Origin of the sequence: Dokdonella ginsengisoli (assembly GCF_042652785.1) — a bacterium.
GTDB lineage: Bacteria > Pseudomonadota > Gammaproteobacteria > Xanthomonadales > Rhodanobacteraceae > Dokdonella_A > Dokdonella_A ginsengisoli.
Window position 1 is genome coordinate 288100 of the sequence record NZ_JBHSHD010000008.1, and the last position, 174499, is coordinate 462598.

The 174499-nt window shown below is 70.9% G+C and carries 145 protein-coding genes, 1 tRNA gene, 1 other RNA gene, 1 pseudogene and 2 riboswitches (1 of these 150 cut by a window edge); of the genes and pseudogenes, 72 read left to right on the forward strand and 76 right to left on the reverse strand.

What is annotated here, in order from left to right:
* A protein-coding gene (locus tag ACFO6Q_RS11615; RefSeq protein ID WP_380021164.1) for a VOC family protein crosses the window boundary here: on the reverse strand, positions 1-223 show its 5' portion. The gene continues 215 nt to the left of window position 1, outside the view; only the first 223 of its 438 coding nucleotides appear in the window; the start codon lies at positions 221-223; its stop codon lies off the left edge, out of view.
* Positions 224-574: 351 nt separating this feature from the next.
* Between ACFO6Q_RS11615 and ACFO6Q_RS11620 the strand changes: the two genes are divergently transcribed.
* The gene (locus ACFO6Q_RS11620) at positions 575-2782 is read left to right on the forward strand and encodes a TonB-dependent siderophore receptor (RefSeq protein ID WP_380021166.1); all 2208 of its coding nucleotides are present in this window, start codon (positions 575-577) and stop codon (positions 2780-2782) included.
* 24 nt (positions 2783-2806) lie between these two features.
* On the opposite strand, the gene ACFO6Q_RS11625 is transcribed toward ACFO6Q_RS11620, so the two are convergent.
* The 4 genes from ACFO6Q_RS11625 to ACFO6Q_RS11640 are packed head-to-tail and all read right to left on the reverse strand — an operon-like array spanning position 2807 to position 6143.
* Complete coding sequence (locus ACFO6Q_RS11625) at positions 2807-3397, reverse strand: LON peptidase substrate-binding domain-containing protein (protein ID WP_380021168.1); 591 nt, start codon at positions 3395-3397, stop codon at positions 2807-2809.
* 9 nt (positions 3398-3406) lie between these two features.
* Positions 3407-4927: a UDP-N-acetylmuramate:L-alanyl-gamma-D-glutamyl-meso-diaminopimelate ligase gene (mpl, locus tag ACFO6Q_RS11630; RefSeq protein ID WP_380021170.1), complete on the reverse strand. Its 1521-nt coding sequence runs from the start codon at positions 4925-4927 to the stop codon at positions 3407-3409.
* Between the two features lie 21 nt (positions 4928-4948).
* Positions 4949-5497 carry a hypothetical protein gene (locus ACFO6Q_RS11635; RefSeq protein WP_380021172.1) on the reverse strand — a complete coding sequence of 183 codons (549 nt, stop codon included), beginning with the start codon at positions 5495-5497 and terminating at the stop codon, positions 4949-4951.
* Positions 5498-5552: 55 nt separating this feature from the next.
* Complete coding sequence (locus ACFO6Q_RS11640; protein WP_380021174.1) at positions 5553-6143, reverse strand: adenylate kinase; 591 nt, start codon at positions 6141-6143, stop codon at positions 5553-5555.
* Positions 6144-6402: 259 nt separating this feature from the next.
* Between ACFO6Q_RS11640 and ACFO6Q_RS11645 the strand changes: the two genes are divergently transcribed.
* On the forward strand, positions 6403-7665 hold the full coding sequence (locus tag ACFO6Q_RS11645) for a 6-phosphofructokinase (protein WP_380021176.1): 1263 nt from the start codon (positions 6403-6405) through the stop codon (positions 7663-7665).
* 4 nt (positions 7666-7669) lie between these two features.
* Here the strand turns inward: ACFO6Q_RS11645 and ACFO6Q_RS11650 are convergent, their stop codons facing one another.
* Positions 7670-8815, reverse strand: a complete 1146-nt coding sequence (locus tag ACFO6Q_RS11650) for an acyltransferase family protein (protein ID WP_380021178.1) — start codon at positions 8813-8815, stop codon at positions 7670-7672.
* A 176-nt stretch (positions 8816-8991) separates the two neighbouring features.
* Between ACFO6Q_RS11650 and ACFO6Q_RS11655 the strand changes: the two genes are divergently transcribed.
* The gene (locus ACFO6Q_RS11655; RefSeq protein WP_380021180.1) at positions 8992-11022 is read left to right on the forward strand and encodes a sodium-translocating pyrophosphatase; all 2031 of its coding nucleotides are present in this window, start codon (positions 8992-8994) and stop codon (positions 11020-11022) included.
* Between the two features lie 324 nt (positions 11023-11346).
* Here the strand turns inward: ACFO6Q_RS11655 and ACFO6Q_RS11660 are convergent, their stop codons facing one another.
* From ACFO6Q_RS11660 to ACFO6Q_RS11670, 3 genes are all read right to left on the reverse strand, one after another.
* Positions 11347-13977: a heavy metal translocating P-type ATPase gene (locus ACFO6Q_RS11660; RefSeq protein ID WP_380021182.1), complete on the reverse strand. Its 2631-nt coding sequence runs from the start codon at positions 13975-13977 to the stop codon at positions 11347-11349.
* A complete protein-coding gene (locus ACFO6Q_RS11665; protein ID WP_380021184.1) occupies positions 13974-14375 on the reverse strand; it encodes a heavy metal-responsive transcriptional regulator in 402 nt (133 codons plus the stop codon). Before ACFO6Q_RS11665 ends, ACFO6Q_RS11660 begins: the two co-directional genes overlap by 4 nt.
* A gap of 220 nt (positions 14376-14595) precedes the next feature.
* Complete coding sequence (locus ACFO6Q_RS11670) at positions 14596-16815, reverse strand: LysM peptidoglycan-binding domain-containing protein (RefSeq protein ID WP_380021186.1); 2220 nt, start codon at positions 16813-16815, stop codon at positions 14596-14598.
* 211 nt (positions 16816-17026) lie between these two features.
* On the opposite strand from ACFO6Q_RS11670, the gene ACFO6Q_RS11675 reads away from it, so the two are divergent.
* Positions 17027-17512 (forward strand): MgtC/SapB family protein, encoded by a 486-nt coding sequence (locus ACFO6Q_RS11675; protein ID WP_380021188.1) that lies wholly within the window; start codon positions 17027-17029, stop codon positions 17510-17512.
* 54 nt (positions 17513-17566) lie between these two features.
* Here the strand turns inward: ACFO6Q_RS11675 and ACFO6Q_RS11680 are convergent, their stop codons facing one another.
* The 5 genes from ACFO6Q_RS11680 to ACFO6Q_RS11700 all read right to left on the reverse strand — a co-directional run bounded on the left by ACFO6Q_RS11680 (position 17567) and on the right by ACFO6Q_RS11700 (position 22246).
* Positions 17567-18061 carry a YybH family protein gene (locus tag ACFO6Q_RS11680; RefSeq protein ID WP_380021190.1) on the reverse strand — a complete coding sequence of 165 codons (495 nt, stop codon included), beginning with the start codon at positions 18059-18061 and terminating at the stop codon, positions 17567-17569.
* A gap of 22 nt (positions 18062-18083) precedes the next feature.
* Positions 18084-18788 carry a c-type cytochrome gene (locus ACFO6Q_RS11685; RefSeq protein ID WP_380021192.1) on the reverse strand — a complete coding sequence of 235 codons (705 nt, stop codon included), beginning with the start codon at positions 18786-18788 and terminating at the stop codon, positions 18084-18086.
* A 10-nt stretch (positions 18789-18798) separates the two neighbouring features.
* Positions 18799-19857 carry a copper resistance protein B gene (locus ACFO6Q_RS11690; RefSeq protein WP_380021194.1) on the reverse strand — a complete coding sequence of 353 codons (1059 nt, stop codon included), beginning with the start codon at positions 19855-19857 and terminating at the stop codon, positions 18799-18801.
* Entirely contained in the window at positions 19854-21650 is a 1797-nt protein-coding gene (locus ACFO6Q_RS11695) for a copper resistance system multicopper oxidase (protein ID WP_380021196.1), read from the reverse strand. Before ACFO6Q_RS11695 ends, ACFO6Q_RS11690 begins: the two co-directional genes overlap by 4 nt.
* 170 nt (positions 21651-21820) lie before the next feature.
* Entirely contained in the window at positions 21821-22246 is a 426-nt protein-coding gene (locus ACFO6Q_RS11700) for a CopL family metal-binding regulatory protein (RefSeq protein ID WP_380021198.1), read from the reverse strand.
* Between the two features lie 128 nt (positions 22247-22374).
* Here ACFO6Q_RS11700 and ACFO6Q_RS11705 point away from each other — a divergent pair, with 128 nt between their 5' ends.
* The 3 genes from ACFO6Q_RS11705 to ppa all read left to right on the forward strand — a co-directional run bounded on the left by ACFO6Q_RS11705 (position 22375) and on the right by ppa (position 26505).
* Entirely contained in the window at positions 22375-24537 is a 2163-nt protein-coding gene (locus ACFO6Q_RS11705) for a prolyl oligopeptidase family serine peptidase (RefSeq protein WP_380021200.1), read from the forward strand.
* Positions 24534-25826, forward strand: coding sequence for a thioredoxin family protein (locus ACFO6Q_RS11710; RefSeq protein WP_380021202.1), 1293 nt, complete (start codon positions 24534-24536; stop codon positions 25824-25826). The genes ACFO6Q_RS11705 and ACFO6Q_RS11710 overlap by 4 nt, the downstream gene beginning before the upstream one ends.
* A gap of 142 nt (positions 25827-25968) precedes the next feature.
* A complete protein-coding gene (ppa, locus tag ACFO6Q_RS11715; RefSeq protein WP_380021204.1) occupies positions 25969-26505 on the forward strand; it encodes an inorganic diphosphatase in 537 nt (178 codons plus the stop codon).
* Between the two features lie 286 nt (positions 26506-26791).
* Here the strand turns inward: ppa and ACFO6Q_RS11720 are convergent, their stop codons facing one another.
* From ACFO6Q_RS11720 to ACFO6Q_RS11755, 8 genes are all read right to left on the reverse strand, one after another.
* Positions 26792-28441 (reverse strand): ArnT family glycosyltransferase, encoded by a 1650-nt coding sequence (locus ACFO6Q_RS11720; RefSeq protein ID WP_380021206.1) that lies wholly within the window; start codon positions 28439-28441, stop codon positions 26792-26794.
* 138 nt (positions 28442-28579) lie between these two features.
* Positions 28580-29590 carry a DUF2333 family protein gene (locus tag ACFO6Q_RS11725; RefSeq protein WP_380021208.1) on the reverse strand — a complete coding sequence of 337 codons (1011 nt, stop codon included), beginning with the start codon at positions 29588-29590 and terminating at the stop codon, positions 28580-28582.
* 90 nt (positions 29591-29680) lie between these two features.
* Complete coding sequence (locus tag ACFO6Q_RS11730) at positions 29681-30283, reverse strand: ferritin-like domain-containing protein (protein ID WP_380021210.1); 603 nt, start codon at positions 30281-30283, stop codon at positions 29681-29683.
* A 137-nt stretch (positions 30284-30420) separates the two neighbouring features.
* Entirely contained in the window at positions 30421-31416 is a 996-nt protein-coding gene (locus ACFO6Q_RS11735; RefSeq protein WP_380021212.1) for an aspartyl/asparaginyl beta-hydroxylase domain-containing protein, read from the reverse strand.
* Between the two features lie 94 nt (positions 31417-31510).
* Positions 31511-33388, reverse strand: coding sequence for a phosphomethylpyrimidine synthase ThiC (gene thiC, locus ACFO6Q_RS11740; protein ID WP_380021214.1), 1878 nt, complete (start codon positions 33386-33388; stop codon positions 31511-31513).
* A 91-nt stretch (positions 33389-33479) separates the two neighbouring features.
* Positions 33480-33574: riboswitch (TPP riboswitch) on the reverse strand.
* Positions 33575-33649: 75 nt separating this feature from the next.
* Positions 33650-36382, reverse strand: a complete 2733-nt coding sequence (locus tag ACFO6Q_RS11745) for a choice-of-anchor Q domain-containing protein (RefSeq protein ID WP_380021216.1) — start codon at positions 36380-36382, stop codon at positions 33650-33652.
* Complete coding sequence (locus ACFO6Q_RS11750; protein WP_380021218.1) at positions 36379-40494, reverse strand: choice-of-anchor Q domain-containing protein; 4116 nt, start codon at positions 40492-40494, stop codon at positions 36379-36381. The genes ACFO6Q_RS11745 and ACFO6Q_RS11750 overlap by 4 nt, the downstream gene beginning before the upstream one ends.
* A gap of 204 nt (positions 40495-40698) precedes the next feature.
* Positions 40699-44844 (reverse strand): ATP-binding protein, encoded by a 4146-nt coding sequence (locus ACFO6Q_RS11755; protein WP_380021220.1) that lies wholly within the window; start codon positions 44842-44844, stop codon positions 40699-40701.
* 97 nt (positions 44845-44941) lie between these two features.
* Here ACFO6Q_RS11755 and ACFO6Q_RS11760 point away from each other — a divergent pair, with 97 nt between their 5' ends.
* The 14 genes from ACFO6Q_RS11760 (at position 44942) to mprF (ending at position 61192) form a co-directional block, all read left to right on the forward strand.
* Complete coding sequence (locus ACFO6Q_RS11760) at positions 44942-46114, forward strand: FAD-dependent oxidoreductase (RefSeq protein WP_380021222.1); 1173 nt, start codon at positions 44942-44944, stop codon at positions 46112-46114.
* 101 nt (positions 46115-46215) lie between these two features.
* Positions 46216-46752, forward strand: a complete 537-nt coding sequence (locus tag ACFO6Q_RS11765) for a DUF3016 domain-containing protein (protein WP_380021224.1) — start codon at positions 46216-46218, stop codon at positions 46750-46752.
* A 156-nt stretch (positions 46753-46908) separates the two neighbouring features.
* The gene (gene pepQ, locus ACFO6Q_RS11770) at positions 46909-48243 is read left to right on the forward strand and encodes a Xaa-Pro dipeptidase (protein WP_380021226.1); all 1335 of its coding nucleotides are present in this window, start codon (positions 46909-46911) and stop codon (positions 48241-48243) included.
* Positions 48244-48260: 17 nt separating this feature from the next.
* Entirely contained in the window at positions 48261-48941 is a 681-nt protein-coding gene (locus ACFO6Q_RS11775) for a sulfotransferase family 2 domain-containing protein (protein WP_380021228.1), read from the forward strand.
* Positions 48889-49449: an aspartyl/asparaginyl beta-hydroxylase domain-containing protein gene (locus tag ACFO6Q_RS11780; RefSeq protein WP_380021230.1), complete on the forward strand. Its 561-nt coding sequence runs from the start codon at positions 48889-48891 to the stop codon at positions 49447-49449. The genes ACFO6Q_RS11775 and ACFO6Q_RS11780 overlap by 53 nt, the downstream gene beginning before the upstream one ends.
* Positions 49450-49509: 60 nt before the next feature.
* Positions 49510-51771, forward strand: coding sequence for a winged helix-turn-helix domain-containing protein (locus ACFO6Q_RS11785; RefSeq protein WP_380021232.1), 2262 nt, complete (start codon positions 49510-49512; stop codon positions 51769-51771).
* Between the two features lie 126 nt (positions 51772-51897).
* Entirely contained in the window at positions 51898-52737 is an 840-nt protein-coding gene (locus tag ACFO6Q_RS11790) for a hypothetical protein (protein WP_380021234.1), read from the forward strand.
* Entirely contained in the window at positions 52734-54224 is a 1491-nt protein-coding gene (locus tag ACFO6Q_RS11795) for an NHL repeat-containing protein (protein WP_380021236.1), read from the forward strand. Before ACFO6Q_RS11790 ends, ACFO6Q_RS11795 begins: the two co-directional genes overlap by 4 nt.
* Positions 54225-54356: 132 nt before the next feature.
* Positions 54357-54575 carry a cytochrome oxidase putative small subunit CydP gene (gene cydP / locus ACFO6Q_RS11800; RefSeq protein ID WP_380021238.1) on the forward strand — a complete coding sequence of 73 codons (219 nt, stop codon included), beginning with the start codon at positions 54357-54359 and terminating at the stop codon, positions 54573-54575.
* A complete protein-coding gene (locus tag ACFO6Q_RS11805) occupies positions 54565-56121 on the forward strand; it encodes a cytochrome ubiquinol oxidase subunit I (RefSeq protein ID WP_380021240.1) in 1557 nt (518 codons plus the stop codon). Before cydP ends, ACFO6Q_RS11805 begins: the two co-directional genes overlap by 11 nt.
* A gap of 14 nt (positions 56122-56135) precedes the next feature.
* Positions 56136-57266 (forward strand): cytochrome d ubiquinol oxidase subunit II, encoded by a 1131-nt coding sequence (gene cydB, locus ACFO6Q_RS11810; RefSeq protein ID WP_380021242.1) that lies wholly within the window; start codon positions 56136-56138, stop codon positions 57264-57266.
* A 123-nt stretch (positions 57267-57389) separates the two neighbouring features.
* Positions 57390-57506, forward strand: coding sequence for a cytochrome bd-I oxidase subunit CydX (gene cydX / locus ACFO6Q_RS11815; RefSeq protein WP_380021244.1), 117 nt, complete (start codon positions 57390-57392; stop codon positions 57504-57506).
* Positions 57507-57592: 86 nt separating this feature from the next.
* Positions 57593-58438 (forward strand): alpha/beta fold hydrolase, encoded by an 846-nt coding sequence (locus ACFO6Q_RS11820; protein WP_380021246.1) that lies wholly within the window; start codon positions 57593-57595, stop codon positions 58436-58438.
* 108 nt (positions 58439-58546) lie between these two features.
* Positions 58547-61192, forward strand: a complete 2646-nt coding sequence (mprF, locus tag ACFO6Q_RS11825; RefSeq protein WP_380021248.1) for a bifunctional lysylphosphatidylglycerol flippase/synthetase MprF — start codon at positions 58547-58549, stop codon at positions 61190-61192.
* A gap of 162 nt (positions 61193-61354) precedes the next feature.
* On the opposite strand, the gene ACFO6Q_RS11830 is transcribed toward mprF, so the two are convergent.
* The 6 genes from ACFO6Q_RS11830 to ACFO6Q_RS11855 all read right to left on the reverse strand — a co-directional run bounded on the left by ACFO6Q_RS11830 (position 61355) and on the right by ACFO6Q_RS11855 (position 68536).
* Complete coding sequence (locus ACFO6Q_RS11830) at positions 61355-62368, reverse strand: DUF2167 domain-containing protein (protein WP_380021250.1); 1014 nt, start codon at positions 62366-62368, stop codon at positions 61355-61357.
* Positions 62369-62506: 138 nt separating this feature from the next.
* On the reverse strand, positions 62507-62962 hold the full coding sequence (locus tag ACFO6Q_RS11835; protein ID WP_380021252.1) for an LSm family protein: 456 nt from the start codon (positions 62960-62962) through the stop codon (positions 62507-62509).
* 147 nt (positions 62963-63109) lie between these two features.
* Entirely contained in the window at positions 63110-64852 is a 1743-nt protein-coding gene (locus tag ACFO6Q_RS11840; protein ID WP_380021254.1) for an Ig-like domain-containing protein, read from the reverse strand.
* Positions 64853-65158: 306 nt separating this feature from the next.
* Positions 65159-66658 carry an AcvB/VirJ family lysyl-phosphatidylglycerol hydrolase gene (locus tag ACFO6Q_RS11845; RefSeq protein WP_380021256.1) on the reverse strand — a complete coding sequence of 500 codons (1500 nt, stop codon included), beginning with the start codon at positions 66656-66658 and terminating at the stop codon, positions 65159-65161.
* A complete protein-coding gene (gene pepP, locus ACFO6Q_RS11850; RefSeq protein WP_380021258.1) occupies positions 66655-67968 on the reverse strand; it encodes a Xaa-Pro aminopeptidase in 1314 nt (437 codons plus the stop codon). The genes ACFO6Q_RS11845 and pepP overlap by 4 nt, the downstream gene beginning before the upstream one ends.
* A gap of 19 nt (positions 67969-67987) precedes the next feature.
* Positions 67988-68536, reverse strand: a complete 549-nt coding sequence (locus ACFO6Q_RS11855) for a UPF0149 family protein (RefSeq protein ID WP_380021260.1) — start codon at positions 68534-68536, stop codon at positions 67988-67990.
* A gap of 100 nt (positions 68537-68636) precedes the next feature.
* Here ACFO6Q_RS11855 and ACFO6Q_RS11860 point away from each other — a divergent pair, with 100 nt between their 5' ends.
* The 8 genes from ACFO6Q_RS11860 to ACFO6Q_RS11895 all read left to right on the forward strand — a co-directional run bounded on the left by ACFO6Q_RS11860 (position 68637) and on the right by ACFO6Q_RS11895 (position 77829).
* Entirely contained in the window at positions 68637-73208 is a 4572-nt protein-coding gene (locus ACFO6Q_RS11860) for an EAL domain-containing protein (protein WP_380021262.1), read from the forward strand.
* A gap of 88 nt (positions 73209-73296) precedes the next feature.
* Positions 73297-73515, forward strand: a complete 219-nt coding sequence (locus ACFO6Q_RS11865; RefSeq protein ID WP_380021264.1) for a TIGR02449 family protein — start codon at positions 73297-73299, stop codon at positions 73513-73515.
* A gap of 22 nt (positions 73516-73537) precedes the next feature.
* Positions 73538-73840, forward strand: coding sequence for a cell division protein ZapA (locus ACFO6Q_RS11870; protein ID WP_380021266.1), 303 nt, complete (start codon positions 73538-73540; stop codon positions 73838-73840).
* Positions 73841-73847: 7 nt separating this feature from the next.
* Positions 73848-74036: non-coding RNA, 6S RNA (ssrS, locus tag ACFO6Q_RS11875), on the forward strand.
* Between the two features lie 281 nt (positions 74037-74317).
* Positions 74318-74944, forward strand: coding sequence for a 5-formyltetrahydrofolate cyclo-ligase (locus ACFO6Q_RS11880; protein WP_380021268.1), 627 nt, complete (start codon positions 74318-74320; stop codon positions 74942-74944).
* A gap of 56 nt (positions 74945-75000) precedes the next feature.
* Positions 75001-75453: an EVE domain-containing protein gene (locus ACFO6Q_RS11885; protein WP_380021270.1), complete on the forward strand. Its 453-nt coding sequence runs from the start codon at positions 75001-75003 to the stop codon at positions 75451-75453.
* 84 nt (positions 75454-75537) lie between these two features.
* Positions 75538-76182 (forward strand): ribose-5-phosphate isomerase RpiA, encoded by a 645-nt coding sequence (gene rpiA / locus ACFO6Q_RS11890; protein ID WP_380021272.1) that lies wholly within the window; start codon positions 75538-75540, stop codon positions 76180-76182.
* Between the two features lie 96 nt (positions 76183-76278).
* Complete coding sequence (locus ACFO6Q_RS11895) at positions 76279-77829, forward strand: choice-of-anchor Q domain-containing protein (RefSeq protein WP_380021273.1); 1551 nt, start codon at positions 76279-76281, stop codon at positions 77827-77829.
* A gap of 111 nt (positions 77830-77940) precedes the next feature.
* On the opposite strand, the gene ACFO6Q_RS11900 is transcribed toward ACFO6Q_RS11895, so the two are convergent.
* The 3 genes from ACFO6Q_RS11900 to rplM all read right to left on the reverse strand — a co-directional run bounded on the left by ACFO6Q_RS11900 (position 77941) and on the right by rplM (position 78907).
* Positions 77941-78015 (reverse strand) — tRNA-Gln (locus ACFO6Q_RS11900).
* A gap of 12 nt (positions 78016-78027) precedes the next feature.
* Entirely contained in the window at positions 78028-78420 is a 393-nt protein-coding gene (gene rpsI, locus ACFO6Q_RS11905) for a 30S ribosomal protein S9 (RefSeq protein ID WP_380021275.1), read from the reverse strand.
* Between the two features lie 52 nt (positions 78421-78472).
* Complete coding sequence (gene rplM, locus ACFO6Q_RS11910; protein WP_380021277.1) at positions 78473-78907, reverse strand: 50S ribosomal protein L13; 435 nt, start codon at positions 78905-78907, stop codon at positions 78473-78475.
* 125 nt (positions 78908-79032) lie between these two features.
* Here rplM and ACFO6Q_RS11915 point away from each other — a divergent pair, with 125 nt between their 5' ends.
* Together ACFO6Q_RS11915 and coq7 are read left to right on the forward strand one after the other, a co-directional pair.
* Positions 79033-80277 carry a (Fe-S)-binding protein gene (locus tag ACFO6Q_RS11915; protein ID WP_380021279.1) on the forward strand — a complete coding sequence of 415 codons (1245 nt, stop codon included), beginning with the start codon at positions 79033-79035 and terminating at the stop codon, positions 80275-80277.
* Positions 80274-80918: a 2-polyprenyl-3-methyl-6-methoxy-1,4-benzoquinone monooxygenase gene (gene coq7 / locus ACFO6Q_RS11920; protein ID WP_380021281.1), complete on the forward strand. Its 645-nt coding sequence runs from the start codon at positions 80274-80276 to the stop codon at positions 80916-80918. The genes ACFO6Q_RS11915 and coq7 overlap by 4 nt, the downstream gene beginning before the upstream one ends.
* Positions 80919-81006: 88 nt before the next feature.
* On the opposite strand, the gene speD is transcribed toward coq7, so the two are convergent.
* Positions 81007-81792: an adenosylmethionine decarboxylase gene (gene speD / locus ACFO6Q_RS11925; RefSeq protein WP_380021283.1), complete on the reverse strand. Its 786-nt coding sequence runs from the start codon at positions 81790-81792 to the stop codon at positions 81007-81009.
* Positions 81793-82171: 379 nt separating this feature from the next.
* On the opposite strand from speD, the gene crp reads away from it, so the two are divergent.
* On the forward strand, positions 82172-82810 hold the full coding sequence (crp, locus tag ACFO6Q_RS11930; protein WP_380021285.1) for a cAMP-activated global transcriptional regulator CRP: 639 nt from the start codon (positions 82172-82174) through the stop codon (positions 82808-82810).
* 156 nt (positions 82811-82966) lie between these two features.
* Here crp and ACFO6Q_RS11935 read toward each other — a convergent pair whose 3' ends face one another.
* From ACFO6Q_RS11935 to pdsR, 21 genes are all read right to left on the reverse strand, one after another.
* Positions 82967-83941 (reverse strand): GNAT family N-acetyltransferase, encoded by a 975-nt coding sequence (locus tag ACFO6Q_RS11935; protein ID WP_380021287.1) that lies wholly within the window; start codon positions 83939-83941, stop codon positions 82967-82969.
* Positions 83942-84003: 62 nt separating this feature from the next.
* A complete protein-coding gene (locus ACFO6Q_RS11940) occupies positions 84004-84684 on the reverse strand; it encodes an HAD family hydrolase (RefSeq protein WP_380021289.1) in 681 nt (226 codons plus the stop codon).
* A 37-nt stretch (positions 84685-84721) separates the two neighbouring features.
* Positions 84722-85519: an indole-3-glycerol phosphate synthase TrpC gene (gene trpC, locus ACFO6Q_RS11945; RefSeq protein WP_380021291.1), complete on the reverse strand. Its 798-nt coding sequence runs from the start codon at positions 85517-85519 to the stop codon at positions 84722-84724.
* A complete protein-coding gene (gene trpD, locus ACFO6Q_RS11950) occupies positions 85516-86589 on the reverse strand; it encodes an anthranilate phosphoribosyltransferase (RefSeq protein WP_380021293.1) in 1074 nt (357 codons plus the stop codon). The genes trpC and trpD overlap by 4 nt, the downstream gene beginning before the upstream one ends.
* A 25-nt stretch (positions 86590-86614) precedes the next feature.
* Positions 86615-87508 (reverse strand): TolB family protein, encoded by an 894-nt coding sequence (locus ACFO6Q_RS11955; protein ID WP_380021295.1) that lies wholly within the window; start codon positions 87506-87508, stop codon positions 86615-86617.
* A gap of 26 nt (positions 87509-87534) precedes the next feature.
* On the reverse strand, positions 87535-88131 hold the full coding sequence (locus ACFO6Q_RS11960; RefSeq protein ID WP_380021297.1) for an anthranilate synthase component II: 597 nt from the start codon (positions 88129-88131) through the stop codon (positions 87535-87537).
* Positions 88132-88288: 157 nt separating this feature from the next.
* Positions 88289-89998, reverse strand: a complete 1710-nt coding sequence (ybaL, locus tag ACFO6Q_RS11965; RefSeq protein WP_380021299.1) for a YbaL family putative K(+) efflux transporter — start codon at positions 89996-89998, stop codon at positions 88289-88291.
* A 110-nt stretch (positions 89999-90108) separates the two neighbouring features.
* On the reverse strand, positions 90109-90420 hold the full coding sequence (locus ACFO6Q_RS11970; protein ID WP_380021301.1) for a hypothetical protein: 312 nt from the start codon (positions 90418-90420) through the stop codon (positions 90109-90111).
* 579 nt (positions 90421-90999) lie between these two features.
* Complete coding sequence (locus tag ACFO6Q_RS11975; protein WP_380021303.1) at positions 91000-92274, reverse strand: c-type cytochrome; 1275 nt, start codon at positions 92272-92274, stop codon at positions 91000-91002.
* Entirely contained in the window at positions 92271-92966 is a 696-nt protein-coding gene (locus ACFO6Q_RS11980) for a c-type cytochrome (protein WP_380021305.1), read from the reverse strand. The genes ACFO6Q_RS11975 and ACFO6Q_RS11980 overlap by 4 nt, the downstream gene beginning before the upstream one ends.
* A gap of 28 nt (positions 92967-92994) precedes the next feature.
* A complete protein-coding gene (locus ACFO6Q_RS11985; RefSeq protein WP_380021307.1) occupies positions 92995-93207 on the reverse strand; it encodes a twin transmembrane helix small protein in 213 nt (70 codons plus the stop codon).
* A 109-nt stretch (positions 93208-93316) separates the two neighbouring features.
* The gene (locus ACFO6Q_RS11990) at positions 93317-94741 is read right to left on the reverse strand and encodes an aminotransferase-like domain-containing protein (RefSeq protein ID WP_380021309.1); all 1425 of its coding nucleotides are present in this window, start codon (positions 94739-94741) and stop codon (positions 93317-93319) included.
* A 58-nt stretch (positions 94742-94799) separates the two neighbouring features.
* Positions 94800-95123, reverse strand: a complete 324-nt coding sequence (locus ACFO6Q_RS11995) for a DUF190 domain-containing protein (RefSeq protein WP_380021311.1) — start codon at positions 95121-95123, stop codon at positions 94800-94802.
* Positions 95124-95137: 14 nt separating this feature from the next.
* The gene (gene crcB / locus ACFO6Q_RS12000) at positions 95138-95530 is read right to left on the reverse strand and encodes a fluoride efflux transporter CrcB (RefSeq protein WP_380021313.1); all 393 of its coding nucleotides are present in this window, start codon (positions 95528-95530) and stop codon (positions 95138-95140) included.
* Between the two features lie 82 nt (positions 95531-95612).
* Positions 95613-95690: riboswitch (Fluoride riboswitch) on the reverse strand.
* A gap of 242 nt (positions 95691-95932) precedes the next feature.
* On the reverse strand, positions 95933-97408 hold the full coding sequence (gene trpE / locus ACFO6Q_RS12005; protein WP_380021315.1) for an anthranilate synthase component I: 1476 nt from the start codon (positions 97406-97408) through the stop codon (positions 95933-95935).
* A gap of 354 nt (positions 97409-97762) precedes the next feature.
* Positions 97763-98548 (reverse strand): MetQ/NlpA family ABC transporter substrate-binding protein, encoded by a 786-nt coding sequence (locus ACFO6Q_RS12010; protein WP_380021317.1) that lies wholly within the window; start codon positions 98546-98548, stop codon positions 97763-97765.
* Positions 98549-98648: 100 nt separating this feature from the next.
* Positions 98649-99317, reverse strand: a complete 669-nt coding sequence (locus ACFO6Q_RS12015; protein WP_380021319.1) for a methionine ABC transporter permease — start codon at positions 99315-99317, stop codon at positions 98649-98651.
* Entirely contained in the window at positions 99314-100315 is a 1002-nt protein-coding gene (locus ACFO6Q_RS12020) for a methionine ABC transporter ATP-binding protein (RefSeq protein WP_380021321.1), read from the reverse strand. The genes ACFO6Q_RS12015 and ACFO6Q_RS12020 overlap by 4 nt, the downstream gene beginning before the upstream one ends.
* A 65-nt stretch (positions 100316-100380) precedes the next feature.
* The gene (locus ACFO6Q_RS12025; protein WP_380021323.1) at positions 100381-101418 is read right to left on the reverse strand and encodes an exo-alpha-sialidase; all 1038 of its coding nucleotides are present in this window, start codon (positions 101416-101418) and stop codon (positions 100381-100383) included.
* Positions 101411-103492, reverse strand: coding sequence for an ATP-binding protein (locus tag ACFO6Q_RS12030; protein WP_380021325.1), 2082 nt, complete (start codon positions 103490-103492; stop codon positions 101411-101413). Before ACFO6Q_RS12030 ends, ACFO6Q_RS12025 begins: the two co-directional genes overlap by 8 nt.
* 133 nt (positions 103493-103625) lie before the next feature.
* Positions 103626-104315 carry a proteobacterial dedicated sortase system response regulator gene (gene pdsR, locus ACFO6Q_RS12035; RefSeq protein WP_380021327.1) on the reverse strand — a complete coding sequence of 230 codons (690 nt, stop codon included), beginning with the start codon at positions 104313-104315 and terminating at the stop codon, positions 103626-103628.
* 176 nt (positions 104316-104491) lie between these two features.
* Here pdsR and ACFO6Q_RS12040 point away from each other — a divergent pair, with 176 nt between their 5' ends.
* The 3 genes from ACFO6Q_RS12040 to ACFO6Q_RS12050 all read left to right on the forward strand — a co-directional run bounded on the left by ACFO6Q_RS12040 (position 104492) and on the right by ACFO6Q_RS12050 (position 107505).
* Positions 104492-106516, forward strand: coding sequence for a marine proteobacterial sortase target protein (locus tag ACFO6Q_RS12040; protein ID WP_380021329.1), 2025 nt, complete (start codon positions 104492-104494; stop codon positions 106514-106516).
* A gap of 2 nt (positions 106517-106518) precedes the next feature.
* Entirely contained in the window at positions 106519-107151 is a 633-nt protein-coding gene (locus ACFO6Q_RS12045; RefSeq protein WP_380021407.1) for a class GN sortase, read from the forward strand.
* A gap of 153 nt (positions 107152-107304) precedes the next feature.
* A complete protein-coding gene (locus tag ACFO6Q_RS12050; protein ID WP_380021331.1) occupies positions 107305-107505 on the forward strand; it encodes a hypothetical protein in 201 nt (66 codons plus the stop codon).
* A gap of 98 nt (positions 107506-107603) precedes the next feature.
* Here ACFO6Q_RS12050 and rpe read toward each other — a convergent pair whose 3' ends face one another.
* Positions 107604-108275: a ribulose-phosphate 3-epimerase gene (gene rpe, locus ACFO6Q_RS12055; protein ID WP_380021333.1), complete on the reverse strand. Its 672-nt coding sequence runs from the start codon at positions 108273-108275 to the stop codon at positions 107604-107606.
* Between the two features lie 86 nt (positions 108276-108361).
* Positions 108362-109144: a co-chaperone DjlA gene (gene djlA, locus ACFO6Q_RS12060; protein ID WP_380021335.1), complete on the reverse strand. Its 783-nt coding sequence runs from the start codon at positions 109142-109144 to the stop codon at positions 108362-108364.
* A 186-nt stretch (positions 109145-109330) separates the two neighbouring features.
* Here djlA and ACFO6Q_RS12065 point away from each other — a divergent pair, with 186 nt between their 5' ends.
* The 3 genes from ACFO6Q_RS12065 (at position 109331) to ACFO6Q_RS12075 (ending at position 111189) form a co-directional block, all read left to right on the forward strand.
* Positions 109331-110227, forward strand: a complete 897-nt coding sequence (locus tag ACFO6Q_RS12065; protein ID WP_380021337.1) for a phosphoribosylaminoimidazolesuccinocarboxamide synthase — start codon at positions 109331-109333, stop codon at positions 110225-110227.
* 13 nt (positions 110228-110240) lie between these two features.
* Complete coding sequence (locus ACFO6Q_RS12070) at positions 110241-110570, forward strand: DMT family transporter (protein ID WP_380021339.1); 330 nt, start codon at positions 110241-110243, stop codon at positions 110568-110570.
* Positions 110571-110724: 154 nt separating this feature from the next.
* Positions 110725-111189, forward strand: a complete 465-nt coding sequence (locus ACFO6Q_RS12075; protein ID WP_380021341.1) for an Mpo1 family 2-hydroxy fatty acid dioxygenase — start codon at positions 110725-110727, stop codon at positions 111187-111189.
* A 25-nt stretch (positions 111190-111214) separates the two neighbouring features.
* Here the strand turns inward: ACFO6Q_RS12075 and ACFO6Q_RS12080 are convergent, their stop codons facing one another.
* The 5 genes from ACFO6Q_RS12080 to ACFO6Q_RS12100 form a co-directional block, all read right to left on the reverse strand.
* A complete protein-coding gene (locus tag ACFO6Q_RS12080) occupies positions 111215-112111 on the reverse strand; it encodes a hypothetical protein (RefSeq protein ID WP_380021343.1) in 897 nt (298 codons plus the stop codon).
* Between the two features lie 136 nt (positions 112112-112247).
* Positions 112248-114419, reverse strand: a complete 2172-nt coding sequence (locus ACFO6Q_RS12085; protein WP_380021345.1) for an Ig-like domain-containing protein — start codon at positions 114417-114419, stop codon at positions 112248-112250.
* 116 nt (positions 114420-114535) lie between these two features.
* Positions 114536-115288: a DUF2884 family protein gene (locus tag ACFO6Q_RS12090; RefSeq protein WP_380021347.1), complete on the reverse strand. Its 753-nt coding sequence runs from the start codon at positions 115286-115288 to the stop codon at positions 114536-114538.
* A gap of 74 nt (positions 115289-115362) precedes the next feature.
* Positions 115363-116208, reverse strand: coding sequence for an SDR family oxidoreductase (locus ACFO6Q_RS12095; RefSeq protein ID WP_380021349.1), 846 nt, complete (start codon positions 116206-116208; stop codon positions 115363-115365).
* A 3-nt stretch (positions 116209-116211) separates the two neighbouring features.
* The gene (locus ACFO6Q_RS12100; protein WP_380021351.1) at positions 116212-116760 is read right to left on the reverse strand and encodes a hypothetical protein; all 549 of its coding nucleotides are present in this window, start codon (positions 116758-116760) and stop codon (positions 116212-116214) included.
* A 203-nt stretch (positions 116761-116963) separates the two neighbouring features.
* On the opposite strand from ACFO6Q_RS12100, the gene ACFO6Q_RS12105 reads away from it, so the two are divergent.
* Genes ACFO6Q_RS12105 through ACFO6Q_RS12115 form a run of 3 tightly spaced genes read left to right on the forward strand, consistent with a single transcriptional unit; the run spans position 116964 to position 118605 of the window.
* Positions 116964-117773, forward strand: a complete 810-nt coding sequence (locus ACFO6Q_RS12105) for a hypothetical protein (protein WP_380021353.1) — start codon at positions 116964-116966, stop codon at positions 117771-117773.
* A gap of 8 nt (positions 117774-117781) precedes the next feature.
* On the forward strand, positions 117782-118288 hold the full coding sequence (locus tag ACFO6Q_RS12110) for an RNA polymerase sigma factor (RefSeq protein WP_380021354.1): 507 nt from the start codon (positions 117782-117784) through the stop codon (positions 118286-118288).
* Positions 118285-118605 carry a hypothetical protein gene (locus ACFO6Q_RS12115; protein ID WP_380021356.1) on the forward strand — a complete coding sequence of 107 codons (321 nt, stop codon included), beginning with the start codon at positions 118285-118287 and terminating at the stop codon, positions 118603-118605. Before ACFO6Q_RS12110 ends, ACFO6Q_RS12115 begins: the two co-directional genes overlap by 4 nt.
* Here the strand turns inward: ACFO6Q_RS12115 and ACFO6Q_RS12120 are convergent.
* On the reverse strand, positions 118602-119624 hold the full coding sequence (locus ACFO6Q_RS12120; RefSeq protein WP_380021358.1) for a glycosyltransferase family 2 protein: 1023 nt from the start codon (positions 119622-119624) through the stop codon (positions 118602-118604). The two genes, ACFO6Q_RS12115 and ACFO6Q_RS12120, sit on opposite strands and share 4 nt — an antisense overlap.
* Before the next feature lie 175 nt (positions 119625-119799).
* Between ACFO6Q_RS12120 and ACFO6Q_RS12125 the strand changes: the two genes are divergently transcribed.
* The 6 genes from ACFO6Q_RS12125 to ACFO6Q_RS12150 all read left to right on the forward strand — a co-directional run bounded on the left by ACFO6Q_RS12125 (position 119800) and on the right by ACFO6Q_RS12150 (position 127379).
* Positions 119800-120114, forward strand: coding sequence for a hypothetical protein (locus ACFO6Q_RS12125; protein WP_380021360.1), 315 nt, complete (start codon positions 119800-119802; stop codon positions 120112-120114).
* A 50-nt stretch (positions 120115-120164) separates the two neighbouring features.
* The gene (locus ACFO6Q_RS12130) at positions 120165-122672 is read left to right on the forward strand and encodes a choice-of-anchor B family protein (protein WP_380021362.1); all 2508 of its coding nucleotides are present in this window, start codon (positions 120165-120167) and stop codon (positions 122670-122672) included.
* Between the two features lie 49 nt (positions 122673-122721).
* Entirely contained in the window at positions 122722-125058 is a 2337-nt protein-coding gene (locus ACFO6Q_RS12135; protein ID WP_380021364.1) for a winged helix-turn-helix domain-containing protein, read from the forward strand.
* A gap of 106 nt (positions 125059-125164) precedes the next feature.
* A complete protein-coding gene (locus ACFO6Q_RS12140) occupies positions 125165-126361 on the forward strand; it encodes a Kelch repeat-containing protein (protein ID WP_380021365.1) in 1197 nt (398 codons plus the stop codon).
* A gap of 91 nt (positions 126362-126452) precedes the next feature.
* Positions 126453-126794, forward strand: a complete 342-nt coding sequence (locus ACFO6Q_RS12145; protein ID WP_380021366.1) for a glutaredoxin family protein — start codon at positions 126453-126455, stop codon at positions 126792-126794.
* Positions 126795-126875: 81 nt separating this feature from the next.
* Positions 126876-127379, forward strand: coding sequence for a DUF4920 domain-containing protein (locus ACFO6Q_RS12150; RefSeq protein WP_380021367.1), 504 nt, complete (start codon positions 126876-126878; stop codon positions 127377-127379).
* 126 nt (positions 127380-127505) lie between these two features.
* On the opposite strand, the gene ACFO6Q_RS12155 is transcribed toward ACFO6Q_RS12150, so the two are convergent.
* Positions 127506-128531, reverse strand: a complete 1026-nt coding sequence (locus ACFO6Q_RS12155) for a tetratricopeptide repeat protein (RefSeq protein WP_380021368.1) — start codon at positions 128529-128531, stop codon at positions 127506-127508.
* A gap of 80 nt (positions 128532-128611) precedes the next feature.
* Positions 128612-130456, reverse strand: coding sequence for a dihydrolipoyl dehydrogenase (gene lpdA, locus ACFO6Q_RS12160; protein ID WP_380021369.1), 1845 nt, complete (start codon positions 130454-130456; stop codon positions 128612-128614).
* 222 nt (positions 130457-130678) lie between these two features.
* On the opposite strand from lpdA, the gene ACFO6Q_RS12165 reads away from it, so the two are divergent.
* On the forward strand, positions 130679-132088 hold the full coding sequence (locus ACFO6Q_RS12165) for an NHL repeat-containing protein (RefSeq protein WP_380021370.1): 1410 nt from the start codon (positions 130679-130681) through the stop codon (positions 132086-132088).
* Between the two features lie 96 nt (positions 132089-132184).
* On the opposite strand, the gene ACFO6Q_RS12170 is transcribed toward ACFO6Q_RS12165, so the two are convergent.
* Both ACFO6Q_RS12170 and ACFO6Q_RS12175 read right to left on the reverse strand, forming a co-directional pair.
* Positions 132185-132880: an aspartate/glutamate racemase family protein gene (locus tag ACFO6Q_RS12170; protein WP_465251708.1), complete on the reverse strand. Its 696-nt coding sequence runs from the start codon at positions 132878-132880 to the stop codon at positions 132185-132187.
* Complete coding sequence (locus ACFO6Q_RS12175; RefSeq protein ID WP_380021371.1) at positions 132880-134388, reverse strand: dihydrolipoyllysine-residue acetyltransferase; 1509 nt, start codon at positions 134386-134388, stop codon at positions 132880-132882. Before ACFO6Q_RS12175 ends, ACFO6Q_RS12170 begins: the two co-directional genes overlap by 1 nt.
* A 13-nt stretch (positions 134389-134401) precedes the next feature.
* On the opposite strand from ACFO6Q_RS12175, the gene ACFO6Q_RS12180 reads away from it, so the two are divergent.
* The 7 genes from ACFO6Q_RS12180 (at position 134402) to ACFO6Q_RS12210 (ending at position 141089) form a co-directional block, all read left to right on the forward strand.
* Positions 134402-134683: a hypothetical protein gene (locus tag ACFO6Q_RS12180; protein WP_380021372.1), complete on the forward strand. Its 282-nt coding sequence runs from the start codon at positions 134402-134404 to the stop codon at positions 134681-134683.
* 208 nt (positions 134684-134891) lie between these two features.
* Complete coding sequence (locus tag ACFO6Q_RS12185) at positions 134892-135794, forward strand: hypothetical protein (RefSeq protein ID WP_380021373.1); 903 nt, start codon at positions 134892-134894, stop codon at positions 135792-135794.
* Positions 135791-136354 (forward strand): GTP-binding protein, encoded by a 564-nt coding sequence (locus tag ACFO6Q_RS12190; protein ID WP_380021374.1) that lies wholly within the window; start codon positions 135791-135793, stop codon positions 136352-136354. The genes ACFO6Q_RS12185 and ACFO6Q_RS12190 overlap by 4 nt, the downstream gene beginning before the upstream one ends.
* Positions 136351-136746, forward strand: coding sequence for a roadblock/LC7 domain-containing protein (locus ACFO6Q_RS12195; RefSeq protein WP_380021375.1), 396 nt, complete (start codon positions 136351-136353; stop codon positions 136744-136746). Before ACFO6Q_RS12190 ends, ACFO6Q_RS12195 begins: the two co-directional genes overlap by 4 nt.
* Positions 136747-136813: 67 nt before the next feature.
* Positions 136814-137173 (forward strand): hypothetical protein, encoded by a 360-nt coding sequence (locus ACFO6Q_RS12200; RefSeq protein WP_380021376.1) that lies wholly within the window; start codon positions 136814-136816, stop codon positions 137171-137173.
* A gap of 131 nt (positions 137174-137304) precedes the next feature.
* Positions 137305-138621, forward strand: coding sequence for a Xaa-Pro dipeptidase (locus ACFO6Q_RS12205; RefSeq protein WP_380021377.1), 1317 nt, complete (start codon positions 137305-137307; stop codon positions 138619-138621).
* Between the two features lie 317 nt (positions 138622-138938).
* Positions 138939-141089 carry a phosphocholine-specific phospholipase C gene (locus ACFO6Q_RS12210; protein ID WP_380021378.1) on the forward strand — a complete coding sequence of 717 codons (2151 nt, stop codon included), beginning with the start codon at positions 138939-138941 and terminating at the stop codon, positions 141087-141089.
* 7 nt (positions 141090-141096) lie between these two features.
* Here ACFO6Q_RS12210 and ACFO6Q_RS12215 read toward each other — a convergent pair whose 3' ends face one another.
* Positions 141097-141948 carry a mechanosensitive ion channel family protein gene (locus ACFO6Q_RS12215; RefSeq protein ID WP_380021379.1) on the reverse strand — a complete coding sequence of 284 codons (852 nt, stop codon included), beginning with the start codon at positions 141946-141948 and terminating at the stop codon, positions 141097-141099.
* Between the two features lie 84 nt (positions 141949-142032).
* Here ACFO6Q_RS12215 and ACFO6Q_RS12220 point away from each other — a divergent pair, with 84 nt between their 5' ends.
* The gene (locus ACFO6Q_RS12220) at positions 142033-142665 is read left to right on the forward strand and encodes a glutathione S-transferase family protein (protein ID WP_380021380.1); all 633 of its coding nucleotides are present in this window, start codon (positions 142033-142035) and stop codon (positions 142663-142665) included.
* A 19-nt stretch (positions 142666-142684) separates the two neighbouring features.
* Here the strand turns inward: ACFO6Q_RS12220 and ACFO6Q_RS12225 are convergent, their stop codons facing one another.
* Positions 142685-143590 (reverse strand): diguanylate cyclase, encoded by a 906-nt coding sequence (locus ACFO6Q_RS12225; RefSeq protein ID WP_380021381.1) that lies wholly within the window; start codon positions 143588-143590, stop codon positions 142685-142687.
* Positions 143591-143748: 158 nt separating this feature from the next.
* Between ACFO6Q_RS12225 and ACFO6Q_RS12230 the strand changes: the two genes are divergently transcribed.
* Both ACFO6Q_RS12230 and ACFO6Q_RS12235 read left to right on the forward strand, forming a co-directional pair.
* Positions 143749-146154 (forward strand): protein kinase domain-containing protein, encoded by a 2406-nt coding sequence (locus tag ACFO6Q_RS12230; RefSeq protein ID WP_380021382.1) that lies wholly within the window; start codon positions 143749-143751, stop codon positions 146152-146154.
* Between the two features lie 106 nt (positions 146155-146260).
* Positions 146261-148978 (forward strand): hypothetical protein, encoded by a 2718-nt coding sequence (locus ACFO6Q_RS12235; protein WP_380021383.1) that lies wholly within the window; start codon positions 146261-146263, stop codon positions 148976-148978.
* A gap of 43 nt (positions 148979-149021) precedes the next feature.
* On the opposite strand, the gene ACFO6Q_RS12240 is transcribed toward ACFO6Q_RS12235, so the two are convergent.
* The gene (locus ACFO6Q_RS12240; protein ID WP_380021384.1) at positions 149022-149783 is read right to left on the reverse strand and encodes a DUF2884 family protein; all 762 of its coding nucleotides are present in this window, start codon (positions 149781-149783) and stop codon (positions 149022-149024) included.
* 112 nt (positions 149784-149895) lie between these two features.
* Positions 149896-150597, reverse strand: coding sequence for an aquaporin Z (gene aqpZ / locus ACFO6Q_RS12245; protein ID WP_380021385.1), 702 nt, complete (start codon positions 150595-150597; stop codon positions 149896-149898).
* Positions 150598-150806: 209 nt separating this feature from the next.
* Between aqpZ and ACFO6Q_RS12250 the strand changes: the two genes are divergently transcribed.
* A complete protein-coding gene (locus ACFO6Q_RS12250; RefSeq protein WP_380021386.1) occupies positions 150807-151079 on the forward strand; it encodes a DUF4242 domain-containing protein in 273 nt (90 codons plus the stop codon).
* A 3-nt stretch (positions 151080-151082) separates the two neighbouring features.
* Here the strand turns inward: ACFO6Q_RS12250 and ACFO6Q_RS12255 are convergent, their stop codons facing one another.
* Positions 151083-151772 (reverse strand): VIT1/CCC1 transporter family protein, encoded by a 690-nt coding sequence (locus tag ACFO6Q_RS12255; RefSeq protein WP_380021387.1) that lies wholly within the window; start codon positions 151770-151772, stop codon positions 151083-151085.
* A 166-nt stretch (positions 151773-151938) separates the two neighbouring features.
* Here ACFO6Q_RS12255 and ACFO6Q_RS12260 point away from each other — a divergent pair, with 166 nt between their 5' ends.
* The 9 genes from ACFO6Q_RS12260 to ACFO6Q_RS12300 all read left to right on the forward strand — a co-directional run bounded on the left by ACFO6Q_RS12260 (position 151939) and on the right by ACFO6Q_RS12300 (position 162578).
* Positions 151939-153471 (forward strand): glucan biosynthesis protein G, encoded by a 1533-nt coding sequence (locus tag ACFO6Q_RS12260; protein WP_380021388.1) that lies wholly within the window; start codon positions 151939-151941, stop codon positions 153469-153471.
* Positions 153444-155963, forward strand: a complete 2520-nt coding sequence (mdoH, locus tag ACFO6Q_RS12265) for a glucans biosynthesis glucosyltransferase MdoH (protein ID WP_380021389.1) — start codon at positions 153444-153446, stop codon at positions 155961-155963. The genes ACFO6Q_RS12260 and mdoH overlap by 28 nt, the downstream gene beginning before the upstream one ends.
* Before the next feature lie 219 nt (positions 155964-156182).
* Positions 156183-157757 carry an OpgD/OpgG family glucan biosynthesis protein gene (locus tag ACFO6Q_RS12270; protein ID WP_380021390.1) on the forward strand — a complete coding sequence of 525 codons (1575 nt, stop codon included), beginning with the start codon at positions 156183-156185 and terminating at the stop codon, positions 157755-157757.
* A gap of 422 nt (positions 157758-158179) precedes the next feature.
* A complete protein-coding gene (locus ACFO6Q_RS12275) occupies positions 158180-158806 on the forward strand; it encodes a YjfI family protein (RefSeq protein ID WP_380021391.1) in 627 nt (208 codons plus the stop codon).
* A gap of 83 nt (positions 158807-158889) precedes the next feature.
* Positions 158890-159660 (forward strand): PspA/IM30 family protein, encoded by a 771-nt coding sequence (locus ACFO6Q_RS12280; RefSeq protein ID WP_380021392.1) that lies wholly within the window; start codon positions 158890-158892, stop codon positions 159658-159660.
* Positions 159661-159687: 27 nt separating this feature from the next.
* A complete protein-coding gene (locus ACFO6Q_RS12285) occupies positions 159688-160344 on the forward strand; it encodes a DUF2491 family protein (RefSeq protein WP_380021393.1) in 657 nt (218 codons plus the stop codon).
* A gap of 13 nt (positions 160345-160357) precedes the next feature.
* Complete coding sequence (locus tag ACFO6Q_RS12290) at positions 160358-160771, forward strand: DUF350 domain-containing protein (RefSeq protein WP_380021394.1); 414 nt, start codon at positions 160358-160360, stop codon at positions 160769-160771.
* Positions 160772-160802: 31 nt separating this feature from the next.
* On the forward strand, positions 160803-161402 hold the full coding sequence (locus ACFO6Q_RS12295; RefSeq protein ID WP_380021395.1) for a DUF1190 domain-containing protein: 600 nt from the start codon (positions 160803-160805) through the stop codon (positions 161400-161402).
* Between the two features lie 15 nt (positions 161403-161417).
* A complete protein-coding gene (locus ACFO6Q_RS12300) occupies positions 161418-162578 on the forward strand; it encodes a glutathionylspermidine synthase family protein (protein ID WP_380021396.1) in 1161 nt (386 codons plus the stop codon).
* On the opposite strand, the gene ACFO6Q_RS12305 is transcribed toward ACFO6Q_RS12300, so the two are convergent.
* The gene (locus tag ACFO6Q_RS12305) at positions 162461-163603 is read right to left on the reverse strand and encodes a hypothetical protein (RefSeq protein ID WP_380021397.1); all 1143 of its coding nucleotides are present in this window, start codon (positions 163601-163603) and stop codon (positions 162461-162463) included. The two genes, ACFO6Q_RS12300 and ACFO6Q_RS12305, sit on opposite strands and share 118 nt — an antisense overlap.
* Before the next feature lie 182 nt (positions 163604-163785).
* On the opposite strand from ACFO6Q_RS12305, the gene ACFO6Q_RS12310 reads away from it, so the two are divergent.
* Positions 163786-164385, forward strand: coding sequence for a YdeI/OmpD-associated family protein (locus ACFO6Q_RS12310; protein WP_380021398.1), 600 nt, complete (start codon positions 163786-163788; stop codon positions 164383-164385).
* 64 nt (positions 164386-164449) lie between these two features.
* The gene (locus tag ACFO6Q_RS12315) at positions 164450-165139 is read left to right on the forward strand and encodes a hypothetical protein (RefSeq protein ID WP_380021399.1); all 690 of its coding nucleotides are present in this window, start codon (positions 164450-164452) and stop codon (positions 165137-165139) included.
* Here the strand turns inward: ACFO6Q_RS12315 and ACFO6Q_RS12320 are convergent.
* The 5 genes from ACFO6Q_RS12320 to ACFO6Q_RS12340 form a co-directional block, all read right to left on the reverse strand.
* Positions 165136-165306: a hypothetical protein gene (locus tag ACFO6Q_RS12320; protein ID WP_380021400.1), complete on the reverse strand. Its 171-nt coding sequence runs from the start codon at positions 165304-165306 to the stop codon at positions 165136-165138. The genes ACFO6Q_RS12315 and ACFO6Q_RS12320 overlap by 4 nt on opposite strands.
* Positions 165303-166457 (reverse strand): PepSY-associated TM helix domain-containing protein, encoded by a 1155-nt coding sequence (locus tag ACFO6Q_RS12325; protein ID WP_380021409.1) that lies wholly within the window; start codon positions 166455-166457, stop codon positions 165303-165305. The genes ACFO6Q_RS12320 and ACFO6Q_RS12325 overlap by 4 nt, the downstream gene beginning before the upstream one ends.
* Before the next feature lie 5 nt (positions 166458-166462).
* On the reverse strand, positions 166463-168553 hold the full coding sequence (locus tag ACFO6Q_RS12330) for a TonB-dependent receptor (protein ID WP_380021401.1): 2091 nt from the start codon (positions 168551-168553) through the stop codon (positions 166463-166465).
* Positions 168554-168794: 241 nt separating this feature from the next.
* A complete protein-coding gene (locus ACFO6Q_RS12335) occupies positions 168795-169994 on the reverse strand; it encodes a multidrug effflux MFS transporter (protein WP_380021402.1) in 1200 nt (399 codons plus the stop codon).
* A 148-nt stretch (positions 169995-170142) separates the two neighbouring features.
* Positions 170143-172296, reverse strand: a complete 2154-nt coding sequence (locus ACFO6Q_RS12340; protein WP_380021403.1) for a PQQ-dependent sugar dehydrogenase — start codon at positions 172294-172296, stop codon at positions 170143-170145.
* 166 nt (positions 172297-172462) lie between these two features.
* Here ACFO6Q_RS12340 and ACFO6Q_RS12345 point away from each other — a divergent pair, with 166 nt between their 5' ends.
* Both ACFO6Q_RS12345 and ACFO6Q_RS12350 read left to right on the forward strand, forming a co-directional pair.
* The gene (locus tag ACFO6Q_RS12345) at positions 172463-174073 is read left to right on the forward strand and encodes an ExeA family protein (protein ID WP_380021404.1); all 1611 of its coding nucleotides are present in this window, start codon (positions 172463-172465) and stop codon (positions 174071-174073) included.
* 24 nt (positions 174074-174097) lie between these two features.
* Positions 174098-174499, forward strand: a pseudogene (locus ACFO6Q_RS12350) (hypothetical protein); the annotation flags it as partial.

Genomic DNA, 174499 nt, shown 5'->3' on the forward strand with positions numbered 1-174499 from the left:
GCGCGCTGCCGTAGTCCTCGGGCGGCGTGCCGTCGGCGGCCGGCCAGTTGTAGGTCAGCTCGACCTCGGCGTCGGGTGAAGCGTCGGCGCTGAGGAAGATCAGCGTGAAGCGTCCGGCCTCGCTCTCCTTGCGGCGCCGCTCGCGCAGGCCGAGGCCGTCGCAGAAGAAGCGCAGGGTGGCGTCGACGTCGCGGACGCGGATCATCGTGTGCAGGTACTTCATCGTCTCGCTCTCCGATCGGTGCTGCGGCCGCGCCGGCAGGCGGCGCCTGCCGGCCGGCCCCGGGCAAGACCGCCATTTTCCCCGACGGCGGTGCCGCGGCGATACCCGGCCGACATGGCGCGGAGCCGGCCGGGATTGTTTTGCGAATAGGAATTACTCTCATTTGCGTTTATGATGGAGAACTCCTTTTCGCGAACCCGACGCGCCAGGTATCCGCATGCGCCGCCCGCTCCATCCGTCGCGACGCGGCGCAGGAATTCGCGCGAACCGGGCCCTCGCGGCTCGCCGCCACGCCGTGTCCGGCGTCCGGCTCCCCGCTTCCTCCACTTCATGACCTTCCCGTCGCACGCCATGAATCCACGTTCCCGCCGGACCCGCTCCGCTCCGATCTCGCGCCTGCGCGCGCAGCCGCGCCATCTGCTCGCGCTCGCGCTCGCCGCCGCCCTGCCTGCCGCGCGCGCCGCCGATGCGGACGAAACGCCGCTGCAGAAGGAACCCGTGCAGCTGGAGGGAGTGGTCGCCACCGCGCACGACGCTCCCTACACGGTGGACAGCAGCACGGCGGCGACGAAACTGTCGCTGTCGCTGCGCGAGACGCCGCAGTCGGTGACCATCGTCACGCGCGAGCGTCTGGACGACCAGAACCTGAACTCGCTGCGCGAGGTGCTCGACAACGTCACCGGCATCTACTCCGACGCCTACGACAGCGAGCGCGTGCTGTTCTTCTCGCGCGGCTTTCCGGTCGACGGCCTGATGGTCGACGGCGTTCCGGCACTGCCGAACTTCAACACCGGCGCGATCGACGAGACCATCGACACGACGCCCTACGAGCGCATCGAGATCGTGCGCGGCGCGACCGGCCTGATGAACGGCGCGGGCAGCCCCGGCGCGTCGGTCAACCTGGTGCGCAAGCACGCCGACGCGACGACGCCGCGCGTCGGCGTCGACCTCAGCGTGGGCTCGTGGAGCAACCGGCGCGGCGAAGTCGACGTCTCGGTTCCGCTGAACGCTTCGGGCAGCGTGCGCGGACGCGCGATCGCCGTCTACGAGGACCGCGAGTCGTACCAGGCGCTCTACCACAAGAAGACCACGGTGCTGTACGGCATCCTCGACGCGGACCTGTCGCCGACGACGACGCTGTCGTTCGGCTTCGACTACCAGGACAACCAGCCGCGCGGAAACACCTGGGGCTCGTTCCCGCTGTTCCTCGCCGACGGCACGCCGGCCGACTGGCCGCGCTCGGTCACCACCGCGACCGACTGGACGTTCTGGGACCGCCGCACGCAGACCGTGTTCGGCGAGCTGCATCACGCCTTCGACAACGACTGGCAGCTGCGCGCGGTGGCGAACTGGCGCCGCTACGAGGAGGATCTGGCGCTGTTCTACATGTACGGATTCCCCGACCCGGTCACCGGCGAAGGGCTGGAACCGTACGCCAACCGCAGCAAGGGCGACATCGTCGAGCGCGCGCTCGACGTCTACGCCAGCGGTCCGTTCGACCTGTTCGGCCGGCGCCACGAGCTGGTGCTCGGCTACAACGGCTCGCGCTCGACCAACACCGGCAAGGAATACGCGGTAATCGGCCCGCTCGCCGATCCGGGCAACTTCTTCGACTGGGACGGCTCCTATCCCAATCCCGGCTTCCAGACGCAGGGCGAGCGCCTCACCGACATCCGCACGCGCCAGAACGGCGCCTACGCGGCGGCGCGCCTGTCGCTGGCCGACCCGCTGAAGCTGATCGCCGGCGCGCGCTATGCGACGTGGAAGACCGATTCGTTCTATCTCTACGACGATCCGCACGAATCGCGCTACGACTACCGCCAGACCATTCCCTATGCCGGCCTGATCTACGACCTCGGCCACGGCTTCTCCGCGTTCGCCAGCTACACCGGCATCTTCAAGCCGCAGAACAACCGCGATGCCGGCGGCCACTGGCTCGACCCGGTCGAGGGCCGCAGTGTCGAACTGGGCATCAAGGGCGAGCATTTCGACGGCGGCCTGAACACCGCGCTGACCCTGTTCGAGACGCGCCAGGACAACGTCGCCGCGCCGGTGTTCGATCCGGAAACCGGCGAGCCGGTGCGGCTGCCCGACGGCGCGCAGGTTTCGCGCGCGATCGACGGCGCGCGCACGCGCGGCTTCGAGATCGAAGCCGTCGGCCGGCTCGGCGAGGAATGGAACGTCTCGCTCGGCTGGTCGCGCCAGCTCACGCGCGACGCCGACGACCAGCCGGTGCGCACCTTCATTCCGGCCACGCTGGTGCGCCTGTTCGCGACCTGGAAGCCGGCGCGGTTCGAACGGCTCACGCTCGGCGCCGGCGTCAACTGGCAGTCGCGCAGCCGCACCTTCGTCAGCTCGCCCGACGGCGGCACCACGCTGCAGCAGGGCAGCCTCGCGCTGGCGACCGTGATGGCGCGCTACCAGATCTCCCCGCAGGTGTCGGTGCAGCTCAACGCCAGCAACGTGTTCGACCGCAAGTACTACGTGCTCGACGAATACGACAACACCTACTACGGCGCTCCGGCGAGCTGCACGCTGAGCCTGCGCGTCGCGTTCTGACTGAAGGCGCAGCGAACCCGTGCGTCAGCCGCGCTGGAAGCGCGGAATGTGCTGCGCGAGCCGCGCCAGGCGCTGCACGGGATCGGGCAGCTGCAGCAGTTCCTGGCGCTCGGGCAGGGTCAGCGGCAGCGCCTCGGCGAGGCGGAAGCCGACCCAGCTCGCGTCGTCGTAGCTGGCGCGGTCCGAACGCGCGAACGGACCGCCCGAGCTCTCGTGCAGGCGTTCGAGGATCGTCGCCAGCAGGCCGTGCTCGGGCGGCACCGGCAGCAGCGGCTCGTCGTCGAGGAAGCGCACCTCGCCGTGCACCAGGCCGTTGTCGCGCACGCGCGTGCTGGTCACCTGGAAGCGGCCGTAGCCCTCCGCGCCGATGCCGAGCAGGCCGTCCGGCAGCGTGTAGAAATCGGTAATGCGCGCATACGTGCCGACCGCGGCCGGTACGGCCGGCTCGCCGGCCTCGCGTCCGTCGAGGATCAGGCAGACGCCGAACCCGGAATTGCCGCGCGTGCAGTCGCGCACGAGGTCGATGTAGCGCGGCTCGAAGATGCGCAGGTTCAGCAACCCGCCCGGGAACAGCACCGCGGAAAGCGGAAACAGCGGGATGTCGACGGGACTCACGCCAAGAGTCTATGCATTTGCCGTCCGCAATGCAGCGAAGAATTTGCGCGGCGCGCCTTCAAATCCGCCGTTGGACATGAACACCACGTGGTCGCCGGGACGTGCCTGCGCGAGCAGGTCGGCGAGCAGGTTCTCAACGCTGGCGGCGGCGCGGCCGCGGCCGGCCAGCGCATCGACGACTCTGGCGGCGTCCCACGGCAGCTCGGGGCGTTGCAGGAACACTACCGCGTCGGCGTCGCGCAGCGACGGTGCGAGCTCGTCCGCGTGCGCGCCCATGCGCATCGAGTTGGAGCGCGGCTCCATGCCGACGAGGATGCGCGCGGCGCCGACCTTGGCGCGCAGGCCGGCCAGCGTGGTGGCGATCGCAGTCGGGTGGTGCGCGAAATCGTCGTAGACGCGTACGCCGGCGTGTTCGCCGATCCGCTCCATGCGCCGTGCGACGTTGCGGAAGTCCGCCAGCGCCGGCAGCGCCTGCGCGGCGTCGACACCGGCCGCCTGTGCGGCGGCCAGCGCGGCGAGCGCGTTCATGACGTTGTGGCGGCCGGTCAGCTCCCAGCGCGCCTCGCCCAGTTCGCGTCCGCGATGCGAAACGACGAAGGCGCTGCCGTCCGCCGCGACGAGGCGCGCGCGCCAGTCGCCGGCATCGAGGCCGAAGGTTTCCACCGGCGTCCAGCAGCCCATCGCCAGCACCTCGGCCAGGCGCGCGTCCTCGGCGTTGACGATCAGCCGGCCGTTGCCGGGCACCGTGCGCACCAGATGGTGGAACTGGCGCTGGATCGCGGCGACGTCGGGAAAGATGTCGGCGTGGTCGTATTCGAGATTGTTGAGGATCGCGATCGACGGCCGGTAGTGCACGAACTTGGAGCGCTTGTCGAAGAACGCGGTGTCGTATTCGTCGGCTTCGATGACGAAATCCGCCGCAGGCGGATTTCGTCGGGAATCGGGAATGGGGAATCGGGAATCGGAAGAGAGGGCTTCGGCTTCGGCTTCGGCTTCGGCTTCGGCTTCGGCTTCGGCTTCGGCTTCGGCTTCGGCTTCCCCATTCCCCATTCCCAATTCCCTATTCCCGCTTCTTGCCGACACCCCGAAATTCGCCGGCACGCCGCCGACCAGGAAGCCCGGCGCGCGGCCCGCCGATTCGAGGATCCAGGCCAGCAGCGAGGTCGTCGTGGTCTTGCCGTGGGTGCCGGCGACGGCCAGCACGCGGCGGCGCGCGAGCAGGGTTTCGCCGAGCCATTGCGGGCCGGACACGTACGGCAGGCGCTTGTCGAGCACGTGCTCGATCGCCGCGTTGCCGCGCGACAGCGCGTTGCCGACGACGACGAGGTCCGGCGCGCGCGCCGGATCGCCGCCGCCGAGATGCTCGGCGCTGTAGCCCTGCTTGAGCACGATGCCCAGGTGCTCCAGCTGGGTGCTCATCGGCGGATACACGTTCGCATCCGAGCCTTCGACCTCGTGGCCGAGTTCGCGCGCGAGCGCGGCGATGCCGCCCATGAAGGTGCCGCAGATGCCGAGGATGTGCAGTTTCATCGCTTGGGAATTCCGTTCGTGTCAGGCGGCGGCGCCGAAGAGCACGCTCTCCAGCGCCCAGTATCCGATCACCCAGCTCAGCGCGAGCAGCAGGCCGATGCCGAAGCGGCTGTCGAGCGCGTGGCGAAGGATGTGCGCATTGACGAGCAGCTGCCAGATCAGCGTCGCCAGCGCGAGCCATCGCAGCAGGACCTGCAGGGGCTCGGCCGCGGGAAGGGATCGACCGGCCGCCGGCGCGGCGATCGGCTCCATCAGCAGCGCGATCGGCAGCTGCACCAGCGATACCAGCAGGCCGCAGGCGACCAGCGCGGTCGCGGTCTGCACGTAGCGCGCGCCGCGGCCGAGCATGGCCAGCGCGATCCAGGCGAGCACCAGCACCAGACCCGACGACAGCAGCGCGCGCCCGAGCCCGGTGCCGTCACCGTCGGCGTCGAGCAGGGAGCCGAGCAGCGCGTCGAGCGCGACCGCGACGGCGACCAGCCAGACCAGCAGGGTCGGCGAATGCGGCAGGTCCTGCGGCCCGCCGCGCAGCCGGCACAGCTCGGCGACGAAGCGGACGAATCGCATCATCGGAGGAAGTCCCGTCCGCGCGCGCGGCGCGGACGATGCGCGCGAACGCGGCGCCTCAAGCGCGCCGACGCGAATCGCCGTTCGCGGTCGGCAGGACGGCGAGGATGCGCTGCGTGATGTCGGCCAGTTCGCCGACGCCGTCGACCACTTCGAGGCGGCCTTCCGCGGCGAAATGCGCGGCCACCGGTTCGGTCTGCTCGGCGTACACGCGCAGGCGCTCGCGCACGGTTTCGGGCGTGTCGTCGATGCGCCCCTGCGCGGCGGCGCGGCCGGCGATGCGCTCGACGATGAGTTCGCTCGGCACTTCGAGCTTGATCGCCACGTCCAGAGGCTGGCCGATGCGCGCAAGCAGCGCCTCGAGCGCCTTGCACTGGGCAAGATTGCGCGGGTAGCCGTCGAGGATGAAGCCGGCGTGGGCGTCGCCCTGCGCCAGGCGTTCCTCCAGCATCGCCAGCACGATGTCGTCGGACACCAGCTGGCCGGCGTCCATCACGGCCTTGGCCTGCAGGCCAAGCGGCGTGCCCGCCTTGACCGCGGCGCGCAGCAGGTCGCCGGTGGAAACGTGCGGCACTGCCAGTTCGGCCTTCAGGATCTCCGCCTGCGTGCCCTTGCCCGATCCGGGCGCGCCGAGTAGAACGAGTCGCATTTTGCTCCCATGCCGCCGCCGCGGCGCCGTCGATCGCGTGGAATGTGTCGGCAATGCGCAGCGCGCTGCGCCCTGTGGAATTGCCGTGTCGCGCCGGAGCCGCCGAACGCGCGCGTCGAACCGATCTAGAATGCGGCCAACGCTAGCGGCTGGCCGAAACCCTGTCAAACCGCGTCGAGGCGCCGGTCCGCGCGCTGCAAGAGCGCGGACGGCCGTGGCGCGGGCGGGCGATCGGGGCCGAACGCAAAGGAGCAAGGACATGGCTGAAGGCAAGCTGCTGTACGCCCAATCGGGCGGCGTCACCGCGGTGATCAACGCCACCGCCGCCGCCGTGATCGAAACCGCGCGTGCCGCGAAGGTGCCGGTGCTGGCCGCGCGCAACGGCATCATCGGCGCGCTGCGCGAGGAATTGATCGACACCACGCGCGAATCGCGCGCGCGCATTGCGGCATTACGCCACACGCCCGGCGGCGCGTTCGGCTCGTGCCGCTACAAGCTGAAGTCGATCGCGCAGAACCGCGCGCAGTACGAGCGCCTGATCGAGGTGTTCAAGGCGCACGACATCCGCTGGTTCCTCTACAACGGCGGCAACGACTCCGCCGACACGGCGCTGAAGATCTCGCAGATCGGCCGCGAACTGGGCCACCCGATCCAGGTGATCGGCGTGCCGAAGACGGTCGACAACGACCTGGCCGTGACCGACACCTGCCCCGGCTTCGGCTCGGTGGCGAAGTACGTCGCGGTTTCCGTGGCCGAAGCCAGCCTCGACGTCGAGTCGATGTGCGCCTCCTCGACCAAGGTCTTCATCATCGAAGTGATGGGCCGCCACGCCGGCTGGATCGCCGCCGCGGGCGGCCTGGCCGCGCGCGAGGCCGGCGATCCACCGCATCTGATCCTGTTCCCGGAGGTCGCCTTCGACGAGGCGAAGTTCCTCGCGCGCGTGCGCTCGACCGTGGAGAAGGTCGGCTACTGCACGGTGGTCGCCTCGGAAGGACTGCGCAACGCGGCCGGCGAATTCCTCGCCGAGGCCGGCACGCGCGATGCGTTCGGCCATACGCAGCTCGGCGGCGTCGCGCCGGTGCTGGCGCAGCTGGTCAAGGCGCGGCTCGGCTACAAGTACCACTGGGCGCTGCCGGACTACCTGCAGCGCTCGGCGCGCCACCTCGCCTCGAAGACCGACGCCGATCAGGCCTATGCGGTCGGCAAGGCGGCGGTCGAGTACGCGCTGGCCGGGCACAACGCGGTGATGCCGGTGATCGTGCGCACTTCGGACGCGCCGTACCGCTGGAAGATCGAGCCGGCGCCGCTGGCGAAGATCGCCAACCGCGAGAAGAAGCTGCCGAAGGGCTTCATCAGCCGCGACGGCTACGGCATCACCGCCGCCGCGCGGCGCTACCTCGAGCCGCTGATCCGCGGCGAGGATCCGCCCCGCTACGGCCGGCACGGCCTGCCCGAGTACGTGCGGCTGGAACGCAACCTGGTACGCAGGAAGCTGCCCGCGTACGTGATCGAGGATCGCTGATCCGTCAGCGCCGGTCCCACCGCGCCGCCGGCGCGGTGACCAGGAACGGATGCTCGGTCAGCCGGTACGAAAGCCACGACAGCAGCAGCGCGACCGGGATCAGCAGCAGCGCGAGCGTGGCGAAGTTCGCGATCGGCCGCCAGTGCGTCAATCCGCTGCGCTGCGCGACCTGGAACACCACCGCGTGCCAGAGGTAGAGGCTGTAGCTGATCGTGCCGAGGAAGGCCAGGACGCGGCCGGAGAAGAGCGCCTCCGCCAGCCGCGCCCGTTCCGCCGAGGCGTACACGATCAGCGCCAGCGCCGCGCCGATCAGCGTGGCGTGGACGAAGATCCACGGCGCATCGGCCGTCGCGAAGATGTCGCCGCGGCCGTAGATCACCGCGATCACCGCGCCGACGCCGGCCAGCCCGGCCGCGAGCAGCACGTGCAGCGTGCGCGGCGACGGTCGCACGCCGCGCAGGTGGAACCAGGCGCCGAGCATGCCGAACAGGAATTCGTCCAGCCGCGCCGGCAGCTGGATGATCGACGGATAGGAGAACAGCCCGCTCATGCGCCGCTCGAGCAGCCAGTCGTAGCAGGCCAGGCGGAAGCCGACGACGGCGACCAGCACGCCGAGCGCGACCAGCCACCAGCGCGCGCGCGCGAAGGCGAAGCCGAGCAGCGGCAGCACGAGATAGAAGTTCCATTCGACCGGCAGGCTCCACCACACGCCGTTGAGCAGCGGCCCGACCACCTCGAAGAACACGAACTCCATGCTCAGGTAGGCCAGCAGCTGGCGCCAGTCGACCGGCCACGCGCCGCTGACCAGCCAGCCGGCGAGGACCAGGATCGCCAGCTGCACGTAGAACGCCGGCAGCACGCGCAGCGCGCGGCGCTTGAGGAAGCGCGGCAGGTCGGGCATCGGCCGCAGGCCTTGCGCCCAGGCCAGGAACGGCAGGCCGAGCAGGAACCCCGACAGCACGAAGAACAGGTCCACGCCGAGGAAGCCGCAGGCCAGCAATGGCGTCAGGTCGAGCCCGAACGGCGCCACCCGCGGCGCTTCGGCCATCAGCCACAGGTGCAGCAGCATGACCCATCCGGCGGCGACGCCGCGCAGGCCGGTCAACGCGGGGAAATAGTCGCGCACGCCGCTGGCGGAATCGGCCGGCATCGGTTCCAGGACTTCCCGTGGTGGCTTCGCGCCGGATCGCCCGATGGTAGCAAATCGGTCCGCGCGCCTGTTGCGGCGCGCCAATGCGTTCGGCGCGAAGGCGTGGCTATACTCGGCCGGTTGCTCGCGATTTCCCGTTGTTCGTCATTCGTCCTGGTACGTCAAGGGAGGGTTCGATGCTGTTTCAGCAACATGGGCTTCTGATCGCGCTGGTCTGCGCGGTACTCGCGATCCTGTACGGGATCTGGTCGATCCGCTGGATTCTGGCCAAGCCGGCCGGCAATCCGCGCATGCAGGAAATCGCCGCGGCGATCCAGGAAGGCGCGCGCGCCTACCTCAACCGCCAGTACCGCACGATCGCGATCGTCGGCATCGTCCTGTTCGTCGTCATCGGCTTCGCGCTCGACTGGCCTACCGCGGTCGGCTTCGCGCTCGGCGCCGTCCTCTCCGGCCTCACCGGCTACATCGGAATGAACATCTCGGTGCGCGCCAACGTGCGCACCGCCGAGGCCGCACGCAGCGGCATCCCGGCGGCGCTGGCCGTCGCGTTCCGCGGCGGTGCGATCACCGGCATGCTGGTGGTCGGCCTCGCCCTGCTCGGCGTCGCCGGCTACTACATCGCGCTGCTGCGCACCGGCAGCACGCCCGACCAGGCACTGCACGCGCTGATCGGCCTGGCCTTCGGCTCGTCGCTGATCTCGATCTTCGCGCGCCTGGGTGGCGGCATCTTCACCAAGGGCGCCGACGTCGGCGCCGACCTCGTCGGCAAGGTCGAGGCCGGCATTCCGGAAGACGATCCGCGCAATCCGGCGGTGATCGCCGACAACGTCGGCGACAACGTCGGCGACTGCGCCGGCATGGCCGCCGACCTGTTCGAGACCTACGCGGTGACGCTGATCGCGACCATGCTGCTCGGCGGCGTGATGGCGAGCGAGGCCGGCGCGAACGGCGTGCTGTATCCGCTGGTCATCGGCGGCGTGTCGATCATCGCCTCGATCATCGGCACGTTCTTCGTCAAGGCCAGCAGCGGCGGCAAGATCATGAACGCGCTGTACAAGGGCGTGATCGTGTCCGGCGTGCTCGCCCTGCTCGCCTTCATCCCGGTGACGCAGGAACTGATGGCCGGCAGCACCTACGGCGTGTGGAACGTGTTCGGCTGCGCGGTGATCGGCCTGGTGCTGACCGGCGCGATGGTCGTCATCACCGAGTACTACACGGCCACCGAGTACGGCCCGGTGCGGCACGTCGCCAAGGCTTCCACCACCGGCCACGCGACCAACATCATCGCCGGCATCGGCATCTCGATGAAGTCCACCGCCTGGCCGGTGATCGCGGTCTGCGCGGCGATCTGGGGCGCCCACGAACTCGCCGGCCTGTACGGCATCGCCATCGCCGCGACCGCGATGCTGTCGATGACCGGCATGATCGTCGCGCTCGACGCCTACGGCCCGATCACCGACAACGCCGGCGGCATCGCCGAGATGAGCGAGCTGCCGCCGGAAGTGCGCGCGGTCACCGATCCGCTCGACGCGGTCGGCAACACCACCAAGGCCGTCACCAAGGGCTACGCGATCGGCTCGGCCGGCCTCGCCGCGCTGGTGCTGTTCGCCGACTACACGCACAAGCTCGGCGCGCAGCATCCGGACAAGATCTTCACCTTCGACATCTCCGACCACATGGTCATCATCGGCCTGCTGATCGGCGGCCTGATTCCGTACCTGTTCGGCGCGATGGCGATGGAGGCGGTCGGCCGCGCCGCCGGCAGCGTGGTCGAGGAAGTGCGCCGCCAGTTCCGCGAGATCAAGGGCATCATGGAAGGCACGACCAAGCCGGACTACTCGCGCGCGGTCGACCTGCTGACCAAGTCGGCGATCAGGGAGATGATGATCCCCTCGCTGCTGCCGGTCGCGGTGCCGATCCTGGTCGGTTTCCTGCTCGGCCCGAAGGCGCTCGGCGGCCTGCTGATCGGCACCATCGTGACCGGCCTGTTCGTGGCGATCTCGATGACCACCGGCGGCGGCGCCTGGGACAACGCCAAGAAGTACATCGAGGACGGCCACCACGGCGGCAAGGGTTCGGACGCGCACAAGGCGGCCGTGACCGGCGACACCGTCGGCGATCCGTACAAGGACACCGCCGGCCCGGCGGTCAATCCGCTGATCAAGATCATCAACATCGTCGCGCTGCTGCTGGTGCCGCTGCTGTAGGCATCCGGGCGCGCCGCGAAAGCGGCGGCAGCACAGGTACCGAAACAAGGACGGCGGCCGCGAGGCCGCCGTCTTCATTGGCAGATCATCCAGGCAGCAGCCCCTGCGGCGCGGAGGGTCTGCAGGCAAGCCTCTGCGCTCGCGTGCGATCGGTGCGCTCCTTCAATGGATGCCCGCATTCGCGGGCATGACGGCTGCGTGGATCGCCTGGGGTTTCTACCGCATTCCCGCTAACGCGGGAGGCGCTTCACGATAGCCGCAGGCTGGTCATCCATCGACGCCTTTGAATCCCGCATGCGCGGGCACGACGTACGCGCTGCCCGATCAGCCTTCCTTGCCGGCCACGCTCACCGGACTTCGCGCCAGCCGCAACGCGTTGCCGACCACCGACACCGAACTCAGGCTCATCGCCAGCGCGGCGATCATCGGGCTCAGCAGCAGGCCGAACACCGGATACAGCACGCCGGCGGCGAGCGGCACGCCGATCGCGTTGTAGAACAGGGCGAAGCCGAGGTTCTGCTTCATGTTGGCCACGGTCGAGGCGGAGATCGCACGCGCCTCGAGGATGCGGCGCAGGTCGCCCTTGACCAGGGTCACCTGCGCGCTCGACATCGCCACGTCGGTGCCGGTGCCCATCGCGATGCCGACGTCGGCCGCGGCGAGCGCCGGCGCGTCGTTGATGCCGTCGCCGGCCATCGCCACGCGGCGGCCCTGCGCCTGCAGCTGGCGTACGAGTTCGGCCTTGTCCTGCGGCCGCACTTCGCCGCGCACCTCGTCGATGCCCAGCGCACGGCCGACCGCGGCGGCCGTGGCCTGGGCGTCGCCGGACGCCATCACCACGTGCAGGCCGGCCGCGCGCAGCGCGGCGAGCGCGGCCGGCGTGGTCGCCTTGACCGGATCGGCCACCGCCAGCGCGGCGGCGAGGCGGCCGTCGACCGCCAGCCACATCACCGTGGCACCTTCGGCGCGCAGTGCCTGCGCGCGCTCGCGCAGCGGGGCGATCCCGGCGCCGACCTGCTGCATCAGCGCCTCGTTGCCGAACGCGACGGCACGCCCGTCGACGCGACCGCGCACGCCCTGCCCGGTGACCGATTCGAACGCCTGCGCCGGCTCGGGATCCATGCCGCGGCGGTGCGCCTGCGCGACGATCGCCTCGGCCAGCGGATGCTCGCTGCCACGTTCCAGCGCCGCGGCCAGGCGCAGGGCCTCGTCGCCGTCGAAGCCGGAAGCGGCGATCAGCTCGCGGAACGCCGGCTTGCCTTCCGTCAGCGTGCCGGTCTTGTCGACGATCAGCGTGTCGATCGTGCGCAGCCGCTCGATCGCCTGCGCGTCGCGGAACAGCACGCCCACGCGCGCCGCGCGGCCGGTGGCGACCATGATCGACATCGGCGTGGCGAGGCCGAGCGCACACGGGCAGGCGATGATCAGCACCGACACCGCGTTCAGCACGGCATACGTCCACGACGGCTGCGGCCCGAACAGGCCCCAGCCGAAGAAGGTGAGCACGGCGACGGCGAGCACGGCCAGCACGAATCCGTACGAGACGCGATCGGCCATGCGCTGCATCGGCGCGCGCGAACGCTGCGCCTGCGCCACCAGCTGCACGATCTGCGCGAGCATCGTGCCGGAGCCGACCTTCTCGGCGCGTATCACCAGGCTGCCGGTGCCGTTGAGGGTGGCGCCGATGACCGCGTCGCCGGGCGACTTCTCCACCGGCATCGGTTCGCCGGTGAGCATCGATTCGTCCAGGTTCGAGCGCCCTTCGACGACGACGCCGTCGACCGGCACCTTCTCGCCCGGACGCACGCGCAGGCGATCGCCGACGTGCACGTGCTCGAGCGGAACGTCCTCCTCGCCGCCGTCCTCGCGCAGGCGGCGCGCGGTCTTCGGCGCGAGGCCGAGCAGGGCCTTGATCGCGGCCGAGGTCTTCGAGCGCGCGCGCAGTTCGAGCAGCTGGCCGAGCAAGGTCAGCGAGACGATCACCGCGGCGGCCTCGAAGTAGACGCCGACGCGGCCGTGCTCGCGGAACGAATCGGGGAACCACTGCGGCGCCAGGGTGGCGACCGCGCTGTAGCCGAACGCGGCGGCGACGCCGATGCCGATCAGCGTCCACATGTTCGGGCTGCGGTTGCGGATCGACTGCACGCAGCGCTCGAAGAACGGCCGGCCGGCCCACAGCACCACCGGCGCGGCGAGCGCGAATTCGATCCACGTGCGCGCGGCGGTGGAAAGGAATGCGAAGGCGTGGCCGAACATCGCCAGCACCAGCACGATGAGGCTCAGCGGCAGGGTCCACCAGAAACGGCGCGAGAAATCGCGCAGCTCCGGGTTGTCCTCCTCCTCCTCCAGGCTCGGCATTTCCGGTTCCAGCGCCATGCCGCAGATCGGGCAGGTGCCGGGATGATCCTGGCGGATCTGCGGATGCATCGGACAGATGTACGTGGCCCCCGCCGGCGCCGGCGCGGCCGGCGGCTGCGGCGTCAGATACTTCTGCGGATCGGCGACGAACTTCTCGCGGCAGCGCGCCGAACAGAAGTGGTAGTCGTGGCCGGCGTGCGTGGCATGGTGCGCGCTCGTCGCCGGATCGACCGTCATGCCGCAGACCGGATCGAGCACGCCCGTCGCGGCCGCGGTCGCGGCGGCGCCGTGCGGGGTCGAACAGCAGCTCTGCGCTGCAGCCGGCTTCGGCTCGAGGTAGGCCTGCGGGTCGGCGACGAACTTCTCGCGGCAGCGTGCCGAACAGAAGTGGTAGTAGCGGCCTGCGTGCTCGGCGCGATGCTCGCTCGTCGCCGGATCGACCTGCATGCCGCAGACCGGGTCGAGCACGATGGCCTTGGTGGCTTCCGCGGCGTCGCGCTTCGTCGAGCAGCAGCCGTGCGCACTCGGCGATGACGGCGCATGCGCACCATGCTCGTGATCGTGGCCGTGGTCGTGATGCTTGCCGTGCGCGCTCATGCCGGTTCCTCCTCGGCCAGCGCGCTCAGGATCGGGCACTGGTCGAGCGCGCCGTGGCCGGGACACGCCTCGATCAGGGCCTTCAGGCCGTCGCGAATCCGCGCCAGCTCGTCCAGCCTGCGTTCGACGTCGGCGAGCTTGTGCTGCGCCGCCGCCTTCATCGCCGCCATGTCCTCGCCGCCGTGGCTGGACAGCGCCAGCAGCTCGCGGATTTCCGGCAGGGTGAAGCCGAGCGCCTTGCCGCGGCGCACGAAGCGCAGGCGCTGCAGGTCGCCGAGGTCGTAGCTGCGATAGCCCGAGGCCAGACGCGGCGGCTTCGGCAGCAGCCCTTCGCGTTCGTAGTAGCGCACGGTGTCGATGCCGACTCCCGAGCGTTGTGCGAGTTGTCCGATTTTCATGCGCCTGGAGTCCTTCAGCGAATCGAAGGGCGCCAGTATCAACCCCGGACCTCAGTCCAGAGTCAAGGGCGCCGATCCGCGAAGGAGCCTCGCCCCGCCGGGACCTGAACGCCGAATCGCGGGCAACGGCGAAGCGCAAGGCTCCGTCCCACGGCGCGCAAACGAAAACGGCGGCCCGATCGCCGCCGTTTCCGCCACGCCGCAAGGCGCGAAGGTCGAGTCATCGAATCTGCAGCGTGCCCGGCAGCGGTGCCTTGGCGTCGTCGAGCAGCTGCAGCTGTCCTGCCGCGTCGCGGACGAACTTCGAATCGGTGAAGATGTTCTTCAGATGCTGCACGAATCCGCCGTCCGCGCCGTTCGTGCTGCCCATGCGCTGTATCAGGGCGACGGCGAAATCCTGCGGCTTCATGTTGGCGAAGGAGCCGTTCGCCGGATCGTTGCTCAGCTTGCGCACCTCCGCGTCGTTGGCGAGGTCCTTGGACGTCGCGTAGTCGGCGCCGTCCTTGAGCGCGCGCATGTCGTTTTCGGTGTAGGTCAGCTCCGCGGTCCTGGGCTGGATTCCCGCCTGGGGCGCCGGCGAAGCCAGCTTCATGAAATGCGAGGAGACCAGCCAGTCGCTCTTGCCGTCGACGTCGACCTTGTAGGAATAGCGGCGCTCGTCGATCAGCTCGTTCTGGTTCGAGTCGTACTTGCGCGTCATGACCAGCGACACGTTGTCGTCGAACTGCAACGCCGTCTCGCGCGTCGTCGGCTTGCCCGGCTGAGTGGTGAGGACGTCGCTGCCGGTGCTCCCCGTTCCCTTGACGGAAAAGTCGAACGACGCCAGCTTTCCGTCGAGCTTCACCTGCGTGGCGACGTCGAGTTTCTGCACCGTCTTCACGTCCGCCACGCCGGCGCCGTTGTCGGTCGGGAATCGTCCGGTCAGCAGCGCCTCGCGATAGCTCGCCCGCCCTTGCGGATCGGAGAGGTCGAACTCGGCGCTCGTCAGCTTGGCGTCGGAGAACTTGTCGCCGCGGCCGAGCATCGCGCCGGCCACGCCGAAATCCACGCCGAGCCCGCCGGACGCCGACAGCGCGGCGGTCGGGCCTGCGGTGAGGCGGATCCGGTTCGCGTCGGTCTTCTCGGCCAGCACGGTGAATCCGTCCTCGGCCGAGCTCTTCGCCTGGGCCTTCACCACGCCGATGCCGGTCTTCACGTCGGTGTTGACGAAGGTCGACGTGCTGAGCGTGAACTGCGAGCCTTTCGGCATCGAATCCGGATCGAGCGGATTCACCTTCAGCGGCGAGGTGTCCTTGCCCTTGGCCTGCGCGTCGGGAACCCTGGTTTCCGCCGAAATCTTGAAGCCGGGGGAAATGCTGCCTTCGAGGTTCCAGCGCAGCGGAGTCTTGGCGGCCGCCTTGTCCTCCTTGCCTCCGATCGACACGTTGCCCTTCAAGGTCGCGCTCGCTTCCGCGCCGAGGAACGAGGTCGTCGTTCCGTCCTTGCTGCTGGTGCCGCCTTCCAGCTTGCCGTTGACGGCGAGCCCGACGCCGGCACTGAGCACCTTGCCGGGCGTCTTGACGCCGACGTCGATGCCGACGCCCTTCTCGATCTTGAAGCTGTCGGTGCCGAGCGTCGCGTTCCCGCTCTGCGAATGCTTCGTCGTCGCCGTCGTGCCCTGCGCATTGGTCGTGGCGGTGGCGCGTTCGCGCTCGACCGAGCCGCCGACCGAATTCGTCGAGAGCGTGAGGTTGCCCTTGTTCTCGGTGCTTTCGCTCGCGCCCGCGAGGGTTCCTTCAGGCCCCTTGGTTTCCGTGCCGTTCTTCCGGCTGCCGCCGAAACCGAGCCCGTCCTCGCCGAACCTGACGCTGCCCGACGTCGAGCTCGAACTGCCCGCGCTCGACCCATCCGGTTGCGTGGACGTCGTCTTCCTGTCCGCGGTGACGTCGACGCCCACGCCCTTGTTGTCGAACCCGGCGCCGAACGTCGTGGTCGACTCGCCGCCGACCTTCGAGCCGTCGGCCGCCTGGAAATCCGTCGGCGCCTTGAACTGGGCAGCCCCCTTGACCCCGTTCTTGTCGGCGGTCCCGCTCAGCGTGGCCTCCGCGCTGCGCCCTTCCACCGGATCGGCGGCGGGGATCTTCTGCGTCACCGAGGCGGCGCCGTCCTTGAACGTCATGCTGACGGCGGGGCGGCCGGGCGCGGCAGCGTCGACCGGAGCGGACACACCGTCGCGCCCCGGCTGCGGCGATCCCGGAATCGCCAGGCGCTGGCCCGGGTAGAGCCCTTCGGGGTTGAGCGCCTGCGGATTGGCCTTGCGCAACTCGTCTTCGTCGACGCCGAGCCGCTTCGCGACGCTGCCCAGCGTATCGCCGTGTTCGGCGACGAAATCCTGGCCGCTTTCCGGCAGCGGCGGCCGTGCCGCGGTGAGTGAAGTGTTGCCGATTGCTTGCGAGCCCATGGCAAAAATCCTTGCTGGACCCCTTCCCGCCCTGATGCTATCGCGCGGGAAATCGGCGGCACATTGGGAGTTACCCTATGGCCGCCGACGGCAGGCTCGCCGCGTGTGCCTGCTCTCTCCGCACGAAGGCCGCTGCCGCGGCGGCGAGGTCTCGCCCCGGGAGCCGTCCGTCCGGACTACCATCGGCGCTTTCCTGCCGACGGGGACGCCGATGAATCTGATCCTGGAGGAACTGGCCGCCGGACTGCCGGACATGCGCCACATCGGCCAGGCGGTCATCCGCATCGTCGCTGCCATCGCGCTCGGCGCGCTGATCGGCTGGGAGCGCGAGAAGGCGGGCAAACCGGCCGGGCTGCGCACGCACATCCTGGTCTGTCTCGGCACGACCGTGTTCGTGGTCGCCTGCATCGGTGCGAACTTCTCCGTCGAGGGCCTTTCGCGCGTGATCCAGGGCATCGTTACCGGCCTGGGCTTCATCGGCGCCGGCTCGATCCTCAAGCTCAGCGCCGAACGCGACGTGCGCGGCCTGACCACCGCGGCCGGCATCTGGATGACCGCGGCGATCGGCGTCGCGATCGGCCTGGGCTGCCTGGGCATCGCCCTGCTGGCGACCACCGCGACCTTCATCCTGCTGCGGCTCGGCGTGCTCGGCGACGGCGATTCCGGCCCCGCCCCGCGCGACCGCGCCGACGGCTGACGCGCCCTCCGGCCGGCGAGGTTGCTCCTGCCCGCCGAGTGCATGAAGCCCTCCTCAGCGCTTGGACCGCGAGGACCAGTGCACGTGCACGATGCGCCAGCCATCCGCGCCGCGCTGGAGCAGCATCGTCTCGGTGCTCAGCACCGTGGTCGACTTGCCGTCCTTGCGGCCGTGCATCTGGCTTTCGGTGCCGACCCAGGCGAAGTCGCCCGCGGCCTTCGCCGTGCGCCGCAGGACCTGCACGTGGACCTGCTTGAGAAATTCCGCATCGTGCCCGGCGTGCCCGCCGAGGTACTCGGCGCGCGAACGCTCGGCGCCGCCGCTCTCGAGGATCAGCACGTCCTCGGCGAGCAGCGAGCCGGCGGTCTCGAGATCGCCGGCCTGCAGCGCTGCGGAAAACCGCTCGACGACCGCAACCGCGGGCTGCGCCTGCGCGCTGACCGCACTCGCGACGAGCCCGGCGGACTTCGCCTCCTCGTGCGCGGTCGCCGCGAGCGGCATGGCGAGGGCGGCGGCGAGCGCAGCGGCGAACACTCGGCGTAGTTTCATCGATCTTCCTCCTCGGCGGATGTCAGTGCGCATGGCCGACGCCGGCCGGCGTCGGTTCGGACGGATGCACGTGCGTCTTGCCGTCGGCGTGCACGTGCGTGGCGCCTTGCGCGGCCGGCGCGGCGACCGGTGCTTCGTCGTGGGCGTGCGGCGCATCGCCGTGGTGGTCGCCGCCGCCGTCCGCGTGCGAGTGCTCCTCGCTTTCGCCGCCGCCGTGCGAATGGCCTTCGCTGGCGGCGACCAGCGCGTCGTAGGCGGCGCGATCGAGCTGGGGAAGCTGTCGCAGGAAGGCGGCCATGTTCCAGATGTGCTCGTCGGCCATGCTGCGGCCCCAGGCCGGCATGCCGCTGGCCTTGATGCCGTGCTTGACCACCCAGAACGCCTCGGTGACCGGCACGCTCGCGCGCGTCAGGTCCGGCGGCGCCGGATACAGGCCGCGACTCAGCTCGGTCGGCGCGGAGCCGGGCTTCAGATGGCAGCCGGCGCACATCGCCTCGTAGTTGCCGGCGCCGCGGCGGATGCGTGCCGGATCGTCCAGGCCCGGCGGCACCTCGAGGCGGGCCGCGCGCACGGCGATCGAGCGCTCGCGCGCCAGTTCGAGCAGGGCGTACACCGGCCGCGTGTGCGGGGCATCCGCGCCGACGTCGTAGACGCCGGAATACACCACGCCCGCGCCGCCGGCAGCGACGAGGCCGAGTGCGAGCACTGTCTTCGCTATCGCTTTCATGGCGTCCTCCTCAGAACCAGGCGCGCAGGCCGACGACCAGGCGCGTCTCGTCGGTCTTCTCCGAGTGCGCGCGGCGGTAGTCGGCGGTGCCGCCGAATGCGCGCTCGTGGACGACGCCGACGTACGGCGCGAACCGGCGCGTGATCTCGTAGCGCAGGCGCAGGCCGACCTCGGCGGTGCTCAGGCCCGAACCGACGTGGCGCAGCGGGTCGTCCCTGCCGAACAGCTCGATCTCGACCAGCGGCTGCAGGACCAGGCGGTTGGTCAGCAGCAGTTCGTACTCGGCCTCCAGGCGCGCCGCGGTCTGGCCGCGCTCGCCGACGTAGGCGGTCGCCGAGATCTCGAACTTCTGCGGCGCCAGTCCCTGCACGCCGATCGCGGCGAAGGTCTGCGAATCGCCCGGCTTGAAGTCCTGGCGCACGCCGGCGACGAAATCCCACCACGGCGAGATCGCGCGGCCGTAGAGCAGCTCGAGATCGGCCGATTCGGTCTTGCCGCGCACGCGCTCGCCCTCGCTGCGCAGCCACAGGCGGTCGAGATCGCCGCCGATCCAGCCGGTCGCCTCCCAGGCCTGGCCGCTGCCCGGATCGGCATCGAACGCTTCCAGGCGGTTGAACAGGAAATAGGAGTTGACCGGCGAACCGTGCAGTTCGTGGCCGTGCATGCCGGGCGGAAACGCGGCGGCTCGGTCGGCGTCGGTGAGCGGCGGAATCGGTTCACGCGGTTCGCTGGCGGCGGCCGGCTTGGCGTGGCCCATCGCGGCATGGTCCATGCCGGCGTGGTTGCCGTGATCCATGCTGCCGTGATCGACCGACGCCGCCGGTTCGGCTTCCCTGTGCTGGGCGTGTTCGCCGTGTTGTGCGTGGGCGTTTGTCTGCCCGGAACCGGCGGTCGCTTTCGCAGCGTGGTCCATCGCCGCGTGATCGTGCGCCGGCTCGGACTTCTTCGGCGCGTGCGCTTGGTGCTGCGAAGGGTCCATCTCCTGCGCGAGCACGCCGCCGCCCGAGCAGGCGAGCGCGAGCGCAAGAGCGCGAGACAGGCACGGCGGATGAATGCGCATGGCGGTCATTCCTCCACCCGCACTTCGCGGAACATGCCCGCTTCCATGTGATAGAGCAGATGGCAGTGGTAGGCCCAGCGGCCGAGCGCGTCGGCGCGCACGCGGTAGCTGCGCTTGCTGCCGGGCGGCATGTCGATGGTGTGCTTGCGCACGAGGAACTGGCCGTGCTCGTCCTCGAGGTCGCTCCACAGGCCGTGCAGGTGGATCGGGTGCGTCATCATCGTGTCGTTGACCAGGGTGATGCGCAGGCGCTCGCCGTAGTTGAGCCGCAGCGGTTCGGCGTCGGCGAACTTGATGCCGTTGAACGACCAGGCGAATTTTTCCATGTGGCCGGTCAGGTGCAGTTCGATCGTGCGGCCGGGCTCGCGTCCGTCCGGGTCCTCGAACAGCGAGCGCAGCGCGGAATAGGTCAGCACCTGGCGTCCGTTGTCGCGCAGGCCGATGCCCGGGTCGTCGAGCTTGGGCACCGGCGCCATGGTCTGCATGTCGACCAGCGGATTGCCGTTCTCGCTCGCCGGATGCGTCTGCATCGCACCGCCGCCGTGCGCGCCGTGATCCATGCCGGCCATCGCGCCGCCGCCGTGGTCCATGCCCTGCATCGCGCCCATGTCGTGGCCGGCGTGGCCCATGCCGCCGTGGCCCATGTCGGCCATGCTCAGGATCGGGCACGCATCGAGCGCCGGCACCGGCGCGCGCAGGCCTTCGCGCACGGCCAGCGTGCCGCTGACGTAGCCGGTGCGGCCCATGTCCTGCGCGAAGATCGTGAACGCGTCCTGCCCGGACGGCTCGACGATGACGTCGAAGGTCTCCGCCACCGCGATGCGGAACTCGTCGACGGTGACCGGATGCACGTTCTGGCCGTCGGCCGCGACCACGGTCATCTTCAGGCCCGGGATGCGCACGTCGAAGTAGGTCATCGCCGAGCCGTTGATGAAGCGCAGCCGCACCTTCTCGCCGGAGCGGAACAGGCCGGTCCAGTTGCCGAGCGAGGTCGTGCCGTTCATCAGGTAGGTGTAGGTGTTGGCGTTGACGTCGGACAGGTCGGTCGGCGTCATGCGCATGTCGCCCCAGGCGCGCCGGTCGGCCAGGGTCGCGCCGAAGCCGTCGCGGCCGACGTCGCGCAGGAAGTCGCCGACCGTGCGCTTGGAGCGGTTGTCGTAGTCGGACATCTTCTTCAGGCGGCGGAACAGCGCGCCCGGATCGAGATCGGTCCAGTCGGTCAGCAGCACGACGTAGTCGCGTTCGTAGCGGAACGGCTCCGGTTCGGCGGCGTCGACGATCAGCGCGCCGTACAGGCCGGCCTGTTCCTGGAAGCCGGAATGGCTGTGGTACCAGTAGGTGCCGCTCTGGCGCACGTCGAAGCGGTACTGGAACGTCTCGCCGCGCGCGATGCCGTTGAAGCTCAGGCCCGGCACGCCGTCCATGTTCGCCGGCAGCAGGATGCCGTGCCAGTGGATCGAGGTGTGGTGGCCGTACACCGAACCGGCCGGCAGCGCGTTGGCGACGCGCAGGTTCACCGTGGTGCCCTCGCGCCAGCGCAGGATCGGCGCCGGCACCGAGCCGTTGACCGTCGCGGCGTAGCGCGTACGTCCGGTGAAATTGACCGCCGTCTCGCCCACGCGCAGGTCGAACTCGGTGCCGGCGAGCACGTTCTGTTCACCGGCACCCTTCAGCGCCCAGCTGGTGCGCGGCCGCAGGCCGAGCGCGGCGAACGCGCCGCCGGCGGCCAGGCCCTGCACGAAACGGCGCCGCGTCAGGAAACGCGACGCATCGGCGTCGCCGCCGAAGAAATCGAAAGACATGAGAAAACTCCGAAAGCCCGTGAACGCCCCGCTCGAGCGGGGATGCGTCGTACTGTCGTCGCTGCGCGGAGTGCTCGGAAGTCCGTCACCTCTCCCGCTCGCAGGAGAGCAACAGCGCCAGGTGGCAAGCTGCGGACGCGACGAAACGGCGCCTCGGGCGCCGTGGACGCTCAGGCGATCGGAGGCCGGATCGCAAGGGCCAGCACCGGGGCCGCGTGTCCGGTGGACGGCGGCGGCGCGGGATCGCCGTGCGGGAACACCGGCGGCAGCTGCACGACGGCGAACAGCGCGCCCGAACCGCTCTGCGCACACGCGCAGCCGCAGGCGGAGGAGTCGCAGCAGTCCGGCGTCGCGTGGTCGCCGCAGGGCGGCGACGCCGGCATCTTGCCGTGGCCGGCGTGGAGATCCGTCGCTTCCGCACCGGCATCATGCGCGCAATGCTTCGCCAGGGCCGGCTTCGACGCGGCGGCGTGATGCGCGCCAGCCGCGCCGTCCATCGCGCCGGCCATGCGTGCGGACGCGGCCACGGTGCCGATCCCGTTCAGGACCAGCACCAGGCTCAGCAGCAGTCGCAGCAGGGCGGCGGAGGCGGACATGCGGCCAAAGATACCGCATCGACGAGCGCGCCGCGCGCATCGCGCGCACCGCCGGCAGACCCTGCGCCCCGGCCCGCGCGGACGGTGCCTGCGTTTAGGATAGGCGTCCCTTCCGATCCGGAGCCGTCATGCAGCCATCCGCCGCCCGGCACGCCTTCGCGTTGACCGCCCTCCTCCTGGCCGCCTGCGCGCCGGTCGGGAACAAATCCCCGGCGCCGGCCGCCACCAAAGAGAATTCCGCAACGATGAGCGATGACGCCTACCTCTGGCTCGAGGACATCCACGGCGAAAAACCGCTGGCCTGGGTGCGCGCCGAGAACGAGCGCACGGCCAAGGCCTATGCCGGCACGCCGCAGTTCGAGACGATGCGCTCGCGCATCCTCGAAGTGCTCGATTCCGACGCGAAGATCCCGTTCGTCGCCAAGATCGGCGAGCGTTACTACAACTACTGGAAGGACAAGGACCACCCGCGCGGACTGTGGCGCCGCACGACCCTGGCCGAATACCGCAAGGAGCAGCCGGCCTGGGAAACCGTCATCGACGTCGACGCGCTCGGCAAGGCCGAGGGCAAGTCCTGGGTCTGGCACGGCGCGCAGTGCCTGAAGCCGGAGTACCGCCGCTGCCTCGTCTCGCTGTCGCCGGGCGGCGGCGACGCCGACGTGGTGCGCGAATTCGACCTGCACGAGCGCAGGTTCGTCGAAGGCGGCTTCGAGCTGCCGGAAGCCAAGACCCAGGTCGCCTGGATCGACGCCGACCGCCTTTATGTCGCCACCGACTTCGGCCCCGGCTCGATGACCAAGTCGAGCTATCCGCGCATCGTCAAGGAATGGCGCCGCGGCACGCCGCTGGCCGAGGCCAAGCTCGTCTACGAGGGCACCGAGGACGACCTGGCGATCTCCGCCTACCGCGACCTCACGCCCGGCCACGAACGCGACTTCGTCGTGCGCACCATCGACTTCTTCACCAGCGAAACCTTCCTGCGCGGCGCGGACGGCAAGCTGACGAAAATCGACGTGCCGCTGGACGCCAACGTCGACGCGCACCGCGAATGGCTGCTGGTCCAGCCGCGCACGGCGTGGACGACGGGCGGCAAGACCTATCCGTCCGGCTCGCTGCTGGCGGCGAAGTTCGACGACTTCATGGCGGGCAGGCGCGACCTCGCCGTGCTGTTCGCGCCGAGCGACACGACCTCGCTGTCCAACTATTCCTGGACCCGCCACCACCTGATCCTCGACGTGCTCGACGACGTCGTCAGCAAGCTCGAAGTGCTGACGCCGCCGGCCGGCGCGGGCGAGTGGAAGCGCGCGCCGCTCGGCGGCGCGCCGGCGCTGTCGACGATCGAGGCCGGCGGCGTCGACGCGGACGAGGGCGATGCGTACTTCCTCACCGTCAGCGGCTTCCTCGATCCGACCACGCTGTACTACGGCACCCTGGGCGACGGCGAGGCGAAGCCGGTCAAGCAGGCGCCGTCGTTCTTCGACGCCTCGAAGAACGAAGTGAAGCAGTTCTTCGCGACCTCCAGGGACGGCACGCGCGTGCCGTATTTCGTGATCGCGCCGAAGGGCCTGAAGCCCGACGGCAGCCATCCGACCCTGCTCTACGGCTACGGCGGCTTCGAGGTTTCGCTGCAGCCGACCTACAGCGGCAGCGTCGGGCGCTCGTGGCTGGAGCGCGGCGGCGTCTACGCGATCGCCAACATCCGCGGCGGCGGCGAATACGGTCCGCGCTGGCACCAGGCCGCATTGAAATCCAATCGCCTGCGCGCCTACGAGGACTTCGCCGCGGTGGCGCAGGACCTGGTCACGCGCGGCATCACCTCGCGCGCGCACCTGGGCGCGGAAGGCGGCAGCAACGGCGGCCTGCTGGTCGGCAACATGCTGACGCTGTATCCGCAGTTGTTCGGCGCGATCGTGTGCGAGGTGCCGCTGCTGGACATGCAGCGCTACACCAAGCTGTCGGCCGGCGCCTCGTGGATCGCCGAGTACGGCGATCCGGACAAGCCGGAGGAATGGGCCTACATCCAGAAGTTTTCGCCCTATCGAAATGTCGAAAAGGCAATGGACTACCCGCCCGTGCTGTTCTACACAGCCACCAGCGACGACCGCGTCGGCCCGGTGCAGGCGCGCAAGATGGCGGCGAAGATGACGCAGCAGCTCGGCTACCGGAACGTGTGGTTCTACGAGAACACCGAAGGCGGCCACGGCGCTGCCGCCGACAACCGCCAGTCGGCCTTCATGCACGCGCTCGCCTACTCCTTCCTCTGGAACCACCTCACGCAGGCCTCGCCATGAAATCCGCACTCCCGCTGTTCGCACTCCTGCTGTCCGGCGCGCTGCACGCCAGCGGCCCCGCCACCGTCGACGAGGCGCTGGCGCAGGCGAAGAAGGCGCACCAGCCGGTGCTGATCGATTTCAGCGCGCCGTGGTGCTACTCGTGCTACTTCATGGCCACGCACGTGCTCAACGGCAAGGAGTGGGATGCGCTGCACCGCAGGGCGGTGATCGCCGAGATCGACGCCGACTCGCCCGACGGCAACGCGTGGATGAAGAAGCTCGCGGTCAAGGCGCTGCCGGCCTACGTCGTACTGAACGAGGACGGTGCCGAACTCGGCCGCATCCTGGCCGAGCAGCCGCGCGAGAAGTTCTATCCGAACCTCGACAGCATCCTCGCCGGCGCGAGCACGCTCGACGACCTCAAGCGCAAGGCCGCGACGGGCTCGACCGAGGCGATCGCCGGCGTGCTCGGCTCCTACCAGGCGCGCGGCGAAGGCCAGGCCGGGCTCGACTGGTACGCCGGCCTGCCGCCGAAGGTGCGCGACGCTGCGGCGAAGGACCCGTCGATCACGCTGTGGCGCGACCGCCTGGAACTCGCCCGCGCCGACAAGGCCGACGACGACGCGGCCGTGGTCGAGGCGGCGCAGCGCGTGCTGGCCGGCGAGATCGGCTGCGACCGCCCGTACGTGGTCGACCAGCTGCTCGAGGCCGGCGAGAAACTGCCGAAGGAACGGCGCCACGCCGTGCTCGCGCCGCAGAAGAAGCCGCTCGATGCGCTGCTGTCGCAGCAGGTGTTCGTCGCCAAGCCGTCCTGCGCCGACCAGCGCAGCAGCGTGATCGCCGCCGCCGATCTCGACAAGGCGCTCGGCGACACGGCGGCGGAGACCGCCGTGCTGAACCGCGCCGTCGACGACACGCGCGCGCGCCTCGGCGACGACCTGAAGAAGGACCGCAACGCCGCCGACAACCTGCGCGTGTACCTGGCGCGCGCCGGCCGCAACGCCGAACTCGACGCGCTGTATCCGAAACTGATCGCGGCGTATCCGGACGACTACGTCTATCCGTACCGCTACGGCAAGAGCCTGCTCGACCATGACCAGCCGGCGCAGGCGCTGCCGCTGCTGGAACAGGCGGCGGAAAAGGCCTACGGCGTGAACCGCCTCGCCGTCGCGACCCTGCGCGTGAAGGCGCTGAAGGCGCTGCACCGGCAGGCCGACGCCGAGCAGGTCGTGGCCGACGTGCTCGAGCAGAACGGCCGCTGGTTCCCCGAGCAGGTCGACAAGCTGAAGGAAGCGCTGAAGTCCTGAGCGCGGTTGCGCCGGCGCGGGACGCGGCGCAAGGGCAAAGCACGCGGTTGCGGCATTGCGCCGAATTGCTGCGTCGCAGCAGCGTGCATTATCCTTCGCGCCTTTCCGGGCGTCGTCCGGACCCCGCAATCAGGAGCAAGCTGTGGCCTTGGAACGCGTTCCCGCCGGCGCCGACGTGCCGAACGAAATCAACGTCATCATCGAGATCCCGAAGGACGCCGAACCGGTCAAGTACGAGGTCGACAAGGCCAGCGGCGCGATCTTCGTCGACCGCGTGCTGTCCACGCCGATGCGCTATCCGTGCAACTACGGCTACGTGCCGCAGACCCTTGGCGGCGACGGCGACCCGCTCGACGCGCTGGTGATCCTGCCGCTGCCGCTGGTGCCCGGCGCGGTGATCCGCTGCCACCCGGTCGGCATGCTGAAAATGACCGACGAGGCCGGCGGCGACGAGAAGCTGGTGGTGGTGCCGGTGGCGAAAGTGTTCGCCGGTTACGCGCACATCACCGACATCAGCCAGGTCTCCGGCCACTGGCTCGAGCGCATCGGCCACTTCTTCGAGCACTACAAGGACCTGGAGAAGGGCAAGTGGGTCAAGATCGACGGCTGGGTCGGCGCCGAAGAAGCCAAGCGCGAGATCCTGGCCGGCGTCGAGCGCTACGTCGCGGCGGCGGACTGACGTCGGGCTTTCGCAAGCGCGCCGTCGCCTCTCTTCCGCTTGCAGGAACCCCGCAAAGCCGCAACTGATGTCATCCCCGCGAAAGCGGGGATCCACTTGCGCTTTTCCTGCGTACGATCAAGAGCAGGATGGATTCCCGCTTTCGCGGGAATGACGAAGCCTCTTGCGGCGACGGCGCCTCTTGCGGGAACGGGGTCTCTTGCGGGAGAGACGATGAGTTGCCCGTGCGGGCGAGGAACGAGTGGTCCGCTCGGGCCTGACGCGCAACCGTTCGACGGCGAAGACGTCAATCGTCGGAGAAATCCTCGGCCGGATCGCGCGTGTGCGCGACCGCCGGGTCGATGCCCGAGGCGAGCGCTTCGCGCACGTTCCAGATCGACATCTCGCCGCCGCGGAACGGCTGCGAGAACACCGGCGTGGCGCGGAAGCGGAAGCGGCGGTAGAAGCTCACCACCAGCCCGTCGGGATTGCGCTGCGCCCAGGCGTCGAGCTCCTTCGCCTCCATCAGGACCGGCAGCGGCTGGGTCAGCCGCCCGGCGAACTCGTACACGCCGTGGTGCCAGCCCAGGTGCACCACCGCCTGGCCGCGCTGCTGCGCCTGCGCGATGCGCTCGCCGATCGCGCTCATGTCGTAGCGCTGGCCAGGCCCTTCGACGACGGCCAGCTTGATCAGCAGCGCCACCGTGATCATCGCCAGTGCCGGCAGCGCCGGCGTGCGCGCGCGGCGCGCGAAGACCAGCAGCAGCACGCCGAGCCCGGCCAGCACGAAGCCCCAGGCCGGCGTCGCGTCGCCGACGTAGGCCAGCCGCTCGCGCGTCGCCGCGAAGTACGGCGCGGCGGCGAACACGAATCCGAAGGCGACCAGCAGCAGCGCGAACAGGCCGCTGCGCACGCGCAGCGCACCGCGATCGAGCGCAAAGGCCAGGCCGAGCGCCACGCCCGGAATCGCCGGCAGCAGGTAGTGCGGCTGCTTGCCGCCGATGAACGAGAACGCGAGGAAGGTCGGCACGACCCAGACCAGCGCCAGGCGCAGCGCAGGCTCGGGCAGCAGCGCGCGCAGCTCGCGCCAGCGGCCGCGGATGACCAGCGGCCACGGCAGCAGCATCGCCGGGAAGACCACGCCGTACCACCACCACGGGCGGCTGTGCGTGCTGGCGCCGACTACGCCCTCGATGCGGTCGAAGGTCTGGTTGAGGAAGATCGCGCGCGCGTACTCCGGGCCGCCGTGCAGCGCGGCCGGGATCGCCCACGCCAGCGCGATCGCCGCGCCGAGCAGGAAGGCCAGCGCGAACGCGCCGAAGTAGCGCGCGCGGCGCCCGGCCAGGCGATCGCTCCACCACGGCGCGCCGAGCGCGACGATCGCCACGAACAGCAGCATCACCGGGCCCTTGACCAGGATGCCCAGTCCGGTCGCGACGCCGGCCAGCACGATGCCGCGGCGCGTGCGCCCGACGGCGAGGTCGAGCAGGCCGTGCACGGCGAGCAGCACGCAGGTCGTCAGCGGCACGTCGAACATGATCGCGTTGGCGAACGCGGCGAAGTAGATCGCGCCGAGCAGGATCCACATCGCGTTGCGCGCCGCCGTCTGCGAGCCGCCCATGCGCAGGGTCAGGCGCTGCAGCAGCAGCAGGCTGGCGATCGAGCACAACAGGGTCATCGCGCGGCCGGTCCAGGCGTGCACGCCGGTGACCAGCCAGCCGGCGTTGATCATCCAGAACAGGAACGGCGGCTTGTGCGCGTAGGTGTCGCCGTTGAGGTGCGGCACCAGGAACTCGCCGGTCTGGCGCATCTCCCAGGCGACCGCGAGGTAGCGCGTCTCGTCGATCGGCACCGGCACCAGCAGCCAGACCACCGGCAGCAGCAGCAATGTGCCCAGGAACAGCGGATGATCGAGCAGCCGGCGCCAGGCGGGCGCCGCGGATTGAAGAAGGCTCACGGAGACGGATCACAGCACGGGAAGCGCGCAGTATACGAGGGAGCGTTCCGGCCTGAGAGCCAGGCCGGCAAGCGGGCCGGCCGACGCCCCCGCTTTTCAGCCCTCAGCCCTCACCTCTCAGCCCTCACCCCCCAATTCCTATCCGCGGCGCAGCAGCTCGCGCAGGTCGAGGATCGCCGCGTTCGCGCGCGAGATGTAGTTGGCCATCACCAGCGAGTGGTTGGCGAAGAAGCCGAACGGACGGCCGTTGAGCACGATCGGGCTGCCGAGCGGCTTCTGCGATTCCTCCAGCTCGCGGATGACCTGGTCCAGGCTGATCAGCGCGTTCTTGTCGTGCAGCACCGGAGCGAAGTCGATGCGCGCCGCCTCCAGCTGCTCGCGCAGCGCCCAGGTGTAGCCGCGCGCCTCGTAGAAGTTGTCGTCGATCTTCGTCCACGGCGTCTGCACCAGGCGCGGGCTCTCGGCCGGCTTGGACTGCTGCGCGTTGCGGTCGCCGGCCAGGTCGGTGTCGATGCGCACCTGCCCGGCCGCCGCCGACAGCCGCTGCGACAGCGAGCCGAGCCGTGCGGAAACCGTCTGCAGGTAGTCGGCGAGGTTGTCGGCGCGGGCGTAGAACTGCGCGTTGGAGGCGTCGTCGTCGGCCAGCCGCGTCAGATAGCCGTCGACGTGCGCGATCGCCTTGCGGTACTGGCTTTCGGAACTGGGCAGCAGCCAGCGGTCGTTGGGCGAGCTGAACAGCGGTTCGGCTTCCTGCAGGTCCTTGTCCTCGACCGACTGCGTCTGCGAACGGCTCCAGTCGTTGCGCAGCGTGCGCGCGAGGTCGCGCGTCGCGGTCAGCGCGCCGAATTCCCAGTTCGGCACGTTGTCCATCAGCACGCCGGGCGGGAACCTGTCGTTGCTGAGATAGCCGCCGCGCTTGTCGAGCAGGGTCTGCGCAATCGTCAGCAGGGCCGACGTGGTGACCGAGCCGGTCACGACCGCCTGCTTCTTCGCCGCGGCGCGCTCCTGCGCCGCCTTGGCCACGTCGAAATGCGGCGGCTCGTAGTCCCACCACCACATCAGCGCGAGCACGACCACCACGTACGCGGCGAGCGCCACGCCGATGCCGCGGACGATCCAGCCGCGGGCGCGATTACCGGTTGCGTCCATGTCGTCCCTCGCTCGGTTGGCCTGAAGAGGAGCCGCGCGGCGGTCGGCGCGGCCGCGCGGCATTGCGCCCCATTCTAGGCCAAGGCGGGGCTATTTCTTCTTTCCGTTGCCGCTCTTGGCCGGCTTGGCCGGTTCGCCCTTGGCGCCGAAGTTCTCCATCAGCGTCTTCATGTCCTCGGCGTGCTCCTCCTCGACGGCGAGGATCTGCTCGAGCAGGCGCTTGGTGGTCGTGTCGCGGTCGCCGACGTAGTGGATGATCTCGCGGTAGCTGTCGATCGCGATGCGCTCGGCGACGAGGTTCTCCTCGATCATCGCGGCCAGGTCTTCGGGCACGACGAACTCGGAATGGCTGCGGCCGGAGAGCCCGTCGGGCGAGAAGTTCGGCGTGCCGTCGAGCTGGGTGATGCGCTCGGCGATCTGGTCGGCGTGGGTCTGCTCCTCGGCCGCGTGCTCGAGGAACTCGGCGGCGACGCTCTTGGCGTTGATGCCCGAGGCCAGGTAGTAGTGCGCCTTGTAGCGCAGCACGCAGACGATCTCGGTGGCGAGCGCCTCGTTGAGGAGCTTGAGCACCGTCTGGCGGTCGAGCGTGTAGCTGTCGGTGACGGCGCCGCGTTCCATGTGCGCGCGGGCGCGCTTGCGGATCGTCTGGATGTCGGAAAGGAACGGCCTGTCGTTGCCGAGATTCGCGGTCATGCCTGCCTCCTGTGGGTGGGATGCCGGGTCCGTTGCGGACGCACGCAAGGGTCCGGCGCATGGTACGCCGCGCGCATGTCTTCGAGCTGACTGAGCGGAATTGGCGGCACCGGGCCGCCGCAAAATGGCGGCGCGGATCAGGCGCGCGCCGCGCGCGGGGCGCCGCGCGAGGTTTCCTCGCTGGCCGGCGCCGCGTCGGGGCGGCGCACGGCGCGGCCGAGCAGGCCGCGCAGGGCTGCGCCGAGATCGACGCCGTTGCGCAGCGGAACCTCGCTCGCGGCCGGCCCGATGCGGGCGAAGAATCCCGCCAGCAGGTCGCGATACTCGCGCAGCCCGGCCTCGTCGGCGCCGTGACGGAACCACAGCGCCTGCCAGTGGCGCACGAACAGGCCGGCCAGCTGCGCGGCTTCCTGCAGGCGCGGATGCGGCTCGGCTTCACCGAGCAGGAAGGTCACGTGGTCGCGCAGTTCCCAGTAGCTCATCGGCGACTGGCTGTTGACCGACTCGAACGCGAGCACCGGCTCGGGCGCGCCCGCCTGCGGCGCGACCCGGCGCGGTGACCAGTTCCCCTTCGGCATCGTGTGCGGCCGGCCGGCGTTGACCAGATCCCAGAACGGCGGGCCGCCGATGCTGTCGACGACCAGGTGCACGCGCGCGCGGTCGGCGTCGTTGAGCACGTGGTGCATGCGCCAGGTGTCGAAGATCCAGCACTCGCCCTCGGCCATGTTGATCTGCGTGCCGCCGCAGGAGAACCGCACGGTCGGCTGGGTCACGATCGGCACGTGCACGCGCACGCGCTCGTTCCAGTAGTAGTCCAGGTCGACGTGCTCCTCGACCTCGGCGCGGCCGGACAGGCGCATCAGGCGGATGCGCCCGAGCACCGCGCCGAGGCTGCCCAGCACCTGGCGCAGGTACGGGCTGCGCTGCAGCGCCGGGGTCGGACGCATCGGCCCTTCGAGCGAGTCGCCGCGCGCGGGATCGCCGTCGACGGCCGCCAGCGGCAGGGCCGAGTTGCCGGCCATGCCGGTCGGATGCGGACGCCACAGGCTCTCGTCGAAGGCCGCGATCTCGGCGGCCAGCGCCTGCGCGTCGAAACTCAGCGGCAGCTGGATGAACGGTACGGGAAGCTTCATGCGCGGCTCTCGTCAGGCGCGGGCTCGTCAGGCGCGGTCGCGTCCGCCGGACGCATGCCCGGCGGACGGCGGCGATCGCCGCATGATAGCCGCATCACGCGCGCCGATAGACCTCGGCGCCCTGCTCGCGGAACTGCGCCGCCTTCTCCGCCATGCCGCCGGCCAGCGCGTCCGCGTCGCCGACGCCGTGTTCCCTGGCGTAGTCGCGCACGTCCTGGGTGATCTTCATCGAGCAGAACTTCGGTCCGCACATCGAGCAGAAGTGCGCGGTCTTGTGCGCGTCCTTGGGCAGGGTCTCGTCGTGGAATTCCTTCGCCTTCTCCGGATCCAGGCCGAGGTTGAACTGGTCGTCCCAGCGGAACTCGAAGCGCGCCTTGCTGAGCGCGTTGTCGCGCGCCTGCGCGCCGGGATGGCCCTTGGCGAGGTCGGCCGCGTGCGCGGCGATCTTGTAGGTGATGATGCCGTCGCGCACGTCCTGCTTGTCGGGCAGGCCCAGGTGCTCCTTCGGCGTCACGTAGCAGAGCATCGCGGTGCCGTACCAGCCGATCATCGCCGCACCGATCGCCGAGGTGATGTGGTCGTAGCCGGGCGCGATGTCGGTGGTCAGCGGCCCCAGCGTGTAGAACGGCGCCTCGCCGCATTTCTCCAGCTGGCGCTCCATGTTCTCCTTGACCAGGTGCATCGGCACGTGGCCGGGGCCCTCGATCATGGTCTGCACGTCGTGCTTCCAGGCGATCTGCGTCAGTTCGCCGAGGGTGTCCAGTTCGGCGAACTGCGCCGCGTCGTTGGCGTCAGCGATGGAGCCCGGACGCAGGCCGTCGCCGAGCGAGAAGGCGACGTCGTAGGCCTTCATGATTTCGCAGATTTCCTCGAAGCGCTCGTACAGGAACGATTCGCGGTGATGCGCCAGGCACCACTTGGCCATGATCGAGCCGCCGCGGCTGACGATGCCGGTGACGCGCCGCGCGGTCAGCGGCACGAACGGCAGGCGCACGCCGGCGTGGATGGTGAAGTAGTCCACGCCCTGCTCGGCCTGTTCGATCAGCGTGTCGCGGAACAGCTCCCAGGTCAGGTCCTCGGCGACGCCGCCGACCTTCTCCAGCGCCTGGTAGATCGGCACCGTGCCGATCGGCACCGGCGAATTGCGCAGGATCCACTCGCGCGTCTCGTGGATGTGCCTGCCGGTGGACAGGTCCATCACGGTGTCGGCGCCCCAGCGGATCGCCCACACCATCTTCTCCACTTCCTCGGCGATCGAGCTGGTCACCGCGGAATTTCCGATGTTCGCGTTGATCTTCACCAGGAAGTTGCGGCCGATGATCATCGGCTCGCTTTCCGGATGGTTGATGTTGTTCGGAATGATCGCGCGGCCGCGCGCGACTTCCTCGCGCACGAATTCGGGCGTGATGCGCTTCTGGATCGCCGCGCCGAACGACTGGCCGGCATGCTGCTTGAGCAGGTGCGCCTCGCCGATCGCCTCGATGCGCTGGTTCTCGCGGATCGCGATGTACTCCATCTCCGGCGTGACGATGCCGCGGCGCGCGTAGTGCATCTGCGACACGTTAGCGCCGGACCTGGCCACGCGCGGCTTGGGAATGTTCGGGAAGCGCACGTCGGCCAGCTGCGGCGCATTGGCGTGCCGGCGCGTGAACGGCGAGCTGAAGTCGGCGAGCCGCTCGGTGTCGCCGCGCCCGTCGATCCAGCCGGCGCGCAGCGCCGGCAGGCCGGCGGCGAGATCGACGCGATAGGCCGGATCGGTGTACGGCCCGGAGGTGTCGTAGACCGCGAACGGCGCGTTCTTCTCGGCGCCGAACAGCGACGGCGTGTCGGCCAGCGCGATCTCGCGCATCGGCACGCGGACGTCGGCGCGCGAACCTTCGACGTGGATCTTGCGCGAGCCCGGGATCGGCCGCGTGACGGAATCGGAAAGCTCTGCGGTCTGGCGCAGCAGTTCGGAAGGTACGGCGTTCATTTCAAGCTCCTCGATATCGGGCCGACAGAGGGAGCTTTCCGTGAGAAGTCCGCACGTAAACGCGCGGTTTTCGCCTCTTGCGCGCAAGCACGCAAAAGCACATCAAGCTCCCTACACCGGTGCTAACCGGATCAGGTTCGAAGGGACTCTCTCAGCCGGCGACCGCCGGCACCCCCGCTTCAAGGCAGCCATTGAAACACGTTCACCCCGGCGCAGCCAGCCAGCGCCGCCGGACCGGTCCGGCGGCGGAAGAAACCGCGCTCACGAGCGCCTGCGGCGCGACATCGCCGCGCCGCCGCCGAGCATGACCAGCAGCAACAGGCTCAGCAGCGCGGCCGGATCGTCCACCGGCACCGCCGTCGGCAGCGATCCGGCCGGTGCGGCGGCGGCGGCGAGACGTCGCCCGTCCGCGGCGGAGCGCCACGCCGCTGCGGCGCCTTCGCGCGCCTCCGGCGGCGGCATCGTGCGCGCAACGGACCGCCGTGTGGATGCCGGTTCCGTCGCTACGCCAGTGGCGTTTCCGCGCGCCAGCTGCACCGCTTCGACGCCGTCCGCGTACGGCACGTCCACGCCGTCGCGGAACACCACCAGCGTGTCGGTGTCGGCGGCTTCGCCGGCACCGTCGGCGCGGGCGAGGAAGGTGGCGGTGGCGGCATCGCCGTCGGCGCGCACCGGCACGCGGACGATCCACACCAGGCTGGTGCCGGGCGGCAGCGTCGCGATGTCGGCGAAGCCGCCCGCACCCTGCGCCGTGCAGGCCGTGCCCGGCGCGCCGCCGACGCAGGTCCACTGCGTGTTGGCGACGTCGAAGGCGGCGTCGAGATCGGCGCCGACCGTCACGCCGTCGGCTGCGCCGTTGCCGATGTTGCGCAGGGTGACGAAGTAGTCGCGCACCTGGCCGTAGCGCGCGTAGTCGCCGCCGTCGGTCACCTCCAGCTGCAGCCGGGCGCCGCCCGCGGCGCAGGCCACGTCGACGTCGATGACGTCGGTGACGCCGATCGTGCCTTCGGCGTGGACCAGCGTGCAGTGCTGACCGGCCGGCTGCGCGCTCACCGCGACGACGTAGCCGTCGCCCGATGCGAAGTGCGGCGCGAATGCGTAGGCGCCGTTCGCGGCGAGAGTCAGCTCGCTGCCGCCGTTGATCGACAGCGTGATCGAGGCGCCGCTCGCCAGGCCGCTCAGCGTGCCTCCGACGGTGTAGGTGAGCGCCGGGCCGCAGTGCACGACCACGTCGGTGACGTCGACCTCGCCGACCGTGCCGCTGCCGTTGGCGACCGCGCAGATTTGCGACGGTTCGCCCGGCTGCGTGGCAACGGTCACCGCATAGGGATCGCCGCTGGCGATGGCCGTCTCGAACGCGAACGAGCCGTCGCTCGCGACGGGCAGGCTTTCCGTGCCGTTGAGCGAGAGCACCAGGCCGCTGCCGGCCAGTCCGGTGACGGTGCCGCCGATCGCATGCACAGCCGGCGCGAACGCCACCTGCACCGTGCAGTCGCCGTCCAGCATCGCCGTGGTGAACGTGTTGTCGGCGAGGCTGCCGCCGCAGCCGCTCGCCGACTGCACGGCGCTGCCGGCATCCGCCTGCAGGGCCAGGGCGACCGCCGGTGCATCGGGCTCGATGCGGTACCAGGCGGCGCACGCACCCGTGTCCTGCCGGCACTCGGCGATCGCCGCGCCCAGCGGCGTCGTCGCGGCGATCGCGCCGACCTTGCCGGCGCCGCTCACCGCGACGACGACATGCGCCTGGCGCACTTCCGCCGCACCGGCGTCGCAGCCCGCGCCTTGCGGACGCGCGACGCCGCGCGAGTCGGCCGCGGGAGCGTCGTCGCAGGCGAGCGCATCGATCGCGGCGCTACCGGTTCCGGGCAGCAGCACCGGCATCGCGCCGTCGGCATCGTGCAGCGCGCCCAATTGCGGATTGCCGGCGACGGTCTCGGTGCAGGTCACGCCGGCGGGACAGGCGCCCTGCAGGACGCTGCGGCGCACGCTCACCGTGCCGCCCTGGCTGGCGACCTCGTCGGGCGAATCGCCCCACAGGATCGACTCGGCCAGCGTCACCTGGGCCGTGCCGCCCAAGCTGAAATTGGCGACCGCGCCGGCGAACGGTGCGTCGTTGGCGCTGAAGGTGACGTTCGCCAGCGTCGCCTCGGCGCTGCCGTCGGTACCGCCCACATTGATGAACGCACCGGCCCCCTGGGTGGCGCTGTTGCCGCTGAAGGTGACGTTGCGCAGGTGCGCGCGGGCGACGCCGCCGCCCTCGCCCGCGTTCGCCACCGCGCCGCCGAGCGCGGCGGCGTTGCCGATGAAGGCGGCGTCTTCCAGCACGGCATCGCAGCTGCCCTGCGCCTGCGCGACGCAGGCCATGCCGCCGCCGGACATGGCGAAGTTGCCGCGGAACAGCAGCCGCCGCAGGGTCGGACCGCACGCCTGGCCGGCGCCGTAGCAGAGCAGTCCGCCGCCGCCCGACAGCACGGTGTCGGCGCCGTCGGCCTGCCCGCCGCTGAGCGTGAAGCCGTCCAGCACGGTGTCGGCCGTGGCGGCGTCGATGCGCACGACGTGGTAGCTGTTGCTGCCGACGATGTCGGTCGCGGCGGCAGTGACGCCGTGCGCGTCGACCACGTCGTCGCCGCCGATGTCGCCGGACAGCACGCTGCGATGCACCGCCGGATCGCGCTGATCGCGGGCGCTCTCGGTACCGGCGAAGCCGCCGTACACGGCGACGCCGGAGCGGATCGCGAACGTCGCCGCGCGATCGGTGCCGGCCGCCGGCCGGTACGCGCCTTGCGCCACCCAGACCTCGCTGCAGGCCGGATCGGCGAGCGCCGACGGCAGGTCGGTCGCCTGCGCCCAGCTGCTGCCGTCGTTGCCGCCCGCGCCGCCGACGGCGACGCGGCAGACGGCCGCCTGCGCATGCCCGAAGGCACCGCCGGCCAGGCACAGCGCGCCCAGCCACAGCGCCGCGGAAACCGTTCCGTGCGTAGCCGCGATCCTCATTGGGTTTCTCCCGTGTCTTCGTTCGTGTCCTGCGCCAGGGCGAACGGACGCTCCGCGCCTTCCAGCAGCACGATGGATGTGTCCTGCGCATCGACCGCGCGGCCGACGACGAGCCGCGCACCCGCGGCGACGCGCGCCCACGCGCTGGCGTGCTGGCGGCCGGCGCGATCCGTGCCGAGCAGGCGCACGAAGTCCGCGCCGCCGAAAGCCAGGCGCTGCACCTCGACCCCGCCGGCAGGCGTGCGCAACGCGCGCACGACGGCGATGCCGTCACCGCGGGCGGGTGGCCACGGGATCGGCACGCTCTCCAGCGGCGGCAGCGGCTCGACCGCCTGCGTGCCGTCGGCGTAGGGCACGTCGAGGCCGTCGCGGAAGATCACCAGCGTGTCGGTGTCGGCGTCCGAAAGGCCCGAGGGCAAGTCCACCGTGAACGTGGCCTGGTCTTCGGTGCTGCCGGCCAGCACCGGCACGCTGACGATCCAGGTCACGCTGCTGTTGGCCGGCAGGTTCGCCGTGTCGGCGAAGCCGCCGGCGCCGGCGCTGCCGCACAGGCTCGCGCCGCCGAGGCATTGCCACTGCACGTTCGCCACGTCGAAGGCGGCACTGAACGCGCCGACGAGCGCCACGCCGTCGGCGGCGACGTTGCCGCTGTTGCCGAGCGTGACGAAGTAGTCGCGCACCTGTCCGTAGCGCGCGAACTCGTGGCCGTCGTCGACGTCCAGATGCAGCTGCGCCTGCAGCGGCGCGCAGCTCGCGTCGACGTCGGTGACGTCGGCGCCCTGCACCGTGCCGGTGGCGTTGGCGAGCGTGCACAGCTGGCCCGGCGGCTGCGTCTTCACGGTGACGACGTAGCTGGCGCCGTCGGCCAGCCGCGGCAGGAACGCGTAGGCGCCGTCGGCGGACACGGCCAGGTCGCCGCCGCCGTTGAGCTGCAGGACCAGGCCGCCGCCGGCGAGCCCGCTCACCGTGCCGCCGATCGCGTAGGCGGTCGATGCGCCGCAGTTGACGACCACGTTGTCGACGTCGACGGCGCCCATCGTGCCGCTGCCGTTGACGACGACGCAGTCCTGCGCCGGCGACTGCGGCTGGGCGGCGACCGTGACCGAGTACGCCGCGCCCGGCGCCAGCGCCGTGGTGAAGTCGAAGCGGCCGTTGGCGGCGATCGGCAGGGTTTCGCCGGTGCCGTCGAGCGACAGCACGAGGCCGTCGCCGAGCAGGCCGATGACGGTGCCACCGATGTGGTGCGGCGGTATCTCGCCTTCCTCGTTGACGACCGCCACGTCCGGCGGGTCGATGCCGGCGTAGGCCGGGTCTGCGCTGCTCGCCGGCGCGATCACGACCGTGTAGGCCTGGTCGCCGTCGACGACGCCGTCGTCCAGGCCGCTGACGGTGACGGTCCGCGGCTGGTTCCAGTCCGCCTGCGTGAAGGTCAGGCCGGCCGGGGCGACGAGGCCTTCGGTGGGGTCGCTGCTGGACAGCGTCACGCTGACGTCGGCGGCCGGGTAGCGCTCGAGCACGATCGTGAAGGTGGCCGTGCCGCCGGCCTCGGTGGTGACGAGGCCACCGGTCGGCGAAACCGCGATGCCGGCCGCGACGGAGGCGGTCTGGTATTCGTAGGCGCCCATGTCGATGAGCGGCGCGTCGCCGTTGCCGGTGTCGGTCACGCCGGCGTCGTCGAACGGACGCGGGTTCAGGTCGAGGTCCGGCGCCATCTCGTCCGTGTCGCCGTCCTCGTCGGCGTCGAAGGCGTCGGTGAAGCCGTAACCGTTGTCGCCGGCGTCGATTGCGGGACTGCCGGCGTCGAGGCGGTAGTCGCCGGGCGTGCCGACGAAACCGGGCGGCTGGTCGAGGTTGCCGTTCACGGCGGGGACGCCCGGCACGATGCTGTGGGTGGGCGAGACGTTGCCGAGGCTGCCGTACTGGTTGTCCCAGACGATGCCGTTGTGCAGCTGTACGTTCGCCGACGGCCGCGAGAGCAGCTCGCCCTGCACCGCATTGCCGGCGATCGTGACGTTGCGCATTTCCGCCACGGCGGTGTCGTCGTGGAAGAAAAGCAGCGAGCTGCCAGCGGCGGACAGCTGGTTGCCGGCGACGAGGCTGCCGACCATCGCGAAATAGCTCTTGTTCCAGATCACCGAGCGGCTGTCGCCGTCGCCGTTGTCCTCGAAGCGCGACTGGGCGACCAGCGTCACGTCCCCGCCGGGAATCGCGTCGGCGTCTCCGCCGGCGATCGCGGCACCGTCCACCGCGGCGTTGCGCTCGAAGCGCGAGGTGACGAGGGTCGTGCCCGCATGCGTCGCGATCGCGCCGCCGCGCGTCGCCGCGCGGTTGTCCTCGAACAGGCTGGCCTTCACCAGCAGCACGCCGTCGGCGCGGATCGCGCCGCCTTCGGTGTCGGCCGAGCCGTTGCGCAGCTGCATCGCGTGCACGGTCAGGTCGCCGCCCGCGGCGACGTCGAGGAAGCGGAACGGCGGCGCCGAGGCGTCGCGTTCCAGCGCGCCGTTGCGAAGGGTCAGCACGCCGGTGACGACCGGCAGCGCGTCGGCGCCGTTCGCGTCGGTGTACGGGGCGTCGCCGAACACCAGCGCGTTGTCGTCGAGGTCGATCACGTCGTCGCTGGCGTTGAGGTTGGCGCACTCGATCGCCTGGCGCAGCTCGGCCACGCGCGCGGCGTTGTCGGCGCCGGCCAGCGTGTAGGGGAAGACGAACGCGGCGCAGCTGCCGTCCACGTTGCTCAGCGAGAAGTCCGCGCCCAGCGCCGGTCCGTCGCCGTTGGCCGCGACGGCGGTGACGGTGTACGGCCCGCCGACGACGTCGTTGGCGACGGCCGTGGCTTGCGCACGACCGTCGGAACCTATCGCGGACGGGGTCAGCAGTGCGCCGGCGCCGCTGGCCGGTCCGGCGAAATCCACCCGGCCGCCCGCGACCGGTTCGCCGCCGTCGACGGCGACCACCTGCACCACCAGCGGATCGGCGAAAGCCGTGTTCACCACCGCCGACTGCCCGCTGCCGCCGACCCGCGTCAAGGTGAATCCGCGCGATTCGAACGCGCCGACGTCCGGCGTGCCGACGCGGGCGAGGCCGCGCGCGTCGGTGGCGGGAATGTCCTGGCCGTTCGCGGCGCCGGCGTTCAGCGCCGGGCTGCCGGGCAGCAGCGCCACGGTGCGGGTGGCGCCGCCGTAGTCGCCGAGCGGACCGACCCGCGCCTCGGTCACGCCGATCCGGTTGCCGTTGACCCCGTCGGCCAGTGCGGCGCCGGACTGCACACCGATCACGTTGTTGAACGACGTGGCGAGATCGACCGTCGCGCTGTCCGTCGTGCCGATGTCGTAGGCGCCGTTGCCGGCCAGCAGCGAATTGGTGATCGACAGCGTCGCGTTCATGCGCAACTGGAGGCCGCGCGCCTGGTTGTCGACCACCGTCGCGTTGACCAGCCGCGCCCGCGCGGCGGCACCGCCGCCGAACACGATGACGGTGTTGTTTCCTTCGGTGCCGGCGACCGTGGTGTTGCGCACCAGCAGCGGCCCGTCCCAGACCTCGAAGGCGCCGCCCATGTTCGCCCGGTTGGCGGCGAAGACGCTGTTTTCGAAGGTGACCGCCGCGGACGCGTAGATCGCCCCGCCGCTGCCCGAAGTGCTGCGGTTGCCGGAAAAGTCCACGCCCTCCACGCTCAGCGAGGCGCCGGAGAAATGGATCGCGCCGCCGTTGAGCGTGCTGCCGCCGGCCCGCCCGTTGCGCACGGTCAGCTGGCGCAGGGCGAAGTTCAGGCCGGTCGCGTTTTGCGCGAAGAACGGCCGGTGCGCTCCGGCGCCGTCGATGATCGTGGCGGCCGCGCCGTTGCCGGTGATGGCGAGGTCGCCGCCGGACGCCAGCAGCTCGGGCAGCGGCGAGGCCAGCGTGATGACGCCGTCGGCCGTCGGCGCGAACGTGATCGTGCTCGCTTCCGTGCTGGCCATCGCGTCGAGCATCGCCTGCCGCAGGCTGCCGGCACCGCTGTCGCCGGTGTGGGTGACGAGGAGGGTTTCCGCCGCCGCGGGCGCAGCGGCGGCGCAGCACAGCGACAGCACCGGCCACAGCAGCCGGTGCCTTCCCCGACGCGCGAGGTTCCTCATGAACGTTCTCCGTGTGATCGGCCTTGCGCGGTCCGTCCGCGCAGCGCGGCGCGCAGGAAAAACGGACGGCAACGGGCCTGCCGCGATCGTCGGCGAACGCCGCGCGGCTGCCCATGTCCTGAGCGGACGCCGGCATGCACGCAGCGGACATCCTGCCCGGTGCGGAGCGGACATTCGCGCAGGATCAAGGATTTGCCGGACGCCTCAGTGCTCGCCGAAGCGCGCGCGGTAGCTGCGGTAGAGGTAGGCGGGATTGTCCAGCCCGCAGCGTGCGCCGGCCTCGACCAGGGTGCGGCACGCGCCGCTGCGCAGCAGGTGGCGCACGCGCAGCAGGCGCTGCTCGCGCACCCAGGCCTGCGGCGACTGGCCGGTCAGCTCGTGCACGCGGCGGCGCAGCTGGCGCTCGGACAGATGCGCCCGCGCGGCCCAGTCGGCGACGGAGAAATCGGACGCCTCGATGCGGCCGAGCGCGACGCCGAGCAGCGCATCGACGTCCGCGCCATCAGCCGGCGGCACGGCCAGCCGCGCGGCGGCGGCCGGCCAGGCGCGCTCGATCGCCTCCAGCAGCGCCTCGAAGCCGAACGGCTTGGCCAGGTAGGCCGCCGCACCGGCGGCCAGGCCGGCCTCGCGGTCGCGGTCGGCCGCCTTGGCGGAAATCAGGATCACCGGCCGGCGCTGCGCCGCCGGCACCTCGGTCAGGCGCCGGCACAGGTCCACGCCGCTGGCGCCGGGCAGCATCACGTCGCTGACCACCAGGCGGATGCCGGCGTCCTCCGCCAGCGCGCGCCACGCCTGCTCGGCGCTGCCGGCGCAGACCACCGGCACGCGCTCGCCCAGGCGCTCGGCCAGATACGCGGCAAGGTCGGGATGGTCCTCGACCAGCAGCACGCGGCCGTTGCCGTCGGCGCGCGGGCCGGGTTCCGGCAGCGGCGCATCGACCGGCGCCTCCGCCAGGGCCAGATCGTCCAGCGCGACGTGCGCGCTGCCCAGCGGCAGCTCGACGCGGAACGTCGCGCCGGCGCCGCGCGCGCTGGCCGCCGCGATGCGGCCGCCGTGCAGTTCGACCAGCTCGCGCGCCAGCGCCAGGCCGATGCCGAGCCCCTCGCGTCCCTGCCGCGGCGGGCCGGCGACGCGGAAGAAGCGCTCGAACAGCTGCGTGGCGAGCGCGGGATCGAAGCCCGGCCCCTGGTCCTGCACCTCGACCACGGCGTCCTCGTCGTTGCCGTGCAGGCGCACGGTGACGCGGCTGCCCGGCGGGGCGTGCTTGATCGCGTTGTCGATGAGATTGCCGAACACGGTGGTCAGGTATTCGCGATCGCCGAACAGCGTCCGCTCTCCCCCCTCGGCCTCCAGCGCCAGCTCGGCGCCGGCGCGGCCGGCCATCGGCCGGTAGCCGTCGACGATCTCGCTCAGCAGCGCGGCCAGGTCGAGCCGGCGCAGGCGCAGGCGCATCTGGCCGGATTCGGCCTGCACCAGGCCGACCAGCTGCTCGACCAGTCCGCGCAGGCGGTCGAGCTGGCGCAAGGACAGATCCAGCCGTCCGCGATCGGCCGGCGCGAGCGCGGCGGCGCGCTCGCGCAGCTCCTGCAGCGGCAGCGACACCAGCATCACCGGCGTGCGCAGCTCGTGGCTGACGTCGGCGAGCAGGCGCGAGCGGAACCGGTCCAATGTCTCCAGCCGCTGCGCCTGCTCGGCCAGGCGCAGGTTGCTGTGTTCGATCTCGCCGTGCGTGCGCGCCAGTTCCGCGTGGGTCTGCGCCAGCTCCGACAGGGCCGCTTCCACACGGCTCTTTTCGGTGCGCAGCTCGTCCGTGCGCCGGCGCACCTGCCGGTCCAGCTCGACCGCACGCCGGCGCAGCCGCCCGACGCGCAGGCGCACCGCGGCCAGCACCAGCAGTCCGGCGGCCGCCAGCAGCAGGAAGCGGAACACGCCGGTCTCGTACCAGCGCGGCGGAATGCGGAACTCGAACGCGGTCGGCGCGTCGGCCCAGATGCCGTCGCTGTTGCCGGCCAGCAGCTCGAAGCGATAGCGGCCGGGAGCCAGGCCGGAAAAACCGGCGGCGCGGTGATCGGGCAGCTCGGTCCAGCCCTGCTCCAGCGGCAGCAGGCGATAGCGGAAGCGCACCTGCGCGCCGGCGTGCAGATCGGCGGCGCCGTAGCGCACGAGCAGGTTGCGCACGCCGATCGGCAGGTCCGCGCCGCCGACGCCGGCCAGCGCGCGGCCGTCGCTCTCCAGGCCGTCGATCACCGCCAGCGGCGCGCGCTGCCGCAGCGGCATCGCCAGCGGATCGAAGCGGACGATGCCGCGCTGCGACGGAAACCACAGCCGGCCCTGCGCGTCGAACCCGGCGGCGGGCTGCACGCCGCCGTTGCCCTCCAGTTCGGAAAGACCGTCGGACAGGCCGAGCACCAGCGGCGACAGGCGCGGGCGCGTGCCGGCGAGATGCTCGAGCAGGTCGGGACGGCTGATGCGGAAGATGCCCTGGTTGCTGTTCACCCACAGGTGCCCCTGCGTGTCCTCGCGCACCGTGTGCGGGCTGTTCGACGGCAATCCTTCGGCCCGCCCCAGGCGGATCGCGCCCGCGCCGTCCGCATCGTCGGCGGCCACCCGCACCAGGCCGCGGCCTTCGGTGCTGATCCACAGCGCGCCGTCGCCGGACCGGTACAGATCCCGCACCGAGGTGTGCGACAGCAGCGCGGCGGCCACCGGCTGCACGGCGTCGCCACTCATGCGCCAGACGCCGCCGGTACCGCCGAACCAGATCTCGCCGCCCTCGGACAGGGCCAGCGCGTTCACGCGCAGGCGCTGCGCGGCCTGCGGCCACAGGCGCTGCCACGCGTCGCGCTGCTGCCGCCAAGCGCCGGCGGTCGTGCCCAGCAGCAGGCGGCCCGAATCGTCGAAGCGGATCGCCAGCACCTGCTCGCCGAGCAGCTCGTCCGGCAGCGCCATCGCCTCGAAGCGCGCCGCGCCCGCGGCGCGGCGCCACAGTCCGGGTGCGTAGGTGCCGGCGTAGATGCTGCCGTCCGGCGCCGCCGCCACCAGCCAGGGATTGTCGCCGGGAAGGCCTTCGGCGCGGCCGTACGCATGCACGCGCCCGTCGCGGTCGACGGCGCGCAATCCCTGCCCCAGGCTGCCCAGCCACATCGTGCCGTCGCCGTCGCGCGCGACGCCGTAGATGTTGCCGCCGTCCAGGCCGATCGCCTCGTCCAGCAGCTCCACGCGCGCGCGATTGAGCCGATGGATGCCGTCGCGCAGGGTCATGACCCAGACCGTTCCGTCGTCGCCGAACAGCAGGTCGAGGATCGCTCCGCTGCTGCTCAGCACCGGTGGCGCGAGCGCGCGGCCGTCCGGCCTGTGCTCGAAGCGCCAGAGATCGCCGTCGCGGGCAATCCACACGGCGCCGTCCGCGGCGCGCCAGCTGCGGTAGCCGGAACCCGCCAGCCGCTCGCCGGTGGCGAAGATCCGCCGCGGTCCGCCGGCGTCGGCGAGATAGAGCCCGTTCGCGGCGCCGATCCACACCCCGTCGGCGTCACGGCGCAGCTGCGCAAGATCCCTCGGAGCGTCGTCGTCCTGCCAATGCGTGACGCTGCCGGTATCCGTCACGCGCAGCAACCGTCCCTGCGTCGCGCACCACAGCGCGCCGTCGGCATCCACCAGCGCCAGATGCGGCGGCTTCACGCTGTCGCGCAGCGACGGCTGCCACAGCCGCTGCCAGGTGCCGGCGCGATAGGACCAGATCTCGCCGGACATCGTGACCATCCACGCTGCGTCGCCGCGCGCCGGCAGCGCCAGCGCCGGTTCCGCACCGGCCGGGAAAATCACGCGCACGGGAAACGCCCCCGTCGCGTCGGGGCAGTGCAGGGCCTGCCCGGTGGTCAGGCACAGGCTGTCCGGGTCGACGTGGCGCACCGCCTGCGGCCGCGCCGTGCCCAGGTCGGCGCGCTCGATGCGGCCGGAACGCACGGCCAGCCAGTCGCCGTGCGCGGTGTAGGCGAACAGGCGCCCGCGCGCGTCGGTGTGCAGCGACTGCACGCGATTGCCGGACATCGCCGGAAAGCGCATCGAATCGTGCACGTCGAAGCGCCGGCCGTCGAAACGCGCCAGGCCGTCGTGCGTGGCCAGCCAGAGGAATCCGTCGACATCGATGCGCGCGGAACTGGCGCTGTCGACCGGCAGCCCGTCGACCGACCCGTAGTGCTGCTGCACCCAGCGCGGCTCCGGGACCGCCGCCTGCGCCAGGCCGGCGGCGAGCATCCAGCCGGACGCCAGCCGTCGGGCGAGGGAAGAAAGCCTGGGCAGCCGCATCGCGGTGGCGCGGTCCGATCCGGTGGAAAACGGCAACAGTGACATCGAAGGCGCGCCAGGTCCACGGCGCGTCGCCGCCGGTGACGACTCGCGCGGTGCGCCGCTACAGTCGCGCGATGGTAAGGAGACGGCGCATGAGGACATGAGGATCGGAATCGTCGGCTACGGCACCGCCGGCCAGGCCGCCGCGCTGTTCCTCGCGCGCGGCGGCCACGCGATCGAGATCTTCGAGCGCAGCCCGCAGCTGCGCCCGGTCGGCGCCGGCTTCCTGCTGCAGCCGACCGGGCTGGGCGTGCTCGACGCGCTCGGCCTTGGCGCCGCGGCGCAGGCGCGTGGCGCGCGCATCGGCCGCCTGCACGGCGAGAACGCCGCCGGCCGCGCGGTGATGGACATGCGCTACGCCGATCTCGACGCGGACGCGTTCGGCCTCGGCATGACGCGCAACGCGCTGTTCTCGCTGCTGCACGAACGCTGCCGCGAGGTGGCGGCGATCCGCACCGGCGTGCGCATCACGGCGATCGCGCAGGACGAACGGCATCTGCTCGACGCCGACGGCGCCGCGCGCGGCCCGTACGACCTGATCGTGGTCGCCGACGGCAGCCATTCGGCCCTGCGCGCGCACAGCGGCGCGCGCGTGCGCGACCGCCTTTATGCGTGGGGCGCGATGTGGTGCCTGCTGCCGGCCGACGGCTGGCCGCATGCGGCCGAGCTGCGCCAGCGCTACGACGGCACGCGCCGGATGATCGGCGTGCTTCCGGTCGGCGCGCACGAGGACGGCGACGCACAGCGCTGGCTGACGTTCTACTACAGCCTCCCCGGCGCCGCCGTCGACGCCTTCGACGGCCAGGCGCTGGAGCGCCTGCGCGGCGACGTCGCGGCGCTGTGGCCGGAACTGGCCGAACGCACCGACACCCTCGCCGATCCGGCCCGGCTCAACCGCGCGCGCTACCGCGACGTCGTCCTGCGCGATCCTTGGCACGGGCGGATCGTGCACATCGGCGATGCCGCCCACGGCATGAGCCCGCAGCTCGGCCAGGGCGTCAACATGGCCCTGCTCGACGCGCAAGCGCTCGCCGACGCGCTCACCGCGCAGGCGGATCCGGCCGCGGCAAGGAACGACTACCTGCGGCGGCGCGCGCGGCACGTGGCGGTCTACCAGTTCCTCAGCCGCCGGCTGACCCCGCTGTTCCAGTCGGACGCGCAGTGGCTGGCGCCGCTGCGCGACGCCTGCTTCGGTCCGCTCGGGCGCCTGCCGCTGGCGAAGCGGCAGATGCTGACGATCCTCGCCGGCGCCAAGCGCAGCTGGTGGCGGTAGCATCGCAGCACACGGACGGCGGCGACGATCGCTCGCGCGCCGCCGTCCCATGGGCAAGTGCGCGGTGCACGTACTCCATACATCCTTCTGCGAGGTGGCTCATGAAACTTCCAGGCATCGCGGCCCGCTGGCTCGTCCTCGGGCTGTTCTTCTCGCTGGCTTGCGCCTGCGCCTCGGTTCCCCGCGACCCGGCCGATTCGCGCGTGCAGGTGGACTGGACCGCTCCGGAAGCCTTCGCCGACGTGCGCGAGAACCCCGGCTCGAGCGTCGGCCGGCAACGGCCCGAGGAATGGCTGCCGCTGCTGGCGCGGCATCTGCGCAACCGCGCTGGCGGCGTGCTGCCGCCGGGCGAGCATCTGGCCGTGACCTTCACCGACATCAAGCGCGCCGGCTCGTACGAACCCTGGCGCGGACCGCAGTGGAACGACGTGCGCGTGGTCAAGGACATCTACCCGCCGCGCATCGACCTGCGCTTCAAGCTCACCGACGCGAGCGGCAAGGTGCTCGCCGAAGGCGAGCGCAAGCTGACCGATCCGGGTTATCTCACCCGCGGCACGATCGACAACGACGATCCGCTGCGCTACGAGAAGCGCATGCTCGACGAGTGGCTGCGGCGCGAGTTTCCGGCGTCGCGCTAGGCGGCGCCGTTCGTTCTGGAAGGCGGCGCGGAAAAGGCGCGGCGGCGGCACGGGCCGCGGCCGCCCGTCTTCGCGAATCGCGGGCGATGCCGCACAATGCGCGCCCGCGCCGTCGCGCCGCCGGCCCCGGCCGGAATCGCCGCCTCCAGGATTTCCATGGACACGCAACATCCCGATCTGCATCCGCTGTTCGCCGACCACCTCCGCACGCTGCAGGCGCGCGCCGACAAGGCGCTGCTGCGCGGCGGCTTCGACCACCTGGTCGTCGCCGCGGGGCGCCCGGCCAACCAGTTCCTCGACGACCGCCCGTATCCGTTCGCGGTCAATCCGCATTTCAAGCACTGGCTGCCGGCGACCAAGGCGCCCGATTCCTGGATCGTCCACACGCCGGGGCGCAAGCCGAAGCTGATCTACCTGCAGCCGCACGACTACTGGCACGTGGTGCCCGATTCGCCCGCCGGCTACTGGGTCGAGCACTTCGACATCGCGATCATCCGCGAGGCGGACGAGGCGCGCGCGCTGCTGCCCGGCGACGCCGCGCGCTGCGCGATCCTCGGCGAGGCGAACGCGGCGCTCGACGGCTTCGCGCCGAACAACCCGCCCGACGTGCTGAACTACCTGCACTACCAGCGCAGCTACAAGACGCCGTACGAACTGGCAATGATGCGCGTGGCCAGCAAGATCGGCGCGCGCGCGCATCGCGCCGCCGAGCGCGCGTTCCGCGCCGGCGCTTCGGAATTCGACATCAACATCGCCTACATGGAAGCGGCGCGGCAGACCGACAACGACCTGCCGTACGGCAACATCATCGGCCTGAACGAGCACGCGGCGGTGCTGCACTACATGGATCTGGCGCACGCGCCGCCGGCGCAGGCGCACTCGTTCCTGATCGACGCCGGCGCCAGCTTCCACGGCTACGCCTCCGACATCACGCGCACGTACGCGGCCGACTCCGCCGGCGAGTTCCGCGCGCTGGTCGACGCGGTCGACGCCGCGCAGCAGGGCTTCTGCGCCCGCGTGCGCGCGGGGCAGAGCTATCCGGAACTGCACCTGCACGCGCACCGCGTGCTCGGCGACATCCTCAAGGAGCACGGATTCATCCGCATGAGCGGCGAGAGCGCGCTCGAAGCGGGCGTCACCTCGACGTTCTTCCCGCACGGCCTGGGCCATCCGATCGGCCTGCAGGTGCACGACGTCGCCGGCTTCCAGGCCAGCGACAGCGGCGGCACCATTGCGCGCCCGCCCGGCCATCCGTACCTGCGCATGACGCGCGTGCTCGAGCCCGGCATGGTCGTCACGATCGAGCCCGGCCTGTACTTCATCGACATGCTGCTGGCCAGGCTGAAGGAGCAGCCGGCGGCGAAGGAGGTCGACTGGGCCAGGGTCGACGCGTTCCGCCGCTACGGCGGCGTGCGCATCGAGGACGACGTCGTGTGCACCGAGGGCGATCCGGAAAACCTCACGCGCGACGCGTTCGCGGCGCTGGCCTGAGCGCGGGAAGCGACGCCTTGATCATCTCCCACCGGCACCGCTTCGTCTTCGTCGCGATCCCCAAGACCGGCACCCATTCCGTGCGCCAGGCGCTGCGCACGATCCTCGGCCCGGACGATCTCGAGCAGGTCGGCCTGTTCGTGCGCAAGCGCTTTCCGTTCCCGGAGCTGGCGAACGTCCCGCACGGCCACATCAGCGCCGCGCAGATCCGGCCGGTGCTCGGCGAGGAAACCTTCGCCGGCTATTTCAAGTTCGCCTTCGTGCGCAATCCGTTCGACCGCTTCGTCTCGTACTGCGCCTTCGTCAGCCGCGATACCGGCGATTTCGAGCGCGCGCCGCTCGCCTTCATGAAATACGTGATCCGCGAGCTGCGGCCGTTCGACCACATCCTGTTCCGCCCGCAGTGCGAGTTCCTGGTCGACGCCAACGGAACGCTGCTGATGGACTACGTCGGCCGCACCGAGGAGATGCAGGCGTCGTACGATACGATCTGCGCGCGCCTGGGCGTGGCGAGCACGCCGCTGGAGCGGGTGAACGCGTCCTCGCATCGCCCGTACGCGGCGTACTACGACGAGGAGCTGGTCGCCATGGTGGCGCAGCTCTACCGCGACGACCTGGCCCTGTTCAACTACCGATTCGATCCGCATGCACGCCAATCCGCGCAAGACCAAAGCCGTCAGATTCCTCGGTCCGGTTGACCTCGGCGGCGTCCGCGACGAGATCCTGGCGATCCCGGAGGAGATCTGGGCGCGCGAGAACGCGACCAAGCCGAACAAGTTCGGCGCGCTCGACCAGACCCAGCACATCATCTTCCGCTTCGTCTCCAGCTTCGAGGACTGGCGCCAGTCCTACGAGACGCCGCTGTGGCCGGAGTGGAAATCGCGCATCGAGCCGCTGCTGGCGCAGGCGACCAGGCCGTACGGCTACGCCAACGGCGCGTTTCCGCGCGTGATGCTGGCGAAGATGCCGCCGAACGGCATCATCCATCCGCACGTGGACGCCAATCCCGCCGCGCGCTGGCCGCACAAGATCCACATCCCGATCCTGACCAATCCCGGCGTCGCGTTCTACGTCGAACCGGACACCTACCACTTCGAGGTCGGCCAGGCCTACGAGGTCAACAACCTCGGCCGTCACGCGGTGCGCAACGGCGGCACCACGCCGCGCATCCACCTGATCTTCGAGTACTACGACGTCGACCAGTAGCGTGGCGGCGCACGCGCGACGCCGATACCCGCGCCGCGGCCGCGGCGCTACTCTGCGCCGATGACCGCACCCGAGCTTCGATTCGGCCCGTTCCGCCTCGCTCCCGCCGCGCGCGAGCTGTGGCAGGGCGAGCGGCTGATCGCGCTGCCGCCGAAGTCGTTCGACTGCCTGGCCTACCTGATCGAGCACCGCGAGCGCGCGGTCGGACGCGACGAGCTGATCAGCGCGGTGTGGGGGCGCACCGACGTCAGCGACGACCTGCTCGCGCAGACCCTGCTGCGCGCGCGCCGCGCGGTCGGCGACACCGGCAACGAGCAGCGCGCGATCCGCACGGTGCCGCGCTTCGGCTACCGCTGGATCCTGCCGGTCGAGGAGTGCACGGCGCCCGCGGCGGCCGCATCAACGACACGTTCGCCACCGTCGCGTTCGCGCCTGCTGCGCATTGCCGCCGCACTGGCCCTGCTGCTGGCGGCCGCCGCGCTCGGCGCCTGGCTGCTGCGCCGGCCTGCCGCTCCGGCGGCAGCCGCCGCCGACGGCGTGCTGGTGCTGCCGGTGCGCCACGCCGGCGACGCCGAGAGCGCCTGGCTGCGGCTCGGCGCGATGGACTACATCGCCACGCAGCTGCGCGAGCGTGCGCACCTGCAGGTGCTGCCGAGCGAGCAGACCCTGTTGCTGGTCGGCCGGGACACCGATCCGACCGACGCCGGCGCCCTGCACCGCCTCGAACTCGCCACCGGCGCCGGCTACGTGCTGGCGCCGTCAGCGACCTTCGAACACGGCGACTGGAACGTGCTGCTGGACGTCTACCATGACGACGGCGTGCGCAGCTTCGAGGCGCGCGCGGCCAATCCGCTGGAGGCGGCCTCGATCGCGCTCGACCGCTTCCTCGCCAGCCGCGGCCTGCCGGTGCGCAACGCGGCGGACGACGGCACCTCGCCGGCGGCGGTGCAGGTCAAGCGCATCGACGCGGCGATCCTGGCCGGCGATCTCGACGGCGCGCGGCGGCTGATCGAGGCGCTGCCGGAAACGCAGCGACACGCCCCGGAGGTCGCCGTGCGCATCGGCCAGCTCGCCTTCCGTGCCGGCCGGCTGGGCGAGGCGAGCGAGGCGTTCCGACCGCTGGCGGCCTCGACGGCGTCGTCGCCGGTGCGCGCGCAGGCGCTGATGGGCCTGGGCGCGGTGGCCGTGCGCGAAGGCGATTTCGACACCGCGCAGCGGCGCTACATGGACGCCATCGCGGTGCTGGCCGAATCGGGCGAGGCGCCGCCCGATCTCGTCGGCAGCGCCTACAGCGGACGCGGCGTGGCCCATTCGGCGCGCAGCCGCTTCGACGAGGCGCTGGCGGATTTCGGCCGCGCGCGCGTGGAGCTGGAGCGCGCCGGCGACCGCACCGAAGCGGCTTCCGTCGACGTCAACCTCGGCCTGCTCGAAGCCGGCCGCGGCCATTACGGCGACGCGGTGCAGGCCTTCGACCGCGCGATCGCGGTGTTCACGCGCTTCGGCGTGCGCGACCACCTCGCCGCCGCGCTGCTCGGCAAGAGCAACGCGCAGCTGGCCCTGCTCGACAACGCCGAAGCGCTGGCCGCCAGCGCGCGCGCGCAGGAGCTGTCGGCGCAGCTGGAGAATCCGCTGCTCAAGCGCCGCATCGCTGCGGTGCGCGTGGCCGCCCTGCTCGCCAGCGGCGAGCTGGACGCGGCGCAGGCGGTGCTCGACGCGAGCGGGCGGGACGGCGCGAACGGCGCGGAGTTCGGCTTCCTGCGCGCGCACCTGCTGCTCGAACGCGGCGACGTCGCCGGCGCCGTGCAGCGCGCGACCGCGACGCTGGAAGCGCTGGCATCCGCATCGGCGGACGCGAATCTCGGCGACGCCGTGCAGCTGGCCGTGACGGCGACGCGGCGCGGCGGCGATCCGGCCCTGCTCGACCGCGCGCTGGCGCAGGCCGAGCGCGACGGTGACGGCGAGGCACGCCTGGACCTCGATCTGGCGCGGCGGCTCGGCCGCGCGCAGCAGCTGGCCCTGCGCGGCGATCCTGCCGCCACGCCGGCGCTGGCCGAAGCCTTCGCCGAAGCCGACCGCCGCGGCGTTCCCGAGGCCGTCGTCGCGGCCGGCATCGCCTACGCCGACCATCTCGTGCGGCAGCGGCAGCCGGAGCCGGCATCGACCGTGGTCGGCCGGCTGGCGCCGTACGCCGGACGCGACTATCGCGCCGCGCACGCGGTCGCCGTGCTGTACCGCGCGCTCGGCAACGCCGGCCTGGCGCGCGACGCCGACGCGCAGGCGCGCCGGCTCGCCGGCCAGCGCGACCCCGCCGCGCCGCTCTAGGCGCGTGACGCAAGTGGCTGAAAGCCGGGGCTTTCAGCGCGCTGTCAGGCAACGCTCAGCGCGCTTTCAAGACGACGCCAGGCGGCGCTCATGCGGCGCCGGCCGAACGCGCCGAGAGTCGGTGCCATGTTCCGGCGCCTCGCCATCGTCCTGTCCCTGCTCGCTCCGTTGCCGGCGCCGGCGGCCTTCGTCGCGCTCGGCCTGCCCGGCAGCCAGCTGACGGCGATCGCCGACGACGGCCGCAGCGCCGCCGGCAGCATGGCCGGCACCCGCGGCGGCGGCTTCCGCTGGCGGCAGGACGGCGGCGCGCGACTGCTGCCGGACGCCGTCTCGGTGCACGGCGTCTCGCCGTCCGGCCGCTACGTCGCCGGCTCGTCGCTGGACCGCAACGCCGGCGAGGTCGCCACCTGGTGGGACGCCGACGACGTCGCCCACGCGATCGAGGGCGCGGCGCCCAGCGTCGGCCGCACGATCAGCGACGCCGGCGAACTGCGCGGCGTCGCCGGCGCCGACGGTGGCCCGCGCACCGCGTTCCGCTGGAGCGCCGCCGACGGCGTGCAACGGCTCGGCGCCGCGGCGCTCGACGAACCCGTCGCGCACTGCGCGCGCCACGCCGCACCCGACGCGGCGGAGCCGCCGGCCGAATACCTCGCTGCCAGCCGCGACGGCGCCCTGCGCGTCGGCCACGCCGGCAGCGGCGGCGAGCGCCGCGCGATCGTCTGGACCGCGCAGGCCGGCGTGCAGCGGCTCGACGCCTTCCTCGCCACGCACGGCGTCGAGGTGCCGCGCGGCTGGACCCTGCTCGCCGCGACGGCGGTCGATCCGGACGCGCGGCACATCGGCGGCTACGGCCTGCACCGCCAGCGCTTCGATTCGTTCGTGGCCGAACTGCCGCCGGACGTGCGCATCCTCTGCGATCCATCCGCCCCCTCGGGCACCCCACCCAGCCAGGAGATCACGCCATGAAGTCGTCCCCGTTGCGTCACGCCGGCCCCGCCGCCGCCGTGTTCGGCGCTCTCGTCGCACTCGGCCCCGCCTGCGGCCGTGCGCAGTGGTCCGCCGACCCCAGCGACAACCTGATCGTCGCCGACGAATACTCCGACCAGACCCAGCCGAAGATCGTCGCCGCGCCGGACGGCGGCTATTACGTCAGCTGGTTCGACGACATCGCGCACGGCTTCAGCGTGCATCTGCAGAAGCTCGACGCGCAGGGCAACGAGCAGTGGCCGCACGACGGCGTCCTCGTCGCCACGCGCCAGTACCAGTTCACCTACGACTACGGCCTGGTCGTCGACGCCGACGGCAACGCCTACGTCGGCTTCAACTGCTGCGAGAACAATTCCGACGCCGAGCACATCGTGGTCAGCAAGGTCACCCCCGACGGCACGCTGGACTGGGGCGCCGACGGCATCACCGTATCGGCGCCGGCCGAAAAGCCCTACGCCGCCCAGCTGGCGGCGACCAGCGACGGCTCCGTCGCGGTCGCCTGGAGCGTCGATCCGAATTTCCTGCGCGTGCAGAAGCTCGCCGCCGACGGATCCGTGCAATGGGCGCAGGGCGGCGTGGCGGTGAATCCGCCGAACGGCCTCGCCCTGCTGGCCGACATCCAGCCGTCCGACGAAGGCAACGTGATCGTGTCGTGGTCGAACCAGGCCGGCCCCGCACGCACGCTGCGCGCGCAGAAGCTGGCCGCCGGCGACGGCGCCGAACTGTGGGGCAGCGGCGGCGTACGCGTGTTCGGCCAGGGCGGCCTGCAGCTGGGCTACTTCCCCGGGTTCATCGACGCCGGCGACGGCGGCGCCGTGTTCTACGACTACGACGTCGTCGGCGTGCGCTTCTTCGCGCGCGTGCAGCGGCTGGACGCAAGCGGCGCGCCGATGCTCGACCCGAACGGCGTGCTGGCCACGACCGACACCGTCAACGACCACGTCGGCACCGCCGCCGCATTCGACCGCAGCACCGGCGACATCTACGCGATCTGGGTCGACACCGCCCAGCGCGAGGACATGCAGATCTACGACGGCGTCTACGCCCAGCGCATCGACGCGAGCGGCCAGCGCCAGTGGGGCGACAGCGGCAAGGAGCTGGTGCCGATGACCATCGCCACCGACGGCACGCACGCGATCTCGCAGCTGACCGCGCTGCCGGCGCCGGGCGGCTTCCTCGGCGGCTGGACCACCGGCGCGATCCCGGCCGCCGACCAGCCGGTCACCGTGGCGCGCATCGACGCCGACGGCGGCTACGCCTGGGACGCGCAGAGCGTGGCGATCAAGACGCTGCGCTACACCGGCCGCACCGTCGGCACGATCGGCGCCGGCGGCGGCGCGGTGTACGCCTGGCAGGACGGCGCTGACGGCGCGACGACGATCCGTGCGCAGAACCTCGAACTCGACGGCACGCTCGGCAATCCGGACACCGACCGCATCTTCGCCGACGGCTTCGACGGCGGCTGACGGCCGCCCCGCTTGCGCCGCCGCCTCCCCGCGGCGGCGACCCCGACGCGCGGCCTCGCCGCGCGTCTTTTTTTGCATTGCGACACCGCGTCACACGACAACCGGTCCGCTTCGGGGTACCTTTGTGACATTGTGAGCACCTCGTCGCGCTCCTCCGATCCCTCCTGGTTCCGCGGCCGCGGCGGACGGCGCTTCGGTCTGGAGTTCGCCGCGATCATCGTGCTCAAGCTGCTCGCGCTGACCCTGCTCTGGTTCTTCTGCATCCGGCCGGTGCCGCGCGCGGACACCGCGCCGGCGGCGGTCGAGGACCACCTGCTCACCGCTCCCGCCGAGGCCACGCATGATCGATGAGTCCGTCGTCGCGCTGTCGCGCCTGCAGTTCGCGCTGACCGCCCTGTACCACTTCCTGTTCGTGCCGCTGACCATGGGCCTGGCCTGGATGCTGGCGATCATGGAAGCGGTCTACGTGATGACCGGGCGCGAGATCTGGAAGCGCATGACGCAGTTCTGGGGCGTGCTGTTCGGCATCAACTTCGCCATGGGCGTCGCCACCGGCGTGACCATGGAATTCCAGTTCGGCACCAACTGGGCGTACTACTCGCACTACGTCGGCGACATCTTCGGCACGCCGCTGGCGATCGAGGGCCTGATGGCGTTCTTCCTCGAGGCGACCTTCATCGGCCTGTTCTTCTTCGGCTGGGACCGCCTCTCGCGCGTCAAGCACCTGGTGGTGACCTTCGTGCTCGCGCTGGCGACGAACTTTTCGGCGCTGTGGATCCTGATCGCCAACGCGTGGATGCAGAACCCGGTCGGCAGCCAGTTCAACCTCGACACGATGCGCATGGAGATCACCTCCTTCAGCGAGGTCGTCTTCAATCCGGTGGCGCAGTCCAAGTTCGTGCACACGGTCAGCGCCGGCTACGTGATCGGCGCGATGTTCGTGCTGTCGATCAGCGCCTGGTACCTGCTGAGGGGCCGCAACGTCGAGTTCGCCAAGCGCTCGATGACGGTCGCCGCGAGCTTCGGCCTGGCCGCCTCGCTCAGCGTGGTCGTGCTCGGTGACGAATCCGGCTACACCGTGTCGGAAAACCAGAAAATGAAGCTCGCCGCGATCGAGGCGATGTGGAAGACCGAGCCGGCGCCGGCCTCGTTCACCGCGTTCGGATTTCCCGACGTGGCCGAGCGGAAGACGCACCTCGCGATCCACGTCCCGTGGGTGATGGGCATCATCGGCACGCGCTCGCTCGACACCGTGATGCCGGGCATCGACCAGCTCGTCCTCGACGCCGAGCGACGCATCGGCAACGGCATCAAGGCCTATCGCGCGATGCTGGCGCTGCGCGCGAACCGCGACGACGCGCAGGCGCGCGCCGAGTTCGAGGCGCACAAGGGCGACCTCGGCTACGCGCTGCTGCTGAAGAAATTCCTCGACGACCCGGTGCAGGCGACCGCCGCCGACATCCAGAAGGCGGCCGACAGCACGATCCCGAACGTACCGGTGCTGTTCTGGTCGTTCCGCATCATGGTCGCCTGCGGATTCTGGTTCATCGCCCTGTTCGCGTACTCGTTCTGGCTGTCGGCGCGGCGCGAACTCGACCGCCACCGCTGGTACCTCAAGGCCGCATTGTGGAGCCTGCCGCTGCCGTGGCTGGCCGCCGAGCTCGGCTGGATCGTCGCCGAATACGGCCGCCAGCCGTGGGCGATCGAAGGCGTGCTGCCGACCGCGCTGGGCGTGTCGTCGGTGTCGGTGGCGCAGGTCGCCACCAGCCTGGTCGGCTTCGTCGCGTTCTACACCGCGCTGGCGGTGCTCGACGCGATGCTGATGCTGAAGTACGCGCGCAAGGGACCGGACGGACTGGGCATGTGGCCGCCGGCTTCCGCGGCGGCGTACCACTGAGCGGAGGTGAGGCCGTGTTCGAATACGAAACCCTGCGCCTGATCTGGTGGCTGCTGCTCGGCATCCTGCTGATCGGCTTCGCGATCATGGACGGCTTCGATCTCGGCGTCGCCGCGCTGCTGCGCGTCCTCGCGCGCGAGGACGACGAGCGCCGCGCCCTGCTCGAAACGATCGAGCCGACCTGGGAAGGCAACCAGGTCTGGCTGATCCTCGGCGCCGGCGCCGTGTTCGCGGCCTGGCCGCTGCTGTACGCGGCCGCGTTCTCGGGCTTCTATTTCGCCATGCTGGTGGTGCTGCTGGCCTTCATCGTGCGGCCGGTCGGCTTCAACTTCCGCAACAAGATCGGCGATCCGCGCTGGCGCGAAAGCTGGGACTGGATCCTGACCGTCGCCGGGCTGGTTCCGCCGCTGATCTTCGGGGTCGCCTTCGGCAACCTGTTCCTCGGCGTGCCGTTCCGCTACGACCAGACGCTGCGCATGAGCTACGAAGGCGGCCTGCTCGGCCTGCTGCGTCCGTTCCCGCTGCTGGTCGGCCTGGTCTGCGTGGCGATGCTGCTGATGCACGGCGCGACGTGGGCGGCGGTGAAGGCGGACGAGTCGATCGCGCGCCGCGCCGAGCGCGTGCTGCGCTGGATCGCCCCGGCGTTCGTGCTGCTGTACGCGGCGGCGGGCGTCTGGCTCGTGTTCGGCGTGCCCGGCTACACGCTCGGTCCGGACGCCGTGGTCAACGGCCCCTCCAACCCGCTCGCCAAGGACGCCGGCCTGACCTCGAGCTGGTTCGACGGGCCGCTGGCGGCGCCGGCGTGGGGCGCCGCCGCGCTGGCGATCCTCGCCGCGCTCGCCGTGCCGCTGCTGGCGACGCGACGCGCCCACGCGACGGCCTTCGTCGCCAGTTCGCTCGCGCTCGCCGGCACGATCCTTTCGGCCGGCTGCGCGTTGTTTCCGTTCCTGCTGCCGTCGAGCCTGGATCCGCGCAGCAGCCTGACCGTGTACGACGCCTCCAGCAGCAGGACCACGCTCGGCCTGATGCTGCTGGCGACCGCGATCTTCCTGCCGCTGATCCTCGCCTACACGGCCTGGGTCTATCGCGTGCTGCGCGGGCGCGTGACGCTGGAGCACATCCGGCAGTCGCATGGGATGTATTGAAGAAGCCGGGAGTGGGGAATCGGGAATGGAGAATCGAAAAAGCATTCCGAATTGATGCGGAGTGCTTTCTTTCCGATTCCCGATTCTCCATGCCCGATTCCCGCAAACCGGAGGTTTGCACACATGTGGTACTTCAGCTGGATCCTCGGCCTCGGCCTCGCGCTGTCGTTCGCGATCCTCAACGCGATGTGGTTCGAGCTGCACGCCGATGACGAGGCGCGCGAGAAGGAGCAGCAATAGCGTCCGGCGCGCCGCCGCGTGCGGGCCTCGTGACGGCGCGCGGATCGTGCGCTAGCGTATCGGCGCCTTCCTGCCGGAGCGGTCGCGTGCCGCACTGCCTTGCTGCCCGCGTGGTCGTCGCCTTCCTGACGCTGTGCCTGCTTCCGGCCGCGCTCGCCGCCGCCCCGCGCGCGGACGCGCGTCATGCCCCGGCAGCGTCCCGATCCGCGCGCCGCGCGCCGCCGCCCGATCCGCGGGTCGAGCGCTGGCTCGACGTCGCCGGCTTCGGCGAAGTGGCGCTGTACCGTCCGTCCGGCACCGCGCGCGGGCTGGCGCTGTTCGCCTCCGGTGACGGCGGCTGGAGCCGCGGCGTCACCGACATGGCGCACGAGGCCGCCGCGCTCGGCTACTGGGTCGCCGGCTTCTCCACGCCGCAGTTCCTGAAGGGCCTGGACGGCGACGCCGCGGCCTGCAGCGACGCCGACGGCCTGCTCGCCCGGCTGGCCGACCAGCTCGTGCGCCGCCTGAACCTGCCGCTCGACACGCGGCCGGTCCTGCTCGGCTATTCCTCCGGCGCGACCCTGGTCTACGCCGCGCTCGCCGCCGATGCGGGCGCGCGCTTCGGCGGCGGCGTCAGCATCGGCTTCTGCCCCGACCTGCTGATCCGCAAGTCGTTCTGCCCCGGCCGCGGCGGCCTCACCGCGCACTGGCAGAAGCAGCCGCCGAGCTGGGTGTTCGACAAGCACGCGGTGGACGCGCGCTGGCGCATCGTGCAGGGCGAGAGCGACCAGGTCTGCGATCCGAAGTTCGCACCGGAATTCGCCGCCGACCAATCCGACACCGCAGCGGTGATGCTGCCCAAGGTCGGCCACGGCTTCGGCGTGCCGGCGCGCTGGATGCCGCAGTACCGGCAAAGCGTGCAGGAACTGCTCGACGCCGCCGCGCGACGCTGACGGACGGCGCCGTCGGGTGCGCCGCCTCGCAGGGCGACCGGCACCCGGCGGAACACCGTTTTCCGAAGCCGCTACACTTCGCCGCCTGTCACGGAAGATCGCCCGCGAATGAGCGACGAAACCCCTCCCGATCCGGCGCCGGCCGCCAAGCACGGCTGGCGCGCGCGCCTGCGCTGGCTGGTGCCGATCGCCTTCCTCGCGCTGGTCGGCTGGCTGCTGGTGCTGGGCATCAGCGAGTTCAACCTGCAGGAGATGCAGCGCACCCTGCTCGAGGTGCCGACCCTGTCCGGGCTCGGCGTCGCCGCGCTGGCGCTGTTCGCGGTCGCCTTCACCGGACTCATCGACGTCGCCATCGCGCGCTGGCTCGGCCTGCCGATACCGGCGCGCGAGATGCTGCGCCTGGCCTTCGTGGCGAACGCGCTGTCGAACACGCTGAACCTGTCCGGCGCGGTCGGCTCGGGCGTGCGCCTGCTCGGCCTGTCGACGCACCGCCTCGCGCTGCCGTCGAGCGCCGCGCTTATCGGGCTGCAGGTGCTGTCGCTGCCGCTGGGCCTGTCGGTGCTGATCGTCGCCACCCTGGCGCTCGGCTCGACGCCGATCACGCCGAGCGCGACGACGCGCTGGCTGGCGGTGGCGATCCTGGTCGCCGCGGCGCTGTACCTGCCGGCGTTCTTCGTGCTGACCTCGCGCCGCCGCCTGATGCGCTGGCTGCCGCAGGGCACCTCGCTGCCGCCGCTGCGGCTCAAGCTGACCCTGGCGCTGCTGTCGTTCGTCGACTGGCTGCTCGCCGCCGCCGTGCTGTACGCCTGCCTGTACGTGACCGGCGTGCACGTCAAGCCGGGACCGATGCTCGGCAGCTTCGCCGCGGCGCAGACGCTGGGCCTGCTCAGCCTGATTCCCGGCGGCTTCGGCGTCTTCGACGGACTGATGCTGCTGGCGCTGACCAGCGACGGCTACGAGAGCGCCGCGGTCCTGTCGGCGCTGTTCCTGTTCCGCATCGCCTACTACCTGGTGCCGCTGCTGGCCGGCCTGTACCTGGGCTCGGGCATGCTGGCCGAACGCCTGCCGGTGGTCGCGCGCGCGAGCGGGCGGCTGCGCGCGCATCCGCTGTTCGGCCTGCTCGGTCTTCCGGCCAGCCTGCTCGCCGGCTTCGGCATCCGCGTGCTGGCGGTGCTGACGTTCTTCGCCGGCCTGGTGCTGCTCGCCTCGGCCGCGATCCCCAGCGTGCACGAGCACATCGAGGTGGTGCGCGAGGTGCTGCCGCTCGCCGCGGTGGAAAGTTCCTACTGGCTGTCGATCCTCACCGGCGTGCTCCTGCTCGGCCTCGGCCGCGGCATCGACGGCCGCCTGCGCGTGGCCTACCGGCTCGCCTCGATCACCCTGGTGGCCGCCGCCGCGCTGGCGATCACCAAGGGCCTGCATTTCGGCGAGGCGGCGTTCCTGCTCGCGATCGCGATGCTGCTGCGCGCGCGCAAGCGCGAGTTCACGCAGCGCGCCATGAGCCTGACCTCGCTGACCACCTTCACCTGGCTCGCCGGCCTGCTGGTGGTGGTGCTCGCCTTCTTCGCCATCGGCATGCTCGCGGTGCTCGGCGACGACAGCTTCGACCTGTGGTACTTCGGCATCGGCGAGCATTCCTCCAAGCTCGCGCGCGGCCTGTTCGCCGCTGCGCTGGGCCTGGCGATCTATCTCATCTGGCAGTCGTTCTCGGTGCGCCGGCCGCCGCTCAAGCCGCCCGAGCGCGCCGAGCTGGAACGCGCGCGCGAGGTCTACCTCGAACACGGCGGCGGCGAGTTCGCGCACCTGAGCTTCATGGGCGACAAGCACCTGTTCTGGTCCGGCGACCACGGACCCGGCAAGGGCCGCGCCGTGGTCGCCTACGGCGCGGTGCGCGACCGCCTCGTCGCGCTCGGCTCGCCGTGCGGGCCGGAGGCCGCGATCAAGCGTGCGATCCTCGACTTCCGCCAGTTCGCCGACGCGCAGGACCGCGTGCCGCTGTTCTACGAGGTCCTCGAGCCGGATCTTTCGCTGTACCACGACCTCGGTTTCGACCTGTTCAAGCTCGGCGAGCTGGCCATCATCCGGCTGGAGGAATTCACGCTGGCCGGCAAGCGCTGGGAGGACCTGCGCCAGGCGGTGAACCGCTCGGTCAAGGAACGCCTGACCTTCGAGCTGATCGATCCGCCGTTCGACACCGTGCTGATGAGCGAGCTCGAACGCGTCTCCGACGCGTGGCTGGCCGACAAGGGCGCGCACGAGAAGAGCTTCTCGCTCGGCCGCTTCGACGCGGACTACTTCGCCTGGAGCCCGCTCGCCCTGGTCCGCCGCGACGGCGAGCTGCTCGCCTTCGCCAACGTGCTGCCGCCGTACGGCCCGAACGGCACCGCCAGCGTGGACCTGATGCGCCACGTCGATGGCGCGCCGCGCGGCACGATGGACTTCCTGTTCGCCCGCGTCATGCAGTGGGCGAAGGAGCGCGGCTACGAGAGCTTCAGCCTCGGCATGGCGCCGCTGTCGGCGGTGGGCGACAACCCCTACGCGCGCATCAACGAGCGACTCGCCGCGCTGGCGTTCCAGTACGGCGGACGCTTCTACAACTACCAGGGTCTGCGCCGCTACAAGGAGAAGTTCGGGCCGCAGTGGACCGGCTCGTACCTGGCCTACCCGCGCGGCCTGTGGGTGCCGGGCCTGCTGATCGACATCGCCGCCCTGGTCGCCGGCGGCTACCGGCGCTTCCTGTTCGGCGGAAGATAGCCGCTCGAATCGATATCGCCCGTATCGCTCGCCGCGATCGCGACCGACGAAGAACCGGTTCTCGCACGGACGCGCAGACGCCGGGAAGGAAATTCCTGATTCCGTGCCTGGGCGTCCGTGCGGGAAATCGCCTTGCGCGGCACTGCCTGGAAGCGGCGTCGCTCAGGGTTCCTGCAGCGCCGCCGCGCCGCTGACGACGGCGGCGAGATCGTACTTGGCCTTGCGGTCGAACAGGCGCGAGTAGTCGGCGTAGGCCTGGCCCTGGTCGAAGGTGATGCGGCCGGCAGCCAGGCGCACGCTGCGCAGGCACAGCTCCTGCCGCTTCGTGCCGACCTCCAGGACCGAGAACAGCAGCATGCCGCGGCGGCCGAGCTTGGCCGCGTAGCAGTCGAGGCGGTGCGCCTCGTCGCCCTCGTAGGCCAGTTCCTCGACCCAGGTCGCACTGTCGCGGCCGACGTCGAACGAGGGCACCTCGACGTAGCGCACGAGACGGAAATCCGGCTCGCCCTCGCCCTGCCGTTCCGACAGCCGGGCCAGCGCGTCCTGCGCGTCGACGAACATCTGGTCGCGCGTGCGGGCGGCGAAGCCGTTCTCGCGCACGTAGCCGTCGCCGAGCCATTCGATCTCGACGAACCAGGCGTCGTCGGCGCCGAGCTCGACGCTCTCGTGCACCAGCCATCCGACACTCGACGGATTGAGGCCGCCGCCGACTTCCTCGTACAGCGCCTGCAGGCTGTCGCGGTCGATGAAGCGGAAATGCGCCGGCACCTCCAGCGCGGCCGCCGCCGGCGCGATCTCGACGCGCCCGCCGCGCGGCTGCAGCTTGGCCAGCGCGATCGACAGGCGCAGCTTGTCGTCGAGCGCGTCGCCGCCGCGCGTCCGGGCCGGCGTCGGCGACGTCGCGCCTTCGACCGCCGCGGTGGCGTCGGCGTAGCGCTGCAGCTCCTGCAGGTCGCGTGCGAACAAGGCCCACGACACGCCGAACAGCGCGATCGCCGCGATCAGCGGCACGCGCACGCCGAGGTCCTTGTCGTTCCAGTAGCGCACCAGCACGTACAGGCCGATCGGCGACAGCAGCAGCATGCCGATCGCCAGCCCCTTGCTCGCCTGCCAGACGCGCGTGACGGCGAACAGGTAGATCAGCCCGCCCAGGGAGAGCAGCAGCAGCGACGTCATCGGGAACCTCGAAACGCGGTGCCGGCCGTGCAGCGCAGTCCGCACGCGGCAGCGATCGCCGCGACGGATCCGCAGCGGCGGGGACGAAGGATCGGCGCCGGTCGGCGCGAGGCGGTTCGGCGCGAGATCATCGGGCGTCTAGCGCAGGTCGACGCGCAGGACCTGGTTGCGCGTCAGCGTGTAGGTCGCGTTGCCGCCGGGCCGCTTCACGCGCAAGGTCACCTGCCGCGCGTCGGCCGACCCGACCACGCCGCGATGCACGCGCTCGCCGGCCGTGGTGATCGCCACGCGCCGGCCGATGTTGTGCGCGAGTTCGGCGAACGGCATGCCGGCCTCGCGTGCCGGCGCTGCCAGCCACTCGTCGTGCGGAGTCGGCGGCGGCGCGACGACCGAGGCGACCACCGGCACCGCGGCCGGTGCCTGCGGCTCGGCCGGAACCGCCGGCGGCGGCGGCGCGGCCGGCTTGCCGGCCAGCCCGGCGCGCTCGGCGCGGATCAGCGCCTCGATGCGTGCCTCGTCTTCTTCCAGCGTCGCCGCACCCGCGGCCGCGGCGACCAGCGCCAGCGCGAGAGCCGTCACGATCCGTCCGCCCATCTGACACCCCCTGCACCCCGAAATGCGTCGGCCCGCGCATCGGGAGTCCGATGTGCGGGCCGCACAATCAAAGCACAAATCGAAAGGGCATTTCGATACCGCGATCACTGCGCGACGAGAGCACGTCGCGCGGTGACCTTCACGACGTCACTGGAACGGCGTGCAGGGCGAATCGAAGCCGTCGGCGTGGATCAGCGAACCGACGTTGCGCAGCGCGAACGTGACCGGCGGCAGGCCGTCGGCGCCGACCAGTTCGGCGATCACCTCGTAGTCGCCCTCGATCTCGTTGGCGATCGCCTGCACGCGCGCCTTGCCGTCCGGCGCGGTCACCACGGTCAGCGACGTGCCGGTGTGGGTGCCGTCGGACAGGGTCGACGACGCGCCCGTGGCCGGCGCCTCGAAGCGCACCTGCAGGCCGCTATAGGGCGAGCCGTCCGGTCGCGCCACCGCCACTTCGAGCGCGCAGCGGAAGGCGCTGTTGACCTCGCCCGTCTGCCGGCCGCCGCCGCCCTGGTCGATCGTGGTGCCGCCCGGCAGGGTGTTGGTCAGGTCGAACTCGATCGGCTCGGCGACGCCGGCAAGACTGGCCGTGGCCACGTAGCTGCCCGGCAGTGCGTTGGCCATCGCGGTGACCGAGACCAAGCCGTTCGCATCGGTCGTCGCCTCGCTCGCCGACAAGGTCGCGGACGCCCCCGCCGACGGCGTCGCGAACGTCACCGCGGCGCCCTCGACCGGATTGCCGAACTCGTCGCTGACCTTGGCCACCAGCGGTTCGGCGAACATCGTCGCCACGTCGGTGCTCTGCGCATCCTGCGGGCCGACCGCGTCGATCGCCACCGGCTCCGCGGCGGTGTTGATCAGCGAGAACGTCGCCGGCGTGTCGACGCCGGTCACGCTGACGCTGATCGTGTAGCCGCCGGACACCGTGTTCGCGGTCGCCGTGGCCGAGGCGACGCCGTTCGCTCCGGTCAGCACGGTGCTGGCCGACAGGACGGCGCCGGCGCCGCTGGCGGGCGCGTCGAACTGCACGGCCACGTTCGGTACCGGGTCGCCGTCGGCGTCGGTCACCTTGACCGTCAGCGGCTGCGGGAACGGCTGACCGACCGTTGCGCTCTGCGTCGCGCCGTCGACGGCGACGACGGAGCCGGCCACCGGATTGATCGCGCCGGCATCCAGCCAGACGTGCGTGTACGTCGCCGCGGCGAGCAGGCTGGCGGTGAGCAGGCCCGACGGCGTGCCGAGCAGCTGGACGTCGATGTTGCCGTCGACCGGCGCGATCACGTCGTGGCGCAGCGTCACCTCGTATTCGTTGACGCCGATGGTGCCGAGCGTGATCAGCTGCGGCGGGGCGGTCTTGGTCGAGGCCAGGGTGGTGCCGTTGGCGCGCAGCGCGAGGCCGACGTTGCCGCTGCCGAGCACGCCCAGATCGAGCACGCCGGCGACGCTGACGCGTGCGCGGATCGTGTAGCGCTTGCCGACCTCGTAGCCGACCGGCAGGGTCTGGCTGAAGAAGCCGCCGTTGTTGATCAGGCCGAGCACGTTGATGCCGAGCAGGCCACCGATCGTGGCGCCCTCGCCCTGGGCGATGGACAGTTCCGGCGGCGCCAGCAGGCCGAGTGCACCGTAGTAGGAGCCGGTCCACGGGCCGCTGCTGCCGATCGCGACGTCGCTGCCGCTGCCGCCGATCAGGCCGCCGCCGATCGTGCCGACGTTGGTGGCGGAGGAGAAATCGCCGTTCGGGATCGGCACGTCCACGGCTCCGGCCGGAGCGGCGGCGAGCAGGCAGGCGCCGGCGAGTGCGGCGGCGACGAACGCAGGAAGACCACGCCGGCTCGTACGGTTCGGACGCGCGCGCTGCGGAAGAAAGGAATGCGGAAGATCGGTTTTCATGGTTCGCCTCTCGTTGCGTGTGCAAGCGGAGACGAAGGGAATCGGGAGGGGCTGCGCAGACGGGTCGCGGAGCGCTCTCGATCGGCATCCGCAACAGGCCAGAAAGCACGGCGCCGTGCGCGCCGCCTCGCGTCTTGCCTCGTACGGACGCCCCCCTTCGTCGCCGACGATGCGGGCAGCTTAGGCTGCGGCGGAGGCGGCGGAGACCTGCACGTTCTTACAGGTCCACAAGGGGATTTTTTCACTTCGCATCGACACGCCGCCGTGTTGAATCACCGGTCACGCGCGCCGTCGCGCGCGGTTGCGTCACGGCGACGCGGCGGAGAGTTCGCGCACGAGCAGCGCGCCGAGCGCGTCGTAGTCGCCGTCGTAGTGATGGCCGCCGGGAAGGCTCGCCGCGCGCATCGCCGGCTGCGCCTTGCGGCAGGGGCTGTCGTCCTCGTCGGCGCCGTGCACGCACAGCAGGGGCACCTTCGACGCCGCGATCTCCGGCGCGATCGGCAGCGCCTCGTCGTGGTGCGTCGATCCGAACCAGTCGCCGACGTGGATCTCGAACACGGCTTCGTCGTCCGGCGAGATCATCGCGCCGCCGCGCACGCGCCGGCGCAGCTCGTCGGGCAGGCGGTTGAGCACGACCGGCACCAGGCTCGCGCCGAACGAGTAGCCGATCAGCAGGAAGCGCGCCTGCGCATCGCTCTTGCCGTAGTGCGCGATGACCCGCGCCAGCGCCTGCGCGGTCGCTTCGGGCGTGCGCTTCTGCCAGAAGAACTTCAGCGTCGAGAAGCCGACCACGCGCATGCCCTTCGCGGCGAGGGCGTCGGCGACGCCGCGGTCGAGCCCGGCCCAGCCGCCGTCGCCGGTCAGCATGACGGCGACGTCGACCGGTCCCGCGGCCGGCGCGGTCGGTTCGATCTCGATCAGCGGCAGGTCGGCCACGTCGTCGGGCAGCGCTCCCGAGGCCGCGCCCGCCTGCATGCGTGCGTAGGCGCGCGCGAGTCCGGCCTGCGCAGCCGGTTCGGCCAGCACCGGCCACAGCTGGCCGACGAAGCGCCAGGCCGATGCGAGCGCCGTGCCGATGCCGTCGACGCGCGCGCCGCGCGCGAACGGCTGCGGCCGCCACGGCAGCGGAAACTTCGCCACCGGCTCGACGCGGAAGCCGTCGCCGTCGGCGACCGTCATCGCGCCGGCGTCGCCGGCACACAAGACCTTGGAAAAACGCAGCGAGGCATCCCAGCCGAGCGTGATCAGTCCCTCGAAGGTGCCGGCCGGCGCCTGCGCGGTCATCGCGTAGGCGAACGTCGCGCCGGTGCCGTCGCCGACCACCAGCGGCACGGCGTACTCGGACAGTCCCTCGTGGCGCTCGATCCAGTGCGCGACCTCCTCGAAGTGCGCCGACGGATACGAGCACTTGTCCGAGGCGATCGCCTGCATGCGTTTCAGGTACGCCGGCAGGTCGATGCCGACCACCAGCACGCCCTGCCGCGCGAGCGCGTCGGCCAGTCCGTCCTGCCGCGCGCTCCAGCCGTCGCGATCGGACACCAGCAGCGCGGTGTGCGCGATCGCGCCCGGCGGCCGGCTCAGGTGCAGCGGACCGAACAGGCCGTAGTCGAGTGTGGAGGGCTGGGGGCTGAGTGTGGAGGGCTGAGGGCTCAGGGCTGAGGGCTGGATAGCGGGGGCTGTGCCGGCCGGACCGGAATTGCCTTCCGCCGCCGCGAGCGCTCCATCCAGCCCTCGGCCCTCGGCCCTCAGCCCTGGCACCAGCGCCAGCGCCAGTAGCGCAGCGACGATCCGGCCGCGCCGGCTCATCCGGCCGCCGCCATCAGCGTTTCGATGGCGTCCGCGTCCTTCGGCACGTCGGCCGACATCACCTCCGGTTCGCCCCGGGTGACGACGACGTCGTCCTCGATGCGGATGCCGATGCCGCGGAACTTCGCCGGCACGCCCTTCGCGTCGGGCGCGACGTACAGGCCCGGCTCGACGGTGACCACCATGCCCGGTTCGAGCACGCGGAACTCGCCGTCGACGCGGTAGTCGCCGACGTCGTGCACGTCCAGGCCGAGCCAGTGCCCGGTCTTGTGCATGTAGAACTTGCGGTAGGAATGCTCGCGCAGGTTCCGCTCCAGCGTGCCGCCGAGCAGGCCGAGCCGGAGCAGCCCGCGCGTGATCGTGCGCACCGCCGCTTCGTGGTAGGCGTCGAACGGCCGGCCGGCGCGCACTTCGTCGATCGCCGCGAGTTGCGCGGCGAGCACGACGTCGTACAGCGCCCGCTGCTCCGCGCCGAAGCGCCCGTTGACCGGGAACGTGCGCGTGATGTCGGAGGCGTAGCACTGGTATTCGGCGCCGGCGTCGATCAGCAGCAGGTCGCCGCCGCGCAGCGGCGCGTCGTTCGCGCGGTAGTGCAGCACGCAGGCATTGGCGCCGCCGCCGACGATCGGCTCGTAGCTCGGCACCGCGCCCTGCTTGCGGAACGCGTGCAGCAGCTCGGCCTCGACCTCGTGCTCGTTCATGCCCGGCCGCGTCGCCTGCATCGCGCGCACGTGCGCGGCCGCGGCGATCTTCGCCGAACGCCGCATTAGGGCCAGTTCCGCGCGCGACTTGTACAGGCGCAGGTCGTGCAGCAGGTGCGACAGCGCGACGAACTCGTGCGGCGGCTTGGCGCCCTGGCGCACCAGCGCGCGCACGCGATTGACCCAGCCGATCAGCTTCAGGTCGAACTCGGTGTCGCGGCCGAAGTGGTAGTAGACGCGCCGGCGTCCCTCGATCAGGCCGGGCAGGATGTCGTCGATGTCGTCGATCGGAAACGCGTCGTCGAAACCGTAGCGCGACACCGCGCCTTCGGTGCCGGCGCGCGGGCCGTCCCAGCGCTCGCGCTCGCGGTCGCGCTCGCGGCAGAACAGGATCGCCTCGCCGTGCGCGCGGCCGGGCACCAGCGCGAGCACCGCCTCGGGCTCGCCGAAGCCGGTGAGGTAGTGGAAGTCGCTGTCCTGGCGGTACGGATAGTGCGCGTCGTTGTTGCGCACGCGCTCGGGCGCGGCGGCGACGATCGCGATCGCGTCCGCGCCGGCCATGCGCATCAGCTGGCGGCGGCGGCGCTTGTATTCCTTCTGCTCGATCATCGATCCGACGGTTCCCGGTTCAATGCAGGGCGCGCGCTCGGGCGCGCTGGCTCAGCTCGCGGTGCAGCATGGCGGCACCGGCGCGGACGAACACCAGCACCTCGTCGAGCGCGCGCTCGTCGTCGCGCGCATCGGCGTACTGGAGGCTGGACGCGGCGATCATGCCCAGGTCGGCGAGGATCTCGCGCGCGTCGGCGGACAGGTCCGTCCGCGACGTCGCGCCGGACAGGCCGACGCCGCCGAGGAAGCCGCGGCACCATTCGATCAGCGCGTCGGCGCGGCGCGGCAGTCCGGCCGCGGTGGCCGGCAGCAGCGGATCGACGCTGGCCGGCTGCTCGGCGAACTGCGCGCGGCATTCGCGGTAGAGCCGCTCGAGCGTGCGGTTGCGCGCGAGCTCGGGTTCGTCGAAGCCCAGCTGCAGCGCTTCGGTCCAGTCGTCGCTGCCGGCTTCGCCGCCGGCGCAGAGGTAGCCGCTGAGCGAGCCGTGCAGGTCGCTGGCGTCGACGCCCAGGCGCAAGGCGCGCAGCGCGTCGGTCAATTCGGCGTGGGTCAGGCTGGTCGGATCCATCGGATCGGCGGTCGTCGTCGCGGTCAGTGTAACCGCACGCGTGGCGTCGCCGCCCGCGTTTGCCTACACTCCGGACACTCGCAACCTGAAATACCCGCGCATGAGGGGCTCGTCGCCGCCATCCCGTCGCTCGCTCCGGTGTTGGCGCTGGCTGGCGTTCGCCTTCGTCGCGCTGCCGGCCCTGGCCGGCGGTGAAGCGCTGCGGCGCGAGTTCTATTTCCAGACCCTGGCCACCGAGGACGGGCTGGTCCAGAACACCGTGACCGCGGTGCTGCAGGACCGCACCGGATTCCTGTGGATCGGCACGATCGGCGGCCTGCAGCGTTACGACGGCTACGCGCTGGAGACCTTCGAGCATTCCGGCGACGATCCCGACGGCCCGCCCGAGGACAGCATCACCGCGCTGGCCGAGGACGCCGGCGGCAACCTGTGGGTTGGAACGCACGGCGACCTGATCCGCCGCGACGCCGCCGACGGACACTTCCATCGCGTCGCGATCACCCGCACGCAGGAGCTGCCGCCCGGCTGGTCGAACGTGCGCGCGCTGCAGGTCGACGCGCAAGGTCTGTGGATCGCCGGCGATGCCGCGCTGCTGCTGGTCGAGCCGGACAGCGCACGCCTGTTGCGCGCCTGGCGGCTCGAAGCCGGCGGCAAGCCTTCGCTGCCGCGCCGGATGCGGCGCACCGACGACGGCAACCTCTGGCTCGCCACCTCGACCGGCCTGCTGCGGCTGGCGCCGCAGGCGCAGGCGCCCGAAGCGGTCGCCACGTCGATCGAAGCGGCCAGCGACCTTCTGGTCGACCACGCGCACGACCTGCTCGCGGCGACGCCGCGCGGCGTCTACCGGATCGCCGCCGACGGCAGCGGTGCCGAACGCATCTGGCCGGAACAGGGCGAACGGCCGGTCACCTCCCTGATCGAGGACGCACGCGGCCGCCTGTGGCTGGCAGTGCCGCACGAAGGCATCGCGCTGTTCGATCCGGCCTCCGGCCACACGCAGTGGCTGTCCGCGCGCGACGGCCTCGCCGGCGGCCTGCCCGACGCGGTGATCACCGGCCTCACCGTGGACCGCTCCGGCCTGGTCTGGATCGGCACCGTGGAGCGCGGCCTGACCCGCACCGATCCGGCCGGCACCGCGTTCCAGCACGTCCTGGACCGCTCGCCGGGACGCAAGCCGACCGCCTCCAATTACGTGCGCGCCCTGTATCCGGATTCGGACGGCGGCCTTTGGCTCGGCACCGGCGATGAAGGACTCAAGCGCTACGACGTCGCCGCGAACCGCTTCGACGACTACGGCGACCTGCTCGCCGCGCGCGCCGCGGACGGCGGCCGCCCGGCCGTCGTGCTCGCCTTCGCCGACGCCGGCGGCGGACGACTGTGGGTCGGCACCGACGTCGGCGTGGCGCTGTTCGATCCGGCGCGCCGCACGCTCGATTTCCTGCCGTCCGATCCGTCCGGTGCGGCGGGCGTTCCGAAGACGGCCGTGCGCAGCCTGCTGCGGGCGCGCGACGGCCGGCTGTGGATCGGCACGCTCGGCGGCGGCCTGCTGCGCTACGACCCGGCCGACGGCACGTGGCAGACGTACCGCGAGACCGGCGCCGCCCGCGCCGGCGGCGGACTGGGCAGCGACCGCGTGCTGGCGCTGCACGAACAGCGCGACGGCCGCCTCTGGGTCGGCACCACCGCCGGGCTGAACCTGCTCGATCCAGCCTCGCGCGAGGTGCGCCTGTTCCGCAACGAACCCGGCGACGCGCACTCGCTGGCCGGCAACCTGGTCCGCTCGATCCACGAGAGCGCCGACGGCGTGCTCTGGATCGGCACGCAGTCGGGCCTCAACCGCCTCGACGCGCTCGACGCGCAGACGGCGCGCTTCACGCGCTGGCTGACGCGCGACGGCCTGCCGAACCGCTCGGTCTACGCGATCGGCAGCGATGCGATGGGCCGGCTGTGGCTGAGCACCAACCGCGGCATCGCCTCGTTCGACCGGCCGAGCGGCACGTTCCGCACGTTCACGCTGGCCGACGGCCTGCAGGACATGGAATTCAACGGCGGCGCAGTCGCCGCGCTGCCCGACGGCCGCCTCGCCTTCGGCGGCGTCAACGGCTTCAACCTGTTCCTGCCGCAGACGATTTCCGGCAGCCGTTACGCCGCGCCGGTGGTCTTCACCAGCGTGCGCACCGGCAGCGCCGCGCCGCAGGCGCCGCGGCCGGGTACGCCGATCCGCATGGCGGTGTCCGATCGCGTCGTGCACATCGAGTTCGCGGCGCTCGATTTCACTGCCCCGGAGCGCAACCGCTTCGCCTACCGGCTGGAGGGCTTCGACGAGCGCTGGATCGACGCCGGCACGCGCCACGAGACGACCTACACCAATCTCGACGCCGGCACCTATCGCTTCAAGGTGCGCGCCAGCAACCACGACGGCTACTGGAACGAGCAGGCGGCCACGCTCGAACTGCGCGTGGCGCCGCCGTGGTGGCAGAGCCTCCCGGCGAAGACGTTCTATCTGCTCGCCACGATGCTGGCGGCGCTGCTCGGCTGGCACGCGTGGCGGCGCGGGCGCGTCGAGCAGGAGCGCTACCACCAGGGACTGCGCGAACGCGAGGACCGCCTGCGCCTGGCGCTGTGGGGCTCGGGCGACGCGTTCTGGGACTGGGACATCCCGCGCGGACTGTTCACGGTGACCGGCTCGGCCAATCCGCTCGAGCGCGGGCCGAAGGACTCGCGCGTCTACGCCTACGAGTGGTTCCGCGCGAACATCCACCCCGACGACCTGCCGGCGGTCGAACGCCGGCTCGAGGACCACATCAACCGCAAGACCGACACGCTCGAGTCCGAGCACCGCCAGCGCAATCCCCACGGCGACTGGGTCTGGGTGATCGCCCGCGGCAAGATCGTCGAGCGCGACGAGGACGGCCAGCCGACGCGCATGTGCGGCACCGCGCGCGACATCACCGCCACGCGCGCGGCCGAGCGCCAGCGGCGCATCGCCGAGGAAGTCATCCGCAGCATGGCCGAGGCCGTCGCGGTGACCGATCCGCAGTTCCTCTTCGTCAACGTGAACCCGGCGTTCACGCGGATCACCGGCTGGCGCGAGGAAGAAGTGGCCGGGCAGCCGACCGCCCTGCTGAACTGCTCGCAGCATTCCGCCGAGCACTACGCCGCGATGCGCGAAGCGGTCGTGCGCGCCGGCCACTGGCGCGGCGAACTGTGGCAGCGACGCAAGGACGGCGACGAGTTCCTCAGTTGGATCGAGATCGCCGAGGTGCGCGACGCCGGCGGCCAGCGCACGCACTTCGTCAGCGTGATCTCCGACATCACCGACCGCAAGCGCGCCGAACAGGAGCTGCGCTACCTGGCCAACTACGACGCGTTGACCGGCCTGCCGAACCGCACCCTGCTCAGCGAGCGCATCGGGCACGCGATCGTCCGCGCACGCCGCGCCGGGCGCAGGATCGGCGTGCTGTTCCTCGACCTCGACCGCTTCAAGCACGTCAACGATTCGATGGGGCACGCCGCCGGCGACCGCATGCTGAAGGCGGCCGGAAACCGGCTGCGCCAGGTCGTGCGCGAGGGCGATTCGGTGGCGCGCATCGGCGGCGACGAATTCACGGTGGTGATCGAGGACATCCTCAGCAGCGCCGAGGCCGAGCGCGTGGCCGAGAAGATCATCGCCGCCTTCGAGCAGCCGCTGGAACTGGACAGCGGGCAGGAAGTGGTGATCTCGCCGTCGATCGGCGTCAGCCTGTACCCCGACCACGGCCAGGTGCCCAGCGACCTGCTCAAGTTCGCCGACACGGCGATGTACCAGGCCAAGGAACGCGGCCGCAAGACGTACATGGTCTACACCGAGGCGATGGACGCGGCCGCGCGCCTGCGCGCGACGATGGTCGCCGCGCTCGGCAAGGCGCTCGAGCGCGACGAGCTGTCGCTGGTCTACCAGCCCAAGCTGTCCCTGCTCGACGAGCGCGTCACCGGCGTCGAGGCGCTGCTGCGCTGGCGCAGCAGCGAGCTCGGCGACGTCTCGCCCGGCGTGTTCATTCCGCTCGCCGAGGAGACCGGGCTGATCCTCGAGATCGGCGACTGGGTCGTTGCGCAGGCCTGCGCGCAGCTCGCGCGCTGGCGCGAGGTCGGCGTCGGCGACATCACGATGTCGGTCAACGTCTCGGTCGCGCAGCTGCTGCGCGGTGACCTGATCCAGCGCCTGTGCGACGTGCTCGCCGAGCACGACATCGCGCCGAACCAGCTCGAACTGGAACTGACCGAGAGCATGGTCATGGCCAACGCCGAGCAGTCGATCACCACGCTGCGCCGGCTCAAGGCCATCGGCCTGACCCTGGCCATCGACGACTTCGGCACCGGCTATTCCTCTCTGAGCTATCTCAAGCGCCTGCCGATCGACGCGCTGAAGATCGACAAGGAGTTCGTCGGCGACATCACCACCGATCCCGACGACGAGGCGATCACCGCGACGGTAATCGCGATGGCGCATTCGCTCGGTCTGAACGTCGTGGCGGAAGGCGTGGAGATCGCCGAGCAGGTCGAATACCTGCGCGAACAGGACTGCGACGAAGTGCAGGGCCACTGGCTGGCGCCGCCGCTGCCGCCGCAGCAGTGCCTGAACTTCCTGATCGACCGCGCGCAGCGGCGCCGCGTGGCCCTCGGCCAGGCCTGAGACCCGCCCGGAAAGCCCGTCCCGGCCGTTTCCGCGCGCCCTGCGGAGCGTCTCACGCAGCGACGAATCCCGATGCTATATTCGCCGCATGTCCGCGCACCTGGAAAGCCTGCTGACACTGGGGGACCGAGTCGATCGGCTGCTCGACCTGTGCCGCACGCTGCAGGAGGAAAACCGCAGCCTGCGCCACAGCCAGGAGCAGCTCAGTCTCGAGCGCGCCCAGCTGATCGCCCGCAACGAGCAGGCGCGGGCACGCGTCGAGGCGATGATCGTGCGCCTCAAGTCGCTGGAACACAATCACGCATGATCCGCCACGCAGGGCCATCGCGATGAGCGCCAGCCAACCGGTCTCGGTCAGCATCCTCGATCGCGAATTCCTGATCGCCTGCACGCCGGAAGAACGCGAGGGCCTGCTCGCCGCGGCGCGCTATCTCGACGGCAAGATGCGCGAGATGCGCAACAACGCGCGCACGGCCACGCTCGATCGCATCGCGATCCTCGCCGCGCTGAACATCAGCCACGAGCTGCTCGGCGCGCGCCAGCGCGAATCGTCCGAGTCCGCGCAATTGGCGGAGAAGTTGCAAGCCCTGCACGCGAAGCTTGAACGCGCGCTGCCCGGCTCCATACAATAGCCGCGGGTGTCCTCTGCGGTGCCCGGCAGCGCACTCTTACATATTGCCTTGTTCCTATAGACGACCCCGGGACGGCGAAGCGAAGACCCGTGTGCATGTCCGCTCTCGAGCGGAAAGCCTTAAGGTCACGCAAGCCCTCCCACCTGATCCCAGGGATCAAGGTCGTTCGATGCGCACCGGCTCAGGCGGAGGACATCTTTTTTTGCGTTCGTCCTTGAACGCTACTTCGATGTTTGCGAATCGCGCTCTGGCGGGTTCCCGGCTTCGGAGCGTCCAGAGCGGCCATCCATGGCCGCACTTTTCATGGATTTCTGCGATCGTCCTTGATCGCTGCTGCGAAAGCCTTGTGCATTCGTGCAGCGCGATTCTTCGTATGATCCACCAGCGGCCATCCATGGCCGCACTTCTCAACAGATAGCTGCCCTCGATGAATGTCGTCGCGAGTTGGTCTGACGGCAGAAGATCGAGGTCGAACGCATGACCGATCCCTCCCCTTCTCCAGCGTCTGCCGATCCGCGCGCCGCGTTGCGCAAGGAACTGCGATCGCAGCGCGAGGCGTTGTCGGCGAGCGAGCGCATTGCAGCGGCGAACGGGCTGGTCGCGCAGCTGGAGCGGATTCCCGAGTTCCTCACCGACCGGCGCGTCGCCGGCTACTGGGCGATCGGCGGCGAGCTGCCGCTGCTCGGGGTGATGCCGGGGCTGCGTGCGCGCGACCAGATCTACCATCTGCCCGTCGCCGGTGCGGATCGGCGCCTGCGCTTCGCGCCGTGGCGACCTGGCGTGGAGATCGTGCCCAATCGCTACGGCATCCCCGAACCGGTCGCGGTCGAAGCCGACCTGCTGTCGCCATCGCAGATCGATGTCGTGCTGCTGCCCCTGCTCGGTTTCGATCGGCGCGGCCATCGGCTCGGTTTCGGCGGCGGCTACTACGACCGCAGCTTCGAATTCCTGCGCGAGCGCAGCGACGTCGGCAAGCCGGTGCTGGTCGGTGTCGGCTACGCGATGCAGGAGGTCGAGGCGATCGACGCGATGCCGTGGGACGTGAGCCTGGACTACGTCGCGACCGAACGTGAACTGGTCGACCTGACGCCGCCGCTGGCGTGATCGCGACGAGGTCCGGCTGCTAAAGTCCGCTTCCCGGCGGCTATCGCGGCGGACCCATGCATTACTGGCTGATGAAATCCGAGCCCGACGCGTTCTCGATCGACGATCTGGCGCGCGCGAAGACCGAACCCTGGACGGGCGTGCGCAACTACCAGGCGCGCAACTTCATGCGCGACGGCATGCACGTCGGCGACGGCGTGCTGTTCTACCACTCCAGCTGCCCCGAGCCCGGCGTCGTCGGCATCGCCGAGGTCGCGTCCGACGCCTATCCGGACCCGACCCAGTTCGACCGCAAGAGTGACTATTACGACGAGAAGAGCACGCCGGAGAATCCGCGCTGGATGCTGGTCGACGTCGCCTTCAAGCGCAAGCTCGGCCGCACGATCGGCCTCGACGAACTCAAGCAGCAGGCCAGGCTCGAAGGCTTCGCCCTGCTCCAGCGCGGCAACCGCCTGTCGGTGCTGCCGGTGACCAAGGCGCAGTGGAGCCACATCCTCGCGCTCGAATGAGCCGCGCGCACCGCTGCACCGCCCTTGCGGCCTGGTGCCGGCGATCCGATACCGTTTCCCAGACCATCATCCGAGGAAGATCCGATGTCGAAGGACGAGGAAAAACGCCTGGCCGGCCGTGCCGCGATGCGCTACGTCGAGGACGGCATGGTCGTCGGTGTCGGCACCGGCTCGACCGTCGCCCATTTCATCGACGCGCTGGCCGAACGCAAGCATCTCATCGAGGGCGCGGTGTCCAGCTCCGAGCAGTCGACGCGACTGCTGAAGGAACGCGGCGTACCGGTGCTCGATCTCAACTCGACCGGCGACATTCCCCTCTACGTCGACGGCGCCGACGAATGTGACGCGCAGCGTTGCCTGATCAAGGGCGGCGGCGGCGCGCTGACGCGCGAGAAGATCATCGCCGCGGCGGCGAAGACGTTCGTCTGCATCATCGACGCCGCCAAGCGCGTCGACGCGCTCGGCCGCTTCCCGCTGCCGGTCGAGGTCGTGCCGATGGCGCGCAGCTACGTCGCGCGGGAAATCGTCAAGCGCGGCGGCAATCCGGTCTGGCGCGACGGCGTCGTCACCGACAACGGCTGCTGGATCCTCGACGTGCACGGCTGGCGCATCGAACGGCCGGCCGAGATGGAGCGCGAACTGAACCAGATCGCCGGCGTCGTCACTGTCGGGCTGTTCGCGCAGCGTCCGGCCGACATCGTGCTGATCGGTTCCGAGGAAATGCGCTGATCCGTTCCGTCGCGGACCGGCCTCTGTCCGTTTCGGCGTCGAATCTGCGTTCCTGAAAGTATTGCCCCGTTGCAGTCTGCCCCAGGGAACCGCCGCATGAACAATTTTCTGCCGTGCCTCGCGCCGTACCGGCGCCGACGACTGGCTGCTGCACTGGCCGGCCTCTCGTTCACGGCGGCGGCCGCGCCGGCAGCCGTGGCCGCCGACCAGCCCTGGGCGCGACTGCGCAGCGAACCGGTGTGGCCGCTGTTCGGCTCATTGTCCGAACCGGGTCGCCGCCCGGTACCGGCCACGCCGAGCGCGGCCACGCGTATCGTCACCAACTGCAGCGACGACGGCCCGGGCTCGCTGCGCGCCACGATCGTCGCAGCCGGCGAGTCGGACACGGTCGATCTCAGCCAGCTGCGGTGCGGCCGCATCACGCTCGAAACCGGTGCGATCCCGATCGAGGTCGACAATCTCACGCTGAGGGGCGACGGTCCGGCGCGTACGATCATCGACGGCGGCGACCGCGACCGTCTGTTCATCCACTACGGATTCGGCACGCTGACGCTGGAGCAGCTGACGGTCAGCGGCGGCTACTACCGTGCCACCGGTCACGACGTGGCCTTCGGCGGCTGCATCGCCGCACGCAGCTATCTGAGCCTGGATCATGCCGTGGTGCGCGACTGCCGTGCGGTCGGCGTCGGCTCCTACGGTGGCGGCACGTTCTCGTACGCCCTGCTGATGAAGAACAGCACGATCAGCGGCAATCTCGCCGCCGGTCGGCTCGATCAGGCGACCACCGCCGCGTTCGGCGGCGGCGCCTACGCCTACGTCGTCTCCATCGCCGACAGCACGATCACCGGCAATCGCGCCGACTATCAGACCACCCCGCCGTTCGACCCTTACGGAATCGGCGGCGGCCTGATGGCGATCATCGGCGGCACCATCTACAACTCGACCATCGACTCGAATTTCAGTCAAGGTCGCGGTGGCGGTGTCGCCTCCTTCGTCAATCTCGTCGTATCCAACAGCACGATTTCGAGTAACCAAGCCCAAGCCGAATTGGGAGGCGGCCTATTCATGCGCTGGCCCTCGACGCTGCAGCTGGACAACAGCACGATCGCCTTCAATCACGCCGGCCTCGACGCTGGCGGCGTCTGGATCAATGCGCCGGGCTCCTATTTCCGCAGCAGCATCGTCTTCGGCAACGTGGTCGACGGCCAGACGAACGGCGATACCGGACACGACATCGGCAACGGGGCGAACCCCTCCTCGCCGGCCATGGCGACGACGATCGAGGGCGCTAACAGCCTGATCGGAAGCCATGGTGCCCTGCTGACCCTGCCCCCCGATACGCTCGACACCGATCCGCAGCTCGGCCCGCTGGCCTCGAACGGCGGCGTGACGCGCACGCACGCCTTGCACCCCGACAGCCCCGCCGTCGACGCCGGCAGCAATCCCGGCGGACTCGCCTCCGACCAGCGCGGAGGTCCGTTCGCGCGCATCTACGGCGCAGCCGCCGACATCGGCGCCTACGAATGGCAGCCGGCCGTGGCCGCTCCGCCCAAGCCGGTGCCGGCTTTTTCCGCCTGGGCCGCCGCAATGCTGACCGCCCTGCTCGGCCTCGCCGCCGGCAGCCGCAGGGGCCGACGGCGACACTGACGCGCCGCTACACGTTCGCGCAGCGATTCCCGCAAAAAGCAAAAGCCCGCCGAGAGGCGGGCTTTCGTTTTTCTTTCCGGGCGCTCGGCAATCGATGCGCCGGACCATGTTTGGCAGCCCCGGATGGATTCGAACCACCGAATGCCTGAGTCAGAGTCAGGTGCCTTACCGCTTGGCGACGGGGCTGTGGCTGACAGTTTAGCGCTTGGAGTACTGCGTGGCGCGACGCGCCTTGTGCAGACCGACCTTCTTGCGCTCGACCTCGCGCGCGTCACGGGTCATGAACCCGGCACGGCGCAGCGGCGACTTGAGGGTCTCGTCGTACTCGACCAGCGCACGCGCGATACCGAGGCGGATCGCACCGGCCTGGCCGGTCATGCCACCACCCTCGACCGTGACCAGCACGTCGAACTTGTCCTGGTTCTGGGTCAGCTCGAGCGGCTGGCGCACGATCATGCGCGAGGTCTCGCGACCGAAGAACTCGTCCAGCGGCTTGCCGTTGACGACGATGCTGCCGCTGCCCTTGCGCAGGAACACGCGCGCAGCGGAGGACTTGCGACGACCCGTACCGTAGTTCTGTTGAATGGCCATGTGCTTGATCTGCTTGATGATGGAAAGTCCGTGCGGGATCGCCCGGGCTCTCTTACGCGTCGATGTTCAGGACTTGCGGCTGCTGCGCCGCATGCGGATGGTTGGCGCCGGCGTAGACCTTGAGCTTGCGGTACATCGCGCGACCGAGCGGATTCTTCGGCAGCATGCCCTTGACGCCGATCTCGATGACACGCTCGGGATGCTTGGCCAGCATGTCCTTCAGCGAGGTCGTCTTGAGGTTGCCGATGTGGCCGGTGAAACGATGGTAGTTCTTGTCGTCGAGCTTCTTGCCGGTGACCGCGACCTTTTCGGCGTTGATCACGACGAGGTAGTCGCCGGTGTCCACGTGCGGCGTATAGACCGTCTTGTGCTTGCCGCGCAGGCGGTGCGCGAGTTCGGTGCACAGGCGGCCGAGCGTCTTGTCGGTGGCGTCGACGACGTACCAATCACGCTTGACGGTTTCAGCATTGGCGCTGATCGTTTTCATATCCGGAAGACTCTGGTTCGGCCCCTGCGCAAGCGGGCCCGGCGAAATGAGGGCGCGGGAGAATAGCGGAAGAGTGCCGGTCTGGCAACCCCGCGCACCCGTCCGGTGAAGCAGGCGATGCTAGCATGAAACCCATGCCCGGCGCTCCCACGCTTCCCTCCGCCCTCGACTCGCGCCTGCTCGCCCTGACCGACCAGTGCGTGATGTGCGGCCTGTGCCTGCCGCATTGCCCGACCTACCGGGTCGAGGCGACCGAGGCCGAATCGCCGCGCGGCCGCATCGCCCTGGCGCGCGGCCTGGCCCTGGGCACGCTGGACCCCGGCCCGCTCGCCTTGGCCCATCTCGACCACTGCCTGGGCTGCCTGTCGTGCCAGAAGGTCTGCCCCTCGCAGGTGCAATACGACCGGATTCTCGTCGACACCCGCGCCGCCCTGCGCGACCGGCGGCCGGCGCCCGGCCGGATCCGGCGCTGGCTGCAGGATCCGCGTCTCGCGACCCGGCTCGCCCGCCTCGGCGCCGCGCTGCGCACGGACCGCTGGCTTCCGCGGCTGGCGCGGCTGCTTCCGAAGGCATCGCCGCTGCGGCGGCTGGCGCAGGCGCAGCCGGCCCCGCCGCCGCGCCCGAGGCTCGGTTCCGCACGTCCCGGGCCGGCGACTCGCGGTCGCGTCGCGCTGTTCCGCGGCTGCGTCGCCAGCGTCCACGACCGCGATACGTTCGCCGCTGCGCACGTCCTGCTCGAAGCGCTGGGCTACGAGGTCGTGGCGACCTCCTCCGACGCCTGCTGCGGCGCGCTGCAGCGCCACGCCGGCGACCTCGAAGGCGCGGCCGCGCAGGCGGCGGCATTGCGTGTGGAGCTGCAGCGCAGCGGCGCCGAGGTCGTGCTGGTCAGCGCCAGCGGCTGCTACGCCGACCTGCGCGATCAGGTCCTGGGCGAGGCGGGGCCGATGCCTGTACGCGACATCCACGCCTTCCTCGCCGCCGACGCCGGCTTCGCGGCCCTGCGCTTCCGCCCGCTGGCCGCGCGCGCCGCGCTGCACCTGCCGTGCAGCCAGGTCAACGTCGTCGGCGAGACCGCGGCGATCCGCGCCGTGCTGGCGCGGATCCCGGACCTCGCCGTGTTGCCGCTGCCGGAACAGCCGCGCTGCTGCGGCGCCGCGGGCAGCTATTTCCTCGAATTTCCGGACATCGCCGACCGCCTGCGCGAGGAAAAGCTCGATCAGGCCGCCGCGCTGCGTCCGGACCTCATCCTGACCACCAACATCGGCTGCCGCATGCATCTGGGCATCGGCCTGCGCGAACGCGCCGCACCGACCCGGGTACGGCATCCGCTGGTGCTGCTGGCCGAACAGCTGGACAATCAGGCGTCATGACCTCACGCCTCCTGTCCCCGCTCGACCGCGTCCTCATCGAAGTCGAGCGCGCCCTGGAAACCATCTTCGTCGCCACTCCCGCGGCGTCCCAGCCGTCCCCGGCCGGCGATACGCCGGACGGCGAACTGGACGACGCGGCACGGCGCCACGCCGCCGGCCTGATGCGCGTGAACCACGTTGGCGAGGTCTGCGCGCAGGCGCTGTACTTCGGCCAGGCCGCCGTCGCGCGCGAGGATTCGATGCGCGTGCAGATGCTCGCCGCGGCGGCCGAGGAAACCGACCATCTGGCCTGGTGCGGCGAGCGCCTGGAAGAACTCGACAGCCGGCCGAGCTTGCTCAACCCGCTGTGGTACGCCGGCGCCTACGCGATCGGCGCGGTGGCCGGCCTGGTCGGCGACCGCCTCAGCCTGGGCTTCGTCGTCGAGACCGAGCGGCAGGTCGAGGCGCACCTGGGCGAACACCTGGAAACCCTGCCGCCGGGCGACGAGCGCAGCCGCGCGATCGTGCGGCGCATGAAGGACGACGAGGCGCGGCATGCGGACAACGCGCTCGCCGCCGGCGCCCGCCTCCTGCCGCAACCGATTCCGACGCTGATGCGTTTCGCGTCCAATGTCATGAAGACGGTGGCGTATCGCGTGTAAGGGCTGAGGGCTGAGGGCTGAGGGCTGGAGAAGCGAAGCATGCACGTTGCGGCTTTCAGCCTTCAGCCCTGCGCCCTCGGCCCTCGCGTCACATCAGATTGCGCCCGTGGAACAGCTCCTCGATCTCGCGCTTGAGCAGCTGCTCGATGCGCTGGCGCTCCTTGAACGACAGGTCGTCGGCCTGCGCCTCGAACAGGTAGGTGTCGAGGTCGAAGTCCTTCACGTGCATCTTCGTGTGGAAGATGTTTTCCTGATAGACGTTGACGTCGAACATCTCGTACTTCTGGCGGATGTGCTTGGCCAGATAGTCCTGGATCGAGTTGATCTTGTGGTCGATGTAGTGCTTGCGCCCCTTCACGTCGCGCGTGAAGCCGCGCACGCGGTAGTCCATCGTGACGATGTCCGATTCGAAGCTGTCGATCAGATAGTTCAGCGCGCGCAGCGGCGAGATCACGCCGCAGGTGGCCACGTCGATGTCGGCGCGGAACGTGGCGATGCCGTTGTGCGGGTGCGTCTCCGGATAGGTGTGCACCGTGATGTGGCTCTTGTCCAGGTGCGCGACCACCGCGTCGGAGATCATGTCCTTGCCGAGCTTGTCCACGATCGGATGCTCGGAGATCAGGATCGTCACCGAGGCGCCCTGCGGATCGTAGTCCTGGCGCGCGATGTTGAGGATGTTCGCGCCGATGATCTCGGCCACGTCGGACAGGATCTGGGTCAGGCGATCGGCGTCGTACTGCTCGTCGATGTATTCGATGTAGCGCTGGCGCTGCTCCTCCGACACTGCGTAACAGATGTCGTAGATGTTGAAGCTGAGCGCCTTCGTGAGATTGTTGAAACCCTGCAGCTGCAGGCGCGGAATGGGCTTGACCACGGCGGTTTACCTGAAGGACGGGCGGCGGCTCGGAGGGCGCGGATTATGGGCCAAGCGGCCGCGCGAAGAAACCGATGCTGGCGGCGCTTGCTTTCAGTTTCCTTACAGCGGCCGCGGCGGCCGGCGGGGAAATGTGTCTGCGTGCACACAACGTCGATTGATTCGCCCCCCGAGGTGCGACGCGTCCGCGAATATGCAATAAGATGCAGGGACGTCCACTCACGCCGGGCCTCGCAAACGTCGGGACTTCCCGCGTTCCGGAGTGACGCGGTGCAGATCGCGGAGGGGCGCTAAGGGGACATTGGTGGAAGCACAGGGCAAGATCGCTGATTTTCGTTATACCTTGCAGCGCGAGATCAACCGGGTGCAGGCGCCTCCCATGCTGACCCCGGATCGCAACGCGATCGAGCGTTTCCTCGCCGCCTGCCATCGCCGACGCTATGCCAGCAAGACCGCGATCATCCGGCCTGGCGATTCGGCCAACATCCTCTACTACGTCATAGACGGTTCCCTGACCGTCTCGTCGGAGGACGAGGAAGGCCGCGAACTGATCCTCGCCTACCTCAATCGAGGCGAGTTCATCGGCGAGATGGGCCTGTTCGTCGAGACGCCGCGCCGCGAGGTCATGGTGCGCACCCGCACGCCGTGCGAACTGGCCGAGATCGGCTACGAGCGCATGTTCAGCCTGTTCGAAGGTCCGCTGCGCGACGAGTGTCCGAAGATCCTGTTCGCGATCGGTTCGCAGCTGACCAACCGTCTGCTGCACACCTCGCGCAAGGTCAGCCGGCTCGCCTTCATGGACGTGACCGGCCGCGTCGCCAAGACGCTGATCGACCTGACCGACGAGCCGGACGCGATGACGCATCCGAACGGCAAGCAGATCCGCATCTCGCGCCAGGAAATCAGCCGCATCGTCGGCTGCTCGCGCGAGATGGTCGGGCGCGTGCTCAAGCAGCTCGAGGAGCAGGGCATGATCAGCGTGTCCGGCAAGACCATCGTCGTGCTCGGCTCGCACTAGCCGGCACGCAAGGGCAGGAGCCCGCACGACCTCATCGACGTCATGCCCGCGAACGCGGGCATCCCTTGCAGCGGCGACCCGACCGCCCGTCCTGCGCCCGCCGAGACGGACACTCGCCGGATCCATGAGTTTTTCACGCGCCTGCCGATACGCAGACTATCGTTTGCGCGCGGCGCGACGCTCCGGCTCGTAGACCATGTAGACGTCCGCGCGACGGTAATGGCTGCCCGGCCGCGGCGCCGGCCGGTGCGCGAAGCCGGCGCTTTCGTACAGCGCGAGCGCCGGCTTGAGGCGCGAATTGGATTCCAGGAACAAGGTCGTGCCGCGCCGGCGCCGGTATTCGGCGAGCGCGGCATCGAGCAGCTTGCGCCCGGCGCCGTAGCCACGAAAACCGCTCTCCACCGCCATCTTCGACAGCTCGTAGACGCCGGGCGCCTCCTTCAGCAGCGCGCAGGTGCCGACGATCTCGCCGTCCAGCTCGGCGAACACGATCGCACCGCCCGGGTCGAGCACGTGCTGCTGCGGCCGCGCCAGCATCTCGCGATCCACCGCCTCGACCGCGAACCAGCGCTCCAGCCATTCGAGGTTGATGCGCTCGAAATGCGGCGCCCATTCGGGCCGGTACGGCAGCACGCGGATCTGCGCGGCCAACAGGCGGTCGCGCTGCACCAGGATCTCCGCCTCGACGCGGCCGCTGGCGAGGTCGGTCTCGAAGCCGGCCAGCGCGTCGAGCAGGCCGCCGGAAGCGCGCCGCCCCGCCGCCTGCGCGCCGCGCCGGATCGCGCACCAGACCGGGCCGAGACGGTCGAGCTCGGCTTCCGCCTTCGCACTGAGTTCGAGCATGCTGCGGCGCGCATCGGCACGATCGGTGCGCCGCGTTATCCAGCCCGCCGCGCGCAGCTTCGTCGCCAGCTGGCTGACCGCCGGATGCGTCTGCCCGATCGCCGCCGCGATCTCGGTCACGCCGGCCGGCCCCTTCACCTGCAGGTAGCGCAGCACCGGGAACCAGTGTGCGTCGAGATTCACGCCGCTGGCGCGATAGGTCGCGTTCGCGACCGCGTACAGGCTCTCGCTGATCGCCTTGAAGCGGCTGCCGAGCGCGAGTTCGTTCTGGCTGTGCAGGAAGTTCATAGGTAAGCACTTACGAAAATGCTTACGCTAACCTCGGCGGCGGCGCGACGCAAGCCGCCGCGCTACCACTGGACGACGGAAAGCCGGCGGCCGAGCCGCGCCGACACGCGCGCCAGCGTCGTGCGGTCCGGGTTGACCAGAACGGCTTCGCGCGCGGCGGCGAGGATCGGCAGGTCGTGGTGCGAATCACTGTACACGCGCTCCCACGGCGGCCGGATGCCGTGCACGGCGAGACGGTGCGCCTTGCGCAAATGGATGTTGTGCTGCGCCAGGCGCATGCCCAGCCGCCCCCGCACGAAGGTCGAGCCGAGCACTTCGACGCCGGCAAAGCCGAGTTCGTCGAGGATCGCGCGCGCCAGCGTCTGCTCGCAGCCGGTGACGACGAGCACGCGGTCGCCGGCGTGACGATGCGCATTCAGCGCGGAGCAGGCCGCGCGCACGACGTTGCGTGCATCACGCGCGAAGGTCCGGCCGAACGCCTGCGCCAGCACGCGGTAGCGGTCCTCGCCGATACCGGCGAAGGCCCAGCCGACCACCGCGCGCAGGACGCGGCGGCGGCCGCCGCGCGTCGCCGCCATCGCGAGCAGGAACGGCGCGGCCGGCAGCAGCGCGACGGCGCGCCACCAGGCGCGCACGTAGCGCTCGCGCACGAAGCGCGCGAACGAGTCGCCGCGCACGATCACGCCGTCGAAATCGAACAGCACGACGCGCGGCGGCGCGCCGGCGACGGTCGGATCGGTCATGCCCCGGGAGACGGCCTGCGGCGAACGCGCGCCGCGCTCAGCCTTCCTCGCGGAACAGGCGCGCGAGCTCCGCGCCGGGATCGGGCGCGCGCATGAACGCCTCGCCGACCAGGAACGCGTCGATGCCGGCGGCCTGCATCTTCTCCACGTCGGCGCGCGTGTGGATGCCGCTTTCGGTGACCAGCAGCCGGCCGGCGTCGACCCGGTCGCGCAGGGTCAGCGTGGTGTCGAGCGAGGTCTCGAACGTGCGCAGGTTGCGGTTGTTGACGCCGATCAGCGGCGCCGGAATGCCGAGCGCGCGCTCCAGCTCGATCTCGTCGTGCACTTCGACCAGCACGTCGAGGTCCAGCTCGGCCGCCAGCAGCGCCAGCTCGAGCAGGGCCGGATCGCCGAGCGCGGCGACGATCAGCAGGATGCAGTCCGCGCCGATCGCACGCGCCTCGTACACCTGGTACGGGTCGATGGTGAAGTCCTTGCGCAGCACCGGCAGGTCGCAGGCCGTGCGCGCCTGCTCGAGATAAGCCTCGCTGCCCTGGAAGAAATCCTTGTCGGTCAGTACCGACAGGCAGGCCGCGCCGGCGGCGGCATAGCTTCCGGCAATCGCGGCCGGATCGAAGTCCGCGCGGATCACGCCCTTGGAAGGACTGGCCTTCTTGATCTCGGCGATCACCGCCGGCTCGCCCTCGTCGATCTTCGCTTCCAGCGCGGCGACGAAGCCGCGCGTCGGCGCGAGATCGGCGACGCGAGCGGACAGCTCGTGCAGCGGCACGCGCGCTGCACGCTCGGCGATTTCCTCGACCTTGCGCGCGAGGATGCGTTTCAAGATGTCGCTCATTGCGTTCCACCTTCGCTTGCCCGCGCAAGCCGCTGCGTCACTTCGACGAATTCTTCCATTTTCGCGATCGCCGCGCCGCCGGCAATCGCCTCGCGCGCCAGGGCGATGCCCTCGCCGATCGATGCTGCCACATCGGCCGCGTACAGCGCCGCGCCGGAGTTCAACAAGACGATGTCGCGCGCAACGCCGGGCGTGTTGCCCAGCGCCTCGATCAGCAGCGCCTTCGACTCGGCGACGTCGGCCACGCGCAGATTGCGGCTCGAGGCCATCACCAGGCCGAAATCCTCCGGCTCGATCTCGTACTCGCGCACCTCGCCGTCGCGCAGCTCGCCGACCATCGTCGCCGCGCCGAGCGAAATCTCGTCCATGCCGTCGCGCCCCCACACGACCAGCGCGTGCCGCGCGCCGAGCCGCTGCAACGCGCGCACCTGGATGCCGACCAGATCGGGATGGAACACGCCCATCAGCACGTTCGGCGCGTCGGCGGGATTAGTCAACGGCCCGAGGATGTTGAAGATCGTGCGCACGCCCAGCTCGCGCCGCACCGGCGCGACCACCTTCATCGCCGGATGGTGGTTCGGCGCGAACATGAAGCCGATGCCGGTCTCCTCCAGGCAGCGCGCGACGTCGCCCGGCGCCAGCGAGATCGCCACGCCGAGCGCTTCCAGAACGTCGGCGCTGCCGGACTTGGACGACACGCTGCGGTTGCCGTGCTTGGCCACGCGCGCGCCGGCCGCGGCGACGACGAAGGTCGACGCGGTCGAGATGTTGAAGCTGTGCGCGCCGTCGCCGCCGGTGCCGACGATGTCCACCAGGTGCGTCTTCGCCGAAGCATCAGCGTCCGCCTCCGGCCACGGCACCTTCTCGGCCAGTTCGCGCATCACGCGCGCGGCGCCGGTGATCTCGCCGATGGTTTCCTTCTTCACGCGCAGGCCGGTCAGGATCGCCGCGGTCAGGGTCGGCGACACTTCGCCGCGCATGATCTGGCGCATCAGATCGACCATTTCGTCGTGGAAGATCTCGCGGTGTTCGATCGTGCGCTGCAGCGCTTCCTGCGGGGTGATGGGCATGGGTGGACTCGCAGCCGCGGCGCGTCTAGCGCGTGCGGTAGTGGATGAGATGGATGTCGGCGCGCCCCGGTCCGCCGGGGCGCTCGCCGGAGAACAGCAGGACGCCCGGGCGCGAGGGATCGGCCGCCGGGCCGAGGATCCAGCCGCCGTCGACGTTGACCCGCGCGTCCAGGCGCGTCGCGCGCACGTAGCGGTCGCCTTCGCGCACGGCCGACCAGAGCGCGATCGGCGCATGATCGACGTCGTCGGAGCGGGCGAACACCAGTACGCGGCCGCCGTCGAGCCAGGCCGCGTCGAAATCGTCGCCGGCGCCGTTGACCTCGCCGGCCACGGGCACGGCCGTCTGCCACGCGCCGTCCCGCCAGGCGCTGACGAACAGGTCGTGGCGGCTCGCGCCGCCGCGCCCGTTCGTCGCAAACAGCAGCGTGCGGCCGTCCGGCGACGGCGCCGGCGCCCATTCGTCGCCGGCCGAATTCACCGCCGCGCCGAGATTGACCGGCGTGCCGAAGGCCGCGCTGGCGGGGTCGAACGCGACCTGCCACAGGTCGTCGCCGCCGTAGCCGCCGGGCCGGTTCGAGAAGAAGTAGACCGTGCGCCCGTCGGGCGAGAACGCCGGATCGAATTCGTTCGACGGCGTGTCGAAGGCGGCCGCGACCGGCTCGCTCCAGCGTTCGCCGTCGCGGCGGCTCATCCAGATGTCCCAGCCGCCGGCGCCGCCGGGCCGATTGGTGCTGCCCCAGAGGATGGTGCGACCGTCCGGGCTCGGCGCGGGGCGGATTTCCGAATACGGCGACGACACCACGCCGGGCAGGAACAGCGCGGATTCGCCGACCAGCTCGAAGCCGGAATCGCGCGGCGGCGACGCCGCGCAGGCGGCGAGGACGGCGATCGGCGGCAGGAAAAGCATTCGGCGGTTCATGCGATGCCTCCTCCTGCGGCCGCGGCTCACGCCGCCTTCGGCAAGCCCTGTTCGAGGAAATTGCGCAGCATCGCGTGGCCGTGCTGGGTCAGGATCGATTCCGGGTGGAACTGCACGCCCTCGATCGGCAACGTCCGGTGCCGCAACCCCATGATCTCGTCGATCGAGCCGTCGGCCGCGAGTGTCCAGGCCGACACTTCCAGGCAGTCCGGCACGGACGACTTCTCGACCACCAGCGAGTGGTAGCGCGTCGCCTCGAACGGATTGGGCAGGCCGCGGAACACGCCGCGGCCGTCGTGATGAATCGGCGAAGTCTTGCCGTGCATGATCTCGCGCGCACGCACGACCTTGCCGCCGAACACCTGACCGATCGCCTGGTGCCCCAGGCACACGCCGAGCACCGGCACGCCGCCGCCGAGCCGTTCGATGACCTCCAGCGAGACGCCGGCTTCGTCCGGCGTGCCCGGCCCGGGCGAGATCACGATCGCCTGCGCACCGAGCCTGCGCACCGCCTCGAGCGTCATCGCGTCGTTGCGGATCACCTGCACGTCCTCACCCAGCTCGCCGAAGTACTGCACGAGGTTCCAGGTGAAGCTGTCGTAGTTGTCGATCATCAGGAGCACGAGCCAGGCTCTCCGCGTGAGGACGAATGGGCGACACCATCCACGTGCCTGCCCTGCGCGAGGCGGATGATACGGACTTGCGGGCATTTTCCAACGAACCGGCCGGCATGAGCCGGCGCGACGCGATCCGCCCGACGCGTCCGCGCCGGGCCGGCGCTCACGCCGCCGAGGCGGGCCCGGCGAAATCCGGATCCCGCCGGCGCGCGAAATAGCGCTCGAGTCCGCCCACCGATTCGCACATGCTGCGCGCGATCTCGCGCTCGCCCATGATCGCCGCGTCGGCGCCGCAGCCGAGCAGGTAGGCCACCTCGTCGTCGGAATGCGCGCGCGCGAGCACGGCGATCGACGGATTCTGCGCGCGCGCGTGGCGGATGATCTGGCCGGCCTCGAGCGTGTTGGGAATCGCGATCAGCAGCGCGGTCGCGGTCGCCGCGTTGACCGCAACCAGCGTCTCCTCGGCTGCCGCGTTGCCGGGGACGCCGGCGATGCCGAGCGCGCGCGCCTGCTCGAGGTGGTCGCGATTGGTCTCGATCAGGGCCAGCGTATGACCGCTCGCCTGCAGGTCGCGGCCGACGAGGGCGCCGACGCGGCCGAAGCCGACCAGCACGATGTGTCCGGCCTCCGGCACCGGCGGCCCGATCGGCTCGTCCGGCTCCGGCGCGTTCGCCGCGGCCTCCGCTTCGCGCTTGGCCTGCCAGCGGTCGAGCGCGACGAACAGCAGCGGGTTGGCGCAGATCGACAGGATCGAGCCGGCCAGGATCAGGTCGCGGCCGTCCTTCGGCAGCAGGCCGAGGTCGACGCCGAGCCCGGCGAGGATGAAGGAGAACTCGCCGATCTGCGCGAGGCTGACCGCGATCGTCACGCCGACTTCGAGCGGACGGCCGAATGCGCGCACGATGACGAGCGCGGCGAGCGACTTGCCGACCGTGATAATCAGGAACACGCCGAGCACCGGCAGCGGTTCGCGCAGCAGGATCGCCGGATCGAACAGCATGCCGACCGAGACGAAGAACAGCACCGCGAACGCGTCGCGGAACGGCAGCGAATCGTTCGCCGCCTGATGGCTGAGCTTGGATTCGTTCAGCACCATGCCGGCGAAGAACGCGCCGAGCGCGAACGAGACGCCGAACAGCACGGCCGAGGCGTAGGCGACGCCGAGCGCGATCGCCAGCACGGCCAGCGTGAACAGTTCCCGCGAGCCGACGCCGGCGGTGCGTTCGAGCAGCCACGGAATCACGCGCCGGCCGACGATCAGCATGATCGCGACGAACGCGGTGACCTTGCCGAGCGTGAGGCCGAGCGTCGCGAACAGATTGCCGCCGCCGCCCTCGACGCGGCCGCCGAGCAGGCCCGACAGCGCCGGCAGCAGCACCAGGGCCAGCACCATCGCCAGATCCTCGACGATCAGCCAGCCGACCGCGATGCGGCCGCGGCTGGTTTCCAGCAGGCGCCGTTCCTCCAGCGCGCGCAGCAGCACGACGGTGCTGGCGACCGACAGCGCCAGCCCGAACACCAGGCCCGCGCCGAACGACCAGTCCAGCCCCCAGGCGAGCAGCAGGCCGAGCCCGGTCGCGAACGCGATCTGCGCGATCGCGCCGGGAATCGCGATCGCCTTCACCTCGAGCAGGTCGCCGAGCGAGAAATGCAGACCGACGCCGAACATCAGCAAGATCACGCCGAGCTCGGACAGCTCCGGTGCGATCGCCTGGTCGGCGACGATGCCGGGCGTGAACGGCCCGATCACCACGCCCGCGAGCAGATAGCCGACGATCGGCGACAGGCGCAGGCGCTGCGCCAGCATGCCGGCGACGAAGGCGAGCACGAACGCGGAGACGAGCGTCGCGATGAGCGGAGTGTGGTGAGGCACGCGGGTTCCTGCGACCAAGACGACCATCGCAGTGCGATGGACCCGATGTTTAACACATCGAAGCGACAGGAAAAACCCGCGCCGCGGAGGGAGCGCGGCGCGTGGCGCTCTCAGCGCACGCGGCGGAACCAGAGCGAGCGCAGCGGCAGCGCGACGCAGAGCACGCCGAGGAAGGCGCCGTAGGCGAGCAGCGTCGCCACCACCTGCTTCCACAGCGTGCCGCCGCTCGCCGCGCTGGCGTGGAAGCCGTGGCGCATCGCCAGGATGCTCAGTGCCGCGGCGACGGCGAGCACGGCCAGATCCGCCAGCCAGCGCAGCGCACCGCGCGGCGTGCGCGGATAGGCACAGTACAGCGCGCCGACGATGGCGAACGTCGGCAGGAACAGGATGAAGGAAAGGCCGGTCTCGAAGAACGCGTTCATGGGGATCGTCCGAAATGGAAGTCGCCTCGATGCAACGGAGCGGGCTCGTCGTTCGCTGCTCCCGAAGGAGAAGGGAAAGCCGGTTGTCGCGCCCTCGCCTCTCCCGCTCGCGGGAGAGGCACGAAACGCGCAGCGTTTCGGGTGAGGGAGGCATCGAGACGACGTCCCACACCTCCCTCATCCGGCGCTTCGCGCCACCTTCTCCCGAGGGGAGAAGGGAAAGCCGCTGCCGCACGTTCGCTTCTCCCGAAGGAGAAGAGATCACACTTTCGCCTCTCCCGCTCGCGGGAGAGGCACGAAATGCGCAGCGTTTCGGGTGAGGGAGGCATCGAGACGACGTCCCACACCTCCCTCATCCGGCGCTTCGCGCCACCTTCTCCCGAGGGGAGAAGGGAAAGCCGCTGCCGCACGCTCGCTTCTCCCGAGGGAGAAGAGATCACACTTTCGCCTCTCCCGCTCGCGGGAGAGGCACGAAACGCGCAGCGTTTCGGGTGAGGGAAGCATCGAGACGGCATCCCACACCTCCCTCATCCGGCGCTTCGCACCACCTTCTCCCGAGGGAGAAGGGAAAGAATCCCTTCAGTCGATGACGATGCCGTGCATCGCGTCGACGTCCTCGGCGGTCAGGCGCGAGTCGCGACCGCCCCAGCTGCGGCGGATGTGATTGACGACCGCGGCGATCTCGCCCGAATCGAGCTGCTGCACGAACGGCGGCATCGAATGCGGCTGCGGATTGCCGGCGGTGGTCACCGGCATGCCGCCGTAGAGCACCATGCGCACCGCATTGATCGGATCGGGCGCGGTGACCGCAACGGCATCGCGCAACGCGGGATAGGCCCCCGGCTCGCCCTCGCCGTTCTTGCCGTGGCAGTCGGCGCAGGCGCGCGCATAGACGTCCGCGCCCTTGCCCTCGGCGGCGGCCTGGGCAACGGGAACCTCGGCGCGCGCGAGGCGCGGTGCGCTGCGCTTGAGATGGCGCGCCATCGCCAGCGCGTCGTCCGGCGTCAGCCAGCGCAGGCTCGAATACACCACTTCCGCCATCGGGCCGTAGGCGCTGCCGTGCTCGGAGCTGCCGTTGCGCAGGTAGTCGGCGAGCTGTTCGTCCGAGTAGCGCTGCAGCTGGACGGAGTCCAGCGGCGGTGCGTACCAGCCGATGCCGGGAATGCTGCCGCCGGCCATGTAGCCTTCCGGCGGCAGCGAACCGCGCTCGCCGCGCGTGCTGTGGCACATCGCACAGTGGCCGAGGCCGTCGACGAGGTAGCGGCCGCGGTCGTCGGGCTTTGCGGCGGCTTCGTCGGGGCGGAAGTACAGCATGCGCCAGCCGATCAGGGCCAGGCGCGAATCTGCCGGCGGTTCCATCCGGTTCGGCGGCGGCACGAAGTCGCTGGCCGGCTGCGCGCGCAGCCAGGCGTAGAGGGCGTCGAGGTCCTGGTCGGCGACGTTGGCGAAATGCGCGTACGGAAACACCGGGTAGAGCACGCCGCGGCGCGAGACGCCGTGGCGCATCACGTGGGCGAACTCCTCGGCGGACCAGTCGCCGATGCCGTGCTGCGGATCGGGCGTCAGGTTGGTGCTGTAGATCGTGCCGATGCCGGTCGCGAACGCACGGCCGCCGGCCAGCGGCGCGCCGCCGCGCACGGTGTGACAGGCCGTGCAGTTGCCCAGGCGGGCGAGGTATTCGCCGCGCGCCAGGGTCGCCGCATCGGAAGGAACGGTGCGACCGGCGCCGTGCGGCACGCGATACGGCTCGAAGCCGCCCTGGCGTGCGAACAGCACGCCGAGGATCGCCGCGGCGGCGAGCACAAACGGCAGCAGCACGAGCGCGACGACGGCGAGGACGCGGCGCAGCCTCATCGCGCGTCCTCCGCCTTCAGCGCGCCGCATGAGGCCGGCGGCTGGAAGCTGCCCGCGGGCGCCGGGCGCGCGCCTTCCACGTTCGGCTGCTGCGACAGATAGACCGCGATCGCGCGGATGTCTTCCGGAGCGATCGCGCGCGCGACCTCGCGCATGCAGTCGGGTTCCGCCGCGCGGCGCACGCCGTCACGCCAGTGGCCGAACTGCGCGACGATGTAGTCCACCGGCAGGCCGACCGTGGCCGGGATGCCCGGTTCGAGCCCGGTCAGCTGCGCGCCGTGGCAGGCGCTGCACGCCGGCACGTTGCGCGCGGGATCGCCCTCGCGCACGAGACGCTCGGCGCGCGCGCGGCGTTCCGGCGTGAGCTGCTCCGCGCCGGTGTCGGCGGCATGCGAGCGCGGCGGCATCTGCGCGTAGTAGGCGGCGATCTCGCGCAGCCAGGCGTCGTCGGCAAACTGCACCAGCCAGCTCATCTGCGCGTTGACGCGGCGGCCGTCGCGGAAGCCCTTCAGCTGCTCGAACAGATAGCCGGCCGGCTTGCCGGCGAGGTGCGGATAGTATTCGGCGCCCTGCACGCCTTCGCCGTTCTTGCCGTGGCAGGCCGCGCACGCGGCCAGGCGTTCGCCGACGCCGTCGGCGGCCGACGCGACGGTCGCGCAGACGAGCAGGACGAGGGCCAGCAGTCGTTGCATGCGTTTTCCGAAGGACACCCGGTGAAGATCAGGGAGCGATGCCGTGCGGCTGGATCCAGCCCATTGCGATGCCGAAGATCACGAGCAGGATCAGGCCGACCGACAGTCCGATGCGCCAGGTCAGCGCATTGACGGTGCGTCCGGTCGAGCCGCTGTCGACCATCATGTAGTACAGGCCCGCTCCGAGGTTGTAGAGAATCGCCGCGAGCGAGACGACGATCAGGATCTTGCCGGCCATCATTGGCGTGCACCCGTTTTGTTGGACGATGCCAAAGATAGGGCCGCATCGGCCCGGCGGACCGATCAGTTGGCGCCGAAACGACCAGATCAGGCCGCGCGAATTGTCGCACTCAGCCGCTCGCCAGCCGCCCCAGCGCCGCCACGGCGGCCTCCATCGCCTCGTCCCAGGGGTGGCCGTAGTTCAGGCGCAGGCCGCGCTCGAAGCGCGCGCGCGAGGAGAAGATCGGCCCCGGCGCGACACTGATCGCCTGCGCCGCGGCGCGCCGGTGCAGATCCATCGCCTCGACGCCCGGCGGCAGCTCCAGCCACAGGAAGTAGCCGCCGTCCGGGCGCGTGGCCCGCGTCGCCGGCGGGAAGTGGCGCGCGATCGCGGCGAGCATGGCGTCCTGCTGCGCGGCCAGGCTCTGCCGCAGCTTGCGCAGGTGGCGGTCGTAGCCGCCCTGCTGCAGGTAGGCCGCGATGGCCGCCTCGGCAGGGGTCGAGGCGGTCAGCGTGGTCGACAGCTTCAGCCGCGCCACGGTCTGCAGGTGGCGCCCCGGCGCGACCCAGCCGATGCGGTAGCCCGGCGCCAGGCACTTGGAGAACGAGGAGCAGTGCATGACCAGCCCGTCGCGATCGTAGGCCTTCGCCGGCGCCGGCCGGCGCGCGCCGAAATAGAGCTCGCCGTAGACGTCGTCCTCGATCAGCGGGGTGCCGTGGCGCGCCAGCAGGGCGACCAGCTCGCGCTTCTTCGCCTCTGGCATCAGGCTGCCGAGCGGATTCTGGAAATTGGTCATCAGCCAGCACGCCGACGGCCGCTGCCGCTCGAGCACCTCGGCCAGCGCGGCCAGCTCGATGCCCTCGCGCGGATGCGTGGCCACCTCGATCGCGCGCAGGCCACGCTGCTCCAGCGCCTGCAGCGCGGCGTAGAACGTCGGCGATTCCACCACCACCGAATCGCCCGGCCGCGTCACCGCCGCCAGGCACAGGTGCAACGCCTCCATCGCGCCGTTGGTCACCACCAAGTCGTCGGCGTCGACGTGCAGGCCGTCGATCAGGTAGCGCAGCGCGATCTGCCGCCGCAGCGCCGCGCTGCCCTGGTGCAGGTGATCGACGCTGGCGCGCGGATCGAGCTTCTGCACGGTCGCCGCCATCGTCTTGGCCAGCCGCGCCAGCGGAAACAGCAGCGGACTGGGGAACGCCGAGCCAAGCGGCACCACGTCGCGCCGCATCGTCGCCTTGAGGATCGCGAACACGCGCTCGCCGACGTCGACGGCGATCGAATCGGTATCCGGCTCGGAGGTGTCCTCCGGCTCGGCCAGCGCCGCCGCGGCGGCGACGTAGTAGCCCGACCTCGCCTGCGCGCGCACCAGCCCGCGCGCCTCGAGACGGTAGTAGGCCTGGAACACCGTCGAGGCGTTGACCTGCCAGCTCGCCGCCGCCTGCCGCACCGACGGCAACCGGTCGCCGGGCCGCAGCGTGCCGGCGCGGATCGAGGCGGCGATCTCGTCGGCGAGGGCTTCGTAGCGTTTCGGAGGGCGGGTCGGTGCGCGCAAGGCAAAAGCGTGACGCAGTTGGACGGCGCGGATCAAGCCCGCCCGCCGCAGACGCCGGCTAGGTTTGCGCGCCGCCGACCCAGCCGAAGCTGGCCGGCAGCCGGGCGTGGAACAGCTGCACGCGCTCCTTTTCCAGCAAGGCCAGGAACTCGTCGGCCTGCTGCTCGCTGAGCACGAACTCGACCAGCACCGGCTCCTCGGCCAGCTCGAAGAAGTGCGCCTCGTGCATGCGGCCGTGGCGCCCGTAGCCGGCCATCGCGCGGAACGCGGAGCCGCCGGGAATACCCATCTCCTTCGCCTGCCCGAGCAGCCAGTCGTACGCCGGCTGGTGATGGATGCGACGACTTTCGACGGTATAGAAACGCAAATGAACGCCGTTCACGGCAACCTCCCGGTTCAGTGGCTGGATTGGAGGATCAGACGCGTCACGCCGATGCCGCAGAGCGTGGCCAGCAGGGAGCCGCCCACGTGCGCGCCGACGAGGGCGCACGACCAGGCCAGTTCCTTGCGCAGCAGCAGGGTGACGGTTTCGGCGGAGAAGGTGGAGAACGTCGTCAGCCCGCCGAGGAAGCCGGTCGTGGCGGCGAGGCGGACCGCCGGAGGCAAGGTCTCCGCCGCCGCGAAGACGCCCATCGCCACGCCCATGAGGAAACCGCCGACGACGTTGGCGGCCAGCGTGCCGAGCGGCACGGTGGGAAAGACGGGATTGAGCGCGAGGCTGAGGACCCAGCGCAGCAGGGCGCCCACGCCGGCGCCGATGAAGATGACCAGGGCTGACACACCATTCACGTTCCTGCACTCCTGAAGTTCGGGGAGCGCGGGAAGGAAGCGTCGCGGGAGAAACACGGCGATACCTGCACGCGCCCGTTCCGGGCCGGCAGGCATCATCAGCCGTCAGGCGGTTCGCCCGCACGAAGCGGGCCGGAGGTATGCCATCTCCTTGGGCGGGGAGTCTAGCAGCCGATCGTCCGGTCGCAAGGTGGCGCACCTGGCGCCGGACAGGCTCTCCGCTGAAGCTTCAAGAAATTCTCTCGCACAGATGCAGAGGACGCAGAGAAAGCTGAAAAGAAAGAAACCGCTTGGACGCATTCCGCTTTTCTCTGCGCCCTCTGCGTCTTCGCGAGAAAACCGCTTTTTTCTCACGAGCTTGGCCGACCGCGCCCCGCGTGCCGGCGCCGACGTGCGCGCCGCTCACAGTCCGCCTGCGGCCTGCGCCACCGCGCGGAACAGCGCCCTGCCCTTGTTCATCGTCTCCTCCCATTCCTTGGTCGGGTCGGAGTCGAACACCACGCCGCCGCCGGCCTGCACGTAGAGGCGGCCGTCCTGGATCACCGCGGTGCGGATCGCGATGGCGGTGTCGGCGTCGCCGTTCCAGCCGACGTAGCCGATCGCGCCGGCGTAGATGTTGCGCTTGTGCGGCTCGAGTTCCTGGATGATCTCGATGGCGCGGATCTTCGGCGCGCCGCTGACGGTGCCGGCCGGGAAGGTCGCCTTCAGCACGTCCATGTACGACAGCCCCTCGCGCAGCTCGCCCTCAACCTGGCTGACGATGTGCATCACGTGCGAATAGCGCTCGATGACGAAGCTCTCGGTCAGCGCGACCGTGCCGGTCTTGCTGACGCGGCCGACGTCGTTGCGGCCGAGGTCGATCAGCATCAGATGCTCGGCGCGCTCCTTCGCGTCGGCGAGCAGCTCGCGCTCGAGCGCGAGGTCTTCCTCCGGCGTCGCGCCGCGCGGGCGCGTGCCGGCGATCGGCCGCACGACGACCTTGCCCTGCTTCAGCCGCACCAGGATCTCCGGCGAGGAACCGACGATCTGCGTGCCGCCCAGGTCGAGGAAATACATGTACGGCGACGGATTGAGCGCGCGCAGTGCGCGGTAGACGTCGACCGGCCGCGCGCGGAACGGCACCGACAGCCGCTGCGACGGCACCACCTGGAAGATGTCGCCGGCGCGGATGTATTCCTTGGCCTTCTCGACCATCGCCTCGTACTGCTCGCGCGTGAAGCTGGATTCGAAATCGCCTTCGGCCAGCGCCTTCGGGTCGAGCACGTCGGGATAGCCGGAGCCGGAATGGCGCAGGCGGAACGCCAGTTCGTCCAGGCGCCGGCGCGCGCGCGCGTAGGCCTGCGGCTGCGACGGATCGGCGTGCACGATCAGGTACAGCCGGCCCTTGAGGTTGTCGAATACGGCGACTTCCTCGCTGAGCATCAGCAGCGCGTCCGGCGTGCCGAGCAGGTCGGGCTTGTCCGCGCGCGCGAGGCGCGGCTCGATCCAGCCGATCGTCTCGAAGCCGAAGTGCCCGACCAGGCCGCCGGTGAACGCCGGCAGGCCGTCGAGCTGGGCGACCTTGAACGTGGCGCGGATCGCTTCGATCTCGGCCAGCGGATCGGCGACCTCGCGCGTCTGTACGACTTCGCCGAGGTCCTCGACCGTCAGCGTGCGTCCGCGCAGCGCGTACACGCGCCGGCACGGCAGGCCGATGATCGAATGCCGGCCCCAGTTCTCGCCGCCCTCGACCGACTCGAACAGGTAGGCGTACGGCCCGTCGGCGAGCTTGAGGTACACCGACAGCGGCGTGTCGAGGTCGGACAGCACCTCGCGTGCGACCGGGATGCGGTTGTAGCCCTGCCGCGCGAGGGCGTCGAAGTCGTGCTGGCTGATCACGTCGGGATGCCGGAAGAAAAAGACGGGCGGCGACGATAGCAGGGAGGAACGGTCGCGCGCTCGATGCTGGGATCGCGCCTGCTGTTCCCCCTCTCCCGCTCGCGGGAGAGGGCCGGGGTGAGGGCAATCAGAGGTAGGCATCGCACAGTCGAGCAACCGTCCTTGGTGCGCTCGCCCATCGGCATCCATGCCTCAGCCTCGGCCGCTGGAGGCAGCCTCGACCTCACCCGCGCCTTCGGCGCGACCTCTCCCGCAAGCGGGAGAGGTAACAGCTACGAGCCGAGCGAGTACCTATCGCCCTGCTACGAATTCAAAGCCGGTTTCTCGCAGAGAGAAGCTTTTCTTATCGAAACGTCAAAACGCCGGCACCACCGCCCCGCGGTACTTGTTCTTGATGAACTCCTTCACCGCCGCGCCGTGCAGCGCCGCGGCGAGCTTCTTCAGCGAGGGCGAATCCTGGTTGTCCTCGCGCGCGACCAGCACGTTGACGTACGGCGTGTGCGAATCCTCGATCGCCAGCGCGTCCTTCGACGGATCGAGCTTGGCGTCGAGCGCGTAGTTCGTGTTGATCACCGCCGCGTCGACCTGGCCGAGCACGCGCGGCAGCGTCGCCGCTTCGAGTTCGCGGAATTTCAGCTGCTTCGGATTGGTCGCAATGTCCTTCAGGGTCGAGACCGGATTGGCCGGATCCTTCAGCGTGATCAGGCCGGCCTTCTGCAGCAGCAGCAGCGCGCGGCCGGTATTGCTCGGATCGTTCGGCAGCGCCACTTTGGCGCCGTCGGCGAGTTCGGCCAGCGTCTTGACCTTGCGCGAGTAGAGGCCGAGCGGCTCGACGTGCACGTTCTCCACGGCGACCAGGTGCGTGCCGCGGTTGCGGTTGAATTCGTCCAGGTACTGCTGGGTCTGGAAATAGTTGGCGTCGATGCGCTTCTCCACCACCTGCACGTTCGGCTGCACGTAGTCGGTGAACACGCGCACCTTCAGATCGACGCCTTCGGCCGCCAGCACCGGCTTGACGACTTCCAGGATCTCCGCGTGCGGCACCGCGGTGGCGGCGACGGTGAGGGTCTCGGCGGCGAATGCGAGCGGCGGGACGAGGACCGCCGCGAGGGCGGCGGCGAGAGCGAGCAGGCGTTTCATGTCGGCATTCCGCAAAGTGAGGCCGGCCATTCTGCCCGCCGCGGCGTGACCGCGGCATGCGACGCGGATGAAACCTCATAACCAGACGTCATGACGCCGTTCAGCGTCGGCGGACCCGCGCGACCAGCCAGTCGCCGAGCATCTGCAGCAGCTGGACCAGCACCAGCAGCAGCAGGACGGTGACGACCATGACGTCGGTCTGGAAGCGCTGGTAGCCGAAGCGCACGGCGAGGTCGCCGAGGCCGCCGGCGCCGATCACGCCGGCCATCGCCGTGTAGGACACCAGCGCGATCGCGGTGACCGTGGCGCCGGCGATGAGTCCCGGCATCGCTTCCGGCAGCAGGGCGCCGAACACGATCTGCCGCGTCGTCGCGCCCATCGCCTGGCAGGCTTCGACGATGCCGCGGTCGACCTCGCGCAGCGCGTTCTCGACCAGGCGCGCGAAGAACGGCGCGGTGCCGACGACCAGCGGCGGGATCGCGCCGGCGACGCCGAGCGAGGTGCCGACGAGCACGACGGTGAACGGGATCATCACGATCAGCAGGATGATGAACGGCACCGAGCGCAGCACGTTCACGACGAAGGACACGATCGCGTAGACGACCGGCTGTTCGAGCAGCTGGCGCTTGCTGGTCAGGAACAGCAGCACGCCGAACGGCAGGCCGAGCACGATGCTCGCCAGCAGCGAGCCGCCGAGCATCGTCAGCGTGTCGAGGCTGGCCTGCCCGATGTCGGCCCAGTCGACGTTGGCGAACCAGCCTTCCGTCACGTCACGTCCTCCACCCGCACGCCGGCCTCGGCGAAGGCGCGTACCGCCTGCGCGATGTCGCCGCCGCTGAGCGCGATGGTGAGCTGGCCGTACGGCGTGTCCTTGATGCGGTCGATGCGGCCGGCGAGGATGTTGTAGTCCACCCCGGTGGCGCGCGCGACGCGGCCGAGCAGCGGTGCGTACGTGGCCTCGCCGCGGAAGGTCAGGCGCACGACGCGCCCGCTGGCGCGCGCGAGGTCGGCGCGCAGCTCGCGTTCGTCGACGTGCTCGGCTTCGAGCACGAAGCGGCGCGTGGTGGCGTGCTGCGGATGCAGGAACACGTCGGCGACGGTGCCGCTCTCGACCAGCCAGCCGGCGTCGAGCACGGCGACGCGGTCGCACACGCGGCGGATCACTTCCATCTCGTGCGTGATCAGCACGATGGTCAGGCCCAGCTCGCGATTGAGCTCGCCGAGCAGCTGCAGCACGGACGCGGTCGTTTCCGGGTCGAGCGCGCTGGTCGCCTCGTCGCACAGCAGCACGTCGGGCCGGTTGGCCAGCGCGCGCGCGATGCCCACGCGCTGCTTCTGGCCGCCGGAAAGCTGCGCGGGATACTTGTCCGCGTGCGCCTGCAGTCCGACGCGGCCGAGCAGTTCGTGCACGCGGCGCTCGAGGTCCGCGCGCGGCGTGCCGGCCAGCTTCAGCGGAAAAGCGACGTTCTGCGCGACCGTCTTGGACGACAGCAGGTTGAAGTGCTGGAAGATCATGCCGATGCGCCGGCGCAGCGCGCGCAGGTCGTCGCCGTCGGCGGACGTCACGTCGCGCCCCTCGATCAGCAGGCGGCCGCCGCTCGGGCGCTCGAGCAGGTTCAGCGTGCGCAGCAGGGTCGACTTGCCGGCGCCGGAATGGCCGATCACGCCGAACACCTCGCCGCGCCCGATGGACAGGTCGACGGGGTGCAGCGCGCGTACCGGCGCAGCGCCGGCGTAGTCCTTGTAGACGCCCTGGAGTTCGATCACCGCCCAATTATAGGCACGCCTATAGACACGCCACGCACGCGCCCATCGGCGCGGCGCAGCGCCGCTCAGCCGCCGTCGAAACCGTCGGCGAAGACCGTGTCGTCCGGCGCGATCACCACGTTCGCCTCGCGCACGATGTCGTGGCTGAGGCTGCCGGCCGGATCGTCGCGTCCCCAGTACAGCTCCACCGAGGTCGCCGAGGCGCCGACCAGCGGATGCGGCTCGACGTCGTCCTGGTCGGGCGTGTCGGTGATCGCGATCGTCTCGCCCCAGTTCACGCCGTCGACCGACCGCCGCACGACGAGATCGAAGCCGCTGCCGGCGGCACGGATCCAGAACAGCGCGAAGGCGCCGTCGGGCATCACCACCGGCAGCGAATCGTGGTGGTTGCCGGTGACGGCGAAATCCTGCGCCGCCGCGCTCCAGTCGCGCACGTCGGTGGTGGTGCGCACGTACAGGCTCAACGCGCTGTTGCCGACCTGGTAGCTCGCCAGGTAGAGCCCGTCGCTCTCGCGATAGGCGATGCGCGGCAGCTGGCCGGAGGTCGCGATCGGCGTGCGCTGCGTGTCCCAGGTCGCGCCGCCGTCCTCCGACTGCGCCACGTACACCGCGCCGCCCAGGCGCTGGTAGCTCATCGTCAGGCGGCCGTCCGCGTGCCGGATCACGTGCGGGTTGACCTCGCCGCCGCCGGCCCAGCCGAGGTCGACCTGCGCCTGCTCGGCGAAGGCGATGCCGTCGCCGCTGGTCGCGCGCCAGATGCGGTAGCTCGACGTGCTGCCGGTGCCCTTGAGGTAGAACAGCGCGTAGTCGCCCGGCCCGAGCTGCAGCAGCGCCGGATGGCGCTCGTTCGCCGCGCTGGCGACGATCGGCGCCGGCGCGCTCCAGCTCGCGCCGTCATCGCTCGAGCGCGTCAGCCACAGGTCGCCGGACAAGGTGCCGGCGGCCAGCCGCTCGAACACGACGATGCGCGCGTCGTCGTCGGCGGAGCGGATCACCGAGGCCTGATAGTCCGTCTCCGGCCCGCTCGTCACGTTCTCCACCGCCGCGCCGGCGGCATTCGCCGCCACGGCCAGCGCGCACGCCAGGCACCGTCGTTCAAGCATCGCTCCCTCCTTCCGACAGCCGCCGCCGCGGCATGCCCTGCATGACCAGGCTGAACTGCACGCCGCTGCCGTCGGCGAGATTGCCGGCCGCCGCGGTACCTCGATGCAGCTCCGTCACCAGGCGCACGACGTACAGGCCCAGTCCCAGGTGCGGCGTCTCGCCGGCGCGCGCGCCGCGTTCGCGCACCGACACCAGCGAATCGAACAGGCGCTCCTGCATCGCCGCCGGCAGCAGCGGGCCCGCGTTGGCGACGCGGATCGTCGCGCCGCCGCCCTCCCCGCGCGCCAGCGACAGGGCGATCCAGCCGTCGGCCGGTGCGAACGAGCAGGCGTTGTCGAACAGCTTGTCCAGCGCCTGCGCGACCAGCTCCGGCGCGCCGTGGAACGGCACCGGCGCATCGGGCAGATCCAGACGCAGCGTGCGCGGCGCGGCCAGCGCGCGATAGCTCTCGGCGCAGCCGGCGACCAGCGCGCGCAGGTCGAAATCCTCCGCCTCGGCGCCGGCGATCGCGCGCTCGATGCGGTTCGCCTCGCTCATCGCGCGCACGATCGCGCCGAGGCGGTCGGCGCCGTCGCGGGCTCGCGACAGATACGAACGCGCCTCGTCCGGCAGCGCCTGGTGCTCGAGGTTGTCCAGCGAGGACTTCACGATCGCCAGCGGCGTGTTCAGCTCGTGCGAGAGCTTGGAGGCCAGCGTACGCAGGTAGTCGGTGTAGGCGCCGACCTCGTCGAGCAGCTTGCGGAAGCTGCGTGCGAGATCGCCCAGTTCGTCCGGGGAATCGGCCAGCGGCATCGGGCCGTCCAGATGTCCGGAGGTGCGCACCGCGCGTTCGGCCGCGTTGCGCAGGCGGCGGATGCGGAACGACAGCGAGGCGCCGAACACCAGCAGGATCGCGCCGGCGATCGCCAATGCGGCGAGAGTCGCCACGGCGAGGCCGACCAGGGCGCGGTTGGCCAGCAGCGGCAGTGCGCGGCTGGCCTGTTCCAGCACCAGCGCGCCGCGCGTGCCGCCGGCGCCGCCCAGCGGCACCGCCGCGGTCAGCACGACGACGCCGGAATAGGCGCTGCGCCAGCTGGTCGCCGGCACGCCGGAAAGCGCCTGCCAGACTTCCGGCGCGTCGAGGCGCGGCGCGTCGCCGCCGAGCTCGGCCGACCCGCCCGGCGGCGGCGCGATCAGGCCGCGGTAGATCAGGCCGGCGAACCAGCCGGCTTCGTCCGTGCGCGGCGCGGCCGGCGCATCGACCCGGCCGGCATCGGCGAGCAGCCAGCCGTCGGCGGCGACCAGGCGCGCGCGCGCGTGCTCGGGCACCAGCGGACGCAGCGCGCGCGCGGCGTCCTCGTCGTAGCCGAGCAGCGCGCGCGGCTCCGACGCGACCGCATCGGCGACGGCCGAGTCGTGCACGGCCAGTCCCATGCGCTGCGGCTGCACGCCGTGCGGCAGGCGCAGCTCGATGCGGTAGCCGGAGCCGTCCTCCTGCCAGACGCCCGACAGGAATTCAGGCAACTGGCCGTCGGCTTCTGTTGAAGAGTGCGGCCATGGATGGCCGCTTTTTGACTCTTCGCGCTCAGGAACGAGCGCAGAAGTAAACCCTCCGGGCGCGGCGCTGGCGAGCCGGTAGCGGCGCGTGCGGCCTTCCTGCGTCAGCGTCAGGTCGACGTAGTCGCTGATCGACACGCGCGGATCGCGCGCGTCGGCGCGTGCGCGCGTCGCGTCGCGCACTTCCACCAGCAGGTACAGGTCGCTGCCCTGCCGCGCCAGCAGCGCGCGCAGCTTCTGCGCGTCGCCGGGCGGACCGAGCGCCTGCGCGTACGGCCGCAGCGCCGCCCAGTCGTCGGCGTAACCGTCGACGGCGATCGGCTCGTCCGCGCGCTGCACGTACAGCACCGGCCCCGCCGCGGGCGGCTCGACGCGACGCGCCTCCAGCGCCTTCGCCAGCATGCCGGCCGACGCCAGCAACGCCTGCTCCTGCCCCTGCCGCAGCAGCGCCTCGGTCTGCTTGACGAACTGCCAGCCGGCCCAGGGCAGGGCCAGCGTCGACAGCGCGACGAGCAGGAGTTTCAGGCGGAGGGACATGGGGGGCCGGGATTGGGGATTGGGGAAACGGGATTGGGAAAAACCCGCGGTATGAAGTCCTGTTACGTCGATCGGAGATCGCGAAGATCACGCGAACGCGGCCTCGCTCTTTCCCAATCCCCAATCCCCAATCTCAGCTCTTCCACCGATACCCCGCCCCGTGCACCGTGTCGATCGCGTCGAAGGCGGGGTCGATGGCGAGGAACTTCTTGCGGATGCGCTTGATGTGCGAGGTGATCGTCGCGTCGTCGACGACGACCTGGGCGTCGCGCATCAGCTGGTCGCGGCTCTTAACGTGGCCGGGGAAGCGCACCAGCGTGTGCACCATCCAGAACTCGGTCACGGTCAGCGGCACGTCGACGTCGTTCCAGGTCACGCGCATGCGCTCGGTCTCCAGCTTCAGCGGCCCCTGCACCGCCACGCTGTCGGCAGCGGCGGGCTTCTTCAGCGCCTCCATGCGGCGGAACAGCGCGTTGATGCGCGCGGCGAGCTGGTGCAGCGAGATGTCCTTGGCGAGGTAGTCGTCGGCGCCCAGGCGCAGGCCGGAGATCACGTCGAAGTCCGAGTCGCGCGCGGTCAGGAACAGGATCGGCAAGGTCGCCGACTTCGCGCGCAGGCTGCGGCACAGCTCGAAGCCGCCCTCCGGCTCGTCGCCCAGGCCGACGTCGATGATGACCAGCTCCGGCAGGCGCTGCGCGAACGCGAGCTCGGCCTCGCCGCGCGAGCCGTAGCCGCGCACCTCGTAGCCCAGCCGCGCCAGTGCCTCGGAATAGTTCGCGCGGATCAGGGGTTCGTCTTCGACGATGGCGATGTGACGTGGCATGGGCGGCTCCGGGAAGTGGCGGCCAGCTTACGCAGCGCTCGCCGGCGCGCGCAACGGCACCGGCGCGTTTGCCACGAGTTCGCCACAAACCGTCGCCGTCGCGCCCGCCACGCGTCACCGCCGCAGCGCCGCGACGTCCTGCAATGCGCCCGAACCCCGGCCGAGGAGGCGACGCGATGCGCAAGACCCTGGTGATGTCGACGGTACTGCTGTTGTTGCCGGCCTTTTGCGCCGCGGCCGGCGACGGCTTCGGCGGGGTCAGCGCGCGCGACGCGCAGGGCCGCGAGTTCGAGCTGGTCGCGCTGTCCAGCGAGGTCGACTACTCGATCGGCGGCCTGGTCGCCGAGGCGCGCATCCGCCAGCGCTTCACCCATCACGGCGACGGCTGGATCGACGCGACCTACCTGCTGCCGCTGCCCGAAGGCGCCGCCGTGCACGATCTGCAGCTGCACGTCGGCGGCCGCACCGTCGTCGGCGAGATCCGCGAGAAGGAACAGGCGCGCAGCGAGTTCGTCGAGGCCGCCGCGAGCGGCCGCCGCGCGAGCCTGGTGGAGACTTCCCGCGCGCAGCTGTTCCGCACCACGGTCGCCAACGTCGGCCCCGGCGAGACGATCGAGGTCGACCTGCGCTGGTGGCAGCCGGTCGCCTGGCACGACGGCCGCTTCGCGCTGACCCTGCCGCTGACCTACACGCCGCGCTTCGAGCCCGCCGCCGCCAACTCCGACGCACCGCAGGGCCGCGCCAATGCCGACGACGCGCACGCGGCGCAGGCGCCGACGGTGCGCCTGAACGTCGCGCTCGACGCCGGCGTCGCGCTGGCGCGCATCGACAGCCCGACGCACGCGACGAAGATCACCGGTTCGGGCACGCAGCGCCACGTCGAATTCGCCGACGGCGCGGTGCCGGCCGACCGCGACTTCGTGCTCGAGTGGACCCCGGCGCTCGGCGCCGCGCCGACCTCGAGCGTGCTGCTGGAGCGCTGGAACGGCCACACCTACGCGCTGGCCATGCTGCTGCCGCCGGCGCAGTTGCCCAATCCGCTGCCGCGCGAGCTGATCCTGGTGATCGACACCTCCGGATCGATGGAAGGCGCCTCGCTCGGACAGGCCAAGGCGGCGCTCGATCTGGCCTTGCAGTCGCTGCGCCCGGGCGACCGCTTCAACGTGATCCAGTTCAATTCGGTGGTCGAGCCGCTGTTCGACGCGCCGGTCGCGGCGACCCCCGACGACGTGCGCCTGGCCCGCGAATGGGTCGCCGCGCTGCGCGCCGACGGCGGCACCGAGATGATTCCCGCGCTGCGCCGTGCGCTGGCCGATTCCGGCCGCGCCGGCTACGTACGCCAGGTCGTGTTCGCCACCGACGGCGCGGTCGACGACGCCGGCGGCCTGTACGCCTCGATCGAGGACGGACTGGGCGCCTCGCGCCTGTTCACGATCGGCATCGGCAGCGCGCCGAACGCGCATTTCATCGAACGCGCGGCGACGCTGGGACGCGGCAGTTCGGTGGTGGTGCGCCGCCTGGAGGAGGTCGGCGAGCGCATGCGCGAGCTGTTCGCCCGGCTCGACCAGCCGGCGCTGCGCGATCTGGCGCTGGAATGGCCGGGCGCGGCGGAAAGCTACCCGCAGCGCCTGCCGGACCTGTACGCCGGCGAGCCGCTGCTGGTCGTCGCGCGCGTCGACGAGCTGCGCGGCGAATTGAAGATCGCCGGCGCGAGCGCCGACGCGCCGTGGAGCGCCGCCCTGCGCCTGGATCGCGCGACGCCGTCCGCCGGCATCGCGCGCCTGTGGGCGCAGCGCAAGTCGGACGACCTGCAGCACCGGCTCGAACGCGGCGCCGACGCCGACGCGACGCGCGCGGCGATCGTGCAGCTGGCGCTGGAACATCACATCGTCACGCCATACACCAGCCTGGTCGCGATCGAACGCACGCCCTCGGCGCCGGCCGACGCCGATGTGAAGGCGGTGCGCATCGCCAACGGCGCGCCGGAAGGCAGCGTCGGCTTCGCCGCCACCGCGACGCCGGCGACGCTGGAGGCGCTGCTCGGCCTGGTGCTGCTGGCGCTCGCCGGCATGCTCGCCTTCGGCCATTCCCGCAAGACCTCGCCTGCCGCCATTGCCGCTTTCGCGGGGATGACGGACTCGTCCAGGGTTTGCGTCGGCTCGCACGCCTCGCGCCGGCGCTTCGGCACCGAGGTCGCGTGAACATGCCGCGGCGCCGGCTCGCCCTCGCGCTGGCGGCGCTGGCCGCGCTGCCGCTGGCGCATGCCGGCTGGCTTCACGCCAAGGCGCAGCTCGCGCAGGTGTTGCTCGAACGCGCCTGGCGGCAGGCGCAGCATGACGGCGGCCAGCCGCGGCCGTGGCCGTGGGCCGACACGACGCCGGTCGCACGCCTGCGCGTGGCGCGGCTGGGTGTGGATCGCATCGTGCTCGCCGGCGATTCCGGCCGCACGCTCGCGTTCGGTCCGGGTTGGGCGCCGGGCAGCGCGCGTCCCGGCGAGCACGGCGTGGTGCTGATCAGCGCGCATCGCGACACGCATTTCTCGTTCCTGCGCGAACTGGCGCCCGGCGACCGCATCGCGCTCGACGGCGTGCGCGGTTCGCGCCGCTACCGCGTCAGCGACGCGGCGGTCGTCGATTCGCGCGACGGCGCGGCCTCGACGCCGGCCGGGGCCGACGGCCTCGTGCTGGTCACCTGCTACCCGTTCGACGCGATCGTCCCGGGAGGGCCGCTGCGCTACGTCGTCAGCGCGGTCGCCGAGGAGGATGCCTCCGATTTGCCATCAACGGTCGCCGAACCGCCCCGGCACCCGCGCGCGGCGGCCATCGCCGCGCGCTGAAATGCAATCGCACCACACCAGGAGGTCCGCCATGAACCCCGATCGCCCCGATCCGAACGCCGAACTGCACACGCGCGAGCCGATGCGCGTCGTGTTCGCCCTCGCCGCCCTGCTGCTCGGCCTGCTCGCCTCCCTCCACTGAAGGATTGCGCTATGAATGCCCGTGTATTGGACATCCTCCGCTCGGCGAAGCCGCGTTCGCCGTTCCGCCGCGATCCGGCCTTCGACGATCTGGGCGACTCGTTCTGGCTCGGCGGCGAGGCTCAGGTCGCCCCGTCGGCGCTGGCGGGCGCCCCCGCGAACCGGCGCACGCCGGACGACGACCTCGACGATCCGGAGTGGCTGGTCATCTGACCGCCGCACTGCACCGCTTGCTGCACCCGCGCCGGGACCGTCCCTCTCCCCACCCCTCCGGGGCCCGGCGCGGCCTTTTTTTCTCAGGCAGCGATTTTTCAGGCGGCGATCGCCGCCATCATCTTCGCCACCACCGCGCCGTAGTCCTTCTCGTTGAAGATCGCCGATCCGGCGACGAAGGTGTCGGCGCCGGCGCGCGCGATCTCGCCGATGTTGTCCGGCTTGACGCCGCCGTCGATCTCCAGCCGGATCGCGCGGCCGCTGCGGTCGATGCGCTCGCGCACCTCGCGCAGCTTGTCCAGCGCGGACGGGATGAAGCTCTGTCCGCCGAAGCCGGGGTTCACGCTCATCAGCAGCACCAGGTCGATCTTGTCCATCACGTAGTCCAGATAGGACAGCGGCGTGGCGGGGTTGAACACCAGGCCGGCGGTGCAGCCGGAACTCTTGATCAGCTGGATCGTGCGGTCGACGTGCTCGCTGGCCTCCGGATGGAAGCTGATGTTCGTCGCGCCCGCCTTGGCGAAGTCCGGCACGATGCGGTCGACCGGCTTGACCATCAGGTGCACGTCGATCGGCGCCGTCACGCCGTGCTTGCGCAGTGCCTCGCACACCAGCGGACCGATCGTCAGGTTCGGCACGTAATGGTTGTCCATCACGTCGAAGTGCACCCACTGCGCGCCGGCGGCGAGCACGTCATCGACTTCCGCGCCGAGGCGGGCGAAGTCCGCCGAGAGAATCGAGGGGGCGATGACGGGGGATTGCTTGGCCATGGCGGCCTCCGCTGGAAAGTCGAAAGTACCCTAGCGGCAAGCATAGCCGCGAGCGCCGCGGCATGTCGTCGCTGCCCGCCCGCGGCTCACTTCAGCCCACGCTCGCCCTTGATGCGCTCGTAGGCCGCGTTGATCTCCCGCGCGCGGTCCTCGGCGCGGCGCTTCAGTTCGTCGGGCACGTCGCCGAGCTTGTCGGGATGGTGCTGGCTCATCAGGCGGCGGTAGGCCTGCTTGATCTCGCGCTCGCTCGCCGCGCGCCCGATACCGAGCACGGCGTACGGATCGACCTCGGACGGACGCCGCGCCGACGGTCCGCGCGGGCCCTGGCCGCGCGCGCCCGCCGTCGCGTGCGCGTAGCCCTTCATCGCCGCCAGCGCGGCCAGTTCGTGCTCGCCGACGCCGAGCGACGCGCACAGCCTGCGCACCAGGGCGAGCTTGGCCTGGGTCGGCGCACCTTCGGCGTGGACCAGGTCGAGCAGCAAGTCGAGCACGATGAAGGCGAGATCGCGGCGGCCGTGACACCAGGCCTTGAGATCGGCGATCGCAGGACCGGCGTCGAAGCCGGCCTGCTTGCCGGCGGTGAAGCGCTCGATCGCCGCGCGGCGCTGGTCGCCGTCCAGCCGCAGGCGCGCGATCAACGCCTCGGTCGCGGCGATCTCCGATTCGGACACACGGCCGTCGGACTTGGACAGCGCGCCGGCGAAGGCGAACAGCGGCTCGATGAAGCCGCGTCCCATCGACGGCGGGCGCAGGCGGACGACGGCGTTGTCGTAGAAATGGCCGAGCGTGACGCCGATCAGCACGCCCATCCAGTTGCGGAACAGGAGCAGGCCGAGCAGCGCGCCGACGAGCTTGCCGACGATGCTCATCGGACCGGCCCCCGGTCGCGCAGGGCAATGTTGGCGGATCGTGCGGACGACATCGCGAGCCCAGCGGGAAAGGGCGCGGATTCTAGCAAGAGCGGTCCGCGGCGCCGTTCAGGCACGCCGGCCGGGCAAAAATTTTCACCGCCGCGCCGCTACAATCGCAGGCCGCGCTTCGATCCGGAATCCTTCGTGCCGACCGTCCTTTCGCATTCGACCCTGCCCGGCCTGACCCTGCTCCACCGCGGCAAGGTGCGCGACGTCTACGCGCTCGGCGCCGACGAGCTGCTGATCGTCGCCAGCGACCGGCTGTCGGCGTTCGACGTGGTCCTGCCGGACCCGATCCCGGGCAAGGGCGAGATGCTCACGCAGATCTCCAACTTCTGGTTCGGCCGCACCGCCGCGCTGATGCCCAACCACCTGACCGGCAAGTCCGTCGCGGAGGCGCTGCCGGCCGGCGTCGACCTGGCGCTGTACGAGAAGCGCAGCGTGGTCACGCGGCGCCTGAAGCCGGTGCCGGTCGAAGCGATCGCGCGCGGCTACCTGATCGGCTCGGGCTGGAAGGACTACCAGGCCGGCGGCACGGTCTGCGGCATCCGCCTGCCGGCCGGGCTGCGCCAGGCGGAAAAGCTGCCAGAGCCGATCTTCACGCCGTCGACCAAGGCCGCCCTCGGCACGCACGACGAGAACATCGGCTTCGACCAGGTCGTGGCGACCATCGGCGCCGATCTGGCCGAGCAGGTGCGCGTGGCGACCCTGGCGATCTACCGCCACGCCGCCGAGTACGCCGCCGAGCGCGGCATCCTCGTCGCCGACACCAAGCTCGAATTCGGCACCGACGCCGACGGGCGGCTGTACGTGATGGACGAGATGCTGACGCCCGACTCCTCGCGCTTCTGGCCGGCCGAGGAATACCGCGCCGGCACCAGCCCGCCGAGCTACGACAAGCAGTTCGTGCGCGACTACCTGGAAACGCTGGACTGGAACAAGCAGGCGCCCGGCCCGATCCTGCCGCGCGCGGTCATCGAGGGCACCGCGGCCAAGTACGCCGAGGCGCTGCGCCGGCTCGCCGGCATCACGATCGACTGAAGCCGCCGTCGCGATGGGCTATCTCTACCTCGCCGTCGCGATCCTCGCCGAAGTCGTCGCGACCTCGGCCCTGAAGGCGGCCGAAGGGTTCACCCGGCCGCTGCCGTCGCTGCTGGTCGTCGCCGGCTACGGCACCGCGTTCTACTTCCTCTCGCTGGTGCTGCGCACGCTGCCCGTCGGGGTCGCCTACGCGATCTGGTCCGGCGTCGGCGTGGCGCTGATCGCCCTGATCGGCTGGGTGTTCTACCGGCAGGCGCTGGATGCGGGCGCGATCGCCGGCATCGCGCTGATCGTCGCCGGCGTCCTCGTGATCCAGCTGTTCTCGCGCAGCGCGGCGCACTGAGTCCGTCGCGCGGGTGGCGTGCTGCGGCGCTCCTTTCGCGGCGCGCGCAGTCGTTCTAGATTCGGCCGGTGCGGGCCATGCGGGCCCGTACGGTTCCAATGTGCAGGAATGCGCTTTCTCCACATCCCGTGAGTTCCGTTCGAGGACCGCCCTCATGCGCAGCGTCAACGACTGGTTCGACAGCTACAGCTCCGACCACCAGAACCCGACCAACCGGCTGATCCACTGGATCTGCGTGCCGGCGATCCTGTGGGCGGCGATCGCCTTCCTGTGGCTGGTCCCGGTGCCGGCCTCGATCGGCCGTGCGGGCCTGTGGAGCGCCCTGGTGATGGTCGGCGTGCTCGCGTTCTACTGGCGCCTGTCGCGCCCGCTCGGCGCGGCGATGATCGTGCTGTTCGTGCTGCTCGCCCTGCTCACCGAGGCGCTCTACCGCAGCCTCGGCCCCGGCGACCTGCTGTGGCTGGCGATCGGCGTGTTCGTCGCCGCCTGGATCGGCCAGTTCATCGGCCACCTGATCGAAGGACGGCGGCCGTCGTTCTTCACCGATCTGCAGTACCTGCTGATCGGCCCGGCCTGGCTGATGGGCAAGTTCATGCGGCGCGTGGGCCTGGCGTATTGAAGAGGGCCCGGTTTCGAGGCGGAGCCTAGTTCGCCGGTTTCACCTGCACGCTCATCGCGTGGAAGTCGAACGTGACGACGCTGCGGGCGAACAGCGCGTTGCCGGCGGTGGCGTCGAACAGTCCGTCCGGCTGCCGCAGCGTCGCGTTCGCGTCCGGGACGTACAGCCGCTTCGGCGAGAGCGCGCGGCCGCCGAACGCGAGCCTGGGCATCGGCAGCGCACGCAGCTCGACGCCCGAATCGGTGTAGGGAAAGAACTCGGACTTGGCGTCCTTCGCGACGAGGCCGAATGACTCCGCCGCCGTGCCATAGACCAGCAGCGTGCCGGTGAACACCGTGTCGATCCGCGTGCGCAGCGGCTTGCCGTCGAGCGTGAAGCCCGAGGCGACCAGGGTCGGCGGGCCGCGCTCGCCGAACGTCGTCCGCCGCAGCGACGCGACGCCTTCGCCGCGCTCGGGCACCGGCCCGGTGAGCGCGGCGGAGATGCGCAGGCGGTGGCGCGGATAGTCGATCTCGAGCACGCGGTCCTTGAAGAAATCGACCGCGATCGAGCCGTCGACCGGCGGGCGGTGCTCGCCGAGCAGGGCGCGGTCGAACACGAAGAAGCTGCCCTGCGCCTGCAGCGCGCCGAGCGCGACGCGATGCTCGCCGCCGCTGTAGATGCCCGACACCGCGTCGGTGCCGCGCTGCACCGGCTGCAGCGTCCAGTTCAGCTCGCGCGCGACCTCGCTGAGCAGGGTCGAATTCGCGTTGCCGGTGTCCAGCATCAGGCTGCGCGGCCGGTTGCCGTCGAGCGCGACGTCGATGCAGATCAATCCTTCGCAGTCGCGGAACGGCAGCTCGGCGACGAAGGCGGTTTCCTTCTCCGCGGCGAAGGCGGCGGACGAAGCGCCGACGAGCAGCGCGAGGCAGAGGCGACGCATGGGGGACTCTCCACGGCAAGGCAGGCCGCGAGCATGCCGCAACGGCGCTGAACCGCAAAAAAAACGCGCCGTTCGTGACGAACGGCGCGCGGATCGACAGATCGGCACGGCAGGCGCCGTGCCGGCGGAGCCGGATTTACGGCTTCCAGAGGATCGACGGGTTGCTCACCTGCACCGCATTGCCGCCGGTGACGATGAAGCTGGCCATCTCGCCCTGCATTTCCTGCGTCGCCGCCGGGAAATCGGTCGGATCCAGCAGCGAGCCGTGCTCGCCCTCGAGGAAGCGCACCGCCCCCTGCACGCCGTTGGTCGACAGCTGCACCGATTCGGAGATCGGGAACAGCTGCAACGCGGCGATCAGCGGCTCGGTGCCCGACAGCGGCGCGCCCTGCACGCGGTTCGGGATGACCTGGTCCGGCAGCACGTCGCCGCCGCCGACCACTTCCTGCACCAGCAGGCTCTTGCCGTATTGGGCCACGGTGTTGTCTTCGTTGTACTGCGTCAGCAGCAGCGTGTTGTTGCCGGCGAAGTTGATCGGATCGCCGGAGTCGATCACGGTCTGCGTCGCGGCCATGAAGGTGTCGTACAGCGGCGTGCCCTGCTCGATGCCCGCGGCGGCGAGACCGGCGTGGATGCGCGGGCCGAACGTCGGCGAGGCGTCGAGCAGGCGCGCGATGCCGCCGCCCGGCACGCTGAGCACGCCGGCCTTCACGCTCGGATCGATGGCGAGGAAGGTCAGGCCGACGATGCTGCCCAGCGACTGGCCGACGAAGCGCACCTTGGCCGTGTCGAAGTCCGTGCCCGGCGAGTAGTGCATGCTCTGCACCGCGTGCGACAGCTCGAGCAGGTCGACCACGCCTTCACGCACGTTGTCGCGCGAGGTCAGCAGGCTGGTCAGGTTGATGTAGTGCGTGCCGGAGCTGTCGACGACGCCGTCCGGACCCGGCGCACCGGTCGCGTTGTCGACCAGGTCGAGATCGAAGGTGCGCTCGTGCGCGCCCAGCGCGGCGAACGGCGTGTTGCCGATGTAGAACGGGTTGTTCTCGTCGGTGATGCCGTGCAGCGGCAGGTCGATCGCGACGACCGCGAAGCCCTGCGCCGCCAGCGTGCCGGCGATCGCGAACATGTCGGTGCGGTTGCGCGTGATGCCGTGCTGGAAGATCACCAGCGGCCAGCCGGCGGCCGGCTTGGTCTTGCCGGAAGCCTCGTTCGGCACGGTCAGCAGCAGCGGCGTGGTCTGCGTCGACTTCGCCACGGCGAGCGGGTTGGCGACCGTCACGTTGGTCGAGGTCGGATCGAGCCCGGCCTGGTCGAACGGCGGCACGTAGGCGCCCGGTGCGGCCTGCCAGCTGCCGCTCAGCGGCGCGGCCGGCGCGCTCTCGCTCGGCGCATCGAGGTAGTACGGCAGGTCGATCGTGCCGATGTAGATGTCGGCCACCGGCGGCAGGCCGAGACCGAGGTCGCCGAGCGTCTTGCCGGTCGGCGCGATCGTCGTCTTCGCCGGCGGCGACTGCTCGATCACGCTCTGGCGCGCCAGCAGCGGCGCGGTGATGTTCTGCGTCGTCATGACCCACGACAGCGCGATGCCGCCCGGATCGACGCCGGCGGTGGCGGCGGCGGCTTCCTGCGTGTTGACCAGCAGGCGCAGCGGCTCCAGCGCGCAGGCGGTGGCGGCCGGCAGCGCCGCGACCAGCGAGGTGTTGTTGGCGCACAGCGGGCTGGCGCGCTTGGCCAGCTGGTACACCAGCGAGCCGCGCACGTTGTTGCCGCCGGAATCCTTGATGCCGTTGGTCAGCACGGCCATGTACGAGGTCATCTGCTGCAGCGGCCTGGTCGGCACGATCGCGACGGTGCGCCCGGTGGTGTCCGACGGAGCCGGCGCGACGACGAAATCGGCCGGCGACGACAGCTCGCGCTCGACGCCGACGACGCCGCCGCCGGGGCCGCTGAGCCGGACCTGGAACACGCGCACGCTGGAACCGCCGACCAGCGAGGCCGGATCGATCGGCGTGGAGAAGCTGGTCGACCACGGCGCGGTCGTGCTGAAGCCGTCGAGCGCGTTCATCGCCAGGGTCGGGCCCGCGCTGGGCGCGGTCGGATCGGCGACCGGGATGTTCAGCGTGAGATCCGTCGTGCCGCTCAGCAGCAGGTTGTTCGGGAACGGGACCACACCCTTGCTCGGGTCGAAGCTGGCGACCGTGTGGAACTGCACCGGCGCGTAGTAGTCGTAGGCGCGGACCTCGCGCGGTGCGAGCGAAGCGAACGACAACGCAGCGACGACGGCAGTCGTGATCAATCGGGCTTGCATGGGGTGCCCCTCTGGATGGCGGACCTGGAAAGTCGCGGCATCTTAGGTCGGTCAAACGAGCGTTGGCAACGCTGCACTGCGGCGAAAATCGCGCGCAGGGGCACGGCGGACGAGGCTCAGCGCGCCGCTTCGATCTCGATCAGGTCGAGCGGGCGCCCGTTCGCGCCGCGCACGCCGCGCTGCAGTTCGTACAGATGGCGCACCGACGGACACAGCGCCTGGATGCGCGGTCGCAGCGCCTGCATGCGCCGCTCCAGGCGCGGGCGCAGGTCGCCGGCGACGCCGGCCGCACGATCGCGCAGCGCGGCCGCGGCGTCGAGGTCGCCGGCCGCCGCGGCGGAAAGCGCCTGCGTGCCGAGATCGGCGGCCACGAGCGGCACCAGCTCGGCGGCGACGTTCTCGCTCCAGCGCTCGAACGCCTCGCCCTGCCAGTCGCGCGTGCTGTCGCTGGCGTCGATGCGCTGCCTGAGTTCGGCGGCGCGCGCGGCGAGCACCGCATCCAGGCGCTGGCGCGTGTCCGCGCCGAGGTGCAGGCCGGCGGCTTCCGCGCGCAGCGCCTGCACGGCGAGGTCGACGCCGTCGCGTGCCACCGCCTTCGCCTTCGGCACCAGCGCGCGCAGGTCGTGTTCGAACAAGGCCAGGCGGTCGATCTGCTCGGCGTTCGCGCGCAGCGAAGCACCGTCCACGTCGACCCGCCCGTTCCGCAGCTCGATGCGGCGCGGCGCGGGTGCGGCGCGATCGAACACGAGCCGGTCGCGCTGCACGGTCAGGTCGTAGCTGCTGCTGGCGCGGCAGGTGCCAGCCAGATCCTGCGCCCGCACGGCGGCGGAGCAGAGGCAGAAGACGAGCAGCCACGGCAGCGAGCGCATCGGTGATCCTCGACGGTCGGACGCGCAGGCATAGCCGGCGGCGCGGGAATCGGCGCTGAACCGCGGCGGATGCGTCACGGCGCCCGCCACGTGTCCGCCGCGACGACGAAGCCGCGCGGCGCCCAGCCGAAGTCCGCGCGCGCGGCGGCGTCGTCGGCGACGAGGTCGCGCTCCAGCCGCTCCACCGCCGCCGCCGGCGCCCAGCCGAGCCGCGCCATCGTGCGCGCCGCCGCGATCGGCAACGGCAGCGGCAGGCAGGACACCGGCAGCGAGGCGCGCACGCGTTCGAGCATGGCGTCGAAGCCGAGCCGTTCGCCACCGCCGAGCGCGTAGATGCGGCTGTGGCTGGCGGGATGCCCGAGCACCGCCAGGCAGGCCGCGGCGAGGTCGTCCGCGTGCACCGGCTGGCGCAGGCCGCGCGCGCCGGGCAGGCGCGGGAACACGCGCCAGCGCATCGCGAAGCGCGCGATCGGCGTCAGGCTGCGGTCGACGCCGGCGCCGTAGATCAGGGTCGGCCGCAGCACGGTCCAGGCGCTGCCGCGGCGCACGGCGGCGGCGGCCAGTTCCTGCTCGGCGGCGTGCAGCCGTTCGACCACGGCGCGCTCGCCGGCATCGCTGGAGTCGCGCTTGCTGTCGATGCTCATCGAGCCGAGCGCGACCACGCGCGGCCGCCCGTCGAGCGCGGCGCGCGCGAACCAGCGCGCGAAGCCGTCGAGCGGGCCGAGGCTGAAGATCGCGTCCGGTGCCGATGGCGCCGGCACTTCGCGGTCGAGGTCGCCGATCACCCAGCGCAGGCGCGGCTGGGTGTCCGCGCGCGGTACGCGACTCAGCGCGACGACCTCGTAGCCCGCGTCGAGCAGGCGCGGCAGCAGGAAGCGGCCGACCGCGCCGCTGGCGCCGGCGACCAGCGCGAGCGGCATCGGCTAGGCCGCCGCGCTCGCCGCCAGGGGCAGTTCGGCCTGCTGCGGACCGCGCGCGGCGTCCTGCAGCGCGAGCAGGTCGGCGCCGACACCGCCGAGCGGGTCGTTGCCGCGGTGGATCGGATGCTGGTCCATCGCCGCGCGCGCCTCGAACAGGCCGCGGCGCGCGCCTTCGACGTGGCGCACGAGTTCGTCCAGGCTGGCCTTGTCGGCGCCGAAGATCAGCTCGACCGGCTGCAGGCAGTACTGCACGGCGGCGTCGAAGCGACGCACGTGCTCGCGATAGGCGGCGATGTCGCCGCCGGCGCTTTCGAGGTCGCCGCGCAGCGCGTCGAGCAGGCCGCGCAGGCGTTCGCTGCCGGTCAGCGCGTCCTGGCGGGCCAGCTCGGCCAGCTGCGCCAGCTCGGCCTGCAGGCCGTTGCGCTGGTTCTCGGCGTCGATCTTCGCGTACAGCAGCTGCACGCCGTGCGCGCGTTCGGTGCGCAGGGTCCGGTGCAGGCCGAGCGCGACGCCGACGGCGAGCACGGCGACTACCCATCCGATCCACAACATAGTGCTTTGTCTCCCGCATGCCGCGCTTCAGGGGGCGGGCGGCAGGTGCCCGGCGCGGCCTCGACCGCAGGATAGACCGCCCGGCTCGCCTGCGCCAACGCGGATTTCGCCGGTCGTGAAGCGCCTGGGGAAAACTCCGATTGAAGAATCCGCGCGCTGGCGTGTATCTGCCGGCGATGGTTCCCATCGGAAGGAGCGTAGCGATGAATCGATATTTCCTGGCCCTGTTCCTCGCCGCCGGCCTGCTCACCGGCTGCGGCGGCGATGCCGGCCCGGCGAACGTGCCGAAGCTGGAGATGCGCGTGTACGACGTGCCGCCGGATCAGACCGAGACGCTGAGCCGCACCCTCAACAGCGTGTTCGCCTCGGACGAGAAGACGGCCCTGGGCAAGGCGTCCAGTCCGTCGCCCGGCCGCCTGGTCGTACTCGCCCCGGCGAGCCTGCACGGCAGCATCGAGGCCAGCCTGCGCACGCTGGCGAAGGAGCAGGCCGCGCGCGCGAACCCGACCCCGGCCAAGGTCGACGGCCCGTTGCGGCTGTCGTTCTGGAGCGTGGACGCGGTGCCCGAGAACGGCGCCGACGATCCGGCCCTGGTCGCGCTGATGCCGGCGCTGGACGAGGCGCGCAAGCAGATGGGCATCGTCCACTTCGAGCTGCGCGACCACGTCAGCGGCGTGTCCAGTCTCGGCGAGAACGTCGAGCGCAGCTGGACCGGCTCCGGCACGCAGCGCGTGGCGGCAGCGCCGATCCGCCAGCTGACGTATATGCTGAAGAACGGTTCGCCGAGCCTGATGCTCAACCTCGACTTCAAGGAGCAGGTGCCGGTCGTGCAGACGATGAACGGCCTCACCAACGTGAACTACATCAGCACCGGCGCCAACACGACCACGGCCGTGCTGCCCGGCCAGACCCTGGTCGTCACGCAGAACCCGGTGCCCGACAGCGACGGCACCGCGTCGGTGCCGGTCACGCGGCTGTATCTGGTGCGCGTCGACGCCGTGGCGACGCTGTAGGACGCGGCATGGCGCTCGGCGAGGGAGAGCTGTACGCCTGTTACCAGCGGCTGGAAAAACCGCTCTACAACGTGCTCTATCGCTGGCTGTGGCAGACGCAGGACTGCCAGGACCTGATCCACGACGCATTCCTGCGCGTATGGGACCGGCGTGCGCGGATCGACGCCGCGCGCGTCGATGCGCTGGTCTGGACGACCGCGCTGAATCTGGCGCGCAACCGCCTGCGCTGGCGCGGACTGTGGCGACGCGGCGAGCTGGATCCGCTGGCGCCGTCCGCCGACGATCCGCTCGCCGAGGCCGTGCGCGGACTGGAACTGCGCCGCCTGCGCACGGCGCTGGAACGGCTGTCGCCGGCGCTGCGCGAGGTGCTGCTGCTGGCCGAGTTCGGCGGCCTGGGCGGTGCGCAGATCGCCGAGGTGCTCGGCATCCCCCCCGGCACGGTCGCCTCGCGCCGGCACCACGCGCTGGCGCGATTGCGTCTGGCCCTGAAGGAACCCGAAGGAGAATCGACATGACGGCGACCCCATCCTGGCGAGGCCAACTCGATCCGCCACCCGGCGGCCTGGTGCGCCTGATGCGCAGCGTGGAGACGCGCCGCACGCGGCCGTCGCGGCCGGCGCTGCGTTTCGCGCTGGCCGGCGCCGCCGCCAGCGTGGCGCTCGCGCTCTGCCTGGCGCACTACCGCAACGAGGCGCCGCGCCGCGCGTTCGAACAGCACCTGCAGGCCGCGCTCGACGCCGAGCGGCACGAGCGCGGCATCGCGCGCGAACTGCCCAGCGAACGCGCCGACGTGCGCATCGTGGTGCTCGCGCCGCCGGACGCTGCGCGCTAGCGCGCGCGCAGCGCGACGCCGGAACCGTCGCGATGCTGCGCCTCGCGCGCACCGGCCAGGCGCCGGACCAGCGGCAGGCCGAGCAGCAGCCAGACCAGGCACTTGTGCATCTTGTGCCGCGCGCGCAGCGAGCGCAGGAAATAGCCGCGCGCGAACCGCGGATGCGCACGCCGGTCCAGACAGCGCGCCAGCCAGTAGTCGGCCTCGGCCTGCGCACCGCGCAGCATCGCCAATCGCTTGCGCCGCGAGCCGCAGGCCGCGCGCAGGCCGCGCAGCACGCGCTGGTGCATGACCGCGCGCCGCTCCTGGCTGTCGACCCGGCTCAGCTGGTCGGCGCGTGCCGTCTCGCGGCGGAAGCCGCAGGCGTCGAGATGGCCGCCGATGCCCTGCAGGCACAGCCGCGCGGTGAAGTCCCAGTCCTCCAGGTAGCGAAAGCGCGGCTCGAACGGGCCGGCCGCCTGCGCCGCCTCGCGGCGCACGATCAGGCCCGAGAGATAGAACAGGTCGCCGTAGGCGATCGCCGGCAGGCAGTCGCCCACGCTGAGCGTGAGCGCACCGCGCGGCGACGCCAGCGGCACTTCGACGAAGCGTTCGGCGTGGAAGCCCGGACCGCTCCAGCCCGGACAGGCGCCGCGCACGATGCCGTGCTCGACGCGGCTGCCGTCGACGGCGCGCGACTCGCCCTCCAGCGTCACGAACTGCAGCGCCGGCACGGCCTCGAACGCCGCCGTCACCAGCGCCAGCGCGTCCGGCGCCAGCGTGTCGTCGGAATCGAGGAACAGCACGACATCGCCGTCCGCGGCGGCGAGGCCGCGATTGCGCGCACTGGACGGTCCGGCGTTTTCGTCCAGCCGGATCGCGCGTACGCGCGGCTCGGCGCGGTAGCGTTCGGCAAGCCGTTCCCAGGTGCGATCGACCGAAGCGTCGTCGACCACTACGACCTCGGCGGCGCCTGCCGCGAGCGCGCTGTCGATCGCGCGCAGGGCCAGCTCGGCCCGGTTGCAGGTCGGAACGATCACGCTCAATCGCATGGCTCGACCCTCAGGGAAAGGGAAACCACACCGGCTCGCCGGACACATCATCGCGCAGCCCGTGCCGCCTGTCGCGCCCGCGCCGGAGCCCGGCGCGGATAACCTTCCACGAACGCGCCGCGTGCGAAGATGCGTGCGGTCCGCCTCTGGCTCGGAGAACTCCATGATCGCTCGCATCTGGCGCGGTATCACCCAGGCGGACAAGGCCGATGCCTACATTGCCTACCTCAACGAGACCGGCCTGAAGGACTACGCCAAGACTCCCGGCAACCGCGGCGTCACCGTGCTGCGCCGGCAGCAGGGCGAGCACTGCGAGATCGTGCTGATTTCCCTGTGGGACTCGATGGCCGCCGTGCGCGCGTTCGCCGGCGAGAACCCCGAGCGCTCGGTGTACTACCCCGAGGACGAGGATTACCTGCTGGAGATGGAACCGCTGGTGCGCCACTACGAAGTGGCCGACCGCATCCTGCCGGGCTGACGCTACACTGCGGCGCCGGCACGCCCGGCGATCTCGACGGGGAGACACCGATGCCGCTGCGCCGCACCTGGCCGTTCGTCCTGCTGCTGCCGTTCGCCGCCGGCGCCTCCGCCGCGCCGGCCGCAACGGACGCTCTTCCCTCGGCGGCGACGCCACTGGCGCCCAGGCACGCCACGCCGTGCGTCGACGGCATGGCCGGCATCTATCCGTGCTCGAACATCGACCTGCTCGCCTTCGTGCCGCTGGCGCAGTTCGACGCCGACAGCACCAACAGCCTGTGGGGCTGGACCGATGCGCAGAGCGGCATCGAATACGCCCTGGTCGGCGCCGACAACGGCACCGCGTTCTTCGACCTGTCCACGCCCGACCATCCGCTTTATATCGGCAAGCTGCCCACGCACGCCGGCACCGGCAGTTCGGCCTGGCGCGACGTGCGCGTGTACGGCGACCGCGCCTACGTCATCAGCGACTCCAATCCCGGCCACGGCCTGCAGGTGTTCGACCTGACCCGCCTGCGCGGCGTGACCACGCCGCAGACCTTCACCGAGGACGCCCACTACGGCGCGTTCGGCAGCAGCCACACGATCTCGATCGACGAACAGACCGGCTACGCGATGGTCGCCGGCGCCGACATCACCTGCCCGGGCGACGCCACGCGCGGCGGCCTGCAGATCCTCGACGTGCGCGCGCCCGGCACGCCGCTGTACGCCGGCTGCGTGCCGACCGGCGGATACACGCACGAATCGCAGTGCTGGGTCTACGCCGGACCCGACGCCGAGCACGCCGGCAAGGAGATCTGCTTCAACTCGAACGGCCCGAGCAAACGCATCGCGATCGTCGACGTGAGCGACAAGAGCGCGCCGGTCACGCTGTCGTCGACGACCTACGACGGCGCCTCGTATCCGCACCAGGGCTGGCTGACCGAGGACCACCGCTACCTGCTGGTCGACGACGAGCTGGACGAATCGCAGCCGGCCGCCGGACATCCCGCGCACACCGCGTGGACCTACGTGTGGGACGTCTCCGACCTCGACGCGCCGGTGCTGGTGGGACACCACGACAGCGGCCTGCCGGTGATCGACCACAACCTCTACGTGCACGGCCAGTACGTCTACCAGTCCAACTACGAAGCCGGCGTGCGCATCCTGCGCATCGACAACCTGTCCAACGCGCAGCTGACCGAGGTCGCCTACTTCGACACCTATCCGTCGCGCGACAGCGCCGCGTTCAACGGCACCTGGAACAACTACCGCTTTCCCGGCAGCGGCCGGGTCGTCGCCACCGGCATCGGCGAAGGCCTGTTCGTGCTCGAGCCGCACCTGTGCGAGCCGCCGGCCGCGCCGCAGGGGCTGACCGCGACGCCGAACGGCGACGGCCGCATCGATCTGGCCTGGACGGCGTCGGCGACGGCCGGCGCGCGCTACCGCGTCGAACGCGCGCAGGGCGGCTGCAGCGGCAGCTTCGAGACGATCGCCGATGCGCTGGCCGATGCGGCGTACTCCGACGACGCCGCTTCCGGTGGCGTGACCTACGGCTACCGCGTGGTCGCTGCGGACGCCGAAGGCCGCTGCGCCTCGACCGCCTCGGCCTGCGTGCAGGCGCAGACTACCGGCGCCTGCACCGCGCCGCCGCTGTTCGCCGGCCTCGCCGCGGCGACCAACGCGGCCAGCACGCAATGCCGCGTCGAACTGGCCTGGAACGCCGCCCAGCCGGCCTGCGGTGGCCCGGCCACCTACTCGATCCACCGCGGCGCCGCGGCGGACTTCGCGCCCGACGCCGCCAACCGCATCGCCGACGGCGTCGCCGCGCTCGGCTACCTCGACGCCACGGCGGCCGGCTCCGTGCCGCAGTACTACCTCGTGCGCTCGGCCGACGCGGCCAACGGCGCCGCCGACCACAACCTGGTACGGCTCGCGGTGACGCCGACCGGGCCGGACGTCGACGGCACCTTCGCCTCCGGCGCGGAGCCGGGCGATCCGCAGTTCGAGGCCGAGGCCGTCGGCGCACCGGGACTGGCGCGCAGCGGCGATCACCTGCTGCACGCCGGCTGGCATCCGTCCACCGAGCGCGTGCACGGCGGCGTGCAGAGCTTCTGGTCGACCAACGAGAACAACCTCTGCGTCACCCTAGTCACGCCGGAACTGCAGCTGAGCGCCGGCGAGTCCTCGACGCTGTCGTTCTGGAGCGCGTGGGACGTCGAGCAGGGCTACGACGGCGGCGTGCTGGAAGTGTCCACCGACGCCGGCGCGAACTGGACGCGGCTGACGCCGCAGGGCGGCTATCCCGGCACGATCACCGACGGCGGCACGCTGTGCGGCATCGCGCCGGGCAGCGGCGCGTTCACCGGCAGCGGCCTGGACTGGTCCTCGCACCAGATCGACCTGTCGGCCTACGCCGGCCAGCACGTCAAGCTGCGCTGGCTGTACCGCTCCGACCAGGCCGTCAACGGCGAAGGCTGGTTCGTCGACGACATCGCGCTGACGCACGCGCAGGTGCCGGGGCCGTGCACGAGCGTCGACGACCGCCTGTTCGCCGACGGTTTCGACGCCGCGCCGTAGCCGCCGCGACGGGTTTGCGCGGGTACGCGAGGGCACCCACAATGCCCGGATGTACCGCTTCGGCGACTTCCGCCTCGATCCGGCGACGCGCGAACTGCACCGCGACGGCGAACGCATCGTGCTGCCGCCGAAGGCGTTCGACTGCCTGCTCTGGCTGATCGAGCACCGCGACCGCGCGGTCGGCCGCGACGAGCTGATCGCCGCGGTGTGGGGCAAGGCCGACGTCGCCGACAACCTGCTCGTGCAGGTCGTCACGCGGTTGCGCCGCATGATCGACGAGGCCGGCGGCGACAGCGCCATCCGCACGATTCCGCGCTTCGGCTATCGCTGGGCGGCGGCGACCGAGATCGTCGACGACGCGCCGTCGACCGCCGTGGTTTCGGCGACGCCGACGCCCGCCGCAGCGACGCCGCGGCGACGCTGGCTCGTCGCGGCAGCCGCCGGCGTGGCGTTCGCCTTCGCCGCGCTGGTGCTGGCGCTCGCCCTGCGCGAACCGCCCGCGCCGGCCGGCCGCGCGCCGCTGGCGCTGGTGCTGCCGGTGGCGGTCGAGGCCGCGCCGCAGCACGCGTGGATGCGCCTGGGGCTGATGGTCGCCCTGATCGAACGCCTGCGCGCGAGCGGCCAGCCGGTGGTGCCGGCGGGCAACGTGGTCGCACTCGCCCGCGATGCCGCCGACGCGCTTCCCGCCGACACGCTGCAGGCGCCGCTGGTGATCGCCGCGCGCGCGCAGACGCACGGCGAGCGCTGGCGTGTCTCGCTGCAGACCCTGCGCGGCCGCGAGCCGCCGCTGGAGGCGACCGCCGAATCGCCCGACGCCCTCGACGCCGCGCGCCTGGCCGCCGACCGCCTGGCGCGCCAGCTCGGCATCGCGCCGGCAACACCCGACCGCGCCGACGACGGCGTCGCGCGTTTGCTGACGCAGCGCCTGATCCGCGCCGAAGCGGCGACCCTGGCCGGCGACACCGACGCGGCGCGCACGCTCCTCGACGCGGCCGACGCGGCGGAACGGCAGTCGCCGGAATGGCGCTACCAGCGTGCCTGGACCGATTTCTCCGCCGGCCGTCTCAAAGCGGCGCAGGCACGCCTGGAGCGCCTGCTGGCCGAACTCACCGCCGACGACGCGGCGACGATGCGCGCGCGGGCCTACAACGGCCTGGCCAACGTGCAGTACGAGCGCGGCGACCTCGATGGCCTGCGCCGCAGCGCCGACGCCGCCGTCGCGCTGCTGCGCGATCGCGACGCGCCGGGCGAGTTCGGCCGCGCCTTGATGAGCCGCGGCGTGGCGCACGCGCAGGGCCGCGACGCCGACGCCGCGCAGCGCGACTTCCTGCAGGCGCGCGTCGCGCTCGAAAGCGCCGGCGACCGGCTCGGCGTGGCGCGCGCCGAACTGGCGCTGGGCATCGTCGCCAAGCGGCGCGGGCGGCTGGTCGAGGCGCTGCCGGCGCTGGAGGGCGCGGCCGTTCACCTGGGCGCGTTCGACGCCGCGCACGACGAACTGGTCGCGCGCACGCACCTGGCCGACGCGCAGCTGCTGCTGCTCGAACCGGCCGCGGCGCTGGCCGGCGAGCCGCGCCTGCGCGAGCTGTCCGCGCACGAGCACGCGCCGCGCGCCCGCGCGCTGGCCGACCTGCTGCGCATCGAGATCCTCGCCGCGAACGGCCGCCTGCAGGCCGCCCGCGAGCTGCTGCGGCACGCCTGCGCCGCCGACGGCTGCGGCAGCGGCGGCGACGGGCTCGGGCTGGCGCAGGCGCAGCACCGGCTCGAGCCGCAGGAATCGACCGCCGTCGAAGACCGCATGCGCGCGCAGCTGCCGAACCTGCCGGCCGCAGAAAACGGCCGCGATCCCGGACGCAGCTGGCTGATCGTGCTGCGCGGTGCCCTCGCGCGCGGCGACGAGGACGGCGCGCGCGCCATCGCGCTGGCGATCCAGGCCTGGGCCGCGCGCAGCGAGGACGACGGCCCGCGGCTCTACACCGACCTGGCGCAGGCCGAGCAGCACGCCGCGGCGGATCGCGTCGAGCTGGCACGACGCGCGTTCGATTCGGCGCAGCGCCGCGCTGCCGCCGGCCAGGTGCCCGGCGACATGCTGTGGGTCGCGCAGGCCTACGCCGGCTGGCTGATCCGCAACGGCGACCTCGCCGGGGCCAGCGCGGTCGCCGGCGGCGTGGCCGGCTGGGCGCGCCGCGACTACGACGCCGCCCTGCTGCAACTGCAGCTGCAGCACGCCCTCGGCACGCAGGCGCCGTGGCAGGCCGCGCTCGAACGCGCGCGCCTGCTGGCCGGCGAACGGCGCATCCCGGCCGAGCTCGAACGCGCCCCGGCGCCGCGCGAGGACGACGCCCGCACGCGCATCGCCGTGTCGACCGGAACGCCGCCAAGTCCCTGACGGCGCAGCAATCACACCGCAATCTCACCGTTATCAGGGCGATCGGGAACGCCGCGCCGCAACGGCCGTCGCACAATCGTGCCTCCGTAGTCCGCCCGGAGGCGCCATGTTCCGTTTCCTTCCGCTGCCCGCGTCCGCCGCGACGTGCCGCCTCGCCCTGCTCGGGCTGCTGATCCTCGCACCGGCCGCCGCCCGCGCCGAATTCACCGTCGCCGGCACGATGGTCTCGCCGCGCACCAGCCCGACCGCGACCACGCTGGCCGACGGCCGCGTGCTGATCGCCGGCGGCAACGTGCGCACCCTGCTGCAGGCGGCCTCGGCCAGCGCGGAAGTGTTCGACCCCGCCAGCGGCGAGTTCACCGCCACCGGCGCGATGACGGTGGCGCGCTGGGACCATGCCGCCACCCTGCTGCACGACGGCCGCGTGCTGATCGTCGGCGGCAGCTCGGGCGCCGACGACAACGGCGTCAGCTTCACGCAGGCCAACGGCGAGGTCTACGACCCGCTGTCCGGCACCTTCAGCGCGATCTCCAGCGCGATCGAGGTCGGCGGCGAGCGCACCACGGTGACCACCCTCGCCGACGGCCGCGCGCTGGTGGTCAGCGGCTGGATCCAGGGCCAGGGCACGGTGGCGCGCGCCCAGCTGTTCGACCCGGCCACCGACACCTTCAGCGAGACCGGCGCGCCGCACTCCGGCCGCATCGTGCACACCTCGACCCTGCTCGCCGACGGCCGCGTGCTGATCACCGGCGGCACCAGCTCGGCCGACGGCCTGCTCGACAGCGCGGAGCTGTACGACCCGGCCAGCGGCACGTTCACGCTGCTCGCCTCGACGATGTCGACCTCGCGCGAGCGCCATGCGGCCTCGCGCCTGGCCGACGGCCGCGTGCTGATCACCGGCGGCTACGGCCCGGAGGAAATGCTCGACGTCAGCGAGCTGTTCGATCCCGCCACCGCCAGCTTCGTGCCGTCCAAGGCGACGATGGCCCTGGCGCGCGTGGACTTCAACCTGCTCACCCTGAGCGACGGCAAGGTGTTCGCGCTCGGCAGCAACCAGTGGGGCATCAAGGCCGGCACCGCCGAACTGTACGACCCGGCCGCCGACGCCTTCAGCCTGGTCGCACCCGGTCCGGCCACCGAACGCGACGGCGCGCGCACCGCCCTGCTCGCCGACGGCCGCGTGCTGATCGCCGCCGGCGTGGACCTGCGCAGCGAGAACGCGGATCTCGTCACCTACGGCGAGATCTACGCGCCGGCGACGGGCGACACGGTGTTCGCCGACGGATTCGACGGCACGCCGTGAATGCCCGCCGCTGCGGACGCGGCGGCGGAACTATCGCCGGAAAGCGCGCTCTGACGACCAGCCGCGACGGGCGGCCTGGAGGGAGAGCGACATGATGATGAGTCTGATGCGCGCGACGACGGCGCTGGTCTTCTGCGCGGCGGCAGCGCTGCCGTCCGCACCGGCGCAGGCGGCGCCGAAGGCGTCCGCCGAAGCGCCGGCGATCGTGATGTACGCAACGCAGACCTGCGGCTACTGCGCCAAGGCGCGCCAGTACTTCAAGGCGCGCGGCCTGCACTGGGACGAGCGCGACATCGAGACGTCGGCGCAGGCCGCGCAGGAATGGAAGGCGCTGAACGGACAGGGCACGCCGCTGATCCTGATCGGCGATGAGAAAATCAGCGGCTTCCACCAGGCCCGCCTCGACGCGCTGCTGGCGAAGTACGAGAAGTAGCGCGCCGGCGGAAATCGGGCGCCTGCGACGCGGTGGCCGCATTCGGGGAATAATCGGGTTTTCACCGACCGGAGCCTCGCCATGCGTCTCGCCCTCGCCCTGTCCCTGCTGTTCGCCGCGCCCGCCTGGGCGCACGATCCCGCGGCCGCGGAACACGGCGGCCACGAGAAAGCTCCGTCGGCGGCCGTGCCGGTGCAGAAGACCGCCGACGGCGCGGTCTACGGCGCCAAGCTGGCCGACTCCTTGCCGGCCGCGGTCAGCCTCGACAGCGTCGTGGCCGAACCTGAAGCTTCGCTCGGCAAGACCGGCGCGTTCAGCGGCCGCATCACCCAGGTCTGCCAGAAGCAGGGCTGCTGGCTGGTGCTCAGCGCGCAGAACGGCGATTTCGCACGCGTGTTCATGCACGACCACGCCTTCAGCGTGCCGAAGGACGCCAGCGGCGAAGCGGTCGTCTACGGCACGCTCGGCGAGAAAAAGCTCAGCGCCGAGGAAGTGGCGCACCTGAAGAAGGACGGCGCCGCCGCACCGGCCGCGCGCGAATTGCAGATCGATGCGACGTCGGTGCTGATTCGCGCAGCGGGCTAGGTCTGCGAGAGAGCCTGCTCGCGGAGACGCGGAGAAAAACGAAAGCGATTTTCTTTTCTCTGCGTCTCTGCGAGAAAAGCTTCCTTTGACGCCCCCACACCTGCCCCGCGCCTTCGCCGAAGCGGTTCAGGGTTTAGGTTCCAGCTGCTCCAGCCGCCGCTTGGCGTCTTTCAGCGTGTCCCCGCTGCGGCTCGCCGCCGGTAGCGCGATGTATTCGCGCAGGGCTGCGGCCGCCGCCGCGGCGTCACCCTGGGTCTGCAACGCGATGCCGAGGCGGTACTGCGCGCCGCGCTGCGGATCGAGTTCGACGGCGCGGCGCAGGGTCGCGATCGCCGCGTCGACCTGTCCGCTCTCCAGTTCGCTGCGACCCTGGCCCAGACACAGGCTGGCGTCGTTCGGGAAACGTTCGCGGCCGCGGCGGAACGTCTCCAGCGCCTTTGCCGCCTGTTTCGCCTGCAGTTGCCGGAAGCCCAGCCCGATGAGGGCGTCGCGGTAGCCGTCGGCGAGATCGGGGATGGTGAAGGCGTCCGGTGCCAGCAGCAGTGCGCTTGCGCGATCGAGCTGGTCGTTGTGCAAATGGATGCCCGCGCGCAGCAGCGGGCCGGCCTCCGGCCGCGCGACTTCGAACGAGGCCGTGTTGCGCTCCGCCTTGTCGCTGCCGCCGCCGACGATGCCGGGAGCCATCAGGTAGAACTGGTTGAGGTCGTCGCGTGCGGTGAAGTTGCGCGGATCGAGCTCGACCGCCTTTTCGAGTTCTTCGCGGACGCGTCCGGCGTATTTCATGCCCTTGAGCATGCCGCCGGAAGCGGCGATCGCGCCGTAGGTCTCGCCGAGCGCGAGATGGCACAGCGCCGATTGCGGAATCCGCTCGAGGCAGGGCCCGAGCGCCTCGGCGAGGCGTTCGAGCCCGGCGGCGTCCTTGGCGGTTTCCAGTCCGGCCCGCGACAGCAGCCAGTACGCCTGCTCGTCGGTGGGGTCGGCGGCGAGGCGTCGTTCGGCGAGCTGGCGCGCCTCGTCGTAGCGCTTGTCGCGCAGCAACGAATCGGCGCTGCCTTCGGCGGCGAGTGCGGCGAGGGTCGTCACGGCGAGCAGCGCGGAGCAGACGCCCCCGATCGCTGCGCCGGTTTTTCGCCAGTGCGCACGCTCATCCATGCTCAGCCTTCCTTGTTCTTCGCCACGCCCAGATCGGCAGTCGCATCTTCGTAGACCTCGGCCGCCCTGCCGACCCGGTCTCACTTCTTCTTCGGCACGTACAGATCCGTAATGGTGCCCTCGTACACCTCCGCCGCCATGCCGACCGATTCGCTCAGGGTCGGGTGCGGGTGAATGGTCAGGCCGATGTCGGCGGCTTCCGCGCCCATCTCGATCGCCAGCGCGGCTTCGGCGATCAGATCGCCGGCGTTCGGCGCGACGATGCCGGCGCCGATGATGCGGTGCGTGGCTTCGTCGAACAGCAGCTTGGTGAAGCCCTCGGTGCGGCCGATGCCGACCGCGCGGCCGGACGCGGCGTGCGGGAACTTGCCGACGCCGTAGTGCACGCCCTGCTTCTTCGCTTCGGTCTCGGTCAGGCCGACCCAGGCGATCTCCGGATCGGTGTAGGCCACCGACGGAATCACGCGCGCGACGAATTCGCTCTTCTGGCCGGCGGCGACTTCGGAGGCGACCTTGCCCTCGTGCGTAGCCTTGTGCGCGAGCATCGGCTGGCCGACCAGGTCGCCGATCGCGAAGATGTGCGGCACGTTGGTGCGCATCTGTTTGTCGACCGGAATGAAACCGCGCTCGGTGACGGCCACGCCGGCCTTATCGGCGCCGATCCTGCCGCCGTTCGGTGCGCGGCCGATGGCGACCAGCACGCGGTCGTAGAGCTGCGGTTCGGGCGCCTTCTCTCCCTCGAACGTCGCCTTCAGGCCTTTCTTCTCGGCCTCGATCCTGGCGACCTTCACCTTGAGGTGGATGCCGGCGTAGCGCTTGGACAGGCGCTGCTGCAGCGGCCGCACCAGGTCCGGATCGGCGCCCGGCATCAGCTGGTCCATCAGCTCGACCACGGTGACCTCGCTGCCGAGCGCGTCATAGACGCAGGCCATCTCCAGGCCGATGATGCCGCCGCCGACGACGAGCAGCTTCTTGGGGACCTCCTGCAGCAGCAGCGCGTCGGTCGAATCCATCATGCGCGGGTCGTCCCACGGGAAGCCCGGCAGCTTCACCGCCTGCGAACCGGCGGCGATGATCGCCTTCTCGAAGCGCACGAGCTTCGTGCCGTCCTTCGTCTCGACCTCGATCTCGTGCGGCGACACGAACGTGCCGCTGCCCTGCACGACGGTGACCTTGCGCTGCTTGGACATGCCGGCCAGGCCGTTGTTCATCTGCGCGACGACCTTGTCCTTGTAGGCGCGCAGCTTGTCCAGGTCGATCTTCGGTTCGCCGAAGGCGATGCCGATGTCGGCCGAGTGCGCGGCCTCGTCGATGACGCGCGCGGCGTGCAGCAGCGCCTTCGACGGAATGCAGCCGACGTTGAGGCAGACGCCGCCGAGCGCGGCGTAGCGCTCGATCAGCACGGTGTTCTGGCCGAGATCGGCGGCGCGGAACGCGGCCGTGTAGCCGCCGGGGCCGGAGCCGAGCACGACGACCTGGCATTCGATGTCGGCCTTGCGGCCGGTGGCCGCGGCGGCCTGCGGGGCGGGTTCGCTCCCTCTCGCGCTTGCGGGAGATGGCTGGGGTGCGGGGGCTTTTTGTGAGGCCGTCTCACGGTTTTTCTCACCCGCCGCGCTTTGCGCAGCGGCCTCTCCCGCCTGCGGGAGAGGCGAAGGCTTTGCGCCAGAGGAAGGCGCGGCCGCGTCGGCCGCTTCGATCACCGCGACGATCCCGCCTTCCGACACCGTGTCGCCGAGCTTGACGCGCAGCTCCCTGACCACGCCGGCAGCGCTTGACGGCACTTCCATCGTTGCCTTGTCCGACTCCAGCGTGACCAGACCCTGGTCCTTGGCGACCGTGTCGCCGACCTTCACCAGCACCTCGATGACCGGCACGTCGGTGTAGTTGCCGATGTCGGGAACCTTGACTTCGATGGGGTTGGCCATGGTGCGCGCCGTCGCTGGAGGGAGCCTGGGATTCTACCGGCGCCGGTACGCAAATCGCGAGGAAGGCACCCGTGCGTTCGCGCTTGCGCCGCGGCGCGAACGCAAATGATCCCTGCCGGACCCGTATTGCGTACGTGAGGACGGACTCCCCCGCCGCAGCTCGCGCCGGGCGGCCGATTTTCCGCTCCGCCTCGCGCGGACACCCATTCCGGAGATGCTCGTATGTTTCGTGGCTGCAAACCCCTGACCTTCACCGTCGCCGCGGCAGTGGCCGGCCTCGCCGCCGGCACGGCAAACGCCGAAGCGCCGCTCGACGGCGCACTCGACTCCACGTTCGCAGACAACGGTTCGGCGACCATTCCGTTCGATCTGTTGCCCACTGGGCCGATCGACACGGCTCTCGACACCGTCGTCGACAGCTTCGGCCGCGTCTACCTGGTCGGCACGGTATTCACCGCCAGCGGCAGTCGCATCGGCATCATGCGGTTGAGAAAGGATGGAACGCCCGATACCACCTATGGTTTGGACGGCAACGGCAAGGTCACCGGCCCGGATGGCACTGGCTTCGATCTGAGCGGAGTCAGCGCCGCCCTCGATGCCGACAACAATCTGCTCGTCGGCGGCACGCGGTCGATCGGCGGCAACTACGATTTCGCCGTTTGCAAGTTCACCCTCGGCGGCACCGCGACGACGTTTCCGAACGGCCTCCATTGCGTCGCGGTCGCATTCGACCTCGGCGGCGACAACAAGGACACCTTGCGTGACATCGCCGTGCAGCCGAACGGCAAGATCGTGATGGTCGGCAGCGCGTCCACGGGTCAAGGCAAGACCGCGGGTGCCGTCGCGCGCCTCGACGCCGAGGGGAACATCGACGACGACGCTGCCACCGGCTTCAATGTCTCCGGCAAAATGACCGTCCTGCCGCCGGGAATGAAGGCGATCGACTTCAACGCGGTGGCGCTGATGGCTAACGGCCGCATCGCCGTTGTCGGCGACTCGACCCTCAACGATGCCACGGACAGCGACCTCGTGTACGCGCGTATCGATTCCGACGGTTTGGGGCAGAGTCTGGCGACCAGCGCTCCGTTCGGAGCGACGCGTAACCAGACGCTCAACGAACTCATCGTGCTGCCTCCGCCTCCCGGTCCGCTGCTGCTCGAACAGAGCGTCATCGCCGTCGGCGCGTACGAGACCGGCATCGGCTCCGGTACCTACAATGGCCTGGTCGTACAGTTCGACGGCAACGGCGAGCCGGCGAGCAGTTTCAACGGCAGCGGGTATGTTTCAGACGTCGAGGGTGAAAACCTCGTGTTCAGCGATCTCGTACGCGAGCCGAGCGGCAAGATCCTCGTCGTCGGAACCATGAAGCCTAGTGTCTCCGAACCGACGCGCTACTACGTCACGCGCTTCACGCCGGACGGTGAGCGCGACGCCGAAGGATTCGGTGCGCCGGCCGGCTGGTCCAGCTACAGTCTCGTCACCAGCCTCAACGATGTCGGAAACGGGATCGCGCTGCAGGACAATCGCATCATCATCGCCGGCGCCTCGCTGACTTCGGCCAACCCGCCAAACCTCGACTTCTCCGTCATCGGACTGGCGCGCGACCAGATCTTCGCCGACGGCGTCGACTGAGACGCGCCGCGGCAGGATTCCCGCTTCACGGACGAACGGAAACGGGATCGGGCACGCCAGTGCTCGGTCCCGCCGTCGCTTCCGCGCCGAACCCGCTCAGGCGGCGGCGAGCGCCCAGTCCGCCGCGTGTTCGGCGTGGATGACGGTGGTGTCGAACAAGGGCACGGCGCTGTCGTCGGCGCCGACCAGCAGGCCGATCTCGGTGCAGCCGAGGATCACCGCTTCGGCACCGGCGGCGACCAGGTCGGCGATCACCGCGCGATACGCGTCGCGCGATTGCGGCAGGCAGCGGCCCTGGCACAGCTCGTCGTAGATCACACGGTGCACGAGCGCGCGCTGCGCCTCGTCGGGCACCAGCACTTCCAGTCCGTGCTGCGCGAGACGGCCGCGGTAGAAATCCTGCTCCATCGTGAAGCGCGTGCCGAGCAGGCCGACCCTGGCCAGACCGGCGGCGCGGATGCGCGCCGCGGTGGCGTCGGCGATGTGCAGCACCGGAATCTCCAGACCCGGCTCGATCTGCGGCAGCACGCGATGCATCGTGTTCGTGCAGATCACCAGCGCCTGTGCGCCGGCGCGCTGCAGGGCCTGTGAGGCGGCGGCCAGCATCCGCCCCGCCGCATCCCAGTCGCCGCGATGCTGCAGGGCCTCGACCGCGGCGAAATCCACGCTGTAGAGCAGCAGCTCGGCCGAATGCAGGCCGCCGAGCCGCTCGCGCACGCGCTCGTTGATGCGGCGGTAGTAGGGAAGCGTCGATTCCCAGCTCATGCCGCCGAGCAGGCCGAGGAGGCGCACTACAGCAGCACGCGCCTCATGTCGGCCAGCACCTGGCCCAGGTAGGCGGCGAAACGCGCCGCCGAGGCGCCGTCGATGACGCGGTGGTCGTAGCTCAGGCTCAGGGGCAGGATCAGCCGCGGCTGGAACGCCTTGCCGTCCCAGACCGGCTTGGTCGCGGACTTGGACACGCCCAGGATCGCCACTTCCGGCGCGTTGACGATCGGCGTGAACGCGGTGCCGCCGATGCCGCCGAGGCTGGAGATCGAGAAGCAGCCGCCGGACATGTCGGCCGGGCCGAGCTTGCCTTCGCGTGCCTTCTTCGCCAGCTCGCCGGTTTCCTGCGCGATCTCGATCACGCCCTTCCGGTCGGCATCGCGCAGCACCGGCACGACCAGGCCGTTGGGCGTGTCGGCGGCGAAGCCGATGTGGAAGTACTTCTTCAGGATCAGGTTCTCGCCGCCGGCGTCGAGCGAGGCGTTGAACTCCGGATACTTCTTCAGCGCGGCGACCACCGCCTTGATCAGGAACGCGAGCATGGTCAGCTTGATGCCGGACTTCTCGTTTTCCTTGTTGAGCTGCACGCGCAGCGCTTCCAGCTCGGTGACGTCGGCGTCGTCGTGCTGCGTCACGTGCGGGATCATGACCCAGTTGCGCGCGAGGTTGGCGCCGGAGATCTTCTTGATCTTCGACAGCGGCTTGCTTTCGACCTCGCCGAACTTGGCGAAGTCCACGTTCGGCCACGGCAGCAGATTCAGGCCGCCGCCGACCGCGCCGCCCGTCGCCGCACGCGGCGCGGCGCCGCCGGCCAAGGCCGCCTTGACGAAGTTCTGCACGTCCTGCTTGGTGATGCGGCCCTTGCGCTCGCTGCCCTTGACCGCGCCCAGGTCCACGCCGAGCTCGCGCGCGAACAGGCGCACGACCGGGCTCGCGTACGGCACCTTGTCCGGCATCACCGTGCTGGCGTCGAACGGCACCGGCGGCGTGCGCGGACCGGCGGCTTCCGGGTCGAGACCCGGGCGCGCGTCGGCGATCGCCGGGGCGAGTGCGGATGCGGCTTCGCCCCCTCTCCCGCTTGCGGGAGAGGGCTGGGGTGAGGGTTCTTTGGACGAGGCCGTCTCGGCCTTGCCCTCACCCGCCGTGCTGCGCGCGGCGACCTCTCCCGCAGGCGGGAGAGGTGAAGGCGAAGCGCCCGCCGCCTCGACCAGCGCGACCACCGCGCCTTCCGACACCTCGTCGCCGACCTTGACCCGGATTTCCTTCACCACGCCGTCGAACGGCGCGGGCACTTCCATCGTCGCCTTGTCCGACTCGAGCGTGACCAGGCCCTGGTCCTTGGTGACCGCGTCGCCGGCTTTGACCAGCACCTCGATGACGGGGACATTCGTGTAGTTGCCGATGTCCGGCACCTTTGCTTCCAGGACGGCCATGCTCGCTCCGAATCGAAATCGCACTGCGGAACGGCAAGTTTCGCTGATTTGAGGCGTCGGCGTCATTTCGGGCCGGCCGGACGGCCCCGGGGCGGCCATCCGGCGGCACGCGATGCGCCGCCGCCGTCGTCGACGGGCGATCGCGACCGGCACCGGGATCGTTCCGTCGAGGATCGTCCCGTCCGCGATCCTCTCCTTGAGGATCGCGTCGAGCGAATCGACGCCCGCGCATGCTCACGTGCGCTCACATTTCCTCACCGACGTGAAACCGATCGATGCGTCGATGCGTCTTCGTTCGATCGTGCGCGTCACGCCGGCGACGCGGAGAAATGTGCGCGGCATCACATCCACGCGGCATTCGTTCGGCGCGCACATTGGGATTTCTATCCTTTGAAAATTTGGCGCACAAGTTGCTTGTTCATGACGTGCCGCGACGAGGGCCGAGGAACGATTTCGCGCAGCACCGCGCTCATGGCGATTCGACCCTTCCGGACGACGCGTGTGCAGCCGGACGAGACGACTGGCCATCGCGTCAGATGCGAACAATTTCGGCAGTTGTTGACGGTGAAGCGCCACCATCGTCGACAGGGAGAGGAATCAGGATGTCCACACTGCATCTGTGCGACGTAGGTCTCACTCCGGACGCCTCGCACGCTCTGCACTCGATGCTGAAGATCCTCGAAGGCCGCGCGACGGCGTCGTGGAAACCGGCGCCGATCGAGACCGCCGACGTGCTCATCGCGCGCTCGGGCAGCCACCCCGAACTGATCGCCGAATGGAACAAACGCGGCCGTCCGATCGTGCTCGTCGCCGACGAATGCGGCGACTCGCCGTGCACGCCGTTCGTGCTGCGCCATCCGCTGCGCGTGATGCCGCTGCTGTCGGTGCTGGACGCGATCGCCGAGCATCTGCGTCCGCCGTCGTCTCCGGCGCACGAGACGAAGACGGGCTGGCTCGCCGCGGAATCGCTGCGCTCGCTCGCCGGCAACGGCTGGCACGTCGCGCATACGTCCAGCGGCGGCGACGTCTGGGTTCGCGACGGCCACGCCTACGCGGCGACCGCCACGCTCGACCGGCTGCGCGGCGGCACCTTGCGCGTGGACCGTTTCGGCGCCGCGGTGGCAGCGCCTCCGCCCGGACTGGCGCACCTGCCGCTGCGCGAGTTCGGCTGGTTCGTCGGCCTGCACGGGCCGGCCGACCTCGCTCCGTGGCTCGCGCGCGAGGCGACCTATTCGCTGCGCCGCTGGCCGGACTTCGGCCGCCTCGGCGGCAGCGCGCATCTGATCGAACTGTCCGCGCTGGTCGCGGCGCAGCCGCGAACGCCGGCCGCGCTGGCCGAGACGTCCGGCCGCGGCGCGGACGTCGTGCACCGCTTCCTCGCCGCCAGCTCGCTCGCCGGACTGCTGGTCGTGCGCGAACCCGCCGCGTTGCCGCCGGCGCCGCGGCGCAGCGCATGGATGCGCCTGGTCGGCGACCTGCGCCGCCATCTGGGGCTGCCCGCGTGACCGGCGCGGAAGACGCGGAATTCAAGATCGTCTTCACCGGCCCGATGGGCGCGGGGAAGACCACGGCCATCGCGGCGATCAGCGAGATCGAGCCGGTGCGCACCGAAGTGGCCAACAGCGATCGCGACAGCCATGCCAAGGAGTCGACCACGGTCGGTTTCGACTTCGGCCGCCTGACCCTGCCCGGCGGTCACGCGGTGCGCCTGTACGGCACGCCGGGGCAGGCGCGGTTCCGCTTCATGTGGAGCATCCTCGGCCGCGGCGCGGCCGGCGTGATCGTGCTGCTCGACGCCACGCGTCCGGATGCGCTGGCGCAGATGGACCAGTTCGTCGACGCCTTCCTGCCGCTGGTTCCGGCCGGCGCGATCGTGGTCGGCGTCGGACGCAGTTCCGAACCCGGCGCGCTGGGCAGCGAGGACTTCGCCGCCCGGCTGGAAGCGCGCGACCTGGTCGTTCCGGTGCTGACCATCGACGCACGCGAGCCGCGCGACGTGCGCCTGCTCGTCCACACCCTGACCTGCATCCTCGAATCGCAGGCCTCGACCGGGAGCTGCCCATGACCCGCAAGCCGGCCGGCCGCGTGCCGCGCGAACTCGCCCGAAAAGTGCTGGAAACCTATCGCGAAGTCGGCGGCGTGCAGTGCGCCGTGCTGTTCTCGGCCGACGGCTTCGAGCTGGCGTCCTACGCGACCGATGCGGCGGCCTCGGCGCGCCTCGCGGCGATCGGCAGCTCGCTCGCCGCACTCGGCGGCGCGATCTCCGCCGAGGCGGGGCTGGCCGAGTTCGACCGCGCCACGATCGAGAGCCGCGACGGCACCGTCACGATCATGCGCGTCGGCGCCGGCGGCGCGATGTCGCTCGCCGTGGTCGCCGGACGCAAAGCCGTGCTGGGCCAGCTGCTGTGGGCGACGCAGCGCTGCAGCCAGGCACTCGCCGCCGTCATGAATACCTGAGTCCGCGCGCGGGACGAGGCACCCGCCGCGGAACCGAAGCCCGATGTCTCACAGAGGAAACGACCCGATGGCCAACATCAACGAAAGTCTGGCGAAACTGCTCGAAGTCGACGGCGCGCTGTGCGACGCCATCGTGGACGCCAACAGCGGCATGCTGCTCGGCAAGGCCGGCGCCGGCCTGGACCTGGACCTCGCCGCGGCCGGCAACACCGAAGTGGTGCGCGCGAAGATGAAGACGATGAAATCGCTCGGTCTCAACGACACCATCGAGGACATCCTCATCACGCTCGGCAAGCAGTACCACATCATCCGGCCGATCGCGTCCAAGCCGGGGCTCTTCATCTACCTCGTGCTGGACAAGGCGCGCTCCAATCTCGCCCTCGCCCGCCGCGCGACGCAGGACGTGGAGCAGACCCTGGAGCTCTGACGCAAACCGCTACGCACCCGTTCCGCCGGACCGCGCGCTGCGGTCCGCGCGGAGCCGGGCGCACGCGATTCGCGCCAGGCGCATTCCGGGCGATCTGCTAGATTCGGCGCCCCGTTCCGGAGAGCCGCCCGATGCGTCCGATCGCCCTCGCCTGCCTGCTGACCCTGGCCGCCCCGGTGGCCCACGCCGAGCCGGCTTCGCCGCCACCCGCGCACGTGGCGATCACCGCTGCGCGACTGATCGCGCCGGAGCAGGGCAAGGTGATCGAGCATCCGCTCGTGCTGGTCGACGGCGACCGCATCCGCGAGGTGCGCAGCGGCGGCGACGTTCCGGACGGCTACGAGAAGATCGACCTGGGCGCGGCGACCCTGCTGCCCGGCCTGATCGACTGCCACGTGCACCTGGGCGGCGACCCGACCCTGTCGTCGGGCAACTACTACGAGGACGTGCTCAAGCGCAGCGTGATCGACGATGCGGTCACCGCGCACGTGTTCGCGCGGCGCACGCTCGAGGCGGGCTTCACCACCGTGCGCAATCTGGGCTCCGGCGCCTACCTCGACGTCGCCCTGCGCAACGCGATCGACGCCGGCCGCATCCCGGGCCCGCGCATCCTCGCCGCCACCCTGCCGCTCGGCGCCACCGGCGGCCACGCCGACGACACCACCGGCTTCTCGCCGTACATCCAGTTCCACGGCGCCACCGGCGTCGCCGACGGCGTCGAGGCCGTGCGCAGGCAGGTGCGCGAGGACGTCAAGCGCGGCGCCGACGTGATCAAGTTCATGGCCAGCGCCGGCGTGCTCAGCGCCGAGGAATCGGTCGGCGCGCCGCAGTATTCGCAGGCGGAGATGGACGCGATCGTCGACGAATCGCACCGCTGGGGCAGGAAGGTCGCCGCGCACGCGCACGGCGCCGAGGCGATCAAGATGGCGATCAAGGCCGGCGTGGACTCGGTCGAGCATTCCAGCCTGATCGACGACGAGGGACTCAAGCTCGCCAGGCAGCACGGCACCTGGCTGGTGTTCGACGTCTACAACGACGACTACATCCTTTCCGAGTACGCGCGCCTGGGCTATCCGGCGACGATGGTGGAGAAGGAAAAGAAAGTCGGCCGCCTGCAGCGCGAAAGCTTCCGCCGCGCCGTGCAGGCCGGCGAGAAGCTCGCCTTCGGCACCGACGCCGGCGTCTATCCGCACGGCTGGAACGGCAAGCAGTTCGCCAAGATGGTCGAATGGGGCATGACGCCGATGCAGGCGATCCAGGCCGCGACGACCAACGCCGCCGAGCTGCTCGGCCGCGCCGACCGCATCGGCGCGGTCAAGCCCGGCTACTACGCCGACCTCGTCGCGGTGAGCGGCGATCCGCTCGCAGACGTGGCTACGCTCGAACGCGTCGGTTTCGTCATGAAGGGCGGCGCGGTGGTCAGGAACGAGGTCGCGCCGAAGCCCTAGCTTTCACCGCTCCTGCTCCCTCTCCCGCTGGCGGGAGAGGGTCGCGGGGTGAGGGCGATCGGAGCGCGACGCTCCGACTTCCCCTCACCCGCGCCTTTGGCGCGACCTCTCCCGCGAGCGGGAGAGGTGAAAGCAGGCGATGTCGTCCGGGCTCGGGTCGTTGTCCTCCCGCTCGCGGGAGAAGAACACACCGCTGCGTCATCCAACTGTTAGCCCTCTGCAAGTGAACCGTCACGCCCGGTTCGCGGCACCGTCATTGCGCGCACCGAAGCTGCGCCCGCCCGATCCGACCCCCTGCGGATCGCACGGAGCGCGTCATGCAGTCCCAGAGCCGCCGCGATTTCCTGCGCCTGGCCGCCGCCTCGATCGGCAGCGCCACCGCCGCCAGCCTGCTTCCCGGCGTGATCCGCAAGGCGCTCGCCCTGCCCGCCAACAACGCCACCGGCACGATCCGCGACATCGAGCACATCGTGGTGCTGATGCAGGAGAACCGCTCCTTCGACCACTACTTCGGCAGCCTGCGCGGCGTGCGCGGCTTCGGCGATCCGCGCGCGATCCGCCTGCCCGGCGGCGCACCGGTGTGGCAGCAGCCGAACGGCTTCGGCCACGTGCTGCCGTTCCGCCCGGAAGCCGGCGATCTCGGCCTGCAGTACATGGAAGGCACGCCGCACAACTGGCCCGACTCGCACGGCGCGTGGAACCGCGGCGTCTACGACCAGTGGATCGCGCACAAGGGCACCACCACGATGGCCTACTTCACGCGCGAGGACATCCCGTTCCACTACGCGCTGGCCGACGCCTTCACGATCTGCGACGCCTACCACTGCTCCCTGCTCGGCTCGACCGACCCGAACCGCTACCACCTGTGGACCGGCTGGGTCGGCAACGACGGCAACGGCGGCGGACCGGTGGTGGACAACTCCGAACTCGGCTACGGCTGGAGCACCTATCCCGAGCGCCTCGAAGCGGCCGGCGTGTCGTGGAAGATCTACCAGGACGTCGGCGAAGGCCTCGACGCCGGCGGTTCCTGGGGCTGGACGCAGGACCCGTTCATCGGCAACTACGGCGACAACTCGCTGCTGTACTTCAACCAGTACCGCAACGCGCAGCCGGGCGACGCGCTGTACGAAAAAGCGCGCACCGGCACCAACGTGCTCGAGGCCGGCGACTACTTCGACGTGCTGCGCGCCGACGTGCAGAACGGCACCTTGCCGCAGGTGTCGTGGATCGTCGCGCCGGAAGCCTATTCCGAGCACTCCAACTGGCCGGCCAACTACGGCGCCTGGTACGTCGCGCAGGTGCTCGACATCCTGACCTCCAATCCGGAGCTGTGGAGCAAGACCGCGCTGTTCATCACCTACGACGAGAACGACGGCTTCTTCGACCACGTGCCGCCGCCGTTCGCGCCGTGGTCGAGTTCGGTCGGCCTGTCGACGGTCGACACGCGCGACGAGTTCTTCGCCGGCTCGCTCGCCTACGGCGCCAATCCGTACGGGCTCGGCAACCGCGTGCCGATGATCGTGGTGTCGCCGTGGACGCGCGGCGGCTGGGTCTGCTCGGAGACGTTCGATCACACCTCGCTGATCCGCTTCATCGAGGCGCGCTTCGGCGAGGACTATCCGAACCTCGTCGAGACCAACATCACACCGTGGCGCCGCGCGGTCTGCGGCGACCTGACCTCCGCCTTCAACTTCGCCGATCCCAACGCCGGCCTGCCGATGCTTCCGCCGACCGACGGCTATCTGCCGCCGGACCAGGACCGCCACGACGATTTCAGTCCGCTGCCGCCGGCCGATCCGGTCATGCCGGAACAGGAAACGGGCGTGCGCCCCGCGCGCGCGCTGCCCTATGCGTTCGACGTGACCGGCCGCATCGGCGACGGCGACGGCCGCTACTGGCTCGACTTCGCCAACACCGGCGCCGCCGGCGCCTGCTTCCACGTCTACGCCGGCAACCGCTCGGACGGACCGTGGACGTACACGACCGCCGCCGGCACGCAGGTGTCGGATTACTGGAGCGCCGCCGCAGTCACGCGCAACCTGTACGCGCTGTCGGTGTTCGGCCCGAACGGCTTCCTGCGCGAGTTCGCCGGCGACGTGCGCGATCTCGCGGGCGAACGCGCCCATCCGGAAGTCGCCTCGAGCCACGACGCGGGCGCCGGCGCACTCGTGCTGCACCTGACCAACCACGGCAGCGCCGACTGCGTGTTGACCCTGCGCGCCAACCACTATGCCGATCCGGCGCCGCGCACCGTCGCGGTCGCCGCCGGCCAGACCGCGCAGCTGAGCTGGCCGATCGCCGCCAGCGCGAACTGGTACGACCTGACCATCGACTCGGACCACGACGCCGGCTGGCAGCGGCGCCTGGCCGGCCACGTCGAGAACGGCGCGCCGAGCACCAGCGATCCGGCCTTCGGCGGCGCCGACGACCGCGTGTTCGGCGACGGCTTCGACAGCGCCCCGCTCTGACGCCGCGTCAGCGCGGCTCGGCCGGCACCACTTCGCGCAGCACGACCTCGCGCGACGGCCGCGCCAGGGCGACGCCCTCGGCGTCGAAGCGCTGCTTGATCGTGCGCAGCAGGTCCGACTGCACGCCGCCGTAGTCGCCGGACCTGGTCCACGCGCGCAGGGCGAGCTGCACGCCCGATTCGGCCAGCTGCACCACCGCGGCCTCGGTCGCCGGCTGCGCCAGCACGCGCGCGTCGGCGGCGGCGACTTCGCGCAGCAGGTCGATCGCCCGGCCGACGTCGGCGTCGTGCCCGATGCCGACGGCCAGGTCCACGCGCCGCGTGCCGCGCGCGTTGACGTTGACGATCACGTCGCCGGCGACCTTCGCGTTGGGCAGGATCACCTCGCGGTTGTCGCCGGTGAGCAGGAAGGTCTGCATCAGGCTCACGCTCTGCACCACGCCGGAGATCGCGCCGACCTCGATCGAATCGCCGACGCGGAACGGCCGGAACGCCATCAGCAGCACGCCGGCGGCGAGGTTGGACAGCGAGCCCTGCAGCGCGAGACCGATCGCCAGGCCGGCGGCGCCGAGCGCGGCGAGCAGCGAGGCGGTCGGCACGCCGGCGCGGTCGAGCGCGCCGACCACCACCAGCGCGAGCAGCAGCACGAAGGCGAGATTGCGCAGGAAGTTGCCCAGCAGCGGATCGGCGCCGCCGCGCAGCAGCATGCGCTGCAGGCCGGCGGACATGCGCCGCGCGAACCACCAGCCGACCAGCAGGATGAGCAGCGCGACCAGCAGCTTGCCGCTCCAGCCGAACATCGTGTCGGCGAGCGCGCGCGCGCCCGACGATGCGTAGAATCCGCGCAGCCATTCGACCATTGCATCCTCCGCACAGCGACGAGAGACCTAGGCTACCAAGCCCGGCCCGCATCGCGCAGCGCCCTTCCTCCGCCGAGAATCCGCATGTACATCCTCTACTACTCGCCCGGCACGGCCAGCATGGCCGTGCATCTCGCCCTGCTGGAAATCGGCGCGCCGCACGAGCTGCGCCGCATCGACATCGACGCCGGCGAGCAGAAGCAGGCCGATTACCTGCGCCTGAACCCGAACGGCACCGTGCCGACCCTGGTCGTCGACGGCGCGCCGTACTACGAATGCCTCGCCCTGCTGATGCTGCTGGCCGAACGCCATCCCGAAGCCGCGCTGGCGCCGGCGCCGGGCGCGCCGCAGCGCGCCACCTGGCTGCAGTGGATGGCGCACTTCGCCAACACGCTGCAGCCGGCGTTCCGCCAGTGGTTCTATCCGCAGGATTTCGCGCGCACCGAGCACGAGCAGGACTCCAAGGCGTTCGCGCGCCGGCGCATCGAGGCGGTCTGGCAACGGCTCGACGCGCACCTGTCCGCCGGCGGCCCGTATCTGCTCGGCGAATCGTTCGGCGTCGCCGACCTCTACGCGACGATGCTGATGCGCTGGTCGCGCAACATGCCCAAGCCCGCCACCGCGTGGCCGGCGGTCGCCGCGCTGGCCGACCGCGTCCGCGCGCGGCCGAGCTGGCGGCGCCTGTACGAGATCGAAGGCCTGACCGAGTGGGTCTGAGCGCGACGCCGGCGGACTCTCAGGAAACGGCTTCGGAGCAGACGCGGTTGCGGCCGCTCTGCTTGGCGCGATAGAGCTGCGCGTCGGCGGCGCGCATCAGGTCGCCGACCAGGGCCATGCCGGCGCGCCAGTTGGCCACGCCGATGCTGACCGTCACGCGGCGCGTGCCGGCCTGCGCATCGAGCGTGAGCGCGGCGACCGCGCCGCACAGCCGCCGCGCGAATTCGGTCGCCGCCTCGATGCCGTGCTCGGGCAGGATCGCGGCGAACTCCTCACCGCCGATGCGCGCGAGGATGGCGTCGTCGCGCATGCACGCGTCGAGCGCGGCGGACACCTGGCGCAGCACGACGTCGCCGGCCGGATGGCCGTGGCGGTCGTTGATCGACTTGAAATGGTCGAGGTCGACGATCAGCAGCGCCAGCGGGCGCGCGTGGCTGGCGCTGCGCGCCAGCTCGCGGTCGAGCAGCTCGAGGAAATGGCGCCGGTTGTACAGGCCGGTCAGCGGATCCATCGTCGCCAGCTGGTAGATCTCGTCGTGGTAGCGCGCCTCGACCGAGGAACGGTCCATGAACTTCAGCACGCAGGCGCCGATGGAGATGTGGTCGCCGTCCTTCAGCTCGGCCTCGATGATCGGCTGGTCGTTCAGCAGGGTCTTGTTGGTCGAATCCAGATCCTTGATGCGGTAGCCGGACGGCTCGCGCCAGATCCGCGCGTGCTGGCGCGAGACGCTGCGGTCGACGATCTGGAATTCGCACTCGGGCGCGCGCCCGATCGTCACCGGCGCCGCGGCGACGTCGACGCGCTGGCCCAGCCGCTGCCCCTGCAGCACGACCAGGGACGCGGATTCGTCGTGCCCGTCACCCACCTTCGCCGGATGCAGGGTGCGCCGCTGCGTGGTGGTGGAATCGCGATCTCGTCGGATCATGCCTGGGGACAGCCGGTCGGATTTGTTGCGCTGCAAAGTCTAGCGCGCCGGGGCGCCCGGTTTTCGCTCGGCGCGGCGCACCAAAAGCGCTTATACTTTGTGAGCCAGTTCACATTTTAAGCGTGCGCAGGGACCGCAGCGGAACAGGGGCCGCCGCCATGCAAGCCAGCGACGCCTCGTCGGACGAGGCTACCGAAATCCAGTCGCTCCCGCGTACCGCCGACGCGGCAGCCCCCTTCGCCGCCGGCACGCGCTTCGGGGCCTACGTGCTGCGCCGCCTGCTCGGGGAAGGCGGCATGGGCTGCGTCTATCTCGCCGAGCAGGTGCGGCCGGTGCGCCGCGAGGTGGCCCTGAAGCTGATCCGCGAGCAGATCGCCAGCCCGCTGGCGCGCGCCTATTTCGAGGTCGAGCGCCAGGCGCTGGCGCAGATGCAGCATCCGGCCATCGCCCAGGTGTTCGACGCGGGCTCCAGCGAGGACGGCCACCTGTATCTGGCCATGGAAGTCGTCGAGGGCGTGGCGATCACGCGCTTCTGCCGCAGCGAGCGGCTCGATCTCGACCAGCGCCTGGCGCTGTTCGCGCGGGTGTGCCGCGGCGTGCAGCACGCGCACCAGAAAAGCATCCTGCATCGCGACCTGAAGCCGGCCAACGTGCTGGTGCGCCGCGTCGACGGCGAACCGATGCCGAAGATCATCGATTTCGGCATCGCCATCGGCGGCGACGCGGTCGGCGACCGCGCCGGCACCGCCGTCTACATGAGCCCGGAGCAGGCTTCGCAGGAGCAGCGGCCGCTCGACACGCGCAGCGACGTGTACTCGCTCGGCGTGATGCTGTACGAGGTGCTGACCGATTCCGACGCCGCCGAACTGACCTCGGCCGCGCACCGCTCCGAGCGCGCGCCGCACCGCACGCTGCTGGCCGCGCTCGACAGCGGCGCCGGCGATGCCGACGCGCCCGCCGTGGCGGAGGCGGCGCTGCGCCAGGCCACGCGCCGCCTGCCGGCCGAACTGCGCGCCGTGCTGCGCAAGACGCTCGCGCACGACCGCAACGACCGCTACGACTCCGCCGCCGCGCTCGCCGACGACGTCGAGCGCTTCCGCGAGCGCCGCCCGCTGCAGGCGATGCGGCGCACGGGCTGGTACCTGCTGCGCACGTTCGCCGCGCGGCACCGGCTCGGCTTCGCCGCCGGCACGCTGGCGGCGCTGGCCCTGCTGGTCGGCAGCGCGCTGGCCTTCGACGGCCTGCTGCGCGCGCGCCGCGCCGCCGCGGTGGCCCAGGTCGAGGCGGCCAAGGCGACCCAGGTCGCCGGCTTCGTGCGCGAGATGCTGGCCGGCATCGATCCGGATCGCGCGCGCAGCATGGATCGCAGCCTGATGCGGCTGGTGCTCGACTCGGCCGCCGAGCGCGCCGCGCGCGAACTCGCCGCGCAGCCCGCGGTGCGCGCCGAGATCGAGCGCACGATCGCCGGCAGCTACGCCTCGCTGGGCGAACTCGACCTCGCCGGCCGGCACTACGAGGCGGCGATCGACAGCAGCCGCGCCGCCGGCCTGCCGGTGGCGCAGATCGCGCGCCTGGTCATGCGCAACGCCGAGAACGTCGACAACCAGGGCAAGGCGCAGGAAGCCCTGCAGCGCGGCGAGGAAGCGCTGGCGCTGGTCGCCGCGCTGCCGCCGGACGACCGCGACCGCCTGTACGTGGAGAGCCACCTGGCCGGGCTCGAATGCGACGCCGGCAAGCTCGAGGCGAGCCGCGAGCGCTACCTGCGCGTGCTCGCCCTGCAGCGCGAGCAGTTCGGCGAAGACGACGAGGACACGCTCGAAAGCGTCGGCGGACTGGCCATCACCGCCTCCACCATGGCGCGCTTCGACGAGGCGCGCCCGCTCTACGAGACGCTGGTCGCGCAGCGCCGCGCGCGCTACGGCCAGGAGCATTCCAAGACGCTATCGGCGATCAACGGCCTGGCGGTGCTCGAGCTGGAACAGAAGCACTTCGCCGAGGCGGAAAAACTGCTCGCGCCGCAGCTGCCGATCGCCGAGCGCGTGTTCGGCGCCGATCACCCGACCACGCTGCGCTTCGTCAGCAACCTGGGCGGCGCGATCCGCCAGCAGGGACGCAACGAGGAGGCGCGGCCGTACTACGAGCGCGCGTTCGAGCTGTCACTCAAGCTGTCCGGCCCGACCAGTCCGTCGAACGTCATCGCCGAAAGCAACCTCGCCAACCTGCTGCGCGACGCCGGCGAACTGGACGCGGCGCTGACGCACGCGCGCGCGGCGAGCCAGAACGCCACGGTCGCATTCGGCGACAATCCGATGGGCGCGATCTTCCGCAAGGAACTGGCGACGGTGCTGATCCGCACGCAGCACTACGCGCAGGCCGAGCGCGAACTGGCGCAGGCGTGGTCGGCGTTCAGCACCTCGAAGGAATACGGTCCGCTGCATCCGCGCACGCAGGAAGTGGTCGAGACCGGCATCGAGCTGTACGAAGCCTGGCACAAGCCCGACCAGCTGGCGCTCTGGCAGGCGCGCAGGGCACCGTCGGGCAGCGCCGCGGCCGGCCCCGGCTGAGGCCCGAGGCGCACCGCACGGATCGGCCGCGCGGCGGTTGACGCCACCGGGACGCAGGCGCATAACCGCGCGGCGGGGGGAAACGTCCGTCTCTCGGGGAACGCTCATGACCAGTCGCTGGTTCGTCTCGCTGCTCGCCGTCGGATGGCTGGGCGCGGCGCTCGCCGCCGCTCCGGTGCCGACCGCATTCACCGCACGCGTCAAGCCACTCGCACGCGTGGATTCGGTTCAACTGCCCGCGCTCGATCTCGCCGCGATCCGCGTCGAGGACGCCGCCGACGAAAGCCTCGGCAAGCCGCCGCGCTTCGCGATCCCGCGCAAGATGCACGTGACGCCCGCGCGCGACGGCACCTGGGAAGACGTCGACGCGAACACCAAACTGTGGCGCTACGTCGTCAAGACGCCCGATGCGCTGTCGCTCAATCTCGGTTTCACACGCTTCCGCCTGCCGCCGCACGCGCGCCTGCTGATCCATTCGCCGGACGGCAAGCTCGTGCACGGCCCGGTCACGGCGAGCAACAACACGCCCTCGCGCCAGTACTGGACGCCGGTCGTGACGGCGCCCGAAGTCGTCGTCGAGCTGACCATCCCGGCCGCCGAAGTGGCCGCGCTGGAACTGGAGATCGGCCAGGTCGGCCAGGGCTACCGCGGCTTCGGCAGCGGGAAGGGCGGCAAGGGCGGCCTGCCGCCGGACAGCTCCGGCTCGTGCAACATGGACGTGAAGTGCCTGCTCGCCGCCGATCCCTGGCAGGACAACGTGCGCGCCGTCGCCGCCTACACGCTCAACGGCAGCCGCCACTGCACCGGCTCGCTGGTCAACAACACGGCGCAGGACACCAAGCTGTACTTCATGACGGCCAATCACTGCCTGGCCAGCCAGAGCGAGGCGGACACGGTCGTCACCTACTGGAACTACGACAACACCACCTGCCGCGTGCCGGGCAGCGCGGCCAGCGGCCAGCCCGGCGACGGCCCGCTCGACCAGACCCTCTCCGGCGCGACCCTGCGCGCGACCTACGCCGGCTCGGATTTCACCCTGCTCGAACTCGACGGCGAGGTGCCGCAGGCCTTCGGCCAGTTCTGGGCCGGCTGGGACCGCACGCCGTACTCCGATCCCGGCGGTCCGGAGCACGGCGACACCGCCTGCTCGGCCGACAGCCTGTGCGCGGCGATCCATCATCCCAGCGTGGCCGACAAGCGCATCACCTTCGCCGAGGAGAACACCGTCTCGTCCGGCTACGGCGGCAATTCGGTTCCGCCGGTACCGGGCAACCGCACGCACACCTGGGTGCACTGGGACCCGACGCCGGTGTTTCCGCCCGATCCCACGCTGACGATTCCGCCGCAGGTCACCGAGGGCGGCTCGTCCGGCTCGCCGCTGTACAACGCGCAGCGCCGCTTCATCGGCCAGCTGCACGGCGGCCCCTCCAGCTGCGGCCAGACCGGCGACAACCTGTCCGACGTCTACGGCCGCATTTCGATTTCGTGGGAAGGCGGCGGCTCGGCGACCTCGCGCCTGAAGGACTGGCTCGATCCGGGCAGCACCGGCGCGCTGACGATGGACGGCCGCAACGCCTGCACCGCACCGCCGGTGCCGACCAACGTCGTCGCCACCGCCACCGCCGCGAACCAGGTCACCGTGAGCTGGGATGCGATCACCGGTGCGGACAGCTACCGCGTCTACCGCGGCGACGGCGCCTGCCCGGGCAGCAACTGGCAGCTGATCGCCGGCAACGTCAGCGGCACCAGCTACGTCGACGGCGGCGTCTCCGGCGGCGCCACCTATTCCTATGCGGTGACCTCGTTCGGCAGCGCGCAGAGCTGCGAGTCGGCGCACAGCGGGTGCAGCGCCGCCACCGCCACCGGCGTGTGCACGCTGGCCCCGGACTTCGCCGGCCTCACCGGCGCGGCGAGCAGCGCGGAAAAGACCTGCGGCGTCGACCTCGCCTGGAGCGAAGGCAGCAACCGCTGCGGCAGCGGCGCGCTGAAGTACAGCCTGTTCCGCTCGACCACGCCCGGCTTCACGCCCGACGCGGGCAGCCGCATCGCCAGCTGCGTCACCGGCACCGGCTATCACGACGCCACCGTCGCCAGCGGCACGCGCTACTACTACGTGGCGCGCGCCGAGGACGACACCGCCAACGGCGCCGGCGCGTGCAACGAGGGCAACGAAGACGCCAACACGGTCGAGCTGGCGGCGATTGCGGGCGGCCCGCCGGCGGTCTCGTTCGGCGACGACATGGAAGGCGGCACCGGCAACTGGAGCGCGGGCGGCAGCGGCGCCGGCGCGAATTTCGCGCAGGTCACCGACCAGAGCCATTCGCCGACGCATTCGTGGCACGCACCGGACGGCGACGACGTCGGCGACCACCGCCTGGCGACCGCCGCGGCGATCGCGGTCGGCCCCGGCGCGACGCTCGAGTTCTGGCACTCCTACGACACCGAATCGACCTACGACGGCGCCGTGCTGGAATACTCGCTCGACGGCAGCACCTGGGTCGACATCCTCGCCGCCAGCGGCGACGTTCCGGCCAATCCGGACCGCCTCACGAGCGGAGGTTACGACTCGACCCTCAGCACCGCATACGACAACCCGATCGGCGGCCGCCGCGCCTGGAGCGGCGACAGCGGCGGCTTCGTGCGCGTCGTCGTCGACATGGCCGACTTCGGCGGCCGCAGCGTGTCCCTGCGCTGGCGCCTGGGCACGGACAACTCCAACGGCGCGCCGGGCTACTGGCTCGACGACGTGCTGCTGTCGGCCGGCACCAGCTGCAGCGCCGACGACACGCTGTTCGAGGACGGCTTCGACGGCCCGCCGGCTTGAGGTCGACGGCGGCGCGCGAGCGGACGCACCGGTCGCCGACGGGTTACGGATCCAGGCGGACCAGATCGAGCCGTCGGCCGTCGGCCAGCCGCACGTCGAGTTCGGATTCGATCCTGGCCAGCGTGCGCAGGCGCGGGCACAGGCCTTCGGCGCGGCGCTCGAGATCCTTGCTGCGGCGCTCGACCGCGCGCTCGACCTTCTCCTCGATGCCGTCCGCGCGCGCTTCCAGCTCCGCGGCGGCCTTCTCGTCGCCGCTGAACGCGACCGCGATGGCCTGCCCGGCGACGTTTCCGACGATTTCGCTGGCCAGGGTGGTGGCGATCGTCTCGGCGAGGCGGTCGATGTCGCCGTCGTTCCATTCGCTGAAGCGGTCGTTGTCGGCCAGGCGCTGGTCGAGTTCGTGGCCGGCGCGCGCCAGGCGTTCCGCGCTGGCGCGTGCGGACTGCGGGTCCCTGGCGAACGCGGCGGAGACTTCGGTGACCGCGTCGAGCGCGATGGCGATCGCCTCGCGCGCGACCGCCTTCACCTCGGGCACGGCGTCGCGCACGCCGCGCTCGATGTCGATCAGGCGCTGGCGGTCGGCCGCGCCGACGTCGACGCTGCGGCCGTCGACGCGCAGCGAGCCGTCGGCGATGACGACCTCGGCCGGCGTGCCCTTGTCGCGCTGGAAGCGCAGGTCGGCCTTGCCGATGGTCAGCGAGTAGTCGCTGTGCAGGCCGCAGTCGGAATTGTGGATGTCGATGTCCGCGCGGGCTGCGCCGGCACCGGCCAGGCTCAGGGCGACGGCGAGAAACAGGCGTTGCATGGCGATCCTCCTATCGAATGCCTCGCTTCGATGCGGAGAATCGCGCAAGCGTTTAAGCGGCACGCGTGCCGGGCGTCACCCAACGCACGGCACGGTGCCGAAGGTCATGGTCTCACTGGCGGTCGTTCGGCGCGATCAGCGCGCGGTAGGCCAGGCCGCCGAGCGCGCCGCCGACGATCGGCGCCAGCCAGAACAGCCACAGCTGCGACAGCGCGCCGGTGCTGGCGAACAGCGCCACGCCGGTGGAGCGCGCCGGATTCACCGAGGTGTTGGTGACCGGGATGCTGATCAGGTGGATCAGGGTCAGCGCGAAGCCGATCGCGATCGGCGCGAAGCCGGTCGGCGCGCGGCCATGCGTGGAGCCCATGATGATGAACACGAAGAAGAAGGTCAGCACGACCTCGCAGATCAGCGCCGCCTGCAGCGAATAGCCGCCCGGCGACAGCTCGCCGTAGCCGTTCGAGGCGAAGCCGCCGACCTCGAAACCCGGCTTGCCGCTGGCGATCAGGTACAGCACGCCGGCCGCCGCGATCGCGCCGATCACCTGCGCGATGATGTACGGGATCAGGTCCTTGGCCGGAAAGCGTCCGCCGGCGACCAGGCCGACCGACACCGCCGGATTGAAATGGCCGCCCGAAACGTGGCCCACCGCGTAGGCCATGGTCAGCACGGTCAGGCCGAAGGCGAGCGCCACGCCGGCGAAGCCGATGCCGAGCGTGGGCACCGCCGCGGCGAGCACCGCGCTGCCGCAGCCGCCGAGCACGAGCCAGAACGTACCGAAGAATTCCGCACCCAACCGCTTGCCGATCGACATCGTCTCATCTCCCGTTGGTCATTTCGAAGGAATGCCGCGCGCAGCGTCGCAGCCCCCTTCGCCGCCGCGTGCGGCGCATCCTACGTCGATCGGACGACAAGCGAGCGTGAACATCGCAACAAACGGTCACGCCGCGCGCCGCGCGACGGCGGTGGCCGCGGCGGTCCGAACGGCCCACAATGCCCGTTCCCGTCCAGACGAGGTGCGCCATGCCCAAGTACGTGATCGAGCGCGAGATCCCCGGAGCCGGCCAGCTGACGCCGCAGGAGCTGCAGGCGATCTCGCAGAAATCCTGCAGCGTGCTGCAAGCGATGGGACCGCAGGTGCAGTGGCTGCAGAGCTACGTCACCGACGACAAGATCTATTGCGTCTACATCGCGCCGGACGAGGCCAGCGTGCGCGAGCACGCCGCGCAGGGCGGCTTCCCGGCGAACAGCATCGCGCGCGTACGCACGGTGATCGATCCGACCACCTCGGAGTAGCCGTCAGACGCCGAACAGGCGTCCGATGCCGGCGGTGGCCGCCATCGCCAGCGCGCTCCAGGCGACCACGCGCGTCGCGCCGCGCAGCGTCGGCGCGCCGCCGGCGCGCGCGACCTTCGCGCCGAGCGCGGCGAGCGCGAGCAGCCACGCGGCCGTCACGATCGATGCGAGCGTGGCCAGCGGCGCCAGCGCGGTGATCAGCAGCGGCCACGCGGCGCCGCTGGCGAACGCCGCCGCCGACGCGCCCGCGGCCTGCAGCGGACGCGCGCGCAGCTCGTGCGTGATGCCCAGTTCGTCGCGCGCGTGCGCGCCGAGCGCGTCGTGCGCGGTCAGCTGCTCGGCGACGCGGCGGGCGAGCTCCGGTTCCAGCCCGCGCCTGACGTAGATGCCGGTCAGCTCGCGCAGCTCGCCGTCCGGATACTGCGCCAGTTCGCCACGCTCGATCGCGAGGTCCGCGTTCTCGGCGTCCGCCTGCGAACTGACCGAGACGAATTCCCCCGCCGCCATCGACAGCGCGCCGCCGACCAGCCCGGCGACGCCGGCGAGCAGGATCGCGTGCCGTTCCGAACCGGCCGCGGCGAAGCCGACGATCAGGCTGGCGGTCGAGACGATGCCGTCGTTGGCGCCGAGCACGGCTGCACGCAGCCAGCCGACGCGGTTCGTGCGATGGATTTCACGGGGATGCCTGGGCATGCCGATGCTCGGGGCCGGTTTTTGAGGGCCGGTTTTGAGGGCCGATTCTTGAGGACCGATTCCTGCAGGCCGATTCCTGACGCCGGTCACATTCGGCCGCGGTGACTTTGCGCGATGTGAACATCCGCAATCGTAGCATCGGGTTTCCTCCCGCGATCGATTCCCGATGCCGTCACAATCCGCGACATCCTCGTTGCCGCGCCTGCTGCTCGGGCTGGGCGCGGCGTGCGCGCTGCAGTCCGCCGCAGCCGCCGGGTTCGGCCTGAAAGAGGTCGACGCGCTGGCCCGGCAGCGCGCGGCGGCCGCGTTCAGCGACACCGCCCCCGACCTGCCCGGCGCACTGCAGCGGCTCGACCACGACGGCTACCAGGCGATCGTCTTCCGGCCGGAGGCCGCGCTGTGGCGCGACGCCAAGCCGCCGCTGCCGTTCGCGCTGGAGTTCTTCCCGCAGGGCTGGGCCTTCGACCGCCCCGTCGTGCTGCACGAAATCGCCCGGCGCGGCGTGCGCGACCTGCGCCTGGATCCGGCGCAGTTCGATCCGGGCCCGGCGCGCATCGATGCGGCCGCCTTGCAGGACCTGGGCTACGCCGGCTTCCGCGCGACGACCGCGCTGAACCTGCCCGGCAGCCGCGACGAATTCGTCTCGTTCCTCGGCGCCAGCTATTTCCGCGCGATCGGCAAGGGGCAGCTGTACGGGCTGTCCGCGCGCGGGCTGGCGATCGACACCGCGCAGGCCTCCGGCGAGGAGTTCCCGCGCTTCGTCGAATTCTGGATCGAGCAGCCCAAGCCCGACACCGGCCAGCTCGTCGCCTACGGCCTGCTCGACTCGCCGCGTGCCACCGGCGCCTACCGCTTCGCGATCGAGCCGGGCGTGGAGACCGTGGTCGAGGTCCAGGCGCGCATCCACCTGCGCGAACGCATCGACAAGCTCGGCCTCGCGCCGCTGACCAGCATGTACTTCCGCGGCGCCCACCAGCGCGCGGCGGGCGGCGACGACTACCGGCCCGAGGTGCACGATTCCGACGGGCTGTCGCTGCGCTCGGCCAACGGCGAATGGATCTGGCGGCCGCTGCTCAATCCCAAGCGGCTGCTCGTCACCTCCTTCGCGCAGACCGATCCGCGCGGCTTCGGCCTGATGCAGCGCGCGCGCCGCTTCGAGCGCTACGAGGACCTGCACACGCGCTACGACCTGCATCCGAGCGCCTGGGTCGAGCCGCTCGGCGACTGGGGCGAGGGCCGCGTCGAGCTGGTGATGATTCCCGCGCCGAGCGAGACCAACGACAACGTCGTCGCCTACTGGGTGCCGGCGGCGGCGACCGCGGCCGGGCAGACGATCGAGCTGAAATACCGCGTGCACTGGCAGAAGGACGCCGCCACGCAGCCGCCGTTCGCGCGCGTGGTGCAGACGCGGCGCGGCGCGCGCGGCGCACACCCGGACGATCATTCGATCGGCTTCGTCGTCGACTACGCCGGGCCGCTCGCCGCCGACGCGCGCGGCGAGGTCGAGGCGGTGGTCGACGCCGACGCGAACGCGCAGGTGCTGCAGCACAGCCTCAAGCCCGGCGCGGACGGCGACGGCTGGCGCCTCAGCCTGCGCCTGCAGCGCAAGGACGACGCCAAGCCGGTGGAGCTGCGCGCCTACCTCAAGCAGGGCGATGCGGTATCGGAGACATGGAGCTACGCGCTGCCGCCGGAGTGAAGCGTCGCGCATCCGCCGGTGCGGATGTTCGCGAACGCTATCTCGACCGCCTCGGCCTGGCAGCCGCGCGGCGCGAATCGCTGCTGCGCGAAAGCGCCGGCGACGATCCGGCCGACGGCATGGCGCGGCTGCACGAGGCATTGGCCGACGACGCGCCGCACGAGGCGAACCCGGCGCAGGCCTCGCTGACCGCGCGGCTGCGGCTGGCCGGCGCCGCCGCCGGTCGCGCGGTGGTCGTCGACGATCCGCGCCGCGGCCTGCGCCTGCTGTCGGCGCCGCCGCTGCATCGCGCCTCGATGACGCCGGGCCTGTGGCCGCCGCCGGGCCTGATCGCGCTGCCGTCGTGGCTGCGCCGCCGGCGCGCGGCACAGCCGCGCCGCGACGACGGTCGCGACGAGCCGCCCGCGCCGGCCGACTGGCAGCGCGCCGCGACAGTGCGCCGCGTGCTGCTGCTCGGCATGGTGCTGGCGCAGTCGTATTTCGCCACCAGCGCGATGGTCGGCGTGCTGCCCTACCACGGCACCAAGCCGATGGAGATGGCGGTGCTGGTGCTGTTCGCGATCCTGATCGGCTGGGTCTCGGCCGGCTTCTGGACCGCGCTGGCCGGCTTCGTGCTGCTGGTGCGCGGCCGCGACCGCTACGCGATCTCGGCGCGCCACATGGCCGGACGGCCGATCCCGCCCGAGGCGCGCACCGCGATCGTGATGCCGATCTGCAACGAGGACGTCGCGCGCGTGTTCGCCGGCCTGCGCGCGACCTGCGCCTCGCTGGCGCAGACCGGCGAGATCGAGCGCTTCGACTTCTTCGTGCTCAGCGATTCCAGCGACGCCGACATCCGCGTCGCCGAGCGCGAGGCCTGGCTCGACCTGCAGGGCTCGCTGCCGGCCGGGCGCGTCTACTACCGCCGCCGCCAGCACCGCATCAAGCGCAAGAGCGGCAACGTCGCCGACTTCTGCCGCCGCTGGGGTCGCGACTACCGCTACATGGTGGTGCTCGACGCCGACAGCGTGATGAGCGGCAACTGCCTGGTCGAACTGGTGCGCCTGATGGAGGCGAACCCGAACGCCGGCATCGTGCAGACCGCGCCGCGCGCGGCCGGACGCGAGACGCTGTATTCGCGCATCCAGCAGTTCGCCACGCGCGTGTACGGCCCGCTGTTCGTCACCGGCCTGCACTTCTGGCAGCTGGGCGAATCGCACTACTGGGGCCACAACGCGATCATCCGCGTCGCACCGTTCATGCGGCACTGCGCGCTCGGCCGCCTGCCCGGCGGCGGCGCCGGACTGGGCCGGGAAATCCTCTCGCACGACTTCGTCGAAGCGGCGCTGATGCGCCGCGCCGGCTGGGCCGTGTGGATCGCCTACGAGCTGTCGGGCAGCTACGAGGAGATGCCGCCGAACCTGCTCGACGAGCTCAAGCGCGACCGCCGCTGGTGCCAGGGCAACCTGATCAACTCGCGCCTGTTCTTCGCGCAGGGCCTGCATCCGGCGCACCGCGCCGTGTTCGTGACCGGCGTGATGGCCTACCTGTCGGCGCCGCTGTGGTTTGCGTTCCTGCTGCTGTCGACCGTGCTGCTGGCCATCCACACGCTGTCGGAGCCGACCTACTTCACCGCGCCCAACCAGCTTTTCCCGCTCTGGCCCGAGTGGCATCCGGCGCGCGCGATCGGCCTGTTCGGCGTCACCGCGACCTTGCTGTTCCTGCCGAAGATCCTCAGCGTCGCGCTGATCGCGCTGAAGGACGCCAGGCCGTTCGGCGGCGCCGTGCGCCTGGCCGTCAGCGTGCTGCTGGAGATCGTCTTCTCCGCGCTGCTCGCGCCGATCCGCATGCTGTTCCACACCCGCTTCATCGGCGCCGCCCTGGTCGGCTGGGCGGTGCAGTGGAAGTCGCCGCCGCGCGACGACGCGCAGACAACCTGGCGCGAAGCCTTCGCCCGCCACGGCGGCCAGACCGTGCTCGGGCTGGCCTGGCTCGGACTGGTGTACCGGCTCAACCCCGCCTACCTGTGGTGGCTGCTGCCGGTGGCCGGAGCGATGGCGCTGTCGATTCCGATCTCGGTGTACTCCAGCCGCGTCACGCTCGGCCGGCGCGCGCGTGTCGCGCGCCTGTTCCTGATCCCGGAAGAATCGCATCCGCCACGCGTGCTGCGCCGCATGCGCCGCTACGTGCAGCACGCGCCGGCGGTGCCGCGCTTCGTCGACGCGGTCGTCGATCCGCTGCGCAACGCGATCGCCTGCGCCGCCGACGTCGCGCGCACCGAGCACTCCGAGGCGGTGCAGCGCACGCATGCGGAAGTCGTCGAGCGCGCCTTGCGCGACGGGCCGGCGGCGCTCGACGAGAACGACCGCAACGCCCTGCTGCGCGACGCGCAGGCGCTGTCGCGTCTGCATTTCGCCGTGTGGTCCTCGCCGGCAGCGCACTCCGACTGGCTCGCCGCGCCACTGGCGCCGCCGCCGCGGCGCGCGGCCCGGGGCGAAGCGGCGCGGGCTTGATGCTGTCCCTTCGTCCGCCCGCGGGATCGACGGCCACTCTCCGGCGGCCGGAGGGTGGCGAAGGCCGACGAAGGGAGTCGGAGTGAAGCGCTTCACGTCGAATCCCTCACCCGCGCCTGCGGCGCGACCTCTCCCGCGCGCGGGAGAGATGAGCTTCGAGCAAGGCCCAATCGTGCACGCATCGAACGAGAAGACATCCGAACGTTTCCCGGAGCCCGCATGAACCGCCGCGACCTCTTGACCGCTTCCTCCTACCTGCTCGCCACCCTGCCCCTGCTCGGCCGCGCCGCGACGCGACCCGGCAGCGCACCGTTCGAGCCGAAACGCTTCGACTACGCCGCGCTGAAGGGCCATGCGCGCGGGCTGGCCGAGCGGCCGTTCGTCGCGCCGAACCTCGACATCCCGCGCGTGCTGACCGCACTGGACTGGGACCACTACCAGGCGATCCGTCCGGATCCGGCGCACGCGCTGTGGGCCGACCGGCGCGACTCGCGCTTCCGCGCGCAGTTCTTCCACCTCGGCATGCAGTTCCGCCGTTCCGTGCACGTGTACGAAGTCGTCGACGGCCTCGCGCACGAGGTCGAGTACGACCCGCGCCGCTTCGATCTATCCAGGAGCGGCATCGACGGCGGCAAGCTGCCGCACGACCTGGGCTACGCCGGCTTCCGCCTGAATTTCCATGGCGACTTCGCGCGCGACGTGGTCGCCTTCCTCGGCGCGAGCTATTTCCGCGCGGTCGGCGGCTCGCTGCAGTACGGCCTGTCCGCGCGCGGCATCGCGGTCGATTGCGGCCTGCCGCGCGCGGAGGAATTCCCCGACTTCACCACGTTCTGGCTCGAACGGCCCAAGCCCGATACCGACAGCCTCACGCTGTACGCGCTGCTCGACGGGCCGAGCGTCGCCGGCGCCTACCGTTTCGACATCGCGCCGGGCGAGCCGCTGACGATGCGCGTGGACGTCGCGCTGTATCCGCGCAAACCCATCGAGCGGCTCGGCATCGCGCCGCTGACCAGCATGTTCCTGGTCGCGCCGCACGACCGCCGCATCGGCGACGACTGGCGCCCGGCGATCCACGATTCGGACGGGCTGGCGCTGTGGACCGGCGTCGGCGAGTGGATCTGGCGGCCGCTGGTCAATTCGGTCGACGTGCGCGTGAATTCGTTCCTCGACCAGACGCCGCGCGGCTTCGGCCTGATGCAGCGCGACCGCGACTTCGAGCGCTACCAGGACGACGGCGTGTTCTACGACCGCCGGCCGAGCCTGTGGGTCGAGCCGCTGTCGGGCTTCGGCAAGGGCGCGGTGCAGCTGGTCGAGCTGCCGGCGCCCGACGAGACGCGCGACAACATCGTCGCCTACTGGAAACCCGAAGCGACACCGCAGCCGGGACAGGAACTGCTGTACTCCTACCGCCTGTACTGGGGCGAGAAGATGCCGGCCACTCCACCGCTGGCGCAGGTGGCGATGACCTGGACCGGCATCGGCGGGCCGCCGGGCGTCACGCGCACGTATTTCTCGTGGAAGTTCGTCGTCGACTTCGCCGGCGAGGCGCTGGCGAAGCTGCCGCGCGACACGAAGATCGAGCCGGTCATCTCGATCTCGCGCGGACGCACCGAAACCGTCTCGGCGCGCCCGCTGGACTCGATCCGCGGCTGGCGCGTGATGTTCGACGTGGTGCCGGACGACAGCGTCGAGCCGATCGACCTGCGCGTGTTCCTGCGCGACGCGAAGCAGCAGCCATTGAGCGAGACCTGGCTGTACCAGTGGACGCCGCCGCCTCCGGCGGCGCGGCGCTGAGCCGTCTGCCGGCGAGCCACCTGCTGCGGAAGCGGTCTCCCGGCCACCGGCCCCAAACCCTTTCGCCGTCATGCCCGCGAACGCGGGAATCCATTGCACGTGGCCGCCCGAGGGCACGATGGATGCCCGCGTTCGCGGGCATGACGCCGCTTCGGGTTCGGGGCATCGCCTTCGCGGGGATGACGCTGCTCCGGGATCGAGGCATCGCCTTCAGGGGTGCAGCCCGCCACACGCCGCAGCTTGGCCGCGACTTCCATACGCAGCGCCGCCCCGACAGCGAATCCACGTACTCCCGCCGTCATTCCCGCGAACGCGGGAATCCATTGCGACCGCCGCGCGCGGCAACCCGCGCGGCATGACCAATGTCACTGGCTCTTGCTTTTCCTCACAAGTAACGTTACTTGTAACAACCGATGAACCGAATGCCCGCCCGATCCCCGTCCGCATCCGCGCGCAGCCAGCGGGCCTTCCGCGAACGCATGCGCGAGAAGGGCCTGGTCGCGCGCCAGGTCTTCATCCGGCCACAACACCGCGAGATTCTCGCCACCCTCGAGCTCGCGCTGCGCGAGCCGGTGCTTCCCGACCGCTACCGCCACCTGGAGGCGTATTCCGCCATGACCCAAGCCTGGACCACCCCTGCCCTGCACGAGGCGCTCGCCGAGCACGTGCTGCGCGAGAAACTGCCGTTCCAGCTCACGCTCGAGCACGGCGCCGACCCGACCATCGCGATCTCGCTGCCCGAACAGGGCGATCTCGTCATCCACCTGGCCGCTTCGGGCGAGCAGCTGTTCGTCTCGACCCCGCTGTGCGTCGGCTCGCAGGTCAGGGACCGCGCAGCGTTCAACGACGCCTGCCTGCGCCTGAACCCGATCAACCCGCTGTCCAACATCGGCCTGCAGTCGCTCGACGGCGAGGACGTCTACGTGGTGTTCGGCGAACTGTCCACGCGCTCGCCGCTGGCCAACATCGTCGAGGAAATCGAGGTGCTCGCGCAGAACACGCTGGACGCCGCCGAGGCCCTGCACGGCTATCTGAGCGACCGTCCCTGAGCGTCTCGTCGCCGGCACCCCGATGATTCCGGAGCGGCCGTCCGCGGCCGTACTTCTCAAGAACATCCTCCACGAGAAAACGCATGAGCATTCTTGAAAAGATCCTGACCCTGTTCCGCGGCGCGGCCACCGAAGCCGGCCAGGCCGTGGTCGACCGCAACGCCACGCGCATCCTCGACCAGGAGATCCGCGACGCACAGGGCGACAGCCTGCGCGCGAAGGAAGACCTGACCCGGATGATGGCGCAGCAGAAGCTGGCCTCCGACAAGCTCGACGCCAAGCGCGCGAAGAAGGCCGAGTACGAAAGCCACATCGGCCGCCTGCTCGGCCAGGGCGACCAGGCGCTGGCGCGCGACGTCGCCGCCAAGGTGGCCCAGCTCGAAGGCGAGATCGCCGCCGAGGAAAAGACGCTGACGACGACCAAGGCCGCGGTCGACAAGCTGCACGGCTCGATCAAGACCGCCGACCGCCGCATCGACAGCCTGCAGCAGCAGGTCGACCAGGTGAAGGCGAACGAGAGCGTGCTGCGCGCGCAGTCGGCGATCTCGGCGCGCCACAGCGGCCAGAACGCCAAGCTGCGCACCGCGCTCGATTCGCTCGAGCGCGTGAAGACGCAGCAGGCCGAACGCGCCGCGCAGATCGAAGCGGCCGACGCGCTCGCTCTTTCCGACGGCGACGGCGATCTGGAAGCACGACTCGCCGCGGCCGGCGTCACGCCGGGCCAGGTCAGCGCCGACGCGGTGCTGGCGCGCTACCAGAAGACCGAGGTCGTGCAGCATCCGCGCGAGCAGCTCGAAGCGCCGCAGGGCGAGGGTTCGCCGCTGCCGGCAACGCACGAGCGCGCGAAGGTCTGACGTTCGCACAGCGGGAAAGAAGCGACGATGAGCCACTGGTTCGACCGCACCTCCGCCTCGAAGGACGCGCCCGGCGCGTTCCCGCTCGGCGCGCGCCTGAAGGGCGCCGTCACGATCGACGCGCTGCCGTTCCGGCTCGCCGGCGAGGCGTTCGGCTTCGAGTGCCCGGCGAGTCCGCAGATCATCGAAGCGATCGGCGTGATCGACCTCGGCGAAGGTTCGCAGCTGCACCGGCTGTACCTGACCGACGACGCGTTCCTGCAGATCGCCAGCACCGGCGCGCCCGGCAGCGAGCGCAACGTCGGCGACGTCGCGCTGTTCGTCTACGTCGATTCGGTCCATCCGGCCAACCAGGCCGCGTTCCGGCAGTGGGTGCAGCAGGGCTCGCTGCTCGGCGCGGCCACCTACGCCGTCGCCAACCGCGAGTACCACCGCGTCTGGGGCGAGGGGCCGGACCAGCGCTGGGCGCCGCCGATCGTCTTCGACGAGAACGTGCACAAGACCTCGGCCGGCACGAAGGACTACGACCTCACCTTGTACTCGATGCTCTACGAACGCTCGCCCGAGGGCGCCGACCGCAACGAGCTGCTGCTGGTCGCGGCCGAGGATTCCGGGCCGAACCAGTACGTCGTCAGCCTCGCGCTCGGCGTGCCCCTGACGACCGCCGAGTTTGAAATCACCTGACCGGGAAACCCCCATGTCCATCGACCTCGCTCCCTCCCTGGCCACCCTGCCGAACTTCCTCGCCTACTTCGCACTGGCGATCGTGCTGGCGGTGCTGTTCCTGGTCGTTTACGTCTGGATCACGCCGCATCGCGAACTGGCGCTGATCCGCGCCGACAAGCCGGCGGCGGCGATCTCCTTCGGCGGCGCCTTCCTCGGCTTCGTGATCCCGCTCGCCTCGGCGATCTCGCAATCGGTCGGCCTGGTCGACTGCGCGGTGTGGGGCCTGGTCGCCTTGATCGTGCAGGCGCTGACCTTCTTCGCCGTGCGCCTGCTGCTGCCGGACCTGCCGGCGCGGATCGAGCGCGACGAGCGCGCCGCCGCGATCCTGGTCGCCGCGCTGTCGATCGGCGTCGGCGTGCTCAACGCCGCCTGCATGACGTACTGACCGGCTCCCGGAGCGCACAGGAGAACCCCGCATGAAACGTTCCCGCCAACTCGCCCTGCTCGCGGTCGCGCAGACGCCGTGGGCGCTGGTCGGCTGCGGCGCACAGGACGCGCAGCCGCAGGCGATGACCAAGCAAGGCTTCTACACCAGCGTCGAAGCCTGCGAACGCGACGGCAACAGCGCCGAGCTGTGCCGGCGCGCCTCGCAGGCCGCCGACACGGCCAGCACGAACGATGCGCCGCGCTACAAGAGCAAGGCCGACTGCATCGCCGAGTACGGCGACCTGTGCACCGAGAAGCGCGAAGCCAGTGGCGGTTTCTGGATGCCGCTGATGACCGGCTTCATGCTGTCGCAGATGCTCTCGCCGGGGCGCGCGCCGACCTATCTGGACTCCAATCCGATCTACCGCACGCGCGCCGGCCAGTACACCGAGGCGTACCGCGACCGCGATCGCGGCGGCGGTGGCTACGTCGGCGGCGGCACCTACGGCACGAGTGCGCGCGCCGGAGACGGCACGCGCATGCGTCCGGTCGACATCGCGCCGAACCGCGCGGTGACGATGTCGCGCTCGGGCTTCGGCTCGGCCTCCGCCGCGCGCAGCGGCTGGGGCGGCAGCTCGCGCGGCGGCTGAGGCCGGGCGACCGCCATGAAGCGCATCGCGATCGCCGAACGCGACGACTGGCGGCAGACCGCCGAGCGGCTCGGTTTCCGCTTCCACACCATCGACGGCGCGCCGTACTGGGACGAGCGCGCCTACTACGCCTTCACGCTCGAACAGATCGAGCGCGACATCGAGACGCCCAGCGGCGAGCTGCACGAGATGGCGATGGATCTGGTCGCCGAGGCCGTGCGCGACGAGGCGCTGCTGCGCCGGCTGGCGATTCCGCCGCGTTACTGGGACTGGATCGCGCAATCCTGGCGCGAGGCCTCGCCGCACCTGTACGGCCGCATGGATTTCGCCTACGACGGCGACGGCCCAGCCAAGCTCTACGAGCTGAACTACGACACGCCGACCTCGCTGTACGAAGCGGCGTTCTTCCAGTGGCTGTGGCTGGAGCAGCAGGTCGAGCGCGGCGCGCTGCCCAAGGGCACCGACCAATACAACCTGATCCAGGAAACGCTGATCGAGGCGTTCGCGACGATCGCCAAGCGCCTGCCCAAGCCGCTGTATTTTTCCGCCGTGCGCGACTCGCTCGAGGACCAGGGCACGATCGCCTACCTCGCCGACTGCGCCGAGCAGGCGGGCCTGGCGACCCGGCGCATCGCCATCGAGGACATCGGCCTGAGCAAGGATGGCTGGTACACCGATACCGACGACGCCGTCATCCGCGCGATCTTCAAACTGTACCCGCTCGAATTCCTGTTCGAGGAGGAGTTCGGCCCCGCGCTGCCGACCTCGCGCTGCGTGCTGATCGAGCCGCCGTGGAAGGCGATCCTGAGCAACAAGGGCGTGCTGCCGCTGCTGTGGGAGCGCCATCCCGACCACCCGAACCTGCTGCCGGCGTTCTTCGACGAGCAGCCGGCCGCCGCGCTGCCGGCCGGCTGGGTGCGCAAGCCGCTGTTCTCGCGCGAAGGCGCCAACATCGAAGTGCACGGCGCGGACGGCGAGATCCTGCGCTCGGACGGCCCCTACGACGACGCGCCGTTCATCCGGCAGGCGTTCCATCCGCTGCCGAAGTTCGACGGCGGCTATCCGCTGGTCGGCAGCTGGGTGGTCGCCGACCGCCCCTGCGGCCTGGGCGTGCGCGAGGACGCCTCGCTGATCACGCAGGACACCTCGCGCTTCGTGCCGCACGTGATCGGATAGGCGACGGCGTCCTCGACACCCGGCCGGCGGCGCGGCGGCCGCTCGGCCGAGGTCCATGCGCGCGAGAAGTTGCGCGGAACCCGGCGCGACACGCGCTTCTGGTACGGCGAGAGATACAGCGTCGCCAGCCGCGTGCCGTCGGCGAGCGAGATCGCGTAGGCGTCCACCGGGAACGGCGACACGTCCGAGCCGACCGAGCCGACGCGGCGCGAGACGATCCGGCTTCCGTCGCGGAAGCGCAGACGCGCCAGATAGGCGGCGGTTCCGGACGCGGCGCGCGTGGGAATCGGATTGGTCGGCGTCAGGCCGAATTCGCCGTAGCCGTTCGGCAGGGCGTCGACGTCGACGCCGTCCTCGCACAGCGCGCTCAAGGTCTCGCGCAGCTCGGCCGGATTGCGGAAGCAGTACCCGGCCTGCAGCACCTCGTAGACGGACTTGCGACCCGATCCGCGGAAACTGTCCTGCATCGCCGAGCACGCGTAGATGCCCTTCGCCACGGCGCCGGCCGCGAAGGCCGCCAGCGCGAGGAGAACGGCCGCCGCCGGCGACAGGCCGAGGAACGCGCCACCGACCATCGCCGCCGAGGCCAGCATCGACTCGACCGCAGCCAGGCGCGAGCCGCCGGCGCCGGCACCCGCCTCGTGGGCCATGTAGAGCGCCGGCGACGCGCACACGCAGCTTCCGGCGAGCAGCCATCCGACCGATGTCACCTCGCCGACGATCCGCTGCATCAGCACGAAGGCCGCGATCGCATACAGCGCCATTCCGGCGCTCGCCAGCGCCGCGCCGAGAAACGCCCAGCCGCGCATCGCACGCAGCACGCCGCGCTCGGCCGCACGCATCGCGCGTTCCACCGCTTCGTGGGACGGGGTCAGCAGCAGGGCCATCGTCATCCGGCCGAGGAACGGCACGCACACCGTCAGGACCGCGATGTCCCATCGCCCGCGGCCGAGGAAATGCACGATCGCGACGACGCCGGCACTCGCAGCCAGCAGCCACAGCCAACCCGGAACCGTTCTGGTCACGCTCGAGGCCTTGTTCTGGTTTGCGGACCCCCGGCCCGTCCGTGCCATGGTGTCGCCGATCGCCGGTGCATTTCCTTGACTGGGATCATGACTTTGCGATCCGCGCGGTCCGGCCCGCCGCGCGATTCCGGCGGCCGCCCGACGTATGCTGGAACGACCCGTCCTGCCCTGCCGGAGCCGCCATGCCGACGACCGACCCGCGCGTCGACGCCTACATCGCGAACGCGCAGCCGTTCGCGCGGCCGATCCTCGAGCGCCTGCGCGCGCTCGTGCACGAGACCTGTCCCGAGGTCGAGGAGACGATCAAGTGGAGCTCGCCGTTCTTCCTCTACCGCGGTCTGTTCTGCCACATGGCCGCATTCAGGCAGCACTGCGCGTTCGGGTTCTGGAAGTGGAAGCAGGTAGTCGGCGCGGACGGCGACGACGGTGCGATGGGCGAGTTCGGCCGCCTGGCGACGCTGTCGGACCTGCCGTCGAAGAAAGTCCTGGTCGGCTATCTCAGAAAAGCGATGGCGCTCAACGAGGCCGGCGTGCCGGCCGCGACCCACGGCAGGCGCGCCTCGCGCAAACCGCCATTGGACGTGCCGGCGGATCTGGCCGCGGCGCTGCAGCGCGACGCGAAGGCGCGCGCGACGTTCGACGCATTCAGCCCGAGCCATCGGCGCGAGTACGTCGAATGGATCGTCGAGGCCAGGCGCGAGGAAACGCGCGCGAAGCGGCTGGCGGCGACCCTGGAGTGGCTGGCCGAAGGCAAGCCGCGGAACTGGAAATACCAGCGCTGAGCGCGGCGGCGCCCGTCACTCCGGCCGGAGCATCACTGAACCGCGGCCATCGCCGATCCGCGCGATGCTTGTCGCGCACGCGGACGGCGGCGAACATCGCCGCATGCACTCCGGAACGACGACGATGGCGCAGCACATCCCCGCACTGAGGGTCGGCAACGACGACGATTCGCGCGGCAGCCGCCTGACGCGCACCATTCTCGACCTCGTCGGCTACGTGCCGGCGACCGACGAACACCGCGCCAAGGGTCCGCACGAACGCGCCCGCGCGCTGGCCTCGGCCGCGGCGAACAAGGCCGCGCTGGCGGCCGGCACACTGGCGCTGCCGCCCGGCCCGCTCGGCTGGCTGACGATCCTGCCCGAGCTGGCCGCGATCTGGCGCATCCAGCGCCAGATGGTCGCCGACATCGCCGGCGCCTACGGGGTCAGCGCGGACCTGACGCGCTCGCACATGCTGTACTGCCTGTTCCGCCACGCCGCGGCGCAGGCCGTGCGCGACGTCGGCGTGCAGGTCGGCGCGCGCCTGCTGATCCAGGACGTGCCGCTGCGCGCGATCGAGAAGATCGCGGCGAAGATCGGCCTGGACGTGTCCAGGCGTCTCGCCGGCCGCGGCATCGCGCGCTGGCTGCCGGTGGTCGGCGCGCTCGGCGTCGGCGCCTACGCCTACTACGACACCACGCAGGTCGCGCGCACGGCGATCGCGCTGTTCTCCGACGGCCAGGCGCCGGAGCCGCGGCGCGTGAAACGCGGCTAGCCGCCGGAGCGCAGGCGATGGCGGCGCCAGGCGCCGAAGGCCAGCGGCGAGGCCGCCATCGCGAAGAACACGACGTCCCAGACGTCCTCGCCGAGCAGCATGCCGGCGATGCCGACGATCGCCAGCAAGGCCAGCGAGCAGACCAGCGCGTAGGTGCGGCCGCTCATGCGGAAGCTCCCTTCGCCGCGCCGCCGCGGCGGCGCTTGCGCCGGCGATCCCACCACAGCCAGGCGCCGTTGGCGGTGATGAACAGCGTCAGCCAGGTGCAGGCGGTCCACAGCAGCTTCAGCGCGAGGCCGCCGTAGTCGCCGAAGTGCAGCGGCTGGGCGACGAAGATCGCCTTCAGGTACCACGGCAGCTGCACCACGGTGGACACCGCGCCGCTGTCGGCGTCGACCAGGGCGACGCGGAACAGGCGCTCGTCCAGGCCCTCGCCGCCGACCAGCACGCTGTAGTGCCGCTCGGTCGAGAAGTCGGTGCCCGGAAAGATCATCGACACCACGTGCCAGCCGGCCGGCAGCGCGGCGCTGGTCGCGGCGTGCACGCGATCGACGTCGATCGGTGGGCGGCGCGCGTCGACCGGCACACCGGCGTACTGCCGCTTCAGCTCGCTCAGCTCGGTCTGCTGCCAGACGAACTGCGCGATGGTGCCGAAGCCGAGCAGGAAGCCGGTGACCGTGACCACCAGCGCCCACCCCAGCACCAGCGTGCCGACGAAGTTGTGCAGGTCCAGCTGCAGCAGCCGCGCGCCGCGGCCGCGGCGCAGCACGCCGAAGGCGATGCGCTTGACGTACGGTGCATAGACGACCAGGCCCGAGAGCAGCGAGACCAGCACCAGCAGCGCGATCAACGCGCCGATCAGCTCGCCGAGCGGGCCGAGGAACCAGCGCGCGTGCAGGTCGAGCAGGAAGCCGGTGAAGGTCTTGTCCGCGTCCAGGCTGGCCTCGTCGGTCAGCTCGGCCGTGGCCAGGTGCGCGAAGCGCAGCCGCGCGCCGTCGAAGCCGGTGGCGGTGTTGGGCGCGGTGACCAGCAGCAGCACGCCGGGGTGCTCCTTCGGATCGATGCCGACGCTGAGCACGCGCTCGTCGGGAAACTTCGCCAGCACGTTGTCGACCGCCTTCGCCAGCGGCTGCGCCGCGGCGGCGTCGAAACTCTCCACGCTCGGCACCACGCCCAGCGCCTCGTCGATCTCGTGGTGGAAGATCAGGATCGTGCCGGTCAGGCACAGGATCAGGAACGGCACGGTGGCGACCAGGCTGGTCCAGCGATGCAGCCAGAGATTGAGGCGGAACCAGCGCGACGTGCCGGTGGCGTGCATCGGATTCACCAGTCGTACTGCAGGCCGACGTACCAGCGCCGCGGCTGCGGCAGCTGCGCGGTGTCGTAGGGCGTGGGCACCGAGGAGTAGGTCGTGATCAGCAGCGGCGTGTCCTCGTCGAACAGGTTGCTGACGCCGGCGAACACGAACGCCTTGCCGAAGCGGTAGCCGCCGCGCAGGTTGGCGATCCAGTACGGGTCGGTGCGACCGATCGGGCGGTTCTCGATGTCGGAGAAGTACGCGTTCGAATGGCGCGCGTTGACGCCGAACTCGAAGCCGCCGTCGCCGCGCCAGGTCGCGCCGAGGCTCATCGTCGCCGACGGCGCATTGGCGAACTGGTGGCCTTCGATGCCCGAGCCCGGATACTGCGTGACCTTGGTGCGCAGCAGGCCGAGATCGGCACGCAGCTCCAGCGCCTGCGTCGCCAGCCAGCGCGCGCCGAACTCCGCGCCGTAGTTGCGCGCACGATCGGCGTTGCGGATCACCACCGCCCAGATCGCCGGGTCGGGATTGAGGTCGAACGGCAGCTGCATGTCGCGGAACTCGCCGTAGAACACGTTGCCGGTCAGCTGCAGGCGGCCGTCGGCGAGGTCGGCGCGGAAGTACGCCTCGTAGTCGCGCACGTACTCGGCGTCGTAGCTGTAGCTGACGATCGGCACGTCGAGCGTGACGCCGCCGCCGCCGGCGTTGTAGCCGCGCGAGGCGAACACGCCGAAGGTCCATTGCGGATCGGGGTGCCAGGCCAGGCCGATCTTCGGCAGGAACGCGGTGTAGGACTGGTCGATGTCGATGTGCACCAGCGCGCCTTCGCCGCCGCGGCGGCGATGCGTCTCGCGTTCGTAGCGCGCACCGAAACTGAGGTCGAAGCGCTCGCCCAGCGCGAACGTGCCTTCGCCGTAGATCGCCGCGGTGCGCACGCGGTCGCGGAAGCGCTCGTCGACCGGGTAGTCGATGAACTCGCGCTGGTCGGCGCGATAGAGGTAGACGCCGGCGATGCCGCCGAAGCGCGTGTCGCCGCGATCGAGCAGCAGGCGCGGCTCGAACACGCTGTCGCGCGTGTCGATGCGCGCGATGCCGGTGCGCGCCGGCGCGAAGCGGTCGACGTGCAGGTCGGTCGTGCTGATCAGGTTCTGCCAGCTCAGGCGATCAGCCAGCTGCCACTGCGTGTCGAGGATTGCCGCGTTGGTGCGCGGCGCGAACACCGGCATGTCCGGCGTGCTGGCGACCTGCGCCGCGTCGAACGGGCGCGACACCGTCTCGGTCTGCGGCGCGCTCGCGCTGGCGTGCTGGAAGGTCAGCAGCGCGCGGAAATCCGGCAGCGCCGCAGGCTTCCAGGCGAGCTTGGCGCGCAGGGTGCGCGTCTGGATCTCGCCCGGATCGGAAACGCCGGGGTACGGCGCGAAGTCGAGATAGCTGTCGCGATGCTGGATGCCGCCGGCCAGGCGCAGCGCGAATTCCTCGCCGGCGAGCGGACCGGAAAGATAGAACGCGCCTTCGCGACGATCGCCGTCGCCGCCGATCACGCGCACGCCGGCCTCGCGCTCGGCACCCGGATCGCGCGTCTTGATCGCCAGCGTGCCGGCGATCGCGTTGCGTCCCTGCAGCAGGCTCTGCGGTCCGCGCAGGAATTCGACCTGCTGCACGTCCCACAGCGAGTTGTCGCCGAACACGATCTCGTTGTAGCTCGCCGGACGGCCGTCGATGGTGACGTTGAGGCGCGGCCTGGAGCCGGCGAAGAACGCATCGACGCCCAGCGCCGCGCCGGTGCCGTCGACGCCGCGCACGGCCGGCGCGAGATTGCCCTGGCCGAAGCTGGTGACGTTGACGAGATCGGCGAGCACGTCGCGGCTGTCGACGATGCCGCGTTCGTCGAGCGACTGTGCGTCGAGCACGGTGGTGCTGGTGGCCGTGTCGTGCTGCGAGCGGCCCTGTTTCTCCGCGGTGACGACGATGCTGTCGAGCCGCGTCGCTCCCGCCTCCGGCGCGTCCTCCGCGCCGGCCGCGGCCGGCGCGATCGCCGCGGCGATCAGCAGCGCCAGTGGAAGCGACGAACGGACGCGCAGCGGGGTGCGCGGGCGGCAATGGAACGGCGGCATCGGCGAAGCTCCCGTGTGCTGGCTTCCGACCTCGCATCCGGGGATGCAGGGGCTGGCAGCACGGCGAGGGAGCCGATGCGCTGGCGGGGCGGATCGAAGAATCGGTTGCCGGGCGGCAACCGGCCGACATGGTAGTACGCACGCGCGGCGTTCGACAATCCAATCCGCCGTCGCAGGGCGCCTCGCCGATCCCCTCACCCCGCGTTCGCGGGAATGACGGCAAGTCCGTTTCCGGATTCCCTCAGTCGGCGTAGGCGCGTGCGGGCTCGCCGCGCAGCGTGATGCGCGCGAGCGCGAAGGTGATCAGCGCGCACGCCGCGATGCCGACCACCATCGGCAGCGCGGTGCCGTCGAGGAAGCGGCTGACGATCGCCATCACGATCGCGCCGGTGAGGAACTGCAGGGTGCCGATCAGCGCCGACGCGGTTCCGGCGATCGCGCCGTGTTCTTCCAGCGCGAGCACGGTCACGTTCGGAATCACCAGGCCGAGGAAGGCGTAGCCGACGAACAGCAGCACGGCCAGCACGGCGAGGCTGTCGATGCCGAGCGCGAACAGGGCGAACAGGGCCGTCATCGAACCGACGTAGCCGGCCACGGCCCGGCGCGCGAGCCGGCGCAGGCCGAAGCGCCGCGCCAGCAGTCCGTTGAACTGCGCCGCGCCGATGAAGGCGATCGCGTTGATCGAGAAGAAGAAGCTGTACTGCGTCGGGGTCAGGCCGTAGTGCTCGATCAGCACGAAGGACGAACTTGCCAGGTAGGCAAAGAAACTCGACGTGCCGAACGCGCAGATGAAGCCCATGCCGAGGAACGACGGATCGCCGAGCAGTTCGCGATAGGCCGACAGCGCGCCGCGCACCGTGCTGCCTGCGCGCAGGTGCGCGTGGCGCGTCTCGCGCAGGAACAGCGTCAGCAGCACCAGGCCGAGCAGCGCGGCGACCAGCACGCTCCAGAAGATGCCGCGCCAGTCGGTCCAGGCGATCACCAGGCTGCCGGCCAGCGGCGCGAGGATCGGCGAGACGCTAAACACCAGCATCAGCAGCGACATCATCTGCGCCGCGTCCGGCCCGGTATGCAGGTCGCGCACCACGGCGCGGCCGATCACCATGCCGGCACTGGCGCCCAGTCCCTGCAGCACGCGGAACGCGATCAGCGTCTGGATGTCGGTGGCGAGCGCGCAGCCGATGCTGCCCAGCGCGAACAGGACCAGCCCGGCGTACAGCAGCGGCTTGCGCCCGAAGATGTCCGACAGCGGACCGTAGACGAGCTGGGCCAGGCCCATCATGACGAAGAACACCATCAGGCTCGCCTGCGTGGCGCCGGTGCCGGCGTGCAGCGCGGCGCGGATCGACGGCAGCGCCGGCAGGTACATGTCGATCGCGAACGGGCCGATCGCCGTGAGCAGGCCGAGCACGGCCGCCGTCTTGAAGAAATCGCTGCGCATGGACGTCCTTGGCGCGCGCCGGCCCGCGGGCATGGCGGAAGAGGGGCGCGGAAGAGGGGCGCGCACGAAAGGCGCGCGGCGAAGCGCACGAGCTTGGGGGCGTGCGCCGCGATATCAACCCCGGCGGCGCACGCGCGAGGACTTCAGCTCACGGCGCGGGCGATTCGAAGCCGTCGGCGAAGATCGTGTCGTCGAGTGCGTCGACGTCGCTCGCCGTGTTGTCGGCGGGCTCGGGATCGACCGACCCGGCCGGCAAGGTCGCCGTGGCCGTGCTTTCGATCGGCCCGTCCGCCGTCGCGGCGACGGTGGCGGTGATCGTGTAGGTGACGCTGTCGCCCGCGGGCAGGTCGACGCTGTCGGCGACGTCGCCGCTGCCGTTCGCCGCGCAGCTCGCGCCGCCGGCGGCGACGCAGGTCCAGCCGATGCCGGTCAGCCGCGTCGACAGCGTCGTCGCCACGGCCACGCCGGCGACGGCGTCGGGCCCCTGGTTGCTCACCGTCAGCGTGTAGCTCAGCGTGTCGCCGGGTCGCGCCGACTCGACACCGTCGTCGAGCGTGACGCCGACGTCCGCCGTCGTGGTCGACCCCTGCACGGTCACCAGCATGCGCTGCACGTCGCTCGCGCCGGCGCCGTCGGAGACGCGCACGGCGACGCGGTAGTTGCCGGCGACCGTGTAGGCGCGCGAAGCGGTGACGCCGGCGGCGTCGCCGAAGTTGCCGTCGCCGTCGAGGTCCCAGTCGTAGGCGAGCGTGTCGCCGACGTTCGGATCGACGCTGTTGGCCGCGGTGAAGCCGATCGTGCGCGGCGCGCCGTCGGCGCTGGAGCCGGCGGCGAGCGCGATCGCCGCCGACGGTGCCTGGTTCGTGCAGCCGTCGCAGTAGTACACGCGCGAGACGCGGCCTTCCTCCAGGTTGGCGAAGAACAGGTCGCCACCGGGGCCGGAAGCCAGCTGCACCGCCTTGGCCGAGACGCCACCGAAGAACGCGGCCGCGGAACTGTCGGCGGGAGCGTCCGGAATGCCGTCTTCGTCGGCATCGACGAACGGGATGTTGAAGAGGATCTGGCGGTTGGCGTCGGCGAAGAACAGCGAGTCGCGGTAGGCCGCCGGATAGGAACTGCCCTGATAGAACGTCAGCCCGGTGATGTCCGAACTGCCGACGTGCGAGTAGGTGTACCAGGGCGGCGTGTGCGGGGTACGTCCGCCGGTGTCGCCGTCCGAATACAGGCCGGTGCAGATCGGACCGGTGAAGTTGCCGTGATGGCCGCGCCCCTCGTAGCAGGGCCAGCCGAAGTTCCGCAGCCCGGCGCCCTCGGCGGGCACGGCCGGGATGTAGTCGATCTCCTCCCACGAGGTGTCGCCGACGTCGCCGAGCCAGATCTCGCCGGTGTTCGGCCGCACCGTGAAGCGGAACGGATTGCGCAGGCCGTAGGCGATGATGCGCTTGGCGTTGTCGGACAGGCCGCTGGAAGCGAGCGGATTGCCGGGCGCGGGGCTGCCGTCGGCCGGATTGATGCGGATGATCGAGCCGTTGAGCCAGACCTGCTGCCCGACGTACTGCGATTCCACCTCCAGGCCCTGCGAACGCAGCGAGCCGCCGTGGTTGGTCGCCTGGTCGTCCGGATCGGCCGCATTCAGCGGCGAACGCTGGTCCGGCCAGTCCGGATTGCCCGACTGGCCGTAGTCGCCCCAGTTGAAGCTGGCGCCGTCGCCGCCGCCGCCGTAGAGATAGCCGTCCGGCCCGAACAGGATCGTGCCGACCGAATGGCTGGGGTACTGCTGGAACCAGTCCTCGATCAGTACCTGCTCGTCGCCGGCCGTGTCGCCGTCGACGGTCAGGCGCGAGATGCGCCCGCCGATCACGCAGCCGCCGCCGTCGTCGGTCGCGCCCGGCGGGCTCGGGCAGCCCGTCGGCCACCAGCGCGGCGCCCACGGCGTCGGATCGCTGGCCGGGAACAGGCCGCCGTTGTAGGCGTACTGCACGTAGACGTAGGGCTGCTCGGGAAAGCGCGGATCGAGCGCGAAACCGAGCAGGCCGCGGTCCCAGAAGTTGTGCACCTGCGGGCCGAGGTCGACGAAGACCTGCGGCGCCGTGTCCAGCAGGTTGCGATAGACGAAGACCTTGCCGCCCTTCTCGGTGACGAAGACGCGGCCGTCGTGGGCGAAATGGACGCCGGTCGGCTCGGTCCGGTTCGGCAGGCGGTTGTCGAGATGGAAGCCGGAAGGCAGAACCTGTCCGGATGCGGTACCAGCCGACAGTCCTGCCAGGACCGTGACGACCATCGTGCGCTGCCATGCCTTCATTGCGAGCTCTCCATGGGGGAACCGCCCGGACTTGCCGCTGTCGCACCATTAAATGTGATTTCCATCACATTAGAAAGTCCCGGGGGTGGGTCCTGCCCCGACATGGGAACAGCCGGGCCGGACGCCCGTCAACCAGCCGTTTCGACGCCTCAGGTAAAGTAGCGGGATGTATCTGGAGTATTTCGGCCTGCGCGAGCCGCCGTTTTCGATCACGCCGGACCCGCGCTACGTCTTCCTGTCCGAACGGCACCGGGACGCGCTCGCGCACCTGCTCTACGGCATCGGCAAGGGCGGCAGCGGCGGCTTCGTGCAGCTGACGGGCGAGGTCGGCACCGGCAAGACCACGCTGTGCCGGCTGCTGCTCGAACAGCTGCCGGAGAACACTCGCGTCGCCCTGGTGCTCAACCCCAAGCTCTCGCCGGTGGAACTGGTGGAGACCGTCTGCGAGGAGCTGAAGCTGCCGATCGAGGGCAAGCGCGGCAGCCTCAAGGCGCTGACCGACACGTTGAACGCGTTCCTGCTCGACGCCTACGCGCAGGGCCTGCGCGTGGTGCTGATCGTCGACGAGGCGCAGAACCTGTCGATCGAGTCGCTCGAACAGGTGCGCCTGCTGACCAACCTCGAAACGCCGACGCAGAAGCTGCTGCAGATCATCCTGCTCGGCCAGCCGGAACTGCGCGAGCTGCTCGACCGCCCGGAACTGCGCCAGCTCGCCCAGCGCATCACCGCGCGCTACCACCTGACGCCGCTGGACATCGCCGAGACCGAGGCCTACGTGCGTCACCGCATGGCGGTCGCCGGCTGCAAGCGCATGCCGTTCTCGCGGCTCGGCCTGAAGGCCCTCTACCAGCGCTCCGGCGGCGTTCCGCGGCTGGTCAACATCATCGCCGACCGCGCGCTGATGGCCGCCTACGCGCGCGAGCAGGACAGCATCGGCGAACGCCTGGTCGACCGCGCCGCCGACGAGACCCTGCCCGGCCACGCGCGCTACTGGATGCGCCGCTACGGACTGTGGGCCGCGGCCGCGCTGCTGCTGCTGGCGATCGGCGCCGGTGCGCTGTGGCTGCAGCGGTATCGACAGGCCGCGCCGGCGCAGGCGGCGCCGCCGCCGGCCGCCCCGGCGCCGGCCGCGGTGGACGCCGAATCGCAGCGCCTGTCCGCACGCCTCGCCCAGGCGCCGGAAACCGAACTGACCGCGTTCACGCAGCTGCTCGCGCGCTGGCAGGTCGATTCCAACGAGGTGTCGGTGCGCGACGCGAGCCGCTGCCCGCCGATCGTCGCCAGCGGGCTGGCCTGCCTGCGCGGCCATGCGACACTGGAGCAGGTCGCCCGCTTCGACCGACCGCTGATCCTGGCCCTCGACGCGGGCGAGCGCCCCGGCCACGCGGCCTACGCCCTGCTGCAGGGCGTCGGCAAGCGGCTGGTGCGCCTGGATCTGGCCGGCGACCGCTACGAACTCGAACGCGATTCGCTGTCCAAGGTCTGGAACGGCGACTTCATCGCGCTGTGGCGCCTGCCGGCGGGCCTGCCGGCCACGCTCAAGCGCGGCGACAGCGGCGATGCCGTCGCCTGGATCATGGACCGCGTGGCCACCTTCGACGACGGCGCCGTGGCGAAGTCGGCGAGCGCGACCTTCGATGCGGAGCTGGAAGAACGCATCCGCAAGCTGCAGCAGGCCTACGGCATCAAGGCCGATGGCATCATCGGCCCGGAAACGCTGTTCGCGCTGTCGGCGCTGGACGACGCCGGACCGCATCTGGCGCGCACCGTCGAGTAAGCGCGCCGCACCCCAGGAATTGCAATGTCGTTGATCCTCGAAGCCCTGAAGAAATCCGAACAGCAGCGCCGCCTCGGCGAGGCGCCGACGCTGGGATCGCCGGTGCTGGTCGCGCGCAAGCGCCGCAACCTGCTGCCGCTGTTCGGCGTGCTGATCGTCGCCGCACTGGCGGTCGGCTGGTGGCTGACGCGCACCCCGCAGCAGGAACCGGATGCACCGAAGACCGACACCGTCGCCGTCGCACCGGCGCCGGCCGGCCAGGCCGCGCCAGCGGTCAAACCCGCCCCGGCGCCGCACGCACCGGCCGCGCGGCCGCCGAACGCCAATCCCGCCACCGGCGCGGGTTCGCCGCCGGCAGCGAACCGCACCGCCGCGCCCGCGACAGCACCGGCCAAGCCGCCGGTCGCGACGGCGCCGGCCGCGCAG

Bases quoted from the DNA above. Each gene is read 5' to 3' on its own strand.
- ACFO6Q_RS11620 (WP_380021166.1), top strand. From the start codon at position 575: ATGAATCCACGTTCCCGCCGGACCCGCTCCGCTCCGATCTCGCGCCTG.
- mpl (WP_380021170.1), bottom strand. From the start codon at position 4,927: ATGAAACTGCACATCCTCGGCATCTGCGGCACCTTCATGGGCGGCATC.
- ACFO6Q_RS11635 (WP_380021172.1), bottom strand. From the start codon at position 5,497: ATGATGCGATTCGTCCGCTTCGTCGCCGAGCTGTGCCGGCTGCGCGGC.
- ACFO6Q_RS11640 (WP_380021174.1), bottom strand. From the start codon at position 6,143: ATGCGACTCGTTCTACTCGGCGCGCCCGGATCGGGCAAGGGCACGCAG.
- ACFO6Q_RS11645 (WP_380021176.1), top strand. From the start codon at position 6,403: ATGGCTGAAGGCAAGCTGCTGTACGCCCAATCGGGCGGCGTCACCGCG.
- ACFO6Q_RS11650 (WP_380021178.1), bottom strand. From the start codon at position 8,815: ATGCCGGCCGATTCCGCCAGCGGCGTGCGCGACTATTTCCCCGCGTTG.
- ACFO6Q_RS11655 (WP_380021180.1), top strand. From the start codon at position 8,992: ATGCTGTTTCAGCAACATGGGCTTCTGATCGCGCTGGTCTGCGCGGTA.
- ACFO6Q_RS11660 (WP_380021182.1), bottom strand. From the start codon at position 13,977: ATGAGCGCGCACGGCAAGCATCACGACCACGGCCACGATCACGAGCAT.
- ACFO6Q_RS11665 (WP_380021184.1), bottom strand. From the start codon at position 14,375: ATGAAAATCGGACAACTCGCACAACGCTCGGGAGTCGGCATCGACACC.
- ACFO6Q_RS11670 (WP_380021186.1), bottom strand. From the start codon at position 16,815: ATGGGCTCGCAAGCAATCGGCAACACTTCACTCACCGCGGCACGGCCG.
- ACFO6Q_RS11675 (WP_380021188.1), top strand. From the start codon at position 17,027: ATGAATCTGATCCTGGAGGAACTGGCCGCCGGACTGCCGGACATGCGC.
- ACFO6Q_RS11680 (WP_380021190.1), bottom strand. From the start codon at position 18,061: ATGAAACTACGCCGAGTGTTCGCCGCTGCGCTCGCCGCCGCCCTCGCC.
- ACFO6Q_RS11685 (WP_380021192.1), bottom strand. From the start codon at position 18,788: ATGAAAGCGATAGCGAAGACAGTGCTCGCACTCGGCCTCGTCGCTGCC.
- ACFO6Q_RS11690 (WP_380021194.1), bottom strand. From the start codon at position 19,857: ATGACCGCCATGCGCATTCATCCGCCGTGCCTGTCTCGCGCTCTTGCG.
- ACFO6Q_RS11695 (WP_380021196.1), bottom strand. From the start codon at position 21,650: ATGTCTTTCGATTTCTTCGGCGGCGACGCCGATGCGTCGCGTTTCCTG.
- ACFO6Q_RS11700 (WP_380021198.1), bottom strand. From the start codon at position 22,246: ATGTCCGCCTCCGCCGCCCTGCTGCGACTGCTGCTGAGCCTGGTGCTG.
- ACFO6Q_RS11705 (WP_380021200.1), top strand. From the start codon at position 22,375: ATGCAGCCATCCGCCGCCCGGCACGCCTTCGCGTTGACCGCCCTCCTC.
- ACFO6Q_RS11710 (WP_380021202.1), top strand. From the start codon at position 24,534: ATGAAATCCGCACTCCCGCTGTTCGCACTCCTGCTGTCCGGCGCGCTG.
- ACFO6Q_RS11725 (WP_380021208.1), bottom strand. From the start codon at position 29,590: ATGGACGCAACCGGTAATCGCGCCCGCGGCTGGATCGTCCGCGGCATC.
- ACFO6Q_RS11730 (WP_380021210.1), bottom strand. From the start codon at position 30,283: ATGACCGCGAATCTCGGCAACGACAGGCCGTTCCTTTCCGACATCCAG.
- ACFO6Q_RS11735 (WP_380021212.1), bottom strand. From the start codon at position 31,416: ATGAAGCTTCCCGTACCGTTCATCCAGCTGCCGCTGAGTTTCGACGCG.
- thiC (WP_380021214.1), bottom strand. From the start codon at position 33,388: ATGAACGCCGTACCTTCCGAACTGCTGCGCCAGACCGCAGAGCTTTCC.
- ACFO6Q_RS11745 (WP_380021216.1), bottom strand. From the start codon at position 36,382: ATGAGGATCGCGGCTACGCACGGAACGGTTTCCGCGGCGCTGTGGCTG.
- ACFO6Q_RS11750 (WP_380021218.1), bottom strand. From the start codon at position 40,494: ATGAGGAACCTCGCGCGTCGGGGAAGGCACCGGCTGCTGTGGCCGGTG.
- ACFO6Q_RS11755 (WP_380021220.1), bottom strand. From the start codon at position 44,844: ATGTCACTGTTGCCGTTTTCCACCGGATCGGACCGCGCCACCGCGATG.
- ACFO6Q_RS11760 (WP_380021222.1), top strand. From the start codon at position 44,942: ATGAGGATCGGAATCGTCGGCTACGGCACCGCCGGCCAGGCCGCCGCG.
- ACFO6Q_RS11765 (WP_380021224.1), top strand. From the start codon at position 46,216: ATGAAACTTCCAGGCATCGCGGCCCGCTGGCTCGTCCTCGGGCTGTTC.
- pepQ (WP_380021226.1), top strand. From the start codon at position 46,909: ATGGACACGCAACATCCCGATCTGCATCCGCTGTTCGCCGACCACCTC.
- ACFO6Q_RS11780 (WP_380021230.1), top strand. From the start codon at position 48,889: ATGCACGCCAATCCGCGCAAGACCAAAGCCGTCAGATTCCTCGGTCCG.
- ACFO6Q_RS11785 (WP_380021232.1), top strand. From the start codon at position 49,510: ATGACCGCACCCGAGCTTCGATTCGGCCCGTTCCGCCTCGCTCCCGCC.
- ACFO6Q_RS11790 (WP_380021234.1), top strand. From the start codon at position 51,898: ATGTTCCGGCGCCTCGCCATCGTCCTGTCCCTGCTCGCTCCGTTGCCG.
- ACFO6Q_RS11795 (WP_380021236.1), top strand. From the start codon at position 52,734: ATGAAGTCGTCCCCGTTGCGTCACGCCGGCCCCGCCGCCGCCGTGTTC.
- ACFO6Q_RS11805 (WP_380021240.1), top strand. From the start codon at position 54,565: ATGATCGATGAGTCCGTCGTCGCGCTGTCGCGCCTGCAGTTCGCGCTG.
- cydX (WP_380021244.1), top strand. From the start codon at position 57,390: ATGTGGTACTTCAGCTGGATCCTCGGCCTCGGCCTCGCGCTGTCGTTC.
- mprF (WP_380021248.1), top strand. From the start codon at position 58,547: ATGAGCGACGAAACCCCTCCCGATCCGGCGCCGGCCGCCAAGCACGGC.
- ACFO6Q_RS11830 (WP_380021250.1), bottom strand. From the start codon at position 62,368: ATGACGTCGCTGCTGCTGCTCTCCCTGGGCGGGCTGATCTACCTGTTC.
- ACFO6Q_RS11835 (WP_380021252.1), bottom strand. From the start codon at position 62,962: ATGGGCGGACGGATCGTGACGGCTCTCGCGCTGGCGCTGGTCGCCGCG.
- ACFO6Q_RS11840 (WP_380021254.1), bottom strand. From the start codon at position 64,852: ATGAAAACCGATCTTCCGCATTCCTTTCTTCCGCAGCGCGCGCGTCCG.
- ACFO6Q_RS11845 (WP_380021256.1), bottom strand. From the start codon at position 66,658: ATGAGCCGGCGCGGCCGGATCGTCGCTGCGCTACTGGCGCTGGCGCTG.
- pepP (WP_380021258.1), bottom strand. From the start codon at position 67,968: ATGATCGAGCAGAAGGAATACAAGCGCCGCCGCCGCCAGCTGATGCGC.
- ACFO6Q_RS11855 (WP_380021260.1), bottom strand. From the start codon at position 68,536: ATGGATCCGACCAGCCTGACCCACGCCGAATTGACCGACGCGCTGCGC.
- ACFO6Q_RS11860 (WP_380021262.1), top strand. From the start codon at position 68,637: ATGAGGGGCTCGTCGCCGCCATCCCGTCGCTCGCTCCGGTGTTGGCGC.
- ACFO6Q_RS11865 (WP_380021264.1), top strand. From the start codon at position 73,297: ATGTCCGCGCACCTGGAAAGCCTGCTGACACTGGGGGACCGAGTCGAT.
- ACFO6Q_RS11870 (WP_380021266.1), top strand. From the start codon at position 73,538: ATGAGCGCCAGCCAACCGGTCTCGGTCAGCATCCTCGATCGCGAATTC.
- ACFO6Q_RS11880 (WP_380021268.1), top strand. From the start codon at position 74,318: ATGACCGATCCCTCCCCTTCTCCAGCGTCTGCCGATCCGCGCGCCGCG.
- ACFO6Q_RS11885 (WP_380021270.1), top strand. From the start codon at position 75,001: ATGCATTACTGGCTGATGAAATCCGAGCCCGACGCGTTCTCGATCGAC.
- rpiA (WP_380021272.1), top strand. From the start codon at position 75,538: ATGTCGAAGGACGAGGAAAAACGCCTGGCCGGCCGTGCCGCGATGCGC.
- ACFO6Q_RS11895 (WP_380021273.1), top strand. From the start codon at position 76,279: ATGAACAATTTTCTGCCGTGCCTCGCGCCGTACCGGCGCCGACGACTG.
- rpsI (WP_380021275.1), bottom strand. From the start codon at position 78,420: ATGGCCATTCAACAGAACTACGGTACGGGTCGTCGCAAGTCCTCCGCT.
- rplM (WP_380021277.1), bottom strand. From the start codon at position 78,907: ATGAAAACGATCAGCGCCAATGCTGAAACCGTCAAGCGTGATTGGTAC.
- ACFO6Q_RS11915 (WP_380021279.1), top strand. From the start codon at position 79,033: ATGAAACCCATGCCCGGCGCTCCCACGCTTCCCTCCGCCCTCGACTCG.
- coq7 (WP_380021281.1), top strand. From the start codon at position 80,274: ATGACCTCACGCCTCCTGTCCCCGCTCGACCGCGTCCTCATCGAAGTC.
- crp (WP_380021285.1), top strand. From the start codon at position 82,172: ATGCTGACCCCGGATCGCAACGCGATCGAGCGTTTCCTCGCCGCCTGC.
- ACFO6Q_RS11935 (WP_380021287.1), bottom strand. From the start codon at position 83,941: ATGAACTTCCTGCACAGCCAGAACGAACTCGCGCTCGGCAGCCGCTTC.
- ACFO6Q_RS11940 (WP_380021289.1), bottom strand. From the start codon at position 84,684: ATGACCGATCCGACCGTCGCCGGCGCGCCGCCGCGCGTCGTGCTGTTC.
- trpC (WP_380021291.1), bottom strand. From the start codon at position 85,519: ATGAGCGACATCTTGAAACGCATCCTCGCGCGCAAGGTCGAGGAAATC.
- trpD (WP_380021293.1), bottom strand. From the start codon at position 86,589: ATGCCCATCACCCCGCAGGAAGCGCTGCAGCGCACGATCGAACACCGC.
- ACFO6Q_RS11955 (WP_380021295.1), bottom strand. From the start codon at position 87,508: ATGAACCGCCGAATGCTTTTCCTGCCGCCGATCGCCGTCCTCGCCGCC.
- ACFO6Q_RS11970 (WP_380021301.1), bottom strand. From the start codon at position 90,420: ATGAACGCGTTCTTCGAGACCGGCCTTTCCTTCATCCTGTTCCTGCCG.
- ACFO6Q_RS11975 (WP_380021303.1), bottom strand. From the start codon at position 92,274: ATGAGGCTGCGCCGCGTCCTCGCCGTCGTCGCGCTCGTGCTGCTGCCG.
- ACFO6Q_RS11980 (WP_380021305.1), bottom strand. From the start codon at position 92,966: ATGCAACGACTGCTGGCCCTCGTCCTGCTCGTCTGCGCGACCGTCGCG.
- ACFO6Q_RS11985 (WP_380021307.1), bottom strand. From the start codon at position 93,207: ATGATGGCCGGCAAGATCCTGATCGTCGTCTCGCTCGCGGCGATTCTC.
- ACFO6Q_RS12010 (WP_380021317.1), bottom strand. From the start codon at position 98,548: ATGAAACGCCTGCTCGCTCTCGCCGCCGCCCTCGCGGCGGTCCTCGTC.
- ACFO6Q_RS12025 (WP_380021323.1), bottom strand. From the start codon at position 101,418: ATGCTTGAACGACGGTGCCTGGCGTGCGCGCTGGCCGTGGCGGCGAAT.
- ACFO6Q_RS12030 (WP_380021325.1), bottom strand. From the start codon at position 103,492: ATGTCCCTCCGCCTGAAACTCCTGCTCGTCGCGCTGTCGACGCTGGCC.
- pdsR (WP_380021327.1), bottom strand. From the start codon at position 104,315: ATGCCACGTCACATCGCCATCGTCGAAGACGAACCCCTGATCCGCGCG.
- ACFO6Q_RS12040 (WP_380021329.1), top strand. From the start codon at position 104,492: ATGCGCAAGACCCTGGTGATGTCGACGGTACTGCTGTTGTTGCCGGCC.
- ACFO6Q_RS12045 (WP_380021407.1), top strand. From the start codon at position 106,519: ATGCCGCGGCGCCGGCTCGCCCTCGCGCTGGCGGCGCTGGCCGCGCTG.
- ACFO6Q_RS12050 (WP_380021331.1), top strand. From the start codon at position 107,305: ATGAATGCCCGTGTATTGGACATCCTCCGCTCGGCGAAGCCGCGTTCG.
- rpe (WP_380021333.1), bottom strand. From the start codon at position 108,275: ATGGCCAAGCAATCCCCCGTCATCGCCCCCTCGATTCTCTCGGCGGAC.
- djlA (WP_380021335.1), bottom strand. From the start codon at position 109,144: ATGAGCATCGTCGGCAAGCTCGTCGGCGCGCTGCTCGGCCTGCTCCTG.
- ACFO6Q_RS12070 (WP_380021339.1), top strand. From the start codon at position 110,241: ATGGGCTATCTCTACCTCGCCGTCGCGATCCTCGCCGAAGTCGTCGCG.
- ACFO6Q_RS12075 (WP_380021341.1), top strand. From the start codon at position 110,725: ATGCGCAGCGTCAACGACTGGTTCGACAGCTACAGCTCCGACCACCAG.
- ACFO6Q_RS12080 (WP_380021343.1), bottom strand. From the start codon at position 112,111: ATGCGTCGCCTCTGCCTCGCGCTGCTCGTCGGCGCTTCGTCCGCCGCC.
- ACFO6Q_RS12085 (WP_380021345.1), bottom strand. From the start codon at position 114,419: ATGCAAGCCCGATTGATCACGACTGCCGTCGTCGCTGCGTTGTCGTTC.
- ACFO6Q_RS12090 (WP_380021347.1), bottom strand. From the start codon at position 115,288: ATGCGCTCGCTGCCGTGGCTGCTCGTCTTCTGCCTCTGCTCCGCCGCC.
- ACFO6Q_RS12095 (WP_380021349.1), bottom strand. From the start codon at position 116,208: ATGCCGCTCGCGCTGGTCGCCGGCGCCAGCGGCGCGGTCGGCCGCTTC.
- ACFO6Q_RS12100 (WP_380021351.1), bottom strand. From the start codon at position 116,760: ATGTTGTGGATCGGATGGGTAGTCGCCGTGCTCGCCGTCGGCGTCGCG.
- ACFO6Q_RS12105 (WP_380021353.1), top strand. From the start codon at position 116,964: ATGAATCGATATTTCCTGGCCCTGTTCCTCGCCGCCGGCCTGCTCACC.
- ACFO6Q_RS12110 (WP_380021354.1), top strand. From the start codon at position 117,782: ATGGCGCTCGGCGAGGGAGAGCTGTACGCCTGTTACCAGCGGCTGGAA.
- ACFO6Q_RS12115 (WP_380021356.1), top strand. From the start codon at position 118,285: ATGACGGCGACCCCATCCTGGCGAGGCCAACTCGATCCGCCACCCGGC.
- ACFO6Q_RS12125 (WP_380021360.1), top strand. From the start codon at position 119,800: ATGATCGCTCGCATCTGGCGCGGTATCACCCAGGCGGACAAGGCCGAT.
- ACFO6Q_RS12130 (WP_380021362.1), top strand. From the start codon at position 120,165: ATGCCGCTGCGCCGCACCTGGCCGTTCGTCCTGCTGCTGCCGTTCGCC.
- ACFO6Q_RS12135 (WP_380021364.1), top strand. From the start codon at position 122,722: ATGTACCGCTTCGGCGACTTCCGCCTCGATCCGGCGACGCGCGAACTG.
- ACFO6Q_RS12140 (WP_380021365.1), top strand. From the start codon at position 125,165: ATGTTCCGTTTCCTTCCGCTGCCCGCGTCCGCCGCGACGTGCCGCCTC.
- ACFO6Q_RS12145 (WP_380021366.1), top strand. From the start codon at position 126,453: ATGATGATGAGTCTGATGCGCGCGACGACGGCGCTGGTCTTCTGCGCG.
- ACFO6Q_RS12150 (WP_380021367.1), top strand. From the start codon at position 126,876: ATGCGTCTCGCCCTCGCCCTGTCCCTGCTGTTCGCCGCGCCCGCCTGG.
- ACFO6Q_RS12155 (WP_380021368.1), bottom strand. From the start codon at position 128,531: ATGGATGAGCGTGCGCACTGGCGAAAAACCGGCGCAGCGATCGGGGGC.
- lpdA (WP_380021369.1), bottom strand. From the start codon at position 130,456: ATGGCCAACCCCATCGAAGTCAAGGTTCCCGACATCGGCAACTACACC.
- ACFO6Q_RS12165 (WP_380021370.1), top strand. From the start codon at position 130,679: ATGTTTCGTGGCTGCAAACCCCTGACCTTCACCGTCGCCGCGGCAGTG.
- ACFO6Q_RS12175 (WP_380021371.1), bottom strand. From the start codon at position 134,388: ATGGCCGCCCCGGGGCCGTCCGGCCGGCCCGAAATGACGCCGACGCCT.
- ACFO6Q_RS12180 (WP_380021372.1), top strand. From the start codon at position 134,402: ATGCGCCGCCGCCGTCGTCGACGGGCGATCGCGACCGGCACCGGGATC.
- ACFO6Q_RS12185 (WP_380021373.1), top strand. From the start codon at position 134,892: ATGTCCACACTGCATCTGTGCGACGTAGGTCTCACTCCGGACGCCTCG.
- ACFO6Q_RS12195 (WP_380021375.1), top strand. From the start codon at position 136,351: ATGACCCGCAAGCCGGCCGGCCGCGTGCCGCGCGAACTCGCCCGAAAA.
- ACFO6Q_RS12200 (WP_380021376.1), top strand. From the start codon at position 136,814: ATGGCCAACATCAACGAAAGTCTGGCGAAACTGCTCGAAGTCGACGGC.
- ACFO6Q_RS12205 (WP_380021377.1), top strand. From the start codon at position 137,305: ATGCGTCCGATCGCCCTCGCCTGCCTGCTGACCCTGGCCGCCCCGGTG.
- ACFO6Q_RS12210 (WP_380021378.1), top strand. From the start codon at position 138,939: ATGCAGTCCCAGAGCCGCCGCGATTTCCTGCGCCTGGCCGCCGCCTCG.
- ACFO6Q_RS12215 (WP_380021379.1), bottom strand. From the start codon at position 141,948: ATGGTCGAATGGCTGCGCGGATTCTACGCATCGTCGGGCGCGCGCGCG.
- ACFO6Q_RS12220 (WP_380021380.1), top strand. From the start codon at position 142,033: ATGTACATCCTCTACTACTCGCCCGGCACGGCCAGCATGGCCGTGCAT.
- ACFO6Q_RS12225 (WP_380021381.1), bottom strand. From the start codon at position 143,590: ATGATCCGACGAGATCGCGATTCCACCACCACGCAGCGGCGCACCCTG.
- ACFO6Q_RS12230 (WP_380021382.1), top strand. From the start codon at position 143,749: ATGCAAGCCAGCGACGCCTCGTCGGACGAGGCTACCGAAATCCAGTCG.
- ACFO6Q_RS12235 (WP_380021383.1), top strand. From the start codon at position 146,261: ATGACCAGTCGCTGGTTCGTCTCGCTGCTCGCCGTCGGATGGCTGGGC.
- ACFO6Q_RS12240 (WP_380021384.1), bottom strand. From the start codon at position 149,783: ATGCAACGCCTGTTTCTCGCCGTCGCCCTGAGCCTGGCCGGTGCCGGC.
- aqpZ (WP_380021385.1), bottom strand. From the start codon at position 150,597: ATGTCGATCGGCAAGCGGTTGGGTGCGGAATTCTTCGGTACGTTCTGG.
- ACFO6Q_RS12250 (WP_380021386.1), top strand. From the start codon at position 150,807: ATGCCCAAGTACGTGATCGAGCGCGAGATCCCCGGAGCCGGCCAGCTG.
- ACFO6Q_RS12255 (WP_380021387.1), bottom strand. From the start codon at position 151,772: ATGCCCAGGCATCCCCGTGAAATCCATCGCACGAACCGCGTCGGCTGG.
- ACFO6Q_RS12260 (WP_380021388.1), top strand. From the start codon at position 151,939: ATGCCGTCACAATCCGCGACATCCTCGTTGCCGCGCCTGCTGCTCGGG.
- mdoH (WP_380021389.1), top strand. From the start codon at position 153,444: ATGGAGCTACGCGCTGCCGCCGGAGTGAAGCGTCGCGCATCCGCCGGT.
- ACFO6Q_RS12270 (WP_380021390.1), top strand. From the start codon at position 156,183: ATGAACCGCCGCGACCTCTTGACCGCTTCCTCCTACCTGCTCGCCACC.
- ACFO6Q_RS12275 (WP_380021391.1), top strand. From the start codon at position 158,180: ATGCCCGCCCGATCCCCGTCCGCATCCGCGCGCAGCCAGCGGGCCTTC.
- ACFO6Q_RS12280 (WP_380021392.1), top strand. From the start codon at position 158,890: ATGAGCATTCTTGAAAAGATCCTGACCCTGTTCCGCGGCGCGGCCACC.
- ACFO6Q_RS12285 (WP_380021393.1), top strand. From the start codon at position 159,688: ATGAGCCACTGGTTCGACCGCACCTCCGCCTCGAAGGACGCGCCCGGC.
- ACFO6Q_RS12290 (WP_380021394.1), top strand. From the start codon at position 160,358: ATGTCCATCGACCTCGCTCCCTCCCTGGCCACCCTGCCGAACTTCCTC.
- ACFO6Q_RS12295 (WP_380021395.1), top strand. From the start codon at position 160,803: ATGAAACGTTCCCGCCAACTCGCCCTGCTCGCGGTCGCGCAGACGCCG.
- ACFO6Q_RS12300 (WP_380021396.1), top strand. From the start codon at position 161,418: ATGAAGCGCATCGCGATCGCCGAACGCGACGACTGGCGGCAGACCGCC.
- ACFO6Q_RS12310 (WP_380021398.1), top strand. From the start codon at position 163,786: ATGCCGACGACCGACCCGCGCGTCGACGCCTACATCGCGAACGCGCAG.
- ACFO6Q_RS12315 (WP_380021399.1), top strand. From the start codon at position 164,450: ATGCTTGTCGCGCACGCGGACGGCGGCGAACATCGCCGCATGCACTCC.
- ACFO6Q_RS12320 (WP_380021400.1), bottom strand. From the start codon at position 165,306: ATGAGCGGCCGCACCTACGCGCTGGTCTGCTCGCTGGCCTTGCTGGCG.
- ACFO6Q_RS12325 (WP_380021409.1), bottom strand. From the start codon at position 166,457: ATGCACGCCACCGGCACGTCGCGCTGGTTCCGCCTCAATCTCTGGCTG.
- ACFO6Q_RS12330 (WP_380021401.1), bottom strand. From the start codon at position 168,553: ATGCCGCCGTTCCATTGCCGCCCGCGCACCCCGCTGCGCGTCCGTTCG.
- ACFO6Q_RS12335 (WP_380021402.1), bottom strand. From the start codon at position 169,994: ATGCGCAGCGATTTCTTCAAGACGGCGGCCGTGCTCGGCCTGCTCACG.
- ACFO6Q_RS12340 (WP_380021403.1), bottom strand. From the start codon at position 172,296: ATGAAGGCATGGCAGCGCACGATGGTCGTCACGGTCCTGGCAGGACTG.
- ACFO6Q_RS12345 (WP_380021404.1), top strand. From the start codon at position 172,463: ATGTATCTGGAGTATTTCGGCCTGCGCGAGCCGCCGTTTTCGATCACG.